Annotated in this window: 182 protein-coding genes, 2 tRNA genes, 2 pseudogenes and 1 riboswitch; of the genes and pseudogenes, 118 read left to right on the top strand and 68 right to left on the bottom strand. The window is 71.4% G+C overall.

Annotation, left to right across the window (positions count from 1 at the left end):
• Positions 1–578: 578 nt before the first annotated feature.
• On the bottom strand, positions 579–2,117 hold the full coding sequence (locus tag ABD191_RS02170; protein ID WP_344076099.1) for a DEAD/DEAH box helicase: 1,539 nt from the start codon (positions 2,115–2,117) through the stop codon (positions 579–581).
• 184 nt (positions 2,118–2,301) lie between these two features.
• Entirely contained in the window at positions 2,302–4,341 is a 2,040-nt protein-coding gene (locus ABD191_RS02165) for a hypothetical protein (RefSeq protein WP_344076097.1), read from the bottom strand.
• Between the two features lie 13 nt (positions 4,342–4,354).
• Here ABD191_RS02165 and ABD191_RS02160 point away from each other — a divergent pair, with 13 nt between their 5' ends.
• Positions 4,355–4,696 (top strand): hypothetical protein, encoded by a 342-nt coding sequence (locus tag ABD191_RS02160; protein WP_344076095.1) that lies wholly within the window; start codon positions 4,355–4,357, stop codon positions 4,694–4,696.
• Positions 4,697–4,732: 36 nt separating this feature from the next.
• A complete protein-coding gene (locus tag ABD191_RS02155) occupies positions 4,733–5,149 on the top strand; it encodes a hypothetical protein (RefSeq protein WP_344076093.1) in 417 nt (138 codons plus the stop codon).
• Between the two features lie 253 nt (positions 5,150–5,402).
• Here ABD191_RS02155 and ABD191_RS02150 read toward each other — a convergent pair whose 3' ends face one another.
• On the bottom strand, positions 5,403–6,977 hold the full coding sequence (locus ABD191_RS02150; protein ID WP_344076091.1) for a C40 family peptidase: 1,575 nt from the start codon (positions 6,975–6,977) through the stop codon (positions 5,403–5,405).
• A gap of 295 nt (positions 6,978–7,272) precedes the next feature.
• Here ABD191_RS02150 and mqnE point away from each other — a divergent pair, with 295 nt between their 5' ends.
• The 5 genes from mqnE (at position 7,273) to ABD191_RS02125 (ending at position 10,858) form a co-directional block, all read left to right on the top strand.
• Positions 7,273–8,442: an aminofutalosine synthase MqnE gene (gene mqnE / locus ABD191_RS02145; RefSeq protein WP_344076089.1), complete on the top strand. Its 1,170-nt coding sequence runs from the start codon at positions 7,273–7,275 to the stop codon at positions 8,440–8,442.
• An 18-nt stretch (positions 8,443–8,460) separates the two neighbouring features.
• A complete protein-coding gene (locus ABD191_RS02140; protein ID WP_344076087.1) occupies positions 8,461–8,829 on the top strand; it encodes a hypothetical protein in 369 nt (122 codons plus the stop codon).
• Between the two features lie 53 nt (positions 8,830–8,882).
• Positions 8,883–9,815 (top strand): DUF559 domain-containing protein, encoded by a 933-nt coding sequence (locus ABD191_RS02135; RefSeq protein ID WP_344076085.1) that lies wholly within the window; start codon positions 8,883–8,885, stop codon positions 9,813–9,815.
• A gap of 273 nt (positions 9,816–10,088) precedes the next feature.
• Positions 10,089–10,535 carry a hypothetical protein gene (locus tag ABD191_RS02130; protein WP_344076083.1) on the top strand — a complete coding sequence of 149 codons (447 nt, stop codon included), beginning with the start codon at positions 10,089–10,091 and terminating at the stop codon, positions 10,533–10,535.
• Positions 10,532–10,858: a DUF4229 domain-containing protein gene (locus ABD191_RS02125; protein WP_344076081.1), complete on the top strand. Its 327-nt coding sequence runs from the start codon at positions 10,532–10,534 to the stop codon at positions 10,856–10,858. Before ABD191_RS02130 ends, ABD191_RS02125 begins: the two co-directional genes overlap by 4 nt.
• Here the strand turns inward: ABD191_RS02125 and ABD191_RS02120 are convergent.
• A complete protein-coding gene (locus tag ABD191_RS02120) occupies positions 10,855–12,273 on the bottom strand; it encodes a metallophosphoesterase family protein (RefSeq protein ID WP_344076079.1) in 1,419 nt (472 codons plus the stop codon). The two genes, ABD191_RS02125 and ABD191_RS02120, sit on opposite strands and share 4 nt — an antisense overlap.
• Before the next feature lie 72 nt (positions 12,274–12,345).
• A riboswitch (adenosylcobalamin (AdoCbl) riboswitch) is annotated at positions 12,346–12,484 on the top strand.
• Between the two features lie 69 nt (positions 12,485–12,553).
• Between ABD191_RS02120 and ABD191_RS02115 the strand changes: the two genes are divergently transcribed.
• Genes ABD191_RS02115 through ABD191_RS02105 form a run of 3 tightly spaced genes read left to right on the top strand, consistent with a single transcriptional unit; the run spans position 12,554 to position 15,380 of the window.
• Positions 12,554–13,489, top strand: a complete 936-nt coding sequence (locus ABD191_RS02115; protein ID WP_344076077.1) for an ABC transporter substrate-binding protein — start codon at positions 12,554–12,556, stop codon at positions 13,487–13,489.
• A 2-nt stretch (positions 13,490–13,491) separates the two neighbouring features.
• Positions 13,492–14,613: a FecCD family ABC transporter permease gene (locus ABD191_RS02110; protein WP_425560631.1), complete on the top strand. Its 1,122-nt coding sequence runs from the start codon at positions 13,492–13,494 to the stop codon at positions 14,611–14,613.
• Entirely contained in the window at positions 14,610–15,380 is a 771-nt protein-coding gene (locus tag ABD191_RS02105) for an ABC transporter ATP-binding protein (RefSeq protein ID WP_344076075.1), read from the top strand. Before ABD191_RS02110 ends, ABD191_RS02105 begins: the two co-directional genes overlap by 4 nt.
• A gap of 43 nt (positions 15,381–15,423) precedes the next feature.
• On the opposite strand, the gene recQ is transcribed toward ABD191_RS02105, so the two are convergent.
• The gene (gene recQ / locus ABD191_RS02100; protein WP_344076073.1) at positions 15,424–17,250 is read right to left on the bottom strand and encodes a DNA helicase RecQ; all 1,827 of its coding nucleotides are present in this window, start codon (positions 17,248–17,250) and stop codon (positions 15,424–15,426) included.
• A gap of 124 nt (positions 17,251–17,374) precedes the next feature.
• Here recQ and ABD191_RS02095 point away from each other — a divergent pair, with 124 nt between their 5' ends.
• Positions 17,375–17,647: a GlsB/YeaQ/YmgE family stress response membrane protein gene (locus ABD191_RS02095; RefSeq protein ID WP_344076071.1), complete on the top strand. Its 273-nt coding sequence runs from the start codon at positions 17,375–17,377 to the stop codon at positions 17,645–17,647.
• A 75-nt stretch (positions 17,648–17,722) separates the two neighbouring features.
• On the opposite strand, the gene ABD191_RS02090 is transcribed toward ABD191_RS02095, so the two are convergent.
• Positions 17,723–19,789, bottom strand: a complete 2,067-nt coding sequence (locus ABD191_RS02090) for a HelD family protein (protein ID WP_425560630.1) — start codon at positions 19,787–19,789, stop codon at positions 17,723–17,725.
• Positions 19,790–19,889: 100 nt separating this feature from the next.
• On the opposite strand from ABD191_RS02090, the gene ABD191_RS02085 reads away from it, so the two are divergent.
• Positions 19,890–20,738 (top strand): menaquinone biosynthetic enzyme MqnA/MqnD family protein, encoded by an 849-nt coding sequence (locus ABD191_RS02085; RefSeq protein WP_344076067.1) that lies wholly within the window; start codon positions 19,890–19,892, stop codon positions 20,736–20,738.
• A gap of 6 nt (positions 20,739–20,744) precedes the next feature.
• Here the strand turns inward: ABD191_RS02085 and ABD191_RS02080 are convergent, their stop codons facing one another.
• Positions 20,745–22,289: a serine hydrolase gene (locus ABD191_RS02080; RefSeq protein ID WP_344076065.1), complete on the bottom strand. Its 1,545-nt coding sequence runs from the start codon at positions 22,287–22,289 to the stop codon at positions 20,745–20,747.
• Between the two features lie 227 nt (positions 22,290–22,516).
• On the opposite strand from ABD191_RS02080, the pseudogene paaA reads away from it, so the two are divergent.
• The 8 genes and pseudogenes from paaA to ABD191_RS02040 all read left to right on the top strand — a co-directional run.
• A pseudogene (paaA, locus tag ABD191_RS02075) lies at positions 22,517–23,416 on the top strand (1,2-phenylacetyl-CoA epoxidase subunit PaaA); the annotation flags it as partial.
• A complete protein-coding gene (paaB, locus tag ABD191_RS02070) occupies positions 23,413–23,685 on the top strand; it encodes a 1,2-phenylacetyl-CoA epoxidase subunit PaaB (RefSeq protein WP_344076063.1) in 273 nt (90 codons plus the stop codon). The pseudogene paaA and the gene paaB, both read left to right, overlap by 4 nt.
• Positions 23,682–24,365 (top strand): 1,2-phenylacetyl-CoA epoxidase subunit PaaC, encoded by a 684-nt coding sequence (gene paaC, locus ABD191_RS02065; RefSeq protein WP_344076061.1) that lies wholly within the window; start codon positions 23,682–23,684, stop codon positions 24,363–24,365. The genes paaB and paaC overlap by 4 nt, the downstream gene beginning before the upstream one ends.
• Positions 24,362–24,832 (top strand): 1,2-phenylacetyl-CoA epoxidase subunit PaaD, encoded by a 471-nt coding sequence (gene paaD / locus ABD191_RS02060; RefSeq protein ID WP_344076059.1) that lies wholly within the window; start codon positions 24,362–24,364, stop codon positions 24,830–24,832. The genes paaC and paaD overlap by 4 nt, the downstream gene beginning before the upstream one ends.
• Positions 24,816–25,886 (top strand): 2Fe-2S iron-sulfur cluster-binding protein, encoded by a 1,071-nt coding sequence (locus ABD191_RS02055; RefSeq protein WP_344076058.1) that lies wholly within the window; start codon positions 24,816–24,818, stop codon positions 25,884–25,886. Before paaD ends, ABD191_RS02055 begins: the two co-directional genes overlap by 17 nt.
• Before the next feature lie 78 nt (positions 25,887–25,964).
• Positions 25,965–26,555, top strand: coding sequence for an ECF RNA polymerase sigma factor SigK (gene sigK / locus ABD191_RS02050; protein WP_344076154.1), 591 nt, complete (start codon positions 25,965–25,967; stop codon positions 26,553–26,555).
• Complete coding sequence (locus tag ABD191_RS02045) at positions 26,552–27,286, top strand: anti-sigma factor (protein WP_344076056.1); 735 nt, start codon at positions 26,552–26,554, stop codon at positions 27,284–27,286. Before sigK ends, ABD191_RS02045 begins: the two co-directional genes overlap by 4 nt.
• A 39-nt stretch (positions 27,287–27,325) precedes the next feature.
• The gene (locus ABD191_RS02040; RefSeq protein ID WP_344076054.1) at positions 27,326–28,000 is read left to right on the top strand and encodes a hypothetical protein; all 675 of its coding nucleotides are present in this window, start codon (positions 27,326–27,328) and stop codon (positions 27,998–28,000) included.
• Here ABD191_RS02040 and ABD191_RS02035 read toward each other — a convergent pair.
• Both ABD191_RS02035 and ABD191_RS02030 read right to left on the bottom strand, forming a co-directional pair.
• Positions 27,973–28,956, bottom strand: coding sequence for an aldo/keto reductase (locus ABD191_RS02035; protein ID WP_344076052.1), 984 nt, complete (start codon positions 28,954–28,956; stop codon positions 27,973–27,975). The two genes, ABD191_RS02040 and ABD191_RS02035, sit on opposite strands and share 28 nt — an antisense overlap.
• 10 nt (positions 28,957–28,966) lie before the next feature.
• Positions 28,967–29,605, bottom strand: a complete 639-nt coding sequence (locus ABD191_RS02030) for a MerR family transcriptional regulator (RefSeq protein WP_344076050.1) — start codon at positions 29,603–29,605, stop codon at positions 28,967–28,969.
• A 92-nt stretch (positions 29,606–29,697) separates the two neighbouring features.
• On the opposite strand from ABD191_RS02030, the gene ABD191_RS02025 reads away from it, so the two are divergent.
• The 20 genes from ABD191_RS02025 (at position 29,698) to ABD191_RS01930 (ending at position 51,871) form a co-directional block, all read left to right on the top strand.
• Positions 29,698–30,180, top strand: coding sequence for a DUF4188 domain-containing protein (locus ABD191_RS02025; protein WP_344076047.1), 483 nt, complete (start codon positions 29,698–29,700; stop codon positions 30,178–30,180).
• 49 nt (positions 30,181–30,229) lie between these two features.
• Positions 30,230–31,477 carry a cyclic dehypoxanthinyl futalosine synthase gene (gene mqnC, locus ABD191_RS02020; protein ID WP_344076045.1) on the top strand — a complete coding sequence of 416 codons (1,248 nt, stop codon included), beginning with the start codon at positions 30,230–30,232 and terminating at the stop codon, positions 31,475–31,477.
• Between the two features lie 27 nt (positions 31,478–31,504).
• Positions 31,505–32,206 carry a demethylmenaquinone methyltransferase gene (locus ABD191_RS02015; protein WP_344076043.1) on the top strand — a complete coding sequence of 234 codons (702 nt, stop codon included), beginning with the start codon at positions 31,505–31,507 and terminating at the stop codon, positions 32,204–32,206.
• A 55-nt stretch (positions 32,207–32,261) separates the two neighbouring features.
• Positions 32,262–33,149 carry a DUF559 domain-containing protein gene (locus tag ABD191_RS02010; protein ID WP_344076041.1) on the top strand — a complete coding sequence of 296 codons (888 nt, stop codon included), beginning with the start codon at positions 32,262–32,264 and terminating at the stop codon, positions 33,147–33,149.
• Positions 33,150–33,441: 292 nt separating this feature from the next.
• Positions 33,442–34,716, top strand: coding sequence for a geranylgeranyl reductase family protein (locus tag ABD191_RS02005; protein WP_344076039.1), 1,275 nt, complete (start codon positions 33,442–33,444; stop codon positions 34,714–34,716).
• A gap of 133 nt (positions 34,717–34,849) precedes the next feature.
• Entirely contained in the window at positions 34,850–35,215 is a 366-nt protein-coding gene (locus ABD191_RS02000) for an NADH-quinone oxidoreductase subunit A (protein ID WP_344076037.1), read from the top strand.
• 4 nt (positions 35,216–35,219) lie between these two features.
• A complete protein-coding gene (locus ABD191_RS01995; RefSeq protein ID WP_344076035.1) occupies positions 35,220–35,906 on the top strand; it encodes a NuoB/complex I 20 kDa subunit family protein in 687 nt (228 codons plus the stop codon).
• Positions 35,903–36,634 carry an NADH-quinone oxidoreductase subunit C gene (locus ABD191_RS01990; RefSeq protein WP_344076033.1) on the top strand — a complete coding sequence of 244 codons (732 nt, stop codon included), beginning with the start codon at positions 35,903–35,905 and terminating at the stop codon, positions 36,632–36,634. The genes ABD191_RS01995 and ABD191_RS01990 overlap by 4 nt, the downstream gene beginning before the upstream one ends.
• On the top strand, positions 36,631–37,950 hold the full coding sequence (locus ABD191_RS01985; protein ID WP_344076031.1) for an NADH-quinone oxidoreductase subunit D: 1,320 nt from the start codon (positions 36,631–36,633) through the stop codon (positions 37,948–37,950). Before ABD191_RS01990 ends, ABD191_RS01985 begins: the two co-directional genes overlap by 4 nt.
• A complete protein-coding gene (nuoE, locus tag ABD191_RS01980; RefSeq protein ID WP_344076152.1) occupies positions 37,947–38,912 on the top strand; it encodes an NADH-quinone oxidoreductase subunit NuoE in 966 nt (321 codons plus the stop codon). The genes ABD191_RS01985 and nuoE overlap by 4 nt, the downstream gene beginning before the upstream one ends.
• Positions 38,909–40,213, top strand: coding sequence for an NADH-quinone oxidoreductase subunit NuoF (gene nuoF, locus ABD191_RS01975; protein WP_344076029.1), 1,305 nt, complete (start codon positions 38,909–38,911; stop codon positions 40,211–40,213). The genes nuoE and nuoF overlap by 4 nt, the downstream gene beginning before the upstream one ends.
• The gene (locus ABD191_RS01970) at positions 40,213–42,681 is read left to right on the top strand and encodes an NADH-quinone oxidoreductase subunit G (RefSeq protein ID WP_344076027.1); all 2,469 of its coding nucleotides are present in this window, start codon (positions 40,213–40,215) and stop codon (positions 42,679–42,681) included. The genes nuoF and ABD191_RS01970 overlap by 1 nt, the downstream gene beginning before the upstream one ends.
• Positions 42,678–44,045, top strand: coding sequence for an NADH-quinone oxidoreductase subunit NuoH (gene nuoH / locus ABD191_RS01965; RefSeq protein ID WP_425560629.1), 1,368 nt, complete (start codon positions 42,678–42,680; stop codon positions 44,043–44,045). The genes ABD191_RS01970 and nuoH overlap by 4 nt, the downstream gene beginning before the upstream one ends.
• A 70-nt stretch (positions 44,046–44,115) precedes the next feature.
• The gene (gene nuoI / locus ABD191_RS01960) at positions 44,116–44,667 is read left to right on the top strand and encodes an NADH-quinone oxidoreductase subunit NuoI (protein WP_344076025.1); all 552 of its coding nucleotides are present in this window, start codon (positions 44,116–44,118) and stop codon (positions 44,665–44,667) included.
• Positions 44,664–45,428 (top strand): NADH-quinone oxidoreductase subunit J, encoded by a 765-nt coding sequence (locus tag ABD191_RS01955; protein ID WP_344076023.1) that lies wholly within the window; start codon positions 44,664–44,666, stop codon positions 45,426–45,428. Before nuoI ends, ABD191_RS01955 begins: the two co-directional genes overlap by 4 nt.
• Positions 45,425–45,724, top strand: a complete 300-nt coding sequence (gene nuoK / locus ABD191_RS01950; protein WP_344076022.1) for an NADH-quinone oxidoreductase subunit NuoK — start codon at positions 45,425–45,427, stop codon at positions 45,722–45,724. Before ABD191_RS01955 ends, nuoK begins: the two co-directional genes overlap by 4 nt.
• 10 nt (positions 45,725–45,734) lie before the next feature.
• Complete coding sequence (gene nuoL / locus ABD191_RS01945; RefSeq protein WP_344076020.1) at positions 45,735–47,693, top strand: NADH-quinone oxidoreductase subunit L; 1,959 nt, start codon at positions 45,735–45,737, stop codon at positions 47,691–47,693.
• On the top strand, positions 47,693–49,240 hold the full coding sequence (locus ABD191_RS01940) for an NADH-quinone oxidoreductase subunit M (RefSeq protein WP_344076018.1): 1,548 nt from the start codon (positions 47,693–47,695) through the stop codon (positions 49,238–49,240). The genes nuoL and ABD191_RS01940 overlap by 1 nt, the downstream gene beginning before the upstream one ends.
• Positions 49,237–50,817, top strand: coding sequence for an NADH-quinone oxidoreductase subunit NuoN (nuoN, locus tag ABD191_RS01935; RefSeq protein ID WP_425560628.1), 1,581 nt, complete (start codon positions 49,237–49,239; stop codon positions 50,815–50,817). The genes ABD191_RS01940 and nuoN overlap by 4 nt, the downstream gene beginning before the upstream one ends.
• Before the next feature lie 55 nt (positions 50,818–50,872).
• On the top strand, positions 50,873–51,871 hold the full coding sequence (locus ABD191_RS01930; RefSeq protein ID WP_344076146.1) for a polyprenyl synthetase family protein: 999 nt from the start codon (positions 50,873–50,875) through the stop codon (positions 51,869–51,871).
• A gap of 213 nt (positions 51,872–52,084) precedes the next feature.
• Here the strand turns inward: ABD191_RS01930 and ABD191_RS01925 are convergent, their stop codons facing one another.
• From ABD191_RS01925 to ABD191_RS01900, 6 genes are all read right to left on the bottom strand, one after another.
• Positions 52,085–52,807 carry an anti-sigma factor family protein gene (locus tag ABD191_RS01925; RefSeq protein ID WP_344076016.1) on the bottom strand — a complete coding sequence of 241 codons (723 nt, stop codon included), beginning with the start codon at positions 52,805–52,807 and terminating at the stop codon, positions 52,085–52,087.
• Entirely contained in the window at positions 52,804–53,295 is a 492-nt protein-coding gene (locus ABD191_RS01920; protein WP_344076143.1) for a sigma-70 family RNA polymerase sigma factor, read from the bottom strand. The genes ABD191_RS01925 and ABD191_RS01920 overlap by 4 nt, the downstream gene beginning before the upstream one ends.
• Before the next feature lie 73 nt (positions 53,296–53,368).
• Positions 53,369–54,172, bottom strand: a complete 804-nt coding sequence (locus ABD191_RS01915) for an IclR family transcriptional regulator (RefSeq protein WP_344076141.1) — start codon at positions 54,170–54,172, stop codon at positions 53,369–53,371.
• 72 nt (positions 54,173–54,244) lie between these two features.
• Positions 54,245–55,171 carry an EamA family transporter RarD gene (gene rarD, locus ABD191_RS01910; protein ID WP_344076014.1) on the bottom strand — a complete coding sequence of 309 codons (927 nt, stop codon included), beginning with the start codon at positions 55,169–55,171 and terminating at the stop codon, positions 54,245–54,247.
• A 26-nt stretch (positions 55,172–55,197) separates the two neighbouring features.
• A complete protein-coding gene (locus ABD191_RS01905; protein WP_344076012.1) occupies positions 55,198–55,680 on the bottom strand; it encodes a GNAT family N-acetyltransferase in 483 nt (160 codons plus the stop codon).
• A 92-nt stretch (positions 55,681–55,772) separates the two neighbouring features.
• Entirely contained in the window at positions 55,773–56,150 is a 378-nt protein-coding gene (locus ABD191_RS01900; protein ID WP_344076009.1) for a phage holin family protein, read from the bottom strand.
• Between the two features lie 95 nt (positions 56,151–56,245).
• Between ABD191_RS01900 and eccB the strand changes: the two genes are divergently transcribed.
• Positions 56,246–57,616, top strand: coding sequence for a type VII secretion protein EccB (gene eccB, locus ABD191_RS01895; protein ID WP_344076006.1), 1,371 nt, complete (start codon positions 56,246–56,248; stop codon positions 57,614–57,616).
• Between the two features lies 1 nt (position 57,617).
• Here the strand turns inward: eccB and ABD191_RS01890 are convergent, their stop codons facing one another.
• Positions 57,618–58,325 (bottom strand): RraA family protein, encoded by a 708-nt coding sequence (locus tag ABD191_RS01890; RefSeq protein ID WP_344076004.1) that lies wholly within the window; start codon positions 58,323–58,325, stop codon positions 57,618–57,620.
• A gap of 154 nt (positions 58,326–58,479) precedes the next feature.
• On the opposite strand from ABD191_RS01890, the gene ABD191_RS01885 reads away from it, so the two are divergent.
• The 5 genes from ABD191_RS01885 (at position 58,480) to ABD191_RS01860 (ending at position 65,231) form a co-directional block, all read left to right on the top strand.
• Positions 58,480–58,797: a WXG100 family type VII secretion target gene (locus tag ABD191_RS01885; protein ID WP_344076002.1), complete on the top strand. Its 318-nt coding sequence runs from the start codon at positions 58,480–58,482 to the stop codon at positions 58,795–58,797.
• A 13-nt stretch (positions 58,798–58,810) separates the two neighbouring features.
• Positions 58,811–59,104, top strand: a complete 294-nt coding sequence (locus ABD191_RS01880; RefSeq protein WP_344076000.1) for a WXG100 family type VII secretion target — start codon at positions 58,811–58,813, stop codon at positions 59,102–59,104.
• 187 nt (positions 59,105–59,291) lie between these two features.
• Positions 59,292–62,861: an SseB family protein gene (locus tag ABD191_RS01870; RefSeq protein WP_425560627.1), complete on the top strand. Its 3,570-nt coding sequence runs from the start codon at positions 59,292–59,294 to the stop codon at positions 62,859–62,861.
• The gene (locus ABD191_RS01865; RefSeq protein WP_344075998.1) at positions 62,858–63,226 is read left to right on the top strand and encodes a hypothetical protein; all 369 of its coding nucleotides are present in this window, start codon (positions 62,858–62,860) and stop codon (positions 63,224–63,226) included. Before ABD191_RS01870 ends, ABD191_RS01865 begins: the two co-directional genes overlap by 4 nt.
• 40 nt (positions 63,227–63,266) lie before the next feature.
• The gene (locus ABD191_RS01860) at positions 63,267–65,231 is read left to right on the top strand and encodes a stealth family protein (protein WP_344075996.1); all 1,965 of its coding nucleotides are present in this window, start codon (positions 63,267–63,269) and stop codon (positions 65,229–65,231) included.
• A 78-nt stretch (positions 65,232–65,309) separates the two neighbouring features.
• Here ABD191_RS01860 and ABD191_RS01855 read toward each other — a convergent pair whose 3' ends face one another.
• The 3 genes from ABD191_RS01855 to acs all read right to left on the bottom strand — a co-directional run bounded on the left by ABD191_RS01855 (position 65,310) and on the right by acs (position 70,886).
• On the bottom strand, positions 65,310–66,236 hold the full coding sequence (locus ABD191_RS01855; protein WP_344075994.1) for an alpha/beta fold hydrolase: 927 nt from the start codon (positions 66,234–66,236) through the stop codon (positions 65,310–65,312).
• Positions 66,237–66,306: 70 nt separating this feature from the next.
• A complete protein-coding gene (locus ABD191_RS01850) occupies positions 66,307–68,619 on the bottom strand; it encodes an immune inhibitor A domain-containing protein (RefSeq protein ID WP_344075992.1) in 2,313 nt (770 codons plus the stop codon).
• A gap of 314 nt (positions 68,620–68,933) precedes the next feature.
• A complete protein-coding gene (gene acs / locus ABD191_RS01845; RefSeq protein WP_344075990.1) occupies positions 68,934–70,886 on the bottom strand; it encodes an acetate--CoA ligase in 1,953 nt (650 codons plus the stop codon).
• Between the two features lie 183 nt (positions 70,887–71,069).
• Here acs and ABD191_RS01840 point away from each other — a divergent pair, with 183 nt between their 5' ends.
• On the top strand, positions 71,070–71,810 hold the full coding sequence (locus ABD191_RS01840; protein WP_344075988.1) for a Fic family protein: 741 nt from the start codon (positions 71,070–71,072) through the stop codon (positions 71,808–71,810).
• A gap of 1 nt (position 71,811) precedes the next feature.
• On the opposite strand, the gene ABD191_RS01835 is transcribed toward ABD191_RS01840, so the two are convergent.
• From ABD191_RS01835 to ABD191_RS01825, 3 genes are all read right to left on the bottom strand, one after another.
• A complete protein-coding gene (locus tag ABD191_RS01835; RefSeq protein WP_344075986.1) occupies positions 71,812–72,384 on the bottom strand; it encodes a hypothetical protein in 573 nt (190 codons plus the stop codon).
• 377 nt (positions 72,385–72,761) lie between these two features.
• Positions 72,762–73,574 (bottom strand): HAD family hydrolase, encoded by an 813-nt coding sequence (locus ABD191_RS01830; RefSeq protein WP_344075984.1) that lies wholly within the window; start codon positions 73,572–73,574, stop codon positions 72,762–72,764.
• A 457-nt stretch (positions 73,575–74,031) separates the two neighbouring features.
• Positions 74,032–74,412 (bottom strand): hypothetical protein, encoded by a 381-nt coding sequence (locus ABD191_RS01825; protein WP_344075982.1) that lies wholly within the window; start codon positions 74,410–74,412, stop codon positions 74,032–74,034.
• A 273-nt stretch (positions 74,413–74,685) separates the two neighbouring features.
• Here ABD191_RS01825 and ABD191_RS01820 point away from each other — a divergent pair, with 273 nt between their 5' ends.
• From ABD191_RS01820 to ABD191_RS01810, 3 genes are all read left to right on the top strand, one after another.
• Positions 74,686–75,723 carry a LacI family DNA-binding transcriptional regulator gene (locus ABD191_RS01820; protein WP_344075980.1) on the top strand — a complete coding sequence of 346 codons (1,038 nt, stop codon included), beginning with the start codon at positions 74,686–74,688 and terminating at the stop codon, positions 75,721–75,723.
• Between the two features lie 172 nt (positions 75,724–75,895).
• Positions 75,896–77,302 carry an extracellular catalytic domain type 1 short-chain-length polyhydroxyalkanoate depolymerase gene (locus ABD191_RS01815; RefSeq protein ID WP_344075978.1) on the top strand — a complete coding sequence of 469 codons (1,407 nt, stop codon included), beginning with the start codon at positions 75,896–75,898 and terminating at the stop codon, positions 77,300–77,302.
• Positions 77,303–77,367: 65 nt separating this feature from the next.
• A complete protein-coding gene (locus tag ABD191_RS01810) occupies positions 77,368–78,033 on the top strand; it encodes an alpha-ketoglutarate-dependent dioxygenase AlkB (protein ID WP_425560626.1) in 666 nt (221 codons plus the stop codon).
• Here the strand turns inward: ABD191_RS01810 and phoA are convergent.
• On the bottom strand, positions 78,020–79,423 hold the full coding sequence (phoA, locus tag ABD191_RS01805) for an alkaline phosphatase (protein ID WP_344075975.1): 1,404 nt from the start codon (positions 79,421–79,423) through the stop codon (positions 78,020–78,022). The two genes, ABD191_RS01810 and phoA, sit on opposite strands and share 14 nt — an antisense overlap.
• Before the next feature lie 48 nt (positions 79,424–79,471).
• On the opposite strand from phoA, the gene ABD191_RS01800 reads away from it, so the two are divergent.
• The 4 genes from ABD191_RS01800 to ABD191_RS01785 all read left to right on the top strand — a co-directional run bounded on the left by ABD191_RS01800 (position 79,472) and on the right by ABD191_RS01785 (position 83,469).
• Entirely contained in the window at positions 79,472–80,041 is a 570-nt protein-coding gene (locus ABD191_RS01800; RefSeq protein ID WP_344075973.1) for a GNAT family N-acetyltransferase, read from the top strand.
• A gap of 302 nt (positions 80,042–80,343) precedes the next feature.
• Entirely contained in the window at positions 80,344–81,000 is a 657-nt protein-coding gene (locus ABD191_RS01795) for a slipin family protein (protein WP_344075971.1), read from the top strand.
• Between the two features lie 101 nt (positions 81,001–81,101).
• The gene (locus tag ABD191_RS01790; RefSeq protein WP_344075969.1) at positions 81,102–82,853 is read left to right on the top strand and encodes a bifunctional metallophosphatase/5'-nucleotidase; all 1,752 of its coding nucleotides are present in this window, start codon (positions 81,102–81,104) and stop codon (positions 82,851–82,853) included.
• 181 nt (positions 82,854–83,034) lie between these two features.
• Positions 83,035–83,469: a DUF6158 family protein gene (locus tag ABD191_RS01785; protein WP_344075967.1), complete on the top strand. Its 435-nt coding sequence runs from the start codon at positions 83,035–83,037 to the stop codon at positions 83,467–83,469.
• A 76-nt stretch (positions 83,470–83,545) separates the two neighbouring features.
• On the opposite strand, the gene ABD191_RS01780 is transcribed toward ABD191_RS01785, so the two are convergent.
• Together ABD191_RS01780 and ABD191_RS01775 are read right to left on the bottom strand one after the other, a co-directional pair.
• Entirely contained in the window at positions 83,546–84,343 is a 798-nt protein-coding gene (locus ABD191_RS01780; protein WP_344075965.1) for an SDR family NAD(P)-dependent oxidoreductase, read from the bottom strand.
• Between the two features lie 52 nt (positions 84,344–84,395).
• A complete protein-coding gene (locus tag ABD191_RS01775; protein WP_344075962.1) occupies positions 84,396–85,415 on the bottom strand; it encodes a radical SAM protein in 1,020 nt (339 codons plus the stop codon).
• Between the two features lie 117 nt (positions 85,416–85,532).
• Here ABD191_RS01775 and ABD191_RS01770 point away from each other — a divergent pair, with 117 nt between their 5' ends.
• From ABD191_RS01770 to ABD191_RS01760, 3 genes are read left to right on the top strand one after another with little or no spacing between them, the layout of a single operon-like run.
• Positions 85,533–86,108 (top strand): nucleotidyltransferase family protein, encoded by a 576-nt coding sequence (locus ABD191_RS01770; protein WP_344075960.1) that lies wholly within the window; start codon positions 85,533–85,535, stop codon positions 86,106–86,108.
• On the top strand, positions 86,108–86,356 hold the full coding sequence (locus ABD191_RS01765; RefSeq protein WP_344075958.1) for a hypothetical protein: 249 nt from the start codon (positions 86,108–86,110) through the stop codon (positions 86,354–86,356). Before ABD191_RS01770 ends, ABD191_RS01765 begins: the two co-directional genes overlap by 1 nt.
• Positions 86,353–87,090 (top strand): metallophosphoesterase family protein, encoded by a 738-nt coding sequence (locus ABD191_RS01760; RefSeq protein ID WP_344075956.1) that lies wholly within the window; start codon positions 86,353–86,355, stop codon positions 87,088–87,090. The genes ABD191_RS01765 and ABD191_RS01760 overlap by 4 nt, the downstream gene beginning before the upstream one ends.
• On the opposite strand, the gene ABD191_RS01755 is transcribed toward ABD191_RS01760, so the two are convergent.
• A complete protein-coding gene (locus ABD191_RS01755; RefSeq protein WP_344075954.1) occupies positions 87,065–87,487 on the bottom strand; it encodes a CBS domain-containing protein in 423 nt (140 codons plus the stop codon). The two genes, ABD191_RS01760 and ABD191_RS01755, sit on opposite strands and share 26 nt — an antisense overlap.
• 88 nt (positions 87,488–87,575) lie before the next feature.
• On the opposite strand from ABD191_RS01755, the gene ABD191_RS01750 reads away from it, so the two are divergent.
• Positions 87,576–87,983 (top strand): DUF2795 domain-containing protein, encoded by a 408-nt coding sequence (locus tag ABD191_RS01750; protein WP_344075951.1) that lies wholly within the window; start codon positions 87,576–87,578, stop codon positions 87,981–87,983.
• On the opposite strand, the gene ABD191_RS01745 is transcribed toward ABD191_RS01750, so the two are convergent.
• From ABD191_RS01745 to ABD191_RS01735, 3 genes are all read right to left on the bottom strand, one after another.
• On the bottom strand, positions 87,980–88,471 hold the full coding sequence (locus tag ABD191_RS01745; RefSeq protein WP_344075949.1) for an META domain-containing protein: 492 nt from the start codon (positions 88,469–88,471) through the stop codon (positions 87,980–87,982). The two genes, ABD191_RS01750 and ABD191_RS01745, sit on opposite strands and share 4 nt — an antisense overlap.
• A 100-nt stretch (positions 88,472–88,571) precedes the next feature.
• Positions 88,572–88,868, bottom strand: a complete 297-nt coding sequence (locus tag ABD191_RS01740) for a MoaD/ThiS family protein (protein ID WP_344075947.1) — start codon at positions 88,866–88,868, stop codon at positions 88,572–88,574.
• The gene (locus ABD191_RS01735) at positions 88,865–89,980 is read right to left on the bottom strand and encodes a WD40/YVTN/BNR-like repeat-containing protein (RefSeq protein ID WP_344075945.1); all 1,116 of its coding nucleotides are present in this window, start codon (positions 89,978–89,980) and stop codon (positions 88,865–88,867) included. Before ABD191_RS01735 ends, ABD191_RS01740 begins: the two co-directional genes overlap by 4 nt.
• A 568-nt stretch (positions 89,981–90,548) precedes the next feature.
• Here ABD191_RS01735 and ABD191_RS01730 point away from each other — a divergent pair.
• From ABD191_RS01730 to fxsT, 3 genes are all read left to right on the top strand, one after another.
• The gene (locus ABD191_RS01730) at positions 90,549–92,900 is read left to right on the top strand and encodes an FxsB family cyclophane-forming radical SAM/SPASM peptide maturase (RefSeq protein ID WP_425560625.1); all 2,352 of its coding nucleotides are present in this window, start codon (positions 90,549–90,551) and stop codon (positions 92,898–92,900) included.
• A gap of 76 nt (positions 92,901–92,976) precedes the next feature.
• On the top strand, positions 92,977–94,212 hold the full coding sequence (locus ABD191_RS01725) for a TIR-like protein FxsC (RefSeq protein WP_344075941.1): 1,236 nt from the start codon (positions 92,977–92,979) through the stop codon (positions 94,210–94,212).
• A 3-nt stretch (positions 94,213–94,215) separates the two neighbouring features.
• On the top strand, positions 94,216–98,160 hold the full coding sequence (gene fxsT / locus ABD191_RS01720; RefSeq protein ID WP_344075939.1) for an FxSxx-COOH system tetratricopeptide repeat protein: 3,945 nt from the start codon (positions 94,216–94,218) through the stop codon (positions 98,158–98,160).
• A 13-nt stretch (positions 98,161–98,173) separates the two neighbouring features.
• On the opposite strand, the gene ABD191_RS01715 is transcribed toward fxsT, so the two are convergent.
• On the bottom strand, positions 98,174–99,100 hold the full coding sequence (locus tag ABD191_RS01715) for an alpha/beta fold hydrolase (protein WP_344075937.1): 927 nt from the start codon (positions 99,098–99,100) through the stop codon (positions 98,174–98,176).
• A 52-nt stretch (positions 99,101–99,152) separates the two neighbouring features.
• Positions 99,153–102,404 carry an NACHT domain-containing protein gene (locus ABD191_RS01710; protein ID WP_344075935.1) on the bottom strand — a complete coding sequence of 1,084 codons (3,252 nt, stop codon included), beginning with the start codon at positions 102,402–102,404 and terminating at the stop codon, positions 99,153–99,155.
• A 157-nt stretch (positions 102,405–102,561) separates the two neighbouring features.
• Here ABD191_RS01710 and ABD191_RS01705 point away from each other — a divergent pair, with 157 nt between their 5' ends.
• Positions 102,562–103,083: an HAD domain-containing protein gene (locus ABD191_RS01705; RefSeq protein ID WP_344075933.1), complete on the top strand. Its 522-nt coding sequence runs from the start codon at positions 102,562–102,564 to the stop codon at positions 103,081–103,083.
• A gap of 519 nt (positions 103,084–103,602) precedes the next feature.
• Here the strand turns inward: ABD191_RS01705 and ABD191_RS01700 are convergent.
• From ABD191_RS01700 to ABD191_RS01690, 3 genes are all read right to left on the bottom strand, one after another.
• Positions 103,603–103,959, bottom strand: a complete 357-nt coding sequence (locus ABD191_RS01700) for a hypothetical protein (protein ID WP_344075930.1) — start codon at positions 103,957–103,959, stop codon at positions 103,603–103,605.
• Between the two features lie 204 nt (positions 103,960–104,163).
• A complete protein-coding gene (locus tag ABD191_RS01695; RefSeq protein ID WP_344075928.1) occupies positions 104,164–104,670 on the bottom strand; it encodes a hypothetical protein in 507 nt (168 codons plus the stop codon).
• A 467-nt stretch (positions 104,671–105,137) separates the two neighbouring features.
• Positions 105,138–105,905, bottom strand: a complete 768-nt coding sequence (locus ABD191_RS01690) for a hypothetical protein (RefSeq protein ID WP_344075926.1) — start codon at positions 105,903–105,905, stop codon at positions 105,138–105,140.
• A gap of 131 nt (positions 105,906–106,036) precedes the next feature.
• Between ABD191_RS01690 and ABD191_RS01685 the strand changes: the two genes are divergently transcribed.
• Both ABD191_RS01685 and ABD191_RS01680 read left to right on the top strand, forming a co-directional pair.
• Positions 106,037–106,411 carry a hypothetical protein gene (locus tag ABD191_RS01685; protein ID WP_344075924.1) on the top strand — a complete coding sequence of 125 codons (375 nt, stop codon included), beginning with the start codon at positions 106,037–106,039 and terminating at the stop codon, positions 106,409–106,411.
• 9 nt (positions 106,412–106,420) lie between these two features.
• Entirely contained in the window at positions 106,421–107,023 is a 603-nt protein-coding gene (locus ABD191_RS01680; protein WP_344075922.1) for a hypothetical protein, read from the top strand.
• Between the two features lie 204 nt (positions 107,024–107,227).
• Here ABD191_RS01680 and ABD191_RS01675 read toward each other — a convergent pair.
• The 5 genes and pseudogenes from ABD191_RS01675 to ABD191_RS29190 form a co-directional block, all read right to left on the bottom strand.
• Positions 107,228–107,300, bottom strand: a tRNA-Arg gene (locus ABD191_RS01675).
• A gap of 298 nt (positions 107,301–107,598) precedes the next feature.
• Positions 107,599–108,414: an NAD-dependent epimerase/dehydratase family protein gene (locus tag ABD191_RS01670; protein ID WP_344075919.1), complete on the bottom strand. Its 816-nt coding sequence runs from the start codon at positions 108,412–108,414 to the stop codon at positions 107,599–107,601.
• Positions 108,411–108,860 carry a MarR family winged helix-turn-helix transcriptional regulator gene (locus ABD191_RS01665; RefSeq protein WP_344075916.1) on the bottom strand — a complete coding sequence of 150 codons (450 nt, stop codon included), beginning with the start codon at positions 108,858–108,860 and terminating at the stop codon, positions 108,411–108,413. The genes ABD191_RS01670 and ABD191_RS01665 overlap by 4 nt, the downstream gene beginning before the upstream one ends.
• 33 nt (positions 108,861–108,893) lie before the next feature.
• Positions 108,894–109,166, bottom strand: a complete 273-nt coding sequence (locus ABD191_RS01660; RefSeq protein WP_344076161.1) for a hypothetical protein — start codon at positions 109,164–109,166, stop codon at positions 108,894–108,896.
• A 194-nt stretch (positions 109,167–109,360) separates the two neighbouring features.
• A pseudogene (locus ABD191_RS29190) lies at positions 109,361–109,630 on the bottom strand (transposase); the annotation flags it as partial.
• Between the two features lie 67 nt (positions 109,631–109,697).
• Here ABD191_RS29190 and ABD191_RS01655 point away from each other — a divergent pair.
• Positions 109,698–110,174 (top strand): TspO/MBR family protein, encoded by a 477-nt coding sequence (locus ABD191_RS01655; protein ID WP_344075914.1) that lies wholly within the window; start codon positions 109,698–109,700, stop codon positions 110,172–110,174.
• 61 nt (positions 110,175–110,235) lie between these two features.
• Positions 110,236–111,102 (top strand): AraC family transcriptional regulator, encoded by an 867-nt coding sequence (locus tag ABD191_RS01650; RefSeq protein WP_344075912.1) that lies wholly within the window; start codon positions 110,236–110,238, stop codon positions 111,100–111,102.
• Here the strand turns inward: ABD191_RS01650 and ABD191_RS01645 are convergent.
• Complete coding sequence (locus tag ABD191_RS01645) at positions 111,083–112,279, bottom strand: MFS transporter (RefSeq protein ID WP_344075910.1); 1,197 nt, start codon at positions 112,277–112,279, stop codon at positions 111,083–111,085. The genes ABD191_RS01650 and ABD191_RS01645 overlap by 20 nt on opposite strands.
• A 125-nt stretch (positions 112,280–112,404) precedes the next feature.
• On the opposite strand from ABD191_RS01645, the gene ABD191_RS01640 reads away from it, so the two are divergent.
• Positions 112,405–114,297: a serine/threonine-protein kinase gene (locus tag ABD191_RS01640; RefSeq protein WP_344075908.1), complete on the top strand. Its 1,893-nt coding sequence runs from the start codon at positions 112,405–112,407 to the stop codon at positions 114,295–114,297.
• A 28-nt stretch (positions 114,298–114,325) separates the two neighbouring features.
• On the opposite strand, the gene ABD191_RS01635 is transcribed toward ABD191_RS01640, so the two are convergent.
• Positions 114,326–115,444: a winged helix DNA-binding domain-containing protein gene (locus ABD191_RS01635; protein WP_344075906.1), complete on the bottom strand. Its 1,119-nt coding sequence runs from the start codon at positions 115,442–115,444 to the stop codon at positions 114,326–114,328.
• Between the two features lie 103 nt (positions 115,445–115,547).
• Between ABD191_RS01635 and ABD191_RS01630 the strand changes: the two genes are divergently transcribed.
• The 4 genes from ABD191_RS01630 to ABD191_RS01615 all read left to right on the top strand — a co-directional run bounded on the left by ABD191_RS01630 (position 115,548) and on the right by ABD191_RS01615 (position 118,119).
• On the top strand, positions 115,548–116,813 hold the full coding sequence (locus tag ABD191_RS01630) for an ROK family transcriptional regulator (RefSeq protein WP_344075904.1): 1,266 nt from the start codon (positions 115,548–115,550) through the stop codon (positions 116,811–116,813).
• A 63-nt stretch (positions 116,814–116,876) separates the two neighbouring features.
• Positions 116,877–117,119, top strand: coding sequence for a DUF6343 family protein (locus ABD191_RS01625; RefSeq protein WP_344075902.1), 243 nt, complete (start codon positions 116,877–116,879; stop codon positions 117,117–117,119).
• Between the two features lie 4 nt (positions 117,120–117,123).
• Positions 117,124–117,684, top strand: coding sequence for a type 1 glutamine amidotransferase domain-containing protein (locus tag ABD191_RS01620; protein ID WP_344075900.1), 561 nt, complete (start codon positions 117,124–117,126; stop codon positions 117,682–117,684).
• Positions 117,685–117,744: 60 nt separating this feature from the next.
• A complete protein-coding gene (locus tag ABD191_RS01615; protein ID WP_344075898.1) occupies positions 117,745–118,119 on the top strand; it encodes a hypothetical protein in 375 nt (124 codons plus the stop codon).
• Positions 118,120–118,122: 3 nt separating this feature from the next.
• Here ABD191_RS01615 and ABD191_RS01610 read toward each other — a convergent pair whose 3' ends face one another.
• From ABD191_RS01610 to ABD191_RS01600, 3 genes are all read right to left on the bottom strand, one after another.
• Positions 118,123–118,881, bottom strand: coding sequence for a VOC family protein (locus ABD191_RS01610; RefSeq protein WP_344075895.1), 759 nt, complete (start codon positions 118,879–118,881; stop codon positions 118,123–118,125).
• Positions 118,882–118,911: 30 nt separating this feature from the next.
• On the bottom strand, positions 118,912–120,171 hold the full coding sequence (locus tag ABD191_RS01605) for a delta-60 repeat domain-containing protein (protein ID WP_344075892.1): 1,260 nt from the start codon (positions 120,169–120,171) through the stop codon (positions 118,912–118,914).
• Positions 120,172–120,261: 90 nt separating this feature from the next.
• A complete protein-coding gene (locus tag ABD191_RS01600) occupies positions 120,262–120,816 on the bottom strand; it encodes a hypothetical protein (RefSeq protein ID WP_344075890.1) in 555 nt (184 codons plus the stop codon).
• 186 nt (positions 120,817–121,002) lie between these two features.
• Between ABD191_RS01600 and ABD191_RS01595 the strand changes: the two genes are divergently transcribed.
• From ABD191_RS01595 to ABD191_RS01555, 9 genes are all read left to right on the top strand, one after another.
• Positions 121,003–122,169 (top strand): efflux RND transporter periplasmic adaptor subunit, encoded by a 1,167-nt coding sequence (locus ABD191_RS01595; RefSeq protein WP_344075888.1) that lies wholly within the window; start codon positions 121,003–121,005, stop codon positions 122,167–122,169.
• Positions 122,170–122,221: 52 nt separating this feature from the next.
• Positions 122,222–122,983 (top strand): response regulator transcription factor, encoded by a 762-nt coding sequence (locus ABD191_RS01590; RefSeq protein ID WP_425560624.1) that lies wholly within the window; start codon positions 122,222–122,224, stop codon positions 122,981–122,983.
• Between the two features lie 2 nt (positions 122,984–122,985).
• Positions 122,986–124,587: a sensor histidine kinase gene (locus ABD191_RS01585; protein WP_344075886.1), complete on the top strand. Its 1,602-nt coding sequence runs from the start codon at positions 122,986–122,988 to the stop codon at positions 124,585–124,587.
• A 41-nt stretch (positions 124,588–124,628) separates the two neighbouring features.
• Positions 124,629–125,828 carry an efflux RND transporter periplasmic adaptor subunit gene (locus ABD191_RS01580; RefSeq protein WP_344075885.1) on the top strand — a complete coding sequence of 400 codons (1,200 nt, stop codon included), beginning with the start codon at positions 124,629–124,631 and terminating at the stop codon, positions 125,826–125,828.
• The gene (locus tag ABD191_RS01575) at positions 125,825–126,547 is read left to right on the top strand and encodes an ABC transporter ATP-binding protein (protein ID WP_425560623.1); all 723 of its coding nucleotides are present in this window, start codon (positions 125,825–125,827) and stop codon (positions 126,545–126,547) included. Before ABD191_RS01580 ends, ABD191_RS01575 begins: the two co-directional genes overlap by 4 nt.
• Positions 126,544–127,752: an ABC transporter permease gene (locus ABD191_RS01570; protein WP_344075884.1), complete on the top strand. Its 1,209-nt coding sequence runs from the start codon at positions 126,544–126,546 to the stop codon at positions 127,750–127,752. Before ABD191_RS01575 ends, ABD191_RS01570 begins: the two co-directional genes overlap by 4 nt.
• Positions 127,753–127,765: 13 nt before the next feature.
• Positions 127,766–128,275: a hypothetical protein gene (locus ABD191_RS01565; RefSeq protein WP_344075882.1), complete on the top strand. Its 510-nt coding sequence runs from the start codon at positions 127,766–127,768 to the stop codon at positions 128,273–128,275.
• Between the two features lie 71 nt (positions 128,276–128,346).
• A complete protein-coding gene (locus tag ABD191_RS01560; protein ID WP_344075879.1) occupies positions 128,347–128,697 on the top strand; it encodes a hypothetical protein in 351 nt (116 codons plus the stop codon).
• The gene (locus ABD191_RS01555) at positions 128,694–129,116 is read left to right on the top strand and encodes a hypothetical protein (RefSeq protein ID WP_344075877.1); all 423 of its coding nucleotides are present in this window, start codon (positions 128,694–128,696) and stop codon (positions 129,114–129,116) included. The genes ABD191_RS01560 and ABD191_RS01555 overlap by 4 nt, the downstream gene beginning before the upstream one ends.
• On the opposite strand, the gene ABD191_RS01550 is transcribed toward ABD191_RS01555, so the two are convergent.
• Complete coding sequence (locus ABD191_RS01550; protein WP_344075875.1) at positions 129,099–130,334, bottom strand: ROK family transcriptional regulator; 1,236 nt, start codon at positions 130,332–130,334, stop codon at positions 129,099–129,101. The genes ABD191_RS01555 and ABD191_RS01550 overlap by 18 nt on opposite strands.
• A 70-nt stretch (positions 130,335–130,404) precedes the next feature.
• Here ABD191_RS01550 and xylA point away from each other — a divergent pair, with 70 nt between their 5' ends.
• Together xylA and ABD191_RS01540 are read left to right on the top strand one after the other, a co-directional pair.
• A complete protein-coding gene (gene xylA, locus ABD191_RS01545) occupies positions 130,405–131,592 on the top strand; it encodes a xylose isomerase (protein ID WP_344075873.1) in 1,188 nt (395 codons plus the stop codon).
• On the top strand, positions 131,589–132,998 hold the full coding sequence (locus tag ABD191_RS01540) for a xylulokinase (protein WP_344075871.1): 1,410 nt from the start codon (positions 131,589–131,591) through the stop codon (positions 132,996–132,998). Before xylA ends, ABD191_RS01540 begins: the two co-directional genes overlap by 4 nt.
• 118 nt (positions 132,999–133,116) lie before the next feature.
• Here ABD191_RS01540 and ABD191_RS01535 read toward each other — a convergent pair whose 3' ends face one another.
• Positions 133,117–133,413, bottom strand: coding sequence for an MTH1187 family thiamine-binding protein (locus ABD191_RS01535; protein WP_344075869.1), 297 nt, complete (start codon positions 133,411–133,413; stop codon positions 133,117–133,119).
• A gap of 133 nt (positions 133,414–133,546) precedes the next feature.
• On the opposite strand from ABD191_RS01535, the gene ABD191_RS01530 reads away from it, so the two are divergent.
• The gene (locus ABD191_RS01530) at positions 133,547–136,594 is read left to right on the top strand and encodes a glycoside hydrolase family 9 protein (protein ID WP_344075867.1); all 3,048 of its coding nucleotides are present in this window, start codon (positions 133,547–133,549) and stop codon (positions 136,592–136,594) included.
• A gap of 542 nt (positions 136,595–137,136) precedes the next feature.
• Here the strand turns inward: ABD191_RS01530 and ABD191_RS01525 are convergent.
• The 5 genes from ABD191_RS01525 to ABD191_RS01505 all read right to left on the bottom strand — a co-directional run bounded on the left by ABD191_RS01525 (position 137,137) and on the right by ABD191_RS01505 (position 142,414).
• Positions 137,137–138,027: an endonuclease domain-containing protein gene (locus ABD191_RS01525; RefSeq protein ID WP_344075865.1), complete on the bottom strand. Its 891-nt coding sequence runs from the start codon at positions 138,025–138,027 to the stop codon at positions 137,137–137,139.
• Positions 138,028–138,270: 243 nt separating this feature from the next.
• Entirely contained in the window at positions 138,271–139,167 is an 897-nt protein-coding gene (locus ABD191_RS01520) for a phytoene/squalene synthase family protein (RefSeq protein WP_344075863.1), read from the bottom strand.
• 1 nt (position 139,168) lies between these two features.
• Positions 139,169–140,635 (bottom strand): phytoene desaturase family protein, encoded by a 1,467-nt coding sequence (gene crtI, locus ABD191_RS01515; protein WP_344075861.1) that lies wholly within the window; start codon positions 140,633–140,635, stop codon positions 139,169–139,171.
• On the bottom strand, positions 140,628–141,383 hold the full coding sequence (locus ABD191_RS01510; protein ID WP_344075860.1) for a lycopene cyclase domain-containing protein: 756 nt from the start codon (positions 141,381–141,383) through the stop codon (positions 140,628–140,630). Before ABD191_RS01510 ends, crtI begins: the two co-directional genes overlap by 8 nt.
• Positions 141,383–142,414, bottom strand: coding sequence for a polyprenyl synthetase family protein (locus ABD191_RS01505; RefSeq protein WP_344075859.1), 1,032 nt, complete (start codon positions 142,412–142,414; stop codon positions 141,383–141,385). The genes ABD191_RS01510 and ABD191_RS01505 overlap by 1 nt, the downstream gene beginning before the upstream one ends.
• A gap of 46 nt (positions 142,415–142,460) precedes the next feature.
• On the opposite strand from ABD191_RS01505, the gene ABD191_RS01500 reads away from it, so the two are divergent.
• From ABD191_RS01500 to ABD191_RS01475, 6 genes are all read left to right on the top strand, one after another.
• Entirely contained in the window at positions 142,461–143,216 is a 756-nt protein-coding gene (locus ABD191_RS01500) for a monooxygenase (protein ID WP_425560621.1), read from the top strand.
• Positions 143,213–143,971, top strand: coding sequence for a carotenoid biosynthesis protein (locus ABD191_RS01495; RefSeq protein ID WP_344075857.1), 759 nt, complete (start codon positions 143,213–143,215; stop codon positions 143,969–143,971). Before ABD191_RS01500 ends, ABD191_RS01495 begins: the two co-directional genes overlap by 4 nt.
• Positions 143,968–145,182 (top strand): glycosyltransferase family 2 protein, encoded by a 1,215-nt coding sequence (locus ABD191_RS01490; RefSeq protein WP_344075856.1) that lies wholly within the window; start codon positions 143,968–143,970, stop codon positions 145,180–145,182. Before ABD191_RS01495 ends, ABD191_RS01490 begins: the two co-directional genes overlap by 4 nt.
• Before the next feature lie 58 nt (positions 145,183–145,240).
• Positions 145,241–146,692, top strand: a complete 1,452-nt coding sequence (locus ABD191_RS01485) for a phytoene desaturase family protein (RefSeq protein WP_344075854.1) — start codon at positions 145,241–145,243, stop codon at positions 146,690–146,692.
• 94 nt (positions 146,693–146,786) lie between these two features.
• Entirely contained in the window at positions 146,787–147,833 is a 1,047-nt protein-coding gene (locus tag ABD191_RS01480; RefSeq protein WP_344075852.1) for a coiled-coil domain-containing protein, read from the top strand.
• Positions 147,834–147,905: 72 nt separating this feature from the next.
• On the top strand, positions 147,906–148,427 hold the full coding sequence (locus tag ABD191_RS01475) for a GNAT family N-acetyltransferase (protein WP_344075850.1): 522 nt from the start codon (positions 147,906–147,908) through the stop codon (positions 148,425–148,427).
• Here the strand turns inward: ABD191_RS01475 and ABD191_RS01470 are convergent.
• Positions 148,424–149,524 carry a PfkB family carbohydrate kinase gene (locus ABD191_RS01470; protein ID WP_344075848.1) on the bottom strand — a complete coding sequence of 367 codons (1,101 nt, stop codon included), beginning with the start codon at positions 149,522–149,524 and terminating at the stop codon, positions 148,424–148,426. The two genes, ABD191_RS01475 and ABD191_RS01470, sit on opposite strands and share 4 nt — an antisense overlap.
• Positions 149,511–150,200, bottom strand: a complete 690-nt coding sequence (locus tag ABD191_RS01465; protein ID WP_344075846.1) for a bifunctional 4-hydroxy-2-oxoglutarate aldolase/2-dehydro-3-deoxy-phosphogluconate aldolase — start codon at positions 150,198–150,200, stop codon at positions 149,511–149,513. The genes ABD191_RS01470 and ABD191_RS01465 overlap by 14 nt, the downstream gene beginning before the upstream one ends.
• 59 nt (positions 150,201–150,259) lie before the next feature.
• On the opposite strand from ABD191_RS01465, the gene ABD191_RS01460 reads away from it, so the two are divergent.
• Positions 150,260–151,033: an SDR family NAD(P)-dependent oxidoreductase gene (locus ABD191_RS01460; RefSeq protein ID WP_344075844.1), complete on the top strand. Its 774-nt coding sequence runs from the start codon at positions 150,260–150,262 to the stop codon at positions 151,031–151,033.
• Here the strand turns inward: ABD191_RS01460 and ABD191_RS01455 are convergent.
• Positions 151,030–151,962, bottom strand: coding sequence for a C40 family peptidase (locus ABD191_RS01455; RefSeq protein WP_344075842.1), 933 nt, complete (start codon positions 151,960–151,962; stop codon positions 151,030–151,032). The two genes, ABD191_RS01460 and ABD191_RS01455, sit on opposite strands and share 4 nt — an antisense overlap.
• Positions 151,963–152,073: 111 nt before the next feature.
• Here ABD191_RS01455 and ABD191_RS01450 point away from each other — a divergent pair, with 111 nt between their 5' ends.
• Positions 152,074–152,400, top strand: coding sequence for a metal-sensitive transcriptional regulator (locus tag ABD191_RS01450; protein WP_425560620.1), 327 nt, complete (start codon positions 152,074–152,076; stop codon positions 152,398–152,400).
• A gap of 16 nt (positions 152,401–152,416) precedes the next feature.
• Positions 152,417–152,635: a heavy-metal-associated domain-containing protein gene (locus ABD191_RS01445; RefSeq protein WP_344075840.1), complete on the top strand. Its 219-nt coding sequence runs from the start codon at positions 152,417–152,419 to the stop codon at positions 152,633–152,635.
• Here the strand turns inward: ABD191_RS01445 and ABD191_RS01440 are convergent.
• Entirely contained in the window at positions 152,608–153,792 is a 1,185-nt protein-coding gene (locus ABD191_RS01440) for a methyltransferase (RefSeq protein ID WP_344075838.1), read from the bottom strand. The two genes, ABD191_RS01445 and ABD191_RS01440, sit on opposite strands and share 28 nt — an antisense overlap.
• Before the next feature lie 9 nt (positions 153,793–153,801).
• Positions 153,802–154,851, bottom strand: a complete 1,050-nt coding sequence (locus tag ABD191_RS01435; RefSeq protein ID WP_344075836.1) for a hypothetical protein — start codon at positions 154,849–154,851, stop codon at positions 153,802–153,804.
• Positions 154,852–154,885: 34 nt separating this feature from the next.
• Here ABD191_RS01435 and ABD191_RS01430 point away from each other — a divergent pair, with 34 nt between their 5' ends.
• Positions 154,886–155,062 (top strand): hypothetical protein, encoded by a 177-nt coding sequence (locus ABD191_RS01430; protein ID WP_344076158.1) that lies wholly within the window; start codon positions 154,886–154,888, stop codon positions 155,060–155,062.
• Here the strand turns inward: ABD191_RS01430 and mscL are convergent.
• The 3 genes from mscL to ABD191_RS01415 all read right to left on the bottom strand — a co-directional run bounded on the left by mscL (position 155,059) and on the right by ABD191_RS01415 (position 157,075).
• Complete coding sequence (gene mscL, locus ABD191_RS01425; protein WP_344075834.1) at positions 155,059–155,433, bottom strand: large conductance mechanosensitive channel protein MscL; 375 nt, start codon at positions 155,431–155,433, stop codon at positions 155,059–155,061. The two genes, ABD191_RS01430 and mscL, sit on opposite strands and share 4 nt — an antisense overlap.
• A gap of 638 nt (positions 155,434–156,071) precedes the next feature.
• The gene (locus ABD191_RS01420; RefSeq protein ID WP_344075832.1) at positions 156,072–156,398 is read right to left on the bottom strand and encodes an FmdB family zinc ribbon protein; all 327 of its coding nucleotides are present in this window, start codon (positions 156,396–156,398) and stop codon (positions 156,072–156,074) included.
• A 122-nt stretch (positions 156,399–156,520) separates the two neighbouring features.
• Positions 156,521–157,075, bottom strand: coding sequence for a 5-formyltetrahydrofolate cyclo-ligase (locus ABD191_RS01415; protein ID WP_344075830.1), 555 nt, complete (start codon positions 157,073–157,075; stop codon positions 156,521–156,523).
• A 78-nt stretch (positions 157,076–157,153) separates the two neighbouring features.
• Here ABD191_RS01415 and ABD191_RS01410 point away from each other — a divergent pair, with 78 nt between their 5' ends.
• The 8 genes from ABD191_RS01410 to ABD191_RS01375 all read left to right on the top strand — a co-directional run bounded on the left by ABD191_RS01410 (position 157,154) and on the right by ABD191_RS01375 (position 165,377).
• The gene (locus ABD191_RS01410) at positions 157,154–158,080 is read left to right on the top strand and encodes a UTP--glucose-1-phosphate uridylyltransferase (protein WP_344075828.1); all 927 of its coding nucleotides are present in this window, start codon (positions 157,154–157,156) and stop codon (positions 158,078–158,080) included.
• A gap of 3 nt (positions 158,081–158,083) precedes the next feature.
• A complete protein-coding gene (locus ABD191_RS01405; RefSeq protein WP_344075826.1) occupies positions 158,084–159,346 on the top strand; it encodes a molybdopterin molybdotransferase MoeA in 1,263 nt (420 codons plus the stop codon).
• Between the two features lie 5 nt (positions 159,347–159,351).
• Positions 159,352–160,005, top strand: a complete 654-nt coding sequence (locus tag ABD191_RS01400; RefSeq protein WP_344075824.1) for a GNAT family N-acetyltransferase — start codon at positions 159,352–159,354, stop codon at positions 160,003–160,005.
• 89 nt (positions 160,006–160,094) lie between these two features.
• A complete protein-coding gene (locus tag ABD191_RS01395; RefSeq protein WP_344075822.1) occupies positions 160,095–161,033 on the top strand; it encodes a hypothetical protein in 939 nt (312 codons plus the stop codon).
• 114 nt (positions 161,034–161,147) lie between these two features.
• Positions 161,148–161,224: transfer RNA gene (locus tag ABD191_RS01390), tRNA-Ala, on the top strand.
• A 396-nt stretch (positions 161,225–161,620) separates the two neighbouring features.
• Positions 161,621–162,685 carry an iron ABC transporter substrate-binding protein gene (locus tag ABD191_RS01385; protein WP_344075819.1) on the top strand — a complete coding sequence of 355 codons (1,065 nt, stop codon included), beginning with the start codon at positions 161,621–161,623 and terminating at the stop codon, positions 162,683–162,685.
• A 59-nt stretch (positions 162,686–162,744) separates the two neighbouring features.
• Entirely contained in the window at positions 162,745–164,277 is a 1,533-nt protein-coding gene (locus ABD191_RS01380) for an ABC transporter permease (RefSeq protein ID WP_344075817.1), read from the top strand.
• Positions 164,274–165,377: an ABC transporter ATP-binding protein gene (locus ABD191_RS01375; RefSeq protein WP_344075815.1), complete on the top strand. Its 1,104-nt coding sequence runs from the start codon at positions 164,274–164,276 to the stop codon at positions 165,375–165,377. The genes ABD191_RS01380 and ABD191_RS01375 overlap by 4 nt, the downstream gene beginning before the upstream one ends.
• Before the next feature lie 3 nt (positions 165,378–165,380).
• Here ABD191_RS01375 and ABD191_RS01370 read toward each other — a convergent pair whose 3' ends face one another.
• On the bottom strand, positions 165,381–165,839 hold the full coding sequence (locus ABD191_RS01370) for a GNAT family N-acetyltransferase (protein ID WP_344075813.1): 459 nt from the start codon (positions 165,837–165,839) through the stop codon (positions 165,381–165,383).
• A 126-nt stretch (positions 165,840–165,965) separates the two neighbouring features.
• Between ABD191_RS01370 and ABD191_RS01365 the strand changes: the two genes are divergently transcribed.
• Entirely contained in the window at positions 165,966–167,171 is a 1,206-nt protein-coding gene (locus tag ABD191_RS01365) for a S8 family peptidase (protein WP_344075811.1), read from the top strand.
• Between the two features lie 81 nt (positions 167,172–167,252).
• On the opposite strand, the gene ABD191_RS01360 is transcribed toward ABD191_RS01365, so the two are convergent.
• Positions 167,253–167,603 carry a YciI family protein gene (locus tag ABD191_RS01360; RefSeq protein WP_344075809.1) on the bottom strand — a complete coding sequence of 117 codons (351 nt, stop codon included), beginning with the start codon at positions 167,601–167,603 and terminating at the stop codon, positions 167,253–167,255.
• A 225-nt stretch (positions 167,604–167,828) separates the two neighbouring features.
• On the opposite strand from ABD191_RS01360, the gene ABD191_RS01355 reads away from it, so the two are divergent.
• The gene (locus tag ABD191_RS01355) at positions 167,829–169,121 is read left to right on the top strand and encodes a S8 family peptidase (RefSeq protein WP_344075807.1); all 1,293 of its coding nucleotides are present in this window, start codon (positions 167,829–167,831) and stop codon (positions 169,119–169,121) included.
• A 21-nt stretch (positions 169,122–169,142) separates the two neighbouring features.
• Here the strand turns inward: ABD191_RS01355 and ABD191_RS01350 are convergent, their stop codons facing one another.
• Positions 169,143–170,003 carry an alpha/beta fold hydrolase gene (locus ABD191_RS01350; RefSeq protein ID WP_344075805.1) on the bottom strand — a complete coding sequence of 287 codons (861 nt, stop codon included), beginning with the start codon at positions 170,001–170,003 and terminating at the stop codon, positions 169,143–169,145.
• A gap of 34 nt (positions 170,004–170,037) precedes the next feature.
• On the opposite strand from ABD191_RS01350, the gene alr reads away from it, so the two are divergent.
• The 10 genes from alr to ABD191_RS01300 all read left to right on the top strand — a co-directional run bounded on the left by alr (position 170,038) and on the right by ABD191_RS01300 (position 178,267).
• Positions 170,038–171,168, top strand: a complete 1,131-nt coding sequence (alr, locus tag ABD191_RS01345) for an alanine racemase (RefSeq protein WP_344075803.1) — start codon at positions 170,038–170,040, stop codon at positions 171,166–171,168.
• The gene (locus ABD191_RS01340) at positions 171,165–172,271 is read left to right on the top strand and encodes an alpha/beta fold hydrolase (RefSeq protein ID WP_344075801.1); all 1,107 of its coding nucleotides are present in this window, start codon (positions 171,165–171,167) and stop codon (positions 172,269–172,271) included. The genes alr and ABD191_RS01340 overlap by 4 nt, the downstream gene beginning before the upstream one ends.
• Positions 172,268–172,738 (top strand): tRNA (adenosine(37)-N6)-threonylcarbamoyltransferase complex ATPase subunit type 1 TsaE, encoded by a 471-nt coding sequence (gene tsaE / locus ABD191_RS01335; protein ID WP_344075798.1) that lies wholly within the window; start codon positions 172,268–172,270, stop codon positions 172,736–172,738. Before ABD191_RS01340 ends, tsaE begins: the two co-directional genes overlap by 4 nt.
• A gap of 10 nt (positions 172,739–172,748) precedes the next feature.
• On the top strand, positions 172,749–173,426 hold the full coding sequence (gene tsaB / locus ABD191_RS01330; protein WP_344075796.1) for a tRNA (adenosine(37)-N6)-threonylcarbamoyltransferase complex dimerization subunit type 1 TsaB: 678 nt from the start codon (positions 172,749–172,751) through the stop codon (positions 173,424–173,426).
• On the top strand, positions 173,426–173,857 hold the full coding sequence (rimI, locus tag ABD191_RS01325) for a ribosomal protein S18-alanine N-acetyltransferase (protein WP_344076128.1): 432 nt from the start codon (positions 173,426–173,428) through the stop codon (positions 173,855–173,857). Before tsaB ends, rimI begins: the two co-directional genes overlap by 1 nt.
• Complete coding sequence (tsaD, locus tag ABD191_RS01320) at positions 173,847–174,911, top strand: tRNA (adenosine(37)-N6)-threonylcarbamoyltransferase complex transferase subunit TsaD (RefSeq protein WP_344075795.1); 1,065 nt, start codon at positions 173,847–173,849, stop codon at positions 174,909–174,911. The genes rimI and tsaD overlap by 11 nt, the downstream gene beginning before the upstream one ends.
• A 149-nt stretch (positions 174,912–175,060) precedes the next feature.
• On the top strand, positions 175,061–175,552 hold the full coding sequence (locus tag ABD191_RS01315; RefSeq protein ID WP_344075793.1) for a hypothetical protein: 492 nt from the start codon (positions 175,061–175,063) through the stop codon (positions 175,550–175,552).
• Entirely contained in the window at positions 175,549–176,754 is a 1,206-nt protein-coding gene (locus tag ABD191_RS01310) for a hypothetical protein (protein WP_344075791.1), read from the top strand. The genes ABD191_RS01315 and ABD191_RS01310 overlap by 4 nt, the downstream gene beginning before the upstream one ends.
• Positions 176,751–177,839 (top strand): S8 family serine peptidase, encoded by a 1,089-nt coding sequence (locus ABD191_RS01305; protein WP_344075789.1) that lies wholly within the window; start codon positions 176,751–176,753, stop codon positions 177,837–177,839. Before ABD191_RS01310 ends, ABD191_RS01305 begins: the two co-directional genes overlap by 4 nt.
• Before the next feature lie 173 nt (positions 177,840–178,012).
• Positions 178,013–178,267, top strand: coding sequence for a hypothetical protein (locus ABD191_RS01300; RefSeq protein WP_344075787.1), 255 nt, complete (start codon positions 178,013–178,015; stop codon positions 178,265–178,267).
• Here ABD191_RS01300 and ABD191_RS01295 read toward each other — a convergent pair.
• Positions 178,248–178,982 (bottom strand): HAD family hydrolase, encoded by a 735-nt coding sequence (locus ABD191_RS01295; protein WP_344075785.1) that lies wholly within the window; start codon positions 178,980–178,982, stop codon positions 178,248–178,250. The genes ABD191_RS01300 and ABD191_RS01295 overlap by 20 nt on opposite strands.
• A gap of 73 nt (positions 178,983–179,055) precedes the next feature.
• Here ABD191_RS01295 and ABD191_RS01290 point away from each other — a divergent pair, with 73 nt between their 5' ends.
• Positions 179,056–180,762, top strand: a complete 1,707-nt coding sequence (locus ABD191_RS01290; protein WP_344075782.1) for an ABC transporter ATP-binding protein — start codon at positions 179,056–179,058, stop codon at positions 180,760–180,762.
• A complete protein-coding gene (locus tag ABD191_RS01285; RefSeq protein WP_344075780.1) occupies positions 180,759–182,561 on the top strand; it encodes an ABC transporter ATP-binding protein in 1,803 nt (600 codons plus the stop codon). The genes ABD191_RS01290 and ABD191_RS01285 overlap by 4 nt, the downstream gene beginning before the upstream one ends.
• Here ABD191_RS01285 and ABD191_RS01280 read toward each other — a convergent pair.
• Both ABD191_RS01280 and ABD191_RS01275 read right to left on the bottom strand, forming a co-directional pair.
• Positions 182,548–184,269 (bottom strand): discoidin domain-containing protein, encoded by a 1,722-nt coding sequence (locus tag ABD191_RS01280; protein WP_344075779.1) that lies wholly within the window; start codon positions 184,267–184,269, stop codon positions 182,548–182,550. The genes ABD191_RS01285 and ABD191_RS01280 overlap by 14 nt on opposite strands.
• A 150-nt stretch (positions 184,270–184,419) precedes the next feature.
• The gene (locus ABD191_RS01275; protein WP_344075778.1) at positions 184,420–185,313 is read right to left on the bottom strand and encodes a hypothetical protein; all 894 of its coding nucleotides are present in this window, start codon (positions 185,311–185,313) and stop codon (positions 184,420–184,422) included.
• A gap of 367 nt (positions 185,314–185,680) precedes the next feature.
• Between ABD191_RS01275 and ABD191_RS01270 the strand changes: the two genes are divergently transcribed.
• Positions 185,681–189,727, top strand: a complete 4,047-nt coding sequence (locus tag ABD191_RS01270; RefSeq protein ID WP_344075776.1) for an extracellular catalytic domain type 1 short-chain-length polyhydroxyalkanoate depolymerase — start codon at positions 185,681–185,683, stop codon at positions 189,725–189,727.
• On the opposite strand, the gene ybaK is transcribed toward ABD191_RS01270, so the two are convergent.
• Genes ybaK through ABD191_RS01255 form a run of 3 tightly spaced genes read right to left on the bottom strand, consistent with a single transcriptional unit; the run spans position 189,724 to position 191,704 of the window.
• The gene (gene ybaK / locus ABD191_RS01265) at positions 189,724–190,266 is read right to left on the bottom strand and encodes a Cys-tRNA(Pro) deacylase (RefSeq protein WP_344075774.1); all 543 of its coding nucleotides are present in this window, start codon (positions 190,264–190,266) and stop codon (positions 189,724–189,726) included. The two genes, ABD191_RS01270 and ybaK, sit on opposite strands and share 4 nt — an antisense overlap.
• 6 nt (positions 190,267–190,272) lie before the next feature.
• Positions 190,273–191,490: a class I SAM-dependent methyltransferase gene (locus ABD191_RS01260; RefSeq protein WP_344075772.1), complete on the bottom strand. Its 1,218-nt coding sequence runs from the start codon at positions 191,488–191,490 to the stop codon at positions 190,273–190,275.
• 22 nt (positions 191,491–191,512) lie between these two features.
• The gene (locus tag ABD191_RS01255; protein ID WP_344075770.1) at positions 191,513–191,704 is read right to left on the bottom strand and encodes a DUF1918 domain-containing protein; all 192 of its coding nucleotides are present in this window, start codon (positions 191,702–191,704) and stop codon (positions 191,513–191,515) included.
• A gap of 227 nt (positions 191,705–191,931) precedes the next feature.
• Here ABD191_RS01255 and groES point away from each other — a divergent pair, with 227 nt between their 5' ends.
• Together groES and groL are read left to right on the top strand one after the other, a co-directional pair.
• Positions 191,932–192,246, top strand: a complete 315-nt coding sequence (gene groES, locus ABD191_RS01250; RefSeq protein WP_344075768.1) for a co-chaperone GroES — start codon at positions 191,932–191,934, stop codon at positions 192,244–192,246.
• A 76-nt stretch (positions 192,247–192,322) separates the two neighbouring features.
• The gene (groL, locus tag ABD191_RS01245; protein ID WP_344075765.1) at positions 192,323–193,978 is read left to right on the top strand and encodes a chaperonin GroEL; all 1,656 of its coding nucleotides are present in this window, start codon (positions 192,323–192,325) and stop codon (positions 193,976–193,978) included.
• Positions 193,979–194,178: the final 200 nt, after the last annotated feature.

Here is a 194,178-nt window from a genome sequence, read left to right as displayed (position 1 = left end):
TTGCGAGTCAGCCGACCCGCCCAGTCACCCCACCATCCTCACTGCGCACCTTGGCGGGATGGACGGGTGTGGTTGCCGCCAAAGTGCGCACCTTGGCGGGGTGGGGCGGCCTGGACGCCCGCCAAAGTGCGCACCTTGGCGGGGACGGACGGGGCCGGATGCCGAAGTGCGCTCCCTTGGCGGGATGGGGCGCTCACGTGTCGCGACCTTGGTCGGGGTGCTGCCAAGGTGCGTACTGGGTGGAGGCGTTCGCGGGCCAAGCGCGGCGGCAGGCCGGCCCTGTCAGGGCTCGTGGGTGGCGGGTCGCCTGCGGGGACGCGGGCCGGCGCTTCGGCGGAGAAAACGAAAGAGACGGCTCCTGTTGAGCCGCCTCCCCCTCTGCGCGTCTTATCCGTGGTGTTGCACTCTCGTTCCAGAACCCCCCGCGTTTCATGGGAGCGCTTCCACGGTTACATCTGTTACCGCCAATGTCAAGGGTTCGCCAGACAGCAAGCGGCTGACCTGCCCAGATGGACAGGTCAGCCGTTTGAGATATTTACGACAGTCACAACACAGAGTTACGGACCCTGTGCCGATGGTCAGCGGAAGCGTCGTCCGCTCGCCCGGTGCCCGCGGGCCGGCCGGTCGGAGTCCACGCGACGGTCGCCATCGTGGCGGTGCCCACCGTCGGGACGGTGGCTGCCCTCGTGCCGGTGGCCGGACTCCGGGCGGTGGCTGCCCTCGTGCCGGTGCGCGCTGTCCGGGCGCTGCGGGCCGCCGTGGCGACGCTCGCCGTCGAAGCGGCGGGGCCGGCGGTCACCCTCGAAGCGGCGCGGACGGTGCTCACCGTCGAACCGGCGCGGGCGAGGGGCCTCCTCGACGATCGTGATCGGCTCGCCGGACGGCTGTCGGGCGCCGGTGACCTCGGCGAGCGCCGGGGCGCCCGCGACCACGTGCGTACGGATCGGCTCGACACCCGCCTTCTCCAGCATGCTCAGCGTGCTGGCCCGCTGGCGCGGCAGCACCAGCGTGACGACCGCACCGGACTCCCCGGCACGGGCCGTACGGCCGGCACGGTGCAGGTAGTCCTTCGGGTCCTTCGGCGGGTCGACGTGGACGACCAGGTCGACGCCGTCGACATGGATGCCACGCGCGGCCACGTTCGTCGCGATGAGGACGTCGACCCGGCCCTCCTTGAACTCGGCGAGCGTCCTCGTCCGTACCCGCTGGGTCTTTCCGCCGTGAAGTGCACCCGCGCGGACGCCGACCGCCGCGAGCTGCTCAACCAGGCGGTCGACCGCCATCTGGGTCTTGACGAACATGATGGTGCGACCGTGCCGGTTCGCGATCGAGGCGAGGATCGTGAACTTGTCGCGTGGCGGGATCATCAGCGTGTGGTGCGTCATCGTGTCCACCGCGGCGACGGCCGGGTCGACCTCGTGCGTGACCGGGTCGGTCATGAACCGCTTGACCAGGGTGTCGACGTCACCGTCCAGAGTGGCCGAGAAGAGCAGCCGCTGGCCGCCCTTCGGCGTCTGGTCGAGCAGCGCGGTCACGTCGGGCAGGAAGCCCATGTCGGCCATCTGGTCGGCCTCGTCGAGCACGGTGACCTCGACCTCGGCGAGCGAGCAGGCGCCGCGCTCGATCAGGTCGGCGAGCCGGCCCGGGGTGGCGACCAGCACGTCCACGCCACGGCGCAGCGCGTCGATCTGGATCCCGTACGACGAACCGCCGAAGGCGGTCTTGGTGAAGAGCTTGATCGATTTCGCGAGCGGGGCCAGCGCGTCGTTGACCTGCATGGCCAGCTCACGGGTTGGCACCAGGATCAGGGCCTTGGGGCGGTGCGGCGCGCTGCGCTCGCCCCGCGCGAGTCGGGTGAGCAGCGGCAGGCCGAACGCCAGCGTCTTGCCGGAGCCGGTCTGGCCGCGGCCCAGCACGTCGCGGCCGGTCAGGGCGTCCGGGATCGTGGCGGTCTGGATGGGGAACGGGGCCGTGATGCCCGCGCGGCCCAGGGCGCGAACGAGCTGCCGGGGCAGGCCGAGTTCGGCGAAGCCCGGGGCGGCGTTCTCGGCGGGCTCATCGAGGACGGAGGGCAGGGTGTTGAGCGCGCTCATTTCGAGCGCAGCGTCGATCGACATGATGGTGATGGGAACCTCTCCAAGCGGGCCGTCCTCAGCGACAGTTGCGTGAAGAGAACAGCCCATCATCGGCGCGCCTGTACGCGCGGCCGGACATAAGATCCCACCTATCGTACCCGGTCTAAACGTCACGCCGGCAGCGGCGTGACGACCGGCACCGGCGCTGTGTCCGGCATCACCCGATTCAGCCGTTGAAAAAGGATGAGGCGAGTACGGCCACGAACGCGCCCACCAGCAGCACCATCCCGAGGCCGGCCGCCAAGATGATCACCACTCGGCGGGTACGCGAGCGGCTCTCCGCGGGCGGGACCGTCGCCGGCAGGCCCTGGGCCAGGATGTGGCCCGTGAACGACCCGGAGTCGTTCAGGTACGAGTCCGGGTCGGTGCTGCCCGGCCCGGCGTAACCGCCGCCGTACACCGTCCCCTGTGGAGCCTGGCGCGGCGTCTGGTAGGCGGACGGCATCCACGTGTCGTCCACCGCGCCCCCGCCGATCGTGTGTGGCGGCGGTACGGGCGGGGCTGGCTGAGGGTACGGGTGGGGCGGCTGCGGGCCCGGGTAGGGCGGCACGGGCGGACCCGGCGGCGTCGGCGGTCCGGGCGGCGTGGGCGGGCCCGGAGGGGTCGGCGGGAACGGCTGCGGGTGTCCGGGGTCCGGCGCGGGCCGGCCGGGGTCGGGGGTGGGGTACGGGGTCGGTTCGGGCGTCGGGAACGGCGTCGGCAGCGGACCGGGCGGTGGCAGCGGCGTGGGCGGCGCAGGCGTGGGTGTCGGCGGACCGGGCGGCTGCGGCGGCCACGGCGAAGGCGGCTCCGGTGGGGAAGGCGGTGCCGGCGGCTCGTCCGGCTCACCGGGTTCGGGCGGCTCGCCTGGCTCCGGCGGCGCCGGTGGGCTGGTGGGCTCCGGCGGGCGGACCGGGTCCGGCGGGTCGATGGGTTCGGGCGGGCGGACGGGCTCGGGCGGGCTCGCCGGGTCCGGGGGACCGTACGGGTCGGGCTGCGCGTAGGCGCCGGGTGGCGCGTACGGGCTGTGCGACGCCGGCGAATGCGGGCCGGCCTGGGAGTAGGGGTCCCAGGGCGAGTGGGGCTCGGTGGGGCTGATCTGCCGCGGTGGCTCCGGCTCGGTCACGGTCAGCGGCGCGCGTGGCGGCTCACCGACGTGGGCGGACCGGGGCGGTTCGCCGGAACGGATCGGCTCCATGATGTCGACCGGCGCCCAGGAGTCGTCCGTGGACGGCCACGGCGTCACATGCGCGGCATGCTCGGCGGGTGCCGAGGTGGGTTCCGCGGTCGGGGGCGCGCTCAGCGCCGGTCCGGCACTGGGCGGGGTATTCCCGAACGCGCCCGACGGGTGCGAGGCGCCGCCGAGCACATCCACAATGGAGACCGGCTCGGCGGGCACCTGCGCCACCGGCTCCGCGCGGTACACGCGCGACGCGGACCGGACCGGCACGTCGGCGAGATCTTCCGGGTTGATCCGGGCGAGGTTCGGCACCGATGCCGTGCCCCGCACGCCGGTCGGAGCCGGCGTGGCGCCCGACAGTGGCGGCGGGGCGGGGGACTGCGGTGGCGGGGCGGCGGACTGGGGCGGCGTGGTGCCCGACCGCGGTGACGCGGCGGCCGACGGAGCTGGCGGCGGCACGGGCGCGGCCGGCTGCTGCGGCGCGGGAGCGTAGCTCGACATCGGTCGGGCCGGCTCGGCAGCCGGGTAGCCCGCCGGACGTGGCGGCTCCATGGCCGGGTGGCTCGCTGCCGGAGGTGCGGGCGGCCGTTCGTCGGACGCCACGGGGCCCGACAGCGGGGGGTTCGGGGTCGCGCTGTGCGGCCCGGAGGCGGCCGGGTCCGGCGCAGGTCGGGCGATCGAGAGCGACTCGGCCCAGGCGTCCACGGGCTGGTCGTCGAAGTAACCCGGCGGGAGGTTCGGCGGCCCAGCGGACGGGACCGGCATGGGGGCGCCCGCGACCTGCCACGGCTGGGCGAACTCGGCCCACGGCAGGGGCGGCGTTGTGGTCGGCTGGGTCTCGCCGGTGGCCAGGTTGGCGTGCGGCGGGACGGAGGCCGTCCCGGACGGTCGAGCCGGGCTGCCGGGGGCGCCAGCCGGGCTGCCGGGCGCGCCTGCCGGGCGGCCGGGCGCCAGGGGCGATCCGCCGGGCGGCGTCGCGGTGTTGTGCGGAGGCGGGCCAGCCGGCGGGCGGGGTGTCGGTAGTGGGGGCGCGGCGACGGCGGGCATCGGCGGCGCGGCCGTGGGAGGCGGGCTGGCGGGCGGCGCGGCATACGCCGCTGGGGGCGCGTACCCCGGCGGCGGCGCGGGGTATCCCGGCGGCGGCGTGGCGGGCGGCTTCGGCTGCTGGCCGAACGCCGACGACAGCGAGGTGACCGGCGGCGGCGGGGTGGTCGGGGCCGTGCCCGGCGGCGGTCCGTCGACCGTCGGCGACGAGAACGCGGAGAACGTCGACGTCGAGGGGGAGTCCACCGTGGGCGATGAGAAGCCGGAGAACGTCGAGGCTGCGGGGTCCGGCACGGGGCGCGGCCTGCGTACGGGCAGCGGGGTGGCGCCGCCCTCAGCGGCGCTGGCCACCCGGTAGCCACCGGAGGCGGGCGGTTCGGTCCCGTCCGGGGCGGTGGGCGTCACGCTCGCCCGGCCGCGCGCGCCGGCCTGGTCGGGCGCGGCCGGTGCGCCCGGCGTCCGAGGCGGGAACGGCGTCGCGGGCGACTCGTCCGACCGGGGCGGGGCCGGCGTACGCGTAGGCAGGGCCGCAGGCGTGTCGGACGGCAGGGAAGCCGCCGGGATCCGCGTCGGCAGACCCGGCGGGGCGTCCGGCGGCAGGGACGCCGCGGGCGTACGGGTCGGCAGCGGCGGGACCGCGGGCATGGGCGGCACGGGCAGGGGCGACGGGGCGAGTGGCGACGCGGGCGTGGTCAACTCCGGCTCGCGCCGGGAGGGGTGCGCGGTCGTCTCCGCGAACGGTGACGACGACCCGTCCGGCGGCGTCGGCGTGGCCTCCGACCCGGCGGGTGTTGGCGCGTACTCCATGTGACACTGCCTCCAGCGTTCGCCCGGCGCGCACGCTGCCTGCACGAGCGTCGCGGCGACCGCTCCACCGGGCGGCACCGGCCGGGACTGTGGTTCCGCTTAACGGTGCCATACCGGCCCGGGTTCGCGCAGCCGTCACCATCGCGGGAAGATCATATTGCGGTTGTAGATGGCCAGGAAAAGCCAGCTGGCCTGCAGCTTTACTTTTTGTACGCAATGTGAACAGGCGTTTATGTCCCGTCCCAGTGCGCGGGCGGTCACTCCGTCGGGCGGCTCTGCGCGCTGGTCGCGGCCGCTGAACTCGTCTCCGCCGCGGTGGTCGCCTCCTCGCTGGTCTCGGCCGCGCTGGTCTCGGCCGCCGTGGTCTGCGCGGTCGTGGTGGGTGGCGCGGTCGTCTTCGACGGCGGGATCGTCTTCGACGGCGCGGTCGTGGTCGGAGGCGCCGTGGTCGGCCGCGTCGTCGTGGGCGGCGCGGACGTCGTGCTTCCCGGGCGCGTGGTGGCCGGCGCGGTCGTCCGCGGCGGCGTCGTCGGGGGCCGCGTCGTGGTGGGCGGCGCGCTCGTCGGCGGCCTGGACGTCGGCGCGGCGGACGGGGCGACCCGCTTCGCGGGCAGCACGCGGGCCGCGCCGTAGTACTCCGACCACCAGATGGGCGCCACGCGGACGTGGTCGCCGAACGTGGGCGCGTGCACCATCTTGCCGTTGCCGATGTACATCGCGACATGGTGGATCTGGCGCCAGTCGCGCTTGTCCGTGCTGAAGAAGAGCAGGTCGCCGGGGAGCAGGTTCTCGACCCGAACCTTCGTCGTCAGGCCCGCGTACTGCCAGACCGCCACGCGGGGGATGGTCTTGTCGACCGACCGGTACGCGGCGAAGGTCAGGCCGGAGCAGTCGTACGCGTTCGGGCCCTCGGCCGCCCACACGTACGGCTTGCCGACCTGGCGCAGCGCGAACCGCACCGCGTCGACGGCCTTCTCGTTCGCCTCGTACCCGTTGTTCGCACCGCCGATCGCGTACGAACCGCCGAGCCCTTCCTCGTAGGTGTCGCGCTCCTTGGTGATGTCGGCGAGCTTGTCCTTGTTGCGGTCGCGCAGCACGTTGAGGGCCTTGGTGTGCCGGTCGAACTGCTCCTTGACGACCGCCCGCTGCCGGATGAGGTCCTCGTTGCGCTTGACCGCCGCCTCGTACGCCGTCTTGGTCGACCGTTCGAGCCGCTCGGCGCGCTCGACGTCGAACTGCACCGAGTCGCGGCCGGGCGGCTTGCGGGCCGCGTCCACGTTCTGCCCGAACGCGGGCGCCATGGCGCCGAGTTCCTGCAGGTCGTTGGCGTAACCCTGGAGCGGGCCGAGAGCAAGGGCGCCCTTGTACGAGTCGGCGGCGATGTCGCGGGCGCGTTGCCGGTGCACGGCCAGTTGGGCGGTGGCGACCTGCCAGGGCAGGCGCGCGGCGGTGACCGCCGGGCCGGCCAGGGCGAGATCGGCGTCTATCTGCTTGAGCTGCTCGCCGAGCCGCTCCTTCGAGCTGGACGCCGCGATCAGCTGGAGCGTCACCGGATCCATCTGGGTGCTCGGCGATGTGACCGGGGTCTGGGGCACGTTCGCCAGGGTCAGGGGAACCTCAGCGATCGGCTCGGAGCCGCCGGCCGGGCCCCGGGCGACGCCCGCCTTGAGCGGCGGCGGCACGATGCCGGCCTGGGTGCCGGGGAAGACCGTTCGCGGCGCTGCGGGAGTGCTGACCTGGCCGCTCGCCGGGCTCCCCACGCCGAGGCTGGGCGGGGCACCGTGGGGGCGCGCGCCGTCGCCGGGGTCGGCCTGGGCCATCGCGGGTGTCATCCAGACGAACGTGACAGTGGCCGCCGTGGCGGCGGTCGCCGCGCGTCCCAGGCGTGCGGGCACACGCTTCGGCTGGCGCCGCCTCCCCATGCGTACCCCTTAATCCCGTTTTTGACACAAATAGTCCGAACTGCTTTCGCGTCCGGTCACTACCACATTCGTACCTCACGACCACGCGCCGTGTCGACGGCGAACGCGACACCAGTTCGGAAACCGACTGGGCGGCAGGTGAACGGGACGACGACGTAGGCTCGGGCACGGGCGCCCGCGCGTCGGTGCCCGGAGGGGGCAGGTCATGGACGTCGGGCTCAAGCGCGAGATCGAGGCGAAGGTCTACGCCGGGGAGCGGCTCAGCCGCGAGGACGGCGAGGCCCTGTACGCGTGCGACGACCTGGCCTGGCTGGGCCGGCTCGCGCACCACAAGCGCACCGAGCTCAACGGCGACCGGGTCATGTTCAACGTGAACCGGCACCTGAACCTCACCAACGTCTGCTCGGCGTCCTGCGCGTACTGCTCGTTCCAGCGCAAGCCGGGCGAGAAGTCGGCGTACACGATGCGCGTCGAGGAGGCGGTCGCCAAGGCGTTGGAGATGCGCGACGAGCAGCTCACGGAGCTGCACATCGTCAACGGTCTGCACCCGACGCTGCCGTGGAAGTACTACCCGCGGGTGCTGCGCGAGCTCAAGGCCGCCCTGCCGGACGTGTCGCTCAAGTGCTTCACCGCCACCGAGATCCAGTGGTTCGAGAAGATCTCCGGACTGCCGGCCGACGAGATCCTCGACGAGCTGATGGACGCGGGCCTGTCCTCGCTCACGGGCGGGGGCGCGGAGATCTTCGACTGGGAGGTCCGGCAGCACATCGTCGACCACGCCTGCCACTGGGAGGACTGGTCGCGCATCCACCGCCTCGCCCACAGCAAGGGCATGAAGACGCCGTCGACCATGCTCTACGGTCACATCGAGGAGCCCCGCCACCGCGTCGACCACGTCATCCGGCTCCGGGAGCTGCAGGACGAGACCGGCGGCTTCCAGGTCTTCATCCCGCTGCGCTACCAGCACGACTTCGTCGACGCGGCCGACGGCAAGATCCGCAACCGCATCCAGGCGCGCACCACGATGGCGGCGCCGGCCGAGTCGCTCAAGACCTTCGCCGTGTCCCGCCTGATGTTCGACAACGTGCCGCACGTCAAGTGCTTCTGGGTCATGCACGGCCTGTCGGTCGCCCAGCTGTCGCTCAACTTCGGCGTCGACGACCTCGACGGCTCCGTCGTGGAATACAAGATCACCCACGACGCGGACTCGTACGGCACGCCGAACACCATGCACCGCGACGACCTGCTGCACCTCATCTGGGACGCCGGCTTCCAGCCCGTCGAGCGCAACACCCTCTACCAGGTGGTACGCGAATATGACCGGCCCACCCCGCTGGCCGAGCGGCGCGCGGTGCCCCAGGACGTGTGGAGCTGAGCGGGTACCGTTCGACGGGTGCGCCTGCTGCCCCCGCCCACCCCGGACGGGGCGCTGCCGTGGCGTACCCCGATTCTGACGTTTTTGATCTTTTGTGTACCGCTGGGACTGGCCATGTGTGGTGCGAGCGTCGCCTTTGACCTGCGTATCGGCGGTGACGTCGCGCCGCTCGTGGTGAGCATCTGCTCGACGTGGGCCTGGTTCGTCAAGGGGCCACGGCACCGCGGGTGGGCGGTGGCCGCCGTCATGGGCATGGCCATCGCGGCGGGCGGGTTCGTCCACAGTGGTGGGTCGGAGTTCGAGGTCTTCCTCCGGGCGCTGGGCGTGGCCCTGGCCGGCGCGTACGCGTTCGCGTTCATCACCCACCTGCCCGTGGACGGGCCGTAGCGGTTATCCACAGGGCCTTCCGGCGTCACTGCGCGGTGGGAAGACTGCGGCAGGTGGACCTGCCGCCCGACGACGCCGACGACCTCACGTGGCTCCTCTTCCGGCAGGACAACGTCCTCACCCGCCGCCAGGCCATCGCCCACCTGAGCGCTGACGCGGTGCGCCATCGCCTGCGGACCGGACGCTGGCTGACCCTGCACCGGGGCGTGCTGCTGGCCCAGCCGGGGCCGGTCACGCTCGGCCAGCGGCAGTGGGCGGCGGTGTTGTCGGCCGCCGCGCGCGGGCAGGCGTACCTGGCCGGGCTGTCGGCGCTGGGCGCCGCAGGCCTGCGCACCGTGCGCAGCTCGGCCATCCACGTCCTGCTGCCGGGCGAGCGCCGGGATCGGAAGGCGCCTCCGGGCGTCCGCGTGCACCGGACGCGGCACCTGCATGCCGACGACCTGCGTACGAACGGTGCGCCGCCCGCCACCATGCCGGCCCGGTCGGTCGTCGACGCCGTGTGCTGGGCGGAGTCGGCCGACCAGGCCCGGCTGATCCTCGCCGCGACGTTTCAGCAGCGGCTCGTTGATGTCGCCGACGTGGCGCGGGTACTGGAAAGGCTGCCGAAGCTGCGCCGGCGTCCCCTCATCCTGCGGACGCTCGCGGACGTCGGCGCGGGTTCGCACTCGCTGGCCGAGCTGGATCTTGTTCGGCTGTGCCGGCAGGCCGGCCTTCCCACCCCCAGTCGCCAGGTACCTCGGGTTGACAGCGATGGGACGCATCGCTATCTGGATCTTCTTTTTGAGGAGTGGGGTGTGCACGTCGAGGTGGACGGCGCGCACCACGTGGATGCCCGGCAGTGGTGGCTCGACCTGCGCCGGCAGAACGCGCTGGCGGCGTACGGCATGCGAACACTGCGGTTTCCCGCGTTCATGATCCGCGAACAGCCGGACGTCGTGGTGGCGCAGATCCGGACCGCGCTGCGGGCCGCCGGCTGGCCGGGCTGATCTGTCCCATGTGGATTCGTGGACGGAATGTGGCGCCCAGGCACCCCAACGCGCCCACGAATCCACATAGGACGGCGAGTCTGCGGGCGCGAAAGGGGTAAAAGTGACAGATTCAGGGCGCGCCTGCGTGAGGGCCGGACGATTTCCGACTGCGCCTGCGTGACGGCGTGGACGATGCAGGGCTGCGCCCGGACGATGCGGGCTGCTTCCGGGTGGCCGGCCGGATGGGGTGCCGGCGGGGTGCCAGGTCCGTCGCGTACGCTGCATTCCGACATGACGGACGAAAACCGGGCGCGGACGTTTCCGCGGCGCGACAAGTACGGGCGGGTGATCAGCCTCGTTGAGCTGGTCGCCACCATGATCGTTGGGCTCGTCGTGGGGGTCGCGGTTCTCGCGCTCTTCGACGGGTTGCTCGTGGCGCTCGGCGGGGGCAGCTTCGGGGACGCGTCCGGATGGTTGGCCGTGGTGCTGCCGCTCATGATCCTCGTGGAGGACTTCCGGGCCTGGCGTACCGCCGGCGGCCGCCGGTGGATCTGCGCGGCGGTGGCCCTTGCCCTCGGTGCCGGCGTCGGGCTGGGTGCGGCGGCGCTCACCGGCAGTCTGCCCAATCTCGTTTCCGGGGCGGTGGGTGCGGCGGTCGCCGTGCTGGTCTATACCGTGGTGTGGTTCGTGTGGATCCGCTGGCTCTCCGGCGACGAGCCCTTGGAGGCAAAACCGTGAACCCCGCTATCAAGTACTCGCTCGGGCGCATCGGAATCTTCCTGGTCGTCGCGGTGCCGGTGCTGCTGTTCCTGCCAGCCACCATGAACACGCTGTTGAAGCTCATGATCGCAATCGTGATCTCGGCGGCGCTCTCCTTCTTCCTGCTGCGCGGGTTGCGCGACCAGGTAGCCGACCAGATGTCCGCGAACGCCCGCCGCAAGATCGAGGAGAAGGAGCGCCTCCGCGCCGCCCTCGCGGGCGACGACGAGCAGAAGCCCGCGGACGAGCAGAAGCCCGCGGACGAGCGGAAGCCCGCGGACGAGCGGAAGCACAACGCCTAGCAGGTCACCGACCCCGTGCCGGGCCCGGCCGGCGTGGTGACCACGCGCCCGCGGGTGTCCCGGAACTCCCACCGCAGCACCCCGGCCCCCGCAGTGATGAAGACCGCCCCGGGCACCCCCGTGGCCAGCCAGGCCGAGCGCTCGTCGCCGTCGCGGTCCCGGTGGGGGATGTGCCCGCCGGCCCCGGAGATCAGCTGCACGACATGCCCGGTGCGCCGCAGCGTGCCGTCGAGCGGCCGGAACGCCTGCATGTGATGTTGATGCCCGTTCAGGATCAGGTCGCCGCCGTGGTCGGCGACGAGCCGCCACAACGACGCCATCCAGGGCGCCTCGGGCCCCGGCGACAGGACAGGCCGGTGCCAGGCCGCGACCACGCAGGAGTGCCGGTTCGCGGCCAGTACCCGTCGCGCCCACGCGTACTGGGCCGGGCAGCCGCGCTTGGCGCACTCGCTGTCGAGCAGCAGGAACCGCACCCCGGCGTACGTGAACGTCGACCAGGTCGGCCGGCCGCGCCAGAAGGCGCGCCACGCGTCCGGGTTGTGCGCCTCGTGGTTGCCGTAGACGGGCTGGGTGAAGCCGACGAGCGGACCCCATCCGTTGTCGGCGAAGTTGGTACGCCACTCGGCCGCCGTGCCCTTCTCGTAGATGTCGCCGAGGTAGAGCAGGACGTTCGCCGGGGAGCGCCGGATGAGGGCGGCGACCGCCGCGCTGTCGGCCGTACCGTCGCCGCCGTCGCCGACGGCCGCGATAACCGGTCCGTCGGCGCGCCACAGGTCGGCCGGCGGGTCGGCGCGGGGCGCGAACCGGGCGGCCCAGTCGCGGGCCACCGCCGGCCGGGTACCGCCGTTGTCGATGGTCAGCCGCAGCGCGACCGGCGCCCCGAGCCCTTGCCCGGACGAGTACGCCTGGGCCATCAGGTAACCCGGCCCGTCCGGGTAGGCGGCGGTGGGCCAGGTCAGCGCCCACGGGCGGCCGAACGCGGTGAGCAGCGGTTGCGCGTCGCGGATCGTGCGTCCCCAGGAGAAGCGCACCTGGTTGGACCAGCCCTCGACCGTGGTGGTGACGCTCACTGTGCCGCGCAGCGTGACGTCCGGCACGCTGACGCACAGCCGCGCCCCGCTGGACGTGCCGCACGCCCGCGCCCCGTGCGCCGCCGCGCCGAGCGCCACGACCTCGCCGCCCCGACCACCCGGCCCACGCCCGCCGCCCGAGTCCGAGCGGCCGTCCGCGCTCCGCCCGGCGTCCGCGGCCGGTGCGGGCCCTTCGGCCGTCACGGCTCCGGCGACAGATCCGGCGACGGATCCGTTCGGCGCGACGAAGCGCCCGCCGGTCTCCGCGCTGATGGTCAGCAGCAGCACGCCGGCGACGAGCAACGCGCCCGGCCGCCCTGTCGGAAAGAAGCGATTAATCGTCATTTGCGGACCATCGTGGCCGGCCGACCGACCCGGAGCCACCCGGCGCGCCGATGACCCCCCGGAAGCGGTCCGCTACGGTCGTACCCGACAGCCCCACAGCGAAGCCGGTGCGAGTCCGGCGCTGTCCCGCAACTGTGACCCTCAACGCCGAGGGAAGCCAGGTCGCCTGCGGGGTCGTCGCGAACAAGCGCTCTCGAGGAAGAGTGCCTCGCAGGCCGGGACGCCCGCACGCAGGTCCCCGTCGGCGAAGCCACCACCCCTCGTCGACTGGAGGACCTGAATGAGACCCACTCCGCTACGCAGGATCGCCGCGACGTTCGCGGTGCTCGCGCTCGCGTCCGGCGCCGCGGCCTGCGCCGATGAACCCCAAACCCCCTCGGGTACGCCCACGGGCGCGGCGGTTTCCTACCCCGTCACGGTCGGTGGGGTCACCCTCGACGCGCAACCACAGAAGATCGTTTCGCTGTCGCCCACGACGACGGAGATGCTCTTCGCGATCGACGCGGGCACGCAGGTGACCGCGGTCGACGACCAGTCGAACTACCCGGCGGACGCGCCGAAGACAGACCTGTCCGGCTACCAGCCGAACGCCGAGGCGATCGCCGCCAAGAACCCCGACCTCGTCGTCCTGACGACCGACGCGAACAACATCGTCAGCCAGCTCGGCGCGCTGAAGATCCCGGTGTACGTGGCGTCGGCCGCCACCACGCTCGACGACACGTACAAGCAGCTCACCGAGCTGGGCGCGCTCACCGGCCACCCGGCCGAGGCGGCCGCCGAGGTGCAGCGCATGAAGGACCAGATCGCGAAGATCATCGCGTCGGTGCCCCAGCGCGCGACCCCGCTCACGTACTACTACGAGCTGGACCCGACGTTCTACTCGGTCACGTCGAAGACGTTCGTCGGCTCCCTGTTCGCGCAGCTGGGGCTCACGAACATCGCGGACGCGGCCGACACGAAGAACTCCGGGTACCCGCAGCTGTCCGCCGAGGCGATCATCAAGGCGAACCCGGACCTGATCTTCCTGGCCGACGCGAAGTGCTGCGGCCAGTCGGCTGAGGCGGTCGCCAAGCGGGCCGGCTGGGCCGGCATCACGGCCGTGGCCAAGAACCAGGTCGTCGCCCTGGATGACGACATCGCCTCCCGCTGGGGCCCCCGCGTCGTCGACCTGCTCCAGACGGCCGCCGACGCGGTCGCGAAGGTCCCGGCCAGCTGATCGTGACCGACCGCACCGCCGCCGACCCGCCGGACGCGCCCACCGCGCGCCCGGCGGGCGCGGCACCCAGGCCCTCCCGGCTGCCGTGGGGGTGGCTGGCCGCGGGCGTGGTGGCCGTGATCCTCGCCGCGGTCGCCGGCCTGGCGTTCGGGCCCGTGCGGCTCAACCCGTGGGCGGTGTTCCTGGAGCTGCTCGACCAGCTGCCGGGTGTCGCGGTGCGCAGCGGCCTGACGGAGCGCGAGGCGGCCATCGTCACGGAGCTGCGCCTGCCCCGCGTCTGCCTGGGCCTGCTCGTCGGCGCCATGCTGGCGATCGCGGGCGGCACGTATCAGGGGATCTTCCGTAACCCGCTCGCCGACCCGTACCTGCTGGGCGTCGCGGCCGGGGCCGGGCTGGGCGCGACGGCCGCGATCGCCGGCCGCAACGCGTTCGGCGACCTGCCGGCGATCGGCGGGGCCGGCACCCCGGCGCTCGTCCCGCTCGCGGCGTTCGTCGGCGCGCTCGTCGCCGTCGGGCTGACCTACGGGCTCGGCGCGGCCGGCGGCCGGGCCCGCACGCCCACCACGCTGATCCTCGCCGGGGTGGCTGTGGCCAGCTTCCTGACCGCCGGCCAGACGTTCATCCAGCAGAAGTACGTCGACACGATCCGCGAGGTGTACTCCTGGATCATGGGCCGGCTGGCCACGACGGGCTGGCACGACGTGCTGCTCCTGCTGCCCTACGTCGTCGTGGCCGCGATCGTCATCCTGCCCCTGGCGCGCCAGCTGGACGTCATGTCGGTGGGCGACGAGGAGGCCGCCGCGCTGGGCGCGCATCCCGCGCGTACCCGCTATCTTTTGATCATTGTGGCGTCGTTGGGCGCCGCCGCGGCCGTGTCTGTCTCGGGGCTGATCGGCTTCGTCGGGATCATCGTGCCGCACACGGTGCGCCTGCTGGCGGGCAGCGGGTACCGGGTGATCCTGCCCCTGTCGCTGTTGTTCGGGGCCGCGTTCCTGTGCCTGGCCGACCTGGCCGCGCGCACCCTCGACGCGCCGAACGAGATCCCGATCGGCGTGGTCACCGCGTTCTTCGGCGCGCCGTTCTTCATCGTCGTGCTGCGCACCGCGAGGCGGGTGACCGGATGATCGCGATCGACGGGGTGCACGTCGCCTTCGACGGTACGGAGATCCTGCACGGCGTGGATCTCACGGTCGCGGCCGGCTCGTGGGTGACGATCATCGGCCCGAACGGCGCGGGGAAATCCACGTTGTTGCGCGCCGTCGGCGGCCTCCTGCCGTTCGCCGGGTCGATCACCCTCGCGGGTACGCCGCTGGCGCGCCTGCGCCGCCGCGAGCGGGCCCGGCTGGTGGCCACCGTGCCGCAGACGCCTGTCGTGCCGCCCGGCATGAGCGTGCTGGACTACGTGCTGCTGGGGCGTACCCCGTTCATCCCGACGCTCGGGCGCGAGTCCGCCCGCGATCTGGCCGCCGTGTTCGGGGTGCTCGAACGGTTGGACCTGCACGGCTTCGCCGGCCGGGCGCTGGACACCCTCTCGGGTGGCGAGCGGCAGCGGGCGTTCCTGGCCCGGGCGCTGGCTCAGGAGGCGACGATCCTGCTGCTGGACGAGCCGACGTCCGCGCTCGACATCGGCCACCAGCAGGAGGTGCTGGATCTGGTCGACGAGCTGCGCCGCGACCACGGGCTCACCGTGCTGGCCACCATGCACGACCTGTCGATCGCCGGCGAGTACGCGGAGCGCCTGGTGCTGCTGGCGGGCGGCCGGGTCGCGGCCGCCGGCCCGCCCCGCGAGGTCCTGACGGAGCAGTTGCTCGCCGACCACTACCACGCCCGGGTCCGCGTGATCGACACCCCCGACGGGCCCCTCATCGCCCCGATCCGCGCCGCTCATTAGCGGGTTGTCGCTGTGCCGGCCACGGCGTCCATAACTCCGGCGGTCAGGTGATCGTGTCGAGGACGGACTGGCCGAACTTCGTCAGCTTGGCCTCGCCGACGCCGCTGATCGTGCCCAGGTCGGCCAGGGTGGCGGGGCGCTGGGCGGCGATCTGGCGCAGGGTGGCGTCGTGGAAGATCACGTACGCCGGGACGCCCAGCTCCTTGGCCGTCGCCGCCCGCCAGGCGCGCAGGCGCTCGAACAGCGCCGCGTCCGGGCCGGCCAGGGCCTCGGGGGCGGCCGGACGCGTCGCGCGGGAGCGGCGCGACGGGCGGGGCGGATCCTTGCGGAGCATGACCTGGCGGCGCTTGGCCAGCACGTCGGCGCTCGATCCGGTGAGCGACAGGGTGCCGTAGTCGCCCTCGACCGCGAGCAGCCCCTGGGCCAGCAGCTGCCGGATGACCGTGCGCCACTCGGGTTCGGTGAGGTCGGCGCCGACGCCGAACACGGTCAGCTCGTCGTGGTGGTGCTGGACGACCTTGTCGGTCTTGCGGCCGAGCAGGATGTCGACGCACTGGCCGGCGCCGAAGCGCTGCCCGCGCTCGCGGTCCAGCCGGAGCACGGTGGAGAGCAGCTTCTGCGCGGCGATCGTGCCGTCCCACGACTCCGGCGGGGTGAGGCAGGTGTCGCAGTTGCCGCACGGCCCGACGGCCGGCTCGCCGAAGTAGTTGAGCAGCTGACCGCGTCGACACTGGACGGTCTCGCACAACGCCAGCATCGCGTCGAGGTGCGCGGCCAGCACCCGCCGCCGCGACCGGTCGGCGTCCGAGGTGTCGATCAGCTTGCGCTGCTGGACGACGTCCTGCAGCCCGTACGCCAGCCAGGCCGTGGACGGCTGGCCGTCGCGGCCCGCCCGGCCCGTCTCCTGGTAGTAGCCCTCCACCGACTTGGGCAGGTCGAGGTGGGCGACGAAGCGCACGTCCGGCTTGTCGATGCCCATGCCGAACGCGATCGTCGCGACCATGACCAGACCGTCCTCCCGCAGGAACCGGCGCTGGTTGGCCGAACGGGTCCCCGCGTCGAGACCCGCGTGGTAGGGCAGCGCGTCGATGCCGTTGGCCACCAGCATCTCGGCCGTGCGCTCCACGGAGGCGCGCGACAGGCAGTAGACGATGCCGGCGTCGCCCGCGTGCTCGCCGCGCAGCAGGTCGAGCAGCTGCGACTTAGGGTCGACCTTCGGCACGATCCGGTACTGGATGTTGGGGCGGTCGAAGCTCGCCACGAAATGGGGCGCCCCGCCGAGATCGAGCCGGGTGGCGATCTCGTCACGGGTCGCCGTCGTCGCCGTGGCGGTCAGCGCGATGCGCGGCACCTGCGGCCAGCGCTCGTGCAGCACCGACAGGTTCAGGTAGTCGGGCCGGAAGTCGTGGCCCCACTGTGCCACGCAGTGCGCCTCGTCGATCGCGAACAGCCCGATCTCGCCCCGGGCGAGCAACGACATCGTGTTCGGTGAGCCGAGCGCCTCGGGCGCCAGGTAGAGCAGGTCAAGCTCGCCGGCGAGGAACTGGGCCTCGACCGCGCGCCGCTCGCCGAACTCCTGCGTCGAGTTAAGATAACCGGCGCGCACGCCCAGCGTGGTGAGCGCGTCGACCTGGTCGTGCATGAGCGCGATCAGGGGCGAGATCACGACCCCGACGCCCGGCCGCACGATCGCCGGAATCTGGTAGCACAGCGACTTGCCGCCGCCCGTCGGCATGAGGACCAGCGCGTCGCCGCCGCCCACCACCTGGTCGATGATGGCCCGCTGCTCGCCCCGGAACGCGTCGTAGCCGAACACGCGCCGCAGCACCACAGCGGGATCGGCCCCCACGAGCTGTCCGGACGACGTCATCCGGCGATCCTATGGGACCCATCCGACAACCCGCCCGTTATCCACAGCCCGGGTGGCGTTTGGCCCGCAAGGGTCCCGGGCATCACATCGTCAGCAGTCACATGGGTTATCCCGGAGGTTGACAATGACAGCGACCGGCATCATCACTGCCATCATCGTAGGCGCCATCATCGGCGTGCTGGGCCGTCTCGTGGTGCCCGGACGCCAGAACATGCCCGTCTGGCTCACCATCGTCGTGGGTATCGCGGCCGCCCTGCTGGGCACCGTGATCGCCGGCGCGCTGGGCGTCAAGGACACCGGCGGCTTCGACTGGATCGAGTTCTTCATCCAGGTCGCCCTGGCCGCGCTCGGGGTCTTCCTGGTCGCCGGGGCGTACGGGCGCCGCAGCAGCGTCTAACGACCACGGGCGGTTCAACGGCGAGCCGTCTGGACGGAGGGGCATCGTGCGAGCGCACGGTGCCCCTCCGTCGTGTCAGGCGGCCAGCACCGCCGGCAGCGGTCGGGTGTGGACCACGACGAGCCGCGAGACCGCGCGGGTGAGGACGACGTAGAGCCGGTGCAGCCCGCGCTCCTCGGCCGCCACGATGTCGGCCGGCTCGGCCACGATGACGTGGTCGTACTCCAGGCCCTTGGCCAGCGAAGCGGGCAGCACGGTCACCCGTTCGGCGTCGAGGCCGGCCGCCTCGACCGCGGCCGCGAGCGCGGGGACCGCCGCGTCGGCGGCGATGAGCGCGACCGAGCCCTCCTGCTTGAGGGCCGCCCGCGCCTCGTCCACGGCGGCCTCGACCAGCGAGGTGACCGGCGCCAGGCGCAGCGTTCCGTCGCGGCGCAGCGACCGGGCCGGCGGCACGGCCACGTCCAGTGCCGGCAGCAGCCGGTTGGCCAGTTCCACCACGGCCGCCGGCACCCGGAAGCCGGTCGTCAACGGCACCACGGGCGTACCGGGTTTGCCGAGGTGGGTCACCGTGTCAGCCCAGTCCCGCGACGCCCACGGCGTGGTGCCCTGCGCCAGGTCGCCGAGCAGGGTGAAGGAGCCGTGCTCGCAGCGGCGCGCGATGGCCCGGCACTGCATGGGGGACAGGTCCTGCGCCTCGTCGATGACGATGTGCCCGTACGAGGGGAGGCGCTCGATGAGGCCCGCCGCCTCGTCGATCAGCACCGCGTCAGCGGCCGACCACGTCGCCGCCTTCGCCGTGCGGGGCGGCTTGGCCCAGGCCAGGGTCGCGATCTCGGCCTCGGTGAGCATGCCGGCCGCCGGCGACGGGTCCGACAGGAACGCGAACACCAGCTCCTCCGGGGTCACGGCCGGCCACACGTGATCCAGGAACGCGCGGACCTCCGGGCGGCGGGCCATGCGGCGCTGCCACGTCTCCGGCGGGGAGTCGCCGCGTTTCGCCTCGGCCTGGCGCAGCAGCATCGAGATCACCCGGGCGAGCACCCGCTCGCGGCCGAGCGCGTGGGGCGGGTCCTCGCGGCGTACGTCGTCGACGATGCGGCGCAGCGCGTCGACGCTGATCCGCCAGCGCCACGAGCCGTCCGTGACGGTCAGCGGGTCCTCGGGCTCGCGGACGTACTGCCCGAGACGCCGACGCAGGATCACCGCGAGGCGCGGGTCGTGCTTGAGCGCCGCGGCCGCCGGCGTGTCCGTGCCGCGGACCTCGACCCGCGCGATCAGCTCATCCACCGTGGACTGTGCCACGTCGACCTCGCCCAGCGCGGGCAGGACCGCCTCGATGTAGCGGAGGAACGCGCGGTTCGGGCCGAGGACCAGGACCTTCGAGCGGCGCAGGCGCTCGCGGTGGGCATAGAGCAGGTACGCGGCGCGGTGCAGGCCGACGGCCGTCTTGCCGGTGCCCGGCGCGCCCTGCACGGCGATGGAGGCGTCCAGCTCGGCGCGGACCAGCACGTCCTGCTCGGGCTGGATGGTGGCGACGATGTCGCGCATCGGGCCGACGCGGGGGCGCTCGATCTCCTCCGTGAGGATGCGCGAGGCGGTACCCAGCTCCTCGCCGCGGTCGAGGTGTTCGTCCTCGAAGCCGCTCAGCGTGGCCCCGCTCGTGCCGACCGCCCAGCCGAAGCGGCGGCGCACCGCCACGCCCTGCGGGTCGCGGGCGGACGCCTGGTAGAAGGTGCGGCTCAGCGGGGCGCGCCAGTCCAGGACGAGCGGGTCGCCGGCCTCGTCGGTGATGTGCCGGCGCCCGACGTGGTACCGGTTGCCGGCGTGCTCACCGGTGTCGAAGGTGAGCTTGCCGAAGAACAGCGGCGCCCTCGGGTCGTCCGCGAGCTCGGCGACCCGCTGGCGCAGGGTGCGGCCGAGGGTCTCGGAGCTGTACGCGTCGCCGGCTACCTGGTCGCCGGTGGTGAACAGATGTTCCGCGTGGCGGCGCATGCGGGCCAGCGCGGTGCGGGAGCGGACGAGGTGGTCGCGTTCGGGGTCCAGCGGATCGGTCACAGGCTCGCTCCCGGTGTGGGCGTGGGATGACGGCCGCCCGGCGCTCCGCGGGGGACGCGGTGCCGGCTGTGCCCTTTGATGCGCCATTTGCGCGGCCGAGAAGTCTACCCGGGTCGTGGTGCTGGTCGCATGTGATTTACCTGGTGACCGGTGGTGGCGCCGCGCCCGTGAGCTAGCGTGGGTGACCATGAGCGCCCTTTCGCGGCCCCGGGTCGGGCACATCCAGTTCCTCAACTGCCTGCCCATCTACTGGGGTCTCATGCGATCCGGGGCGCTGCTCGGCGTCGATCTGCACAAGGACACGCCCGACCACCTCAACGACGCCCTCGTGGCCGGTGACCTGGACATCGGCCCGATCTCGCTCGTCGAGTACCTGCGCCACGCCGACGAGCTGCTGGTGCTGCCCGATCTGGCGGTCGGCAGCGACGGCCCGGTGCTCTCGGTCAACCTCGTGTCGAAGCAGCCGTTGGCCGCGCTCGACGGCGCCCGGGTCGCGCTGGGTTCCACATCCCGCACGGGCGTCCTGCTCGCCCAGCTCCTCCTCGAAGATCACCACGGGGTACGTCCGGACTACTACCGCTGCCCGCCCGACCTCTCGGAGATGCTGCTCGAGGCGGCGGCCGGGGTGCTCATCGGCGACGTCGCGCTGCGCGCCCGCCACGAGGCGCCGGCGCGTGGGCTCACCGTCACCGACCTGGGCGAGGCATGGCGCGACTGGACCGGTCATCCCATGGTCTTCGCCGTCTGGGCGGTCCGCCGCGACTTCGCCGCCCGCCACCCGGGCGTGGTCAAAGAGGTGCACGAGGCGTTCCTGCGCTCCCGCGACCTGTGCATGTCCGAACTGGACGAGGTGGCGGCGGCCGCGTCGCGCTGGGAGGCGTTCGACGCGGGCACGCTGGCCAACTACTTCCGGGCGCTGGACTTCTCGCTCGGCGGGCGGCAGGTCGACGGCATCCGCGAGTTCGCGCGCCGGGCGGCGGCCCGCGGCGCGGTGCCGGAGCTGCCGGCGGGCGGCCCGGAGTTCTTCGTCCGCTGATCGGTCCTAGCGGGTGGCGGCGGCGAGCAGCTGGGCGGCCACCTGCTTGCAGACGCTGCGGGCGTGGGCGAAGTCGCCGTTCCAGTCACCCGTACTCGGATAGCGCTGCAGCACCGACATCACCCACGTGCCGCCGATCGCCATGCAGGACACGTGCCACTTCAGGTCCTCGTCGCGCAGCAGCCAGCCGTTCTTGATGGCGACCTCGGCCGCGGCCGGCTCGGGCAGTGCGGCCCGGATGCCGAAGTCGCCCACGCCGCGGACCTTGCGCATCATGTTGAGCAGCCAGGGCGTCCACTTCTTGCCGGCGGCGACGCCGTCGGCGATGCAGTCGCCCATCCGTACGGTGTCGCGGGCGGAGACGTACGTGCGGCTCCACTCGCCGCGGGTGGCCCGGCTGTCCGTCAGCTTGCACATCTTGATCAGGCGGTTGATGGACGCGGTGCGACCGTCCGCGTTGTAGATCGTGCCGGCGGCGTTGTTGTCGCTGTCCCGGATCATGATCTCGATCGTGTGCAGCCGGGAGGAGCTCGGCGTCTCGCCGTGCTCGGCGGCCCGGCGCAGGTAGTCGGCGGCCAGCCAGGCCTTGATCATGGAGGCGGTGGTGCTCGTCGACGCGTAGTTGCGGGAGCCCACGATCGCGCCCGTACGCCGGTCGAGCAGCGCCCAGCTCCAGAAGCCCGTGGTCTTGAGGCTCACGTTCGTCGAGCGGAAGGGCAGCGGCGTGAGGGCCGGCTCGGACGTGTGGGGAGCGTCGGACTTCGGCGACGGGGCGCGCGCGGCGGCGATCGTGTTGCCGGACTGATCGCCGGACGTGCCGGCCGGGGCGAGCGGGGCGCCCGGGATGAACCGCAGCCCCGCGCCGACGGTCACGACAGCCACGACGATCAGGGCGATCCACCAGCCGGTGGCGCGCTTGCGGCGGCGCGGCGCCGGTTGCGGCGCGGCGTGGCCCGGGCGGGTGATGGTCGGTGCCGCCGCGCGGGGGCGGGGCAGGTGCGGCCTGTCGCCGACCAGCGGTCTGTCGAAGCCGGACGCGCCGCTGTGTTCACCTCTGTAGCCCGGTCGCGTGGCCGGATAGCTCTGGCTGGAGCCCGACCATGATCCGGAGTCGTCCCAGCCGTAGGCCGGCGCGGGGGCGGGCGCCTCCCGGTGGTGGCCGGGGGCGGCCTGACCGGTGGCGTACCCGCCGGTCGCCAGGTGGGCGTTCGACCCGGTGTGACCCGGCCGGTGCGCGGGGTAGTGGCCGGTGCCGTAGACCGCGCCCGAGCCGGTGTGCTCGCTGTAGGGGTCGACCGGGCGTGGCCGGTCGGGACCGTAATGCGGGCGGGCACCGGGCGCGGCCGGCCGCGCGTGCCGCGGTCCCCGTTCAGGCTCGGCGCCGTAGGCCTCGGCCGGGTACGGGTTGGGCCCGCCGTAGGCGGGTGGGGTGTACGGCTGCCCGGCGGTGTCCCGTCGGACCGCCTCCTCGTCTCCGGCGCCTGTGCGTTGCTGCGGTACGGGCGGCCAGACGCCGGCGTACGGATGCGAGGGATCGTTTTCGGTTGACACGGAGGGGACCTCGGGGGGATCGGGGCGCCGTGGTGGCCGTGTATGGACATGCGCCGGGCTCGGCGGCCCCAACACCTTAGCGGGTTAAACCGGACATCGGTCAACACCAGTTCATGAATTCGTACCGTCACCGGGTGAACGCGCTCTGGTCAGGGGCCTGACTATTACAGTGTCTTGCCCAGGTGAATGCCTGCTGTAACACTGAGACCGTGGCGGGCGTCGTTGAGTACTTCGACGAGCTGATCGCGACCGACCAGCGGGTCGAGCCGCGCGACTGGATGCCGGACGCCTACCGCGCGACCCTGATCCGCCAGATCGCCCAGCACGCCCACTCCGAGATCATCGGCATGCAGCCGGAGGCCAACTGGCTGACCCGCGCGCCGAGCCTGGCCCGCAAGGCGATCCTGCTGGCCAAGGTGCAGGACGAGGCGGGACACGGCCTCTACCTCTACGCCGCCGCCGAGACCCTCGGCGTGCCGCGCGACGAACTGGTCGACGCGCTCCTGCTGGGCCGGCACAAGTACTCGAGCATCTTCAACTACCCGACGCTGAGCTGGGCGGACGTCGGGACGATCGGCTGGCTCGTGGACGGGGCCGCGATCGTCAACCAGGTGCCGTTGACCCGCTGCTCCTACGGCCCGTACGCCCGGGCGATGGTCCGCATCTGCAAGGAGGAGTCGTTCCACCAGCGGCAGGGCTACGACGTGCTCTACACGCTGACGCGCGGCACGCGGGAGCAGAGACGGATGGCCCAGGAGTCGGTCGACCGCTGGTGGTACCCGTCCCTGGCCATGTTCGGCCCGCCCGACGCGGCATCCACGCACTCCGAGCAGTCCATGGCCTGGGGCATCAAGCGGCACAGCAACGACGACCTGCGCCAGCGCTTCGTGGACCTGTGCGTGCCGCAGGCCGAGGTGCTCGGCGTGACGCTGCCCGACCCCGACCTGCGCTGGAACGACGAGCGCGGCCACTACGACTTCACCCCGCCGGACTACGACGAGCTCATGGCCGTGGTCGCCGGTGACGGCCCGGCCAACCGGGACCGGATGCGTCACCGCCGCCGCGCCCACGATCAACACCAGTGGGTACGTGACGCGGCGGCCGCCTACGCGGAGAAGAACCGATGAGCCTGTACGAGGTGTTCGTGCGACCCCGCCGGGGGCTGTCCCACACCCATGTCGGCAGCCTGCACGCCGAGGACGCCGCGTCCGCGCTGCGCTACGCGCGCGACCTCTACACCCGCCGCGAGGAGGGGGTGTCCATCTGGGTCGTGCCCGCCGCCGCGCTCACGGCGTCCAGCCCCGACGAGCGCGACGCGTTCTTCGACCCGGCCGCCGACAAGGTCTACCGGCACCCGACGTTCTACGAGGTGCCCGACGGAGCGCCGGGGATATGACCGCGCTGGCCATCGCCGACGACGCGCTCATCGCCGCGCAGCGCCTGCTCGCCTGGGTGAGCCGCGCACCGACGATGGAGGAGGACGTGGCCCTGGCCAACATCGCCCTCGACCAGCTCGGGGTGGCCCGCGCGCTGCTGTCGTCGCTCGGGGACGAGGACGAGCTGGCGTTTCACCGCGAGGCCCACGAGTTCCGCAACTGCCTGCTGGTGGAGCTGCCCGACGACCCGGGCGGCAGCGTGTGGGGCGACTTCGGCGTACTCACCGCGAAGCTGCTCTTCCTCGCCGCGTACCAGAAGATGTTGTATGACCGGCTCGCGGACAGCGAGCCGGGAGCGCTCGGCGCGGTGGCGGCGAAGGCCCGCAAGGAGTCGGCCTACCATCTCGACCACGCGACACAGTGGACGCTGCGGCTGGGCGACGGCACGGCCGAGTCGCACGGCCGGATGCAGGACGCCGTGGACGCCCTGTGGCCCTACACGCACGAGCTGACCGGGCTGATCGAGCGTGCCGACTGGCTCGCGATCGTGGAACCCGTGCTGGCCAAGGCCACCCTGGCACGCCCGGCCGACGGCTGGCAGCCGACCGGCGGCCGGGTGGGGCGGCACACGGAGCACCTGTCCTACCTGCTGGCCGAGATGCAGTCGACGCACCGGGCCCATCCAGGGGCGACGTGGTGAGCACCCTCGCCTCGGTGCGCGCGGCGGTGGGGACGGTCGTCGACCCGGAGCTGCCCACGCTCACCATCGAGGACCTGGGCATCCTGCGGGATGTGGCGATCGTCGACGGGCGGGTCGAGGTCACCATCACGCCGACGTACCTGGCGTGCCCGGCGCTCGCGACCATCGCCGACGACATCCGGGCGGCGCTCGCCGCGTCGGGTCACCCTGACGCCCTCGTACGGACGAGACTGTCGCCGCCGTGGACGACCGGCTGGATCACCTCCGCCGGCCACGCCAAGCTGGCGGCGGCCGGCATCGCGCCACCGCCCCGATCGTTGCCGATCTTGAACGAGGACGCGGTGACGTGCCCGCAGTGCGGCTCGACGCGGACCAGTGAGCTGTCGCGGTTCGGCGCGACCGCCTGCCAGGCGTTGTGGCGCTGCGACGAGTGCCGGGAGCCGTTCACCCATGTCAAGCCGCACTGACTTCCACCCGCTGGCGGTCGCCGCGGTGACGGCGCTGACCGACGACGCCGTCGTCGTGACGCTGCGCGTGCCGGCGGCGCAGCGGGGGTTCTACGCCTTCGCGGCCGGCCAGCACGTGACCGTACGGGCGTCCGTCGGCGGTCGCGAGGAGCGGCGCTCCTACTCCCTGTGCTCGACCCCCGCCGAGCTGGCCGACGGCACCCTGCGCATCGGCGTCAAGCTGCTGCCCGGCGGCGTGGTGAGCGGGCACATCGCCGGCCTGCGGCCCGGCGACCCGCTGGACCTCTCGGCGCCCGCCGGGCGCTTCACCGCGGACGTCGACCCGCGTCGGGCGCGGCACTACGGCGCGATCGTCGCCGGCTCCGGCATCCCCCCGGTGCTGTCGATCGTCGCCGACGCCCTGCGGGCCGAGCCACTGAGCCGGGCGAGCGTCGTGTTCGGCAACCGGGCCGCCGCCACGGTCATGTTCGCCGACGAGCTCGCCGACCTGAAGGACCGCTGGCCGGCCCGACTGCAGGTCGTGCACGTGCTGTCCCGCGAGCGGGGCGCCGGCGACCTGTTCAACGGCCGCCTCGACGCCGACCGCATCCGCGCCCTGCTCGACGCCCGGCCGCTGAACCTGTCCACCGCGGACGAATGGTTCCTGTGCGGTCCGTACGGCATGGTGCTCGACGCCCGCGGCGTGCTCGCCGAACGCGGGGTACCGGACGACGCGATCCACGCCGAGCTGTTCCACGTCGACGAGGCGCCGGCGGGGCCCGAAGCCCTGCCGTCCGGCGGGACGAGCCTGACCCTGCTGCTCGACGGCCGTGAATCCACCGTGCGGATGCGGCCCGGCGAGCGCGTCCTGGATGCCGCGCTGCGGGTGCGCGGCGAACTGCCGTACTCCTGCCGGGGCGGGGTGTGCGCCACCTGCCGCGCCCGCGTCACCGACGGCGAGGTCAGCATGGCCCGCGACTACGCCCTGCGCCCCGCCGAGGTGGCCGCCGGCTATGTCCTCACCTGCCAATCCACCCCCCTGACCGACCACCTCACGGTCGACTACGACGCGTAGGGCCCGACCGTGCCCATCCGGACGGGCGGGTGTGCCGAATACGGTGTGTGGTAGCGGCGGGAAGGGGCGTGATCGGTGATACCCAGCGGTGAACCGGCCGAGCGGGCCGGGGCGGCACCCGGGGGCGGGGCCGGCCCGGAGGACCTGCTCGCGCTCGTCGCGCGCGGCGATGAGCGCGCCTTCGGCGAACTTTATGATCTTTTCGCCCCCAAGGTGTACGGCATCGCGCGCCGCGTCGTGCGCGACCCGGCGCAGGCCGAGGAGGTCGCCCAGGAGGTCCTCGTCGAGGTGTGGCGGACGGCCGGGCGGTTCGACGCCGGCAAGGGGTCCGCGTCGGCGTGGGTGCTGACGATCGCGCACCGGCGGGCCGTGGACCGGGTACGGGCGGCGCAGGCCAGCGCGGATCGGGAACGCCGGGCCGCGACCTCGGACACCCCCTACGACGAGGTTGTCGAGGCGGCCACCGCCCGCCTGGAGAGCCAGCAGGTGCGCCGCTGCCTCAAGGGGCTCACCGAGTTGCAGCGCGAGGCGATCACCCTGGCCTACTACGGCGGGCACACCTACCGGGAGGTCGCCGAGCTGCTCGGCAGCGCCCTGCCGACCATCAAGACGCGGATGCGTGACGGGCTGATCCGGCTGCGGGACTGCCTGGGGGTGACGGTCGGATGAGTGTCGACATCCACGCCCTCTCCGGGGCGTACGCCCTGAATGCCCTCGACGATGTCGAGCGGGCCGCGTTCGCCCGGCACGTGCGCGACTGCACGGCGTGCGCGACCGAGGTCGCGGAGCTGCGCGAGACGGCCGCCCGGCTCGCGGACACGGTCGCGCAGGCGCCGCCGCCGCGCCTGCGCGAGCGCGTCCTCGCGGAGATCACCAGGACCCGCCAGACGCGGCGCAGCGGCACGGACGACACGTCGTCGGTGCGACGGTGGCGGCGCTGGGCGGCGCTCGCGAGCGCCGCGGTGGTCGTCGCGGTGGCCGCGGCGACGGCGTCGTGGGTGGTTTCCGATCAACGGGTACGCGAGGAACGCGCGCGGGCGGACCGGCTCGCCGCCGACCAGGCGGAGATGAACGACGTGCTCACGGCGGCTGATCTGATGGTACGGACCGTACCGGTGGCCGGGGGACGGGTGACGCTGGCGGAGTCGCGCAGCCGGGAGGCCGCGGTCGTCGTCATGTCGGACCTGCCGGTCCCGCCGGACGGCCGGGTCTACCAGCTGTGGCTCATGCGCGGCCAGGCCGAGGCGGTGTCGGCCGCGGTGATGGAGCCCGGGCAGCGGGCCGGGATGGCCCTCGTGCCGGAGCTGGGCGACGCGGACCAGGTGGGCGTCACCGTGGAGCCCGCGGGCGGCTCGACCGGGCCCACGTCACCCGCGCTGGTGACCATCCCCTTGGCGTGAGATTGGCGTCGATAGCGGCGGGATGGTGAACTTGTCGCCGTGACTGCCGCAGAGATCACCGTTCCGGACGACCTTGAGACCGAGGGGGCGCCCCGCTGGCGGGTGCTGACCACGATCGCGGCAGTGCTGGTGGCACTCGCTCTGGTCGGGGTCGCGCTGTGGTGGTGGCTGGTGCGCCCGCCGTACGGGCCGGACGCGATGGCGCCCAGGGCGGTCGTCGAGGTGGTCACCGCGGAGACCGAGCGGGCCGCGCTGAACCGGCTCGGCGGGCCGGCCGCCGAGGCCGTGTTCCTCGATGCCGAGCCGGGCCGACAGCTGCTGGTCGGGCAGGTCAGCTGGACCGTGCCGAAGGGCGCCTCCCACGACGGCCGGCTGGCCATCCTGGTGATCCACAAGCCGACGAACGCGGTCGCGCCGACGCTGTTCGGCGTGGGGCCGAAACCCGAGGAGGTCACGTCCGGCTGGGACGGCGAGCTCGACGAGGTCGCCCAGGAGTACGACTGGCTGTCCGCGGTGGCGACCGGGCAGGCCGAGAGCACGCTGCACGCGCCCGGCGACGCGCTGCTCACCCACCCGGACACGCCCGGCCCGATCACGTTCGTCGCCCAGCTGCGCCCGGACGTGACCCAGCTCTCCGCGGACGACTTCCTCGTCGCGCTGGTCTTCGTCGGCCCCCGCGGTCAGCTCTACTGGGCGGAGCGGCTGCTCGGCTGAAGCACCTCGCGCAGTTCGGTCAGGTCGTCCGGCGTGGGCAACCAGTGACCGGCGGCCGCGTTGGCCCGCACCTGGTCGGCTGACGTGGCGCCCGCGATGACCGAGGACACCGACGGCCGCCCGAGCAGGCCGCCGATCGCGACGCTGAGCAGGGGTATGCCGCGCTGGCGGGCGTACTCCTCGAGGTTTTCGATGAGGTCCCACGGCGCGGTGGCCAACCGCGAAGCCCAGGCGTCCTCGGCCATCCGGGTGCCCTCGGGCGCGGCCTCGCCGCGCCGGTACTTGCCGGTGAGCAGGCCGCTAGCCAGCGGGAAGAAGGGCAGGAAGCCGACGCCGAAGTGCTCGGCGGCCGGCAGCACGTCGGCCTCGACCTCGCGGTTGAGCAGCGAGTACTCGTTCTGGGCGCTGATGAACGGCGCCAGGTGGCCGGCGCGGGCGGTCCACGCGGCGTCGGCGATCTGCCAGCCGGCGAAGTTGGAGCTGCCCAGGTAGCGCACCTTGCCCTCGGCGACCAGCTCGGTCAGCGCGGCGAGGGTCTCCTCGATCGGAGTCTGCGGGTCGGGCGTGTGGAGCTGGTAGAGGTCGAGGTAGTCCGTGCGCAGCCGGCGCAGCGACGCCTCGACCGCCCGCCGGATGTAGCGACGCCCGCCCAGACCGCCGTGCTCCGCACCAGGGAGGTTGCTGTAGTCGCGGTGACCGAACTTCGTGGCGATGATCACGTCGTCGCGGCGGCCGAGGGTTTCCAGGGCGCGCCCGAGTTGCTCCTCGGAGCTGCCCGGCGGGCCGCCGTAGATGTCGGCGGTGTCGAACAGCGTGATGCCGGCGTCGATCGCGGCGGCGACGACCTCGGTGGCGCCCGCCTGGTCGAGCTTGCGGCCGAAGCGGTTGCAGCCGAGCCCGACGGCGGAGACGACCAGGCCAGAGGCGCCGAGGCGGCGGTACGTGAGATCAGCCATGGCTTCGACCCTAGCCCGGGGTCGCGCCCAGCAGGCGCGCGGAGGCGGCCTCCTGGGCGAGCCGCCGCAGCGCGTTGAGCACGGCCTCGCCGAGCACCGTGCCGGTCACGACGCCCTCGACCATGGCGGCGGGCTCCCCGCGAGCGACGACCTTGGCGACCTCCGCCTGCGCGACGCGTTCGGCGGCGTCCGTCCACACGGGAAGGTTCTCCAGCAGGTCGTCCTGCCCCAGGGCGCGCAGCGCGGCGATCGCGTCGGCCGCCGCGTCGCGGGCGGGTGCCCGCTCGTGGACCCACCAGCCGCGCTCGGCCACGATCGCGTCGACCTCGGCCCGGGCCGCGCGCCATCCGGGGTCGTCGTGGTCGCGCCTCGTGGCGGCGGGCACCAGGCAGTGCGCGACGCCCAGGAGGTCGTGCGGCGGCAGGTCGGTCTGGTCGACGGCGGCCAGCACCTCGCGCACGGTCGCGATGGGCACCCCGCCGACATCGATGAGGGCCCGCACGAGGCGTAGCCGGCGTACGTGTTCCTCGCCATAGTCGGCCTGGTTGCGCCCGGTTGCCGTGCCGGCCGGGAGCAGGCCCTCGCGCAGGTAGTACTTGATCGTCGGGATGCTCGTGCCGCTGCGGGCGCTGAGTTCGGCGATGCGCACTGGATCTCCGATTTGTGGTTGCGTTTCGCGGTTCAAGGGCGGATAGTGATGCTATCTATTACGGATAGCATCACTATCTAGGAGAGTACGTCATGGCGAAGGTGCATCCCGGTCGCTTCACCGCCGACATCGAGGGCGACTTCGTGGTCTTCCTGATCGGCATGCGCATCAACAAGCTGTGGAAGATCCACAAGTGGCTCCCGGTCGCGATGGCGATGCCCGCCATGCAACGGGCGCAGGCGGCCGATCCATCGATCGGCATGCTCGGCCAGCAGGGCTGGTTCGGCCGGACCACGATCCTCGTGCAGTACTGGCGCACCACCGAGGACCTCATGACGTTCGCCCGCGACCCCAGGTACACCCACCGGGGGGCGTGGAAGGCGTTCAACAGGGCCGTGGGCACCAGCGGCGACGTCGGCATCTGGCATGAGACCTTCGTCGTGCGGGCCGGCGACTACGAGACGATCTACGGCAACATGCCGCTGTTCGGTCTGGCCCAGGCCGGGGCGCACGTGCCCGTGGCGCGGCGGGGGGAGCGCGCCCAGGAACGGCTGGCCCACCGCGACGCAAGCTGATCTTGTGCCCGTAGGTGCGGGGCCGCGGGCACCACGTACTCTCGGAACCGTGACGACGAACGGCGACATCGACTCGATCCTGCAGCGCGGCGCCGAGGGCGGCCGGATCACTCCGGACGAGGCGCTGCTGCTCTACACGCAGGCCCCGCTGCACGCGCTCGGCGAGGCCGCCGACACGGTGCGCCGCCGCTGGCACCCCGAGGGCATCGTCACGTACATCATCGACCGCAACATCAACTACACGAACGTGTGCGTGACCGCGTGCCGGTTCTGCGCGTTCTACCGCGCGCCCAAGCATCACGAGGGCTGGTCGCACGGGATGGACGAGATCCTGCGCCGGTGCGCCGAGGCCGTCGAACTCGGCGCCACGCAGGTCATGCTCCAGGGCGGCCACCACCCGGAGTACGGCGTCGAGTACTACGAGTCGCTGTTCTCCGGCGTGAAGGCCGCCTTCCCGCAGCTGGTCATCCACTCCATCGGGCCCAGCGAGATCATGCACATGGCCAAGGTCTCGGACGTCTCCATCGACGAGGCCATCGCGCGCATCAAGGCCGCCGGCCTCGACTCCATCGCCGGGGCCGGCGCGGAGATGCTGCCCGCGCGGCCCCGCAAGGCGCTCGCGCCGCTCAAGGAGTCCGGCGAGCGCTGGCTGGAGGTCATGGCCGCCGCGCACGCGCAGGGCATCGACTCGACCGCCACGATGATGATGGGTACGGGCGAGACCGCCACCGAGCGCATCGAGCACCTGCGCATGATCCGCGACGTGCAGGACCTGGCGGTGTCGCGGGGCTTCGTCCCCGTCGCCGTCTCCGAGAAGGGCGCCGCGATCGGTGGGTTCCGGTCCTTCATCCCGTGGACCTACCAGCCCGAGAACAACCACCTCAAGGGCCGCACCCAGGCGACCTCCCTGGAGTACCTGCGCCTCATCGCGGTCGCCCGGCTGTTCTTCGACAACGTCGCCCACCTCCAGGCCTCGTGGCTGACCACCGGCAAGGACGTCGGCCAGCTCGCCCTGCACATGGGCGTGGACGACCTCGGCTCGATCATGCTGGAGGAGAACGTCATCTCCTCGGCCGGCGCCCGGCACCGGTCCAACCTGCACGAGCTCATCTCGATGATCCGTACGGCCGACCGCATCCCGGCGCAGCGCGACACCTGGTACGCCCACCTCGCCGTGCACCGCACCCCGGCCGACGACCCGACCGACGAGCGCGTCGTGTCGCACTTCTCGTCCATCGCCCTGCCCGGCGGCGGCGCCGGCACCCGGATCAACCTGCCACTGGTCGACGTCAACTGACCTTTCGCCGTCTGGCACAGTGGGGCCGTGAGCCGGGCCAGTCTGGATAAGCAGCCGCACGAGGTCGCCGAGATGTTCGACGGCGTCGCGGAGAAGTACGACCGCACGAACACGATCCTGTCGTTCGGGCAGGACCGCTCGTGGCGCACGCAGACCCGCCGGGCCCTGGCCCTGCAACCGGGCGAACGGTGTCTTGACCTGGCCGCCGGCACGGGCGTCTCGACGCAGGAGCTGGCCCGCTCGGGCGCCACCGTGGTCGGTGCCGACCTGTCGCTGGGCATGCTCACCGCCGGGCGCCGCCGCCGGCCCGACGTGCCGCTGCTCGCGGGCGACGCGCTGGCCCTGCCGTTCGCCGACGAGTCGTTCGACGCGGTGACGATCTCGTTCGGCCTGCGCAACGTCGTGGACACGGCCGGTGCCCTGCGCGAACTCGCCCGCGTCACCCGGCCGGGCGGCCGCATCGTGGTGTGCGAGTTCAGCCACCCCACCTTCGGCCCCTTCCGGACGGCGTACCTGTCCTATCTGATGCGGGCCCTGCCGGCCGTGGCCCGACGGGTCTCCTCCAACCCGGACGCGTACGTCTACCTCGCCGAGTCCATCCGCGCGTGGCCCAACCAGGCCGGGCTCGCCGCGATCATGACCGACAACGGCTGGGCGTCCGTCGGCTGGCGCAACCTGTCCGGCGGCATCGTCGCCCTCCACCGCGCCACCCGCCCTGTGGATAACTAGCCCTTCCTGTGGATAAGGACGGGGGCGGCCCCTCCGTCCGCCAGGCTCGGGCGGCATGAATGACGGTTCGTTGCGCCGCCTCGCCGACGCGCAGGATGGCCTCTTCACCCGCGCCCAGGCGACAGCCTGCGGGTACTCGGCGTATCAGATCCGGCAGCGGACACGCAGCGGTGCCTGGCAGCACGTGCTGGGGCAGGTGCTGGCTCTTCCCGGCGTGAGTGTGACCCCGGCGGCACGCGACCGTGCCGCGTTGCTGGCCGTCGGTGGGCTGCTGGCAGGGCCGTCCGCGGCGCGCCGGTGGGGGATCTGGGTCCCCGACGACCGGACGTGCCTGGCGGTGCCGGTCGGGTGCCATCCCCGGGTGGGCAACCTGGTGTTGATTCGGGTCCCGGTCGCCGCCGTGGATCGGCGAGTCCGAGGTGGGCTGCCCGTCACCTCCGTCGGGCGGACCATCGTCGACTGCGTGCGGTTACTGCCGGACACTCCGGCGGTCGACATGCTCGACAGGGCCATGCGCGAGCGTCGGATCACGTTCGATGATCTGTGCGGGCGGGTGCGAGACGACCTCGGACGGGCGGGCACACCGCGACTGGTCCGGCTGATTCGGCTGCTCGGGTCGGGAGCGCGGTCAGCGGCCGAGCGGCGGGCCGTCGTGTTACTGAGGAACGCGCGGATCAACGGCTGGGTGGCGAACATGCCGATCTACGACGACGCCGGCCTGATAGGCGTCGGCGATCTCGTGTTCGCCGAGGTGAAGCTTGTTGTCGAGCTTGACGGGTGGGCGTATCACTCGGCGCGGGCGGACTTTGAACGTGACCGGTCGCGACAGAACCGGCTGGTCGCGGCCGGATGGACCGTGCTGCGTTTCACCTGGCGCGACGTGACGCAGCGCCCCGACCATGTGGCCGCCACGATCCGTGGCCTGCTGGCGCGCACCCGTTGATCGGCGTTTCGTGTACCAGGGTGTAGTCCAGCTGCACGCTGGTACACGAAACAGTGGTCTTGATGCGGCAGGCGGCCGGCACGACATGCGAGGCTGGTCCAGATAGGCGGATATTTCCGGATGCTGGCGGCCATTCTTCCGGCTGGCATCCCGCAGGTGGCCGCGCATTTTGTAGTTAGGGTTACCTAAGAAGGCGGGGTGGGGTGGCCGGTTCTAGACTCTGCCGGATAGAGCTTGTGAAGAGTTTCACGAGCGGCTTTCGCGAGGCAGGACCGACGCGAGGAGGTGACCGGTGGCCGGGACCAGCGTGACCAGCGAAACCGCTGATGTCATCGTTGTCGGCGCCGGACCCGCCGGCTCCGCCGCTGCCTTCCACCTCGCGCAGCACGGGGTTGACGTGCTGCTGCTGGAGAAGACGGAATTTCCACGCGAGAAAGTCTGCGGCGATGGGCTGACCCCGCGCGCCGTGAAGCAGCTCGTCGCGATGGGTGTGCCGACCGACGGGCCGGGCTGGCAGCGCAACAAGGGCCTGCGCGTCATCGGCGGTGGCGTGCGGCTGGAGCTGGACTGGCCGCAGCTCGCGAGCTTCCCCGACTACGGCCTGACCCGTACCCGGATGGATTTTGACGAGATCCTGGCCAAGCGCGCGCAGGAAGCCGGCGCGCGCCTGAAGACCGGGGTGAACGTGAGCGGGCCCGTGCTCGACGAGCGCACCGGGCGGGTCATCGGCGTGACCGCCACGACGAAGGCGAAGGAGCCGCTTGAGTTCCGGGCGCCGCTGGTCATCGCGGCCGACGGGGTGTCGGCGCGGCTGGCGTTGTCGCTGGGCATCGCCAAGCGCGAGGACCGGCCGCTCGGTGTGGCGGTGCGGCGTTACTACCGCAGCCCGCGGCACGACGATGACTACCTGGAGTCCTGGCTGGAGCTGCGCAGCAAGGAGAGCGGTGATGACCTGCTCCCGGGGTACGGGTGGATCTTCGGCATGGGTGACGGCCGGGTCAACGTGGGCCTCGGCATCCTGAACTCGTCCGACGCGTGGGGCAAGACGAACTACCGCACGATGCTCACCGACTGGCTGGACAACACCCCCGAGGAGTGGGGCTTCCGGGAGGCCAACGCCGAGGGGCAGACCCAGGGCGCGGCGCTGCCGATGGGCTTCAACCGGGTGCCGCACTACTCGCGCGGCGTGATGCTGGTCGGCGACGCGGGCGGCATGGTCAACCCCTTCAACGGCGAGGGCATCGCGTACGCGATGGAGTCCGGGGCGCTCGCGGCCGAGGTCGCGGTGCAGGGTCTGGCCATGCCGGCGGAGCGGCGGGAACGGATGTTCCAGTACTACCCGCAGGCGCTCAAGCAGTCCTACGGCGGGTACTACCGGCTCGGCGGCTGGTTTGTGAAGATCATCGGCAAGCCGTCCCTCATGCAGTTCGCGACCAAGCACGGCATGCCGCACCCCGTGCTCATGCGCTTCGTGCTCAAGCTTCTCGCCAACCTCACCGATCCGCGGGGCGGCGACGCCTCCGACCGGATCATCAACGCGCTGACCAAGGCGGTCCCGGCCGTCTGAGGTGGCGGGTGACCCCGGGCAACGGCGCCCGAGACGATATGAATAGTGTGCATTTGGTGCTCGATATGAGCCGCTCATGCGGCAAGATCGGTTACGACAATCAAGATCGGGAAGGACGGAGCAGGTAGAGACCATGTCGCTCTCGGCCTACGTACCCATCGCGGGGCTCTTCGCGCTCGCCGCGGCGTTCGCGATCTTCTCGGTCGCTATCGCGCCGCTTGTCGGGCCCCGCCGCTACAACAAGGCAAAGCTTGAGGCGTACGAGTGTGGGATCGAACCCACGCCGCAGCCGATCGGGGGCAACCGCTTCCCGGTGAAGTTCTACCTCACCGCGATGCTGTTCATCATCTTCGACATCGAGATCATCTTCCTGTACCCGTGGGCCGTGTCGTTCAACAACCTCGGCCTGTTCGCGTTCGTGGAGATGGGCCTCTTCATCGCGACCGTGTTCATCGCGTACGCCTACGTCTGGCGGCGCGGCGGACTGGATTGGGACTGACGAAATGGGCATCGAAGAGAAGCTCCCCAGCGGTGTCCTGCTGACCAGCGTCGAGAAGCTGGTCAACTGGACGCGCAAGACCAGCTTCTGGGGGGCCACGTTCGGCCTGGCGTGTTGCGCCATCGAGATGATGGCGGCCGGCGCGCCCCGCTACGACCTCGGGCGCTGGGGCATGGAGGTCTTCCGCGCCTCGCCCCGCCAGGCCGACCTCATGATCGTGGCCGGCCGGGTGAGCCAGAAGATGGCCCCGGTGCTGCGCCAGATCTACGACCAGATGGCCGAGCCCCGCTGGGTGATCTCCATGGGCGTCTGCGCGAGCAGCGGCGGCATGTTCAACAACTACGCGATCGTGCAGGGCGTCGACCACATCGTGCCGGTCGACATGTACCTGCCCGGCTGCCCGCCGCGCCCCGAGATGCTCATCGACGCGATCCTCAAGCTGCACGAGAAGATCATGTACGAGCCCCTGGGCGAGCGCCGCCGCCTCCAGCTCGAGGCCGCGCGCGAGCGTGATGGCGCGCCGGTCGTGCCGCCGGGCTCGATGCCGTCGAGCTACCGCCACGACAAGGCGAAGAAGGCGCAGTGGATCAAGGCCGCGCAGGACGGCCGCGAGGAGCAGCTGCGCATCGAGAACTGGATGAAGGACCGGTGGGGCGCCCTGCCGACGATCACGCGCGGTGGTGGCGAGTGACAACCCCAGGCAACACGACCCCGGGCGACGTACCCGTTTCCCAGCCGCCGGCCGGCGCGTCGAGCACGGCCCCCGCGGAGTACCCGCCGGCCAGCCCGGCCGGCCGGGGCATGTTCGGCGTGCACGACACCGGCGACACCTCCGGCTTCGGCGGGCTCGTCCGCCGGCGTACGGTCGTCACCTCCACCCCGAAGCCGTACGGCGAGGAGTTCGACGAGGTCACGGACGCGCTGGAGGAGGCCTACCCGGGCTTCGCCGACGCGATCGAGGCCGTGGTGGTCGACCGGGGCGAGCTGACGCTGCACATCAAGCCCGAGCGGGTCCTCGAGGTCGCGACCATCATGCGCGACAACCCGGCACTGCGCTTCGAGCTGTGCTCGTCGGTGTCCGGCGTGGACTACCTCGGCGCCGCCCGCCGGCTGCATGTCGTCTACCACCTCACCTCGCTGACCTTCCGCCGCCGGGTGCGGCTGGAGGCCGCGGTGCCGGCGGAGGACCCGCGCCTGCCGAGCGTCACCAGCATCTACCCGACCGCCGACTGGCAGGAGCGGGAGACCTACGACATGTTCGGGGTCGTCTTCGAGGGCCACCCCAACCTGACCCGCATCCTCATGCCGGACGACTGGGAGGGTCACCCCCAGCGCAAGGACTACCCGCTGGGTGGCGTGCCGGTCGAGTACAAGGGCGCGGAGATCCCGCCGCCGGACGAGCGGAGGACGTACCAGTGAGCACGACTGACTACGCCAAGACCCGCGAGACGACCGAGGGCAAGGTCTTCACCGTCACCGGTGGGGACTGGGACACGGTCGTCCAGGGCCACGACCCGCTCACGGACGAGCGCATCGTCGTCAACATGGGCCCGCAGCACCCGTCCACGCACGGCGTGCTGCGCCTGATCCTCGAGCTTGAGGGCGAGACGGTCACCGAGGCGCGCGCCGTCGTCGGGTACCTGCACACCGGCATCGAGAAGAACATCGAGTACCGCAACTGGACGCAGGGCACGACGTTCGTCACCCGCATGGACTACCTGGCGCCGATCTTCAACGAGACGGCGTACTGCCTGGCGGTGGAGAAGCTGCTCGGCGTCGAGGTGCCCGACCGGGCGACCACGATCCGCGTGCTCATGATGGAGCTGAACCGGATCTCGTCGCACCTGGTGTGGCTGGCCACGACCGGTATGGAACTCGGCGCCATCAACATGATGTTGTACGGGTTCCGCGAGCGCGAGTACATCCTGGACATCTTCGAGGCCGCCTCCGGCCTGCGGATGAACATGGCGTACGTCCGCCCGGGCGGCCTGGCCCAGGACCTGCCGGAGAACGCGGTCACGCTGATCCGCGACTTCCTCAAGCTGTTCCCGAAGAAGCTCGTCGAGTACGAGCGCCTGCTGTCCGGTAACACCATCTGGCAGGAGCGCACGCAGGACGTCGCGTACCTGAACATCCCGGGCTGCCTGTCGCTGGGCATCACGGGCCCGGTGCTGCGCAGTGCCGGCCTCGCCTGGGACCTGCGCAAGACCGAGCCGTACTGCGGCTACGACACGTACGACTTCGAGGTCGCCACGGCCGAGTCCGCCGACGTGTGGGGCCGCTACCTCGTGCGCATGGAGGAGATGCGGCAGAGCATGCGCATCGTCGAGCAGGCGCTCGACCGGCTGGAGCCGGGCCCCATCATGGTCGAGGACAAGAAGATCGCCTGGCCGGCACAGCTGGCCGTCGGCGCCGACGGCCTCGGCAACTCGCTGGAGCACGTCGCCAAGATCATGGGTACCTCCATGGAGTCCCTCATCCACCACTTCAAGCTGGTGACCGAGGGCTTCCGGGTGCCGGCCGGTCAGGTGTACGTGCCGATCGAGGCGCCGCGCGGCGAGCTGGGCGCGCACGTGGTCTCCGACGGCGGCACCCGGCCGTACCGGGTGCACTACCGGGAGCCGAGCTTCATCAACCTGCAGGCGATCCCGGCGATGGCGGAGGGCGGCCTGCTCGCCGACGTCATCGCGGGCGGCGCCTCGCTGGACCCCGTCATGGGTGGGTGTGATCGCTGATGTCCTTCAGTCAGGAGACCCTCGACCGCGCGCAGGAGATCATCGCGCGGTACCCCGAGGGCAAGGAGCGCTCCGCGCTGCTGCCACTGCTGCACCTGGTGCAGTCGGAGGAAGGGTACGTCTCGCCGGCCGGCATCGCGTTCTGCGCCGACACGCTCGGTATCACCCGGGCGCAGGTCAGCGCGGTCGCGACGTTCTACACGATGTACAAGCGCAAGCCGACCGGTGAGTACCTCGTCAGCGTGTGCACGAACACGATGTGCAACGTGCTCGGCGGCCAGCAGGTCTACGACACGCTCTCGGAGTACCTCGGCGTCGGCCACGACGAGACCGAGGAGTCGGGCACCATCACCCTGGAGCACGCCGAGTGCCTCGCGGCCTGCGACTACGGCCCGGTGCTGACCGTGAACTACGACTTCTACGACAACGTGGACCCGGACATCGCGGTCAGCCTCGTCGACCGGCTCAAGGCCGGCGAGCGGCCGCAGCCCAGCCGTGGCGCCCGGCTGTGCACGTTCAAGGAGATGTCGTTGCAGCTCGCCGGCTTCGCCGACGAGCGGGAGGGCGCGGTCGCCGACACCGCGCAGGGCGCGGCCAGCCTGCGCGGGCTGCGCCTGGCCGAGCAGCACGGCGTGTCCGTGGCGGGCTTCGACCCGAACACCCCGATCCCCACCCACGCCGACCGCGAGGCCGCCAAGAAGGCGGCCGACGAGAAGGCCGCCGCCGAGGTGAAGCCCGCGCAGGCCGACGCGAAGACCGCGCAGGCGAAGCCGGACCTGGAGAGCAAGCCCGCCAAGGAGCCGCAGCCGACGCCGGAGGAGCTGACGCCGAAGGCGCCGCCCTCGGGCGCCTCGGCCGAGGCGGAGGCCGCCGGCGTGGCCGCCAACGAGCCGGCCCGCGACGCCTCGCCGTCCGGCCAGCCCAGCCAGCCGCAGGCTGAGAACCTTAAGGACGCGAAATGAGCGACGTGTTTCGGAAGCTCACGCCCGTACTCACCAAGAGGTGGCTGTCACCTGAGGCCTGGCGGATTGACACGTATGAGCAGCTCGACGGCTATCTCGCCATGCGCAAGGCGCTCCAGGCGCACCCGGACGACCTGATCGCACTGATCAAGGACTCGGGCCTGCGCGGGCGCGGCGGCGCGGGCTTCCCGACCGGCATGAAGTGGGCGTTCATCCCGCAGAACGACGGCAAGCCGCACTACCTGGTGGTCAACGCCGACGAGGGCGAGCCGGGGACCTGCAAGGACCTGCCGCTCATGATGAACGACCCACACTCGCTCATCGAGGGCATCATCATCGCCTGCTACGCGATCCGCTCCGACCGGGCGTACGTCTACATCCGCGGCGAGGCGGTGCACGCCGCGCGGCGGCTGCGCCACGCGGTCGACGAGGCGTACGCGAAGGGGTACCTGGGCGAGAACATCCTCGGCTCCGGGTTCAACCTCGACCTGGTGATCCACAGCGGTGCGGGCGCGTACATCTGCGGCGAGGAGACGGCGCTGCTGGACTCGCTGGAGGGCTTCCGCGGCCAGCCCCGGCTGCGCCCGCCGTTCCCGGCGACCCACGGCCTGTACGCCTGCCCGACGGTGGTCAACAACGTCGGCACCATCGCGAGCGTGCCCTACATCGTGCTGGGCGGCGCCGACTGGTGGAAGTCGATGGGTACGGAGAAGTCGTCCGGCCCGATGATCTACTCGCTGTCCGGCCGGATCAACAACCCCGGCCAGTACGAATGCGGCATGGGCATCACGCTGCGCGAGCTGATCGAGCTGGCCGGCGGCATGCAGCCGGGTCACAACCTGAGGTTCTGGACGCCGGGCGGGTCGTCGACGCCGCTGCTGACCGCGGAGCACCTCGACGTGCCGCTCGACTTCGAGTCGGTGGCCGCGGCCGGGTCGATCCTCGGCACGACCGCGACGCAGATCTTCTCCGACCAGGACTGCCCGGTCTACGCGACGTACCGGTGGATGGAGTTCTACCACCACGAGTCGTGCGGCAAGTGCACGCCGTGCCGCGAGGGCAACTTCTGGATGGCGCGCGTGTACCGGCGGATCCTGTCCGGCGAGGGTACCTACGAGGACCTGGACACCCTGCTGGACGCCTGCGACAACCTGCTGGGACGCGCCTTCTGCGGCCTCGGTGACGGCGCGACCAGCCCGGTGACCTCGTCGCTGAAGTACTTCAAGCAGGACTACCTGGACTACATCGAGGGCCGCACCGCCCCGGTGCTGTCGGCCAAGCAGCTGGTGGGGGCGCACTAATGTCTTCCGACGTAGCCAAGGCCGTGGACATGGTCAAGCTGACCATCGACGGCATCGAGGTCGAGGCGCCCAAGGGTGCGCTGCTGATCCGGGTCGCCGAGCAGCTGGGCATCGAGATCCCGCGCTTCTGCGACCACCCGCTGCTCGCCCCGGCCGGCGCCTGCCGCCAGTGCCTGGTCGACGTGGAGGGCCAGCGCAAGCCGGTCGCCTCGTGTACCCAGACGGTCGCCGACGGCATGGTGGTGCGCACGCAGCTCACCAGCGATGTCGCCAAGAAGGCCCAGGCGGGGATCATGGAGTTCCTCCTGATCAACCACCCGCTCGACTGCCCCATGTGCGACAAGGGCGGCGAGTGCCCGCTGCAGAACCAGGCGATGTCGGTCGGCCGCGCGGACACCCGCTTCCACGAGCACAAGCGGGAGTACCCGAAGCCGCTGCCGATCTCGACCCAGGTGCTCCTGGACCGCGAGCGGTGCGTGCTGTGCCAGCGCTGCACCCGGTTCTCCGAGGAGATCGCGGGCGACACGTTCATCGACCTGATGGAGCGCTCGTCCAACGAGCAGATCGGCGTCTTCCGGCACGATGTCATGACCGGTCCGGAGGTCGAGCTGCCCGAGGAGGAGAAGGGCGACGACCCGTTCAACTCCTACTTCTCCGGCAACACCGTGCAGATCTGCCCGGTGGGCGCGCTGACCGGCACGCAGTACCGGTTCCGCGCCCGGCCGTTCGACCTGGTCTCCTCGCCCGGCGTCTGCGAGCACTGCTCCGCCGGCTGCGCGCAGCGCACCGACAACCGGCGCGGCAAGGTCATGCGCCGCCTGGCGGGCGACGACCCGGCGGTGAACGAGGAGTGGAACTGCGACAAGGGCCGGTGGGGTTTCCAGTACGCCACCGCCTTTGACCGGCTCACCAACCCGCTGGTCCGCGACGCGAAGACCGGCGAGCTGCGCACCGCCAGCTGGCCGGAGGCGCTGCGCGTGGCGGCGGCTGGCCTGGCCGCGGCCCGCGACGGCGACTCGGGCGACGCCCACGGCGTGGGCGTGCTGACCGGCGGCCGTCTCACGGTCGAGGACGCGTACGCGTACGCCAAGTTCGCGCGCGTGGTCCTGCGGACGAACGACATCGACTTCCGGGCCCGCCCGGTCGGCGAGGGCGGCGAGGAGGCCGAGTTCCTGGCGGCCGCGGTCGCCGGGACCACGGAGGCCACCTACGCGGACGTCGAGAAGGCGCCCACCGCGGTGATCGTGGGCCTGGAGCCCGAGGAGGAGTGCCCGATCCTCTTCCTGCGCCTGCGCAAGGCGGTCGCCAAGCGGAAGCTCAAGGTGTACGCCGCGGCGCCGTTCGTGACGCGAGGGCTGGCCAAGCTCGACGCCACCGTGCTGGCGACCGTGCCGGGCGCCGAGGCGGGACTGCTCGCCGGCGACGAGGGCCTGCGGGCCGCCCTGAGCGCGCAGAACGCGCTGCTCATCGTGGGCGAACGGCTGGCCACCGTGCCGGGCGGCCTGACCGCCGCCGCCAAGCTGGCTGACGAGACCGGCGCCAAGCTGGTCTGGGTGCCGCGCCGGGCCGGCGACCGGGGCGCGGTCGACGCGGGCTGCCTGCCGAACCTGCTGCCGGGCGGCCGCCCGGTCAGCGACCCGGCGGCGCGCGCCGAGATCGCCGGCGTCTGGGGTCTGGAGACCGGGGTCATCTCCGGCTCGACCGGCCGCGACACCGACCAGATCATCGAGGCCGCCGCGGCGGGCCGGCTCGGCGCCCTCGTGGTCGCCGGCGTCGACCCGGCCGACCTGGCCGACCCGACGCTGGCCGAGCAGGCCCTCGACAAGGTCGGCTTCCTGGTCTCGTTCGAGCTGCGCAACTCGGCCGTGAGCCGCCGCGCGGACGTGGTCTTCCCGGTCGCGCCCGTGCAGGAGAAGGCCGGCACCTTCCTCAACTGGGAGGGGCGCCTGCGCAGCTTCGACGCGGTCTTCGACACCACCGCGATGCCGGACGCCCGCGTGCTCGACGCGCTGGCGCAGGCCATGGGCGTCGACCTCGGCACCGCCGATGTCACGGCGATCCGCGCCGAACTCGGCGCGCTGCCGGTCAGCGGCGGGGACCGGCCCGCCGGCCCGCGCCTGGCCCCGCGCGACGTGGAGGTCACGGCGCCTGGCGAGGCCGTCCTCGCCACCTGGCACCAGCTGATCGACCTGGGCAGCCTGCTCGACGGGGACGAGATCATCCGCGGCACGGCCCGCCCGGTGGTCGCGCGGCTGGGCGTTCAGACGGCGGCCGGCCTCGGCGTGGCCGACGGCGACCCGGTGCGGGTCAGCACCGAGCGCGGCAGCATGACGCTGCCCGCCGAGGTGTCCGACATGGTCGAGGGCGTGGTCTGGGTGCCGACGAACTCGCCCGGCGCGACCGTGCGCCGCTCGCTCGGCGTGACCGGCGGAGACGTCGTCACGATCTCCCGTGGAGGGATCCAATGATTCTGGCGAACGCGCAGGATCCGACGCTGGCCGACTTCGGCCATGACGTCTGGTGGATCGTCGTCATCAAGATCCTCGGGGCCTTCGTCTTCGGCTTCCTGATGACGCTGCTCGGCGTGTGGTTCGAGCGCCGCGTGGTGGGCCGGATGGCGGTGCGGCCCGGGCCCAACCGGCACGGCCCGTTCGGCCTGCTGCAGACGCTGGCCGACGGTCTGAAGATGGCGTTCAAGGAAGACATCATGCCGCGCGCCGCGGACAAGGTGGTCTTCTTCTTCGCCCCGACGATCTCGGTGATCTGCGCGGTGACGGCCCTGTCGGTCATCCCGTTCGGTCCGATGGTCAGCATGTTCGGCCAGCAGACGCCGCTGCAGGTGACCGACGTCGAGGTCGCCGTGCTCGTGCTGCTGGCCTGCTCCTCGATGGGCATCTATGGCATCGTGCTCGGCGGCTGGGCCTCCGGCTCGACGTACCCGCTGCTGGGCGGCCTGCGCTCCTCGGCGCAGATGATCTCGTACGAGGTCGCGATGGGTCTGTCGATCGTGGCCGTCTTCATGACGGCCAGCTCGATGTCGACCTCCGCGATCGTGGCGGCTCAGGGCGACGGGGACTCGTTCAGCCTGTTCGGCCTGGACCTCAACATGCCGGGCTGGTATGCGATCCTGCTCCTGCCGAGCTTCATCATCTACTTCATCTCGGCGGTCGGCGAGACCAACCGGGCGCCGTTCGACCTGCCGGAGGCGGAGTCGGAGCTGGTCGCGGGCTACATGACGGAGTACTCGTCGCTGAAGTTCGCGCTCTACATGCTCTCCGAGTACATCAACATGGTGACCGTCTCGGCGGTGGCGACCACGCTGTTCCTGGGCGGCTGGCGCGCGCCGTGGCCGATCACCCTGTGGTCCGGGGCCAACTCCGGCTGGTGGCCGCTGCTCTGGTTCCTCATCAAGGTCGTACTGCTGATCTTCGTGTTCGTCTGGCTGCGGGGCACGCTGCCGCGGCTGCGCTACGACCAGTTCATGCGGTTCGGCTGGAAGGTCCTCCTGCCGGTCAACCTGCTCTGGATCCTGCTGGTGGCGGGCATCCGTACCCTGCAGAACGAGGAAGGCCTGAGCGACCAGCAGAAGTGGCTGATCGCCGGCGTGCCGATCGCGGTCCTGCTCCTGGTCTTCCTGCTCTGGCCGCAGAAGCCACCGGCCGGTGCGCCGGACCTCGGCGGGCCGCCGGAGGGCCGGGTGGGCGGCGCCGAGGGGTACCCGCTCCCGCCGCTCGATCTTCAAGTGCCGCCCAGCCCTCGGGCCAAGCGGATGATCGCCGACCGCGAGCCCGTCACCACGGCCGCTGGCGCTGACAAGGAGGCAAGCTCATGAGCGAGCGCAGCGAGCTCATCATCAGCTCCGTTGTTGCTCATGGCGACGCCGGGCGAAGCGAGGTGGCGTCATGAGTGTGGGAGGCACGCTCAAGGGCTTCGGGGTCACGTTCTCGCACATGTTCCGCAAGGTCGTGACCACGGAGTACCCGGAGAAGCCCGACCGGCTCGCCCCGCGCTACCACGGCCGGCACATCCTCAACCGTCACCCCGACGGCCTGGAGAAGTGCATCGGCTGCGAACTGTGCGCGTGGGCCTGCCCCGCCGACGCCATCTACGTCGAGGGCGGCGACAACACCGAGGACGAGCGCTTCTCGCCGGGCGAGCGGTACGCGAAGACGTACCAGATCAACTACGCGCGCTGCATCTTCTGCGGCCTGTGTATCGAGGCCTGCCCGACCCGTTCGCTCACGATGAGCAACGAGTACGAGCTGGCGCGCGACAACCGGCAGGACCTGATCTTCACGAAGGAGCAGCTGCTCGCGCCGCTGCTGCCCGGCATGGAGCGCCCGCCGCACGCCATGTACCTCGGCGACTCGGAGAAGGACTACTACCTCGGCGCCCTGGCCAACCCGGGCACGAGCGTGGGCGCCGAGCAGGCCAACCAGGCAGGTGAGCTATGAGCCAGACGCTGCTCTACGCGGCCGGCGAGGTGAGCACCGGCGAGGCGGTCACCTTCTACATCTTCGCGCCGCTGGCCCTCATCGGGGCCATCGGTACGGTCGCCGCACGCAACGCCGTGCACTCGGCGCTGTTCCTGGTCGTCACCATGCTCTCGCTGGGCATCTTCTACGTGCTGCAGGCCGGGCCGTTCATCGGCATGGCGCAGATCATCGTGTACACCGGCGCGATCATGATGCTGTTCCTGTTCGTCCTCATGCTGGTCGGCCGCGACGCGTCCGACTCGGTGATCGAGACATTGCGGGGCCAGCGGACGGCGGCGATCCTGGTCGGCCTCGGCTTCGCCGGCCTGCTCTGCACCGCGCTGGGCCGCGCGCTGACCGACGTCCAGCCGGTGGGCCTCGACGCGTTCAAGGGCCGCAACGTGCCGGGCATCGCCGAGGTCCTGTTCACCAAGTACGTGTTCGCGTTCGAGGTCACCAGCGCCCTGCTGATCACAGCGGCGGTCGGTGCCATGATCCTCGCGCACGTGCAACGCGACAAGGGCGACAAGCCCAACCAGGTCCGCAGGTCCCGGGCGCGCTTCGAGCCCGGCAACTACCCGGCGCCCAAGCCCGGACCCGGCGTCTACGCCACCTCCGACTCCGTGGCCACGCCCGCGCTGCTGCCGGACGGCAGCCAGTCGCAGCGCAGCATCTCGGACATCCTGCCGACCCGCGAGCTGACCTCGGCGGAGACCGCACCGAAGGGAACGGAACGATGACACCGTCGTGGTACATCGTGCTGGCCGCGGCGCTGTTCACGATCGGCGCCGTCGGCGTGCTGATCCGCCGCAACGCCATCGTGTTGTTCATGTGTGTCGAGCTGATGCTCAACGCGGCGAACCTGACGCTGGTGACGTTCAGCCGCATCCACGGCAACCTGGACGGCCAGATCATGGCGTTCTTCGTCATGGTCGTCGCGGCCGCGGAGGTCGTGGTCGGGCTCGCCATCATCATGTCGATCTTCCGTACTCGGCGCTCGGCGAGCGTCGACGACGCGAACCTGCTGAAGTACTGAGGACGCCTCGATGAACTCTTCGATCCTTGCTGAGGGGGGCTCGTTCGTGCCCGCGACCGGGTTCCTCACCAGCATCTGGCTGCTGATCGCCATCCCGCTCGCGAGTGCCGCGATCCTGTTGCTGCTCGGCCGCCGCGCCAACGCCTGGGGCCACCTGCTCGGCTGCGCCAGCGTCGGCGCCTCGTTCGTGCTGGGCCTGATCTACTTCATCCAGCTGGGCGGGCTGCCCGACGACGCACGCTCGGCCGAGGTGTCGCTGTTCGAGTTCATCCCGGTCGGCTCGCTGAATGTCGACTTCGGCCTGCTGTTCGACCCGCTGTCGGGCGTGTTCGTCCTGCTGATCACCGGCGTGGGCTTCCTGATCCACGTGTACGCGGTCGGCTACATGGCGCACAACCCGCCCGACTACGAGTTCGAGAACCCGGGCAACACGCGGCGGCGCTTCTTCGGGTACTTCAACCTGTTCGTCGCGTCGATGCTGCTGCTCGTCCTCGGCAACAACTACGTGATGCTCTACGTCGGCTGGGAGGCCGTGGGCCTCGCGTCGTACCTGCTGATCTCCTTCTACTACCTGCGCCCCTCGGCGACCACGGCGGGCAAGAAGGCGTTCATCATGAACCGGGTCGGCGACGCGGGCTTCGTGATCGCGATCTTCCTGATGTTCGCCACGCTCGGCACGGTCAACTACGGCGAGGTCTTCGCCGGCATCGGCCAGGTGGCCAGCGGTACCACCCTCGCGATCGCGCTGCTGCTCCTGCTCGGCGCCACCGGCAAGTCCGGCCAGTTCCCGCTGCAGGCGTGGTTGCCGGACGCCATGGAGGGCCCCACCCCGGTGTCCGCCCTCATCCACGCGGCGACGATGGTCACCGCCGGCGTCTACCTGATCGCCCGGTCCAACCCGATCTTCAACGCGAACCACACCGCGCAGCTCATCGTGGTCTGCGTCGGCGCGTTCACCCTGCTTCTCGGCTGCATCATCGGCTGCGCGAAGGACGACATCAAGCGCGTCCTGGCCTGGTCGACGGTCTCGCAGATCGGCTACATGTTCCTGGGCGTCGGCCTCGGCGGCGGGGCGTACGCCCTGGCGATCATCCACCTGCTGGCGCACGGCTTCTTCAAGGCCGGCCTGTTCCTCGGCGCCGGCTCGGTCATGCACGGCATGAACGACCAGGTGGACATCCGGCGCTTCGGCGGCCTGTGGAAGTACATGAAGATCACCTGGGTCACCTTCGGCCTGGCGTGGCTCGCGATCATCGGCCTGCCGCCGCTGTCCGGGTACTTCACCAAGGACCCGATCATCGAGTCGGCGTTCAACCGGCCCGGGTGGACCGGCTGGCTCTTCGGCGGCGCGGCCCTGATCGGCGCGGGCATCACCGCGTTCTACATGACCCGGCTGTTCGTGCTCACCTTCCACGGCCCGAAGCGGTGGACCGACGACATCAAGCACCCGCACGAGTCGCCGCCGGTGATGACGATCCCGCTCATCCTGCTCGCGTTCGGTTCCGTCGCCGCCGGTTATCTCATGTCGACGAGCGTCGTCGACTGGCTCCGCCCGGTCTTCGGCGCGACCCACGAGGTGCACCACCGGCTTGAGCCCTGGCTGGTCAGCTCGCTGGTCGTCGGCATCACCCTCCTCGGCGCGGGGCTCGCGTACGCGCTGTTCCGCAACGGCACGGCACTGGAGCCGCAGCCGGCCGGCGCGCTCGTCACGGCCGCCCGCAAGAACCTCTACGGCGACGCCGTCAACGAGGCCCTGTTCGAGATGCCGGGCAAGTACCTCACCCGGTTCCTGGTCTTCCTGGACAACAGGGGCATCGACGGGCTGGTCAACGGCCTGGCCGCGGCCGTCGGCGGTGGCTCCAGCCGCCTGCGGCGGCTGCAGACCGGCTTCGTCCGCTCGTACGCACTGTCCGTGCTCGGTGGCGCGCTTCTGGTCGCCGTCGCCTTCCTGGTCGTGAGGCTCGGCTGATGTCTGACTTCAAGTTCCTGTCCGTACTCACCGTGGCCCCGCTCGTCGGTGCCCTGGTGGTGGCGCTCCTGCCGCGGACCCGGCCGACCCTGGCCAAGCAGGTGGCGTTCGTCTGGTCGCTCGCCATCCTGGCGCTGACGATCGTCATGTGGTTCGCGTTCGAGCCGAACGGCGACCGGTTCCAGTTCCGCGAGTCGTACCCGTGGATCGAGCCCTGGGACGTGCGCTTCACGTTCGAGGTCGACGGCATCGCGCTGGTCATGCTCGGGCTGGTCGCCATCCTGGTGCCGCTCGTCATCCTGGCCTCGTGGAACGACGCCGAGAAGGCGCAGGCGGCCGGCGGCAAGCGGTCCGTGCCGGCGTTCTTCGCCCTGCTGCTGGCCCTCGAGTCCATGATGATCGGCGTCTTCGCCGCCGGCGACGTGTTCCTCTTCTACGTGTTCTTCGAGGTCATGCTCGTGCCGATGTACTTCCTCATCGGCTCCTACGGCGGCCCGCGCCGGCAGTACGCAGCCGTGAAGTTCTTCCTGTACTCCCTCGTCGGCGGCCTGTTCATGCTCGCCGCGGTCATCGGCCTGTGGGTCGCGGGCGGGCACACGTTCGACTGGCAGACCCTCATGTCGGCCGAGTTCACGACCTGGACCGAGCGGTGGCTGTTCCTCGGCTTCTTCATCGCGTTCGCGGTCAAGGCGCCGTTCTTCCCCTTCCACACCTGGCTGCCCGACGCCGGTGGCGCCGCGCCGGCCGGCGTGGCCGCGCTGCTCGTCGGCGTGCTCGACAAGGTCGGCACCTACGGCATCCTGCGGTACTGCCTGCCGCTGTTCCCGAACGCGTCCAAGTACTTCGCGCCGCTGGCGCTCACCCTGGCACTGGTCGGCATCATCTACGCCGCCCTGCTGGCGGTGGGCCAGAACGACCTCAAGCGCCTGGTGTCCTACACGTCGATCGCCCACTTCGGCTTCATCGGCGTGGGCATCTTCGCCTTCACCACCCAGGCGGCCTCGGGCTCCGTGCTCTACATGGTCAACCACGGCCTCGCGACCGGCCTGCTGTTCCTCGTGGTCGGCATGCTGGTCACGCGACGCGGCTCGGCGCTCGTGAGCGACTTCGGCGGGGCGGGCAAGCTCGTCCCCGTACTCGCCGGGGTCTTCTTCATCGCGGGCCTCGCGTCGCTCGCGATGCCCGGCACCGCGCCGTTCGTCAGCGAGTTCCTCGTCCTGATCGGCACGTTCGCGGTGAACAAGCCGGTCGCGGTCATTGCTACCGCGGGCATCATCCTGGCGGCCGGGTACGTGCTGTGGATGGTCCAGCGGACCACCCAGGGCACACCCAACCCGGCGCTCGAACAGGTGCCGGCGATGCGCCGCGACATCACGGCGCGTGAGGTGGCGGTCGTCGCCCCGCTGATCGCGCTGCTGATCTTCTTCGGCTTCTACCCGAAGCCGCTGCTCAATGTGATCAACCCGGCCGTCGCCGCGACCATGCAGGACATCGGCAAGCAGGATCCCGAGCCGACCGTGGCGCCCAACCAGGAGGCCTCGAAGTGAGCGTCACCAACCTGCTCGCCGGAGCGGCTCCGCTCGCCGCCGACGCGATCACGCTACCGAAGATCGATTACGCGGCCATCCTGCCGCTGCTCATCCTCATCGGCGGGGCGTCCCTCTCCATCCTGGCCGAGGCGCTCGTGCCGCGCGCCGCCCGGTACGTCGTCCAGCTCGGGCTCAGCGTGGCCGTGCTCGTCGCCGCGCTGGTCTCGCTGGTGATGCTCGCCAAGTCGGGCAAGAGCGTGCTCACGGTCGGCGACGCCATCGCGATCGACAACGCGAGCCTGTTCCTCCAGGGCCTCATCGTCGTGCTCGGCATCGTGTCGCTGCTGCTCATCGCCGAGCGGGCGCTTGAGCGGGGTGGCGCGTTCGTCGCGCAGGCGGCCATCACGGCCGGCAGCGAGGCCGACCGCCGCCAGGCCGTACGCGAGCCCGGCGCGACCGAGGTCTACCCGCTCACGCTGTTCGCGCTCGGCGGCATGATGCTGTTCGTCTCCGCGAACGACCTGCTGACGATGTTCATCGCGCTGGAGGTCTTCTCCCTGCCGCTCTACCTGCTGTGCGCGCTGGCCCGCCGCCGGCGCCTGGTCAGCCAGGAGGCGGCGCTCAAGTACTTCCTGCTCGGCGCGTTCGCGTCGGCGTTCTTCCTGTTCGGCCTGGCCCTGATCTACGGGTACGCGGGCGGGGTCAACCTGTCGACGATCCACGCCGCGTTCCAGACGGGCGGCCAGCCCGCGGTCCTGTTCTTCGCCGGGCTGGCGCTGCTCTCGGTCGGCCTGCTGTTCAAGGTGGCGGCCGTGCCGTTCCACGTCTGGACGCCGGACGTCTACCAGGGCGCGCCGACCCCGATCACCGCACTCATGGCGAGCTGCACCAAGGTGGCCGCCTTCGGCGGGCTGCTTCGTCTGCTGTATGTCGCGTTCGACGGCGCCCAGTGGGACCTGCAGCCGATCGTCGGCACGATCGCCGTGCTCACCATGATCGTCGGTGGCGTGCTCGCCGTGACGCAGACCGACATCAAGCGCCTGCTGGCGTACTCGTCGGTGGCCAACGCCGGGTACCTGCTCGTCGGCGCGCTGGCGTTCAACAAGGACGGCCTGGCCTGGTCGCTGTTCTACCTCGCGGCGTACGGCTTCACCGTGGTCGCGGCGTTCGCCGTCGTGAGCCTCGTTCGCGACGCGGACGGCGAGGCGACCCACCTGAGCCGCTGGGCCGGCCTCGGCCGCCGCTCGCCGCTCTACGCCTCGGTCTTCACCTTCCTGCTGCTCGCTTTCGCCGGCATCCCGCTGACCAGCGGTTTTACCGCCAAGTTCGGCGTGTTCGCCGCGGCGATCCAGGGCGGGCAGACCTGGCTGGTGATCGCCGGCGTGGTCAGCAGCATGATCCTCGCCTTCCCGTACCTGCGGGTCGTCGTGATGATGTGGCTCTCCGAGCCGGGTGAGAGCAGTCCCACAGTCTCGATCCCGGGCGCGCTGACCTCAGCCGCGCTGATGGTCGGGGTGCTGGCGACCCTGGTGCTCGGCGTGTACCCCACGCCGGTCCTGGACCTCGCCAGCAAGGCCGCAGAGTTCATCCGCTGACCTGTATGGCATGGTGGATAGCGTGGTGACCAGCGGAGGCCGGCCGATCCCCCGGATGCTTCTCGGGATCGACTTCGAGGACGCTGAGCTTGAGCGCGTCGTCGAGACGCTGCTCGTCGGCGTCGAGGACGGGCTGCGGCATGCCGTGGAGTCCGTCGATCCGCTGCTGGACGACGTGGCGCACCACCTCGTCGCCGCGGGCGGCAAGCGCATCCGACCGTTGCTGGTCGGCCTGGCCGCCCAGTTCGGCACCCGGCCCGTGTGCGATGAGGTGACGCGGGCCGGCGTCGTTGTGGAGCTGACCCACCTGGCGACCCTCTACCACGACGACGTCATGGACGAGGCGCCCGTACGCCGCGGCGCGCCCTCGGCCAACCTGCGGTGGAGCAACAGCATCGCGATCCTCGCGGGCGATCACCTTTTCGCCCGCGCCGCCGACCTCGCGGTCGACCTGGGCCTCGATGCCGTACGCCTGCAGGCGCGTACGTTCTCCCGCCTGGTGTACGGCCAGATCGCGGAGACGTCCGGCCCCCGCGACCGGGACCCGATCGAGCACCACCTCGACGTCATCGCCGAGAAGACCGGCTCGCTGATCGGCACGTCCGCCAAGTTCGGCGCGATGTTCTCCAACGCCACCCCGGAGGCGGTCGACGCCCTCGCCGAGTACGGCGAGGTCATCGGCATCGCGTTCCAGCTCTCCGACGACCTGCTCGACATCGCCTCCGAGTCGGCCCAGTCGGGCAAGACGCCCGGCACCGACCTGCGCGAGGGCGTCGCGACCCTACCCGTGCTGTACGCGCTGGCCGACGACGCCACCGACGACGCGGGCGTCGCGCGGCTCCGCGAGCTGCTCAGCAAAGGCCCGCTCACGGACGACGCCGAGCTGGCGGAGGCGTTGGAGCTTCTGCGCGAGTCGACCGCGATGAAGCGCGCCCGCGAGACCGTACGCGGCTACGCCGAGCGCGCCCGCGCCCTGCTGGACCCGCTCCCCGACATCCCCGCCCGCCGCGCCCTGGCGGCCCTCGCGGACCTCATCGCGGACCGCACAAGCTAACCCGCACCCCACCCCGCCTCCCCGAGCACCGCGCGGCGCAGGTCGCGCGCCTCTGACGCGTTCCGCGCACGGTCCCCGCGCCTCGCCCGTGCAAGGTGCGCACTTCGCACGCTACGGGCGGCCCGGATGCCGCCAAAGTGCGCACCTTGGCGGGGAGGGCGGCGTAGGACAGGTCGGACAGCAACGGGGAGGGGCAGCGCGGGCGTGGGGGTGTTACGTGGGGGTCCAGGTCATGAGGGTGCGGCCGGAGGCCGAGCGGAGTTCCACTCGGGCGATCTCGGCGGGAGGGAAGTGAGTTCGCGTGCTCATCCGCATCTCGTCGCCGGCGCGGGCGGACCAGGTGGCGATCTTCTCCGGCTCGCCGCTGATCGGCCACACGAACAGGTCCAGGGTCCAGACGCGGTCGAGGTACTCGCCCCGCTTGATGTAGCCGCACATCATCTCGACGTGGGTGCCGTCCGGGGTCGGGCGGATGCCCAGCTCCGCGATCACGGGGATGGAGCTGGACACCGGGGTCATGGGCCGCATGGTGACGAGCGGGGTGGGCAGGACGGACGGCGCGACCGTGGGAGCGCCCACCACCGGGCCGCGCGGCCGGCCGTCGAAGGCGTACACGCCGACGCCGACGGCGAGCGCGAACACGGCCGCCGCGGCGGTCGCGGCCACCGCCCACCAGTGACGCGCGCGTCGCTCGCGCCGCCGCGTGGCCGCCGCGGCCGCCAGTACCTTCGGCAGTACCGACGGCGGCATGACCGTCTCGGAGACGGCCGCGTCGGGCGACAGGCGGCTGAGCAGGCCGGGCAGCACAGCCAGCTGCGCGACGGCCTCCCGGCAGGTGGGGCAGCCGGACAGGTGTGCCTCGAATGCCGCCCGGTCCGCGGCGGAGAGGGCACCGAGCACGTACGCCCCGTCGTCGTGCGCATGTGGGCAGCTCATCTCGTCACCCCCATTTCCTCCAGGATCAACCGCAGCGCGCGGGTCGCGTAGTGGGTGCGTGACTTGACCGTGCCGTCAGGTACGCCCAGTGCCGTCGCGGCCTCCGACACGGACCGGCCCCGATAGAAGCACTCGATGATGACCTCGCGGTGCGCGGGGGACAGGCGCCCTAGTGCCTCTGCCATGGTCCACGCCTCGACGGCCCGGTCGGCCTCGTCGAAGTGCGGCACGTCGGGCACGGCGTCCGTGATGACCTCCCCGACCCGGGCGGTGCGGCGGCGCCAGGCGTCGATGGCCAGCCGGCGCGCGGTCGTGAACAGCCACGCCCTGGGCGAGCCGCGCGTCGGGTCGAGGGCGTCGGGGTGCTGCCAGGCGCGCAGCAGCGTCTCCTGCACCAGGTCCTCGGCCCGCTGCCGGTCGCCCGAGCACAGCCGCACGGCGTATCCGAACAGCGCGTCACCGTGTTCGGCGTGCAGGGCCCGTAGCAGCTGAGCGTCGTCGGCCACCGCACCTCCTCCCGCGCTCGTCTGCGTGGAGAAACGCACGCTGGCGCGGCAAGGTTCAGACCGCGACGACGCCGGAGGGATCTTCGCCGGCGAGGGAGAGGCTGATGGCCCGCGCGGTCGTCTGCAGCCGGCGGCGTACGGCGTGCGCCGTGGCGACGAGCTGCTCGGCGGGCATCGCGCAGCCCACCACGAGCCGGCGCTCCGGGTCGCGGTCGGCGCGCAGCACGACGGCCGCGCAGCCCACGCCGGCCCGGTACTGTCCCAGCTCGATGTGCATGCCGCGCCGGTCGCCGGTGGCCAGGTCCGCGTCGAGCGCCTCGGGCTGCGTAATGGTCTGCGGCGTGTATTCGCGCATGCCCCAGTCCTTGAGGTAGCGCAGCCGCTGTTCCGGGGTCAGCGTCGAGAGCAGCGCCTTGCCGATCGCCGTGGCGTGGGCGCCCTCGTCCCAGCCGGGCACGAGTTCCTCCAGGTACGGCGACTGCGGTCCCTCGGCGACGTTGGCGAGTACGATCTGTCCACCGAGGAAGCGGCCGATGTAGTGGCTGAACCCGGTCTCGGCGGCGGACCGGCGCAGCAGGTCATCGGCGGACGCGGGGACGCGCAGGGCCGCGGTCAGCTCGCGGAAGCGGTCGGCCACCTGCAGACCCACGATGTACGTGCCGTCCTCGCGGCGGATCACGTAGCCCTCGTAAGCCAGGGTGCGCACGAGGTGGTACGTCGTCGCGGTGGTGAGTTCGCAGCGGCGCGCGATCTGCTTGACCGTGAGTCCGCGGGGCGACTGGCCCACCGCCTCCAGCACCCGCAGCGCCCGGGAGACGCTGCGGATCAGGTCTGACGGTTCCCCGTGGGGGTGTCGCACCACTGCTGCTCCTCCATACCGGACAGGTCGTCCCGGTCGATAAGGTCTGACCCTTTGTTTACGGAGTTAACCCTAGGCAGCAGGGGCCTTCAACGGAACGGCTGACGGGCGATTTGATCTCGTCCGGGCATGCATGTAACGGATGCCATCCCAGGTAAACACGATGAGTGCGAGCCAGACGAGGGCGAAGCCGGCCAAACGCGCTGGTGGCATGGGTTCCTTAAAGATCAGGACTCCGATGCCGAATTGCAGGATCGGGGCGAGGTACTGAAGTAGTCCGATAGTCGACAGTGTGATGCGGTTCGCTGCCGCGGCGAACATCAACAGTGGTATCGCGGTGATCGCACCGGCAAGGACCATAAGTGTCGTGTGTCCCACGGACACGTGCCCGAACGTCGACTCCCCGTTGGCCATGAGCACCGCCACGTAGACCAGGGCCGGCGGGGCCAGCACCGCCGACTCGAGCAGGAGTCCATCCGTGGCGGGGACGGCGAGGTGCTTCTTCACCAGTCCGTACAGCGCGAAGCTGGCCGTGAGCGTGAGGGCGATGTACGGCACGTGCCCGTAGTCGAGCGTCAGCACGATGACCGCGACCAGCCCGATGCTCAGCGCCGCCCACTGCGCCCGGCGCAGGCGCTCCTTCAGGACGGCCACGCCGAGCGCGACCGTGACCAGCGGGGTGATGAAGTAGCCCAGCGACGTCTCGACGACGCGGTCGGCGTTCACGCCGTAGATGTAGACGCCCCAGTTGACCCCGATGAGCGCCCCCGCCGCGAGGGCCAGGCCGAACCGGCGGCGGTCGTGGCGCAGCCGCCACACCGACGGCCACCCTCTCGCCACCGAGACGACGGCGACCATGAACAGGAAGGACCAGAGCACCCGCTGCGCGAGGATCTCCGCCGGCCCGGACGGGCGCAGGTACTTGAAGTAGAAGGGGAAGAAACCCCAACTCAGGTACGCCGCCACGGCGAACACATAACCCCTGCGCTCCTGACTCATGGCGCAACTGTAAGGAGCAAAGGGCGCTATTGCTCCTGCGTATCCGCCTGCCTGGCTATGGCCTCCATCACCGTCAGGTCCCGGATGTCGATCTCCATCCATCGCTCCGGCGTGGCGACCGGTGAGTACCCGACCCGCGCGTACACCTCGTGCGCGTCGGCGGTGGCCAGCAGCAGCCGGCGCACCCCGGTCGCCAGGATGCGGTCCCGGATCACGGTGACGAGCCAGGTGCCCAGCCCGTGGCCGCGCGCCCCGCGATCGATGTAGACGTCACACAGGTACGCGAACGTGGCCAGGTCGGTGATCACGCGCGCGAACCCGACCAGTTCGCCGGTCTCCGGCGCGTACACACCGAATGTCAACGACCCCTCGATCGAGCGTTCCACCGTTTCCAGCGGCCGGCCCAGGGCCCAGTACGCGTCCGTCGACAGCCACTGGTGGACCAGCTTCACGTCGAGCCGGGCCGGGTCGGTGTCGATCTCGTAACCGTCGTCGCGTTTCGTCAGCACGGTTCGACCCTAGTCGCCGGGCTCCGCCCGTACGCCCACAAAAACGCGCGGGCCCGCCGGCGAACGACGGGCCCGCACCACAGTCGACGTCGTCAGTCGTCGTCGTCGCGGAGGACGAGGCCCACGATGAACGACACCACGCCGACGAACAGGGCGCCGAGCACGGCGTGCCAGAAGTTGTCGACATGGAAGGGGATGTCGAGCTGGCCGGCGATCCAGCTGGTGAGCAGGAACAGCAGGCCGTTGACGATCAGCGAGATGAGGCCGAGCGTGAGGACGTAGAAGGCGCAGCCGACGAACTTGATGATCGGCTTCAGGATCGCGTTGACCACGCCGAAGATCAGGGCCACCAGCACGACCGTGCCGATCGTGCCGGCGGTCGTCTCGGCGGTCACGTCGATGCCGGGAATGATGAGCGTGGACAGCCATACGGCGAGCGCCGACACGGCCAACCGGATGAGGAGCGACATGGTCGCGATGGTCCCACGACGCCGGTGACCCGCGCATCCCTTGGTTTTCCCTGAGTCTCGGTATGGTGGTCGACGTCGATGGACGGGGAGGCACGGTGGCGTCGCGGAGCGACCAGCTGCACTCGCACCAGTTCGCCCTGCAGCGGGTGGTGGGCGCGCTGGCCATGCGCGACCCCGACCCGGTCGCGTCACCCCTGCGGCGCATGGGCGGGGCGCTGATCGGGGGCATCCTGGTCGCGGCGGTGGCGCTCGCGGCGGTCGGCGTCTACGGCCTGCTGCGGCCCGGCGGCAACGACGCCTGGCGCGACGGCGACGCGGTCATCGTGGACGAGAAGACCGGCGCGCGCTACGTCTACCGCGACGGCCTGCTGCACCCCGTGCTCAACCAGGCGTCCGCCCTGCTGCTGGCGGGCTCGCCGCGCACCGTGGTGGTCGCCGGCGCCTCGCTGCGCGACGTGCCGCGCGGCGCTCCGCTGGGCATCCCCGGCGCGCCCGACCCGCTGCCGGCCGCGGACGCGCTGGTCACGGACGGCTGGCTGCTCTGCTCGCGGACCGTGGGCGGCCGGCCCGAGTCCGTGCTCGATCTCGGCGCGGGGCCGGCCGCCACCAGCCCGCTGGGCCCGGACGAGGGACTGCTCGTGTCGGCCGGCGACGAGCAGTACCTGATCTGGCAGCGCCATCGCCACGCGATCCGGGACAAGGGCGTGCTCGGCGCGCTGTGGGCGGGCGAGCCCGTGGTGCCCGTGGCGCCCGCGCTGATCAACGGCATCCCGCCTGGGCCCGACCTGGCCAGCCTCACCGTGCCCGACGCCGGGCACCCGGCCGCGTTCGGGCGGGCGCTCGTGGGCCAGGTGCTCAAGTACGAAAGCCTTACCGGCAGCGTGCAGTTCCTGCTGGCGCTGGCCGACGGGCTCGCCCCGATCACCCCGGTGCAGGCCGGGTTGCTGCTCGGCAACGGGGTCAACACCAGCGGCCGGGCCACGGAGATCACCGTCGGCGAGTACGACAGGGCGCGCAAGGCCGCCCCGTTCACCCCCGGTGCCGGGCCGGACCTGCCGGCGGCCGTGCCCCGGCTGGCCCGCGTCGCCGGCGGCCTCTGCGCATCCTTTGTGGACGACCGGACGGCGCCCGAGGTCGTCGTGTGGCAGGGCCCGCCGGTCGCGCCCGGCGAGGCACGCACGGGCGGCGTCTGGCAGGGCGCGGTGGTCGCCGACGCCGTGCGGGTCGCGCCCGGGCGCGGCGCCGTGGTCGAGGCGGCGTCCGCGCCGGGCGCGGCCGGTGGGGCGCTCGCGGTCGTGACGGACCAGGGCGTGCGTTACGCCGTACCGTCGGCCGACGCGCTGGCCGCGCTGGGTTATTCGGGAGTACGCCCGACGCGCCTGCCCGCGGCGCTGGTCGCGCTCATCCCCGGTGGTCCGGCGCTGGATCCGGTCGCGGCCGCCAAGCCGGCCACCCTGGCCGACTGAGTCACTCCTCGATCGCGCCGCCCACGGCGCGCAGGTGTTCGCGGAACGTCAGGTCCGGTGCCTTCTCGCGGGCCGCGAGGTAACCCGCGAAACCCAGCTGCGCCCGCAGGCTCGTGCCGCCCGTGATGCGGTGGGCCTGGCCGCGCTCGGTGTCGCGGATGCCCTCCGCCAGGGTGAGCAGGCGCTCGGCGTCCGCGGCCGGGACGAACAGCACGCCGTCGTCGTCGCCGAGGACGAGGTCGGACGGGTCGACGGTCCAGTCGCCGACCGTGGCACGCGTGAGGGCGTCGTGCGGGCGGGGGTCGAGGCGCAGCGGACCGGTCGGCAGGGCGCCGAGGCTGAACACCGGCAGGCCGATGGCCCGGATGTCGGCCGTGTCGCGGTGCAGTCCCCAGATCACCGCGCCGCCCAGGCGGGCGGCCTGCGCCTCCAGGATCACGAGGTCGCCGACGCACGCCTCGTCCACGCGGCCGGCGTTGTCGACGACGAGGACATCGCCGGGCGCCGCGTGCTCGAACGCCTCCAGAAAGACATCGACGCTGCCCACGTGGCGGGCCGGCAGGACGCGGCCGGCGACCCGGTCGCCAGAGGAGACGGCGCGCACGGCCGTCGGGGCGCAGCGAACCGGCACGCCGGCCCGCAGGCAGGCGTCCGCAACATGGGCGGTGGTCAGAGTCGCGAACCGCTTGGTCAACGTGTCGGGGTCCATGCGTCCTGACCTTAAGCCGTGGACGCGGCTCAGCCGAGTTATCCACAGGCGCGAACTCTTCGTGGCGCGGCATCGATGGAAACCGCTACGGTCGGCAGGCAATCAGGCACCGGCCGCGACTGTCGCGGCCGGCCGAGTCAAGGGGGTGACCCGGATGGCGTCAGGCACGCAGGCCCAGGCCGCCGTCATGGAGCAGACGGCCGCGCGGTTCGATCAGGTCAACGCCAACCTGCAGAAGATGCTCAGCCGGCTCATCGGTGAGTTGGAAGGGCTGCGGTCGGGGTGGCAGGGGCGCGGTGGTCGCTCCTTCGAGCAGGTCAAGGTCAGCTGGACCGAGGATCAGAAGAGGATGCAGCGGGCGCTGGCCGACACGGCCGACGCCATCCGTCGGTCCGGGCGGTACTACACGGCCACGGACGACGCGGCCGCCGGCCGGTTCCGCGGCACCGGCGACGTCGAGATCTCGCTGTAGGGGGAGGGGACCAATGTCCGAGCGGATCGTTGTCAACTTCGCGCAGCTGCGCACGGCGAGCGACCACATCGCGACCGCCGTCAAGACCCTCACCAACGAACTCCAGGAGTTGGAACGTGCCGCCAACCCGCTCGTGCAGAGCTGGGACGGCGAGGCCAAGGAGGCCTACCAGCAGCGGCAGAACGTGTGGCGGTCGGCGGCCAACGACCTGACCACCATGCTCAGCCAGATCAAGCGCGCGGTCGACGACTCGGCCGCCGACTACGCCAACACCGAGACGCGTAACACCAATCTGTTCCGGGCATGACGTGTGCGGGCCCTGGTTACGGTGGCTGGTGTCCCCGGAAGTCGGGTCACCAGCCACCGGCATCCCGGGTATCGGCCGGGACGCCCGGTATGGTGGTGCTCGCCGACTGCGCCGGCCTACCCCGGGCCGATGTGAGCTTGTAGGTTGTGAGGTCGCAGGGTTCGCACGCGAGCGCTAGGGGGTGGCCGTGACCGAGTGGGCACCGGCCACACCGGCCGAGGAGGCGCTCCGCGACGCTCTGCAGACCTCCGACCAGGACCTTTACTTCCGCATCCTGGCTCGGGGCGACCTTATCCTGCCGGTCGCGCCGGACACGGGTGGTCGGTCCCCCGTCGGCTGGGGCACGTGGACCAACCAGAACCGTACCCACCTGTTGGCCTTCACCTCGCCCGCCGCGTTGCGCGCCTGCCTGCCCGAGCACGGCGGGTCGGTGCGCCACCTGACGTTCCTCGACCTGGCCAACCAGTGGCCCAACCACGAATGGTGGCTGGCGGTCAACCCGGGCCTGCCGATCGAGTCGTACCTGCCGTCGTGGTTCATCATGCAGCTCACGCGCGGCGACCTGCGGCTGCCCGGCCGATCGCTCGGCGCGCGCGCCCGGATGGCGCACGGCGACCTGGCCCGCGCGGCCGCCGCCCGCACCGGACACACCCCTACGACGGCGAGCGGCGTCGCGTCCGTGCCGCTGCGCACGACCGGCAACCCTCCTGCCGTGGAGCACCTGCCAGGCCGGGCCGCCCAGCCCGAGATCGTCGACGGCGAGGTTGAGGGCGAGGTGCCCGCGCGCGTGCCGTTGTCATCGCGGCTCACCCGCCGGGCCATCGGCACGCAGGGCAACCCGCCCGCGCGCCCAGGTGCGGACGCCGCGCCGGCCTCGTACGGGCCGAGCGTCCCGCCGCCGTCGCCCCTGTCGCAGCGGCCCGCCGCGCCGGCGGGGCGCCAGGTGGTTCAGCCCCCCACCGGGTACGCCGCCGCGCCGCCCGGCCAGCGCGAGTCGACGCCGGTTGGGCGCGGTGATTCCGCGCCGCTCGGTCGCGGTGCGGCCGTGCCGCCGGGGACGCACGCCGGCACGGCTGGAACTCACCCTGCCGCCGCCGGGTCGCCCGCCGCCTACGCGGCCCCGCCGAACCGCCAGGTGCCGCCGCCCCGGCCGGGCTCGCCCGCTGACGTCCCGCCCGCCGGTGGCCGGAGCACGTCGGCGCCCGGGGCCAACCCGCCCGGCAGGGCCCCCGGGCCGGGGCCGCATGGCGGCGCTGGCGGTCCGGCGATGGCCGGCGGAGCCGGGCCCGCTCCCCGAGGTTCCGTGTCCATGCCGGCCGCGCCGCCGCAGGAGACACCCGGCCCCGAGCCCGCCCTGCCGCCGATGAGCGACCGTCCCCTCGAGGAGTGGGATCCGTCGCCCGAGCGGCGCCTCGTACTGCCCAGCCGCAGCGCCATGGCCGCCCGCCGCGCCGCGGCCACGGGCCGCCCACCCGCCCCGCCGCCGGCCCCCGCCACCGCCCCGGACGCGGCGGGAGCGCCGCCTGCCGCGCCGAACGTCGCGGGAGGACCGCCTGCCCACGCGAACGCTGCCGGAGCGCCGCCTGCCGCGCCGCCGGGGACGCGCGCCCCGGCCACCGCGCCAGAGGCCGTGCGCCCGCCGAGCATCGCGCGTCCGGCGGCGCCGGTCGACCCGGCGACGCAGACCAACCCGGCCGGTCCTGCCGAGCGGACCGTCGGGTTCTTCGCCGCGCCCGCGCGCCCGGCGGCCCCGCCGAGCCCATCATGGACACAGCAGTCGAGCCCGGCCGGGTTCTCCGCGTTCGAGCCGTCGCGCCCGGCGCCGCCCGTGGAGCCGTCCGACGACGAGCAGGTGTACCCGGCGTGGCGCACCCGCGATGCCGAGTCCCGTGCGGCTGAGTCCCGTGCGGCTGAGTCCCGTGCGCCCGCGCCGTCGCACGCGGTCGTCGAACCCGCGCCAGCCGACGCCACGCCAGCCCGGACCCCCTCCGCCGGGAACGCGCCTGCCGAGACGGCCTTGATGATCGACGCCGAGGTGATCGACATCGAGGCGCCGCAGTCCGCGGCGTCCCCGCAGTCGGCGCCGCCGCGAGCCGCGTCAGCGTCGGCCGCTTCCCCGCCAGCCGCTTCCCCGCCAGGCGCGTTCACGCCGGCCGAGGCGCCGCAGTCGCCGCGGGAGCCGTGGGCCGAGACGGTCGTCGGCCCGCGCCCGGAGACCCAGCGCCGCGCCGCGGAGATGCTCGCGGCCTGGCGTAATGAGTCCCCCGGCGGCTGGGCCGCCGACGCCACGGCCGACCCGGTCCCCGCCGAGCCCGCCGAGACCGAGATGTCGCACGCCGAGCCCGGCCCGGCCGCCGTGGCGGAGCGGTCCTACCTCGACACGGCCAGGACGGACGCGACCATCGCCGCGTGGCTCGCCGCCGAGCCCACCCCGTCCCACGTCGCCCCGGACGCGACCCGGACGCCCGCCCCGCCCGCGGAGGCGGCGCCCCCCGAGGCCGTCCCCGCCCCCGCGCAACCGGCCGTCCCCGCCCCCGCGCGACTGGCCGACCCCGGCCACACGCAACTGGCCGTCCCCGCCCCCGCGCGACTGGCCGACCCCGGCCACACGCAACTGGCCGACCCCGGCCACGGGCGGCCCGACGAGACCGCCCCCGCGCGACCGGACGAGGCCGGCCACGCGTCGACAGCGGCCAGCACCGCGTTGACGTCCGCCGGCACCGCAGCCGGTGGGTCGCGGGAACGCGGCGGGCACGTGTCGGCCGCGGACAACTGGGCAGCGGGGTTCACACCGGCCAACCAGACGGAGTCCGCGCTGCTGCTGGCGGCGGAGGAGAACAACACCGACCAGTTCCTGTCCACGCTGCTGCTGGCGCGCGTCGTCGTGCCGGTGCCCGTGGGTACGTCGCCGCACATGCTGCCGGCCGACCCGGCGTTCCCGTGGCAGTTGGAGGAGCTCGACGGCGAGACGTTCATCTCCGTGTTCACCTCGCCGGAGCGGCTGACCGAGCACATGCGCGGCCGGCTGGGTGCCGAGACCGCGTCGCTGAGCTTCCGGTTCGTGCAACTCATCGGGGCGTGGCCCGACGCGGAGATCGCGTTCGCGGTCAACCCGGGCACGCCCGTCGGGGCGACCCTGCCGGGCAGTCAGATCGTCGCCCTCGCCTCGTGGGCGACCGACGTGGGCCTGCGCGCGGAACCGGCCGGCGAGGTCGTCCTCGCCAACCCGGCGCCGGCCGGGCCGGCCAGCGCGTCCATCATGGGCCCGACGCAGCGCGACCGCCTCACGGTGATGCAGAAGCCGATCCCGGCCAGTCAGGTGCCCATCTACCTGGAGCGCGGGTACGACCGTGTGCACGGGTTCGTCAACCGGCTCACCGAGGTCGACCACCTGACCACCCCGCGCCAGCTCTACACCACGCTGGGTCTCGGCTACCCGGGATCGGAGATCCGCCCGGACGACCGGGAGGTGTACGTCCTGCGCTGGGTGGCGCACCGGGGTGACCTGTACCGCATCCCGTACGGCGGCCCGCACGAGGCAGCCATGCGCGCCATGCAGGGCTGGGTCATTGAGCGGCCGCCGTTCCGGGGCAACGGGTTCGCGCCCGGCGACGGCGAGGTCATCGCCGAGTTCAAGGTCGACAGCGTCCGGCTGCCGCATGGCGCGACGCTGTGGCGGCTGGACACCGACGGTGCCTCGACCCTGGTCGCGACCTTCGACGCGGACGGGCCGCGGTGGCGGCGGGCGGGTGAATGACCGTGCGTGACGGCTACGTGGCCACGTGGCAGGGCAAGGAGTACGAGGTCAGCCCGGACGGCGACGAGATGCGCCTGTACGCGACCGAGCCGGAGAAGGGCTTCGCCCCCGTGCGCGTCGGACGGTACCTGCGCATCGTCCTCGCCAAGGACGTCACCGACTTCGCGTACGTGCGTACCACGTGCCGCTGGCGGGGCGAGCCGTTCATCGTGCTCGCCGAGCAGGAGGGCTGGCTGCGGGTGGAGTACACCGGTGGCAAGTACCCGGTGGCCCAGGCGCTCGGCCTGGAGGAGTTCGACTTCGGCGTCTACCAGGGGTGGGCGCCGGCCAGCGAGGTTACCGACGTGCGCGAGCAGCGCGTGTGACGGTGCGTGTCCGCGCTCCGGCGCGGTCGTTGAAACCAGCGTGCCGTGGGGGATTCTGTCCGAACTTGCCCTTTTCGTCTTCCGGCTGCTGCCACGCCGCCCGCGGCGCTGGCTGCGCGAGCAGTTCTCCCGCCAGCGGCAGCAGTGGATCGTCCGTCAGGTCTTCCGACAGCGACGCGCCCGCCGCTCGCCGGTCGGCGCGACGCGGCGGTGCTGGGAGGGCGGCCTTCCGGTCTCGGCCCGGGTGGTCACGGACGTGTCCCCGATCGAGCTGCGCCGCCGCACGTTCGACGAGGTCACGGCCGTCCTCGACGCGGCCGGGGTGACCTGGTTCGGCGTGCCGAACGACGACCTGCGCAGCGTGGTCGCCGTGCGCAGCCCGCAACCGCTGAAACTGCTGCGCGTGCTCGGCGAGGCGCCGGAGCTCGCGGGCGCCACCGTCGAGGCGATCCACCCGCCGCGCCGGTCGAGGCGCCGCTTCGGCCGCCTGCGTGCCCGTCCCGACCGGCCTGCCGGCCGGGACGCGGGCGCCGCCCTGGCCGCCGCCGTGGGGCCCGAGCCGATGGCCGCCCCGCGGGGGCGGTCGGCGGGCCCGTTGGCGGCCGTCCTCAGCTACCTGGGCTTCGGGCGCGCGGCCGGCCGGATCATCGGCGCGCGGGTGTACTTCCCGGCCACCGACCCGACCGGTTCGTGGCTGCTCGGCGCCGCGTACGCCTGCGAGATCGAGTTCTGGGGCCGCGACGAGACGCGGCTGCTCGCGCCCCGGCCCAACCCGATGGGCACCACGCTGCCGATCACCGACCAGACCGTGGTGGCACCCGAGTGGGTTCTCAACGGTCACGTGCCGACGTCGCCGCAGGCGCCGAAGGTACGCACCCGCGCCGCGCTGGCCCGCATCCCGGTCGACCGGATCACCTTCCCGATCGACGCCGTCTACACCTGGGTCGACGGCGCGGATCCGGACTGGCAGGAGCGCAAGGCGGTCGCCCTGGCCGGCCTGAGCAGCGGCCTGCTGCACTCGTCGGCGGCGGGGGAGTCGCGCTTCACCGACCACGGCGAGCTGCGCTACTCGCTGCGCTCGCTGAGCTACTTCGCGCCGTGGCTGCGCCGCATCTACCTCGTCACGGACGGCCAGCTGCCGGAGTGGCTGGACCAATCGCATCCCGCCATCACCGTCGTCGGTCACCGTGAGATCTTCGGGAGTACGGGCATCCTGCCCACGTTCAACTCCCACGCGATCGAAGCGCGCCTGCACCGCATCGCCGGGCTGGCCGAGCACGTCATCTACCTCAACGACGACATGTTCCTGGGCCGCCACGTCGCGCCGACCACGTTCTTCCACGCCAACGGGGTGGCGAAGTTCTTCCCCGGCGCCGGGCACGTGGGGCTCGGGCCGGCCAGCGCGCAGGACCCGCCCGCCGACGCGGCCGGCAAGAACAACGCGGAGGTCATCGCGCAGCGCTTCGGCCGTACGGTCAGCGGCCGGCTGCGCCGCGTGCCGTACCCGCTGCAGCGCAGCGTGCTGGAGGAGATCGAGGCGCTCGTGCCCGACCCGGTGCGGGCCACGGCCGCGCACCCGTTCCGCCACCCGCAGGACCTGGCCATCCCGTCCGCGTTGCAGCACTACTGGGCGTTCCTCAACGGCCGGGCCGTGCCGGGCCAGATCGCCGACGGGTACGCCGACATCGCCGACCCGTACACGCCCGTGCTGCTGGCCCGCTGGTTGCGCCGGCGGGACCGGGACGTGTTCTGCCTGGACGACACGGGCGCGGACCCGTCGGGCATCGTCCAGCAGGAGCAGATGCTGGCCGACTTCCTGGAGGCGTACTTCCCCTTCCCGGCCCCGTTCGAGCGCCTGCCCGACGGCCCTGAGCGCCGCACCCGCCCGGAGGTGGAACCGGCCGGGCCGTCCCCGATCCCCGGCACCCGCCGCGCGGTCGTCTACGACCGCCCACCCCGCCTCGACCGCCCGGAGCCCCAGCCGGCCGACGACACCCTTTTCTAGGCTCCGGGTTATGGATCCTTTGGCCGGTATAACGACCCGTTGAATCCATAACCCCGCCGGGGGAATGGCGGGTGGCCGTCAGGGTTCGCGGGCCCAGCGGATGATCTCCTTGCTCACCTCGGCGGGGGCCTCCTGGTGGAGGAAGTGGCCGACGCCGTCGAGCAGGCGCCACTCGTACGGCTCGGTGACGTAGCGGCCCGAGCCGGCCGCCGTCGCGGGGAGGGTGGCGCCGTCGATGCTGCCGTGCAACTGGAGCGTGGGGGCCACGATCGGCAGGCGTAGCTGCCGGCGGAAGCGGTGCCCGTGCAGGCGCAGGACGCTGCGGAACGCCCAGCGGTAGGCCTCCAGGGCGCAGAACGCCGCCTGCGGGATGCGCATGGCCGTGCGGCAGGCGCGGTCGTACTCGGTGAACGCCTCCGTCCGCAGCCACGCGGGACCGCTCCACCGGCGCAGGTACTCGGTCACCGCCTGCGCGTCGTGGCGGGTGAGCGCGTGCTCGTACCGGGGGATCTGAAACTTGAGGGCGGGCAGCGCGGCGGTGAACTGACCTCGGACGTCCGTGAGGAGCGCGGCGCGCACGCGCAGCGGGTGCGGCGCCGACAGCACGACGAGGCGGCGGACGGACTTGTGATGGAACGCGGCCGTGGTCCAGGCGAGCAGGCCGCCGAAGCCGGCGCCGACGAGGACGGCGTCGCGCTCGCCCAGCGCCCGGATGAGGCCGGTGACGTCGCCGGCCAGCGTATACCCGTCGTACCCGCGCGGTGGTTTGTCGGAGGCGCCGTAGCCGCGCAGGTCGAGGGCGACCGCGCGGTAGCCGGCGTCCGCCACGGCGGTGAGCTGGTGGTGCCACGCCCACCAGAACTCCGGGAACCCGTGCAGGAACAGCACGAGCGGGCCCTCGCCGACCTCGGCGACGTGGAAGCGGCTGCCATTGGCGTTGATGAAGCGGTGTTGCCAGGGGCCGTCGATGAGCACGCTCGACTCGTCCACCTGGTCGGGTTCCATGACGCTCAGCGTAAAGGTGAACGTGGCCGGCCATGCGGACGCATGGCCGGCCACGATGAGTGCGGTACTCCTAGCTGAACGTGACCTTCACCGTCATCAGGTTGATCAGGCCGTCGACATCGGTCGTGACCTTGATCTTGACCCCCTGTCCGGCCACCTTCACCGAGCTCAGCGGGTTCGCCGCCGACCAGTACCGGTTCGGGTCGCTGTCGTCGAAGGTCGGGATCGCCGGCTGCGGCGGCACGGTGACCGCGGTGCCGTTGCGGTGGAACGTCACCTTGTCGGTCTTGTGCAGGCCGAACGTGGCGTCCCACGGCTGGCGGCGGTTGCCGAGCTTCACGCCGTCCGGGAAGGTGACCGGCGCGGGCCGTGCGTCGACCGGCAGGACGAGACCGCCACCCGGATGCAGGATCGTGTTGTTGTCCTCGAAGCTGTAGTCGACGTACCAGACGAGCAGGCCGTTCTGGTACGGGAACCGCTCCACGAAGTCCGGCTTGGTGTTCAGCCAGCCGAAGTTGTACGGGCCCGTCTTCAGCGTCTGGTCGTAACCGACGTACTGCCGGTTCTCCGCGATGTAGAAGTTGGGCACGTCCGTCTGGACCGTGTAGCCCGGCATCTGGGTGAAGCCGGACGCGGTCCACAGGGCCGACGCGTCATCCGGGTCGGTCGTCGTGGTGCCGTTGATCGTGATGGCGGTCTGGTCCAGGAACGGCCCGGCGAAATGCACGCCGCCGTCGGTCGCGTACCGGTACCGGAAGGTGATGGTCTGCCCGGCGTACGCCGACAGGTCGTAGGTCAGGTCGACCCAGTCGGTCGTCCCGTCCGCGTCCGGGTCGGACTGCCCGTCAACCGGCTCGCCCAGCTGGGTCCATGTGCTCGACCCGGCGGTCTGGACCTCGGCGTACAGGAAGTCGTACCCGGCCTCGATCTCGTACCACGCCTTGCTGGTCAGCGACGCGGTGCCGCCGGCCGGGATCGTGATCTGGCGGCTCAGCGTGTTGTTGAGCCCGTCGGCGCTGCCGCCCCACCATTCCAGCTCGCCGGCGTACGGCTCGTTGTAGGTGGTGGTGATCTCCTTGCCCGGCAGGTTGACGACGACGGCCTGCGGTAGGACGCCGGAGGTGTCGCCGGCCGCGCCGAGCGTGACCGTCTTGCCCTTGCCGTAGTCGACCGTCTTGAAGTCGAGCCAGCCCAGGAACAGCTTCTCCCAGGGACCCATGTAGCCCGGCGTGGAGCCGATGTCCTGCTTGCCCTTGTTCAGCCACGAGCCCGCCGACATGAGGGTCCAGAAGCCGGTGCCGTTGTCGCCGCCCGCGGTGTCATACAGGTCGGGCAGGCCCAGGTCGTGGCCGTACTCGTGGGTGAAGACGCCGAGGCCGCCGTTCTCCGGCTCGGTGGTGTAGTCACCGATCCAGATGCCCGAGTTGCCGATCGGCACGCCGCCCAGCAGGTTGCCCGCCGGACCCTGGGAGCCGTAGCCGTCCGGGTAGGTGTACCAGCGGTGGGACCAGATCGCGTCCTCGCCCTGCGCACCGCCCCCGGCCTCCTCGCCCTCCCCGGCGTGGATCGCCTGGAAGTGGTCGATGTAGCCGTCCGGCTCGTTGAAGTTGCCGTCACCGTCGAAGTCGTAACGGTCCCAGATGTCGAACTGCTTGAGGTACGTGGCGATCTCGGCGTTGGACTTGCCGGCCGCGATCTGCGCGTCGTACCACGCCTTCGCGGTGTCGGCGACGAAGGGCCAGTACCCGGCGGCGTCGCTGGGCAGCTCGTTGCTGCCGTACGTCGCCTCGTTGTAGGGCACCTTCACCCAGTCGCTGACGTCGCCGCCGACCGTGTAACGACCGCTCGACTGCTTGAGGTAGAAGTCGTACATCGACTCCTTCTTCTTGCTGAAGAGCAGGTCCTTGTAATAAGCCTGGCTGAAGTCGGAGGTCCAGATGGTCGTGTTGTCGTCCGTGGCCGAGCCGTCGTAGACGCGGTCCGGTTGGGGGATCTGGTTGTGCAGCGGGCCGGGGTCACCGCCCGAGACCGGCTTGGTCTGGTTGCCGAACTCGACGAGGATCGTGAAGATCGGGTCGGTCTTGGGCTTGCGCTTCCACTCGACCCACTTGTTGCCGGCAAGCCGGATGACCTCGGAGCCGTGGCGCTCGATGGGCGTCGCCTTACCGGAGACCAGTTGGGCGACAGCCTCCTTACGCATCGCCTCCGCGCGCTCCTGAAGCGGGCTGGACAGGTTGTCCGCCCGGTTCTTGATCGCGTTCTCGGTCGGCGCGATCCTTCCCGGGCCGGCCTGCGGCGCCGCGGTCGCGGAGCCGGTGCTCAGGCTGGACACCAGAACGCCGGCGGTCAAGCCGGCGAGTACGGCGGTCGTACGCCTCTTCAAGGGTCCTCCCTTTTCCCTTGTGGCTGCCGCCGGGGCACGGCCGCACGCGGGCGGGATCTGCCGCATGTGATGTCGCATGTGGACGGTCCCCGGCGCTGGGCGGTGGCCGATCGGCGGACCGCCCATGGTGCTTCCGACACACTGGCAGACCTGAACGACCTATGTCACTGCCATGAGGAGAAATTTTTCTATGTGCTTGCCGACTGAGCGCCCCCGTAACGTGGGAAAAGTCGGGAATATAGGTTTCCCACAACAGCACTAAGGCCGGAAATGCTGCGTAAGCATCTCCGGCCCTAGTGAGGTAAGGAGGGGGTCTACTCCTCCGACGCGGCGGGCTTCTGCAGACCCGCGGAGATCAGATCCATGACCGACGAGTCCTGCAGCGTCGTCACGTCGCCGAGCGAGCGGTTCTCCGCCACGTCACGCAACAGCCGCCGCATGATCTTGCCCGAGCGGGTCTTCGGCAGCTCCGGCACCAGCATGATCTGCCGGGGCTTCGCGATCGGCCCGAGCGTCTTGGCGACGTGGTTGCGCAGGTCGCCCACCAGCTCCTCGCTGGCGTCCGCGGTGCCGCGCAGGATCACGAACGCGACGATCGCCTGGCCGGTCGTCGGGTCGGTGGCGCCCACCACCGCCGCCTCGGCGACCTTCGGGTGCGACACCAGCGCCGACTCCACCTCGGTCGTCGAGATGTTGTGGCCGCTGACCAGCATCACGTCGTCGACCCGGCCCAGCAGCCACAGGTCGCCGTCCTCGTCGCGCTTGGCGCCGTCGCCCGCGAAGTACATCCCGTCGAAGCGCGACCAGTACGTGTCGAGGAACCGCTGGTCATCGCCCCACACCGTGCGCAGCATGGACGGCCACGGCTCGCGGAGCACCAGGTACCCGCCGCCGCCCGGCGGCACGCTGGTCGCGGTGTCGTCGACCACGTCCGCGCTGATGCCCGGCAGCGGGCGCATCGCGGAGCCCGGCTTCGCCTCGGTCACGCCCGGCAGCGGGGAGATCATGATCGCGCCGGTCTCGGTCTGCCACCACGTGTCCACGACCGGGCACTCGCCGCGGCCGATCTGCTCCCGGTACCAGATCCACGCCTCCGGGTTGATCGGCTCGCCCACCGAGCCCAGCAGCCGCAGCGACGACAGGTCGAACTGGGCCGGAATGTCGTCGCCCCACTTCATCATCGTGCGGATCAGCGTCGGCGCCGTGTACAGGATCGTCACGCCGTACTTCTCGACGATCTCCCACAGGCGACCCTTGTGCGGGGTGTCCGGCGTGCCCTCGTACATGATCTGGGTCGCGCCGTTGGACAGCGGGCCGTAGACGATGTAGCTGTGCCCGGTCACCCAGCCGATGTCGGCCGTGCACCAGTACACGTCCGTGTCCGGCTTGAGGTCGAACACGGCGTGGTGCGTGTACGACGTCTGGGTCAGGTAGCCGCCCGTGGTGTGCAGGATGCCCTTCGGCTTCGCGGTCGTACCGGACGTGTAGAGGATGAACAGCGGGTGCTCGGCGTCGAACGCCTGCGCCTCGTGCTCGGCCGACGCGGCGTCCACCACGTCGTGCCACCACACGTCCTTGTCACCCCAGGCGACCTCCTCGCCCGTACGCCGCACCACGAGCACCTTCTCGATGCTCGGGCAGCGGGCCACCGCCTCGTCCACGGTGGGCTTGAGGGCGGACGGCTTGCCCCGCCGGTACCCGCCGTCCGCGGTGATGACCAGCTTCGCGTCCGCGTCCTGGATGCGGCCCGACAGCGCGTCGGCCGAGAAGCCGCCGAACACGACGCTGTGCGTGGCGCCCACCCGGGCACACGCCAGCATCGCCACGGCCGCCTCCGGGATCATCGGCATGTAGATGGCGACCCGGTCACCCGCCCCGACACCCAGCTCCGTGAGCGCGTTGGCCGCCTTGCACACGTCGCGGTGCAGGTCGGCGTACGTGATCGTGCGGGTGTCGCCCGGCTCGCCCTCCCAGTGGATGGCCACCTTGTCCCCGTTGCCGGCCAGCACGTGCCGGTCGAGGCAGTTGTAGGCGATGTTGAGCTGCCCGCCCACGAACCACTTGGCGAACGGCGGGTTCGACCAGTCCAGCACCTGGTCCCACGGCTTGTGCCAGTGCAGGCGCTCGGCCTGCCTGGCCCAGAACGCGAGCCGGTCGGCGTCCGCCTCCTCGTACGCCTCGGCGGTCACGTTGGCCTGCGCGGCCAGCTCGGCCGGGGGCGCGAACCGCCGGTTCTCCTGGAGGAGGTTCGCCAGGGTCTCGTTCACCTGACCACCTCACTTCGTACGCTCATGCCGCCGCTCCTTCGCGGGTATGTATACGGGACGTCGTCAGAGCCAGGCGCGGCCCTGTGATTCGCAGGCTAGTACTCCGCGCAATTACGCCGCGACCTGCGGCCGAACCCGGGTGCGCTGAGTTGTCGGCTGGCTGCGCCGATAGGCTGGCTTCCCGTGACAAGCCCGCTGGCGCCCCTGCTCGACCTGCCCGACGTCGCCGAGGCCGGTGAACGGGCGCGCGAGGCCGTCGACGCCGCGCTGCGCCACCGCGCGCTGCGCCGGCAGGGCGGACCACTCGCGGCCGAGGTCGGCCTGCGGTCCGCGTGGGCCAGCGCCGCGTTGGAGGACCACGAGTACGGGCTGGAAGCGCTGCGGTCGGGCACGGTCACCGACCCGGTCGCGCAGGGGGCGCTGCGGCTGTCCGCGGCCCTGGACGGGCTGGCGCCCCGGTGGACGCAGGCGCCCCGCCAGGTGTTGGCGCGGTTGCACGTACTCGCCGCCTCGGGGTCGACCGACGCGGACCTGTTGGGGCGCCCGGACCTGGACGCCGACGGCATGGGCCGACTCGACACCCTCCTGGCTCTGCTTACCTCTAGTAAGCGGGGCGCGCCCGCGTGGCTGACGGCGGCCGTCGTGCACGGGGAACTGCTCGCCCTGCGACCCTTTCCGGGGCCGAACGGGCTGGTCGCGCGTGCCGCCGCGCGACTGACCATGATCTCCGGCGGGCTGGACCCGCGCGGCCTGCTCGCCCCCGAGGTGGGCCACCTGGAGCGCCAGCCGGAGTACGTCGGCTGCGCGAACTCTTTCGCCACCGGTACGCCCGACGGGGTGCGCGCCTGGCTGAAGCACTGCGCGGCCGCCACCGAGCTGGCGGCGGCCGCGCTCACCGAGATCGGTGACCAGTTGCTGAGCTGACCTACTGGTGCTGGATCGGGCTCTGCGGCGACCAGGCCTGCGGCTGCTGCGGCGGGTAGCCCGGCTGGCCGCCCTGCGGCTGACCGCCGTAGGGCGCGGCGCTCGGGGCCTGGCCGCCGTAAGGTCCGGCGCTCGGGGCCTGGCCCGCGTAGGGCGCGGCGCCCGGGGCCTGGGTGCCGTAGGGCGAGCCGGGCGCGCCATAGGGCGGCGGAGCCGAAGCCGCGTGGTGCGGGGCGGCGCTTTGCGCCGGTCCCTCCTTGGCGCGCTTGATCATGGCGATGATGCCCTTGCCGGCCAGGATGAACGGCAGCACGGCGATGTAGAGATTGACGATGATCCTGCCGCCGAACAGCCAGACGTAGCCGGCCCAGGCCGCGACGCCGATGCCAGCGACGGCGCTGAAGATGCGCCAGCCGATCTTGTTGCCGGGTAGGAAGCTCGTGATGAAGAGAAGAATTCCGCCGATCATGTAGATCGGCAGGATGACGTTCATGGCCTCTTCGCTGAGCTCGATGGCATGGTTCACGATGTGCTCCGGGGTGGTGGTATTGACAAACCGGAACACGATAGCCACGCGGGCCGGTGGCCCGCTGCCCCGTTCGTGGGCTGAGCTGGGAACGCGGTGACGGCGCCCCGCTGCGGAGGCGCCGCCAAAGCATGGTCCGTCGGGTTACCAGGCGTGCACCTCATCTTCGTTATCGGCGGGCCCGGTGAAGAGCGTCGCCGTAACGTGCCTACCCGCGGCTGGTCGCGCGTGGGTACCCGACGGCCATGCACGGAACGCTATGCGATGAGTTTTGACCTTCGGCTCGTCGCGGGCTCCGTACCACCTTTTCTACGCCCCCTCGGCGGCACGCGCCACCGCTGTGCCCGAAGTTGTGACAGCCCTTCACACTGTTCCGCACGTGGTTACCGGCGGGTGTGATCGGCGGGTGTTTTCGCTGGTAGTGGTCAGTTTCCGGTCGCCGTGAGCGCCGCGCGGGTGCGGCGGTGGCGGCCGTAGATGGCCAACCCGATCGCGACCCCCACGCCCACGGCGGCGGCCGCCGCGGCGACCGGCACGGCGGGCCGCTCACGCAGTCGGCGGGCCAGCGGGATCGGGTGCCGGAACTCCAGGATCGGCCAGTTCTTCTCCAGCGCGACGCGGCGCAGCGCGCGGTCGGGGTTGACCGCGCTCGGGTTGCCCACGCACTCCAGCAGGGGAACGTCGGAGATCGAGTCCGAGTACGCGTAACTGGCGGAGAGATCGTAGCCCCGGTCGGCGGCGAGCTTGCGGGCCGCGTCCGCCTTCGTCGGGCCGGCCGCGTAGTAGGCCACCTCGCCCGTGTACCGGCCGTCCGCCACGACCATGCGGGTCGCGATGACGTCCGTTATGCCAAGTTTCTCCACGATCGGGCGAACCATCTCCTCGCCCGACGTTGACACCACGATCACGTCGCGACCCGCCGACTGGTGGGTGGCGATGAGCGCGGCCGCCTCGGCATAGACGTACGGGTGAATGAGCTCTTCCAGCGCCTCGTGGACGATCTGGTTGACCTGGTCCACCCGCCAGCCCTTGCACAGTTCGGCGAGGTAGTCGCGGATGCGCGCCATCTGGCTCTCGTCGGCGCCGCCGACCCGGAACAGCAGCTGGGCGTACGCCGCCTTGACCATGTCCCGACGCGAAATCAGGCCGTCCCGGTAGAACGGGCGGCCGAACGCGAGAGCGCTCGACTTGGCCAGGATCGTCTTGTCCAAGTCGAAGAAGGCGGCACTACGGACCACGGCGGGCAAGTCTAGCCGCCACCCGCATATTGTGAAACGTCTTTCGGTCCGGCTCCTGTCCCGCGCGCTCGAAACGATCCGGATGGTGAAACATCGCCGTATACCCCTCAAAGGGTCTACGGGAGGAGGGGCCTCGACGCGCCGCCCTGTTTCGGGCATGCTTGTGTTTGCGACACCGATTCAGTTTCTGCAGCATCGTGTCGCAGGCTATCCCTTTCGCGTGGTTACGTGCGCACATCGCCCGCAACCGCGCGCCCAGATTGTCGGTGGCCGCACCCCCCGTGGCCACTGAGTGAGTCCGGCTCGACCCCCCCGGAGCCGAACTCATCCGACGACCCCCGTCACCCCCCGGACGGGGGTCGTCCCTTCTACCAGTCGCGCCTTCGCTCAGCTCAGGCCAGCTCGGCGTCGCATCCTTCAGGTCCGTGTCCGCCTCGACAGGCCTCGCGTCAGCCCGTCAAGCCTTGTCCAGGCCCATCCTGGTCCAGCGCTGGACTGCCAGCGCCCAGGAGGCTTTCTGGAACATGGCCGCCTTTCGGACAGCTTCCTCCCAGGTGAAAGCCTTGGCGCTGTGCCTGCTTTCACGCCCGTCGTGCGATGAGATCTCCAGACAGTATTCCGAGCCTCGTCCGATTTGCCCGGTCACCGTGTCGACCACTCGGGCGGCGGGCCTGAGGGTGACGCAGACGCGGTCGGCCGGAGGTTCCGGTTTGGCCGTTATCGCTGGCGAGCCGTCGAGTGGGCACAGATCCGCGCCGCCGGGCAGCTCGACTTCTTCCGGCAGAACAATCGTCCAGTGGTGGCCCAGTTCGCAGGTGAGTTCCCACCATACGTTCATGTGTTCCTTTTACGCGCAACCTTCGGACGCCAAGGTGCGCACTTTAGCGGTCACGCGCACACGGTGAAGCCGCCCGCGTGCGCACCTTGCCGGTCTGTGGCCCGTGCCCGCCCGCGCGCCGGGTGCCTACCAAGATTGGGTCTGCATCGCGAGCCATGAAACGGCGAGCGGTGGAAAGCGCGCGGTGAGCGGCACGACACCGGGCGCTATACCGGTACAAGAGGGATCTTTTGCCTGATGCGTTGCGACGGACGGGTTCCTAGACTGCCTGGCATGGTCGGGGTATCGGACGTTGAGAAGCGGGGGCGGCGCCGAGGTGAGCTGACGGTCGCGGCCGTGGCTCGGATGGCGGGTGTCTCCGCGCCCACGGTGTCCAAAGTGCTCAACGGGCGGGCCGGCGTCGCGCCGCAGACCCGCCAGCGGGTCGAGGAGGTGCTACGCGAGCACGGCTACCGGCGCCCGGACGCGGTCAGTTCCGTCGCCATGCTGGAAGTCGTCTTCCACGCTCTGGAGAACCAGATCGCCATCGAGATCATGCGGGGCGTCGAGCGGGTGGCCCGCGAACACGAGCTGGCTGTCGGGTTCAGCGAGATGCGCGGGCGCGAGTTCGCGGGGCGTACGTGGCTGGAGCAGGTGCTCGCCCGCCGGCCCGCGGGGATCATCGCCGTGTTCGCGGAGAGCACCCCGGAGCAGTACGCGAAGCTCGCCGCCTCCGCGATCCCCGTGGTGGCGCTGGACCCGACCGGGGAGCCGCTGCACACGACGCCGTCCGTCGGGGCCACGAACTGGAGCGGCGGCGTGGCCGCCACCCGCCACCTGATCGAACTCGGCCACACCCGGATCGCGACGATCACCGGGCCGCTGGACTACCTGTGCGCCCGGGCGCGGCTGGACGGGTTCCGCGCCGCGATGGACGCGGCGAACCTGTCGATCGGGGCGGACATGCTGCGTACGGGGCAGTTCGACGTGACGACCGGGCTGGTGGAGGGGCGGGCGCTGCTCGGCCTGCGCAACCGGCCGACGGCCGTGGTGTGCGGCAACGACCTGCAGGCCCTGGGCGTGTACGAGGCCGCCCGGCAGGCGGGCCTGAGCATCCCGCACGACCTCAGCGTCGTGGGTTTCGACGATCTCGCGTACGCCCGGTGGTGCGGTCCCACGTTGACGACCGTGCGACAGCCGTTCGAGGACATGGGCGAGACCGCCGCGCGGGTGGTGTTGGGGTTGGCGGCCGGCGACTGCCCGGCGAACCCGCGGGTGGAACTGGCCACGTCCCTCATCGCCCGGGAGAGCACGGCCGCGCCCCCGGCGTGACCGTTTGAAAGTTCACATCGGCGGGCGGCGGCTTATCCGCTGGTCGCGGCCGAAGTATCGCAAGTTAGGCCGTACTCACGTGGTTTGTTGTTCCGGCGGCTCCTAGCGTCTTCCTTCGAAAGATATCGGTCGATATTCCGAAATCGTTCGGCGACCCCCCGGAGGAAAAGGCATGAGAGTCAGGATCAGGGCGCTCGCCGTGACGGCCGCGGCGACCCTCGCGGTCGCGGCCGGCGTCGCGGTCGCGCAGCAGCCGGCCTCGGCAGCCACGCTGCAGCAGATCACGAACTTCGGCAACAACCCCACCAACCTCGGTTTCCACCTGTACGTGCCGGACCGCGTCACCGCGCGGCCCGCCATCCTCGTGGCCGTGCACTACTGCACCGGCAGCGGGCCGGCGTTCTACTCCGGCTCGCAGTTCGCGTCGCTCGCCGACCAGTACGGGTTCATCGTTATCTATCCGTCCGCGACGCGCAGCGGCCAGTGCTTCGACGTGTCCTCGCCGGGCGCCCTGTCGCGCAACAACACCAGCGACCCCGCCGGTATCAAGTCGATGATCGACTGGACGGTGTCCCGCTACAGCGCCGACACCAGCCGCATCTACGTCACCGGCGCCAGCTCCGGCGCGATGATGACGAACGTCCTGCTCGGCGTCTACCCGGACGTGTTCAAGGCGGGCGCGGCGTTCTCGGGCGTCCCGTTCGGGTGCTTCGCCACCACGGACGGTTCGATGTGGAACAGCCAGTGCTCGTCCGGCCAGCGCATCATGACCGCGCAGCAGTGGGGTGACCTGGTGCGCAACGCGTACCCGGGCTACACGGGCCCGCGCCCGCGCATGCAGCTGTGGCACGGCGTGCTCGACACGACGCTGCACTACAACAACTTCGGCGAAGAGATCAAGCAGTGGACGAACGTCCTCGGCGTGAGCGGCACCCCCGTGCGCACGGACACCCCGCAGACCAACTGGACCCGCACCCGGTACGGCAACACGAGTGACCAGGCGCCCGTCGAGGCCATCAGCATCGCGGGCGTCGGGCACAGCCTGCCGATGTCCGGCCAGGCCGCCATGGCGATCCACTTCTTCGGCCTGGACGGCACGACCCCGGTCACGAGCGCCCCGGTGACCACCCGTGGCCCGGTCACCAGCGCCCCCGTCACGACCGGCGGCCCGGTCACCAGCGCGCCCGTCACCACGCGCGGTCCGGTGACCAGCGCCCCCGTCACGAGTGCGCCCGTCACGAGCGCTCCGGTCACCACCGGTGGCGGCGGCTCGTGCCAGGTCACGTACACGGTCAACGCCTGGAACACCGGCCTGACCGCGAACCTGTCCGTCACCAGCGCCACCGCCGTCAACGGCTGGAACGTGGCGTTCACGCTGCCCAGCGGCCAGACCATCACCCAGGCCTGGAACGCGACCATCTCGCCGACGTCCGGCGCGGTGACCGCCCGCAACGTCAGCTACAACGCGACCATCCCGGCCGGCGGCTCGCAGAGCTTCGGCTTCAACGCCAACCACACCGGCAACGCCGGCAAGCCGACCTCGTTCACCCTGAACGGCGCCGCCTGCACGGTGGTGTAACCCGCACGCAAGGCCAATACCCCACGTCTCGTACGCCCGTACGAGACGTGGGGTATTGTCGTTATGTGGCGCACCTGGTCTACCAGCCGTCGATCCTTGATGACCTGGGGCTGGACAACACGAGCGGACCGCCGGGGGGCGTCGGCCCGCTCGCCGGACACGTGCGCCGGCACCGGTTGACCCGGGGCGCCTGGGTCGACCACCTGCCCGGCTGGGTGCACGGCTCCGACGCCGTGCTGGACACCCTGCTCACCGAGGTCGACTGGCGCGCCGAGCGCCGCCAGATGTACGACAACGAGGTCGACGTGCCGCGCCTGCTGCGCTGGTACGGCCCCGGGGAGCCGCTGCCGCACCCGACGCTGGCGCGCATCCGCGACCTGCTCAACGCCCACTACCGCGCCGAGCTGGGCGAGGAGTTCGTCACCGCCGGCATGTGCCTCTACCGCGACGGGCGCGACAGCGTCGCCTGGCACGGCGACACGATCGGCCGCGGTTCGCACAGCGACACCATGGTCGCGATCGTGTCGTTCGGCTCGGCCCGCGCGCTGCTGCTGCGCCCGCGCGCCGGCACGACCGGCGAGTCCGCGACGCTGAGGTTCGCGCTCGGCCACGGCGACCTCATCGTCATGGGCGGCTCCTGCCAGCGCACCTGGGAGCACGCCGTGCCGAAGACGAGCAGGCCGGTCGGTCCCCGGGTGAGCGTGCAGTTCCGCCCGGTCAACGTGGCGTGACACCCAGGGCGGCCGCCAGGGTGTCGAACAGGTCCGTCTGGTCGGTCAGCCCGAGCACCCGGTAGGCCTGCGGGCCCTGGGCGGCGATGCGCACCTGCGTACCGGTGTGGTCCTGCGACCGGCCGGCGAGGTTCGTGGCGTAGTGCACCACCATGGGCGCCCCCTCGACCGTACGCAGGGTGAGGATCGCCCCCGGGCTGTGGTGCTCGGCGGTCTGCGGGTACTCGATGATCTGGCTGCTGTGGCCGTGATCGGCGGTGACCACGACGAGGGTGTCGGGGTGGTGGCGCGCGTAGTCGAGCGCCACCGAGACCGCCCGGTCGAACTCGATGGTCTCGCCGATCTGCCCGCACGGGTTCGCCGCGTGGTCCTGTTTGTCGATCGACCCGCCCTCGACCTGCAGGAAGAAGCCCTTGTCGCTCTCGAGGAGCCCGATCGCCCGTGCGGTCAGGTCGGCCAGGCGCGGCTGGCGCTCGTCGCGCTTGGCCGGTGAGCACGCGACCGGCTCGGTGTTCGCCGGGTACGGCGCGGCGCGCGGCCCGGTCCACACCAGGTCCAGGGTGCCGTCGGCGAACAGGCCGAGCACCTTGCCGCCGCTCGTGGCCGCCAGCCCGGCGGCGTCGGTCACCACGGCGTACCCGCCGGCGCGCGCCTCGTCGGCGACCGTCCGGCCGGCGTACGGCCCCGCCCGCACGACCTGGTCGAAGCGCTGCCGCCCGCCGCCGAGCAGCACATCGGCGCCGGAGTGGACCGTCTGCTCCGCGATCGACCCCGCGCCCCCGTTGGCGCGGTCGTTGGTCGGGCAGGCGGCCATGTCGCCCGGGCCCGCGCAGCCGCGGTCGGTGACGTGCGCGGCGAGGGCGGCCGGCGTCGCGTCCGTCAGTTCGGCGGTGGTGACACTGCCGGTGCGGTAGCCCGCCTTCGCCGCGAGTTCGAGGATCGTCGGCTGCGGCCGCCCGTCCGGCGTCACGCTGATGGCGCCGTTGTAGGTCTTGTGCCCGGTCGCCCAGCCGGTCGCGGACGCCGCCGAGTCGGTCACGTAGACGGGCCGGTTCTCGCGGTCCACCGCGTACGTCGTGTACGACCCGGTCAGCGGCAGCGTGTCGAGCGCCAGGCGGCCCGCCGCGCCGACGGTGTAGTTGCGCGCGATGGTGATCTCCGAGTCGCCCATCCCGTCGCCGACGAGCAGGATCACGTTGCGGGCCCGCTTGTCGATCACCGCGCGCCGAAGGTCGTCGGCGGCCGGGGCGCCGGCGCTAGTGGCGGCGTCGGCACCAGCGCTATCGCCGTCGCTGCCGGCCGGCCAGGCCACGACGACGATCACCGCCGCCACGACCAGGGTCACCGCCGCGAGGACCACCGCAAGCCGCCAAGCTGGCCAGGTACGCATAACCGCAGCATGCCCGAAGTCGGCGCTATCGCACGGTAGGGTCGCCCGGTGAGTGCCGACGTTGTGGTGACCCGGGCGACGCGCGCCGACCGGGACCGGGTCGTGGCGACCGTCGTGGCGGCGTTCGCGACCGATCCTGCGTTCCGCTTTTTCTTCCCCGCCGACGAGACCTACGCCGACCAGGCCACGGTGTTCGCGCGGTACCTGTTCGACAAGCGGGTCGACCTCGGCACGGTGTGGATTGTGGACGGTGGGGCGTCGGTCGCCATGTGGCAGGCGTCGACGGCCGAGACCCCCGGGCTCTCCCTGGACCTCCCGGACGACGCGCTCGCCCGCATCGAGGCGGCCGATGTCGAGGTCCACGCGCTGCTGCCCGGTACCCCGTACTTCTATCTGGGCATCCTGGCCACGCACCCGCACGCCGCCGGACGGCGCTGGGGTCGCGCGGTCATGGCGGCCGGCCTCGCGGCCGCCGCCGACCTCGGCCTGCCCGCCTACCTGGAGACCACCACCCCCGCCAACGTCGCGCTCTACGAGCGCGCCGGCTGGCGGGTGACGGGCACGGCGCAGGCCGGCCCGCTGCCGCTGTGGGTCCTGTCGCACCGGGGCGGCGCCTAAAACGGCGTGCGCTGCGTTGGCTCGAACCCCTACCGTGATCACGGGCATCACACGTCAGCGGCGCGCCGGCATCGCCGGATCGCGTTCCGCGCATCGACAATGTCCACCACTTTGGTACGGCCTGCAAAGCCGGGGTTCGAATCCCTTCCTCAACGGCGACCCCGCCCGGTCCACGTCCCTTGTGGACGCCGTCACGACAGCCCTGCGGGCTCGCGACCACGGTCGCGGACGCCCCCGCCGTCGTGCCGGGTGACCGGGCGGGGTCGTCCCCGGCACGGTCTGACGACAGGAGGCGACGCGAGATGGCGGTAGTTCGGGTCTTGGACTGGCAGCGGGTGCTGCTGTTCGTGGACGGGCGCCTCGAGCGCGTCCTGGAGCCGGGCCGGCACCGCTACCGGCGGCGCGGCGCCACGTTGGAGACCGTCGACACGCGCCGGCGGATCACGGCCGTGCCCGGGCAGGAGCTGCTCACCGCCGACGGCCTGTCGCTGCGCCTGTCGGCGCAGCTGAGCTGGCGGGTGGTCGACCCGGTCGCGTTCGTCACCGTCTCGACCGCGCCGGAACAGGAGCTGTACTCCGCGGCGCAGCTGGCACTGCGCGACCTGGTCGCCGGGGCCACCCTCGACGAACTGGTCACCGACCGCGGCCGGCTCGCCCTCGACGTGGCCGCCGTGAGCGCGCACGTCGACGGGCTCGGCATCGAGCTGCTCTCGGCGGCGGTACGGGATGTCATGCTCCCCGGCGAGCTGCGCCGCGCGGCCGTGGAGACCCTGCTCGCCCGCGAGCAGGGCAAGGCCGAGCTTGAGCGGGCCCGCGCCGAGGCGGCGTCGCTGCGCACCCTGGCCAACGCGGCCCGCGTGCTGGAGGAGCACCCGGCGCTGCTGCGGCTGCGCACCATCCAGTCGGCCGCGACCATCGTGCTGACCCCCGAGCCGGGCCAGGTCGCCGTCAAGGGCTGACACGCAGTGTTCACAAGCCCCTCGCGCCGCACGTCTGGCCTCATGCGTCCCCCGGTGGAAGCATGAGGCCAGATGTCGGACTGAGGGAAATGGTGGGTGAAATGCGACGCTCGCGCTGGGTCCTGGCCGTCCTGACGGCAACGACCCTGGCGGTGACCATGACCGCTCCGGCGGCCGTGGCCGCGAAGCCGAAGACCATCCCGATCCAACTGCTCGCCCTCAACGATTTCCACGGCAACCTCGAGCCGCCGCAGGGCTCGTCCGGGAGCATCACCGCGATCGACCCCAGCGGGGCGACCGTCGCCGTCCCGGCCGGCGGCGCGGCGTACCTGGCCACGCACCTGGCGCGGGCCCGCGCCACCAACCCGAACACCCTCACGGTCGCGGCCGGCGACCTGATCGGCGGGTCGCCGCTGCTGTCGGCCGCCTTCCGCGACGAGCCGTCCATCCTGGCCCTCAAGGCGATGGGCCTGGGCGACAGCTCCGTCGGCAACCACGAATTCGACGAGGGCAGTGCCGAACTCAAGCGCATCAACTGGGGCGGCTGCCACCCGGTGGACGGCTGCTTCGACCCGCCGCGCAGGTACCCCGGCGCCACGTTCTACCTCGCGGCGAACGTGCTGGAGAACAGGACGAAGCTGCCCGTCCTGCCGCCGGTGTCCGTCCGCAACGTCGGCGGGGCCAGGATCGGCTTCATCGGCATGACGCTGGAGGACACCCCGTCCGTGGTCACCGCCGCCGGCGTGGCCGGCCTGACGTTCCTCGACGAGGTACGCACCGCCAACCAGTACGCCAAGCTCCTGCGCGTCGCCGGCGTCGAGGCGATCGTCGTGCTCGTCCACGAGGGCGGCACCCCGGCCAGCCAGGTCTACGACTACGATTGCGACGCCAACGGCCCCGGCTCCGGCCTGACCGGCCCGATCGTCGACATCGCCAAGGGCCTCGACCCCAGCATCGACCTGGTGGTCTCGGCCCACACCCACCAGTCGTACGTCTGCACGATCCCCGACCCGGCCGGCAAGCCGCGGCTGGTGACCCAGGCGTCCGCGTTCGGCAAGCTCTACACCGACATCGACGCCGCGTACGACAGGCGGACCCGCGACTTCGTCCGTTCCTCGATCACGGCGAAGAACGTGATCGTCACCCGGGACGTCACCCCGGATCCGACGGTCGCCGGCATCGTCGCGAAATACCAGGGCCTCATCGGGCCGATCGCGAACCGGCCGGTGGGCTACATCGCCGGCACGATCCTCGGCCGGGGCGGCTCGACGCCCGAACGCCCGCTCGGCGACGTGATCGCCGACTCCCAGCTGGCGGCGACGTCCCCGGCGGCGACCGGTGGGGCCCAGCTCGCGCTGATGAACACCGGCGGCATCCGCGCCGACCTGGTGTACCCGGCGTCCGGCACCGAGGGAGACGGCGTGGTCACCTACGGGGAGGCGTTCGCCGTCCAGCCGTTCAACAACAACCTCGTGACGCTCGACTACACCGGCGCCCAGCTGCTCACGGTGCTCCAGCAGCAGTTCACGGGCGTCAACGCCGCCTCCCCGCGGTACCTGCAGATCTCCGCGAACGTGAAGTGGACCGCGGACCTCAGCAAAACCGGCGCCGACCGGGTCGTGGCCGACTCGATCACGATCGACGGCCAGCCGCTCGACCTGGCGGCGACCTACCGGGTGACCGTGAACAACTTTCTCGCCGGCGGCGGGGACGGCTACCTGGAGCTGGCGAACGGCACCAACCCGCTCGTCGGCCAGCTCGACATCGACGCGTTCGTGGCCTACCTGACGGCGAACACGTCCACGTCCAACCCCCTTACCCCACCCCCACTCACCCGCATCGCGTTCTTGTAGTTCTTGTTCGGTCGCGGAGATTGGCCTCAGGTACCAAAAGAGGCGCTGTATTGCGTACCTGAGGCCAATCTCCGCGAGGTGCCGACACCGCCCCCGGTTCCGGGGGAGTATGTGAAGGGGCGTTTAGGGGTAAATAGGGGCGGGTATGGCCCAGCTGACGATCACTGCTAGGGAGCGGGCGATGACGGAGCTGGAGATGCTGCTCGACGAGGTCTTCGTCGGGCAGGAGCGGCTGACCCGGGACGAACTGCGGCGCCGCGCGGTGGCTTCCAACGTCGGCTCGGAGACGGCGATGGCGATCGACGGCCTGCCGGAGGGCGAATACACCATCGACGAGGTCCAGGCCGTGATCTCCCTGGGGCGCGGGTTGCCCGCCGCCACCGACGGCGGCATCCCCGCCGAGCAGCTCGACGAGCTGGACCTGCGGCGCGAGCTGGAGCAGTTGCACCGCACCCGCAACGACACGTTCCTGCACGGGTCCGATCAGGCGCTGCAACGGCACACGGAGCGCACGGCCGAGCTGGAGGCGGAGTACCTGCGGCGGCACCCGGAGCGCGAGGTCGACGAGGACCGGCTCCGCTCGGGCGCCCGCAGCCGCGACGGCCAGCCGGCGTGATCAGACGGGAGTAACCGGGAGACGGGCCCCGCATCTGTGGGGCTCCGCGGTAGCGGGCCCTCCGTCGCCTGGCCCGCTACCGCGTCCCCGGTCGATCCTCGGGGGTCGTCTGGGCGGCGTGGACGCGGGCCTTGACCTGCTCCGAGGCCAGGTGACCGACCGCGACCTGCGCCTTGTTGCGCCACTTGCCCGTGACGACGCTGTCCTTGTCGGCCAGCATCGCCTCGATGCCCTCGCGCGCCACGTCCGTCGGGTCGTCCTTCGCCGCCTGCGCCACCGGGGTGTCCATCATCTCGGCCCGCGCGAAGAAATCCGTGTCGGTCGGGCCCGGCAACAGCGCCGTCACGGTCACCCCGCTGTCGCGCAGCTCGTACCGGATCGCCTCGGCGAAGGAGAACAGGAACGCCTTCGAGGCCGCGTACGTCGCGAAGTACGGGCCGGGGGCGGTCGCCGCGATGGAGGAGGTGAAGAGCACCCGCCCGCGCCCGCGCGCCACCATCGCCGGCAGCAGCAGCTTCGACAGGTGCACGGCCGAGCGCACGTTCAGGTCGACGACCCGCAGCTCCTCGGCGAGGTCGTTGTCGCGCACGAAGTCGCCGCTCACGCCGACCCCGGCGTTGATCGCCAGCACGTCGACGGGCCGGCCCAGCGCCAGCACCTCGTCGCGCAGCCGCTCGACGCCCTCCGGGGTGGCCAGGTCGGTCCGCACCGGCCGCGCCCCCTCGCCGAGCTGCCGCGCCGCCTCCTCGATCTGCTCCTCGTCGGCCGCCACGATCAGGTCGTACCCGCGCTCGGCCAGGTTCTGCGCGAGCGCGTAGCCGATGCCGGTCGACGCGCCCGTCACCACCGCCAGTCCGGTCCGCTGCTTCTCCATGCGTCCCGGTTGCCCACCGCGGCCACCGTTAAGCGATCAAGGGCCCGATAATTCAGAACGTGCCCCGGTAGAGCGAGCATCCTTCGCAGACCGTCGGTGGTCGCTGCCCGTGGCTCAGCTTCCGCCGAAATTCCTGGTACGCCGGACCGGCCCAGATCTCGGCGAACCCGGCCTCGTCCAGGCGCCCCAGCGCGACCCGGTCGTCGCCCATCACCATGCAGCACGGCTGCACCACGCCGGCGCTCGTGACATACGCGGACTCCCACGGCCACGTGCAGCCCGGCCTGCCCGGGGCGGCCTCGGCGGCCGGCGCCGGCGCGGGGGCCAGCCGGGGCAGCCGCAGCGTCAGGCCGGCCGCGTCGGCGGCGGCCAGGGCGGCGGCGAAGGACCGCTCCGCCAGCTCCAGGTCCGGGGCGGTCCACAGCGCCTGCTCCGCGGCGTACTCCCGGATCTCGCCGTAGGCGCCGGACGGGTCGGTGTCGTCGAAGGTGTGCGACAGGTTCTGCACCCGCAGCTCGCTCACGCCCACGCCGGCGAGCAGCCGCACCAGGTCGGGCAGCTGGGCGACGTTGCGGCGCATGGCGACGAACACCACCCGTACCCACGGGGTGTCGCTGCCCGCGTCCTGCTTGGCCGCCACGAGCCCGGCCAGGTTGCCCACCACCGTGTCGAAGGTGGCCCCGTCGCGGATCGCCTCGAAGGTCTCGGCGTCCGCGCCGTCGAGCGACACGTGCAGCCAGTCCAGGCCCGCGTCGATGAACTCCCGCGCCCGCTTCCTCGTGAGCAGGGTGGCGTTGGAGTTGAAGCCGACCCGCGCGCCGCGCCCGTGCGCGAGGCGCACCATGTCGAGCAGGTGCGGGGAGAGCAACGGCTCGCCCAGCCCTTGCAGGGTCAGCTGGCGCAGGCGCGGCAGGTCGGCCAGCAGCGCCCGGAACATGTCCATGCCCATCGCGCCGGTGAGCCGGTTGACCGGCGGTTTGTACCGCACCAGGCACATGGCGCAGCGCAGGTTGCAGGCCGAGGTGACCTCGACCTGCAGCGTGTCCGGCAGGGGCGGGATCAGTGGGTACACAGCCGCTGCCTCTACCCCTGGCCCGGTGAACCAACCGCGCTTCGATCTGCCTAATAAGCACTAAACCGCCGCATACCTGCCGGTGTAGCGGGTCGGGCGTTGGGTAAGAGTCCAGCCATGCCGGTACCTCTTGACGAAGGGTTGCTCGAGACGCTCGTGCGCACCGCCTCGCTGCTCAAGCAGGCGGACATCCCGTTCGCGCTCATGGGCGGTTTCGCCGTGTACGCCCACGGCGGCACCTCCAGCGACCACGACGTGGACTTCGCGCTGCGCGAGCAGGACATTCCCCGGGCCCTGGAGGCGCTGACGGCCGCGGGCTTCCGTGCGGAGGAACCCCCCGAGGACTGGCTGACCAAGGTCTTCGACGGCGACCGCATGGTCGACCTCATCTACCGGCCCGTGGAGCGGCCCGTCACCGACGAGACCCTGGCCGACGCGGTCGACCGCCCGGTGGCCGCGCTGCACATGCCGGTCCTGTCGGCGACCCACCTCATGGTCCACAAGCTGCTCGCCTTCTCCCAGCACCACTGCGACTTCTCGCGCGCCCTGCCGATGGCCCGGTCGCTGCGCGAGCAGATCGACTGGCCCCGGGTACGCAAGGAAACGGCCGACTCCCCGTACGCGGTGTCGTTCCTCGTACTGCTCGGGCTGCTGGACGTCGTTCCGTCGTCGGTGATCGAGGAGGTCCACTGATGCAACTCGACGAGTACGGCGAGGCCCGCGTGCAGCGGCTGCTCACCGAGCACGACGGGGTCGCCGAACAGGGCATCACGGTCGTCCGCCGGGAGGGCGCGATCGTGCTGTGCGGGGTGGTCGAGACGCCCAACCGGCGCGACGACATCGTGCGGCTCGTGGCGGACGAGTTCCCGGAGCTGATCGTGCAGTGCGACATTCAGATCGTGCCCACGCGCGCGCCCGTTGACGCGGAGGAGCTGTCGTGACCGCGCCCATCCGCGTCGCCGCGGTCGGCGACGTGCACCTCGACAAGGATGTGCTGGGCCGGTTCCGGCCCGCGCTGGCCGACCTGGGCGAGCGGGCCGACGTGCTGCTGCTCGCCGGGGACCTGACCCGGCACGGGACCGTGGCCGAGGCCCGGTGCGTGGCCGAGGAGTTCGGCGGGCTGCCCGTCCCGGTGGTCGCCGTGCTCGGCAACCACGACCACCACAGCGACCAGGCGGACGAGGTCGCCGGGACGTTGCGCGACGCCGGGATCGCCGTCCTGGAGGGCGACACGTTCGAGGTCGACACGCCCGGCGGGCGGCTCGGGGTGGCCGGCGTGAAGGGGTTCGGCGGCGGGTTCGCCGGCCGGTGCGCCAGCGCGTTCGGCGAGGCCGAGATGAAGGCCTTCATCCGTACGACCTGCGACTCCGCGGACCGGCTCGCGGCCGCGCTCGGCAAGCTCGACTGCGACGTACGGGTGGCGCTCATGCACTACTCGCCCGTGCCGGACACGCTCGTCGGCGAGCCGTTGGAGATCTACCCGTTCCTCGGGTCGTACCTGCTGGCCGAGGCGGTCGACTCCGCGCCGGCCGATCTGGCCGTGCACGGGCACGCCCACGCGGGCACCGAACGCGGCCGGACGCCCGGCGGGGTACGGGTGCGCAACGTGGCCCATCCCGTGATCCGCCAGGCGTACAGCATCTTTGAACTCAGTCGTTCGGGGGAGCCCCGCTGATCGTCCCGAGCGCGGAGTTCGGGTCCAGCTCCGCGGCCAGGTCGCCGATGGAGATCACCCCGCACGCCGTGCCGGACTCGTCGGTGACGAGCAGGCGGCGCACGGCCTCCTGCCGCATCACCTGAACCGCCTGGCTGAGTGGGGCGTCCATCGGAATGTTGATCATGCCGCTGCTCGCCACCTGGCCCACCGGCGTGCTCTGCGGGTCGAGTCCTTCGGCGACCGCCCGGATCGTGATGTCCCGGTCGGTCACGACTCCGGCCACCTGGCCGTTGTCCGTGACCAGAACGTCGCCGATCTTCTCGTCACGCATCGTGCGCGCCACCTCGATCAGCGGGGTGTCGGCGCTCGCGCTCACCGGGTTGACGGTCATGAGGTCACCCACGGTCTGGGTCATGGCCGTACCTCCTTGTTGTCCGTATCCGAGCGTTGTTCCCGCACGGTAGGGCGTTAAACCACGGGCAAACGTGGGTAGGGCGCCCGGCATGGAGCGAGGAAACACCAAGCACAGCCGGCATCTGGACGACGAGATGGCGCGTGAAGCGCGGGAACAGAACGTAACCGGGTCCCGGGTGGTGCAGGAGCGGCCTCTGCCCGAGCCGGACGCCGAGGACGAGGCGCGTCAGCCCCGGCTGTACGGCGAGGTGACCGGCCCGCCCGTGCCGACGCCCGAGGAGATCGACGGCCGTAGCGAGTTGGGCCGGTGGATCCCCCGATCGGCCCTGCCGGGTGACCGCGACGCACTCGTCGAGGTCGTCCGCGAGGCCGGTGCCCCGGACGGCATCGTCGCCCAGATCGAAGCGCTACCGCCGGGCACGTGGTACGAGACCGTGGTGCAGATCTGGGGCGCGCTCGGCCACGAGAACGAGGCCCGCGAGAGCCCTGTCCCCTAACGGGTCGCCACCGCCACGAAGACGACCGTGAGGCGGCGTCCCTGGCGCAGCACGAGGCGGTCGCCGCTGATGATCCGGATGGTGGGGCGACCGGTCAGCAGGTTCGAGTACCACTGCTCCTGTGCCATGCGACCCTCGCAGTACATCCGGGTCGAGGCGAGCAGCGGCACCAGGAGCCGGCCGCCGGCGATGTGACCACGCCCGAACATGTTGTTGCAGCCCGCGTTGCCGCCGACCCGCCCCGCGTCGGGGTTGGTCGCCTCGGGAGGGCCGAACGAGAGTATGAGGCGGGTGCCCGGCACCAGCCGGCGACCGTAGACGGCCACCGAGCGGTAGGTGCGCTCGCCCGGCCACACGTTCAGCGCGGCCCGCTCGGGGCTCGGCGGCGGCGCGGCTCGCTCCGACGCGGCCTGGTTTGACGCGGTCTGGCTTGGTGCGGCATGGACTGGAGCGGCTTGGGTCGGCGCGCCCACGGCGAGGGTGGCCACGGCCGCGAGGCCAGCCCAAAAATGCCTTATTTGTACCATTCATGCACTATACGTGCCCGTTGCTGGGTGTTGCTGAGCTGTCGCACGATCCCGCGCCGCCTTAGCCACCCGCCATGGCGCCCAGGATGATGTAGACCTCCTGGCCGGCGGCGACGCGTTCGGGCAGCGGCGCGTCCGGCGACTCGTTGGACAGGTCCTCCTCGCACGCGTAGAAGCGCACGAACGCCCGGCGCTTGCCCGTGTACCGGTCGCGGATAGTGCCCAGCAGCGCCGGGTACTCGGCCTCGAGCGCGTCGAGCACCGCGCGCTGGGTGGGAGTCCCGGCCACCTCGACGCTGACCTCACCGGTCACCTTGGCCAGCGTCTTGAGGTGGGCCGGGAGAACCACACGGATCATGGCAGGACCTGCACCTCGACGGAGAGCACGGCCGGCAGGTCGCGCACGATCGGCGCCCAGGTGTCGCCGTTGTCGGCCGAGTGGTAGACCTGCCCGCCCGTCGTACCGAAGTAGATGCCGGCCGGGTCGAGAGTGTCGACCGCCATGGAGTCACGCAGCACGTTGACGTAGCAGTGCTCCTGCGGCAGACCCTTGGTCAGCGGCTCCCACTCCTCGCCGCCGGTGCGGCTGCGGTAGACGCGCAGCTTGCCGTCCGGCGGTACGTGCTCGTAGTCGCTCTTGATCGGCACGACGTAGACCGTCTCCGACTCGTGGGGGTGCACGGCGATCGGGAAGCCGAAGTCCGAGGGCAGGTTGCCGCTGATCTCGCGCCACTGGCCGCCCGCGTCGTCCGTGCGCATCACGTCCCAGTGCTTCTGCATGAACAGCGTGTCCGGCCGGGACGGGTGCTGGGCGAGGCGGTGCACGCAGTGACCGACCTCCGAGTCCTCGTCCGGGATCTCGCCCGAGCGCAGGCCCTTGTTGATGGGCGTCCACGAGACGCCGGCATCATCGCTGCGGAACGCCCCCGCGGCCGAGATGGCCACGTAGATCCGGTCCTTGTTGGCCGCGTCCAGGATGATCGTGTGCAGGCACAGGCCGCCCGCGCCCGGCTGCCACGACGGGCCGGTCGGGTGCTGGCGCAGCCCGGTCAGCTCCTGCCACTTCTGGCCGCCGTCCGTCGACCGGTACAGCGCCGCGTCCTCGCCGCCCGCGTACACCGTGTCCGGGTCGTCGCGGGAGGGCTCCAGGTGCCAGATGCGCTTGAACTCCCACGGGCGCGGCGTCCCGTCGTACCAGAGATGGTCGCCCGTCTCGCCCTGGTAGGCGAAGTCGTTGCCCACGGTGTTCCAGGTCTTGCCGCCGTCGTCGGAACGCTGCATCACCTGGCCGAACCAGCCACCCGACTGGGAGGCGTAGAGGCGGTTGGGATCCGCCGGCGACCCGGCGACGTGGTAGATCTCCCAGCCGCCGAAATGGGGACCGTCCACGGTCCAGTTGTTGCGTTTGCCGTCTGCGGTCAGCACGAACGCGCCCTTACGCGTGCCGACCAGTACGCGTACGTCGGTCATGGGGCCATCCTCGTACGTGGGTACGACATCCGCACGCCGGCACGCGATTCGCGCCCAGCAAGCCAACAGGAAGGCGAACCTGGTCCTGCACGCGGCGTACCCCAACGGATACGGGAGTAGATCACCCGTACTTACCATCCTTCGTTCGGTTCGGACTCACGAGCGCAAGGTTGGTCGTGATGGACTGGTGACCCCACTACCGGGGGCGCCGTAGCGACGAAAACCGTCGCGTAATAATGTGAGCGGCGCTCAATCTCACCTCGTGGGCGAACCTGGATCAGTCAGCTGCGCCAGTATCCGTGCGCGTGTCGCGGGGTTGGCAGGCTCTAGTTTCGGTGCCTTACCAGATAATGCCCCTTATTAGAGCCGATATGAAATAGTGATTATGTCCATTTGGGGCACATGTTGGGGGTACCCACAGTGAAGAGCGCGCAACCTCCGGCAGCGAAAGAGGCTCGGTCGCACGGCAGGGCCCAGTCGGAGAGACTCGACAGAATACCCGCCGAGGATGTCGCGTACGGCGTCCGGCAGGTGCTTTACTCGCAAAAACACGGCTCCAACGCCGTGGATGTGGCGGCGTTCAACTCGACCATCTGACGCCTCCATGGGGGTGGGCATGGCGTCGGACACGATTAGCCAGTACGTACTCAAGGTCCATAGCAGATGTGATCTTGCATGCGACCACTGCTACGTATACGAGAATGTTGATCAAAGCTGGCGCCAGCGTCCCCATGTCATGTCCGACGATACGGTGCGCGCGGCGGCTGCCCGCATCGCCCAACATGCCGCAGCGCATGGCGTGGGTGCTGTCCGCGTCGTACTCCATGGGGGCGAACCGCTCCTTGTGGGGCGGGGCAGGTTGCGCTCGATGCTGGAGACGCTTCGCGCCACCATCGCGCCGGTCACCGGACTGAGTCTTCGGATGCAGTCAAACGGTGTGTTGTTGACCGAGCCCATGTGTGAACTGCTGGCAGAGTTCGGGGTGCGGGTCGGCATATCGCTCGACGGCGACCGAGCGGCCAATGACAGGCATCGACGGTACGCGAATGGCGCCAGCAGCCATCGTGCGGTGCTGCGGGCGTTGGAACTCTTGCGGACACCAGCATTTCGAGCGGCATACGCGGGGATCCTCTGCACCGTCGACGTGAGAAATGATCCCGATGTGGTATACGAGGCGTTGCGTGATCAACAACCGCCCCGCCTCGACCTCCTTCTGCCGCATGCCACCTGGGACGATCCGCCGCTGCGGCCGGAGGGCGCCCCCGCGCCATACGCGCAATGGCTCGGTCGAGTCTTCGAGCGTTGGCTGGCGGACGGCCAGCGTATTGACATCCGGTTATTCGAATCCCTCATCTCCACGCGTGCGGGCGGCCCGAGCGCCACCGAGTCCGTCGGGCTCGACCCTGCGGACCTGTTGGTTGTCGAGACCGACGGTGCGTGGGAGCAGGCGGACTCCCTTAAAGCGGCGTTTGACGGTGCGCCCGCTACCGGCCTGAACGTTTTCGATCACGCGGTGGATGAGGTGGTCCTGCATCCCGGCATCGCCGACAGGCAGCGAGGTATGGAAGGCCTGTGCGCCACCTGCCGGAGTTGCCCGGTCGTGCGGCAATGCGGCGGCGGTCTGTACGCGCACCGGTACCGAACCGGCACGGGCTTCGACAATCCATCGGCGTACTGCGCCGATCTCAAGGAGTTCATCGAGCACATGAACGCACGACTGTCCACCCAGGACGATGCCCGGCCGGCGCCGCTGCCGGAGGGCGTGCTGGACGAGATCAGCGCCGGGTATGGCGATGAGGAGGCGATTCGTCATCTCGTCGCGGCCGAACTCATGTTTACAAAGTCGTTGTTCCCGCGGGTCTACGAGAACGCGCGACGGGCGGGCGTCGACACGAGTGAAGCCTGGGATCTCCTGAACGACGTGGCTGATCGCGATCCCGCGGCTTTCCGCGCGGTGCTCGCCCATCCCTACGTTCGGGCATGGGCCGCCGAGCACGTTGCCGATGATGCCTCTCCAGGGGGCAGTAGCTATGGCTACCTGAGGGCGATTGCCGCCGCCGCCGCGATCCGGGCCGGGTATGCGGCCACGGTCGCCGTACCGGCGTGGGATGGCCGGGTCTACCTGCCGACCCTGGGCACTTTGGCAGTGTCGCGCGCTGCGGGCATGGTGAAAATGTCCATCGCTGAGAAGGGATTCGTCGCCTACGCGGACGGCGGGGTGTCCGCGGTGCCCGCGTTCGACACGACAGTCCCGGGGTGGCGGCCGACGCGTCGAGTGGAAACAGCTGGGTTGTCCATCGTCATCGAGGACGCGGATCCCTATCGCAAGCACAAATGGCCGCTGGAACCGCCGCTGGATGATCAGACCGGTGAGGCATGGCGCGACGCCATCATCGGCGCCTGGGACTGCATCCAACGTGAGGCGCCCGCATACGTTCCTGGCCTGCGGTTAGGTCTACGCGCGGTGGTGCCCCTGCGGGCGGATCCGGCGGGCAAGCTGCAAAGTTCGACCGCGCTGCACGCTTTTGGATCCATCGCGGCCACGCTGGCCCAACCCCGGGCATTGGCCGTGATGATGGTTCACGAATTTCAGCACAACAAACTTAACGCGTTGCTTGACTGGTACCGTCTTGTTGATAATCGTTACGTCGAGCCGATCAAGGTCGCCTGGCGAGATGATCCGCGCCCAGTGCTCGGGGTACTGCACGGGGTGTACGCACATCTGGCCGTTGCCGATGTCTGGCGACTCCGAGCCCGGCGAGGGGGCCCGGACCAAGCCGAGGCCCACGCGCAGTTCGAGAAATACCTACAGGACACGCGCGTGGCCTCGGAAAAGCTCGCTGCGTCGGGTGCGCTCACCTCCGCTGGTGCTGCGGTGCTCGCTCAGATAGTCAAGACCCTGGATCACTGGCGTGATTGATACTCATGAACGGCTACCCGGCTAGCTAATCAAAACCGCCGCACTTACGATTGCTCTACCCAGCGCATCCTCGACGGTGGGAGAGCAGCATGTGAATGATGAAGTCCCCAGACCACGATCGCCTGGTTACTACTTCTACCTCAGCTATGCCCATACTCCGCCAGCCACCGCACATTCACGTGGCGGCATTGATCACTGGGTACGGATCTTTCAGGCCCATCTGAGTGCTGAGGTCGCGCGGCTCGCGCGCCCTGATGCCGGCATGCGGGTCACCTATTTCGAGCCGCCCCTTCCCCTCGGTGCGGAGCGTCGTACCGCGCTGGCCGCAGTACTGAGCGTTACCGAGGTGCTCGTGCCTCTTCTGTCGCCACAGTACTTCAACATGTCCTGGCCATCGACTGAACTGAATTATTTTCAGCAACGCGTTACGGCGACGCGGCGCCAGCATGTGCCAAGCCATGTGCAGCCCGTGCTCTGGGTCCCGCTTCCGGACAGCGATGTGGGGCCCGAGATGCACAATGCGCTGCAACTCGGTGCGGACTTTCCCGCGTACGCCGAGAACGGCCTGCGTACGATGTGCCAGCTCAGCCACCACCGATCCCAGTACGATCAGATACTCCAGCGACTTGCCCGGCGGATCGTGGACGCGGCGGAGCGATGTGCGCTGGGACGGCAGCAGCGCGTGGACCGGCAGATGAAGTCCCAAAGCGCAGTCCTTGTGGACACGCCGTTCGTCATCGCCGTGTTGGCGCCGACCGGCAACCGTTTACCACAGGGACGGTTGCGCAATCCCTATGGCGCGAGCAGCGTGCTGTGGCGCCCTTTTGGCGACGACCCCGCGATCCCGGTGGCTGAGTACGCGGCGAACCTCATTGAACGTTCGGGGCTGCCAACCATGATTGTCGATTACGCATCTGCTGGGGAACGGCTCGAACAGTGTCCCGGAGTGTTGCTCATCGACCCATGGATTCTGGCCGGTGGCAGTGGGCGCGAAGAACTCCAGTCGGCACTGAGCCGGCTCCGCGAGTGGGTGGTGCCACTCATCGTGCTCGACGAGAGCGATCCACAATGCGCCGGCCGTGGTTCCAGCCTGGCAGAAGACGCGGCCGAGCTACTGACGAACGCGCGCCCCAACCGAGTGCGGCGGGTGCGGCGATCGGGCGAGTTTCGCGACCTCATCCCCATTCTCGCCACGCAGATGCGGCGGCAGTACCTGCGCCATGGTCCCACCTATCCGCCGAAGGGCGCGCAGCTCTCACGGCCGAGGCTCACCTATAACGACGATTCCCCGACTCACTCGCCGGAGCGTTAGGTCATGTCTGAGAACCGTAACGGCCAGGTGGTCACGTTCTACTCCTACAAGGGGGGCACGGGCCGCACGATGGCGCTGGCGAACATCGCCTGGATCCTCGCCGCGAACGGCAAACGCGTGCTGGTCGTTGACTGGGACCTCGAATCGCCAGGCTTGCACCGCTTCCTGCATCCGTTCATTGACCCGGACGCGTTGGCCGGCACGGGCGGCGTCATCGACCTGATCCGCGAGTTCGAATGGGCGACGACTCGCGATGTGCAGCGTGACACGCGCTGGTACGAGCAGTACGCGCGTGTCCACAAGTTCTCCTTCTCGCTGAACTGGCGCCATTTCCCGCAGGGCGGCACGCTCGACTTCCTGTCAGCCGGACAGCAGGACAATGACTATGCGACCACGTTGGCCGGAATGAACTGGGACGACTTCTACGAGAGGCAGGGTGGAGGTCTCTTCTTTGATGCGCTCCGCGCCGATATGAAACGGCACTACGACTACACGCTCATCGATAGCCGTACGGGCCTCAGCGACGTCGCGGAGATCTGCACCATCCATTTGCCGGACACGTTGGTCGACTGCTTCACGCTTTCCGAGCAAGGCATCGAGGGTGCCGCCCAGGTCGCCCGACGCGTGCAACGCCACCGAGAGCCGCGCGAGATTCGGATCCTGCCGGTAACCATGCGAGTCGACCCGGCGGAGAAGGGAAAGGTGGACGTCGGCCGGAGCGTGGCGAAGCAGCGTTTTCTGGGTCTGCCGGCGGACATGACGGAACCGGCCCGCGAGGCGTACTGGGCCCGAATGCAGGTGCCGTACCAGGCGTACTACGCGTACGAGGAGTCCCTCGCCACCTTTGGCGACGTGCCGGGCATCCCGGGGTCGCTCCTGTCGGCATACGAAATGATCACGAAGTACCTCACCAACGATGAGGTGGGGTCGCTGCCGCCCATGGACGAGCCGATTCGTCGTCGGATCATTGGTCGGTTCGCGCGCCAGCCGATCTCCGTCGAAGACGAGGTGGTCCTGCGGTACGTCCCCGACGATCAGATTTGGGCGGAATGGATTGAGCACATCCTCGTCGCAGCCGGAGTCCGGGTGCAGGACCCGCTCGTCGCTCGCCCCGATGCGGGTGAGCCGGTCAGCATGGCGGCCGCCCGGCAGTTGACCATCGTCTCGCCTGCCAACGCTGCGGTGGAGTCGGCGCTGGTGCATCCAGAGGGCGGTACGTTCCGGCCGCCCTTGGCCGTCTACATCGCCGACACGACACCGTTGCAGCATCTGCCGATTGCCAGTTCGGCGTTCATCACCGGGCTGACGGCCGATGAGGCTGCGGGCCGGGTGCTTCAACTCGTCGGCCGGTCCCTCGACGACATCGAGCTGGCCTCGGTGCCGTCGCGGCCGCGCTATCCGGGCGACGAACCCAGTGTCTTCAACGCCCCGGCGCGTAATGCGCGGTTCACGGGCAGGGAGAACGACCTGCTGCGATTGCGTCAGGAACTGCGCCACCGGGGCACGGCCGTCGTGCTGCCGGGTGCGCAGCCGGTGGCGCTTCAGGGCATGGGCGGCATCGGCAAGACGCAGGTGGCCCTGGAGTACGCGTACCGTTTCCGGGCCGCCTACGACGTGGTCTGGTGGATCAACGCGGACCCGGTGACGTTCATTGACAGTGCGATCGGTGATCTAGGCACGCAGCTCGGCATTCCCGTGCAGACCGGTCCGGACTACACCCGCGCGGTCCTGAACGCCTTGAGCAGAAGCGAACCGTCGGCGCGGTGGCTACTGATCTTCGACAATGCCGAACAGCCCGACCGGGTGGGCCAGTTCCTCCCCCGAGGGAACGGACACATCCTGATCACCTCGCGCAACCCGCAATGGGGTGACCAGGCGGAGACGATCCAGGTGGACGTATTCGAGCGGCGTGAAAGCATCGCGCACCTTGTCCATCGGGTACCGACCATGCTGGCGTCGGAGGCGGACAAGGTGGCGGAGATTCTTGGGGATCTTCCTATCGCAATTGCCGCCGCTGGTGCCTGGTTGGCCGAGACGGGCGCGCCCGTGGACGAGTACCTCACCCAGATCGACCGACACGGCCTGAGCGCGGTCTCCGTGGAGGAGTCACGCGACCGATCCGTGGAGGCAACGTGGGATCTCTCGCTGGATCGGCTCCGCGAGCGCTCGCCAGCAGCGTTTCGATTGCTGCAGCTGTGCTCGGTCCTGGCCCCGGAAATCTCGCTCGACCTGATCTACAGCGACGAGATGGCCAATGCCCTCATGCCGTTCGATCCCGCCGTCTCCGAACGCCTGGTCCGCGGATCCCTCGTTCAGCAGATCAACAGGCTCGCCCTGCTCCGCGTCGACCAGCGCGGGGAGCGCGGGCAGTCGGGACAGGGCAGCCACGGCGGTCAGGTCCTTATCCATCGCGTCCTCCAGCATGTCGTCCGGTCGCGAATGACCGATGTAGAGCTCAGGGCGGCCGAGCACGAGGTCCATCTGGTGCTCGCGGCAGCCCGGCCCAACGACGGCGAGGTCGACGACCCGGACACCTGGCCGCGCTTTCGCATGCTCTGGCCGCACCTTGAGGCATCCGACGCGGTCAACTGCTACGACGAGGTAGTCCGCCGGCTGCTCATTGATCGAATCCGGTACATGTGGATTCATGCGGAGCTGGACGAAGGACGCCGGCGGGCCGAGCAGATCGTGACCAACTGGGCGGCGCTCATGAATGAGCTACCCGATGACCGCGACCGACCTGCGTTGGTCAGGCAGTTGCTGCACCTGCGCTTCAACTACGCCAACATTCTGCGCAACCTGGGTTTGTTCACAGAGTCCTTCAGCATCAACAGCACCGTTCTGGAGGATCAGAAGAACCAACTGGGCGAACAGCACCCGCATACCCTCATGACCGCCGCCGGCCTCGCTGGCGACCTGCGCGGGTTGGGGCGTTATCCGGAGGCGCTCGAACTTGACCTCGCAAGCTACGCCTCATGGTTGGAAGTGTTCGGGGAGGATCATCCGCGGACCTTGTCCGCCCTGCACAACGTAGCCGCATCGTACCGGCTGATGGGCAACTTCCGTGCCGCCCGCGATCATGACGAGCAGGCCTATCGCCGCAAGCGCGTCGTGCTCAGCGAAAACCATCCTTCGACGCTGGGTACAGCGGGCAATCTCGGTCGCGATCTGCGTGACGCCGGTGAGTACGAACGTTCGAGCGCCCTACTGACCACAGTGGCGGACACCTTCGCGCAGGTCTGGGGTGCGACGTCGCGCTGGGCGCTGACGGCCCAGACGAACCTCGCGGTCTCGATGGGCGCCGCTGGGCGTGCCGAAGAGGCGAGGAGACTTCTCGACACCGCCTACGCGGAACTGAACGACAGCTACGGGCCGACCAACCCGGACACACTCGAATGTCGACTCAGCCGCTCGCTCAATATGCTCGCCGTCGACGATTTTGATCGGGCCCACCGGGAACTGACCGAGGTTCACGGTGCCTATCTCGAGCAGTTGGGGAAGCTCCATCCCCATACGATCGTGTGCGAGAACAATCTCGCCATGGTGGCGCGAGCCTTGGGTGATCGCGGCCGGGCAATGACCTTCGTGCGAAAGGCGGCCGAGAATCTCCGCGCAGGTCTCGGTCCCGACCACCCGTACTCGCTGGCCGGGCAGGTCAACCTCGCCATCATTCTCGCTGAGAGCGACAGGCTGGAAGACGCGCTCGCGTTGGTCCAGGAGGCCGCCAGCGGCTCCGTGCGGACCCTCGGTCAGGAACACCCCGACACGCTGAGGTGCATGGGAAACCTGGCGCTCATCCTCCGGCGGCTCGGGCGGCCGGAGCCCGAACTGGGCGCCGTTCGTCTAGCGGATCGGCTCGCCCAGCGCATCGGTGCCGAGAATCCGGCGGTGATCTCGTTGCGGCACGGTCAATTCCTGAACAGGATCATCGATCCACACCCGTTCTAGGCTCCGATCGGCGTCAGCACGGCGCGAACGGCTCCGGTGCCGCGCAGTCGCTGTGCTTCGAGACGAGCCACGCGAGAATGGACGGGAGGATGCCAACCGCGCCGAAGTGGGCCGTCTCCACCTCGACCACCAGTTCGGCACCCGGAATCCGGCTGGCCAGCCATCGCGAGTGGCTTACCGGCGTGAAGTTGTCCTCGAGGCCGTGCCAGAGTCGCACCGGGGCGTTGATCTGGTCGACGCTGAAGCCCCAGACACCGCGCAGCGCTACGGCGTCGTCGACCCAACCGTGCGGTCCTGCCCGCAACGCCTCGACGTAGGTGTCCGCCAGCAGCCGTCGCACGGCAACCCGGTTGGTGACGTGCCGGTCGGGACTGGTCATCTGCTCGCGAAGGAAATCGAGAAGGGACTCCGGGTCCGTTGCGGTGCGGTCGGCGAGCAGACGCAGGCGTTCCGTGAGGGCGGCGGCGTCCGTCGCGACATCCGTGTACTCCCGTACGTTTGCTTGCGTCATGCCGCCGAACCAGTCGAGTCCAGCAGCGTCGACGGGTGCCACGCCAACGAGCACCGCCGTACTGGCGACTCGGTCCGGCAGGAGGGCTGCACAGGCCAGGGCGTGTGGCCCGCCGCCCGAGCGCCCGACAACAGAGAAGCGCTCGATGCCGAGGGAGTCCGCGATCGCTCGAACGTCGGCCGCGGCGTCGGCCACGGTTCGGCCTTCGTGCCGGTCTGATCCACCGTAGCCGGGACGGTCGTAGCAGATCAGTCTCACGCCGAGCCGATACAGGACACTGCTTCGCGGCTTGGGGCCGCGTCGGCTGCCCGGGGTGCCATGGAGGAGGAAGACGGGCCGGCCGCGCTCCGCACCCGTTGTCTCCACGGTCAATCGCCGACCGTCCGGTGTGACAATGATCCGCGCCTCAGGGTGCTCCGTACGGGACATCGACTCTCCTTTCGTCCTCGCCTTTCGCAGACCTCAGGTATCCGGAGCGGCCTCAGTCCAATGGGTCCGTCGCCGCGGCGTCCGGGGGCGTCATCGCGACGAACCGGGCAAGGCGCGTGAGCTGTTCCCTGGACTCCTCGACAGTCGTCCGGCGATCCAGCCCAGAGAAGCTCTCGGTCAGGTCCAGCACCCGGATCAGGTCGGCGTCGCACTCCGCGTCCGCGCCGTAGAACGCGAGGACGCACCGTACGAGGCCACGTGCGACACCCGGCAGCCCCACCAGGTCGGGCTCGGCAAGCGAACGAAGGATCCTGGCTGCTGTCGCTGGCCCGATCTCCATGTCGTTCGCCAGTTGACCGAGCAGCAGCACGGTGTACCGGGCGCGCGTGGTGTCATCCCATGGGGAGACCTGCTTGGTGGCGATTTCGGCGCACAAGGCGTAGGCCGTCTCCCGATCCTGCGGCGCCCTTCCGTCCGGCAGGAGCCACGCGTCAAGGAGCGCGTTGACCGCGGTGCGAGCGGAGCCGCTGCCGGAGCCGATCACCGTATTGACGGCCGGTCCGAGCGCGGCGATGAGCGGCTCAAGAGTATGACTTGTCAGGTCCTCCGTGACGCGGCCCAGGAAGTGGGCCTTGCGAAGGAGCGTGGAGGGGTGCTGGCCGAGGTTCAGATATGGGCTGTGTTGGTCCAGATCGTGGGGCGTGCTGTTGTAGGTCCAGAACAGATCAACGGGGGGAAGTCGGGTTGTGCCATCGCTGAACGAGAGCAGCAGATCCCGGGAGCCGTTGGCCTCCCACAGTCGCTGCACAGCGACCGTTCCCACCAGGCTGTCCCAGCCGTCGGCGCCGAGTTGCGACCGCCAGAGCAGCGCTTCGTCCTTCCACGCGTCGATGGTGTCGCCCTCGTACCCGAAGAGCATGCTGGCCGGCACTTTCCGCGCGATGCAGACGCTCAACAGCAGGAGATTGGCGCTGTACGCCGCATGGCGCGCTGGAACGGAGAGGTGCCGCGGCCGATAAGCCGCATAGCCCCGCCCAGAGCGCGGGTGATGCGCCACGCGGAACAGTTTGGTGATGAGCCCGATAAGGGTGTCGCTCTGGGCGTGGCTGTGCCGGCCGGCCATCTGACTCAAGAAGTAGACGGTACGGGTGCGTAGGCTCAGTGGGGCAAATGACAACAGCGCGTGTAATAGGTCGTCATTGAGCGGCGCGGCGCTGAGCATCAAGGTCGATGCGGTTTCCCGGGCGGCCATGTCGCCCAACACCTGCCAGGTCAGGCGGGCCACCAGGAACTCGCCGAACGTGGCGTGCAGGAACTCGTATGCCTCCAGCCGGGAGTTGTCGCGCAGTGTCGTCGCGCGGTGGATGAAGAAGAACCGCCCCAGGACGACCTCTGACGCGCGCAGCGGTGCGCGCATGTCTGCCGGTACCGGTATGTGTGGTGTCTCGCCAAGTAGTGCTGGCAGGTCCCGCTCAAGGTCGCTATCGGTAATCCACAGGCTGCGGCGGTTGAACATTCCGAATGCCAGAACGGATAGCCGGCGTAGCTCGTTCTCCACATTGATATCGATATCGCGATCCGAAAGTTCGGGCCGGTGCCTGACCACTTCCCGGCGCGCGAAAGAACGAAGCAGGCGATCGTAGAGCTGGTCTTCGAGCAGGTGGTTCTCGTCCTTGCGCAGCGCGTTGCCGTCCGCGTCGTACAGGGCCATCATCATGAGCAACAGCGGCTGCTCCGCCAGATCAGGATGCGCAAGCACGATCTCGGCGTCGAGCGGCACGAGGTCGTGTGAGACAAAGTGGTCGTGGTTGATCTCGTTCCAGGTCGCCACCCAGCGATGGACCCGATGGTCGTCGAACGGCTCGATGCGCATCGCGACCGTGTCCTCGGGTGCGCGCGCCCGATCCGCGACGCTGGTCCGGCTGGTGACGATGACGGCAACCGGACGGCCCTGGTCCGCCTCCCGCCGTTGGAAGTCGGCTACCTTGCCGAGATAGTCGGACTGGCTCACCCCGGTTGTCTGCAGAAGTTCGTCGAAGCCGTCCAGCAGCACCACCGGCAATGCGTCTCCGCCTAAGCGCACCAGCTCGGGCCAGTCGAGGCGCTCACCGGTCGCGTTGCGAATCGCGTACTCGATCTGATCCTGGATGCTTACGGACGCCGGCACCTCCCGCAGCAGGACCCGCACGGCGAGAAAGTCGTGCGCGGGAAGTCGAGCGGCGAGCACCTTCGTCAGGAGGGATTTGCCCGATCCGGGCTGACCGAGCACCACAAGTGGCGCTTGGGTAGCCTGCCGCGACGTGAGGAACCCGGTCAGGAACTGCCACAGGTCGTCACGGACTGGCAGCGCTTCCCACCAGGACTCGTCGCTGAGCCGTCCCTCGTGCGCCGCCGACGTGACCCGGAACAACGGTTCGACATGCCCTTCGCGCAGCGCCGGGATACGCACCTCGCCGCCCAGCACCTCGCCGGACTCGACGATGGGCTGATCAAGAACCAGCGCGTTGGCGCGAGCCAACTGCAGATGCCGGTCGTCAGGGGCCCGGCCGGTCGAGATCTGCGTCAGAACGCGCTCCATGTCGGCCAGGGCGGCCCCGAGTTTGCGGACCTCCGTCCGCGTCGCGGTGTGCTCTCGCAGGCCAGCCCAGAAAGCGAGTTCCGGGAATTCTGTAGCCAGTTGGCGAAACAGCTCCCGGTACCGCCGGCAAGCGCGGTCCGGTAGTTCTTCAAGCGCGTGATTGAAGTGCCGTCGGTCCCGCTCGGTCAGCCAGTCCCAGAGCGCAAGGTCGGGTGCGAGCCGGCCGATGGCGGCCGCGAGACCCGCATAGTGCCGGCTCAGCATGTCGACGAGCACGTCGTCTGGGATGTGCGGTTCCGGCAACAAAGTCCCGGCAGATTGAACAGCTGCCATGAACGTTGCTCCGGCAGGGGGTAGCGGCGCCCCGCCGGAGGCGAGGGACAGCTGGTCCATCGCCGACAGTCTGAAGTCCTTGGACGGAAACGGCAGGTCGGCTTCGTTCATCGCGTCGAAGAACGCTAACACCACCAGGACGGTGTGGGCCGCCTGCAGGCGTTCAGTGCGGTCATAGCGAGAGAGGCCAGGATGCCCCGTGTTAACGCGGGTGAGCAGGTCGTGGCATAGCTGAATGAACTGATCTTTGGCGTCGAACCAGTTTGCCAGCTCGGAAAGGCCGCCGGTTGTGGCTAGTAGCAGGCCGCCGCTGATCTTATCAATGGCATCTACTACCTTGCTCCTGCCGCCCAACATGCGAACAGCGTCGGCGTACGTCAGTGCTCGGGCCACCAGTCGCTCCAAGGGCTTAACAGCTCTTAAGTCGAGGATGGCACGCTGTCGCACGCCTCAGTAATGATCGAAATTGAATCTTGAGTATTCACGCGGCAATCGCGTCATTTGCGGGGCTCGATGTGGCGCCGATGATCCAGGGTACGGTGCGGGGGTGATGTCCAGTCGCGCCCACCGTCCCTTGATCTTCCTTGATGTCGACGGGACGTTGATTCCGTTCAGCGCCCGCCCAGTCCTCACCGAACGTGCCGCGCGCGGCACCGACGCGGCCGTGTCTGGGCCCGGAAACCCGTTGCTGGATCGACTCGATCCGGACGACGGGCGCCGACTGTTGGCGCTGGGATGCCAGCTGATCTGGGCAACGACATGGATGGCGGAGGCGAACGAGGTCATCTCGCCCCGGATCGGGCTTCCCGACCTACCGATCGTCGTCTGGCCGGACGACGACGGGGACCTCCCGCGAGGTCTGCACTGGAAGACCGCGCACCTAACCCGGTGGGCAGCCGGACGCCCCTTCGTCTGGCTTGACGACGAGATCACCGATACGGACCGGCAGTGGGTGGCAGCGCATCACCCGGCTCGAGCGCTACCGCACCGTGTCGACCCGCACCAGGCGCTGACCGGAGCCGATCTGTCGGCGGTCCGTCGATGGCTCGGCGAACCCGACGACGCCTTTTGATCACGTACTCGCATGTCGCTGGCCGTCCGTCCGCCTCTGCTCAAGAGCGTGGGCCATGTTCAGTCCGGCGGTGTACGGTCGAGAACCTCGACGTACATGATCTCCTCGTCAACCACGTCGAGCATCAGGTAGCCCGGCCATAGCGCGTTGAGGGCGGTGTTTCCGGCAACCCGAGGTCGTGAGCCGGCGGGCCAGTCCGTCGATGTCCCGCCGATTCCTGCAAGATCAATACGCGAATGGTGCGTAACTAGCGATAAACGGCCGCCGTCATGGGCGCGGTTGCGCGCAGTGACGATCGCCAGAAGGTTGTTTGCCGCTCAGAAGCCATATCTGATGATTGTGGAGGTGCCCCCGGCAGGAATCGAACCTGCGACACATGGTTTAGGAATGGATCTTCCATGAGCGGCCAGCGGGGCTGTATGCAGTGTGCGGTCTGGTGTGGCCGCCAGTGTAGCCGCCGGGTCCGTGAATGGTCCGGATCTTGGCGGGCGCCCGGGTTCGGCCCGTCGTGGCGGGTGCTTAGCCGTAGTCATGATCGACGTCGCCGGCGGCTGCCCGGTGGCCGATCTCCTCGACTTGGGCGACCGGGACGAGAAGGGCGATGTCCCACGACTCATCATCGTGCCCGACCATGATCGTGGCGGCGTGGGGAGCGCCTTCGCTCGGTGCGGCCCAGAACACGTTGGCTCCGGCACTCCGGCCGGCCGCAATCGCGCGTCGGTCCGCCCAGACAGCCGAGCGGATCTCGCGAAGCTGGGCCAGCTCGTCGAACGTGGCCCACACGTTCAGCTCCCAGTCGTCGCCGCCCTGCAGCTTGAGCACGACGTCGTGTGGCGGCGCAGCGGGGCCAAGACTTACTCGGACGATCGGCTGCATGCGGCTACTGTATTTCACTTGCTCGGAGCGGCCCCTGCGCCCCGAACGTCGCACTATGGTTGCGCGGGCCGTTTTGCGGGAGTTCACGCCGTGATCAGTAGCGCTGAGCGTTGCGGCTGTTGCCCGAGGGCGGCGTTACATATGAACGGCTTCGCTGACTTCGCGCTGACTGAACACACCAGGGCGAGGCTTCGTGGAAGGTCGTCAGCCCTCTACCCTGACTTCCGTGGTGAGGTTCCAAACATCGCCGTCATCGCCGACACATTCGACTCGCAAGTGTACGAGTTTGGGCGGATCACCATTAAAGGCGACGCGCCACATGGCGCGATCGCCCGCCAGGAGCCGCTTCTGCTGTGGATGCGCGGCCGACCAGGTCGCGACCTGCAGGGGATGCGCCCCACCTGGGTCGACGCCGTTCTGACTTGGAGTGAACTGCACAGCGCCGCCGCCGAGGATCGTGACCCGAATGGACTGCAGCGCTCCAGGGGTAAGCAGCCGAAGTGCAAGCCTGTGCCAGGACCCCAAGTCTTCTACGACTCCAGCAAATCTTGGCGTGCGCTGGTCGTGAATCTGGGCTTTCATGAGCGCCACTTGGTCAAGGGCGGCAGTGACCTGGTCTGTAGCAGCCCTTGCCTGGACCCGCGTGTAGTAAGCCGAACCAAGAGCAATCAGGCCGGAAACAATCGAGATGACGAGAGCGGCAATGGCCATGCCGGCCACAGTAGTGGTGTGGGGCACGTGGAAGCAGGGTCGCGGACGCTGCCCTCTACCCGACCCCCGGTCGCTACACTCACCGTTACGCTGACCAGCAGGTTACAGATCATGGCGCTCACCCCTCCCGTGATTGCGGCAGCAGCCAACGCTAGAAGGATCATGGCTGTTGCGGTCCACTCGTGACGATGGATGGTGAGGTGTTTGCGGCCGGTAGACACCAGTCGCCCTAGGGCTGTCGGGAATCGAGTACAAGGCAGCGTCCGGCCATGATTATACGGCTCTAGGTCAACGAACCAGTTCCGTCAACCTGCACTTGACACCTGGCTGCGTTCCGGTGGAGGGGTGGGTGTCATCCCGTCGCGCAGGCGTAGCCCTTCCGGGCCGCGCCGAGCTGGTCCAGGTGGAGCGCCCCACCGGACGAATCCACCTACACCGTGCGGTGGACCGTCGCCGGCCGGGAGAAGTCAGAGAACTTCACGACCCGGCCGCTGGCGGACAACTTCCGGTCGAACCTCAAGCAGGCCGCCAACAACGGCGAGGCGTTCGACGTCGATTCGGGGCTGCCGGACTCGATGGTCGAGGCGCCCAAGGCCGTCACATGGCTGGAGACGGCAGAGGCCTACCTGGTGATGAAGTGGCCCGGCGCGGCAGCGAAGTCCCGAGCCAGCATGATAGATGCGCTGGTGTGCGTGACGGCGGCCCTCGTCGACGACCGGCCCGGCCGCCCCGAGGTGACGCAGCTGCGCGACGTCCTGCGCAACTTCGTCCTGCCGCCGAACGTGCGGGAACGGCCTCGGCCGCCCGACGTCGCCGCGGCTCTTGCCTGGCTGCGCGAGGCGTCCATGCCGCTGAGGGACCTCGTCGCTCCGGCGAAGGTTCGGGTCGGGCTCGACGCCCTGGCGCTCAAGCTCGATGGCACGCCGGCCGCCGCGACCACGCTGCGGCGTCGCCGGTCGGTGTTCTACAACGTGTTTCAGCACGCGGTAGAGCTGGAGGCGCTGGAGTTCAACCCGATCGACAAGGTGAAGGTCAGCTCGCGTCGGTCGAAGGTCGTCGTCACCGTCGACCGGCGGGTGGTCGTCAATCCGACCCAGGCCCGGCAGCTGCTCGCTGCCGTCACCTACGTCGGCACGCGGGGCAGAGGTGAGCGGCTGCGAGCGTTCTTCGCCTGCCTCTACTTCGCAGCCCTTCGGCCTGGTGAAGCGCTCGGCCTTCGCGAGCAGGACTGTCACCTGCCGGCTAAGGGCTGGGACGGCTGGTCCTGGAGAAGTCACGGTCCGAGGCCGGCAAGCGGTGGACCGACAGCGGCGAGCTGCACGACGAGCGGGGCCTCAAGCACCGAGGCCAGGACGAACCCCGCTCGGTGCCCATCCCGCCGGAGCTCGTCGCGATCCTGCGCAAACACATCGCCCGCTATGGCGTCGCCGCTGACGGCCGGATCTTTCATAGCGAGCGGGGCAACGTCGTGGCCGCCTCGACCTACTCGCGAGTGTGGGAGCTGGCGCGCCAGTTCGGCATGTCGCCGCGCCAGGTCGCCTCCCCGATGGCCGGCCGCCCGTACGACCTGCGGCACGCCGCCGTGCCGCTGTGGCTCAACGCCGGTGTTCCGGCAACCGAGGTCGCCGAGCGGGCCGGTCACTCCGTCGATGTGCTGCTCAAGGTCTACGCCACGTGTATCGACGGCCAGGAGGCGACGGTTAACCGCCGGATCGAAGACGCCCTGGGTGGGTGGTGTTGAATGCCGACTATGTCACTGATCATCGGGCCGGCGTTCACCATCCCCGGGTATCTGACCACGGTCCTGGCTGAGTGCGAGGCGATGGTGTACGACGCAGACGTCGTGGTTGGCCACCCGGCCTTCTGGTGCTGCTACGTCGAGGGCCCGCTCAACGCATTTCCGGAGTCGCAGGCTGCTTTCGAGGTCAGTACGGACGAACGCGAGGCGATGTGGGCGTTCTTATTCGACCGTGACCGGTGGCCAGCCGTGTCAGTGCGCCTGGATGCGGAGGCGTGGCTGCGGATCGTGTTCCGCAACGTCGAGGGGGACGGGGGACTCGATTTTGTGGAGGAGCGACCGGGCCAACCAACGAAGGTGTTTGACCTTTACGGCGACGCTGGTTGTTCCACGCTGACGTGGGCAGAACTGAAGGGCATGGCGGACCTGCCGGACGACCGGCTGACCTGGGCGCAGCGCCTCATCCTGATGCTGCCGATGTTGGAAGAGCAGGAACTGCCTGCTGACGTCGGAGAGGTCCTGGACAGGGCGTTGGCAGAAATCGGCGCGGTAAACCGGCCGGCCGTGTTGGAGATCCTGCTCGACTCGCTCGGCTGGGCTAGCGACGAGCGATGAGATGCACGGTGACGATGGCGCCATTCAGTCCGGATCTTGGGCTGTGCAATGGGGGTGACCTCGGTGGACGATCCCAAGATCAGTCCGTAAATAGTCCGTGGAGGGCGACAAACGGCGGCATCGGCTGACGCACGGTTGCATATGGTGACGATCGACCAGGAGTTATGTTCGCTGGTCAGGAGCCATTTCGCCTGGCTCTGAGGGTGCCCCCGGCAGGAATCGAACCTGCGACACATGGTTTAGGAAACCACTGCTCTATCCCCTGAGCTACGGGGGCGCGAGCGCCAAGTCTAGCGACCTGGGGGTTCACCTGGGGTGGCAGGGAGTGGCCCACGTTCTCTGGATCGTGTTCTCCCAGCCCACGCCCACGTGCGGAGTCTCCATGTGATTCCGATTGATCTTGACAGACGGGGTCGATTACCCGGCGGGGTCGAGTTGGCGGGAAAGCATGCTGGTTCAGGTTGGACCTGCAGGTCGGCGTTGGCGTTGTCCCGGCCCCCGCCAGACCTCCGCAACCGAGCTGAAGGCGAACTGACATGCGCGTCGGAGTGGACCTGGTTGACCTGATCTGCTGGTCAGAGGGCGCCGTTGCGGACGGCCTGGTAGATGGTGCTGATCGTCGGTGTGAAGCCGAGGCTGCGGGCGAGGCTGATATCCATCTGCCCCTTCCACGGCTGGCTGAGCGGTTCGGCGGACGTGCCGTACGAGTAGCCGACGATCTGGGACATCTCGTAGATGCTCAGGGGTGACTCGTCGGCGATGTTGACCGTGCGGTGGTCGAACGCGCCCGTCAGGGCCAGGGTGAACGCCGTGGTGATGTCGGCGTGGTGGATGACGCTCAGCCGCTGCGCCGGGTGCCATCCCATGCTTGCCGCGAGTTGGGGCAACGATTCGAGGTGCCCGTCCTGGTCGCCGTAGATGAAGGGGAGCCGCAGGATGCCCCAGGTGAGGCTGCTGGCGCGGACCAGCTGCTCGGCTTCGATCTTGCTGGCGGGGTAGGCGAGCGTCGGCGCGACGGGGTCGTCCTCACGCCCGGGGTGTGGGCTCTCGGCGTCGTAGACGTTGGAGGTGCTGGCCAGCAGGAACCGGGCCTCGGGCGCGTACTGCTCAACGGCGGCGATGAGGTTGCGGGTGCCCTCGCGGTTGACGGTCCAGATCAGGTCGTCGTCGCGGGTGCGGAAGACGGCGGCCAAGTGGATGACCGCGGTGACGCCTTGCACGGCTGCCGGCAGGGAGTCGGGGCTGAGGACGTCACCCTCGGCGCGCTGCACGCCTTCGGGGACTTCTTTTCCGGGGCGGACGAGGGCGCGGCATTCGATGCCCGCCGCGGTGAGTCGTCCGAGCAGGCGGGGGCCGACCAGGCCCGTACCGCCGGTCACGAGAATCGTCATGATCCGTTCTCTTTCCGGTAGGCGATGAGTCGTTGGGTCGCGCCGCTGAGGACGCGGTTCATGGTCTCGATGTCCGCGGGGTCGACCCCGCCGAAGGCAACTTCTGCGATCAGCGCCATCGGATCGGGGAGCGAGTTCCACAGGTTCACGCCGGCCGGCGTGATGTGCAGCAGTTTCTGGCGCTGGTCTTCCGGGTCGGGTGCCTGTTCGATCAACCCTTTGCGCACGAGCGCCGCGATCACGGCGCTGAGGGTCGCTCGTTCGACCTCGAGTTCACGCGTGAGGGCCCGCTGGCCGACCGGCTGGCCGGCACTGAGCCGGTACAGCACGTACCACTGGGTGTTCCCGAGGTCGTAGGGGCGGAGTACGGATTCCATCAGGGCCCGGCTGGCGAGGAAGTACTTCTTCGCCCAGACGCCGGGGGCTTGCAACTCGTGGGCGGTCATGTCGTTAGGCACCTGACAAATAATGTCAGGCACCTAACGAAATGGCAAGAGCGACCCTAAGGGCAGGCCTTCAGCGATCGGTAACGCGTCTGCCGACCCCGCCGCACTACTGGGCGGCGCGCCGGTCGAGCCCAGCCCTCGCAGCCGGTCGCCGACCAGCTCGCGGGGCAGCATGGCGGCCTTGCGGCAGGCCAGCGGGAACGGCGCGGAGGTGCCGAAGTAGGTAATGTCCAGCTCGCCGGCGAGCAAGGTGTCGGCGTGGGATGCCGAGTGCGGCTTCACCACCGCAGCCGAGGCCTTCGCCACCCGACGTAAGGAGGACCGCCGCGCCTGCGAACTGCTCGGCGCCGGTCAGTGCTGCTGCCGAATCCCGATAACCCGTACGGCAGCTCAAGTTAGGAGCCTCCAGGTGACTCTGGGTGATCGTGGCGGGCAGGGTAGATCAGCCGGCGGGACCGGGGGTCGCGTCGGCAGGGAGGCAGCTGGCTCAGGCTGCGGCGCGGTCGAATGAATGTCTTGCGGTCGCGGATGAGTGCCCAGAGGACGTCAACGCGTCGCGGGCGAGGGAGAGCATGGCTCGGCGGTGGTTCTTGCGTTCGGCGCGCTTCGTCTCGTGGTAGGCACGCGACGTAGGGCATTCTCGGGCGGCGGTGAACGCGGCCATCCACAGAATGTGCCGCAGTCTCTGGATGAAAGCAACGAGGCGGGCGATGGTTGCCGGAGACCGTTCCGGAGTCGCGGGAGACAGGTGCCAGGCCGGCGTGGGCGGCCTGCCGTCTCCGAAGCACTGGGTATGCCACCTGGTTTAACCGCAGCCGGTCGGGAAACTGAGTCGCCATGCGTCTACCGACCCTGGTCAAGACCGCGGCGGCGGTCACCGCGACCGCCGCCGTCGGTGCTGTGATCACCTCATCCAGTACCTCGTCCGGCTGGTACCGCCGTCTGCGCAAGCCCTCCTGGCAGCCGCCGTCGGCCGCGTTCCCCCTGGTGTGGACGCCGTTGTACGCGTTGATCGCGGTGGCCGGCGCGCGGGCACTCGACCGCGCCGAGGGCGCCGAGCGGACCGCCTTCACGCGCGACTACGCGCTCAACCTGGCGCTCAACGCCGGTTGGACCGCGCTGTTCTTCGGTGCGCGCCGGCCCGCCGCCGCGCTGGCCGAGATCACCGCGCTGAACGCGTCCAACATCCTGTTGGTGCGTCGCGCCGGGCGTACCGACCGTCTCGCGGGCGCCGCGCTCGTCCCGTACGCGGGGTGGACCCTCTTCGCGACCGCGCTCAACGGCGCCATCGTCGGTCTCAACCGCGGCCGGTGAACCGGTCGCGCACGCCCCGACGGCAGGGAATTCCCGACAGGGGGAGCGCGCTTGATCCGACGTGACCGACTCACGGGGCCTTGATGATCTTAGTGACGTGCTGGAACGCCTGCGGTGGTCCGTGGGCGCCTACCGTCAGGACACGTTGAAACCCGGCGACCGGCACCCGGTCGACGGCACCACCGGGCGGTTCCATTTCGTGGCGGCCGGCGCCGTGGACGTGCGCGGCGACGCGGAGAGCGTCGCGCTCCAGGCAGGCGCCTTCCTGCTCGCGCCGCGCGGCGGCAGGCACACGTTCGTGGCGCGCGAGGAGACCACGCTGCACACCGGCGAGCTGACGGTCGCCTCCACCGGAGCGGCGCCTGTGCTGTCCGCGCTGCCGGACAAGGTGATCGCGCACTGCTTCGTGTGCCGGGAGCCCATTGTCGCCGCGCTGATCGAGAAGATGGCCGGGGAGGCCAGTCAGGACCGGCCGGGGTCGCGGTCGGTCCTGTCGCAGCTCGGCAACGTGCTCGCGGCGGCGGCGATCCGGTCGTGGGTCGAGTCCGGGTGCGGCAGCGCGGACCTCTTATCCGTACCGCTGAAGGACAGCGACGTGGGGCGTGCGTTGGCCGCGATCCACGCCGACCCGGGCGAGCCGTGGACGCTGGACCGGCTGGCGCGCATCAGCCTGGCGTCGCGGTCGGCGTTCGCGGAACGGTTCCGGCTCGCGGTCGGGGAGACCCCGGCGCGGTACGTCGCGCGGGTACGCATGGAGCAGGCCAAGCGGCTGCTGGCCGAGCGTACGACCGTGGCTGAGGTTGCCGTGCGGCTCGGGTACGGGTCGGAGGCGGCGTTCAGCCGCGCGTTCCGCCGGCATGAGGGCGTGCCGCCGACGACGTGGCGCCACGCCCCCACGGGCGAGGGCGTCAGACCTTTCGGGCGCTAGCGAACACGACACCGCCGGCGGCGGCGGCGACGCCGGCCACGAGCAGGGCCACCTGGATGTCGAACGCGTCGAGCAGCAGGCCGCCGGCGGCCGCGCCCACGGCGATCGCCACCTGGAACATGCCGGTGATCAGGCCGCCGGCCGGTTCGAGGCGGTCGGGCTCGACGCGCGACACCCAGGTCATGACGACGCTGGGGATGCCGCCGAACGCCAGGCCCCACAGGCCGACGGACAAGGCGATCAGGGCGTACGAGCTGGACAGCACCGCCACGCCGATGGTGGCCACGCCGATGAGCAGCGGGGACAGCAGCAGGATCAGGCGCAGGCGCCGGTCGGCGAGCCAGCCGGCGACCAGGTTGCCGCCGAATGTGGCCACGCCGAAGACGGTGAGCAGCAGCGCGAGCTGCGGGGCGGTGATGGCGGGCACCCGCTCGGCGGCCGGTCGCACGTACGTGAACGCGGCGAAGTGGCCGCCCGCGACGAGCAGGACGGCGAGCAGGCCGAGCTGCATGGTGCGGGTACGGGCGGTGTCGATGAGCGTCCGCAGCGGCGTCGCGCCGGACGGCGCCACCGGCGGCAGCCACAGCAGTTGCAGCGACAGCGCCACGAACGCGACCACGACGGCCAGCCAGAACACGGGCCGCCACCCCAGGACCTCCCCGAGGTACGTTCCGACGGGTACGGCCGTGACCGTGGCCAGCGACATGCCGAGGTTGATGCTCATGGTGGCGCGGCCCATCCGGCCGGCGGGCACCAGGTGCCCCACGACGGCGAGGGCCATGGCCCAGAACCCGGCGATCGCGACGCCGAGCAGCAGTCGGGCGGCGAGCAGCACCGGGTAGGACGGGGCGACCGCCACGATCGCGTTCGACACGATGGCGAGCAGAGTCAACGACGCCAGGAGGTACCTGCGGTCCAGGCGCGGTACGAGGATGCCGACCGTGGGAGCGGCGATGATGCCGGTGATGGCCGTGGCCGTGACGGCCTGCCCGGCGGTACCTTCGCTGACTCCCATGTCGGCGGCGATGGGCGAGAGCAGGCTCGCCGGCAGGAACTCCGCCATGACGAGCGCGTAGATGCCGACGGACAGGGCGGCGACGGCGAGCCAGGGGGAGCGGTGGCGGCCCGCGGCACGGGCGGCGGGGACCACGCGCGGCTGCGTTGAGGTCAGAGTCACCACTCCAGAGTTGCCCGGCTCCCGCGGTCCCGGCTTGATAGCCCGTCGCCTATCCATGACCGATCGTCCAGGATGGCGTCGGCCCGGGTCCGCGCCGGTTGGCGCGGGTGTGTCATTGTGGCCGAGTGCTGTCGTCCGGCTACCGACTCGGCAACTATGAGGTTGTCCGTTTCCTCGGTGCCGGCGGCCAGGGTGCGGTCTACCTGTGCCGGCACGTACGCCTCGACCGCCTGGACGCGGTGAAGCTGCTGCCACACTACCGGGGCGACCCGTTGACGCGGCTGCGCTTCGAGCGCGAGGCCGCGAGCGCCGCGCGGCTGCACCACCCCAACCTCGTGACCGTCCACGACGCGGGTGAACTCCCCGACGGGTCGTTCTACGTCGCCATGCAGTACGTGGACGGGCCGAGCCTGTCCACTGTGATCCGTGAGGGTCTCATCGAGGACCGGGGCGGGATCATCCGCGTGCTCCGCCAGGTCGCGGACGCGCTCGACGTGGCGCACCGGGCGAACCTGATGCACCGCGACGTCAAGCCGGCCAACATCCTCGTCGCCAACGCCGGATCGGACGAACCGCACGCGTACCTGGTGGACTTCGGCATCGCGAAGCTGGTCACGACCGGCGACCCGTCACTGACGAGCCAGATCATGGGCACCTACGCCTACATGCCGCCGGAGCGTCTCGACGGCAAGTCGGGCACGGCGCAGTCCGACCAGTACTCGCTGGCCTGCACGGCCTACCACTGGCTGGTCGGCGAGGTCCCGTACCCGGAGACCAGCCCGGTGGCGCTCATGCGGGCCGTCACGGGCGAGCCGCCCCCGCGCGCCAGCGAGCGCCGGGCGGGCCTGCCGCCCGCCGTGGACGCCGTGCTGGCGAGGGCGATGGCCAAGTCGCCGGACGACCGGTACGGCACGTGCGCGGAGTTCGTCGCCGCGCTCGACACGGCGCTGGGCCAGCCGAATGTCGTGCCGGCCCTCCCGGTGGAGGGCGCCGCCGAACCGCGTCCCGCGATCTCCGCGCCCGGAGCCGAAGCCGCTGCCGCGTCCGGCGCTGGGGCCGCGGCCGCGGCCGGGGTCGCCGCCGGAGCGGGCGCCGTCGCGTCGCCGCGGTCCGGGCCACCGCTGCGCGCGCGGGCGTCCGTGAGCCCGTCCCGCCCGCCGGGTCCGGTCCCTGCCCGGCCGGACGGCGGCCAGCAGGGCGCGGGACACGTGCCGGCGCAGCGGGGCGCCCACCCGTCCGCGCCGCCGGCGCGGGGCACCGTGCACCGGGTGGAGCCCTGGTGGCGCAAGGCGCTCGTGGCCCTCGGGGTGCCGTTCTCGATGCTGATCGCGCTGCTGGTCGTGCCGGACGTGCAGGAGGTCTGGACCGCGCCGGAGCCCCGGTACGCGGTCGTGGTGGTGAGCGCCGTGTCGCTCGTCGTGGTGGGTTCCGGCATGCTGGGCGCCTGGCTGATGGCGTTCCGGCGGCGGCCGGCGTGGCTGTTCACCGCCATCAGCGTGCTCGCCTGGCCGGTGTTCGCGATCGGCAACGGGATCGGCCCGCGCGAGGTCCCCCTGAAGGGCGCCATCGGCGTGACCGGCACCCGCCCCCTGGACCTGCTGCGGCTGCCGCAGGAGCAGGCGTTCGCGCTGTTCGCGGCCGCGGCCCTGATCGCCGCGACGTGCCTGTACGGCGCGGTGCGCTGGAAGGGCAACCGCCCGACGGTGACGCGCCTGGCCGCGTCGCGCTGGCCGTGGCCCGCCGGGGCCGCCCTCGCCCTGACGGTCATCGGTTCCGGGGCGCTCGGTGCGGGCAACGTGCTGCTGCTGGCCGCGCTCGCGTCCCTGGTGGTCGCCCTCGTCTGCTTCGCGCACCGGTGGGTCGAGGCCTGGTGGCTGTACCTGACGGCCTACGCCGCGTTCGTGGCGCACGGCCTGTTCGTCGTGGACTACGGGCAGGCCATCGTGTACTACCTGGTGGCGTTGGGCATCGGCGCCATGGGCGTGGCCATCTGGCGCCACGACGCGGCCCGCCGCTGAACGGAGATCAGGTCGGGCATGCCGCCCCCTAGGGCCAGCTCACCTTCACCGGCATCCCGATAAACCGGGCGTACGGCTCAAAGGCTGCCTCCGCGGCCCTGCGGTCCTTCGCGGTGAGGGTGGCGAACGGGGTGACCGTGATGTCGACATGGGCGCGTTTGACGGCGCGGCGCCAGGTGCCGACGACGCGGCCGGCACGCACGACCGTGGGCTGGAAGATGCCGTTGCCCCCGGGGATGATCTTCTGTTTGTGCTCGTCGTCGAGCATCATCGAGCGATCCTTGAAGCCGAGCAGGTACTCGTCGAACCCGGGCAGCGCGCGCACCTGGACCCGGGTGTCGCGGACCGTGAATGACTCCAGGAGCGCGCGGTCGGCGAACATCTCGGTGCCGTCGACCCGCACCGTGGCCAGGGCGTCGCCGGCCGCCGCGATGGCGCGCTTGCCGTCGGTGGCCGTCAGCCCTGTCCAGCCCACGAAGTCCTGCCGGGTCGTCGGGCCGTGACTGCGGAAGTATCGCGTGGCGATGGTCGCCAGGGCCTCGTCGCGCTCGGGCCGGTGCGGGTCGGGCACCCACTCGTCGAGCAGCATGAACGCCTGCTCCTTGCCGATGTTCGGGGCGAAGCACGTGACACCCCGCTGGCTCGCGTACCACAAAAGGTGGTAGCCGAGCTGGCCGGTGACCGGCACGCCGGCATCGTTGAGCGCCGTGATGCACTCGGCGCGGGTGAGCCGCTTGCCGCCGGCCATCGCCGCGCCCAGCACGTCGACCGAACGGTCGGCGATCTCCTGGGTCAGCCCCAGGAACTCGCGGCGCTTGGCCGCTCCGGCGAGCGCGCGCACCCCCATGAGGTCGAGCATCCAGTGCGCGTCGCGGGGCGGCACGTAGTGCACCGTGCCGCGCATCGGCCAGGTGCGGATCGCCTCGCGCCGCTCGAAGGCCTCGTCGAGGTCGGTTGTCGTGAGCTTGGGCAGCCGCGCGCCGAACGACCACGCGGCGCTGCCGATGTCCTGCGCCTGCATGGCGCCGAACCAGGTGACCACGCCGGCGACATCGTCGGGCGCGGGTGACGGATAGTCCGCCGGACGGTCGGCGAGCAACAGGCTCATCATGCGCAGGGCGAGGGCGTCGGCCCGGCTCAACTCCATGCGGCCACGCTAGCGCCGCACTGTGACACGAGGCCGTGAGTCGACAGCCGTGCCGCACCGGCTCGGTCACGGCATGACAACCCATCGGAGGAGGCCGGCAACCGTGGGTAACGGGTACGCTCAGGCCCCCATGGACTCGCCGCACTCCACGACCCGCGACATCCGCCGTCGCAACAGGTCGGTCCTGCTGAGCACGCTCTTCAAGGACGGGCCGTTGAGCCGGCTGGAACTCAGCCAGGTCACCAAACTCTCCACGGCCACGGTCAGCACCGTGACCGCCGATCTGCTGGCCGACGGGCTCGTCGTCGAGGCCGGCCAGGTCGAGTCCGCCGGGGGCCGTCCCCGCGTGCTCCTGCGCCTCAATCCCGAGTACGGGTACCTCATCGGGGTCGACGTCGGCGAGACCGGCGTGACGGTCGAGCTGTTCGACGCGGCCCTGACCAGGCTGCGCGCCATCGAGCGCCCGCTGGACTCCGTGCGCCCCGAGCCGAAGGCCGTGGTCAAGGAGGTGGCCAGCGCCATCGCCGACATCCTGGCGGGCCCGCCGCCGGAGGAGACCGGACCCGCCGATGAGCTCGGGACTATCGACCCCGCGCGGGTGATCGGCATCGGCATCGGCGTGCCCGGCATCGTCGAGGAGGCGGGCACGGCGCTCGTGCACGCCCCGACGATCGGCTGGCACTCCGTCGCCCTGGCCGAGCTGCTCCGCGACGCCGGGGTCGCCCCGCCGGTGCTGCTCGGCAACGGCGCGCGCACGCTGGCGCAGGCCGAGATGTGGTTCGGCGCCGCGAAGGGGGTACGGCACGCGGTGGTCGCCCTCGTCGGCTCCGGCGTCGGCGCCGCGGTGGTCAGCGAGGGCACGCCGTACCGCGGGATGAGCGGCAGCGCCGGCGAGTGGGGGCACACCACCCTCGTGTACGGGGGACGCGGCTGCCGGTGCGGCGCGCGCGGCTGCGTCGAGGCGTACGTCGGGGCGGAGGGCGTCCTCGCCCGGTTGGCCGAGATCACCGGGGAGCCGGCCGACGACGACGAGGTCGCCGGCCTGACCGCGATGATCGCCGCGGCGGAACAGCCGGGGCCCGAGGCGGAGCTGGCCGACGCGGTGGCCGACGAGTTGGGCGCCGCCATCGGGAATTTGATCAACGTGCTGAACCCCGAAAGGGTGGTTCTGGGCGGCTGGGCCGGGCTCGCGCTGGGCGCCGCGCGGCTGCCGCGCATCCGGTTCGGCGCCCGCCGGCAGGCGCTCGATCGCCCGTACCAGCAGGTGTCTATCGAGCTCAGCCACCTCGGACCCGACGCGGTCGCGCTCGGGGCGGCCACCCTGCCCCTCGCGGCGCTGCTGGCGCGCGGCGGCGAAGCGCGCCGCTGAGCCGGCGCATGCGCCCGGCGAAGCTGGGTACTGAACCTCCTTGAGCCGATGGAGGTGGGGCGGATGCCGATCGGACCGCAGCCCAGGGGGGCGCGTGGCACTGTGGGCCATCCCTACAGCGCGCTGCGCCTGCGCCTGGTGCTCGCCCTCTTCGGTCTGGTGCTGTGCGTGCTCGGTGCGGCGTGGTCCCTGAGCCAGGGCTTCACCGGGTTCGGGATCGTGCTCCTCGTTCTCGCCGCGGTGACCGTCGCCGACCTCGTCGTGATCACGCTGCGGCTGCGGGCCGAGCGAGCCACCAGGAGGTAGTGACATGGGAACTGTCGCCTTCCTCGTGTCGGGCGAGGGAATCGAAGAGGTCGAGCTGACGCAGCCGTGGCAGGCGGTCAGCGAGGCCGGGCACCAGCCACGGCTGGTGGCGCCCGAGAAGGGCGAGGTGCAGGCCTTCCGGCACCTCGACAGGGCGGGGCGGTACCCGGTCGACGTGGTGGCCGCCGACGCCCACGCGGCCGACTACGACGCGCTGGTCCTGCCGGGTGGCGTGGCCAACGGGGACGCGCTGCGCCTGGAGACGGAGGCGGTCCGCCTCGTGCGGGAGTTCTTCGACGCGGGCAAGCCGGTCGCCGTGATCTGCCACGGCGGCTGGGTGCTCATCGAGGCCGGCGAGGTGGGCGGCCGCAAGCTGACCTCGTGGCCGACCCTGCAGACCGACTTCCGCAACGCGGGCGCGACCTGGGTCGACGCCGAGGTGGTTGTCGACAGGGCCGCGGCCGGCGGGGTGCACCGGGCGGGCGCGGCATCGACGCTCATCAGCAGCCGCAAGCCCGACGACCTGCCGGCGTTCTGCCGGGAGCTGGTCAACGCTCTGGCGTGAGCCACGTTCCGTCGGTCATCCGACCAGCTCATCCGGTGCGATCGATGGTTGCATGGTGGCATGCCGATCGCACGCCAGGTGCTCGTCGCGGGCCTGCTCCTTCTCGTCGGGCTCGTCCTGCTCGCCGTGCCCGCGCGGGCCGAGGGGCCCGTCCTCGTGCCGATCAGCGAGGGGCACGGGCTGTCCGTGCTCGACAGCTTCGGCGCGGCGCTGCTCGCGGTGGCCGTCACCTGGCTGGAGGTGCTGGTGGCGGTGCGGCTGCCCCGGCTCGGCCTGTCGCCACGCGCGCTGTTCGGCCTGGGCCTGCTGGCCGGGCTGGGCATCGGGCTCGTCGTCGCCTCGTCGTTCAGCGGCTTCTTCTGGTGGTGGGCGGTCGGCGCGGCGTGTGCCGGGGCCGCCGCGCTGGTCCTGGTGCCGCTGACCGCCCGACGCTGAGGGTCAGTCCGCCGCCTCGAAGATGCTGAACGACGCGCCGTGGGGGTCGAGCGCGTTGGCGAACCGGCCCTCCGGGATGTCCACGGGCGGGCGTACGAGGGTGCCGCCGAGGCGGGTGATCGTCGCGGCGGCCTCGTCGGCGTTCGCCACGCCGAAATAGACGGCCCAGTGCGGCGGGACGTCGGCCCCGAACAGGTCGGCCATGGCCATCATCCCGCCGATCGGCCGCCCGCCCACCATCCACTGCGTGTACGTGATCTCGCCGGCCTCGTTCAGGGTGTCCTCGGTGGCCCAGCCGAACACCGAGCAGTAGAACGCCTTCGCGGCGGCCACGTCCTGGCTGAACAGCTCCTCCCAGCTGAGCGCGCCCGGCGCGTTGAACAGCTCGGCGCCCGACATGGTGCCGGGCTGCCAGATGCCGACCACCGCGCCCGTCGGGTCCAGGATGATCGCCATGCGGCCCAGGTCGCGGATGTCGAACGGCGGCGCGATGAGCTGCCCGCCGGCCGACTCCGCCTTGGCCGCGGTGTCGTCGGCGTCGGTCACGATGATGTATGTGGTCCACACGACCGGCTGGTCCGGCGTCATGAGCGGCCCGGCGCCGGCCACCGCCAAGCCGTCCTTCAGGAAGGTCGTGTACTCGCCGGACGGCGACAGCCGCGGCTCCCAGCCGAACAGCTCGCCGTAGAACCGCCGCGTCACCGCCAGGTCGGGGGAGCCGAGGTCCACCCAACCCGGTACGCCCGCGCCCACCGCCGCCATGGCGCCTCCTCGTCAGCAGCCGCGCCGCGCCTAGCGGCGGTGCAGCGGGAACATGCCCAGCTTGCCGTGGTACTCGCGGCCGAGGACGTTGGTGTCCGAGCCGACGTACAGGCCGTAGTCGGTGGCGACCATGACGCCGACGCCCTTGCCCCGCAGGCGGGTCGGGTTCCACGCCAGGACGCTGCCGTCGCGCGGGTCCAGCGCGGCGATGCCGATGCGGGGGATGGCGCCCCGGCCCGCGAAGTTGCGCCCGTACGGGTTGCTCATCCAACGCTGGTGGCCGCCCACGTACACGGCCGTGCCGGTCACGGAGACCGCGGTCAGGGTGTCGCCGCCGGTGTGGTTGACCCAGGTGGGGTCGTGCGCGCCGGAGCCGCGTGGGTCGAACCGGGCCGCCGTGTCGCACATGCGTTGCGGGCCGGAGACGGCGCCCGTGGTGACCACGACGAAGTACGAGCCGGTGGGGGAGAAGTCGACCGCGCGCACGTACGTGTCGAACGAGCGGTGGCACCAGGCGTCGTACGCCAGGGTGTACCAGGGGTCGACCGTGGGCCGGCCCCCACCGACGTTGAGCAGCGCGAGCTGCGAGCGCGGCTGGCCATTGACCTGGGTGATCTCGCCGATGATGACCAGGCGCTGGCCGTCCGGGCTGAGCGCGGTGTCCTCGATCTTCACGCGCGGGTGGTTGGGGGCGGCGACCTCCACGTCGAAGCTGGGGTCCGGCCATCCGGTCCGGCTGTCGAGGCGGGCGAGCACGTTCTGCCGCCGGCCGCCGACGTAGGTGAACGTGCCGGCGACGTAGAGCGCGTTGCGGTGCAGCTCCATCGACTTGACCTCGCCGTTGCCGACCGTGCCCTCGAAGCCGTCCGTGATCTCGCCGTTGCTGAGGTTCAGGCGGACGACGCCGCGGCGGCGCTCGTCGTTGACGACCCGGAACCCGCCGCCCGCGTAGACGGTGTTGTCCGGGCCGGCGACCAGCGAGTTGACCGGGCCGTCGAGGTTGGGCCGGAAGTCGACGAGGCGCCCGGTGGAGCTGTCGAAGGCGAAGATGTACGGCTGGTAGTACGACTGACGCGAGCCGGCCTCGGCGATGCGGGCGAAGTTGCCGCCGACCACGACCGTGCTCCCGACCACGGCGATCGCGTTGACCTGTCCATCAAGGACATTCGGCGTCCAGTCGACCGGATCCTCGCTGACCACCGCGGGTTGATGGATGTCGGCATAACCCGGCGTCGTCCAGCAGAGGAACGTAATAGCAGTGGTGGCAAGGACCGCCAGGTATCGACGCATCGGGTTCTCCCAAAAGGTTGACGCACCCGGCACAACGATCAGGCGACCAGGCGCGTCGCGGGAGTAACCGACGTAATTACCGATTCGTCCCTAATTAGCCGAGGGAGTCGGCGGTGCGCCACCGCCAGGGCGGCCCGACGGGCGCAGCGCGGCGCACACCTTCTCCGCCGCGGCGACCTTCGGATCGGCGGTGGTGAGCTGGCCCGGCCCGGCCGAACCCGACACGCCGTTCTCGGCCAGGCAGTTGCGGTACGCCGCGAACGCAGAGTTGTCGCCGCCGAAGCCGCCGGGCCCGCCGCTCGGGCGCACCGGCGCGCACGCCTCCTGGGCCTTCTGCCACGTCTCCTGGTCGACACCCTCAGGCATGAAGCCGCCGCCACCGGGCGGCGCGCCGCCCGGCGGAGCGCCCCCGCCCTCCGGCATCGCGCGGGGGACGCGGCTGCCGGAGGGCGGAGGCTGGCCCTGTTGCCCCCAGGAGGGCAATGTGATGCCCTGCTGCGCGAGGCATTCCTGGTACGCGGCGAAACCGCCCTGGCCGTCGCTGGTCGCGGACGTCCCCTCGTCACCGTCACCACATGCGGTGAGCAGGGCCGCGATGCCGGCCATGGCCAGCACCGAACCGGCGGTTCGCCATCCGTACCTCAACGTCCTGCCTCCATGTCGCGTAGCCAGGCCTGCGGGCCGGTGACAGCACACCGCCCGCGCCTCGACGCGGCGTCGGACGAACCTCGGAGGGACCTCGGAATTCGGTCAGCCACCGGGGCGGCCTTTGAGCGCGCTCCGAGGTTCGACCCAGCGAATCGGGAGCCCGGGCTAGCACACTGCGCCACCATGATGTCCAGCACCACGCGCTCCCGATCCCGGCTGATCATTGGCGGCGGCGTCGCCGTCGCGGCCGTCGCGGCACTCGGCGTCGCCGGCGCAGTCGCCCTCAGCGGCGACGACAGGGCCGCCGCCACGACGCCCCGCACGGCCACCGTGAGCACGGGCGACGTCACCCTCACGGTGTCCGCGGCGGGGACGGTCAACGCCGTCGGCGCGCGTACCCTCAGCTTCGGCGCCAGCGGGACCGTCAGCTCGCTCAAGGTCGCCGCTGGCGACACCGTCGCCGAGGGCGCGGTGCTCGCGCGGTTGGACACCGGGGACGCGCAGGACGCCGTGCAGTCCGCCCAGGACAACGTCGACGCGGCCGAGGAGGCGTTGACCAGCGCCGAAAACGCGGCCGCCGCGGCGGAGGAGGCCGCGGCGCGCGCCGCCGCCACGCCGACAACACCACCGGGTACCTCCGGGAGCGCCGCCGGCCCCGCCGCGGGCGGGTCGGGCCCGACCAGCGGCTCGGGTGGCTCGCGCGGTTCGGAGTCACGGCAGGGCACATCGGCCGACGCCGTCTTCGCCGCGCAGCAGCGGCTCAACAACGCTGAGCTGGCCCTGGCCAACGCGCAGCGGGCGCTGGCCGGCACCACGATCAAGGCACCCGTCACCGGGAAGATCATTTCCATCTCGGGGGCGGTGGGCAGCGAGGTCAGCGCCGGCGGCGCGTTCATCGTCCTGGCCGGCCGCGACGACCTGGCCGTCACGGCGTCGTTCTCGGAGGCGGCCGTGGCTCGGCTGGAGGTGGGCCAGGCGGCCACCGTCACGCTCGCCGGCCGGGCGGCTGACCCCGTCGCGGGCACGGTGTCGCAGGTCGACCCCATCGGTACGGTCTCGTCGCGCCTGGTCACCTACGGCGCGCAGATCACCTTTACGGACGTGCCGTCCGATCTGCTTGTCGGGCAGAGCGCCGACGTGACCGTCACCACGGCCACCGCCACCGGCGTGCTGTACGTCCCGTCGGCGGCGGTGACCGGCATCGACGGGCAGTCGGGCACCGTGACCGTGGCGAGCGGCAGCGGCTCGACTACCGAGGTCCGTACGGTGGGAGTAGGGCTGCGGGGCGACCAGTACACCGAGATCACCTCAGGGCTGACCGCCGGGGAGACCGTCGTGCTGCCCGGCTGACCGACAGCCCGCTCCCAGCGACCTTCGAGGTCGCGACGCTAGACATGGGCCCATGGCAGGTCGGATCGCGGTGCAGGCAGGCCCGGCGCACGGGCTCGGGACAGGTGGACGAGTGGCGAAGATTCTCGTCGTCGACGACGAGCCGAACATCTGCGCGTTGCTGTCGGCGACGTTGCGGCTCACGGACTTCGACGTGCGCGTCGCGAACGCGGGCCGGGAGGCGCTCATCGCCGCCGAGGAGTTCGAGCCCGACCTCGTCGTCCTTGATGTGATGCTGCCCGACTTCGACGGCTTCGAGGTGGCGCACCGGCTGCGCGCGGCCGGACGGCGTGTGCCGGTGCTGTTCCTGACGGCGCGCGACGCGGTCGAGGACCGGATCTCGGGCCTCACCGTCGGCGGCGACGACTACGTCACCAAGCCGTTCAGCCTGGAGGAGGTCGTGCTGCGGATCCGGGCGATCCTGCGGCGCAGCCGCTCCGAGCCCGACGCTGACGCGGACGACCCGGGCGTGCTGCGCTACGCGGACCTGGAACTGGACGAGGACGCGCACGAGGTGCGCCGTGGCGGCCAGCTCATCGACCTGTCTCCGACGGAGTTCAACCTGCTGCGGTACCTGATGACCAACGCGGGTCGGGTGGTGAGCAAGGCGCAGATCCTCGACCGGGTGTGGAGCTACGACTTCGGCGGCGACGGCCGGATCGTGGAGTCCTATGTGTACTATCTCCGTCGCAAGATCGACAAGTTTGAACCGCCGCTGATCCATACTGTGCGCGGCGTGGGCTACGCGCTGCGGCGGCCGCGTTCGGACGGGTGATCGTGCCCGGCCTGCGACGACCCCGGTTCCGGTCCTGGCGGACCTGGACCCTGCGTACCCGCATGGTGGTCGTCGTTGCCACGCTCGCGGCGGTCGCGCTGATCGCGGCGAACGCCTTCGGCGTGATCCTGCTCCGCGGCTATCTCATGGAGCGGCTGGACCGCCGCCTCGAGGACGGGGTGCGGGCCGCCTCCCTGATCCGGCTGGACCAGGACGCCCCCGGGCCCAACCCGCAGTTCGACAGCGGTCGGCGCCCCAACCTGGGAAACCGGGGCGTGTTCGGGCCGGAGTACAACGCCTATCTCTACGACGCGGACGGCAACCGGATCACGCAGGACGCGCAGGGTCGGCCGCTCTTCCCGGACTGGAACCAGCCCGACCCGCCGGACCTGGGCGACTTCGCGTCGGTGGCCGCACACGCGGGCCGCGACGCCTTCACCGTCGGCTACTCGCGGGTCATGGTGGCCGAGCTGAAGAACACCAACGGGTACGTCGTCGGGGTCGTGTCGCTGGACGAGGTGGAGTCGATCCAGGACAACCTCATCGTCATCGACGCCGCCGTGATCGGCCTCATGTTGCTGTTCATCGGGGTGGCCGCGGCCTCCGTGGTGCGCATCGGGCTGCGCCCGCTGACCCGCATGGAACAGGCGGCCGCCGACATCGCGGCGGGCGACCTGTCGCGCCGGGTCGACGACGCCGACCCGCACACCGAGTCGGGCCGGCTGGGTACCGCGCTCAACACCATGCTGGGACGCATCGAGGAGGAGGTCGAGGCGCGCACCGAGTCGGAGCGGAAGCTGCGCCGGTTCCTCGCCGACGCCTCGCACGAACTGCGCACGCCGCTGACCTCGATCCAGGGCTTCGCCGAGCTGTACCGGCGAGGCGGCGTGCACCCCGGCCCCGAACTGGACGAGGCGATGGGCCGCATCGAGGGCGAGGTCGGCCGGATGCGGCTGCTTGTCAACGACCTGCTGCTGCTCGCGCGGCTGGATGAGGAGCGCCCGCTCGACCGCGCCCCGGTGGACCTGCTCGGCGTGGCCGCCGACGCGGTGCGCGACGCGCACGTGCGGGTGCCGACCCGGTTCGTCTACCTGGACGCCGTCGGCGGCCCGGGCGGGATCCTGGAGCCGGTGACCGTCCTGGGCGACGAGGCGCGCATCCGGCAGGTGGTGACGAACCTGGTCACCAACGCCCTGCAGCACACCCCCGACACCGCCCGCGTCGAGGTGGGCGTGGGCCGGCTCACGCCCGCGATGGCCGGCGGGCCGCCGACCGCCGCCGTGGGCGACCCGCTGCCCGACGACGTACCCGTGGCGGTGATCGAGGTGCACGACACCGGACCCGGCATGCGCCCCGAGGACGCCACGCGCGTCTTCGAGCGGCTCTACCGGATCGATCACAGCCGTACCCGCGTGCATGGTGGCGCGGGCCTGGGCCTGTCCATCGTGGCGGCCATCGTGACGGCGCACGGCGGCCGCGTCGAGCTGCGCACCGCGCCGGGTGCCGGCGCGCGGTTCCGGGTCCTGCTGCCCGCCGAGCCCGACATCCCGCGTGACGATGATTTCCCCGACGACCTTGCGGACTCCCAGCTTCCTTCGAGCTAACCACAGGTTCGCTCTGAACGGGACAGGCCACGATCCACGCCATGCGTGTGTGGCAACGACCGGTGATCCTCGTGAACACCGCCCTGGCCCTGGCGGTTCTCGCCGGGGGCTTCTGGGCCTATAGGACCGTGGCGGGGCCCGAGACGGCGCCGGCGGCGACGACCGGTACCCGCCTGGTGGCGGCAACCCAGGGCGACGTGACCGCGACCGCGACGGCGACCGGCTCGGTGGCCAGCGCCGCGACGGCGACCGCGAACTTCGCCACCTCGGGGAAGGTGACGTCGATCTCCGTGAAGGTCGGTGACGCGGTCAGGAAGGGCCAGGTGCTCGCGAAGATCGACCCGGCTGCGGCTCAGGCGGCACTCGACACCGCCGAGGACAACCTCGCGGCGGCCGAGGCGGCGCTGGACCGGGCCGAGGACGCCGCCGAGCCCGACGCCACGACGATCGCCAACGCCAAGGCCGACGTCACGGCCGCCCAGGCGTCCGTCGACGAAGCGGCGCGGACGCTCGCGGGCACCGTGCTCAAGGCCCCGATGGCCGGCACGGTGACCGCGGTCAACGGGACGCTGGGCGGCTCGTCGGGCGGTTCCGGCGGGTCGGGCGGCGGTTCCGGGGGCGGCGGCTCCGGGGGCGGCGGCTCCGGTGGCTCGACCTCGTCAAGCGGCTTCATCTCCATCGTCGACGTCAGGAAGCTGCAGGTCTCGGCGAGCTTCGCCGAGACGGACGCGACGAAGCTCAAGGCCGGCCAGCCGGCCACGGTGACGTGGAGCGCGCTGCCCGACACGCAGGTCACCGGCAAGGTGAAGACGGTCGCCCCGACGGCCACGACGGCCAACAACGTCAACTCGTACGCCGTGGTGATCAGCCTGGACTCGGTGCCGTCCGGGGCGCGCATCGGCCAGACCGTCACGGCCGTGGTGGCCATCTCCGCGGCGTCCAACGTCATCCGGGTGCCGGCCAGCTCCGTCCGTACGGTCGGCGGCCAGCGGCTGGTCACGGTCTCGACCAACGGCGCGACCGAACTGCGGCCCGTCGAGGTCGGCGTCGAGGGCGACTCGTACACCGAGATCAAGTCGGGCGTGAACGTCGGCGATCAGGTCGTCGTGGTGACCCAGACGACGTCCGGGGGCACCAACCAGTTCCCCGGCGGCGGCGGTTTCCCCGGTGGCGCGGGCGGCTTCCCCGGTGGCGCGGGCGGCTTCCCCGGCGGCGGCGCCGGTGGCGGGGGCCCGCGATGATGGCGCGGCACGCCCGCCCGGTGCTGGACGTGCGCGACGTGGTCAAGACGTACGGCGAGGGCGAGACCGAGGTCCACGCGCTGCGTGGGGTGAACCTCACGGTCGCGCGCGGCGACTACGTGGCGATCATGGGTTCGTCGGGCTCCGGCAAGTCGACGCTGATGAACATCCTCGGCTGCCTCGACGTGCCCACCTCCGGGCGGTACCTGCTGGATGGCGTGGACGTGAGCCGGCTGACCGACCCTCAGCTCGCCCTCGTACGCAACCGGCGCATCGGCTTCGTGTTCCAGTCGTTCAACCTGATCCCGCGCACGACCGCGCTGGCCAACGTCGAGCTGCCGCTCGCGTACGCCGGGGTGAAGGGGGCGCAGCGGCGCCGGCGCGCGCAGGCCGCGCTGGCGATGGTGGGCCTCGCCGACCGGGCGGGCCATGAGCCCAACCAGCTCTCCGGCGGCCAGCAGCAGCGGGTCGCGGTGGCCCGGGCGCTCGTCACATCCCCGGCGCTCGTCCTCGCCGACGAGCCGACCGGCAACCTGGACTCCCAGTCCACGATGGACGTACTCGGCATTCTCGACCAGCTCAACCAGGCCGGCCGAACGATCATCATCATCACCCACGAACCGGACGTGGCCGAGCACGCGCGCCGCCTCATCCGGCTCGTCGACGGCCGCATCGTCTCCGACGTCCGCCAGCGAGCACTTTCGGAGGTCCCGGCGTGAGCGTGTTCGAGACGGTGAGATTCGCCATTCGCGGCGTGACCGCGAACAAGCTGCGGTCGGGCCTGACGGTGCTGGGCATCCTCATCGGCGTCGCCGCCGTGATCCTGCTCGTCGCGGTCGGCACCGGTTCCGCGAAGGCGGTCCAGGATCAGATCGAATCGCTCGGTACGAACACGCTGACCGTGTCCAGCGGGGGCGTGCGCCAGGCGTCGGCCAACACGCGCAACACCGCGTTCAGCTTCGAGCTGGTGTCGGCGTTGGCCGACAAGTCCGCCGCGCCGGACGTGGCGTCCGTGTCCCCGGTCGTGACCGGCTCGCAGACGGCCACGTACGCCGGCATGGATCACTCGGTGCCGCAGTTCGTCGGCACGTACCCGGGCTATGTCGCGGCGTCGAACTTCGCCGTGGCCAAGGGTTCGCTGTTCACGCAGGACGACGTGACGCAGGGCCGCAAGGTCGCGGTCATCGGCTCGACGGTGGCCGAGGCGCTGTTCACCGGCGTCGACCCGATCGACCAGCAGATCACCGTCAACGGCACGCTGTTCAGGGTCATCGGCGTGCTCGCCGAGAAGGGCAGCTCGGGCTTCAACGACCCGAACGACGTGGCGATCGCGCCGATCAGCGCCGTGCAGGAGACGCTGACCGGGTACGGGTCGCTCAACCAGCTGCTCGTGCAGGCGACCAGCGCCGAGACGGTCGACGCGGCCCAGGCGCAGATCACCACGATCCTCAACGAGAAGCTGCGCGTGGCGGCGGGCGCGACCGCGCCGTACACGATCCGCAGCCAGTCGCAGCTGCTGGAGACCCGCACGGCCACGGCCGAGACGTTCACCGTGCTCCTCGGCGCGGTGGCCGGCATCAGCCTGCTCGTCGGCGGCATCGGCATCACCAACATCATGATGGTGACGGTCACCGAGCGGACCCGTGAGATCGGCATCCGCAAGGCTCTCGGCGCGCCCAAGCGCACCGTGCTCACCCAGTTCCTCGTCGAGGCGACCGTACTGAGTCTGTTCGGCGGCCTGGCCGGCGTCGCCGCGGCGCTGATCGGCAGCCAGTTCACCATCGTCGGCATCAAGCCCGTGATCGTGCCCAGCTCGATCGCCCTGGCCCTGGGTGTCTCCGTCGCCATCGGCCTGTTCTTCGGCAGTTATCCGGCCAGCCGCGCCGCGTCGCTTCGTCCCATCGAGGCACTTCGCTATGAGTAGGGAGCAGAACCCGATGACCGAGCCCACCACGGTCGAGCTGACCGATCCGCTGGACGACGACCTGGAACGCGAGCTCGCGGCCAAGGCGCCCCGCCAGCGCGTCAACAAGATCACGTTTGTGCTGGCCGGGCTGCTGCTCGTCATCGGCGGTTTCATCGCCGGTTCGCTCGTCCAGAAGAACTCCGGGAGTACGCCCACGAGCCCGGCCGCGCCTGGCGGGCTGACCGTCGGCCGGGCCGGACCCGGCGGCTTCGGCGGGGGACAGGGCGGCACGGGCGGTCAGGCCGGCACTCGTCCCGGCGCCGCGACGACCGGCACGGTGAAGCTCGTCAACGGTACGACGATCTACATCACCACGTCGTCGGGCGAGACGGTGACGGTGAAGACCACCGACGAGACGAAGGTGTCGGTGAGCCAGCCGGGCACCCTGAAGAACATCAAGGCGGGTTCGACCGTGACCATCCAGGGCCAGACCGCCACGGATGGCACCGTAACGGCCACCACCGTCACCGCACAGAAGTAGCGTCCGATCGACGGTGATGCCTGCGGCGGCGGCGCGATCGGGCGCGAAGAACCAGCCGGTAGGCTTTCGCCGTGACCCCCGCCCTGGCCACCGGCATTCTCATCACCTCGCTCGTCCTCGCCGGATGGGCGCTCGTCGCCGCGCTGCGCGAGCGCTGGCTCAACCGGGGCCACCTGGCGCTCGCGGCGGTCATCGAGGTCGCCGTGCTCGCCCAGGTCGTGATCGCCCTGGTGCGCATGGCGGGCGGCGAGAAGGCCGCCGAGCCGGCCACCTTCATCGGGTACCTGCTCACGGTCGCGCTCCTGCTGCCGGCCGCCACGGTGCTCGCCTACATGGAGCAGACCCGGTGGGGTTCGGTGATCATGGCGGTCGCCGGGGCGGTCGTGGCCGTCCTCATGCTGCGGCTCCAGCAGGTCTGGTGACCGCCGTGATCGACCAGGAGGCCCCGGAGACCCGCGAGGCGGCCACGAATTCCGGCCCGGGGCGCGTGCTCATCGGCATCTACGGGGTGTTCGCCCTGGCCGCCGGGGCGCGGGCCGGGGTGCAGATCGCCACGAAGTTCGACGAGGCCCCGGTGGCCTACGCCCTGTCGGCCGTGGCGGCGGCGATCTACCTGGTCGCGACCGTCGGTCTCGCGCTGGGCAACCGGTTCGGGCGCCGGCTCGCGTTCGTGTGCTGCGTGGTCGAGCTGCTCGGCGTGCTGACCGTCGGCACGCTCAGCCTGCTCGACCGGGCGGCGTTCCCGGACGCCACGGTGTGGTCCGGCTACGGCCAGGGCTACGGGTTCGTACCGCTCGTCCTGCCCGTACTCGGGCTGATCTGGCTAAGGCTGGGTCGCTAGCCAGGCGGCGGGGTGGGCGAGGACGTCCCGGATGACGGACCGGGCCGCGCCGACGACCGTCGCCTCGGGGCCCAACGCTGACGGGCGGACCGCCACGCGCGACCAGCCGGCCGTGATGACGCGCGTGGCCAGCTCCTCCTCGACTGGCGTGACCAGCCAGGGCGCCAGCGGCGCGAAGCTGCCGCCCAGCACGACCGCGTCCACGTCGAGCAGGTTGACGGCCGCGGCCAGCGCGATGCCGAGGGCGGTTCCGGCCGCGCGCAGCGCGCCCAGCATCGCGGGGTCGCCCGACTGGGCCAGGCGCTGGATGCGGTCGAGCCCGGCGGGGCCGGCGCCGGCCGGGTCGGTCAGCGGTACGCCGGCGGCGCGCAGGATCGCGTCCTGGCCCGCGTACTGCTCCAGGCAGCCGCGCGCGCCGCAGTGGCAGCGCGGCCCGTTCGCGTCGATGGTGAGGTGGCCGAACTCGCCGCCCCAGCCGTGCGCGCCCCGGTAGAGCTGGCCGTCGAGCACGATGCCCGAGCCGATGCCGATCTCGCCGGAGACGTAGATGAAGCTCGGGGAGGCCTCCGGGTCGGGCTCGCCGGCCTGCAGCTCGCCGAGGGCGGCCAGGTTGGCCTCGTTCTCCACCCGCAGGGGCAGTTCGCCGAGCTTGGCGGGCACGTCCACGTCCCGCCAGCCCAGGTTCGGGGCGACGTGGACCGTGCCGCCGCCGTCGCCGTGCTGGCGGACCAGGCCGGGGACGGCGAGGGCGGCGCCGGCGATCGGCAGGTGTTCGGCGACGGCGACCTGGGCCGCGTCCGCGGCCAGCTCCGCGACGGCCGCGAGCGCGTCGGGCGCGGGGCGGTCGCGCTGGTCCACGTGGCGGATGATCTGGTGTCGTACCGTGCCGGACAGGTCGGTGACGCAGGCCGCCAGGTAGTCGACGTTGATCTCCAGGCCCAGCCCGCAGGGGCCGCGCGGGCTGAGCGCGAGGCCCGTGGCAGGCCGGCCGACTCCGGCGCGGGGCACGGGGTCGAGCTCGCAGAGCAGGCCGCCGGCCACGAGATCGTCAACGAGGGTGGACACGGTGGCCCTGGTCAGGCCCGTGGCGGCGGCCACATCGGCGCGGGAGAGGGGACGCGCACTGGTGGCGACCCGGCGCAGCACGAGCGCGAGGTTGTGCTCGCGGAGGCTGTGCTGGCGGACGGGGGAGTCCATCGCCGTGGTCCGGACTGTCACCCCTTGACAATGTCACACCGACGTTAATAAGTTCAACCACTATACAAACGGCGTTCCGGAGGCACACATAATGACCACACAGCCCACCAAGGCGGACAAGTTCACCTTCGGCCTCTGGACCGTCGGTTGGCAGGCCCGCGACCCGTTCGGCGCCGCCACGCGCCCCGCGCTCGACCCCGTTGAGACCGCGCACAAGCTCGCCGAGCTGGGCGCCTACGGCCTGACGTTCCACGACGACGACCTCATCCCGTTCGGCTCGGACGACGCCGCGCGCGAGGGCCACATCGCCCGCTTCCGCAAGGCGCTCGACGAGACCGGCCTCGTGGTGCCCATGGCCACCACGAACCTGTTCGAGCAGCCCGTCTTCAAGGACGGCGGCTTCACCAACAACGACCGCGACATCCGCCGGTACGCGCTGCGCAAGGTCATCCGCAACATCGACCTCGCCGCCGAGCTGGGCGCCGAGACGTACGTGATGTGGGGCGGCCGCGAGGGCTCCGAGTACGACGGGGTGAAGGACGTCCGCGCCGCCCTCGACCGTTACCGCGAGGGCATCGACACCCTGGCGCAGTACGTCATCGACCGCGGCTACAACATCCGCTTCGCCCTGGAGCCCAAGCCGAACGAGCCCCGCGGTGACATCCTGCTCCCGACCGTCGGCCACGCGCTGGCGTTCATCGAGTCGCTGGAGCACTCCGAGATGGTCGGCCTCAACCCCGAGGTGGGCCACGAGCAGATGGCCGGCCTCAACTTCGTGCACGGCATCGCCCAGGCCCTGTGGCACGGCAAGCTGTTCCACATCGACCTCAACGGCCAGCGCGGCATCAAGTACGACCAGGACCTCGTCTTCGGCCACGGCGACCTGATCAACGCGTTCTTCCTGGTCGACCTGCTGGAGTTCGGCGGCGTCGACGGCGCCCGCGCCTACGAGGGCCCGCGTCACTTCGACTACAAGCCCTCGCGTACGGAGGACTTCGACGGCGTGTGGGCGTCGGCGGCCGCCAACATGCGCACCTACCTGCTGCTCAAGGAGCGCGCGGCGGCGTACCGGGCCGACCCCGAGGTGGCCGAGGCGCTGGCCGCCGCCCGGGTCGCCGGCACCCGCGAGTCCACCCTGGCCGAGGGCGAGACCTACCAGGGCCTGCTCAACGACCGGTCGTCGTTCGAGGACTTCGACTTCGAGGCGGCAGGCGCCCGCGGCAGCCACTTCGTGCGCCTCAACCAGCTCGGCATCGAGCACCTCCTGGGTGCGCGATGACCCTCGTGGCGGGGGTCGACTCGTCGACCCAGAGCTGCAAGGTCGTCGTCCGGGACGCGGAGACGGGGGCGCTGGTCCGCGAGGGCCGCGCCGCCCACCCCGACGGCACGGAGGTCCACCCGGACGCGTGGTGGTCGGCGCTCTCCGAGGCGATCGAGGGCGCCGGCGGCCTGGCCGACGTGGCCGCCGTCAGCGTCGGCGCGCAGCAGCACGGCATGGTGTGCCTGGACGGTTCCGGTGAGGTTGTTCGTCCCGCGCTGCTGTGGAACGACACCAGGTCGGCGGGTGCCGCCGCCGACCTCATCGCCGACCTGGGCGGCGGCTCTGTGGGGGCCGCCGCCTGGGCCGACCAGGTGGGCAGCGTGCCGGTCGCGTCGTTCACGGTCACCAAGCTGCGCTGGCTCGCGACCCACGAGCCGGACAACGCCGCGCGGACCGAGTTCGTCTGCCTGCCGCACGACTGGCTCACCTGGAAGCTGGCCGGCGCGACCTCGCTGGACGCCATCACCACCGACCGGGGCGACGCGAGCGGCACGGGCTACTGGTCGCCCCGTACGGGCGAATACCGCCGTGACCTGCTCAAACTGGCCCTCGGCAAGGACGTCGGCACACCCCGCGTGCTCGGTCCCGCCGACACGGCCGCCCACTCGCCGTCGGGCTTCGTCCTCGGTCCGGGTACGGGCGACAACGCGGCGGCCGCGCTCGGCGTCGGCGCCCGCCCGGGCGACGTCATCATCTCCATCGGCACGTCCGGCACGGTCTTCACGGTCGCCGAGGTGCCGGCCGCCGACGCGACCGGCACCGTGGCGGGCTTCGCCGACGCGACCGGCCGGTACCTGCCCCTGATCGCCACGCTCAACGCGGCCCGGGTGCTCGCCAGCGCCGCCACCCTGCTGAACGTCTCGCTGGACGAGCTGTCCGACCTCGCGCTGTCCGCACCGGCCGGCGCGGGCGGGCTCTCGCTCGTGCCGTACCTCGAAGGCGAGCGCACGCCCAACAAGCCGGACGCGACCGGTTCCCTGCACGGGCTGACCCTGTCGACGATGACGCCCGCCTTCATGGCGCGCGCCGCCGTCGAGGGCCTGCTCTGCGCGCTGGCCGACTGCCTCGACGCGCTCGTCGCGCAGGGAGCGGTCGTCAACCGGGTCATCCTGGTCGGCGGCGGCGCCCGGTCCGAAGCGGTACGCCGCATCGCCCCGTCCGTGTTCGGCTGCACGGTGCTCGTCCCGCCCCCGGGCGAGTACGTCGCGGACGGCGCGGCCCGCCAGGCGGCCTGGGTGGCGCTCGGCGGCGACGAGGCCCCGTCGTGGTCGGCGCTGGAGCCGGAGCGCTTCGAGGCCGACCCGACCCCGCAGGTCCGTGCCCGCTACGCCGAGGCGCGCGACCTCACGCTCAACCGCTTGTAGACCTCTCTCCTCTCAGGGATGAACCGGGCTGGCACCCACGGGGTGCCAGCCCGGTTCGCTGTACGGATCCTGCCGTCTCCGGCAACCAAGCAAGGACCCGATCAGGGGCGCGGTGCGGTCATCCGTCGCGCAGGCGCGCCTCGACGTGGGCGACCTTCGCCGTCATCGCGTCCGTGACACCGGGCCGGATGTCGGCCTTCATCACCACGCTGACCCTCGGCGCGCGGGCCTGGACCGCGTCGACAGCCGCCTTCAGGACCGCCATGGTCTCCTCCCAGGAGCCCTCGACGGTGGTGAACATGGCATCCGTGCGGTTCGGCAGGCCGGACTCGCGGACCACGCGCACGGCGTCCGCGACGTACTCCCCGACCGATTCCCCCACCCCGAGCGGCGTGATCGAGAACGACAGCAGCATGCGCCCAGGCTAACCGCGCGCACGCCCGGGACAGTCGGGTCCACGCCGTAAGTTTCGCTGTTCATTGATGCTCGGGGCATGAGCCGCATGTCATGCGTTGACATGCGTGAATAATGGTCGCGACCATCCCCAGGTGACAGCCCACAAGCTTAGGCGCGCCCTGCGCGCCAGTACGGCTGCGGCTCTGGCCGCCGTCCTTATCGCGCCCGGGCTGGCCTCCTCGCCAGCCTTCGCCGCCGATCCCGTCGAACTGATCGTCAACGGCTCCTTTGATACCGGTACCGCACCCTGGTACTCCTACGGCACCGCGACCGCTGGCGCGGTCGTGGACGGCGAATACTGCGCCGACGTGGCCGCCGGACTGGCGAACCCCTGGGACGCCGGCATCGGCCAGAACGACCTGACCCTCGTCGCGGGTGGCTCGTACACCCTGAAGTTCACCGCCTCGGCGAGCGCGGCCGCCGCCATCAAGGCGAACGTGCAGCTGGGCGTCGACCCGTACACGACCGAGCTGAGCCGGACCGTGGAACTCGGCGACAGCGCCGAGTTCGAGTACACGTTCACCGCCGCGAGCAGCACGGACAAGGCGCAGGTCGCCTTCCAGCTCGGCGGGAACGCGAACGCGTACACGATCTGTGTCGACAACGTCTCGCTCGTCGGCCCGCCCGGCGGTGGCGGCGGCGAGCCGACCGGCGCCGAGCAGCTGATCAACGGCGGCTTCGACGACGGCACGGCGCCCTGGTGGTGGACCGCGAGCGCGCCGTCGGAGGTCGTCGACGGGCAGCTGTGCGCCACGATCGCCGACGACACGGTCAACCCGTGGGACGCGATCATCGGCCACAACGACGTGAACATCGTCGCGGGCACGACGTACCGGCTCACGTTCTCGGCGAAGGCCAGCAAGGCCGTGACCGTGCTCGCCAACGTCCAGCTCTCCACCGAGCCGTGGACGCAGTTCCTGTCCCGGCCCACCACGATCGGCACCGAACTCACCGAGTACTCGTACACGTTCACGGCCGACGCCGACGCCCCCACGGCGCAGCTGGCGTTCCAGATCGGCGGCTCGGCCGGCGGCTGGACGCTCTGCCTGGACAACCTTTCGCTCAAGGGCGGGGCGGCCCCCGACGTGTACGAGCCCGACACCGGCCCGCGCGTGCGCGTGAACCAGGTCGGCTACCTGCCGGCCGGCCCGAAGCGGGCCACCCTCGTCACCGAGGCCACCGAGGCGCTGCCCTGGCAGCTGAAGAACTCGGCCGGCACCGTGGTCGCCTCCGGCACCTCCGCCCCGGCCGGCGTGGACGCGTCGTCGAACCAGAACGTGCACCGCATCGACTTCTCGTCGTACAAGAAGGCGGGCAGCGGGTACACGCTGGTCGCGGACGGGGAGACGAGCTTCGCGTTCGACATCTCCGCCTCCATCTACTCCGACCTGCGCTCGGACGCGCTGCAGTTCTTCTACATCCAGCGCAGCGGCATCGCGATCGACGGTTCGCTGGTGGGCGAGAAGTACGCCCGGGCGGCCGGCCACATCGGCGTCGCGCCCAACCAGGGCGACATCGACGTGCCGTGCCAGGCGGGCGTCTGCGACTACAGCCTCGACGTGCGCGGTGGCTGGTACGACGCCGGCGACCACGGCAAGTACGTCGTGAACGGCGGCATCGCCACCTACCAGCTGCTCAGCGAGTTCGAGCGGTCCAAGACCGCCGCTGCCGTGGCCGCGGCCCGGGGCGACAACACGCTGCGCCTGCCGGAGACCGGCAACGGCATCCCGGACGTCCTCGACGAGGCGAAGTGGGAGCTGGACTTCCTGCTGCGCATGCAGGTACCGGCCGGCAAGCCGTTCGCCGGCATGGCCCACCACAAGATCCACGACGCGGCCTGGACCGGCCTGCCGCTCGACCCGGCCGACGACCCGCAGCCGCGCGAGCTGCACGCGGTGTCGACGGCGGCCACGCTCAACCTCGCCGCCGTGGCGGCGCAGGCGGCCCGCCTGTTCGCCAACTACGACCCGGCGTTCTCGGCCAAGGCACTCGCGGCCGCGAAGACCGCCTACGCGGCGGCCAAGGCCAACCCCGCCAAGTACGCCCTGGTCAGCGACGGCAACGGCGGTGGCGCGTACGACGACAGCAACGTCACCGACGAGTTCTACTGGGCGGCGGCCGAGCTGTTCATCACCACCGGCCAGGCGACCTACAAGGCCGACATCGACGCCTCCCCGCTGAAGACCGCCAACGTCTTCGACGCGGGCGGCTTCGGCTGGCAGGGCGTCGCGGCGCTGGGCCGCCTCGACCTGGCCACCGTGCCGAACCTGCTGCCGGCCGCCGACCGCGCGGCGGTGAAGGCGTCCGTCGTGGCGGCCGCGGACGCGTACCTGGCCACCCAGGCCGGCGAGTCCTACGGCATGCCCTACGCGCCGGCCGACTACCACTACGTGTGGGGTTCGAACAGCGGCCTGCTCAACAACCTCGTCGTGGTCGCCACGGCGTACGACCTCACCGGCGCGGCCAAGTACCGCGAAGGTGTCGTCGAGGGCGTCGACTACCTGTTCGGTCGCAACGCGCTCAACCACTCCTACGTGACCAACTACGGCGACGTGACGCCGCAGAACCAGCACAGCCGCATGTTCGGCAACCAGCTCAACACCGAGCTGCCGAACCCGCCGACCGGATCGCTGGCCGGCGGCCCGAACGTCGACATCCAGGACCCGTACGCGGGCAAGCTCCTCAAGGGCTGCGCGCCGCAGTTCTGCTACGTCGACGACATCCAGTCGTACGCCACCAACGAGGTGGCCATCAACTGGAACTCGACGCTGGCGTGGGTCGGCGGCTTCCTCGGCGACCTGGGCGACGGCAAGGCCCCGGCGGCCGGCACCTGCAAGGTGACCTACGACCTGCAGGGCGATTGGGGCAGCGGCTTCGTCTCGCAGATCACCATCAAGAACACCGGCACGAAGGCGATCAAGAACTGGGAGCTGGCCTGGAACTTCGCCGGCAGCCAGAAGATCGACCAGCTGTGGAGCGCGTCCTACACCCAGTCCGGCGGCGGCGTGACCGCGAAGAACCTTTCGTGGAACTCGACCATCAACCCGGGCAGCTCGGTGACGTTCGGCTTCACCGGTGCCACGAGCGGCGCCAACACGTCCCCTGAGCTGTTCAAGCTCAACGGCGCGGCCTGCTCCTGACCCACCCTCGGCGGGTGCGCCCCGTCCGCTCCGCGGACGGCGCGCACCCGCCGCCTTGTTCCCCCCTTGCCCACCCACCCGCGTGCCCGCGTGCCGGCCCCTGCGTGCCTGCCCGCCCGCCCGCGTGCCCGCCCGCCCGCGTGTCCGCCCGCCCGCGTGCCTGCCCGCCCGCGTGCGTGCCTGCCCGCCCGACGTTTGGGCGATTCCGCGTGTAACAGGGCCCCTGGATTCCACGCGGAATCGTCCAAACGCCGGCAGGCAGGCGCCCACGAGATGCGCTCGGGGACGCGTACCCACGCCCCGGACGCCGGCCCTCTTCGGGCCGGCTTTCCCCTTCGGACCGGACCTATGGTCGGCCCGCCTCGGACCGGGCTCCCTTCAGCGGGGGGGGGCGACGCGCGGCGGATGTGGGCGGGGCGGATGCGGGCGTGGGGATGATGCGGGCCGCGGGGCGGATGCGGGCGTGGGGATGATGCGGGCGCGGGTGGGGGCGCGGGTGGGGCGCGGGTGGGGGTGGGCGGACGAAGGCCGGCGCTGCGTTGTTAGCGGGGGCGGCGGGTGGCGAGCGCGCCCGTTATCTCGTGGAGGAGGGGTTCCGGGGCGTAGAGGCGGGCTGCCGTGACGTGGATGACCAGCCAGCCGGCCGCTTGGAGGCGGTTGAGGCGGTCGCGGTCATGGTTCAGCTGATCGGCACTTGCGTGCCACACGCCGTCGTACTCGATGGCCACGCGAAGGTCCGGGTAGGCGAGGTCGACGCGGGCGATGAAGCCGGCCGCGTCGTAGATCTTCCACTGGACCTGTGGCGTCGGTAGGCCGGCGAGCACCATCATGACCCGCAGCCGGCTCTCCTGCGGTGACTCTGCCCGCCCGTCGACGAGCCCGACTGTCCGGGCGAAGCGTACCGACCCGTAGGCGCCTCTTCGCGCCGCGGCGTGTGCCGACAGCGTCGCCTCGTTGACGAATCCGGCCCGGACGATCCGGTCGAGCAGGACCACGGCCTCGATCGGGTCCAGCCATTGGGTGAGATCCCAGCAGGTGCGTAGCGGTGTGGTCACCGGGATGCCCTTGATGACGCAGCGTTCGGCCGCGTCGAGGTGGCCGGCGTGCGCGATGACGTCCCGTACCCGGGGCCGACCCGCCTCCGGCGTGATGACCTCGACCGGTTCGGCCGGGCGAGCCAACCCGGGGCCGAGCAGGGTCGCCGCCGAGCGGCCGGCGATGGCGCCGCCGTCCGGCAGCAGGTGGGCGGCGACCGCGCGACAACGTAGTTCGTGGGTGACCGGCAGCGACGCGTCGGCGTAGACGCCGCGTACCAGCCGGCGCCAGGCTTTGCCCTGCAGCTGCGTACGGCTGATCAGCCCGGCGGCCACGGCGGCGGGTCCGTCGAAGAACCGGCCGCGCAACCCGGGTGGTCGGTGCGGAAGCCGGGCCATGGGCCCATCCTGCGGCGTCGCCCGGCCGGACGCCATGCCTGTGGATAACGTCGCGTTTGGACCCCACGCCGTGGATAGCGCCAGGCGGGGCGGCGTCAGTTCTCCGGTCTGACGCCGCCCCGTCCCCGTACCCGCGCCCCGTGTGATGCGCTCCCCCGGAGCCCGGCGGGCCAGCCGGGGGTTTTTTTCGTGGTGCCCCCGCTCGGTTCGAGTCGTCAGGTTCGACGGTGGTTCCCGGAAGTTTTAGCGAAGTTCGGCCCGGTGGGCGCGCGCCGCGGCGCGGTGCGCCCGCGCGAACAGTCCCAGGCGCGTACGCGCGGGCACGGCGACCCGGCGGCGCAGGATCTCGTAGTCGGCACGTTCGATCTGGCGCAGGATGCCGCCGTAGAGCTCGTGGGCGGTGCGTACGCAGGGGCGAGACGACGGGGCCAGCAGGTCGATGCCCGGTTCGGCGGCGGCGTAGTGTTCGCGGGCGCGGGCGATCTCGAAGGCCAGCAGCGAGCGTACGGCCGCGGACGCGCGCGGGGCGGCCAGGTCGTCCCGGGTCACGCCGAACCGGGCCAGGTCCTGGGCCGGCAGGTAGACCCGGCCGCGTGCCAGGTCCTCGCCGATGTCGCGGACGAAGTTGGTCAGCTGGAACGCGAAGCCGAGCTGCCGGGCGGGTTCGCGGGCGGCCGGTTCCAGCGGTTCGAGGATCGGCAGGGTCATCTCCCCGATGACGGCCGCCGAGCCCTCCATGTAGGACAGGGTGTCGTCGTAGGTCTCGTAGGCGGTGACGGTCAGGTCCATCGTCATGGCGCGGAAGAACCGTTCGAAGATCTCCCGGTCGATGTCGAAGGCGCGCACGGTGTGCACCACGGCCGGCAGGAGCGGGTCGTGGGTCGGGGCGCCGTCGAGTGCCGCGAAGAACTCGTCCGCGAACGTCGCGAGGGCCCGGGCCCGGTCCTCGACGGCGGCCGTGGCCGCCAGGTCGTCGACGATCTCGTCGGCGTACCGGGTGAGGCCGTAGAGGGCGTGCACGTGGCGGCGTTTCCATGCCGGCAGCAGCAGGGTGGCCAGGTAGAACGAGCGGCCGTACCGGGCGTTGAGGCGCCGGCAGCGCTCGTACGCGGAGGTGAGGGTGGGGGAGGGGCTGGGCACGCTATGCCTTCCGGACGCGTTCAGCCGCCAGGCGGCCGGAGATGAGGACCGTGGGCACGCCGACGCCGGGGTGCGTGGCGGCGCCCGCGAAGAACACATTGGACAGTCCGCGCACCCGGTTGGCGGGACGGAACGGGCCGGTCTGCGCGAACGTGTGGGCCAGCGAGAACGGCGTACCCATGGGCAGGTCCATCGCCGCCCAGTCGACCGGGGTGACCGTACGCACGACGTCGGCGGACGAGCGCAGGCCGGCGTAGCCGCGTCCCGCGAGTTCGGCCCAGGTGGCCTCGACGAGCCGGTCGCCGTCGGCCGCCCAGTCGAACCGGCCGCCGAGGTGCGGGGCGGGTACGAGCACGTAGTAGCTGTGCCGCCCGGCCGGCGCGAGCGCCGGGTCGGTGCCGGACGGGTGGCAGACGAGCAGCGAGGGGTCGCTCTGCGGGACGCCGCCGCGTACGAGCTCGTCGAACGTCGTCCGCCACGCGCGTCCGAAGTGGATGTTGTGGTGGGCGAGGTCGGGTGACGACCAGTCGGCCCCGACGTGCAGCAGCAGGCACGACGGCGCGTAGCGGGCGCGGGCCAGCCGGCGGGGTGCGGGCCGGTCCGGCAGCAGCGACCGGTAGGCGACCCCCAGGTCGGCGTTGACGATGACGGCCTGCGCCTCGATGCGCGACCCGTCGGAGGTGATCACGGCGGTCGCCCGCCCGCCGCGCGTCTCGATCCGCGTCACGGGCGCGCCGTACGTGAACTCGACCCCGTGCTTCTCGGCCGCCCCGGCCAGCGCCCGCGCGAGCGCGTGCATGCCCCCGCGCGGAAACCACACGCCGGCCACGGTGTCCATGTAGCTGATCACTCCGTAGAGGGCGAGGGCCTCGTGGGGCGCCATGCCCGCGTACAGCGTCTGGAACGAGAAGACCTTCTGGGTACGGGGGTCCCGGAGGTGTTTCGCCACGCGTCCGCTGAGGCGGCGCAGGCCGCCGAGCGCCACGAGCCGGGCGAGGTCCGGCCCGACGAGCCCCAACGGCGAGTCGATGTTGCGGTCGATGAACGAACGGAACTCGACCTCGTAGAGCCGGGTGAGCCACCGCGCCAGGTCCCGGTACCCGGCCGCCTCGCGCGGCCCGGCGAGCGCCTCGATCTCCGCCGCCATCGCGTCCGGGTCGGTACGCACGTCCAGGGTGGAGCCGTCGGCGAAGTGCGCCCGGTACGCCGGGTCGAGCGGCACCAGGTCGAGCCAGTCCGTGAGCGTCTCGCCCACGGCGGCGAGCGTCGAGTCGATCACGTCCGGCATGGTGAGCACGGTCGGCCCGGTGTCGAACGAGTAGCCGTCCACCCGCAGCTGCCCGGCCCGCCCGCCGGGCGCGTCCGTGCGCTCGATGACGTGCACCCGCCGGCCGTCCCCGGCCAGGTGCAGTGCCGCCGCGAGGCCGCCGAGCCCCGCGCCCACGACGACGACGGGCCGCTCACGCATCGGCGGTCACCGCCGCCCGCCGCAGCCACCGCGCCGCCCGCCGCCACATCTCGGCATCCAGCGCGAGGATCATCCCGTTCACCAGCAGCATGGTCGTGACCAGGAAGAACACGGCCTCTTCGAGGGGCAGGCCGAACGGGCGCAGGCCGAGGGTGCGATCCGGGTTGATCCACCAGGTGCCGGCCCGGATCGCGATCAGGTCCACTGCCCACAGGTACGCCGTGGGCAGCGCGACCGCCCACGCCCGGGCGCGACCGTGGGCGGCGAGGCGGTCGCCGCCGAGCGCCCATTGCAGCGCCAGGAGCGGCCCGAACCAGCCGACGATCGCGGTCAGGTAGAACCCGTGCGACCACACCGGATGCGCCGCCCAGGCGGCCACGGCGGCCGCACCCCAGCCGATCCCGCCGACCCAGCGCGCCGACCCGCCCGCGCCGGCGGCCGGGGCGACACGCGCGAGGACCGCGATGGCCACGAACCCGACGAGCAGGGACTGCCCCATCATGAACAGGTACTCCTCCAGCGGCACCCGCAGCGCCTTGGCGGCCACGTCGCCGTGGCGCCACACGTCGTGCGCGATGAGCCACGAGTCCCACGGGGTGGTCCAGGCCACGGCCAGCGCCGTGTAGGCCCCGAGCGCCCCGAACGCCGTCCGGGCCGTGGCGAGCCGGCGTCGTGACGCCCACACCGCGACAGCCGCGAGCGCGAGCGGCGGCGCGAGCCAGCGCAGCAGGAACTCCAGGTAGGTCATCAGCAGCTGCGCCGGGTCAGGTAGTCGGTCAGGGCGGTCAGTTCGGCGCGTACCTCGGGTTTCATGGGTACGGACGAGAGTGTGTCGCGGGCGTCGCGTACCAATGCACTGGCCTCGACCACGGCCGCGTCGCGCCCGCCCGCGGCCTCGACCAGGTCGGCGGCCGCGCGCAGCTCGTCCGTGCGGCGCGGCGGCCGGGCGAGGAGCTTGTGCAGCGTCACAGCGTGCGGGGTACCGGAGTCCAGCGCCAGCAGCACGGGCAGGGTCCGCTTGCCTTCGCGCAGGTCGGAGCCGGCGGGTTTGCCGGTGTGTTCCGGGCTGCCCCACACGCCGAGCAGGTCGTCGATCGCCTGGAACGCCTGCCCGAGCAGGGTGCCGGCCCGGCTCAGCTGGGCGGCCCGGGCGGGCGGCGCGGCCGCGAGCACCGGCCCGATGGACAGGGCGCAGGCGAGCAGCGAGCCGGTCTTGGCGGCGGCCATGGCCCGGTAGCTGGCCAGGTCACGCGGACCGTCCAGGTCGGCCGACTGGCCGGCGACCAGCGTCATCGCGGTGCGGGTGAGCAGCCGCGCCGCGTCGGGCGCCCCCGGCGCGGTGGTGTCCTGCACCAGCTCGACGGCCCGTACGAGCAGCGCGTCGCCGGCGAGCAGCGCGGGTCCGATGCCGAACTCGCGCCACGCGGTCGGCCGGTGCCGGCGGGTGCCGTCGCCGTCCATGATGTCGTCGTGCAGCAGCGTGAAATTGTGCATGAGCTCCACGGCCGCCGCGCCGGCCGCCGCGGCGTGCCGGTCCACGCCGACCGCCTCGGCGCCGAGCACGGCCAGCGCGGCGCGCACCTGCTTGCCGCCCGAGTTGGGCCGCGGCACGCCGTCGGCGTCAGCCCATCCCAGGTGGTATTCGGCGATGCGGCGCACGGTCGCCGGCAGGTCGGCCACCGCACGGCGTAACGCGGGGTCGACCAGGCGCCGGGCGCGCGCCAGCACGGCTGGTTCGTCGACGGCCATCGTGGCCGATTCCGTGGCTTCCTCGATCATGCAGCCTCCACACTCGAGGGGTATTCGTCGCCACGCGCGACCACGGATGGGTCGGTGTTACTCATCTTCTTATCGCTGGTCACGGCGCCGCCGTGTGCCTCACGATAGCGGTGTGCCGCTGGTGACCATGCATATCTGGCGGGTGCCACCCGTGCGAGTCGGCGCCGCGCTGTGGCGCGTGGCCCGCGACCGCGGCCGGGTCCGCGCGTTGCCCGGGTGCGCGTTCGCGAAGGTGCTCGGCACCGGTCGGGGCTTCGGCCCGGGCGGGGCGGACGCGACCCGGTGGGCGGTGCTGTCCGCGTGGCACTCGCCGGCCGCCGCGGCGGACTTCGAGGCGGGTACGGTCGCCAGCGCGTGGCGACGGATCGCGACCGCCGAGTGCCGCCTGGACCTGGCGCCCCTGTCGGGCCGCGGCACCTGGGCGGGTCGCCGCCCCTTCGAACCGGACCCCGGGGCGGCTCCCGACCGGGGCATCGTCGTGGCACTGACGCGGGCGCGGCTGCGTCCGGCGCGCGCCCTGCGGTTCTGGCGGGCCATCGGGCCGGTCGCGGACGCGGTCGCGCGCGCCGACGGGCTGCACGCCACGTTCGGCGTCGGCGAGGCGCCGATCGGTTGGCAGGGCACCGTGAGCGTGTGGCGCGACGCGGCCGCCCTGCGCGCGTTCGCCTACCGGAACCCGGCCCACACGAGCGCGATCGCGGCGACCCCGGCAGAGCGCTGGTACGCCGAGGAGCTGTTCGCCCGCTTCGCGCTGCTGGATGTGGCCGGCGACCGGTCGGTCATCGGGTGGGCGGCCGCGTGAGGCTCGTGTGGACACTGCTCGCGGCCCTGGTGGCGGCCGAGATCTGCTACCCGCTCACGACCGGGGCGGTGCGGGCCGCACTGGTCGTGGTGACCGTCCTCCTCGGCTTCGCCGCCAGCCTCGCCCACGCGATCACGGCCCGCGGCGCGCGGGCCGGCGCGGCTCTGCTCGGCGTGGCCGCGGCGGGGTTCGCGGTCGAACTGCTGGGCGTACGGACCGGCGTCCCGTTCGGCGGGTACGACTACGCGGCCAGCCTCGGCCCGCAGCTCGGCGGCGTCCCCCTCCTGATCGGCCTCGCCTGGGCGTGGATGGCCTGGCCCGCCTGGCTGGCGGCCGGCCGGCTGGTCACCGGTCGCTCCGTGCGGGCCGGCGTGGCCCGGGTCGTCGTGGCCGCCGTGGCACTGGCCGCGTGGGACCTGTTCCTCGACCCGCAGATGGTCGCGGACGGCCACTGGGTCTGGCACGACCCGGACCCGGCGCTCCCCGGCGTCACCGGCGTCCCCCTCGGCAACTACCTCGGCTGGCTGCTGGTCGCGTTGATCGTCGCGACCGGGCTGACGGTCGCGCTCGGCCACGCGCGCCCGTCCGCCACGGACGCCCCGATGCTCGCGTTGTACCTGTGGACCTACGCCTCGTCGGTGCTGGCGCACGCGGCCTTCCTGTCGTTGCCGGCCTCCGCCGCCTGGGGCGCGCTCGGCATGGGCCTGGTCGCCGTCCCGTTGGCGATCAGCTGGCGCCGCGGGGCGACGCCGTGACCGCGCCGTTCTGGCTGGCGACGCTGGTGGCCGCGGGCGCGTCCGGAGCCGTCGCCGCCACCGCACACGCGATCGTCAACGCCCGGCTGCTGCCGCGCGCCCGACCGACCGGGAGCGCGGGCGGGCCGGGTCGCCCCGGCCCGGACCTCCGCGCCGCGCGGCCCGCGCGCAGCGTGCCGGCGGCAGGCCCGGCCCGGCCGGCGCGCGTGTCCGTGCTGCTGCCCGCCCGCGACGAGGCGCGGCGGATCGGCGCGTGTCTGTCCGCGCTGCTCGCCCAGGGCGACGCCGCCGAGATCCTCGTGTACGACGACGGCTCCACGGACGGCACGGCCGACCTGGCGCGGGCCGTCGCGGGCGGCGACGCGCGGGTGCGGGTGCTCGCCGGGGACGGGCCGCCGCCGGGGTGGCTCGGCAAGCCGTACGCCTGCGACCGCCTCGCCGCCGCGGCGACCGGGGACGTCCTCGCGTTCGTCGACGCCGACGTCGTGCTCGCGCCCGGCGGGCTCGCCGGCGCGGTCGAGGCGCTCGACCGGACGGGGGTGGACCTGCTCACGCCGTACCCGCGCGTGGTGGCGCACGGGCTCGGGCAGCGGCTCGCGCAGCCGCTGCTGCAGTGGTCGTGGCTGACGTTCCTGCCGCTTCGCGCGTTGCGCCGGTCGCGGCGCCCGTCGCTGGCCGCCGCCGGCGGCCAGTTCATGCTCGTACGGGCGGACGCGTACCGGCGGGCGGGCGGCCACGCCGCCGTCTGCGACCGGATCGTCGAGGATGTCGAGCTGGCCCGGGCGGTGAAGCGGGCCGGCGGCACCATCGGCCTCGCGGACGGGTCCGCGCTGGCCACCTGCCGCATGTACGACTCGTGGCGCGACCTGGTCGACGGTTACACGAAGTCGCTGTGGGCGGCGTTCGGCTCGTCGGCCGGCGCGCTCGCGATCGTGGCGCTGCTCGGTTGGCTCTACCTGCTGCCGGTGCTCGTCGTGCTGACGGCCCCCGCGTGGCCGGGGTGGGCGGTCGCCACGTGCGTGGCGGGCTGTGTCGCGGGCGTCGCCGGGCGGGTCGTGACCGCGCGGGTGACCGGCGGGCGCGCCTGGCCCGACGCGCTGGCCCACCCGGCGTCCGTCGCGCTCTTCGGCTGGCTGGTCCTGCGCTCGCTGCGCCACCGCCGCCGCGGCGCGCTCCGCTGGAAGGACCGCACCCTGGACGGCGCGCGATGAGAAGAAGCGGTGCGAGTGCGCGGGGCGCGGGTGTGGCCGGGCGTGGCGGGGGTGCGGTGTGAGCCGGGTCGTGGTCGTCGGGGCGGGGGTCGGTGGGCTCGCGGCGGCGGCCCGGCTCGCGCGGGCCGGGCACCACGTCACTTTGCTGGAACGGGCCGCGACCGTGGGCGGAAAGTTGGCCTCCTACGAGCGGCACACCGACGTCGGGACGTTCCGGTTCGACACCGGCCCGAGCCTGCTCACGCTGCCGGACGTCTTCGCCGAGCTGTTCGCCACCTGCGGGGCCGACCTGCGTGAACGAGTCGACCTCCGGCCGCTGGACCCGGTGGTGCGGCACCGGTTCGCCGACGGGACGTGGCTCGACTCGTCCAGCGACCACGCGACCTTTCTCGCCCGCATCGACGCCACCCTCGGCGCGGGCGCCGCCGGCGACTGGGACCGGCTGTGGCGGCGGGCCGGGCGGGTGTGGCGGGCGTCGTGGCGCGACGTCCTCACCCGCGACCTGGACCGGCCGCTCGCGGCCGCGCGGCTGGCCTGGCGGCTACGCGACCTCGCGGCGATCGCCCCGGGCGTCACGCTCCGCGACGCCGGGCGCCGCGCGCTGCGCGACCCCCGGCTGCGCACGCTCCTCGACCGGTACGCGACATACGCGGGTGCCGACCCGAGGCGCGCGCCGGCGGCACTGCTCGCCATCCCGTACGCGGAACTGGCGCACGGTGGGTGGTACGTCCGGGGCGGTCTCACCCGGCTGGCCACGGCGCTCGGCGAGCTGTGCGCCGAAACGGGCGCGGTCGTGCGTACCCACGAAGGGGTGAGCCGGATTCGCGTGGACGGTGACCGGGCCACCGGGGTCGAGCTCGACGGCGGCGGCTTCCTGCCCGCGGACGTGGTCGTGGCCAACGTGGACGCCGCTCACGTGTACGGGCGCCTGCTGCCCGACCGCCGGCGCGCGGTGGCACACCGCGAGCGCAGCCTGGCCGGGTTCGTGCTGCTGCTCGGCGTGCGGGGCGCGAGCGGGCTGGCGCACCACACGGTGACCTTTCCGGAGCGCTACGACGCGGAGTTCGACGCGGTCTTCGGCGGGCGGCTCGCCGAGGACCCGGCCGTGTTCGTCACCGTGGCGGACGACCCGGCCGTCCGCCCGGCCGGGCACGAGGCGTGGTTCGTGCTGGTCAACGCCGCCCCCCACGGCGCGGTCGACTGGCGGGCGCCGGGCGTCGCGGACCGGTATGCCGACCGGGTGCTCGCCGTGCTCGCCGCGCGCGGCATCGACGTGCGCGACCGGCTCGTGTTCCGGGAGTTGCGCACCCCGGCCGACCTTTCGGACGCGACCGGCGCGCCGGGCGGGGCGATCTACGGTACGCCCGCGCACCGGCTGCGGCGGCCGGGCAACAGGGGACCCGTGCGCGGACTGTTCCTGGTCGGCGGGTCCGTGCACCCGGGTGGCGGCCTGCCGATGGTCGCGCTGGGCGCGCGGATCGTCGCGTCCGCGATTGGTCCCGCTTGGTGACAGGGCGCTTACGCTGCGGTGACGCTGTCGTCTTCGAGATGAGGGACGCGCCGTGGTCCGGTAGTCTGGCGGCCGGCCCCGGAAGGACCCCCCGATGATCTTGATGCGACGCAGGCGCGACAGGCGGTGGTGGACCGCCATCGGCGCCGTCCTGCTCACCCTGCTCGGCGTCGTCTCCGGCCCGGCCGGGCCGGCGGTCGCGGGTCCGGGGGCCGGCCCGCGCTCGGCCGCGCCCGACGCCGACGAGAGCGACAACGGCCTGCGCAAGAAGCTCGAAGAGTCCGCCCTCGCCTACAGCAAGGCGCAGGTCGAGCTCAAGAAGTCGCAGAAGAAGCAGCGCGAGCTCGAAAAGCAGATCCGCGCCGCCGACAAGGAATACCTGGCGGCCACCGCCGAGGTCGGCCGGATGGCCGCCGGCCGCTACAAGGGCTCCCAGGTCAGCATCGTCAGCGCCCTGCTCGGCGCCAGGAACAGCAGCGACATGCTGCAGGGCGCCACCATCGCCGCATACGTGATCGAGCGCGACGACGAACTGCTCCGCAAGCTCAAGGACCTGCGGCTCAACGGGCAGCGCAAGCGCGACGCGCTCAACAAGGAGATCCACGAGCAGGAGAAGCACTTCAAGGACCTGGAGAAGGCCAAGACCAAGGCCGAGAACGCGCTCGCCGCGGCCGGCGGAATGGTCAGCGCCGGCTTCAGCGGCGACGTGCCCGCCGCCCAGCCCGCCAAGCGCAACTCCGACGGCGGCTGGTCCGCCGAGTCCTGCAACGTGGACGATCCGACCGGTACGGGCGGCTGCATCACCAAGCGGATGTACCACACGCTCAACGAGGCGCGGCTGGCCGGCTTCGGCCGGTACACGCGCTGCTGGCGTACCCAGTCCTTCGGTGAGCACCCCAAGGGCCGCGCCTGCGACTTCTCCGCCGAGGTGGGCACGTTCGGCGGGGTCGCCACGGGCTCGGACCGCACGTACGGCAACCGGCTCGCCGCCTGGGCGGTGAAGAACGCCTCCGCGCTCGGCATCATGTACGTGATCTGGTTCAACCAGATCTGGGAGGTCAGCACCGGCTGGCACTCGTACAACGGCGACGGGTCGCCATCCGGCGACCACGAGAACCACGTGCACATCTCGATGTACTAGCCGTGGTGATCGCGGTGACATTACGCCGCGCGGTAACGACCGGGCGGCCCTCATCGTGACACCATCGCGAGCGTGATCGAACCTGTGACCCTCGCCGGCAGTGACCGGACGGTCGGTCGGGACCTGGACGACCTCGCCGGCATCCTGTCCGCGAGTGTGGCGGCGGGCGCCAGCGTCGGGTTCGTCGCCCCGCTCGGCGTCGAGGATGCCCGCGAGTACTGGCGCGGGTTGCGCCGTCCGGTGTCGTCCGGCGCGCGGGTGCTGCTCGGCGCGCGGCGGGGCGGGGCACTCGTCGGCACCGTGCAGGTCGTGCTCGACTCGCCGCCGAACGGGCGGCACCGGGCCGAGATCACCAAGCTGCTCGTGCACCCACGATCCCGGCGCGGCGGCCTCGGCGCCGCGTTGATGGCGGCGGCCGAGGACGGCGCGCGCGCTCACGGCCGTACTCTCCTGGTCCTCGACACCCGGACCGGCGATGACGGTGAGCGGCTCTACCGCCGCATCGGTTACCAGGCCGCCGGCGTGATCCCCCGCTACGCGAGGGCCGTCGGCGGCTTTCAGGACACCGTTTACATGTTCAAGGAGCTGTCTTAACGCTGCACCCGGGCCCCGCCGCCCTTGACCAGCGACTCGACCTCCTTGAGGTTGGCCATGGAGGTGTCGCCCGGCGTGGTCATGGCCAGGGCGCCGTGCGCGGCACCGTACTCGATGGACTTGTGCAGGTCGAAGCCGGAGAGCAGGCCGTAGATGAGGCCGGAGGCGAAGCTGTCGCCGCCGCCGACCCGGTCGAGGATCTCCAGGCGCTCGCGGTGGGTGGCCGTGACGAAGGCGTTGTCGGCCCAGGCGATCGCACCCCAGTCGTTGACCGTCGCGGAGCGGACGGTGCGCAGGGTGGTCGCCACCACGGAGAAGTTCGGGTACTCCTTGGTGACCTCGCCGATCATCCGCTCGAAGTTGGCGACCTCCAGGCTGGTCAGGGACTCGTCCGTGTCCGGCACGGCGAAGCCGAGGCTCGCCGTGAAGTCCTCCTCGTTGCCGATCATCACGTCGACGTAGCGGGCGAGCGCCCGGTTGACCTCCCGGGCGCGCTCCTGCCCGCCGATCGCCTTCCACAGGGAGGGGCGGTAGTTCAGGTCGTACGAGATGATCGTGCCGTGCCGGCGGGCGGCCGCCATGGCGGCCTCGATGACGTCCGGGGTCGTCTCCGACAGGGCGGCGTAGATGCCGCCGGTGTGGAACCAGCGCGCGCCGAGCGTGCCGAACAGGTGGTCCCAGTCGACGTCCTCCGGCCGCAGCTGGGAGGCCGCCGTGTTGCCCCGGTCGGACGTGCCGACCGCGCCGCGCACCCCGTACCCGCGCTCGGTGAAGTTCAGGCCGTTGCGGACGGTCCGGCCGATGCCGTCGTCCGTGCGCCACGTGACGAAGCTCGTGTCCACGCCGCCGGTGAGGACGAGGTCCTCCAGGAGCCGGCCGACCTCGTTGTCGACGAACGCGGTGACGATGGCCGTGCGCATGCCGAAGCAGCGGCGCAGGCCACGGGCCACGTTGTACTCCCCGCCGCCCTCCCAGGCGCGGAAGCTGCGGGCGGTGCGCACCCGGCCCTCGCCCGGATCGAGGCGCAGCATCACCTCACCGAGGGAGACCAGGTCATAGCGGCACTCGTCGGCGGGTCGCGGTTCAGGCAGCGGCATTCGGGGACTCCTTCGCGAGTGCGACCGCCTCGGCGGTCAGGCGGGTGACCTCTTTCCAGTCGCCGGCGTCGAGCAGCTTCGGCGCGACCATCCAGCTGCCGCCGACGGCGAGCACGGCCGGCAGGGCCAGGTAGTCCGGCAGCGACGCGGCCGTCATGCCGCCGGTCGGGATGAACCGCGCGTCGGCGAACGGCGCGGCGAGGGCCTTGATCATGGGCACGCCGCCGAGCTGCTCGGCCGGGAAGAACTTGAGGGTACGCAGGCCGTGTTCGAACGCGAGCATGATCTCCGACGGGCTGGCCACGCCGGGGAAGACGGGCACGCCCAGCGTCGCGCAGCGGGTGACCACCTGGGCGCTGAACCCGGGGCTGACGATGAACGACGCGCCCGCGTCGACGGCCTGGTCCACGTGCGCCGTGGTGAGCACCGTACCGGCGCCGACCAGCAGGTCCGGCACGTCGGCGAGCGCGCGGATGGCGTCCATGGCCGCCGGGGTGCGCATGGTGACCTCGGCGGTGCGCAGCCCGCCCTCGGCGAGCGCGTCGGCGAGCGGGCGCGCGTCCCCGGCCCGGTTGATGACGACGACCGGCAGCAGCCGGGTCGCGGCCAACCGGTCCGTGATCAGGCGCGATGCGTCGGGCGAGGGGGCGTCCGAGCGGGAGGCTTCCTGTGACATGAGGCGCACCCTAGCATGGGAAAGCGCTTACCTGAGATTCCGAGGGTGCATCATGAGGCGTGTTTTCATGGCTGGTGGAACAGTTCGGGCTGGGCGGTCGGACGGCCCTCGTGACCGGCGGCAACTCGGGCATCGGTCGGGCCATCGCCGGCGCCCTGGCCTCGGCGGGCGCGCGCGTGGTCGTGCTCGGGCGTGACGCTTCGACCCTGGCGGCGACCGTCGAGGAGCTGCGCGGCGGCGGCGCGGCGGCCGACTGGGTGAGCGCCGACCTCGCCGATCGCGCGGCGCTGGCCGCGGCGGCCGACCGTGCGGCCGGCTTCTACGGGGAGCCGGACATCCTCGTCAACAGCGCCGGCGTGAATATCCGGCCGCCGCTCGCGTCGCTGACGCCCGAGCAGTGGGACGCGCTGTTCGCGGTGAACCTGACCGCGCCGTTCCTGCTGGGCCAGCGGTTCGGGCCCGGGATGGCCGAGCGCGGCTGGGGCCGCATCATCAACCTGTCGTCGCAGCAGGCCGTGCGGGCGTACGCGGACAGCGGCGGGTACGGCGCGACCAAGGGCGGGCTCGTGTCCCTGACCCGGTCGCAGGCCGAGGCGTGGTCGCGGCACGGCGTCTGCTGCAACGCGATCTCGCCGGGCGTGGTGCACACGCCGATGAACGAGCGGCTGTTCAGCGACCCGGCCCGGGCGGCGTCGTTCGCGGCCCGCACGATGATCGGCCGCAACGGCGTGCCGGACGACTTCGCCGGCCTGGCCGTCTTCCTCGCCAGCCCGGCGAGCGCCTACGTGACGGGCCAGCACATCATGCTCGACGGCGGGTTCTCCGCGACCTAGCCGGGGCGGCCGTACCCGTAGACGGGGGCGTGGTGCAGGGGCGAGATCGTCACCGGCTGGCCCCAGCCGGGGGCGTGCACCACGCGACCGCTCCCGATGTAGACGGCGACGTGGTGGATGTCGCTGTAGTAGAAGACCAGGTCGCCGGGGCGTAGGTCGGACCGGTTGAGGTGCGGCACCGACCACCACATGCGGGCAGCGTTGTGGGGCAGGTAGACGCCGGCGCGCCGCCAGGAGGCCATGGCCAGCCCGGAGCAGTCGAACGCGTTCGGCCCGGACGATCCGAACTGGTAGTCCTTGCCGCGCTGGTCGAGCGCGTAGCTGACCGCCGAACGGGCGCCCTTGCTGGTCAGGGCGCGCTCCTGCACGCTGACCGGGTCGCTGCCCAGGTTCGTGACGGGCGCGCCCCAGTCCGCCTGCCGGGCGGCGGCCCGCAGGCCCTCCAGGCGGGTGATCTCCGCGATGACCTCCGCCTTGTCGGCGGCGAGTTCGCGTCGCTGCTTGGCCAGCCGGGTGGCCAGCCCGGTGAGGTCGCGCTGGCGGGACCGGAGCCGGGCGTCGAGGGCGTCGAGGGCGCGCACGTCGCGGCGTTCGGTGCGGGCCAGGTGGTCGAGGGCGAGCAGGCGGTCGACGAGGGCGTGCGGCGACGTCGCGGACAGCAGCGCGCCGGCGGTCACGAGCCCGCCGTCCTTGTACGCGGAGGCCGCGATGCGGCCGACCCGGCTCTGCGCCGCGTCGAGGCGCCTGTCGAGGGGGCGCAGTTGGCGGGCGATGACCCGCATCCGGGCGCGCGTGGCGGCCAGGTCGGCGCGGGTGGCGTTGTAGCGCTCCACGACCTTCTCCAGCCGGTGGCTGGCCGCCTCCAGCTGATCCGCCACGGGCGGGTCCGCGTGCCCGGCCGAGGGGAAGCCGATCACGAGGGTGGCCACCGCGGCAGCCGACCTTACCCAGAAACCGGTATGGGCGCCTTCCACGCCGGACATTTAACGCGAATTGCCTCATTGGCGCAACATCGACGCGCCAATATACTCCCTAGGGGTATGCTGATCGGTATGGAAGACAGCCACCCCCACGGCGAGGCGGAGCACCAGGGTTACTGGTACGGCCCCGAGAAGCAGGCCATGCTCGGCCGGCTGCGCCGCATCGAGGGCCAGGTGCGGGGCGTGCACCGCATGGTCGACGAGGACGCGTACTGCATCGACATCCTCACCCAGATCTCCGCCGCCACCCGCGCCCTGCAGGCCGTGGCGCTCGGCCTGCTGGAGGGGCACATCGCCCACTGCGTTGTCGAGGCCGGCAGCACCGGCGACGCCAGCGCGAAGGTCAAGGAGGCGACCGATGCGATCGCGCGCCTCGTCCGGTCCTGAAAGGAGCACAGCGACAATGCCCGTGCAGACGAAGTACACCGTGGTCGGCATGACCTGCGGACACTGCGTGCAGGCGGTCACCGAGGAGCTGACGAAGGTGCCCGGCGTCCGCGACGTGCGCGTCGAACTGGAGGCCGGGCAGGTCACGGTCGACAGCGACGCGCCGCTGCCGATCGACGCCGTCGTGCACGCCGTCGACGAGGCCGGCTACGAACTGGCCGGCGCCGAGTCCTGATCGCCGAGCAGGGTGGCGAGGTGGGGCGTGAGGCCCCACTCCGCCACCAGCCGGGCGTACTCGTCGCGCTGCGCGGCCGTCGGCGCCGCGCCGGTGCGGCGGGCGCGTAGCAGCAGGTTGCGCGGCGTGTGCCGGGAGTCGATGAACTCCACCACGTCCACTGTGTACCCGCTCAGGCGCAGCAGTTGCGCCCGCAGGGTGTCCGTGAGGACGTCCGCGAAGCGCTCACGCAGGATGCCGTATTTCACCAGCGGTGAGTACGGGGCGGGAGCGCGCCCGCCGCGCAGTTGCGTCGCGACGTCGTGGTGGCAGCACGGCGCCGCGAGCACGTAGCGGGCCCGCCACCGCACGGCCCGCGCCAGCGCCTCGTCCGTGGCCGTGTCGCACGCGTGCAGCGCCAGCACGACGTCGGCGGCGTCGACCGCCGCGGTGGCGATCGTGCCGGCCTCGAACCGGACCCACTCCGACCAGCCCAGCTGGGCGGCCAGCTCCGTGTTGCGTACCCGCTGGTCGTCGCGCACGTCCACGCCGACCAGCTCCGCCGTCAGCCCGCGCACCTTGGTCAGGTAGCGGTACCCGGCGAAGGTCAGGTACGCGTTGCCGCAGCCCAGGTCGACCACCCGCAGCGGCTGCGGCAGGTCCGGGTCGTCGCCGAGCACCGCGTCCAGGGCCCGCAGGAACGCGTCCACCTGCCGCCGTTTCGCGGCCGTCCCGCCGATCACGTCGAACAGCGGGTCGCCCGGGTCGAGCAGGTGCTCCTTGGCCCGGTCGTGCGCGCCCGGCCCGGCCACGCGGTCGCTCGGCGTGGCCGCCCGGTGCAGGTGCGCGTCGCCCTTCTTCGTGACCCGCAGCTGCAGCGTCTCGTCGATCGTCTCCACGTGCCAGTTGCCGAACGGCTCGGCGAGCAGCTCATCCACCGCTTCCGTGTCGTCCCAGCCCACGTTGCGGGTGTGCGGGCGCGCCCCGTCGTCGGTCACGATCTGCAACCGGTCCCCGGACTTGAGAGCCACGGGGCGCAGCTGCGCGCGTACGAGTGAGGGGGTCATGCCCTTGCGACGACCGGCCGCGACCGCGCGGATCAGGCGGCCCCGGTCGAGCAGCGCGGCCCGCACCTCGGCGAGCGCGTCGTCGAGCGGAAGCATTCCCTTGGCGGCCATCCGTCCAGCTTAGGGAGTCAGCCGCGCGGTGATCTCGGCGGCCGTGTCGGCCAGCAGGGTGTCCGGCCGCAACCGTCGCCCGGCGATGCCGGACAGCAGCGACGGCAGGCCCGGCAGCGGGAAGCCGTCCTCCGCGAGGACCGCCGCGGCCACCTCGCCGTGCCTGGCGATGACGATCCGACTGCCCTGCCACGCCGTGGCCACCTCGTCGCGCGACGGCAGCCCGAACCCGTGGCCCACCGGCGCGGCGTGGCGCATCCGGATCACCGCCGATTCGGCGAACGCGAACGCCGCCCGGCACGCCGCGCCGAGCCGTACCCGTTCCGCCTCCCGCCGGCTCCCCATCACCGTGCACGGGGTCATGCAGTTGGCCGCGCACACTCCCAGCGCCCGGGCCATCGTCGAATGCTGCCGATCGAGATAGTTGCGCCAGCTCAGGTCCGTCGAGCGGGACACGCGCAGCGCCCGGCTGGCGGCGGCCCGCTCCGGTCGCGTATGCGGGCAGTCGGTGGCCTCCCACACCCCGAACCGGCTGTCGAGCCCCACGACCGTCTCGTCGCGGACCAGCCGCGTCGGGTCGCCGGCGTGCCCGAGCGCCCGTTCCCACGCCAGCAGGTAGGAATACTGGCTCGCGATGTGCAGCGCCGCCAGCAGTGACGCGGTCTCGTGGCGTCGCCACCGCGCGGCGACAACTTCCAGAACCAGCTGGTACGCCGGAACGAGCGTACGCAGCGCCGCGCGCGGCTCCTCGTCGGGCGACTGGGGCATGCGGCACTGCGCGCCCCGCCGGATCAGGTGCGCCGGCACGTGGTCGTGGGTGGAGTCGACCAGCGAGGTGTCCAGGTTGGCGCCGGTCGCCGCGTCCGGGTTCGCCAGGTCCTCGCCGTCCAGGTCGAACAGGCGCTGCCCGTACGCGCACAGCTGCTGGGCCACCGCCGCCCGGTGCGGTGGGATGTCCTCGGCCAGCAGGCCGGCGCCGAGCAGCGCGGCGATCTCGCGAAACGCGTACCGCCTGATCAGGAGCGCCAGAACGTCACCGGTCGTGTCCACTCCCGTCATTCAACCGCAACCCGGGCGGCGCTACGCTCGTCCCGTGCAACCTGGTGTTGATGACGATCGCGTGGTCGACCTGGACGACGAGGCGCCGTTCGTCGACGATGCTCCCGTGCTGCCCCGTTCGACCCGCGACGACACGGACGCGGGCTGGGGCGAGCGCTCCTCCGACAACGACGACCGGCTGCTCGCCGACCGCCCGCCACACTGGGACTAGCGGGTCCGTAGTTCGTCGCGGATCTCGGTGAGCAGCCGCGCCTCGTCGCTGAGCTGCGCCTCCTCCTCGGCCCTGCGGCGCCGGTTGAGCCGGTTGATCGGCACGACCACGAAGAAGTACACGGCGGCCGCCGTGAGCAGGAACGTGATCACCGCGTTGATGAACCCGCCCCAGTCGAACACGGCGTCCTTGACGCGCCATGTGCCGCTGACCGCCTTGCCGCCCGTGGCGAGCTTGACCAGCGGCGCGATGAACGAGTTGACGAAAGAATTGACCACCGCGCCGAACGCGGCCCCCATGACGATGCCGACCGCAAGATCGATGACATTCCCGCGAACGATGAATTCCTTAAAGCCCCGGACAATGTTCATATTTCGGACTATAGGGCTTCTAGTGAGTGGCGGTGGGTGGATGGCAACGGCGGGCGGCCTGGGGAAATGCCCGCTTTGCTGGCCAAGGACGTGACCTTGCCGGGTCGGTCGCGCCCGCCGCGTCGCCAAAGGCGTGACTTTGGCGGGTCGGGGCGCCCGCCGTGTCGCCAAAGGCGTGATTTTGGCGGGTCGGGGCGCCCGCCGCGTCGCCATATGCGTGACTTTGGCGGGGCGAGGGGCGCGTCATGTCGCCAAAGGCGTGATTTTGGCGGCTCGCGGCGCCCGCCGCGTCGCCAAAGGCGTGATTTTGGCGGCTCGCGGCGCCCGCCGTGTCGCCAAAGGCGTGATTTTGGCGGGGCGAGGGGCGCGTCATGTCGCCAAAGGCGTGATTTTGGCGGGGCGGGCCCTGCTCCACCTCGCCAAAGGCGTGATTTTGGCGGGGCGGATGCCCGCGGCCTCGCCAAATGCGCGACTTTGGCGAGGCGGGTCGTCCTCCACCCCGCCATATGCGTGACTTTGGCGGGGCGGGGCGGGCCCACGGGCACGGTGGGGAGGGGTGAAGAGGTGCGGCCGGAGGGTGGCCTCAGGGGGGCGGGTTCCCGCCGTGCTTGTGTTGGTGCGCTCGCCGAACGAGAGGTTCAGGCCTTGGCGGGCGCGGATGAGGTGGTGGTCGCGGCCGGGGTGCTGGTCGACGACGCCGCGGTGGTGGCCGGCTTCGTCTCCTTCGCCGCCGACTCGGACTTCTGGGCGGGGGCCGGGGTGGTGCCGCCCGTGGAGTCCTTCGCGCCCGAGCGGGAGTCCGTCCGGTAGAAGCCCGAGCCCTTGAAGACGATGCCTACCGAGTTGAACAGCTTGCGCAGCTTGCCCTCGCACGCCGGGCAGACGCTCAGCGGCTCGTCCGAGAACGACTGGACGGCCTCGAGTTGGTGGCCGCACGCGGTGCAGGCGTACTGGTAGGTGGGCACTTCTCCGCCTCCGTGATCAAGAAACTTGGCACTCTGGCGCCACGAGTGCCAATGGTGGCGCATAGACCGGCAAAGTGTCCAGTTTTCGTGTCCCGATCGACACCCAGGACACGGGTCGAATCTCAGCCGACGTGACGAAGACCACCCGACGGGGTGATGACCGCGTCCACGCGCCGGTCGTGCGGCTCCGCGGGCAGGGCGTCGACCAGTTCGCCGTCGAACAGCAGAGCGACCACCAGGGCGCCCGGGGCGACCCGGGTGAGCGCCCGATCGTAGGACCCACCGCCGCGACCCAACCGCACGCCGCGCAGGTCAACCGCCACGGCCGGCACCACGACCAGGTCGGCCCGGCCGATCGCCGCCTTTCCGAGCAGCGGGCCGGTCGCCGACCACGCCTCCCAGTCAAGGTCACGGTCGGCCAGCAGGACCGGAATGAGCACCGACGAGGCCACCGACGCGAGCGCCGGCAGCAGGCCCGGCCCGCCGGGCTCCGTCAGGAGCGGCGAGTACGCCGCCGCGACCCGTACGCCACGCTCCCCGCACGTACTCATAAGGGTGTTGACCAGCGCGGAGTCGGCGGCGGCCCGATCGGCGAGGGACCGCGCGCGCCGTGCCGCCAGCAGGCGGCGGCGCCAGTCCGCCTTGGTCGTGCCGGACGAACCCGTGGCCGATGTCACCCGATCAGGATCGCAGTCGGCGGCGCGTCGAGAGGGTCAGGGCGGGGCGGGCGGCGCCGCTGCCGATAGTCTCGGCGCATGCCGGACCACGCCACCACCCAGCGCGCCGTCAAAGCGGTCATTCCGGCCGCCGGCCTCGCCACCCGCTTCCTGCCCGCCACCAAGGCGGTGCCGAAGGAGTTGCTGCCCGTCGTCGACCGTCCCGTGCTGCAGTACATCGTGGAGGAGGCCACCGCCGGTGGCATCCGCGACGTCCTGCTCGTCACCGGACGCGGCAAGACGAGCATGGTCGACCACTTCGACCGCCAGCCCTACCTGGAGGCGCGCCTTGAGGCGAAGGGCGACATGGAACGCCTCGCCGCGGTGCGCCGCCCCTCCGAGCTGGCTGAGATTTACACCTGCCGCCAGGGCGAGCCGCTCGGGCTCGGGCACGCCATCGGTTACGCCGAGTCCCACGTGGGAAATGAGCCGTTCGTGGTTCTCCTGGGTGACGAGTTCGTCGACGAGGCGCAGCCGCTGCTGCCCGGGATGATCGAGCTGCAGGCCCGGACCGGCGGCATCGTGCTCGCCTTCCTGGAGGTCTCCCCCGAGGAGGTCGACCGCTACGGCATCGCGTCCGTGGAGGTCGCCGAGGCCGGCCTCGCCGAGGCCGCCCAGGGCGCCGGCGAGGTCTTCCGGGTGACCGGACTCGTCGAGAAGCCGAAGCAGGGCACCGCGCCCAGCAATTTCGCGGTGATCGGACGCTACGTGCTGCCGGCGACCATCTTCGACGCCATCAAGCGGACCAAGCCGGGCGCGGGCAACGAGATCCAGTTGACCGACGCCATGGCGCTGCTGCTGGCGGAGGGCACCCCCGTGCACGGAATCGTGTACCGGGGCGTGCGCTACGACACCGGTCTTCCGTTGGGCTATCTGCAGGCGGTCGTCGAACTCGCCTGCAAGCGCAAGGACCTTGGGCCCGCGTTCAAGGACTGGTTGTCGGAGTTTGTTAAATCGGACGGATAATGGATGACTGCGGAGATCACGCTGACCCGTACCCCTCAGCTGACCTCGCTCGCCGACTACCTGGCGGGCGTGCTGCGCCGTGTGCGCGCACTGCCCCCGCTCGACCTGGACCTCACCCAGGCGTTCGGGAACGTGCTGGCAGAGGAGGTACGCGCGCTCGGCGCGCTCCCCGCGTACGACCAGGCCGCCATCGACGGGTACGCCGCCCGCTATGACGACCTGGCCGCCGCCGCGCTCGGCCGTACCGTCCGCCTGAACGTCGTCGGGGACCTCTCCGCGGCGAGCTGGCGGCCGGTGCGGCTCGTGCCCGGCACCTGCTTCGCCGTGGCGGCCGGGGCGCCCCTGCCCGCCACCACGGACGTGATCGTGCCGCTCGACTTTACCGACGAGGGCATGGCGTCCGTCGAGATCCGCCAGGCCCCCAAGCGCGGCCACGGCGTGCGCCGCGCGGCCGAGGAGATCGCGGCCGGCGCGGTGATCGCCCGGCCGGGCGACTACGTCACCCCACCGCTGGTCGCGACCCTCGCGGCCACCGGGGTCAGCCACGTCGTCGTACGCCCGACCCCGCGCGTGACCGTGCTCGCCACGGGCGACGAGCTGGTCGAGGCCGGCCGCCTCAGCCAGCCGGGGCAGGTCGTCGACGTCAACTCGCACGCCGTGGCGGCCGCCGCCGCCGACGCGGGGGCGCACGCCTACCGGGTCGGCATCTGCGACGACGACCCCGAGGCGCTCCGCGGGCTCATCGAGGACCAGACCCTGCGCTCGGACCTCATCATCACCACCGGGGGTACGGGCACCGGGCCCGGCGACATCCTGCGGCGCATCCTGGGGCGCGACGGGTCCGTACGGTTCACCGAGCTGTCCGTCTTCCCGTGCTCCACCCTCGGGTTCGGCATGGTCGGCTCGCAGGCCGACCACGTGCCGGTCGTCTGCCTCCCCGGCGACCCCGGCTCCGCCCTGATCGGGTTCGAGGTGCTGGCCCGGCCGGTCATCCAGGTGCTCGCCGGCGCCGAGCCGGTGTTCCGGCCGTCCGTGCGTGCCCACCTGCTGGAGACCATCGCCTCCCCGATCGGGCTGCGCGAGTTCCGGCCCGCCCGGGTGCAGGAGCGGCGGGGCGGCGGTTACACCGTGCAGCCCCTCGCCGGCGGACCGTATACGCTCTCCGGGCTGGCGGAAGCCAACGGCCTACTCGTCCTCGGCGAGAAGGTCGGCGGCGCCCCGGCGGGATCTACAGTGGATGTACTGCTGCTTGATCGTCGGAGGTAGACCGCATGCTCGGCGTGCCGGGATGGCCCGCGGAACTGCATGACGCGCAGTCCGGAGTCAGCCTGCGGCCCTACCGGCGCTCGGACGCCACGGCCTGGTCGCAGGTGCGCCGCGCCAACGAGGAGTGGCTCGCCCCCTGGGAACCCACCCCGCCGGGCGGGGCGTGGGCCGACCTGAACTCGCCGGCCTCGTTCCGGCTCGTGTACAAGGAACTGCGCCGGGCCGCCCGGGCCGGGCACGCCATGCCGTTCGCGGTCTGCCTGCGTACCCCCGACAACGTGGAGCGCCTCGTCGGCCAGGTCACCCTCGGCAACATCGTGCGGCGCGCCTTCTGCTCCGCGTACGCCGGCTACTGGGTCGACGCCCGCGTCGCCGGCCGGGGCGTCATCCCCACCGCCCTCGCGCTGGCGGTCGACCACGCCTTCGACCAGGGCGGCCTGCACCGCATCGAGGTCAACATCCGCCCGGAGAACGCGGCCAGCCGCCGCGTCGTGGAGAAGCTCGGCTTCCGCGAGGAGGCGTACCACCAGAAGTACCTCCACATCGCCGGCGCCTGGCGTGATCATGTCGGATATGCCCTGACCACAGAGGACCTTGCGGGCGAAGGTGGCCTGCTCGCGCGCTGGCACCAGCAGCGTGGCATCCGCCGAACCGCATAGCCTGCCCGTAACCTCGTTGCAAGGTGGTACTGCGCCATCTGAAGCTTTACTGATGCTTCTTGTCACGGCCAGTCGCGGAGGGGGAGGGCGTGCCGACGTCGGTGCTCCTCGCTGTCCTCGCCGCGGCGAGCCTGCTCGCCCTCGCGCCCGCGCTGGTGCGTCGGTACGACGCCACCGAGCGGCTCGCCGCGGAGCGGACGACGTCTACGGCGCGGGTGCTCGCCCGGCGCCGTAGTCGTCGTACCGTCCCCGGCCGCCACCCGGTCAACCCGCCGCGCGAGGTCCCCTGGTCGCCCGACGTGGTCGCCCTCGACACGGGCGACCGGTCGCGGCAGCCGGCCGGCGTCCGAGACGTCGCCGGCGGGGGTCGTGAGCCGGGCGTCGGCCGTGAGTCGGGCGTTGGGCGTGAGTCCGGCGTCGGGCGTGAGTCGGGCGCCGGGCGGCGGAAGACGGCGACCGGGCCGCGGCGGCACGCGGGCGCGACCACCCGTCGCGCCACCTCCGGTGTCCGCCTGTCCAGCCGGCCCCGCAAGCGCCGGCGCCCCGCCTCGGCCGTCCACCGGCGCCGGCGGGTGTTCGCCGCCCTCGTCCTGCTGAACCTCGTCGAGGGCGTCGGCATCCTGCTCGTCGGCCCCGGCATGTGGATCAGTTTCGCGGTCACGGCGACGGCGCTCCTGGCGTACATGGTTCACCTGCGTAACCGGGCCATCGTGGCCGCCCAGCAGCGCCGCCGGGAGGCCCGCCGGGCCCGGTGGGTCGCCGCCCAGCAGGCCGCCGTACGCCGTGAGCACGAGCGGCGCGCCGCCCAGCGCAGGGACGCCCAGCGCCGGGCGGCCGCGGAACGCGAAGCGGCCCGCCGGGAGGCCATGCGCAGGGCCACGGAGTACTCCGAGCGCTACACGCGCCTGGACCGCGCCGTGGGCGAGACCGGCGACCCCACTCCGGGCCGTCCGGCCCGCCCGGGCGTGCAGGGCGACGACCGTCCGGGACCGCTGCGCGGTCGCCCGTACGGCACCGATCCGCTGTAGGGGCCTTGCCCCGATCTGGTACCCATGTACCGGGTTCGGGGCAAGGCCACGCGGCACGCGGCATACCGAGTCGCGTGGCGCGCGGGGAACCTGTTAGCCTTGTGCCCGGTCCAGGGGGCTGTAGCGCAGTCCGGTAGCGCACCTCGTTCGCATCGAGGGGGTCAGGGGTTCGAATCCCCTCAGCTCCACCAGTAACACAGTCGACCAGGGGAGACCCCGCTGGCACGATCGGCGGGCACGAAGTCGGCGCAACTCAGCGAGATCCGGGGCCTTCGGGCCCCGCTTTCGTTTGGTGCCCGCCGCTGATGATGGTGCGGCGGCGATCCCTTTCGGGGGCGCTCGGCCATCCCGACGGCACCGGGTTCTCCGCGACGACCGATGCCGGCACTAGATCTTGGTGCGACCCCCGGAAGGCGGTGTGCTCGCGCACGCCCCGGATCGCTCCTCACGGCAGGCGGACGGGAGCTGTGACGTTCGCGGGCGCTGCCAGAGATCCGCGATGGCCAAGTGAGGTTAGGCTCTGCTAACTTCTACGGCCAGGAGATGAGCCAGGGCCCGGCTTTCGCGCTTAATCGAAGGAGCTTGCCATGCCCGCCCCCACCAGAAGGTCCCTGCTGACCCTGGCCTGCGCTGGACTTCTCGCCATCGGCCTCGCTGCCTGCGGCGGCGAGGAGGACGGCACCAGCGGCACCTCCGCAACCCCGGCGTCCGACAAGAAGATCACCGTCTACAGCGGTCGGAGCGAGTCGTTGGTCAAGCCGCTGCTGGAGAAGTTCACGCAACAGAGCGGGATCACGGTGGAAGCGCGCTACGCCGCCACTGCGGCGATGGCGAGCCAACTGCTGGAGGAGGGCGACAAGTCGCCGGCCGACGTGTTCTTCGCGCAGGACGCCGGCGCGCTGGGTGCGGTGGCGAAGAAGGGAATGTTCGCGCCGCTGCCGAACGAGGTGACGGGGCAGGTGCCGGAGTCGTACCGGGCGCGCGGGGGCGAATGGGTAGGGGTGACGGCGAGGTCCCGGGTACTCGTCTACAACCCGGATCTCGTACCCGCCGCGCAGTTGCCGGCCTCGGTCTTCGACCTCACCGGTCCCGCCTGGAAGGGCAAGGTCGGCGTGGCGCCCACCAACGCGTCGTTCCAGGCGTTCGTCACGGCGATCCGGGTGCAGCACGGTGACGCGAAGGCCACCGAGTTCCTCGCCGGGCTGAAGGCCAACGACCCGCAGGTCCGGGACGGCAACGCCAAGATCGTGGAAGAGGTCGAGGCGGGCACGCTCGCGGCCGGTCTGGTGAACCACTACTACCTCGGCGAGATCGCCAAGGAGCGGGGCAAGACCCCGGAGACGATGAAGGCCAAGCTGCACTTCTTCCCGAACGGGGACACCGGTGCGCTGGTGAACGTCGCCGGGGTCGGTGTGCTGAAGAAGGCGGCTGCGGACCCGGACGTCCGGGCCTTCGTCGACTACCTCCTCGGCGCCGAGGCCCAGGCGTACTTCGCCGAGCAGACCTTCGAGTACCCGGTGATCCCGGGCGCCGCCGCGCCGGCGTACGTGCCGCCGCTCGCCTCGCTGAAGGTACCGGCGGTCGACCTGAACGACCTGGACCAGCTCGAGGCGACCATCGCGCTGATCAAGAGCTCGGGGCTCGTGCCCTGAGCATCTCCCTGACCCTGCGAAGGCGGGCCCGCGCTGGCGGGTCCGCCTTCGGCGGCGCGTTGCGCCGGTGGGCGCCGCGGCCCGTGCTGCTGGCGTTCTCCGTGGTCGCCGTCGGGGTGGCCCTGATCCCGCTGGTCTACCTCATGGTCCGCACCGGCGAGGCCGGCTGGGCACGGATCGCGGAGGAGCTGTTCACCCGACGTGTCCTGCGGTTGGCCCTGAACACGCTGGGACTCGCCGCGGTGGTCACCACCGCGAGCGTGGTCCTCGGCGTCGGCGCGGCGTTCCTGGTCGTCCGTACCGACCTGCCGTTGCGGCGCACTTTCGCCGTACTGGCGGCGTTGCCGCTGGCGGTGCCGACCTACATCGCCGCGTTCGCCTGGGTCTCGACCGTGGAAGGGTTCGCCGGATTCTGGCCGGCCGCGTTGGTCCTCACCCTGTGTTCGTACCCGTACGTCTATCTGCCCGTCGCGGGAGCTCTGACCGCTGCCGACCCGGCGTTGGAGGAGGTCGCCCGCTCGTTCGGGCGCGGTTCCTGGCGCACCTTCCTGGTCATCCTCCGGCGGGTCCGGCCAGCCATCGTCGGTGGCGGGCTACTCGTCGCTCTCTACGTACTCTCGGACTTCGGGGCCGTGTCGATCCTGCGGGCCGACACCTTCACGCGGGCCATCTTCATCGCCTTCGACCTCGGCTTCGACCGGACCGGCGCCCTCGTGCTGTCGAGCGTCCTGGTCGCGCTCACCGTACTCATCCTCGCCGGCGAGACCGCCAGCCGGCGGACCGACGCCCGACTGGCGTCGCTCGGCACGGTGCGCCGGACACCGGCCCGCATCCGACTCGGCTGGCGACGCTGGCCCGCCGTGGCCGCGCTGGCCTGCCTCCTGGCGCTCGCGCTCGGCGTCACCACGGTCAGTCTGGGACACCGGTTGGCGCAGGGCGCGTCCCGCCCCGGCACCTGGGACGAGGTGGCGACCGCGGCCGGCAACTCGCTGTTGCTGTCCGCCGCGGGTGCCGCGCTGACCATCCTGCTCGCCGTTCCGCTGGGCCTGCTCGTCGCGCGGGTCCCCGGACTGCTCAGCGGCACCCTGGAACGGCTGAGCTATCTGAGCCACGCGCTACCCGGCCTGGTCATCGGCCTCTCCCTGGTCTTCTTCGGCATCAACGTGGTGTACCCGCTGTACCAGACGACCGCGTTGCTGGCCCTGGCGTACGCGGCGCTGTTCCTGCCGCTCGCGGCCGCCTCCGTGACCGGCGCGGCGGTACACGCGCCACCGGTACTGGAGGACGTCGCCCGGTCGTTGGGCAGCGGCGGACTGGCGGTGCTGCGCCGGGTAACCCTGCCCCTGCTGCTGCCGGGCATCGGAGCCGGCGCCGCCCTGGTCTTCCTCACCTGCATGAAGGAGCTGCCGACCACGCTCCTGCTGCGCCCGACCGGCATGGACACGCTCGCCACCGAACTGTGGTCGAACACATCAGTGGCGGCCTACGCGGCCGCCGCCCCCTACGCGGCACTGCTGGTGTTGCTCTCGTCGGTACCGACCTGGCTGCTCACCGCCCGTACCGGGATCCTGACGAAGGAGGACGCATCGTGAGCCAGTTGGAGATCCGGTCTCTCACCAAACGGTACGGAGCCGTGACAGCGGTCGCCGGAGCCGACCTGACCGTGCCGGCGGGCACCCTGACCGCCGTGCTCGGACCGTCGGGATGCGGCAAGACCACACTGCTGCGCTGCGTCGCCGGTTTCGAACTGATTGACGCCGGCACCATCCGGATCGGCGAGCGGATCGTCGCCGGCGCCGACGGGCACGTTGCGCCCCATCGCCGGCAGGTGGTCATCGTGCCGCAGGAGGGGGCGCTCTTCCCGCACCTGTCCGTCATGCAGAACGTCGCGTACGGACTGGACCGGGCGACCCGCCGCGGTGACCGGGTCCGGGAGGTGCTGACGCTGGTCGGGCTCGCCGGATACGAGAAGCGGATGCCGCACCAGCTCTCCGGCGGACAGCAGCAGCGCGTGGCCGTCGCCCGCGCACTCGCGCCACGCCCCTCCCTGATCCTGCTCGACGAGCCGTTCAGCGCACTCGACGCCGCCCTTCGCGGTGCGGTCCGCGACGACGTCCGCGCCGCCCTGCACGCTGACGGGGCAACCGCTGTCCTGGTCACTCACGACCAGGCCGAAGCGCTGTCCATGGCCGACCAGGTGGCGGTGATGCGCAGCGGATCCATCGTCCAGGCGGCCACCCCGGTCGAGCTCTACCGCAACCCGGCCGATTCCTGGACCGCCACCTTCGTCGGCGATGCTGTCCTGCTGACCGGCACCGTCCGGGGTACCGAAGTGGAGACACCACTCGGTGTCCTGCCGCTGGCCCACCAGCTACCCGTGCCCCGGAGCACCGCACGGGTCATGGTGCGCCCGGAGCAGATCAGCATCCGCCCGGACGGCGACGGTATTCCCGCCACCGTCGCCCGGGTCGACTTCCATGGGCACGACGCCCTGGTCAGCCTGCGGCTCGCCGACGGCCATCCGGTCGCCGCCCGGGTGCTCGCCGGCGCGACCCTGCCCGTGGCGGGCGACGAGGTCCGGCTCCGCGTCCGGGGCGCGGCACTGGGTTGGGCGGGAGAGGACCCCACCGGGCCGGACCGGCCCGAGAAAACCGGCACCGGCACATCGCGGGTACGGTCAACGACCGCGTGAACCTCAGTCCAGGTCCAGGACGGCGACCGTCTGGTTGTCGCTCTTCTCGCCGGTCGGCCGGAAGCCCAGCTTGAGGTAGAACGGCTCCGGTCCGCCGTCACGGGGCTCCCAGGTGACGTACGCCTTCGTCTCACCCCGACCGCGGATCTCGTCGCACACCGCCCGGACGGCGAAGGTGCCGTAACCGCGACCCTGGGCGTCGGCCGCGATGTTGAGGCGCCAGAGGCCCGAGCGGATGTCGGTCGTGTCGTTGTCCGGCCCCCACGGGATGTCCAGGAACGCCATCACGAAGCCCACCAGCCGGTCGCCGTCGTAGATCAGGCGCGGCCACGCGTACTGCGGGAAGACGTACGCCTCGGCGAGCGACTTGACCACCGGCGCGACGAGGTCCGCCTGGTCGGGCCGGACGGACAGGGCGAGGGCGGCCTCGTAGTTCTCCGGCGTGATGACCTCCAGGCGCATGCGGCGCACCCTAGCGGCCGTGGCCGGCCTGGGCGACCCGATTACCGCGGCCTTCCATTCGCAAACTTGCGTATCCAAAACCCTGACATTTGCGTTGAAAAGGCAACACTGAAGAAGGGCAATGCAATGATGCGTACCAGGCGCCGCTGTCTCCGGTTCATTGTCACGGCGGCGTTGCTGCTGCCCGTCGGGGCGCAGACGAGCGCCTCCGCGGCGCCAGCGACCGTCGAGGAGGCTGGGCTGCGGCCCATCCCCGGCAGCTACATCGCCGTCCTCCGCGACGATGCCGGCAACCGCGAGCAGGTGGGGGCGGTCGTCCGGGAGATCACCCAACGGCACCGGATCACGGCGCGGCTCCTTTTCGCCAGCGCGCTCAAGGGCTTCAGTTTCCAGGGCAACCCGCGGCTGGCCGCGCTGATCGCCGCCGACCGGCGGGTGCAGTCCGTGCAGCCGGACTTCGAGGTGCGGACCAGGACGGTGACGGGCACGCAGAACTCGCCGCCGTCATGGGGGCTGGACCGCATCGACCAGCGGAACCTGCCCCTCAACAGCCGGTACGAGTTCCCGAACAACGGCTCCGGCGTCAACGCCTACGTCATCGACAGCGGCATTCGGGCCACCCACCGCGAGTTCGGCGGGCGGGCGGTGGCCGCCGCCAACTTCACCCCCGGCGGGAACACCACCGACTGCAACGGGCACGGCACCCACGTGGCGGGCACGGTCGGGGGCAGCAACGTCGGCGTCGCCAAGGCCGTACGGATCGTGGCGCTCAAGGTCCTGGACTGCAACGGGTCCGGTGCGACGTCCGGCATCCTCGCCGCGCTCGACTGGGTGGTGCAGCGCGGCCAGCGCCCGGCCGTCGTGAACATGAGCCTGGGCCACGTGGGCGGCGACCCGGCGCTGAGCAAGGCGATCGCGACCGTGACGGGTCGAGGTTTCAGCGTGGTGGTCGCCGCGGGCAACAACCGGATCGACGCGTGCAACGTCTCACCCGCCCAGTCCTCGAACGTCATCACGGTCGGCGCGACCAACAAGCAGGACAGCCGCGACACGCAGTACTCCAACTACGGCCGGTGCGTCAACATCTTCGCCCCGGGCACGAGCATCAACTCCGCGTCGCCGAAGGCGAACAACACGTACCAGACGATGAGCGGCACCTCGATGGCGTCGCCGCATGTCGCGGGCGCGGTGGCCCTCATCCTGTCGCGCTCGCCCGGCCTGTCGCCGCGCCAGGTCGCGGACTGCCTGGTGGAGGGCGCCATCCACAATCAGATGGCGAACGAGGGCACGGGCTCCCCGAACCGCATGCTCTACGTCGGCGCCGGCTGCTGAGGAGAGGTGCCATTCACGGCGGGCGGGCCGGCGATCGGCCCGCCCGCTCGCGAACGCCTCGGCCGCCCGGACGTCGACCGCTCACTCGCCGTGGAACGGTCGTACCTCGATCCTGCGGTTGCAGGCTTTCGATCCGTCGGCGGCGAGCCTGAGCGCCGTGTCCAGGTCGGCGGCCTTGATGATCCAGAAACCGGCGAGGTACTCCTTCGACTCCAGGAACGGTCCGTCGGTGACGATGGCGGCCTCGCCGCGGTTGTCGATGACGGTGGCGGTGCTGGGGGACGCGAGGCCGCCGGCGAAGACCCAGTGGCCATCCGCCTGGAGCCGCTCGTTGAACACATCGATCGCGGCCATCTCGGTCGGGGTGGCGGAGCCGGTACGACGCAGCTCCTCGTCGGTCGTGTCGTCGATCACGGAAAACAGGTACTGCATCTCGGATCATCTCCTGCGGCTCAGGGCCGCCCCTCGTGGGCGCCCGCTCACCTCTACTACGAACGACGCCGGCCCGATCCGACAGTGACCGCGGAATGTGTGGGCAGAAAAGTTCCGCTGGGCCGAGGTCGCCAGTGGCGGTCCGACTTTTGGTGGGCGGCCGCCGCCGCGTATCTGTCGTCTCTTATGCCCGTTGAGCAGGGTATAAAGACGAAAGGCGATGCGATGAAGCGTACTGGTCGCGGCTTAGCGCGATTCGTGGTCGCGGGGGCCCTCGTGCTGCCCCTGCTGATGGGGCCGGGCCCGCTCGCGGTGGCGACACCGGGCGGCGCCGTGGGGACACCGGACGGCGTCAGGGTTGACGGTGAGCCGGCGGACAACGATGGATTTGTGCCGCCGAACCCGCCGGTCAACGCCGCCGTCGCGGGCACCTACACCGTCATATTCGACGACGGGTTGGTGTCCCAGGCGCAGGTGCGCGCTGTCGCGCGGCGGATGGAGGCGGCGCACAACGTCGACGCCCAGCGCTACTACCTCAACGCGATGCGGGGCTTCGAGTTCCAGGGGACGGCGCAGGAGGCCGCCGACCTCTCGGCCGACTACCGGGTGTCGAGGGTCCAGCCGGATTACCGCGTCTACGCGCTCGGCTGGCAAACGGGGCCTGTCCAGAAGGTCCAGCAGGGCAATCCCCCGTCGTGGGGCCTGGACCGCATCGATCAGAGTTCGCTGCCACTCGACCATAAGTACACGTACCCGAACCGTGGGGCCGGCGTCACCGTGTACGTCATTGACAGTGGCATCCGCGCCAGCCACCGGGAGTTCGGCGGGCGGGCGGTCGCCGCGATGGACTTCACGGGGGAGGGGGACAACGAGGACTGCGCCGGCCACGGCACGCATGTCGCGGGGACCATCGGTGGCTCCCGGGTGGGCGTGGCGAAGGGGGTGCGCCTCGTCGCCCTGCGCGTGCTCGACTGCAACGGCGTCGGGCTGACCTCGGGCGTCGTCGCGGCGCTCGACTGGGTGCTCCGCAACGGACAGCGGCCCGCCGTGGTGAACATGAGCCTCGGTCACGCCGGGTCGGATGCGGTGCTGAACAAGGCGGTCGCGAACGTGTCCCGGGCCGGCATCCCCGTGGTGGTGGCGGCCGGGAACAACAAGGGAGACGCGTGCTCGGTCTCGCCGGCCTCGTCGCTGGACGCGATGACCGTCGGCGCGATCGACCGCACGGACCACCGGGACGTCAAGTACTCCAACTACGGACCGTGCCTCAACGGCTTCGCGCCCGGTACGCGTATCTACTCCGCGTGGCCGGACGCCGACGACACGTACGCGACGATGTCGGGCACCTCGATGGCGGCGCCGCACGTCACCGGAGCGGTCGCGATCGCGATGGCGGCGAACCCCACCCTGACGACGACGGAGTTCCGGGCGTGCCTGCGCCGCAAGGCCACTCGCGGCAAACTGGCCGACACCAGGAACTCGCCCAACGTGCTAGTCCGGATCATCGGCGCCTGCTGAAGCGGACGTCGGCCGTCAGGCCTACTGGCCGAGGAACGCCCGCAGCGCGGTGATCACCGCGCCGGGGGCCTCCTCGGCCATGTGGTGTCCCGAGTCGATCGCGTGACCGCGCAGGTCCGCCGCCCACGGCCGCCAGACCGCGAGCGGGTCGCCGTGCAGGTCGGCAAGGTCGTCGCGCGACGACCAGAGCACCAGCGTGGGGCAGGCGACTGTCCGGCCGGCCGCGCGGTCGGCGCGCTCGTGGTGCTGGTCAACGGCCAGGCCGGCGCGGTAGTCCTCGACCATGGCCCGCACGACCGCCGGGTCGTGCACGGCCGCCCGGACCTCGGCGTGGTTCTCGGCGCCCATGAGCGCCTCGTCCAGGGCGTACCAGGCGTCGGGGTCGGCCAGGATGGCCCGCTCCGGCTTGTCCGGTTGGTTGAAGAAGAACCAGTGCCAGTACGCGCTGGCGAAGCGCGCGTCGCAGCGGTCGAGGGCCTCGCTGATCGGGATGCCGTCCATGGCGACCAGCCCGGCGACCCGGTCGCGGTGGTCGAGGGCGAGACGCAGCGCCACGTAGCAGCCCCGGTCATGCCCGGCAACGGCGAAGCGTTCGTGGCCGAGGTGGCTCATGAGGGCGGCGAGATCGCCGGCGACGGCGCGTTTGGACTGCTGGGCGTGGTCGGGCAGCGGCGGCGGGGCGCTCGACGCGCCGTACCCGCGCATGTCCGGGACGACCACCGACAGGCCGGCGGCGGCCAGCGCGGGGGCGACCCGGTGCCAGGTCGCGCCCGTGCGCGGGTGCCCATGGACGAGCAGGACGGCGGGCCCGGCGCCCCCGTGGCGCACCCGCAACGTCACCTCGCCAAGATCCACTCTTTCGTCGATGAAATCCTCAAGCATGCCCCGTCCATTACCCGCCGGTTACTCTTGCGCCATGTGGCAGGCGGAAGTACGCGTTGATCTTGACGCGATCCGGCACAACGTGGCCGTACTCGGGGCCGGTACGGGCGCCGAGGTGATGGCCGTCGTCAAGGGGGACGGGTACGGGCACGGCGCCGTCCCGGCCGCGCTCGCCGCCCTCGACGGCGGCGCGACGTGGCTGGGCGTGTGCACGCTCGACGAGGCCCTCCAACTGCGCGAGGCGGGCATCACGGTGCCCGTTCTGTCCTGGTTGCTCGCGCCCGGCCTGCCCCTTCAAAGGGCCATCGCGGCCGACGTCGACCTCTCCGCCTCGACGACCGAACTGCTCGACGAGATCGTCCGGGCGACGGCCGAGGCGGGCCGCGCGGCGCGCGTACACCTGAAGATCGACACCGGGTTGGCGCGGGGCGGCGCGAGCGCCGAGGACTGGCCCGCCCTGTGCGTCGCGGCGGCCAAGGCGGCCGCGACCGGCGACATCGAACTCGTCGGGGTGTGGAGCCACTTCGTCTACGCCGACGTGCCCGACCACCCGACGATCGACCGGCAGCTCGCCGCGTTCCGCGCCGCCCTGACCGTGGCCGAGAACCACGAGATCAACCCCCGGGTACGCCACATCGCGAACTCCGCGGCCACCCTCACCCGGCCGGACGCGCACTTCGACCTGGTCCGCCCCGGCATCGCCGTCTACGGCCTGTCGCCCGTGGCCGGGCGGGCGGACAACTTCGGGCTGCGCCGCGCGATGACGGTGCGGGCCCGGGTGCTGCACGCCAAGCGGGTCGCGGCCGGCCAGGGCGTCTCATACGGGCACACCTACACCACCTCGGGCGCCACCACGCTGGCGCTGGTCCCGCTCGGGTACGCCGACGGGGTGCCCCGCGCCGCCAGCAACCTCGCCCCCGTCCGGCTGGCGGGCGCCAACCGGGCCATCGCGGGGCGGGTCTGCATGGACCAGTTCGTCATCGACTGCGGCGACGACCCGGTCGCGGCCGGCGACGTGGCCGTCCTGTTCGGCAACGGCGACGACGGGGCCCCCACGGCCGACGACTGGGCCGAGGCGGTCGGCACGATCAACTACGAGATCGTGACGCGGATGGGCAGCGCCCGCGTCCCCCGCGTCTACGACGGCGAGCGGACCACGGCGTGATCGCCGAGTCGACCAGCGGGGGGCGGCTCAACCGCCGCAAGATCGGCCTGGTGTCCACCATCGTGGGCGTCGCCGCGGCCGGCGTCGCGGTGGGCGTCGCCGCCGAGCGACTCCTGCTCGGGCGCAGCCGCCGGTCCACGGACTCCGACCCGTACAAGGATGAGCCCTTCGGCGCCCTCGGCGCCGACGAGACGCGGACCGTCACCACGACCAACGGCCTCGACCTGCACGTGGAGATCGACGGCGACCCGGACGCGCCGCTGACCGTGGTGCTCGTGCACGGCTTCTGCCTCGACATCGGCACGTTCCACTTCCAGCGCAAGCTGCTGCGCACCATCCCGGGCGTGCGGATCGTCGCCTACGACCAGCCCGGCCACGGCCGGTCCGGACGACTGACGGCCGGCGAGTACTCCATCCAGCAACTCGGCCGCGACCTGCGCACCGTCATCGACGAGACCGCGCCGACCGGCCCGGTCGTGCTCGTCGGCCACTCCATGGGCGGCATGGTGATCATGGCGCTCGCGGAGCAGTACCCCGAACTGTTCGGCGTGGGCGAGCGCGTCGCCGGGGTCGCGCTCATCGCCACCTCGGCCGGCGAGCTGAGCGGGGTCACGTTCGGGCTGCCGAAGGTACTCGCGAAGGTCCGCACCCCGCTGCTTCCCGTGATCACCAACGCGGGCCGGCTCACGGCCGGCGTGTGGGACCGCGCCCGCCAGGCCCACACCGACCTGGCCTGGATGCTCACCAAGCGGTACGGGTTCGGGTCCACGAAGACCAGCCCGGCCCTGGTGTCCTATGTGGAACACATGAACGCCGCCACCCCCACCGACGTCGTCGCCCGGTACGTGCGCACGATCGACGCGCACAACCGGTTCCCGGCGCTCACCAGCTTCGAGGACTCACCGACCCTCGTCGTCGTCGGCGACGAGGACCTGCTCACCCCGGTCGAGCACGCCGAGGCGATCTGCCGGGTGCTGCCCCTGGCCGAGCTCGTGATCGTCCCGAACGCCGGCCACGTCGTCATGCTGGAGCACCACGAGGCGGTCGACGCGGTGCTCGGCCCGTTCGTGCGTAACCTGGTTCCCGGAGGTACGCGGACGTGAAGGTTGAGCTGGAAACCGTCGAGGACACCCGGGCGTTCGGGCGCAGACTGGCCGGCGTGCTGCGCGCCGGCGACCTGGTCGTGCTGAGCGGGCCGCTGGGCGCCGGCAAGACAGCCCTGGCCCAGGGCATCGGCGCCGGCCTCGGCGTGCTCGGCGCGGTCACCTCGCCCACCTTCGTCATCTCGCGCATCCACAAGCCCGGGCCGGGCGGCACGCTGCCGCTCGTGCACGTCGACGCGTACCGCATCGGCGGTGTCGCCGAGATCGACGACCTGGACCTGGACGCCAGCCTCGACGACTCCGTGACCGTCGTCGAGTGGGGCGTCGACAAGGTCGAGCAGCTCGCCGACGCCCACCTTGAGGTGCGCATCGACCGGCGTGACGACGACTCCCGCCTCGTCGAGGTCGTCGCCCGGGGCGGCGACTGGCCCGACCGCCTCGCCGGGTTGGCCCCACCCTCCCGATAGGGTGCAGGACGTGCTTGTTGTCGTGGTGGACACCTCGACCCCGGCGGTGACCGCCGCGCTGGCCGAGATCTCGGGTGACGGCGTCACCGTGCTCGCCGAGCGGGCGACCGTCGACGGCCGGGCCCACGGCGAGATCCTCGCCCCCCAGCTGTCCGCGTGCCTCACCTCCGCCGGCGTCACCATGTCGCAGGTCGGCGCCGTCGTCGCGGGCGTCGGCCCGGGACCCTTCACCGGCCTGCGGGTGGGCCTCGTCACGGCCGCCTCGGTCGCGCAGTCGCTGGGCGTACCCACGTATGGGGTCGTCTCGCTCGACGGACTCGGCGCCGCGGCACCCGCGCCCGAACCCACGCTGGTCGCGACCGACGCGCGGCGCAAGGAGATCTACTGGGCGGTGTACCTCGACGGGGTGCGGCTCACCGACCCGGCCGTGGGCCGCCCGGCCGACGTCGTGGCCGGCCTGCCGGCCGAGGGTGGCCCGGTGCGCGCGCTCGGCGACGGCGCGATCAGGTACGCCGACGTGCTCGGCCTGCCCGTCGCGGACGAGCCGCGCTACCCGGTGGTGTCCGTGCTCGCGACGCTCGCCGCCCCCCGGGTCCTGGTCGGCGCCCCGTCGGAGCCCTTGACCCCCCTCTACCTGCGCCGCCCCGACGCCGCCGAGCCGCACGCCCGCAAGCCGGTCCTCACGTGATCAGCGACTTCCGCTGGTGGCACATCGAGCCGGTGCTGACGATCGAGGACGAGCTGTTCGGGGCGGAGCGCTGGACGGCCCCGATGTTCTGGAACGAACTGGCCTCCGGCCACTACTACCGGGTGTACCTGGCCAAAGGGGAGGTCGTGGGCTACGCGGGCCTCGCCGCCTCCCCGCCCGACGAGGCATGGATCAACAACGTGGGGGTACGCCGCGACTTCCAGCGCCGCGGGGTCGGCCGCGCCCTCGTCGACGACCTGCACGCGGAAGCGGCCCGGGTCGGCGCCCGGCAGATCCTGCTCGAGGTCGCCGCCGACAACGAGCCCGCCCAGCGCCTCTACGCCAGCTACGGCTTCGAAGTGATCGGCCGCCGCCGCGGCTACTACCAGCCCAGCAACACCGACGCCCTGGTGATGTCCCATGACCTCTGACGAACCGCTCATCCTCGGGATCGAGACCTCCTGCGACGAGACCGGCATCGGCATCGTGCGCGGCAACGTGCTGCTCGCCGACGCGGTCGCCTCCAGCGTCGACGCGCACGCCCGCTACGGCGGGGTCGTGCCCGAGGTGGCCAGCCGCGCCCACCTCGAAGCCATGGTGCCGACCATGAGCCGCGCCCTCGACACCGCCGGGGTCACCCTCGCCGACATCGACGCGATCGCCGTGACGGCCGGCCCGGGCCTCGCGGGCGCGCTGCTCGTCGGCGTCGCCGCCGCCAAGGGGTACGCCCTGGCGGCCGAGAAACCCATCTACGGCGTCAACCACCTCGCCGCGCACGTCGCCGTCGACACGCTCGCCGCCGAATCGGGCGGCCACGGGCTGCTCACCGAACCCGCCATCGCGCTGCTCGTGTCCGGCGGCCACTCGTCCCTGCTCTACGTCGACGACGTCGCCGGGTCGTACGAGCCGCTCGGCGCCACGATCGACGACGCCGCCGGCGAGGCGTACGACAAGGTCGCCCGGCTGCTCGACATGCCGTTCCCCGGCGGCCCGCCCATCGACCGCGCCGCCCAGGGCGGATCGGGCGACGCGATCGCCTTCCCGCGCGGCCTGACGTCGCCGAAGGACCTGGCCGCGCACCGGTTCGACTTCTCCTTCTCGGGCCTCAAAACGGCCGTCGCCCGCTGGGTCGAGGCCCGCGAACGCTCCGGCGACCCCGTGCCCGTCGCCGACGTGGCCGCCTCGTTCCAGGAGGCCGTCTGCGACGTCCTCACCCGCAAGGCCGTCGACGCGTGCCGCACCCGCGGCGTCCGCACCCTGATCATCGGCGGGGGCGTGGCAGCCAACTCCCGCCTCCGCGCGCTCGCCGTCGAACGGTGCGCCCCCCACGGCATCGAGGTGCGCGTACCCCGCCCCGGCCTGTGCACCGACAACGGCGCCATGGTCGCCGCCCTCGGCGCCCGCCTGGTGGTCGCGGGCGTAGCCCCGAGCGCCCTGACCCTCCCCACAGACTCGGCCCTCCCGGTAACGACGGTCACCGTCTGACCCGCGGCCGGCTTTAACCGCGCTATGGCCACTCAAGTACCGAATCCGGCCCCCCCATTCGGTACTTGAGGCCACATAGCGCGGTTATCCACAGGGCGTATCCGCGTAGTTACGAGTTCCGATACGCTTGCGTGTCGCGGTGGGGAGGCATGGTGTCGGACTTCGATCATCACGACTGGGACGGTGCGCCGCCCGAAGGCGGGTTCGTGCAGGTGCGTGTCGACCTTGACGGTGTCAAGGGTTTCGGATCGTTCGTACATGACGAGACGGTTCGAAATCTCGATCCGTTCGCTCAACGGATCGCGCGTGCCTGCGACGACGACACAGTCGCATTCGGCAACCGCCGAGCCTTTCCGGCGCTGTACGAAGCGCGCGCCGACTACCAAGCGAGCCTCCACCAGGCGATCTCGAACCTTCGCGAATTCGTCGCCGCGTCACGGATCCTCGTCGGCGCGGTCGACAAGGTCGTCGAGCAGTACGGCTCAACGGATGCGCTCTCGGCAAAGGCCGTCGACAAGATCCTCGGTGACGCGGTCGCCCAAGCGGCTCTGGAACGGAAGGCGCACGACGAGATGGTGCGCATCGCGTCCGCCCACACTTCGCTGCCCACCTCGGTTACGAAGTGGGGAGAGCCCCGGTGACCGACGACGCGCCAACCACAGCGACTGACTGGTCGAAGTACACGCTCGAACAGATCTGGTCGATGCTGCACGACGAGCGTTCCGAGGCGCTCCATGAGCAGGCCCGCGTCTGGTTCCAGATCGAGTCCATCTGCCGTCACCATGCCGACCAGTTGAGGGCGGCCGCTCTCAAACTCGCCGAAAGCTGGCCTGCGGCCAATGGCAACGCAGCCGAACGCTTCCAGTCGTTCCTGACCACCCTGGTCGCCTACATGGAGCACACCTCCAAGGCTGCCGACACTAACGGCCGCGCTGTCGACTCATACCACGGCGACATCATGGACACCCGCGCGAAGATCGAGAGATTGGCGGCGCGTCACGAGGCGACCAACCGGCCGGAGTACGGCGCCAACCCGCTGGTGGTGCGCAGGACGCTGACAGAAACGGCCCGCGAAATCATGGCGTCGGCAGACACCCGAGCCCACGAGTTCCACCGGGCCGTCAAGATTCCAGCGGCCTTCGTCCCTCGGGACAACGGTTATGAGCCCATCGACGAAAGGTCTGGGGGTGACGGAGCTGGTGGCGGCAATGAGCGGGCAACGACAGGCACACCTGCGCCTGCTGACCGCTCAATCCCACGTGGTCCGATGAGCGCGGGACCGGCATCGGGCACCGAATCGGTTGACCCCGTGCTTGCTGGAGACTTCTCTCCCGTGGGCGTGCCCGTGCCTACGCAATCGGATGTAGGGAGTCCCCTCACCGGCGGATCCGGCATGCCGGTCGGGTCCGCACGCGGCATTGGCGAACCGAACAATGGCTCGCCGGTCGGCCGAGTCATCGGATCGGTTCCTCACGCGACGCCATACAGCGGTGGAGCTGCGAAGGCGCCCACCGGCGGCAACTCGGCAGGCGCTGACGCGTCATTCGGTAAAGGCGGGTCAGCCGGTCACAGTGCCGCTGGCGCGGCCGGCATGGTGGGTGCTCCGATGATGGCGGGAGGCGCCGGCGCCACGCGGGACGGCACGAGGGTTGGGCATCCAGGCGGCGTCATCGGTGGGGATCGGGGCAGGCGACGACGTCCACATGATCCGGACGATCCGTGGCTGATCGAACCGGAGGTGGTCGCTCCCGTGATTGGACCCAAGGCCGCGTCGGCGTGGGATGACGCCTCAGACGAGGAGATGCCCCCGGGGGTTGTGGACATCAAAGGATGGCCGCGGTGAGCCCGACGAATCGGCGGCGGTGGTGGCCGGCGTGGATTGTCGGCGCGATTCTGCTGTTGGTGGCGCCGCCGTCACCCGCCTCTGCTGACACTGTGGAGGACGGCCAGTGGTACGTGAACTTCCTGGCTCTCGGCGACGCCCAAAAGATCACCAAGGGGGCCGGTGTGATTGTCGGCGTCTTGGACACGGGCGTTGGTCGGCATCCGGACCTGTCGGGCGATGTGCTCAACGGAGCGGATGCTCGCATCGGTGGGACTGACCGGGACGGTCGCAACGATCGGGACGGGCACGGAACGCGAATGGCGGGATTGATAGGGGGCAACGGTCGGGTGCGTGGCGTCGCCCCCGAGGCCACGATCCTGCCCGTCAAAGTTATGACCGTTGGAGAGGCCTACGGCTCGATCGCCGAAGGCATCAACTGGGCGGTGGATCACGGTGCCAAGGTCCTATGCATCGCCATTCACGCTGGTGAACCGGCGCTCGACGACGAAGCCGCCATACGTCGGGCGATCCGATCCGATGTAGTCGTCGTGGCGGGTGCGGGAAACGCGGACGGGGCTGACGGGGTCGGGTATCCCGCCGCCTATGAAGGGGTTGTCGCGGCTGGAGGGGTGGACCGCAACGGACACCACGCTGACATCTCGGTCCGCGGCGACAAGATCGTGCTTTCAGCGCCTTCGGATGACATCTCGTCCACCGCTCCCCATGGTGAATACACGCTCGGGACCGGGACGAGCGACTCCACCGCGTTGATCGCTGGGGCGGCCGCGTTGGTGCGGGCGAAGTTTCCTGAGTTGTCGGCCGAGGAGGTTATCCACCGGCTGACGTATACGGCCGACGACAAGGGGCCGGCTGGGCGGGACGACGAGTACGGGTACGGCGTCGTCAACATCGTCAAGGCGCTCACCGCGGACGTGCCGCCGTTGCGCCCGGCTGCGGGCACCTCACCGCAGGCCGAAGGCGAGAGCGCGGGTGACCTGTCCACGGGCACCGTTGTCGCAATCGTGACCGCCGTCCTCGTCGCTGTCGCACTGCTTGCTTTTTTGATCATTCTTGGTCGACGTAATCGCGCTAGGGCCACTTAAGTACCGAATCCGTCGCCGCATTCGGTACTTAAGGACACAAAGCGCGGGAGCGTTCACGTTCATGCTCAGATTGATCATGCGGAGAGGCGGCGAAGTTGCGACTTTGGCCGCACGGAGCGTGGGTGGGGGAGGGCGGGTGGTTATTGTCTGCGGGTGACGTGTGAGGGGCAGGCATGATCGTGCGGATGTGGGAGGTCAAGGCCTACCCGAAGGACTTTCCGGCGCTGCTCGCGTGGGTGTGTGACACGGCCGTACCGGAGGTGGAGGTGCACCCGCTGCACATCTCCAGCGAGGTGTTCTCCTCGACGGACCACCGGCTCGTGGTGATCTCCAAGTGGCGCAGTAATCCGCTGCCGTTGCCCGATCCGCCGGCCGAGCTGGTCGCCCGCAGCCCGCATGTGTGGGACTTCAGCCCTGTTGACCGCTGACCTGCGCAAACGGGATCGGGGCGACCGTCAGCACCGGTGCCGCAGGTGACGGGCGCGGCGTGCTCAGGAGGGTGACCAGCTCGCCCAGCGACTCGACCTTCGTGGGCGGCCAGGAGGAGTCGGCCGGCTTGAACTCGACCGTACGGATCACCGACATGCCCAGCTGGGCGGCGGTCGCCAGCTCCCGGTCGGCCCCGTCGCCGACATACACGCACTCGTGGGGCGCGACGCCCAGCGAAGCGCACGCCGCCAGGTAGATCGCCGGGTCGGGCTTGCCGACGCCGAGGACGGGGGAGAACACGGCGGCGTCGACGTGCGTGGACAGCGGGGTGGTCGACCACAGTTCGGCCGTCTCGATGGTGCAGTTGGTCACGACGCCCAGCCGCCAGCCGGCGGCGCGCAGAGCGGACAACGCGGCCAGCGTCGCCGCCGACGGCCACAGGTGGGACCGCGTGAACGTCCGGCGCCGCGCCGCCGCCAGGCGTACCGCGGAGGTGGACGGCGAGGAACCGGCGTGGACGGCGAGGGTACGCACGGTGTCCTCGACGGAGCCGAGGCGGCCGGTCAGCCGGTCCGGCCACGAGACGTGGAACAGGTCGCGGTAGACGACCGGATCGACGCCCACGTCACGGGCGGTCAGAGCGATCATCGCGTCGCGTTCCTCGTCGCCGCCGGACACGAGCGTGTTGTAGAGGTCGAGCAGCACCGCGGGCATGCCGGGCACGCTACCGCAGCGGCCCAAAAATGGAAGGCGCCGCAGGTCACCGCGCACGTACCGTCGAGGGACTATGCGCGGATTACCTGTCCCCGACCCCGGGACACCTCCCACGCGCACGTCCACCGGTTACCTCTGGTGGCTCGTGCGGGTCCAGGCGTCGACCGTCGTCGCCGCCATCATGTTCGGCGTGGTCTGGAGCCTCGCCCAGGCGCTCATGCCCGCGGCGATCGGCAAGGCCATCGACCTGGGCGTCACCGCCCGCGACACCGGCGCTCTCGTCCTGTGGACGGGGGCGCTTCTCGCGTTGGGCGTCCTGCAGGCGTACGCGGGCATCATGCGGCACCGCAACGCCTGCCAGAACTGGCTGGGTTCGGCCTACCGGACGATGCAGCTCACCGTGCGGCAGGCGACCCGCCTGGGCGCCACGCTGCCGAAGCGGATGGCGACCGGCGAGGTCGTCAGCGTCGGCATGTCGGACGTGGCCCATATCGGCGACACGGTCGACATCCTGGGCCGCGGGGCGGGGGCGGTGGTCGGCATCGTCACCGTCGCGACGATCATGTTGACCACGTCGTTGCAGCTCGGCCTCGTGGTCGTCCTCGGCGTCCCGCTGCTGACCCTCGCGGTGACCTTGCTGATCCGGCCGCTGCACAAGCGGCAGGCGGCCTACCGCGCGGAGCAGGGCGGGCTGACCACCCGCGCGGCCGACATCGTCACCGGGCTGCGCGTGCTGCGCGGCGTGGGTGGTGAGGCGGCGTTCGCGGCGCGCTACCGGGCCGAGTCGCAGCGGCTCAGGGCCGCGGGCGTACGGGTGGCGAAGGTCGACTCGCTGCTGGAGGCGACCCAGGTGCTGCTCCCGGGCGTGTTCGTGGCGCTCGTGACGTGGCTCGGCGCCCGGCTCACGGTGGCGGGCGACATCACGCCGGGACAGCTGGTGGCCTTCTACGGGTACGCGGTGTTCCTCATGATGCCGCTGCGCACGCTCACCGAGGCGGTAAACAAGATCACCCGGGGGCACGTGGCGGCCGGCCGGGTCCTGGGGCTGCTGCGGCTGACCCCGGAGCTGGCCGACCCCGCCGTGCCCGCGACCGTCCGCGACCCGGGCGCCGCCGAGCTGGTCGACCCCGAGTCGGGGCTGGTCGTGGCGCCCGGGCGGGTCACCGCCGTGGCGGCGGCGCGCCCCGAGGAGGCCACCGCCATCGCTGACCGGCTCGGCCGGTACCGCGACAGCGACGCCGCGCTCGACGGCGTACCCCTGAGGCAGTTGACCAGGGCGAGCGTCCGCGACCTGATCCTGGTCGCGGACAACGACGCCCGGCTGTTCTCCGGGCGGCTGCGCGACGAGCTGGCGCCGCGCGGCGCGGACGACGAGCGGATCGCGGCGGCGCTCGACGCCGCCAGCGCCCGCGACATCGTCGACGCCCTGCCGGACGGGCTGGACGCGCAGGTGGCGGAGCGGGGACGGGAGTTCTCGGGCGGGCAGCAGCAGCGGCTGCGGCTGTCCCGGGCGCTGCTGGCCGACCCGCCGATCCTGGTGCTCGTCGAGCCCACGAGCGCGGTCGACGCGCACACGGAGGCGCGCATCGCGGCGCGCCTGGCAAAGGCGCGGGCCGGACGCACGACCGTCGTGTGTACGACGAGCCCGCTGGTGCTCGACCGGGCCGACCGGGTCGCGTTCGTCGACGGCGGCCGGGTGGTCGCCGAGGGCACCCACCGGGAGTTGCTGGACCGCGTGCCGCGCTACGCCGCGACCGTGACCCGAGGGGAGGACGGATGAGGGAGATCCTGCCGATCGCGTCGGCGGCGCAGGTGCGCCGGTACGCGCGCCGGCTGATGCTGCGCTACCCCCGCCAGCTGGCGGGCGCCCTGCTGCTGCACGGTTGCGCGGCCGTCGCCGGGCTGGGCCTGCCCTGGCTGGTGGGCCGGCTGATCGACGAGGTGAAGGACGGCACGTCCACGGCGACCGTCGACACGATCGCGCTGGCGATCGCGGGGTGCGTCGTGGTGTGCGCGGCGTTCACCCGGTACGCGACGTACGTGTCGGCGCGCCTGGGCGAGCGGATCCTCGCCGAGCTGCGGGAGGACTTCGTGTCCCGGGCGCTGTCGGTGCCGCTGTCGACGCTGGAGCGCGCCGGTACGGGCGACCTGCTCACCCGCACCACGCGCGACGTGGACACGCTGGCCCGCACGGTGCGCTACGCCCTGCCGGAGATCCTGGTCGCGTGCGTGATGGGCGGCTTCGCTATCGGGGCGCTGTTCCTGCTGGGGCCGGCGCTGGCGGTGCCGCTCGTGTTCGGGGTGCCGATCATCTGGGCGGGCACCCGGTGGTACCTGCGCCGCGCGCCGGAGGGCTACCTGCGCGAGAACGCCGCGTACGCCGACATCACTGACGGGCTCGCCGAGACCGTGGACGGCGCGCGCACGGTGGAGGCGCTGGGCACGCAGGCCCGCCGGGCGGCGCGTACGGACGACGACATCCGGCGTTCGTTCCGGGCCGAGCAGTACACGCTACGGCTGCGTACGGTCTTCTTTCCCCTGGCGGAGATCGGCTACGTCGTACCGGTGGTCGCGACGCTGTTCGCGGGCGGTTTCTACTACTCGTGGGGCTGGGCGACGCTCGGCCAGGTGACCGCGGCGGTCCTGTACGTGCAACAGCTCGTCGACCCGATCGACCGGCTGCTGTCCTGGCTCGACGAGTTGCAGGTCGGCGCGGCGTCGCTGGCCCGGGTGCTCGGCGTGGGGTCGGCGGAGTCGGTGGACAAGGGGGTCCGGCCCCCGGCCGGTGCGGGTGTCATGGCCGCCCGGGACGTCCGGTTCTCCTATGTGGACGGCCGGGACGTGCTGCACGGTGTGGACCTCACGCTGGCGCCGGGGGAGCGGCTGGCGATGGTCGGGCCGAGCGGGGCGGGCAAGTCGACCCTGGGCCGGCTGCTCGCCGGCATCCACCGGCCCCGTACGGGCAGCATCACGGTCGACGGCGTCGTCCTGGCCGACCTGCCGCTCGACGAGCTGCGCCGCCAGGTCGCGCTCGTGACGCAGGAGCACCACGTGTTCCTCGGCACGCTGCGCGAGAACCTGACCATGGTGCGGCCGGGCGCCACCGACGACGAGGTGCGCGCCGCGCTGGCGGCCGTGGACGCGCTGGACTGGGCCGTCGGCCTGCCGGACGGCCTGGACACCCAGGTCGGCGGCGCGGGCGCCGCGCCGACGAGCGGGGCGAGCGCGCTCTCGCCGGCGCAGGCCCAGCAGCTGGCGCTGGCCCGGCTCGTGCTCGCCGACCCGCACACGCTGGTCCTCGACGAGGCCACCTCGCTCATCGACCCGCGCGCGGCCCGGCATCTGGAGCGGTCACTGGCCGGCGTGCTGTCCGGGCGTACGGTCATCGCGATCGCCCACCGGCTGTTCTCGGCGCACGACGCCGACCGGGTCGCGGTCGTGGAGGACGGGCGGATCAGCGAGCTGGGCCCGCACCACGAGCTGGTCGAGGCCGGCGGGGCGTACGCGTCCCTGTGGCGCTCGTGGCACGGGTCGTCCCAGCGCCAGACCGACGAGCTGGCCGGAGTCAGCGGAAGCTGACCGCGTCGTTGCGCCACAGCCGCAGGTCGCCGATCGACCACGTCTGGCTCGCCTCGATGCCGTCCCCGACGGCGACCAGCCGCAGGTAGCGGGCGTTCTGGCGGGGGAAGGTCACCGCGCTCGACCGGGCCCCGCCCGCCCGGGTGACCCGCGTCCAGCGGTTCCCGTCGGCGGAGGTGAGCACGTCGAACTCGTGCGCGTAGTCGAAGGGGAAGGCCTCGGCGTCCAGCGTCAGCCGGCTGAACACGCGCTTGGCGCCGAGGTCGACCTGGAACCACTGCCCGCCGGCGAGCCGCTGGCGCGAGCGCCAGCCGGAGGCCGGGTCGGCGTCGAGCGCGGCGGCCGCCTGCTCGGGGTGGTGCGACGCGCTGGCGACCCAGCCCGTACGGGGCAGCTCGCTGGGGCCGGTGGCCGGGCGCGGCAGGGGCGCCGGCGGCGCGACGCGCGGCGTGCCCCCGCCGCCGATCCGGTCGGGCGCGTTGTTGTCGACCAGCCACAGGTGGTTGAAGATCGCGCGCACGTCGCGCCGCCAGGCCGGGTCGTCCTGGTCGACCTCGTTCAGGGCGGCCGCGTCGATGCCGAGCTGGTTCGTCGGCGCGTACGTGTCGGCGACGACGTACCCGCCGAAGTCCCGCAGCGCTTCGAAGATCTTGATGGCGGCCGGGTTGGTCAGCCGCACGTGGTCCATGGTCAGCGACGGGTTGATCGCCAGCAGCGCGCCCATCTTCAGGCGCCGGTCGGGCGCGTCGCGGCACGGCTCGAGGGTGCAGTAGACCGTGGCCGCGTCGGCGTCGTTGCGGTCGGCCGGCCAGCGGAATCCGGGCTGGTCGTCGTCCGGCTCGTAGGCCAGGTACTTCTGGGCCCAGACGCCGAGCTGCAGCGCGTGCGCGATCGGCGCCGGGCCGCTGAGCTCCCCGGGCGCGAGCTGCCCGCCGATGCTGGACAGCCCCGAACCGGCGTGCCCGCCGTACGTGCCGTCGCCGTAGAGGTCGGCCTCCGTGGCCCGGTTGCCGTGCGGCTCGCTGTCCGCGCCGCACCGGGCCGCGGACCGCAACTGCAGGAGGGTACGCCCGTCCGGGTACACCACGGCGGTGGCGTTGCCGGGTGAGGCGTAGGTCGGGGCGACCACCGCGTCGCCGATCACGGTCGAGCGGGGGAACAGCACCGGCCCCAGGTTGGCGGTGCCCCGGCAGCGCCCGCCGTAGGTCACGCCGTCCGCGTCGTACGCCCCGCCGTCGGGGCCGCGCAGCGTGTACGTGGCGTAGCTGCCGGCCCGCGCCGGGTGCGCGAACGTGTTCGGCTCCAGGGCGACCTTGTCCTCGGCGCGCAGGTAGGTGCGCTCGTAGACGGCCCCGGAGCCGATCGGGGTGTTCCAGATGCTCGTGCTCGCGAACGGCTGGCGCAGCGGGTCGCGCGGCCCGGCCGGCTGTCCGGTTGCGGTGGGCGCGGTCGTGGCAGGAGGGCTGGTCGGGGCGCTCATGGTCGCGTTGCCGGCGCGCTCGCCGCCGGGCGGGCCCGCCGCGGGCGCGGCGATGGGCGGCGCGGTGACCGTCGACGCGGCGGTGCTGTGGCCGGGCGCGGCGGCGCGGGGGGTGCAGGCGGGGCCGGCGCAGGCGGCGGCGTCACCCCAGCTCAGGGCCGCGACCGCGAGCACGGCGGCGGCGGACGTCGTGACCGCGATGACGTAGGCGCGGGGAGAACGGTGCATGGGGACGCTCCGGTGCCGGCGCTGGTCACCTCGGTGATCCGGGACTCAGCGACGATCAACGATACGATGTGCGCCGATCTCCGTACAAGGCCCCATTGTGGACATGGCGAAGGGTGCCGGCCATGGCGACCGGCACCCTTTCGCCGAAGGTCAGCGACCCAGGAGCTTCTCGACGGCCGCGTCGATCGTGCCCTCGTCGGGCGACGCGTACGACTTGAGGGTGTCCTTGTTGTAGGTCATGAAGCTCGGGCACCGCGTGGCGGGCGCGTTGACCGTGCCGCCGTCGCCGATCTTCTGGCCGGTCTTGGCGGCGTAGAAGGTCAGCGTGTACCGCGACGACACGTAGTCGACCGTCAGCTTCTTGCCGTCGCTGGCCTTGATGTCGCACTTCTGGCCGACGGTCTCGCTGCCCTCCACGTACGAGACGCAGGCGACGACGCTCACCGTGGTGAAGTCCGCGATCTTGGCGTAGTACTTGGCGGTCGAGTCCAGGAACCGGTGGCTCCAGCTGGTCGGCCGGTCCGGGCGGTTGGAGAAGGCGAACGCCTTGTTGGCGGAGCCGGCGTTGTAGTCGGCCGCGTTGAGGATCGCGCCGCCGTCACACACGTCGGCGAAGTCGCTGGAGTACTTCGCCGTGATCGCGTTGTTGTTGTTCTGCTGGCCGCTGCCGCTCGTGGGCGGCGCGGCCGTGGCCGCCGGCGCGCTGTTCTGCGTCGTCGGGGTGGTGGGCTCGTCCTTGTCGGCGCTGAGATACCAGGCCACGCCGCCTCCGCACAGGAGGAGCAGCAGCACCAGTATGCCGACGAGGAGCCCGATGATGAGGCCCTTGTTGGACTTGGCCGGCGGCTGGCCGCCGGGGAAGTAACCGGGCTGCGCGCTGTAGGGCTGCTGGCCCTGGGTGCCGTAAGCGGGGAAGCCGGCCTGTGTCGGCTGCGCGTAGGGCGAGCCTGGTGCCTGCGGCGCGTAAGGGGATGTCGGCGCCTGCTGCGGCTGCGGCCAGTTGGGATCGGGCTGGCCGGGGTGTTGCGCGTAGGGGTCGCTCACGAGCTGTTCCATTCACCTGATCTACGACTGTTTAAACCGATCGCTTGGCACTGTAGATGCTTCGTGCCAGGGCCGGGGGTGGTAGGACCGTGTTCTCTGTCTCCACTGCTCCCGACGTCGAAACTTTCGATACCGGGTGACGCTCCCGGGTGCGGCAGAAGCGGGGCCAGGCGATGCGACAGTCGGCAATTTTCACGCATTTGTTTGTTATCGATGTGCCTGATCGCGGCCCCGGCAAAGATTTCGCATCGAGGGCTGCCGAAATATATCGACACTAGGCTATCGTGTGGCCCGCGCTTCCTCCGTCCCCACCATCCCGATAAGTACCGAGCGGTGAGTGCTTCCTGCCCGGAAGAAAGGGAGCCCCATGCGACTGGGCCGATTGCCCGCCACCTCGACGCACCGCCGACGGCGCCTGCGGACCGCGTTGTTCGCCAGCGCCGCGCTCGCGGCGTCCGTCCTGGTTCCGCTCGCCGTCACCTCGGCGAGCGCGGCGACCGTCGTGACCGACTTCCATCACGACTTCGAGAGCGGCCAGACCCACGGCTGGGCCGGCAACGGCGTCACGGCTGAGAACGTCGTCGCGGGCGCCGACGCCCACGGTGGCACCGGGGTGCTGTCCGTGCACGACAAGACCGGCTGGGGCGTCGCCGTGCGCGACCTGACCCCCTTTGTGCGGCCGGGCGTCGAGTACACCCTGACCGCCTGGGTGCGGGCCGCCGCCGGCTCAGGCGCGGTCACCATGACGGTCAACGCCGGCAGCGACTACCAGAACTCCGGCTCCTACGAGGTGCCCTTCGACGCCACCGGCTGGACCCGGATCAGCCGTACCTACACGGCGGCGGCCGGACAGGCGCTGCCCAGTCCACTGCAGGTCTATTTCGAACAGAGTGACCCTCTCGTGCCGTACTACGTCGACGACGTGACCCTGACCCATGTGGACTCCGGCGACCCCTCGGGAACCCAGACCGTCTTCGCCCACGACTATGAGGACGGCAGCGCGCAGGGCTGGGGCCCGCGCGGCAGCGTGACCGTCGCGACCAGCACCGAGCAGGCGCACGCCGGTACGCGCAGCCTGAAGACCACCGGACGTACCGCCAACTGGCACGGGCCGGCCATCAACCTGCTCGACAAGGTCGCCGCCGGGACGCAGTACACGTTCACGGCCTATGTCCGGATGGTCGCCGGCTCGGACACCATCGGCGCGACCGTGCAGAAGACCGTCGACGGCACCCAGAGCTGGGACGGGGCCAGCGACCGGGTCACGGCCACCGACACCGGCTGGACGAAGCTGACGGGCACGTGGACCGCCCCGGCGAACGCCACCGAGCTGACCCTCTACGTCGAGGGCGCGGCGGCCACCTCGGAGTACTACCTCGACGACGTGTCGCTGACCTACGAGGGTGAGCCGACCGACCCGCCACTGCCGGCCGGCCTGGAGCGGGTCGACAGCTTCGGCCCCAACCCCGGCAACCTCAACATGTACGTGCATGTGCCCGCCACCCTGCAGGCCAAGGCGCCGATCGTGGTCGCCGCGCACTACTGCACCGGGACGGCGTCCGCCTTCTACACCGGCTCCGGCTTCGGCGTGAAGGAGATCGTGCAGGCGTCCGACCGGCTCGGCTTCATCATGATCTTCCCGGAGGCGACGCGGGACGGGCGCTGCTTCGACAGCGCGAGCCCGCAGTCGCTGCGTCGCGACGGCGGCAGCGACCCGGTCAGCGTGAAGTCCATGGTGGACTACGTGCAGGCCAACTACACCACCGACCCGCAGCGGGTCTTCGTCATGGGCGCGTCCTCCGGCGCGATGCTGACCCAGGTGCTGCTCGGCAACTACCCGGACGTGTTCGCCGCGGGCGTGTCGTTCATGGGCGTACCGCACAGCTGCTTCGCCACCGGCAGCTCGTCGAACCTGTGGAACAGCGACTGCGCGCAGGGCACCGTGGCGAAGACCGGCGAGCAGTGGGGTGACCTGGTCCGGGCCGCGTACCCCGGGTACACCGGGGCGCGCCCGCGCGTGCAGCTGTGGCACGGCACGGAGGACGACATCATCTCGTACAACAACCTGGCCGAGGGCGTGAAGGAGTGGACGAACCTCCACGGCGTCTCCGACCAGCCGGCCGCCAGCCGCACGCTGGAGGGCACCTGGACGCGCAAGCGGTACGGCGGCACGGGCGCGACCCCGCCCGTCGAGGCGATCACGGTCACCGGCAACGGGCACGACCTGCCCCGCCCGGAGATGCACGCGTACGCCCTGGCGTTCTTCGGCCTGGACGCCCCGGTGATCGAGCCGGACCCGGACCCGGAGGGCGGCCCGCAGACGCTGCTCAACCACGGCTTCGAGAACGGCACCACCCAGGGCTGGACCCCGCGCGGGGGGCCGGAGGTGGTCGCGAACAGCACGGCGGTGGCCCACACCGGCACCCACAGCCTGTCGGTGACCGGCCGGACGCAGAGCTGGAACGCGCCCGTGGTCAGCCTGCTCGGCCGGCTCCGGCCGGGCGTCAGCTACCAGGTCGAGGCCTGGGTACGCACGTCGTCGGCGCACCCGACGGCCACCGCCCGGATCACCATGGAGCGGCGCCTGGGCGGCACCCCGACCTACGAGGGCATCTCGGGGGGCACGCCGGTCACCAGCGACGGCTGGACCAAGCTGTCGGGCCGCTACATCCTGGCCGACGACGTGGACTTCCTGACCCTGTACGTCGAGACGGACGGCATCGAGGACTTCTTCATCGACGACGTGAAGATCACCTTCCTGCCGACCCTGCCGATCCAGACCGACATCGCGTCGCTCAAGGATGAGTTCGCCCGCTACTGGCCGCTCACGGGGGCGGCCGTCGAGGTGCCCCAGCTGCTCGGCGACCACGCCACGCTGCTGGCCAAGCACTTCAACTCCGTGACCCCCGGCAACGCGATGAAGTGGGACACCGTGCAGGCCCAGCCGGGCGTGTGGAACTTCGCGCGGGCCGACCGCATCATCGCGCTCGCCGAGGCGAAGGACATGAAGGTGTACGGGCACGTGCTCGCCTGGCACTCCCAGCTGCCCGCCTGGGTGTTCCAGGACGGCGCCGGCAACCCGCTGCCGGTCAACGCCGAGAGCAAGCAGCTCGTGCTCGACCGGCTCGCCGACCACATCCGCGCGCTCGTCGGACGGTACAAGGGCAAGGTCTACGCCTGGGACGCGGTGAACGAGGTCATCTCGGACGCGGCCGACGAGACGTACCGGCAGAGCGACTACTACAAGTACACCGGGCTCGACTTCATCCGGACCGCGTTCCGGGTGGCGCACGAGACGGACCCGGACGCGAAGCTGTGCATCAACGACTACAACACCCAGCTGCCGGACAAGGCGGCGAAGTACCTGGCACTGGTGAAGCAGCTGCTCGCGGAGGGCGTGCCGGTCGACTGCGTCGGGCACCAGATGCACCTGCTCGTCAACGACTCGCCCGCGCAGATCGACAAGGTGCTCGGCCAGTTCCAGGCCCTGGGCCTGCGCCAGCGCATCACCGAGCTCGACATCAGCGTGTACGCCGACCGCTACGACTCGTACGACCCGATCCCGGACTCGGCGATCGCCGCCCAGCGGGCGCAGTACAAGGCGGTGTTCGCGGCCTTCCTCAAGCACGCGGCCGGCATCGACTCGCTGACCTTCTGGGGCCTCGCCGACGACGACACGTGGCTGACCAGTTTCCCGATCAACCACCTCGACACGCCACTGCTGTTCGACGACCGCCTGCAGGCCAAGCCGGTCTTCCATGACGTGGTCGACCTGGCCGGGAACTGGCTGCCCGCCGGGCCGCGCACGGCGACGCTGAGCGCGGACCAGGTCGTGCTGCCCACCAAGGGGGCGGGCTCGTTGACCGTGACCTTGTCGGCCAGCTGGTGCCCGGCCACGGGCAGCAAGGTCGTCGCGGTCGGCGCCAGGGGCACGCTGTCGGCGCCGCTCAGCAAGACCAGGTCCGGTACGTACGCGGCCAAGCTGCCGCTGGGCGGCAAGACCCCGGCCGGCCGGTACGACGTCTACCTGTCGGGCACGGACTGCGTCGGCACCACGTACGCCCCGCCCGCGGCGTCGGCGCGGCTGGCCACGTTCACCGTGCTGAACCCCACGACGGTCAGCCTGGACGTGGTCGCCGAACCGGCCCGCAAGGGCAGGGAACTCGCCGGCCTCGGCGTCCTGCAGCGGCTGTCCGACGGCAAGCTGACCGGCTTCTCGGGCGCCCAGCTCGTGGTCGAGTTCAAGGCCGACGGTGCCACCTCGTACACGCCGGTCACCACCGCGACGACCATCTTCGGCGGCATCTACGCGTTCCAGGCCACCGCGAAGGTCAGCGGCACGTGGCGCGTCCGGTACGCCGGCGACGCCACCCACGCCCCGTCGGACGCGACGGATCACGTGGCGGTGCGCTAGCCGGGTGGGGCCGGCATCCCGTCCGGGTCGCCGGCCCCACCCGCAACGCGCGGCTGCTGGTCCGGGCGGGAGATCGGGGCGGTGACCGCGCGGGTGAGCCGGACCAGGTCGGTGGGGGACAGCTCGACCTGAAGGCCGCGCCGGCCGGCGCTGACGAACACCGTGTCGAACTTCTCCGCCGACTGGTCGATCACCGTGGGCAGGGCCTTGCGTTGGCCGAGCGGGCTGATGCCGCCGCGCACGTAGCCGGTCGTCCGCTCGGCGAGGGCCCGGTCGGCGAGCGTGGCGCGCTTGCCGCCGGCCGCCGCCGCGAGGGCCTTGAGGTCGACCTCGCCGGTGACCGGCACGACGGCGACCGTCAGCGCGCCGTCGACCTCGGCGACCAGTGTCTTGAACACCCGGGCGGGGTCCTGGCCGAGCGCCGCGGCCACCTCGAAGCCGTAGTTCGGCGTCTGCGGGTCCACCTCGTACGGGTGCAGTGTGTGCTTGACCTTCTGCTTCGTCAGCAACGCGGTCGCGGGAGTGCCTTGAGCTGCCACGGTGAGTCAGGCTACCGGTACGGCGCGAGCGATTATCGCCGTCGGCGCCCCCGCCACCCGGGTGAGCAGCAGCGTTCCCGCGCCGCCGCCGGACAGCCGCAGGTCGCGGCGCAGCCGTTCGGGCTCCAGCGCCGAGCCGCGCTTGCGGATCTCCAGGATGCCCAGGCCGTGGGCCCGGACCGCCGCGCGCAGCCGCTTCAACGAGAAGGGCAGCGTCTCCAACACCTCGAACCCCGACGCGTACGGGCTGGGAGCGGCCCCATCCGTGTAGCAGTAGGCGATCGTCGGGTCGGCCAGGCGAGCGCCGATCGTGGCGGCGAACTCCGCGACCAGGTGGGCGCGCACGACCGCGCCGTCGGGGTCGTGCACGAACCGGCCCACTGGCCCGACCGGGGCGAGGGCATCCCCGGAGCCCACGAGCTGGTTCACCGCGCGGTCGCGCGTACTCAGCAGGGTCGCCTTTCGCGGCGCCTGGGCCAGCGGCCCGCACCAGAGCGCGGCCTCGACCACCTCGCCGGCCACGCTGACCCACTCGGCCTCGGCGTGCGCCGGGATCAGCGCGTGGTCGATGCCCGGACCGAGCTTGAGGACGGTCGCGGGGACCCGCTCGGCGAGGCCGGTGACGAAATCCCAGGGCGGAGAGTAGGCGCGGGGGTCGAAGACGCGCCCGCCGCCGGCTCTGCGCCGGGCCGGATCGCAGAACACGCCGTCCACCGTGTCCAGTGGCACGGCGGTCGCGTCCGCGCACGTGACGGTGACCTGGTCGGACAGGCCGAGGGCGGCCACGTTCGCGGCCGCGACGGCGGCGGTGAGCGGGTCGGCGTCGACGGCGCGGACGCGCAGGCCCGCGCGGGCGAAGGCGATCGTGTCCGCGCCGATGCCGCAGCCCAGGTCGGCGACGTGGCGCACGCCGGCGGCGGCGAGGCGCTCGGCCCGGCGGGTGGCCACGGCCGCGCGGGTGGCCTGTTCGAGGCCGGCGCGGGTGAAGAAGAGGCGCGCGGCGTCCGGCCCGAACTTGGCGCCGGCCCGGTGGCGCAGGCCGGCCTGCGTGAGCGCGGTCGAGGCCAGGTCGGCGGGAATGCCGGCGGCGCGCATCGCCGCGGCGGCGGCGAGCGGATCCGGCGGGCTGTCGGCCCACAGCGCCCCGGCTGCGGCGAGGGCGTCGGCTCCCTCGGGGGCGAGCAGCGCGGCGAACCGCGCCGCGGCGTCGGTGGGCTGGGTCACGGCGCTATTGTCGCCGCCGTGCTCACTTCGGTGGGGCGGGCTCCACGACGCAGTCGGGTCCCGGGTACACGAGGCTCTCGTGCCCGTCGGTGAAGCGGACGAGGTACGGCGGACCGCCGTTCTCGCCGCGCACCTCCAGGATCTCGCCGTACTTGTCGTGCGCGCCGACGACCTTGCCGTGGACGTGAAGTCGGTCACCCGTGGCTGCCTTCATAAGCCCGACGATGCCTTATGGGGGCGGATCGTCGCAGGAAAACGGCGCCACGCTGGCACTCTAGTTGACGGAGTGCTAGCGGCGGCATAACCTGCGGGTTAGCACTCTCGCACCGAGGGTGCCAGCTCGCCGGGGCTACCGGCGGGCGTTCGCCCGGCGGTGCCGGCACCCGCGACGACGGGCCGTCAGGCGGTACCTGGTAAGCAGACAAGATACCCCAGGAGGGTATGCCCGTGACTACCGCGACGAAGGTTGCGATCAAGCCGCTCGAGGACCGCATTCTGGTCCAGGCGAACGAGGCTGAGACGACCACGGCGTCGGGTCTTGTGATCCCGGACACCGCCAAGGAGAAGCCGCAGGAGGGCACGGTCATCGCCGTAGGCCCGGGCCGCTTTGACGAGAAGGGCGCCCGCGTCCCGCTCGACGTCAAGGTCGGCGATGTCGTCATCTACTCGAAGTACGGCGGCACCGAGGTCAAGTACGCCGGCGAGGAGTACCTGGTGCTCTCCGCCCGCGACGTCCTCGCGGTCATCGAGAAGTGACCAACCGATAGTGCTGCCGCCCCGGCCCCCGTTCGCGGGGGACCGGGGCGCAACACGTGAAGGGACCGGATACAACATGGCGAAGATCCTGAGCTTCTCCGACGACGCGCGGCACCTGCTGGAGCACGGCGTCAACGCGCTCGCCGACGCGGTCAAGGTCACCCTCGGCCCGCGCGGGCGCAACGTCGTCCTGGACAAGAAGTTCGGCGCCCCCACCATCACCAACGACGGCGTGACGATCGCCAAGGAGATCGACCTCGCCGACCCGTACGAGAACCTCGGCGCGCAGCTGGTCAAGGAGGTGGCGACCAAGACCAACGACGTGGCGGGCGACGGCACCACCACCGCCACCGTGCTGGCCCAGGCGCTCGTCCGCGAGGGCCTGCGCAACGTGGCCGCCGGCGCGGCCCCGGGTTCCCTCAAGCGCGGCATCGACGCGGCCTCCGCCGCGATCGGCGAGGCGCTGCTCGACAAGGCCCGCGAGGTCGCCACCCGCGACGACATCGCGCAGGTCGCCACGGTCTCCGCGCAGGACGCCACCATCGGCGACCTGATCGCCGAGGCCATGGAGAAGGTCGGCCGCGACGGCGTCATCACCGTCGAGGAGGGCTCCACCCTCGCGACGGAGCTCGACGTCACCGAGGGCATGCAGTTCGACAAGGGCTACATCTCCCCGCACTTCGTGACCGACGCTGAGGCCGGCGAGGCCGTCCTCGAGGACGCGTACCTGCTCATCACCACGCAGAAGATCTCCGCCATCGAGGAGCTGCTCCCGCTGCTGGAGAAGGTGCTGCAGGCCGGCAAGCCGCTCATGCTGATCGCCGAGGACGTCGACGGGCAGGCCCTGTCGACCCTCGTGGTCAACTCCATCCGCAAGACCATCAAGGTCGCCGCGGTGAAGGCGCCCGGCTTCGGCGACCGCCGCAAGGCCATGCTGCAGGACATCGCGATCCTCACCGGCGGCGAGGTCGTCGCGCCCGAGCTCGGCTACAAGCTCGACGGCGTGGGCCTTGAGGTGCTCGGCACCGCCCGGCGCGTCGTCGTCACCAAGGACACCACCACGATCGTCGACGGCGGCGGCACCGACGCCGACGTCGCCGCGCGGGTCGCCCAGATCCGCAAGGAGATCGAGGCCTCCGACTCCGACTGGGACAAGGAGAAGCTCAACGAGCGGCTCGCCAAGCTCGCCGGCGGCATCGCCGTCATCAAGGTGGGCGCCGCGACCGAGGTCGAGATGAAGGAGCGCAAGCACCGCATCGAGGACGCGATCTCGGCGACGAAGGCGGCCGTCGAGGAGGGCGTGATCCCGGGCGGCGGCGCCGCTCTGGCGCAGGTCGCCGGTACGCTCGCCGACGGCCTGGGCCGCACCGGCGACGAGGCGACGGGCGTCGCGATCGTCCGCAAGGCGCTCGTCGAGCCGCTGCGCTGGATCGCGCAGAACGCCGGCCACGACGGCTACGTCGTCGTGTCCAAGGTCGCCGACGCCGAGTTCGGGTACGGCCTCAACGCGGCCACCGGCGAGTACGTCGACCTGGTCAAGGCGGGCATCATCGATCCGGTGAAGGTGACCCGCAACGCGGTCGCCAACGCCGCGTCGATCGCCGGCCTGCTGCTCACCACGGAGAGCCTGGTCGTCGACAAGCCCGAGAAGGCCGCCCCGGCGGCCAACGGCCACGGTCACGGCCACTCCCACGGCCACGGCCACGGCCACCAGCACGGGCCGGGTTTCTGACCCTTTCATAACGGCGGGGGGCCGGGACGCATCAGCGTCCCGGCCCACCGCCGTTCCCACCCCTCCCACGCCTCCGGCCCCGGCACCCCGCCCTCGCGCCAGCGCCCTCGCGCCGATGCGCCTGTGCGCCGGGCCCGTGCGTACGGACGCGTGGGCGTCCTCTGGTCGCCAAGGTGCGCACTTTGGCGGCTACCAGGGCG

Source organism: Luedemannella helvata, from assembly GCF_039528415.1.
Lineage (GTDB): Bacteria > Actinomycetota > Actinomycetes > Mycobacteriales > Micromonosporaceae > Luedemannella > Luedemannella helvata.
Note: the sequence above shows the minus strand (reverse complement) of the source record. Positions and strands in the feature narration are given on the sequence as shown.

Bases quoted from the DNA above. Each gene is read 5' to 3' on its own strand.
- ABD191_RS02170 (WP_344076099.1), bottom strand. From the start codon at position 2,117: ATGTCGATCGACGCTGCGCTCGAAATGAGCGCGCTCAACACCCTGCCC.
- ABD191_RS02165 (WP_344076097.1), bottom strand. From the start codon at position 4,341: ATGCCCGCCGTCGCCGCGCCCCCACTACCGACACCCCGCCCGCCGGCT.
- ABD191_RS02150 (WP_344076091.1), bottom strand. From the start codon at position 6,977: ATGACACCCGCGATGGCCCAGGCCGACCCCGGCGACGGCGCGCGCCCC.
- mqnE (WP_344076089.1), top strand. From the start codon at position 7,273: ATGGACGTCGGGCTCAAGCGCGAGATCGAGGCGAAGGTCTACGCCGGG.
- ABD191_RS02130 (WP_344076083.1), top strand. From the start codon at position 10,089: ATGACGGACGAAAACCGGGCGCGGACGTTTCCGCGGCGCGACAAGTAC.
- ABD191_RS02120 (WP_344076079.1), bottom strand. From the start codon at position 12,273: ATGACGATTAATCGCTTCTTTCCGACAGGGCGGCCGGGCGCGTTGCTC.
- ABD191_RS02115 (WP_344076077.1), top strand. From the start codon at position 12,554: ATGAGACCCACTCCGCTACGCAGGATCGCCGCGACGTTCGCGGTGCTC.
- ABD191_RS02105 (WP_344076075.1), top strand. From the start codon at position 14,610: ATGATCGCGATCGACGGGGTGCACGTCGCCTTCGACGGTACGGAGATC.
- recQ (WP_344076073.1), bottom strand. From the start codon at position 17,250: ATGACGTCGTCCGGACAGCTCGTGGGGGCCGATCCCGCTGTGGTGCTG.
- ABD191_RS02095 (WP_344076071.1), top strand. From the start codon at position 17,375: ATGACAGCGACCGGCATCATCACTGCCATCATCGTAGGCGCCATCATC.
- ABD191_RS02090 (WP_425560630.1), bottom strand. From the start codon at position 19,789: ATGGCGCATCAAAGGGCACAGCCGGCACCGCGTCCCCCGCGGAGCGCC.
- ABD191_RS02085 (WP_344076067.1), top strand. From the start codon at position 19,890: ATGAGCGCCCTTTCGCGGCCCCGGGTCGGGCACATCCAGTTCCTCAAC.
- paaB (WP_344076063.1), top strand. From the start codon at position 23,413: ATGAGCCTGTACGAGGTGTTCGTGCGACCCCGCCGGGGGCTGTCCCAC.
- paaC (WP_344076061.1), top strand. From the start codon at position 23,682: ATGACCGCGCTGGCCATCGCCGACGACGCGCTCATCGCCGCGCAGCGC.
- ABD191_RS02055 (WP_344076058.1), top strand. From the start codon at position 24,816: ATGTCAAGCCGCACTGACTTCCACCCGCTGGCGGTCGCCGCGGTGACG.
- ABD191_RS02045 (WP_344076056.1), top strand. From the start codon at position 26,552: ATGAGTGTCGACATCCACGCCCTCTCCGGGGCGTACGCCCTGAATGCC.
- ABD191_RS02035 (WP_344076052.1), bottom strand. From the start codon at position 28,956: ATGGCTGATCTCACGTACCGCCGCCTCGGCGCCTCTGGCCTGGTCGTC.
- ABD191_RS02025 (WP_344076047.1), top strand. From the start codon at position 29,698: ATGGCGAAGGTGCATCCCGGTCGCTTCACCGCCGACATCGAGGGCGAC.
- ABD191_RS02010 (WP_344076041.1), top strand. From the start codon at position 32,262: ATGAATGACGGTTCGTTGCGCCGCCTCGCCGACGCGCAGGATGGCCTC.
- ABD191_RS02000 (WP_344076037.1), top strand. From the start codon at position 34,850: ATGTCGCTCTCGGCCTACGTACCCATCGCGGGGCTCTTCGCGCTCGCC.
- ABD191_RS01995 (WP_344076035.1), top strand. From the start codon at position 35,220: ATGGGCATCGAAGAGAAGCTCCCCAGCGGTGTCCTGCTGACCAGCGTC.
- nuoF (WP_344076029.1), top strand. From the start codon at position 38,909: ATGAGCGACGTGTTTCGGAAGCTCACGCCCGTACTCACCAAGAGGTGG.
- ABD191_RS01970 (WP_344076027.1), top strand. From the start codon at position 40,213: ATGTCTTCCGACGTAGCCAAGGCCGTGGACATGGTCAAGCTGACCATC.
- nuoH (WP_425560629.1), top strand. From the start codon at position 42,678: ATGATTCTGGCGAACGCGCAGGATCCGACGCTGGCCGACTTCGGCCAT.
- nuoI (WP_344076025.1), top strand. From the start codon at position 44,116: ATGAGTGTGGGAGGCACGCTCAAGGGCTTCGGGGTCACGTTCTCGCAC.
- ABD191_RS01955 (WP_344076023.1), top strand. From the start codon at position 44,664: ATGAGCCAGACGCTGCTCTACGCGGCCGGCGAGGTGAGCACCGGCGAG.
- nuoK (WP_344076022.1), top strand. From the start codon at position 45,425: ATGACACCGTCGTGGTACATCGTGCTGGCCGCGGCGCTGTTCACGATC.
- nuoL (WP_344076020.1), top strand. From the start codon at position 45,735: ATGAACTCTTCGATCCTTGCTGAGGGGGGCTCGTTCGTGCCCGCGACC.
- ABD191_RS01940 (WP_344076018.1), top strand. From the start codon at position 47,693: ATGTCTGACTTCAAGTTCCTGTCCGTACTCACCGTGGCCCCGCTCGTC.
- ABD191_RS01930 (WP_344076146.1), top strand. From the start codon at position 50,873: ATGCTTCTCGGGATCGACTTCGAGGACGCTGAGCTTGAGCGCGTCGTC.
- ABD191_RS01925 (WP_344076016.1), bottom strand. From the start codon at position 52,807: ATGAGCTGCCCACATGCGCACGACGACGGGGCGTACGTGCTCGGTGCC.
- rarD (WP_344076014.1), bottom strand. From the start codon at position 55,171: ATGAGTCAGGAGCGCAGGGGTTATGTGTTCGCCGTGGCGGCGTACCTG.
- ABD191_RS01900 (WP_344076009.1), bottom strand. From the start codon at position 56,150: ATGTCGCTCCTCATCCGGTTGGCCGTGTCGGCGCTCGCCGTATGGCTG.
- ABD191_RS01890 (WP_344076004.1), bottom strand. From the start codon at position 58,325: ATGGACCCCGACACGTTGACCAAGCGGTTCGCGACTCTGACCACCGCC.
- ABD191_RS01885 (WP_344076002.1), top strand. From the start codon at position 58,480: ATGGCGTCAGGCACGCAGGCCCAGGCCGCCGTCATGGAGCAGACGGCC.
- ABD191_RS01880 (WP_344076000.1), top strand. From the start codon at position 58,811: ATGTCCGAGCGGATCGTTGTCAACTTCGCGCAGCTGCGCACGGCGAGC.
- ABD191_RS01865 (WP_344075998.1), top strand. From the start codon at position 62,858: ATGACCGTGCGTGACGGCTACGTGGCCACGTGGCAGGGCAAGGAGTAC.
- ABD191_RS01855 (WP_344075994.1), bottom strand. From the start codon at position 66,236: ATGGAACCCGACCAGGTGGACGAGTCGAGCGTGCTCATCGACGGCCCC.
- ABD191_RS01825 (WP_344075982.1), bottom strand. From the start codon at position 74,412: ATGAACGTATGGTGGGAACTCACCTGCGAACTGGGCCACCACTGGACG.
- ABD191_RS01820 (WP_344075980.1), top strand. From the start codon at position 74,686: ATGGTCGGGGTATCGGACGTTGAGAAGCGGGGGCGGCGCCGAGGTGAG.
- ABD191_RS01815 (WP_344075978.1), top strand. From the start codon at position 75,896: ATGAGAGTCAGGATCAGGGCGCTCGCCGTGACGGCCGCGGCGACCCTC.
- phoA (WP_344075975.1), bottom strand. From the start codon at position 79,423: ATGCGTACCTGGCCAGCTTGGCGGCTTGCGGTGGTCCTCGCGGCGGTG.
- ABD191_RS01795 (WP_344075971.1), top strand. From the start codon at position 80,344: ATGGCGGTAGTTCGGGTCTTGGACTGGCAGCGGGTGCTGCTGTTCGTG.
- ABD191_RS01790 (WP_344075969.1), top strand. From the start codon at position 81,102: ATGCGACGCTCGCGCTGGGTCCTGGCCGTCCTGACGGCAACGACCCTG.
- ABD191_RS01785 (WP_344075967.1), top strand. From the start codon at position 83,035: ATGACGGAGCTGGAGATGCTGCTCGACGAGGTCTTCGTCGGGCAGGAG.
- ABD191_RS01780 (WP_344075965.1), bottom strand. From the start codon at position 84,343: ATGGAGAAGCAGCGGACCGGACTGGCGGTGGTGACGGGCGCGTCGACC.
- ABD191_RS01770 (WP_344075960.1), top strand. From the start codon at position 85,533: ATGCCGGTACCTCTTGACGAAGGGTTGCTCGAGACGCTCGTGCGCACC.
- ABD191_RS01765 (WP_344075958.1), top strand. From the start codon at position 86,108: ATGCAACTCGACGAGTACGGCGAGGCCCGCGTGCAGCGGCTGCTCACC.
- ABD191_RS01755 (WP_344075954.1), bottom strand. From the start codon at position 87,487: ATGACCCAGACCGTGGGTGACCTCATGACCGTCAACCCGGTGAGCGCG.
- ABD191_RS01750 (WP_344075951.1), top strand. From the start codon at position 87,576: ATGGAGCGAGGAAACACCAAGCACAGCCGGCATCTGGACGACGAGATG.
- ABD191_RS01740 (WP_344075947.1), bottom strand. From the start codon at position 88,868: ATGATCCGTGTGGTTCTCCCGGCCCACCTCAAGACGCTGGCCAAGGTG.
- ABD191_RS01735 (WP_344075945.1), bottom strand. From the start codon at position 89,980: ATGACCGACGTACGCGTACTGGTCGGCACGCGTAAGGGCGCGTTCGTG.
- ABD191_RS01730 (WP_425560625.1), top strand. From the start codon at position 90,549: ATGTGGCGGCGTTCAACTCGACCATCTGACGCCTCCATGGGGGTGGGC.
- fxsT (WP_344075939.1), top strand. From the start codon at position 94,216: ATGTCTGAGAACCGTAACGGCCAGGTGGTCACGTTCTACTCCTACAAG.
- ABD191_RS01715 (WP_344075937.1), bottom strand. From the start codon at position 99,100: ATGTCCCGTACGGAGCACCCTGAGGCGCGGATCATTGTCACACCGGAC.
- ABD191_RS01705 (WP_344075933.1), top strand. From the start codon at position 102,562: ATGTCCAGTCGCGCCCACCGTCCCTTGATCTTCCTTGATGTCGACGGG.
- ABD191_RS01700 (WP_344075930.1), bottom strand. From the start codon at position 103,959: ATGCAGCCGATCGTCCGAGTAAGTCTTGGCCCCGCTGCGCCGCCACAC.
- ABD191_RS01695 (WP_344075928.1), bottom strand. From the start codon at position 104,670: ATGGCCATTGCCGCTCTCGTCATCTCGATTGTTTCCGGCCTGATTGCT.
- ABD191_RS01680 (WP_344075922.1), top strand. From the start codon at position 106,421: ATGTCACTGATCATCGGGCCGGCGTTCACCATCCCCGGGTATCTGACC.
- ABD191_RS01670 (WP_344075919.1), bottom strand. From the start codon at position 108,414: ATGACGATTCTCGTGACCGGCGGTACGGGCCTGGTCGGCCCCCGCCTG.
- ABD191_RS01665 (WP_344075916.1), bottom strand. From the start codon at position 108,860: ATGACCGCCCACGAGTTGCAAGCCCCCGGCGTCTGGGCGAAGAAGTAC.
- ABD191_RS01655 (WP_344075914.1), top strand. From the start codon at position 109,698: ATGCGTCTACCGACCCTGGTCAAGACCGCGGCGGCGGTCACCGCGACC.
- ABD191_RS01635 (WP_344075906.1), bottom strand. From the start codon at position 115,444: ATGGAGTTGAGCCGGGCCGACGCCCTCGCCCTGCGCATGATGAGCCTG.
- ABD191_RS01625 (WP_344075902.1), top strand. From the start codon at position 116,877: ATGCCGATCGGACCGCAGCCCAGGGGGGCGCGTGGCACTGTGGGCCAT.
- ABD191_RS01620 (WP_344075900.1), top strand. From the start codon at position 117,124: ATGGGAACTGTCGCCTTCCTCGTGTCGGGCGAGGGAATCGAAGAGGTC.
- ABD191_RS01615 (WP_344075898.1), top strand. From the start codon at position 117,745: ATGCCGATCGCACGCCAGGTGCTCGTCGCGGGCCTGCTCCTTCTCGTC.
- ABD191_RS01610 (WP_344075895.1), bottom strand. From the start codon at position 118,881: ATGGCGGCGGTGGGCGCGGGCGTACCGGGTTGGGTGGACCTCGGCTCC.
- ABD191_RS01605 (WP_344075892.1), bottom strand. From the start codon at position 120,171: ATGCGTCGATACCTGGCGGTCCTTGCCACCACTGCTATTACGTTCCTC.
- ABD191_RS01595 (WP_344075888.1), top strand. From the start codon at position 121,003: ATGATGTCCAGCACCACGCGCTCCCGATCCCGGCTGATCATTGGCGGC.
- ABD191_RS01590 (WP_425560624.1), top strand. From the start codon at position 122,222: ATGGCAGGTCGGATCGCGGTGCAGGCAGGCCCGGCGCACGGGCTCGGG.
- ABD191_RS01580 (WP_344075885.1), top strand. From the start codon at position 124,629: ATGCGTGTGTGGCAACGACCGGTGATCCTCGTGAACACCGCCCTGGCC.
- ABD191_RS01575 (WP_425560623.1), top strand. From the start codon at position 125,825: ATGATGGCGCGGCACGCCCGCCCGGTGCTGGACGTGCGCGACGTGGTC.
- ABD191_RS01565 (WP_344075882.1), top strand. From the start codon at position 127,766: ATGACCGAGCCCACCACGGTCGAGCTGACCGATCCGCTGGACGACGAC.
- xylA (WP_344075873.1), top strand. From the start codon at position 130,405: ATGACCACACAGCCCACCAAGGCGGACAAGTTCACCTTCGGCCTCTGG.
- ABD191_RS01540 (WP_344075871.1), top strand. From the start codon at position 131,589: ATGACCCTCGTGGCGGGGGTCGACTCGTCGACCCAGAGCTGCAAGGTC.
- ABD191_RS01535 (WP_344075869.1), bottom strand. From the start codon at position 133,413: ATGCTGCTGTCGTTCTCGATCACGCCGCTCGGGGTGGGGGAATCGGTC.
- ABD191_RS01525 (WP_344075865.1), bottom strand. From the start codon at position 138,027: ATGGCCCGGCTTCCGCACCGACCACCCGGGTTGCGCGGCCGGTTCTTC.
- crtI (WP_344075861.1), bottom strand. From the start codon at position 140,635: ATGCGTGAGCGGCCCGTCGTCGTCGTGGGCGCGGGGCTCGGCGGCCTC.
- ABD191_RS01510 (WP_344075860.1), bottom strand. From the start codon at position 141,383: ATGACCTACCTGGAGTTCCTGCTGCGCTGGCTCGCGCCGCCGCTCGCG.
- ABD191_RS01505 (WP_344075859.1), bottom strand. From the start codon at position 142,414: ATGATCGAGGAAGCCACGGAATCGGCCACGATGGCCGTCGACGAACCA.
- ABD191_RS01500 (WP_425560621.1), top strand. From the start codon at position 142,461: ATGGGTCGGTGTTACTCATCTTCTTATCGCTGGTCACGGCGCCGCCGT.
- ABD191_RS01480 (WP_344075852.1), top strand. From the start codon at position 146,787: ATGATCTTGATGCGACGCAGGCGCGACAGGCGGTGGTGGACCGCCATC.
- ABD191_RS01470 (WP_344075848.1), bottom strand. From the start codon at position 149,524: ATGCCGCTGCCTGAACCGCGACCCGCCGACGAGTGCCGCTATGACCTG.
- ABD191_RS01465 (WP_344075846.1), bottom strand. From the start codon at position 150,200: ATGTCACAGGAAGCCTCCCGCTCGGACGCCCCCTCGCCCGACGCATCG.
- ABD191_RS01450 (WP_425560620.1), top strand. From the start codon at position 152,074: ATGCTGATCGGTATGGAAGACAGCCACCCCCACGGCGAGGCGGAGCAC.
- ABD191_RS01445 (WP_344075840.1), top strand. From the start codon at position 152,417: ATGCCCGTGCAGACGAAGTACACCGTGGTCGGCATGACCTGCGGACAC.
- ABD191_RS01440 (WP_344075838.1), bottom strand. From the start codon at position 153,792: ATGGCCGCCAAGGGAATGCTTCCGCTCGACGACGCGCTCGCCGAGGTG.
- ABD191_RS01435 (WP_344075836.1), bottom strand. From the start codon at position 154,851: ATGACGGGAGTGGACACGACCGGTGACGTTCTGGCGCTCCTGATCAGG.
- mscL (WP_344075834.1), bottom strand. From the start codon at position 155,433: ATGAACATTGTCCGGGGCTTTAAGGAATTCATCGTTCGCGGGAATGTC.
- ABD191_RS01410 (WP_344075828.1), top strand. From the start codon at position 157,154: ATGCCGGACCACGCCACCACCCAGCGCGCCGTCAAAGCGGTCATTCCG.
- ABD191_RS01405 (WP_344075826.1), top strand. From the start codon at position 158,084: ATGACTGCGGAGATCACGCTGACCCGTACCCCTCAGCTGACCTCGCTC.
- ABD191_RS01400 (WP_344075824.1), top strand. From the start codon at position 159,352: ATGCTCGGCGTGCCGGGATGGCCCGCGGAACTGCATGACGCGCAGTCC.
- ABD191_RS01385 (WP_344075819.1), top strand. From the start codon at position 161,621: ATGCCCGCCCCCACCAGAAGGTCCCTGCTGACCCTGGCCTGCGCTGGA.
- ABD191_RS01370 (WP_344075813.1), bottom strand. From the start codon at position 165,839: ATGCGCCTGGAGGTCATCACGCCGGAGAACTACGAGGCCGCCCTCGCC.
- ABD191_RS01365 (WP_344075811.1), top strand. From the start codon at position 165,966: ATGATGCGTACCAGGCGCCGCTGTCTCCGGTTCATTGTCACGGCGGCG.
- ABD191_RS01360 (WP_344075809.1), bottom strand. From the start codon at position 167,603: ATGCAGTACCTGTTTTCCGTGATCGACGACACGACCGACGAGGAGCTG.
- ABD191_RS01355 (WP_344075807.1), top strand. From the start codon at position 167,829: ATGAAGCGTACTGGTCGCGGCTTAGCGCGATTCGTGGTCGCGGGGGCC.
- ABD191_RS01350 (WP_344075805.1), bottom strand. From the start codon at position 170,003: ATGCTTGAGGATTTCATCGACGAAAGAGTGGATCTTGGCGAGGTGACG.
- alr (WP_344075803.1), top strand. From the start codon at position 170,038: ATGTGGCAGGCGGAAGTACGCGTTGATCTTGACGCGATCCGGCACAAC.
- tsaD (WP_344075795.1), top strand. From the start codon at position 173,847: ATGACCTCTGACGAACCGCTCATCCTCGGGATCGAGACCTCCTGCGAC.
- ABD191_RS01315 (WP_344075793.1), top strand. From the start codon at position 175,061: ATGGTGTCGGACTTCGATCATCACGACTGGGACGGTGCGCCGCCCGAA.
- ABD191_RS01300 (WP_344075787.1), top strand. From the start codon at position 178,013: ATGATCGTGCGGATGTGGGAGGTCAAGGCCTACCCGAAGGACTTTCCG.
- ABD191_RS01295 (WP_344075785.1), bottom strand. From the start codon at position 178,982: ATGCCCGCGGTGCTGCTCGACCTCTACAACACGCTCGTGTCCGGCGGC.
- ABD191_RS01290 (WP_344075782.1), top strand. From the start codon at position 179,056: ATGCGCGGATTACCTGTCCCCGACCCCGGGACACCTCCCACGCGCACG.
- ABD191_RS01285 (WP_344075780.1), top strand. From the start codon at position 180,759: ATGAGGGAGATCCTGCCGATCGCGTCGGCGGCGCAGGTGCGCCGGTAC.
- ABD191_RS01280 (WP_344075779.1), bottom strand. From the start codon at position 184,269: ATGCACCGTTCTCCCCGCGCCTACGTCATCGCGGTCACGACGTCCGCC.
- ABD191_RS01270 (WP_344075776.1), top strand. From the start codon at position 185,681: ATGCGACTGGGCCGATTGCCCGCCACCTCGACGCACCGCCGACGGCGC.
- ABD191_RS01255 (WP_344075770.1), bottom strand. From the start codon at position 191,704: ATGAAGGCAGCCACGGGTGACCGACTTCACGTCCACGGCAAGGTCGTC.
- groES (WP_344075768.1), top strand. From the start codon at position 191,932: ATGCCCGTGACTACCGCGACGAAGGTTGCGATCAAGCCGCTCGAGGAC.
- groL (WP_344075765.1), top strand. From the start codon at position 192,323: ATGGCGAAGATCCTGAGCTTCTCCGACGACGCGCGGCACCTGCTGGAG.